Annotated in this window: 204 protein-coding genes and 6 pseudogenes (1 of these 210 running past the window's edge); 106 read left to right on the forward strand and 104 right to left on the reverse strand. The window is 71.9% G+C overall.

The window, feature by feature from the left end:
* Positions 1 to 31 precede the first annotated feature (31 nt).
* The 3 genes from OO68_RS48250 to OO68_RS46180 all read right to left on the reverse strand — a co-directional run bounded on the left by OO68_RS48250 (position 32) and on the right by OO68_RS46180 (position 1115).
* The gene (locus tag OO68_RS48250) at positions 32 to 466 is read right to left on the reverse strand and encodes a helix-turn-helix domain-containing protein (RefSeq protein WP_329503438.1); all 435 of its coding nucleotides are present in this window, start codon (positions 464 to 466) and stop codon (positions 32 to 34) included.
* Positions 384 to 596: an aminotransferase class IV gene (locus OO68_RS46175; RefSeq protein ID WP_051814485.1), complete on the reverse strand. Its 213-nt coding sequence runs from the start codon at positions 594 to 596 to the stop codon at positions 384 to 386. Before OO68_RS46175 ends, OO68_RS48250 begins: the two co-directional genes overlap by 83 nt.
* A gap of 159 nt (positions 597 to 755) precedes the next feature.
* Positions 756 to 1115 (reverse strand): hypothetical protein, encoded by a 360-nt coding sequence (locus OO68_RS46180; RefSeq protein ID WP_157852685.1) that lies wholly within the window; start codon positions 1113 to 1115, stop codon positions 756 to 758.
* 741 nt (positions 1116 to 1856) lie between these two features.
* Here OO68_RS46180 and OO68_RS46725 point away from each other — a divergent pair.
* Positions 1857 to 2018, forward strand: coding sequence for a hypothetical protein (locus OO68_RS46725; RefSeq protein ID WP_167345874.1), 162 nt, complete (start codon positions 1857 to 1859; stop codon positions 2016 to 2018).
* 640 nt (positions 2019 to 2658) lie between these two features.
* On the opposite strand, the pseudogene OO68_RS47465 reads toward OO68_RS46725, so the two are convergent.
* Positions 2659 to 2823, reverse strand: a pseudogene (locus tag OO68_RS47465) (pirin family protein); the annotation flags it as partial.
* Positions 2824 to 3558: 735 nt separating this feature from the next.
* On the opposite strand from OO68_RS47465, the gene OO68_RS05555 reads away from it, so the two are divergent.
* Positions 3559 to 4713, forward strand: coding sequence for an MFS transporter (locus tag OO68_RS05555; RefSeq protein ID WP_280922466.1), 1155 nt, complete (start codon positions 3559 to 3561; stop codon positions 4711 to 4713).
* Positions 4714 to 4763: 50 nt separating this feature from the next.
* Here OO68_RS05555 and OO68_RS05560 read toward each other — a convergent pair whose 3' ends face one another.
* The 4 genes from OO68_RS05560 to lnt all read right to left on the reverse strand — a co-directional run bounded on the left by OO68_RS05560 (position 4764) and on the right by lnt (position 9764).
* Entirely contained in the window at positions 4764 to 6668 is a 1905-nt protein-coding gene (locus tag OO68_RS05560) for a helix-turn-helix domain-containing protein (protein WP_033307002.1), read from the reverse strand.
* A 76-nt stretch (positions 6669 to 6744) separates the two neighbouring features.
* Positions 6745 to 7545, reverse strand: coding sequence for a 3-hydroxybutyrate dehydrogenase (locus OO68_RS05565; RefSeq protein WP_033307003.1), 801 nt, complete (start codon positions 7543 to 7545; stop codon positions 6745 to 6747).
* A gap of 54 nt (positions 7546 to 7599) precedes the next feature.
* Entirely contained in the window at positions 7600 to 8079 is a 480-nt protein-coding gene (locus tag OO68_RS05570) for an NUDIX hydrolase (protein WP_033307004.1), read from the reverse strand.
* Between the two features lie 68 nt (positions 8080 to 8147).
* Positions 8148 to 9764 carry an apolipoprotein N-acyltransferase gene (gene lnt / locus OO68_RS05575; RefSeq protein ID WP_033307005.1) on the reverse strand — a complete coding sequence of 539 codons (1617 nt, stop codon included), beginning with the start codon at positions 9762 to 9764 and terminating at the stop codon, positions 8148 to 8150.
* 224 nt (positions 9765 to 9988) lie between these two features.
* On the opposite strand from lnt, the gene OO68_RS05580 reads away from it, so the two are divergent.
* Positions 9989 to 11047: an O-antigen ligase family protein gene (locus tag OO68_RS05580; RefSeq protein WP_051814538.1), complete on the forward strand. Its 1059-nt coding sequence runs from the start codon at positions 9989 to 9991 to the stop codon at positions 11045 to 11047.
* A gap of 39 nt (positions 11048 to 11086) precedes the next feature.
* On the opposite strand, the gene OO68_RS05585 is transcribed toward OO68_RS05580, so the two are convergent.
* Positions 11087 to 11641, reverse strand: a complete 555-nt coding sequence (locus OO68_RS05585) for a hypothetical protein (protein WP_033307006.1) — start codon at positions 11639 to 11641, stop codon at positions 11087 to 11089.
* Between the two features lie 116 nt (positions 11642 to 11757).
* Positions 11758 to 12543, reverse strand: coding sequence for a glutamate racemase (locus tag OO68_RS05590; protein ID WP_078625206.1), 786 nt, complete (start codon positions 12541 to 12543; stop codon positions 11758 to 11760).
* A 39-nt stretch (positions 12544 to 12582) separates the two neighbouring features.
* On the opposite strand from OO68_RS05590, the gene OO68_RS05595 reads away from it, so the two are divergent.
* The gene (locus OO68_RS05595; protein ID WP_033307007.1) at positions 12583 to 13773 is read left to right on the forward strand and encodes a glycosyltransferase; all 1191 of its coding nucleotides are present in this window, start codon (positions 12583 to 12585) and stop codon (positions 13771 to 13773) included.
* A gap of 13 nt (positions 13774 to 13786) precedes the next feature.
* Here the strand turns inward: OO68_RS05595 and OO68_RS05600 are convergent, their stop codons facing one another.
* Entirely contained in the window at positions 13787 to 15082 is a 1296-nt protein-coding gene (locus OO68_RS05600; RefSeq protein WP_033307008.1) for a TerD family protein, read from the reverse strand.
* A gap of 298 nt (positions 15083 to 15380) precedes the next feature.
* Here OO68_RS05600 and OO68_RS05605 point away from each other — a divergent pair, with 298 nt between their 5' ends.
* From OO68_RS05605 to OO68_RS05620, 4 genes are all read left to right on the forward strand, one after another.
* Positions 15381 to 15809, forward strand: coding sequence for a DUF6643 family protein (locus tag OO68_RS05605; RefSeq protein ID WP_033307009.1), 429 nt, complete (start codon positions 15381 to 15383; stop codon positions 15807 to 15809).
* Positions 15810 to 15853: 44 nt separating this feature from the next.
* Positions 15854 to 16681, forward strand: a complete 828-nt coding sequence (locus OO68_RS05610) for an MOSC domain-containing protein (RefSeq protein ID WP_033307010.1) — start codon at positions 15854 to 15856, stop codon at positions 16679 to 16681.
* Between the two features lie 162 nt (positions 16682 to 16843).
* Complete coding sequence (locus OO68_RS05615; RefSeq protein ID WP_033307490.1) at positions 16844 to 17449, forward strand: Rv1733c family protein; 606 nt, start codon at positions 16844 to 16846, stop codon at positions 17447 to 17449.
* A gap of 154 nt (positions 17450 to 17603) precedes the next feature.
* Positions 17604 to 20039, forward strand: a complete 2436-nt coding sequence (locus OO68_RS05620) for a right-handed parallel beta-helix repeat-containing protein (RefSeq protein WP_033307011.1) — start codon at positions 17604 to 17606, stop codon at positions 20037 to 20039.
* Here the strand turns inward: OO68_RS05620 and OO68_RS05625 are convergent.
* Positions 20009 to 22411, reverse strand: coding sequence for a hypothetical protein (locus tag OO68_RS05625; protein ID WP_033307012.1), 2403 nt, complete (start codon positions 22409 to 22411; stop codon positions 20009 to 20011). The genes OO68_RS05620 and OO68_RS05625 overlap by 31 nt on opposite strands.
* Before the next feature lie 290 nt (positions 22412 to 22701).
* Here OO68_RS05625 and OO68_RS05630 point away from each other — a divergent pair, with 290 nt between their 5' ends.
* Positions 22702 to 23532, forward strand: coding sequence for a DeoR/GlpR family DNA-binding transcription regulator (locus tag OO68_RS05630; protein ID WP_033307013.1), 831 nt, complete (start codon positions 22702 to 22704; stop codon positions 23530 to 23532).
* Positions 23533 to 23595: 63 nt separating this feature from the next.
* Entirely contained in the window at positions 23596 to 24063 is a 468-nt protein-coding gene (locus OO68_RS05635) for an SRPBCC family protein (protein ID WP_033307014.1), read from the forward strand.
* A 12-nt stretch (positions 24064 to 24075) separates the two neighbouring features.
* On the opposite strand, the gene cds1 is transcribed toward OO68_RS05635, so the two are convergent.
* Positions 24076 to 25200: an L-cysteine desulfhydrase Cds1 gene (gene cds1 / locus OO68_RS05640; RefSeq protein ID WP_033307015.1), complete on the reverse strand. Its 1125-nt coding sequence runs from the start codon at positions 25198 to 25200 to the stop codon at positions 24076 to 24078.
* A 505-nt stretch (positions 25201 to 25705) separates the two neighbouring features.
* Here cds1 and OO68_RS05645 point away from each other — a divergent pair.
* Complete coding sequence (locus OO68_RS05645) at positions 25706 to 26029, forward strand: hypothetical protein (RefSeq protein ID WP_033307016.1); 324 nt, start codon at positions 25706 to 25708, stop codon at positions 26027 to 26029.
* Between the two features lie 183 nt (positions 26030 to 26212).
* A complete protein-coding gene (locus OO68_RS05650; RefSeq protein ID WP_033307017.1) occupies positions 26213 to 26746 on the forward strand; it encodes an ATP-binding protein in 534 nt (177 codons plus the stop codon).
* Between the two features lie 199 nt (positions 26747 to 26945).
* Here OO68_RS05650 and OO68_RS05655 read toward each other — a convergent pair whose 3' ends face one another.
* Entirely contained in the window at positions 26946 to 27230 is a 285-nt protein-coding gene (locus OO68_RS05655; protein ID WP_033307018.1) for an SHOCT domain-containing protein, read from the reverse strand.
* Between the two features lie 179 nt (positions 27231 to 27409).
* Between OO68_RS05655 and OO68_RS05660 the strand changes: the two genes are divergently transcribed.
* Genes OO68_RS05660 through OO68_RS05670 form a run of 3 tightly spaced genes read left to right on the forward strand, consistent with a single transcriptional unit; the run spans position 27410 to position 29476 of the window.
* Positions 27410 to 27973, forward strand: a complete 564-nt coding sequence (locus OO68_RS05660) for a TetR/AcrR family transcriptional regulator (RefSeq protein ID WP_209442549.1) — start codon at positions 27410 to 27412, stop codon at positions 27971 to 27973.
* Between the two features lie 10 nt (positions 27974 to 27983).
* Positions 27984 to 28571, forward strand: a complete 588-nt coding sequence (locus tag OO68_RS05665) for a DUF4865 family protein (protein ID WP_033307020.1) — start codon at positions 27984 to 27986, stop codon at positions 28569 to 28571.
* Positions 28568 to 29476 carry a phosphotriesterase family protein gene (locus OO68_RS05670; RefSeq protein ID WP_033307021.1) on the forward strand — a complete coding sequence of 303 codons (909 nt, stop codon included), beginning with the start codon at positions 28568 to 28570 and terminating at the stop codon, positions 29474 to 29476. The genes OO68_RS05665 and OO68_RS05670 overlap by 4 nt, the downstream gene beginning before the upstream one ends.
* Before the next feature lie 17 nt (positions 29477 to 29493).
* Here the strand turns inward: OO68_RS05670 and OO68_RS05675 are convergent, their stop codons facing one another.
* The 4 genes from OO68_RS05675 to OO68_RS05690 all read right to left on the reverse strand — a co-directional run bounded on the left by OO68_RS05675 (position 29494) and on the right by OO68_RS05690 (position 32939).
* Positions 29494 to 29916: a PPOX class F420-dependent oxidoreductase gene (locus OO68_RS05675; protein WP_033307022.1), complete on the reverse strand. Its 423-nt coding sequence runs from the start codon at positions 29914 to 29916 to the stop codon at positions 29494 to 29496.
* Between the two features lie 11 nt (positions 29917 to 29927).
* Complete coding sequence (locus OO68_RS05680) at positions 29928 to 30818, reverse strand: NAD(P)-dependent oxidoreductase (RefSeq protein ID WP_033307023.1); 891 nt, start codon at positions 30816 to 30818, stop codon at positions 29928 to 29930.
* A 143-nt stretch (positions 30819 to 30961) separates the two neighbouring features.
* Positions 30962 to 32209, reverse strand: coding sequence for an ROK family protein (locus OO68_RS05685; protein WP_033307024.1), 1248 nt, complete (start codon positions 32207 to 32209; stop codon positions 30962 to 30964).
* Positions 32210 to 32264: 55 nt separating this feature from the next.
* A complete protein-coding gene (locus OO68_RS05690) occupies positions 32265 to 32939 on the reverse strand; it encodes an alpha-ketoglutarate-dependent dioxygenase AlkB family protein (RefSeq protein WP_033307025.1) in 675 nt (224 codons plus the stop codon).
* Positions 32940 to 33007: 68 nt separating this feature from the next.
* Between OO68_RS05690 and OO68_RS05695 the strand changes: the two genes are divergently transcribed.
* Positions 33008 to 34138 carry a methyltransferase gene (locus OO68_RS05695; protein WP_033307026.1) on the forward strand — a complete coding sequence of 377 codons (1131 nt, stop codon included), beginning with the start codon at positions 33008 to 33010 and terminating at the stop codon, positions 34136 to 34138.
* Here the strand turns inward: OO68_RS05695 and OO68_RS05700 are convergent.
* Positions 34128 to 34988: a class II fructose-bisphosphate aldolase gene (locus OO68_RS05700; protein WP_033307027.1), complete on the reverse strand. Its 861-nt coding sequence runs from the start codon at positions 34986 to 34988 to the stop codon at positions 34128 to 34130. The genes OO68_RS05695 and OO68_RS05700 overlap by 11 nt on opposite strands.
* Before the next feature lie 27 nt (positions 34989 to 35015).
* Complete coding sequence (locus OO68_RS05705) at positions 35016 to 35897, reverse strand: SIS domain-containing protein (protein WP_033307028.1); 882 nt, start codon at positions 35895 to 35897, stop codon at positions 35016 to 35018.
* Between the two features lie 117 nt (positions 35898 to 36014).
* On the opposite strand from OO68_RS05705, the gene OO68_RS05710 reads away from it, so the two are divergent.
* Complete coding sequence (locus tag OO68_RS05710; protein WP_033307491.1) at positions 36015 to 36794, forward strand: DeoR/GlpR family DNA-binding transcription regulator; 780 nt, start codon at positions 36015 to 36017, stop codon at positions 36792 to 36794.
* Between the two features lie 90 nt (positions 36795 to 36884).
* Positions 36885 to 38717: a glycoside hydrolase family 15 protein gene (locus tag OO68_RS05715; RefSeq protein ID WP_051814487.1), complete on the forward strand. Its 1833-nt coding sequence runs from the start codon at positions 36885 to 36887 to the stop codon at positions 38715 to 38717.
* Positions 38718 to 38720: 3 nt separating this feature from the next.
* On the opposite strand, the gene OO68_RS05720 is transcribed toward OO68_RS05715, so the two are convergent.
* Positions 38721 to 39677: a DUF8832 domain-containing protein gene (locus tag OO68_RS05720; RefSeq protein WP_033307029.1), complete on the reverse strand. Its 957-nt coding sequence runs from the start codon at positions 39675 to 39677 to the stop codon at positions 38721 to 38723.
* A gap of 200 nt (positions 39678 to 39877) precedes the next feature.
* Here OO68_RS05720 and OO68_RS05725 point away from each other — a divergent pair, with 200 nt between their 5' ends.
* Together OO68_RS05725 and OO68_RS05730 are read left to right on the forward strand one after the other, a co-directional pair.
* Positions 39878 to 40090, forward strand: a complete 213-nt coding sequence (locus OO68_RS05725; protein WP_033307030.1) for a heavy-metal-associated domain-containing protein — start codon at positions 39878 to 39880, stop codon at positions 40088 to 40090.
* A 3-nt stretch (positions 40091 to 40093) separates the two neighbouring features.
* On the forward strand, positions 40094 to 42343 hold the full coding sequence (locus tag OO68_RS05730) for a heavy metal translocating P-type ATPase (protein ID WP_033307031.1): 2250 nt from the start codon (positions 40094 to 40096) through the stop codon (positions 42341 to 42343).
* Positions 42344 to 42355: 12 nt separating this feature from the next.
* Here OO68_RS05730 and OO68_RS05735 read toward each other — a convergent pair whose 3' ends face one another.
* A complete protein-coding gene (locus OO68_RS05735; RefSeq protein ID WP_033307032.1) occupies positions 42356 to 43012 on the reverse strand; it encodes a class I SAM-dependent methyltransferase in 657 nt (218 codons plus the stop codon).
* 136 nt (positions 43013 to 43148) lie between these two features.
* On the opposite strand from OO68_RS05735, the gene OO68_RS05740 reads away from it, so the two are divergent.
* Complete coding sequence (locus OO68_RS05740; protein WP_033307033.1) at positions 43149 to 43850, forward strand: phosphatase PAP2 family protein; 702 nt, start codon at positions 43149 to 43151, stop codon at positions 43848 to 43850.
* A 167-nt stretch (positions 43851 to 44017) separates the two neighbouring features.
* Here the strand turns inward: OO68_RS05740 and OO68_RS05745 are convergent, their stop codons facing one another.
* The 7 genes from OO68_RS05745 to OO68_RS05775 all read right to left on the reverse strand — a co-directional run bounded on the left by OO68_RS05745 (position 44018) and on the right by OO68_RS05775 (position 50609).
* On the reverse strand, positions 44018 to 44656 hold the full coding sequence (locus OO68_RS05745) for a hypothetical protein (RefSeq protein WP_051814540.1): 639 nt from the start codon (positions 44654 to 44656) through the stop codon (positions 44018 to 44020).
* Positions 44657 to 44661: 5 nt separating this feature from the next.
* Positions 44662 to 45522: a carbohydrate ABC transporter permease gene (locus tag OO68_RS05750; protein WP_033307034.1), complete on the reverse strand. Its 861-nt coding sequence runs from the start codon at positions 45520 to 45522 to the stop codon at positions 44662 to 44664.
* Positions 45519 to 46457: a carbohydrate ABC transporter permease gene (locus OO68_RS05755; protein ID WP_033307035.1), complete on the reverse strand. Its 939-nt coding sequence runs from the start codon at positions 46455 to 46457 to the stop codon at positions 45519 to 45521. The genes OO68_RS05750 and OO68_RS05755 overlap by 4 nt, the downstream gene beginning before the upstream one ends.
* A complete protein-coding gene (locus OO68_RS05760; RefSeq protein WP_033307036.1) occupies positions 46454 to 47737 on the reverse strand; it encodes an ABC transporter substrate-binding protein in 1284 nt (427 codons plus the stop codon). Before OO68_RS05760 ends, OO68_RS05755 begins: the two co-directional genes overlap by 4 nt.
* Before the next feature lie 66 nt (positions 47738 to 47803).
* The gene (locus OO68_RS05765) at positions 47804 to 48580 is read right to left on the reverse strand and encodes a cupin domain-containing protein (protein ID WP_033307037.1); all 777 of its coding nucleotides are present in this window, start codon (positions 48578 to 48580) and stop codon (positions 47804 to 47806) included.
* A complete protein-coding gene (locus tag OO68_RS05770) occupies positions 48574 to 49497 on the reverse strand; it encodes a DUF6807 domain-containing protein (RefSeq protein ID WP_033307038.1) in 924 nt (307 codons plus the stop codon). The genes OO68_RS05765 and OO68_RS05770 overlap by 7 nt, the downstream gene beginning before the upstream one ends.
* On the reverse strand, positions 49494 to 50609 hold the full coding sequence (locus OO68_RS05775; RefSeq protein ID WP_033307039.1) for a Gfo/Idh/MocA family protein: 1116 nt from the start codon (positions 50607 to 50609) through the stop codon (positions 49494 to 49496). The genes OO68_RS05770 and OO68_RS05775 overlap by 4 nt, the downstream gene beginning before the upstream one ends.
* Before the next feature lie 287 nt (positions 50610 to 50896).
* Here OO68_RS05775 and OO68_RS05780 point away from each other — a divergent pair, with 287 nt between their 5' ends.
* On the forward strand, positions 50897 to 52492 hold the full coding sequence (locus tag OO68_RS05780) for an alpha/beta hydrolase (RefSeq protein WP_078625207.1): 1596 nt from the start codon (positions 50897 to 50899) through the stop codon (positions 52490 to 52492).
* Between the two features lie 107 nt (positions 52493 to 52599).
* On the opposite strand, the gene OO68_RS05785 is transcribed toward OO68_RS05780, so the two are convergent.
* The 3 genes from OO68_RS05785 to OO68_RS05795 all read right to left on the reverse strand — a co-directional run bounded on the left by OO68_RS05785 (position 52600) and on the right by OO68_RS05795 (position 55360).
* Positions 52600 to 53091, reverse strand: a complete 492-nt coding sequence (locus tag OO68_RS05785) for a hemerythrin domain-containing protein (protein ID WP_033307041.1) — start codon at positions 53089 to 53091, stop codon at positions 52600 to 52602.
* Positions 53092 to 53184: 93 nt separating this feature from the next.
* Entirely contained in the window at positions 53185 to 53355 is a 171-nt protein-coding gene (locus tag OO68_RS05790) for a DUF5670 family protein (RefSeq protein ID WP_033307042.1), read from the reverse strand.
* A 106-nt stretch (positions 53356 to 53461) separates the two neighbouring features.
* The gene (locus OO68_RS05795) at positions 53462 to 55360 is read right to left on the reverse strand and encodes a CASTOR/POLLUX-related putative ion channel (protein ID WP_033307043.1); all 1899 of its coding nucleotides are present in this window, start codon (positions 55358 to 55360) and stop codon (positions 53462 to 53464) included.
* A 241-nt stretch (positions 55361 to 55601) separates the two neighbouring features.
* Here OO68_RS05795 and OO68_RS05800 point away from each other — a divergent pair, with 241 nt between their 5' ends.
* From OO68_RS05800 to OO68_RS05815, 4 genes are all read left to right on the forward strand, one after another.
* Positions 55602 to 57614, forward strand: a complete 2013-nt coding sequence (locus OO68_RS05800) for a flavin monoamine oxidase family protein (RefSeq protein WP_033307044.1) — start codon at positions 55602 to 55604, stop codon at positions 57612 to 57614.
* A 213-nt stretch (positions 57615 to 57827) separates the two neighbouring features.
* The gene (locus OO68_RS05805) at positions 57828 to 58811 is read left to right on the forward strand and encodes a Bug family tripartite tricarboxylate transporter substrate binding protein (protein ID WP_033307045.1); all 984 of its coding nucleotides are present in this window, start codon (positions 57828 to 57830) and stop codon (positions 58809 to 58811) included.
* On the forward strand, positions 58808 to 59347 hold the full coding sequence (locus OO68_RS05810) for a tripartite tricarboxylate transporter TctB family protein (protein ID WP_033307046.1): 540 nt from the start codon (positions 58808 to 58810) through the stop codon (positions 59345 to 59347). Before OO68_RS05805 ends, OO68_RS05810 begins: the two co-directional genes overlap by 4 nt.
* Before the next feature lies 1 nt (position 59348).
* Positions 59349 to 60845: a tripartite tricarboxylate transporter permease gene (locus tag OO68_RS05815; RefSeq protein WP_033307047.1), complete on the forward strand. Its 1497-nt coding sequence runs from the start codon at positions 59349 to 59351 to the stop codon at positions 60843 to 60845.
* Between the two features lie 302 nt (positions 60846 to 61147).
* Here the strand turns inward: OO68_RS05815 and OO68_RS43790 are convergent.
* The 3 genes and pseudogenes from OO68_RS43790 to efeU all read right to left on the reverse strand — a co-directional run.
* Positions 61148 to 61491 (reverse strand): annotated as a pseudogene (locus OO68_RS43790) (ABC transporter permease family protein); the annotation flags it as partial.
* A gap of 126 nt (positions 61492 to 61617) precedes the next feature.
* Positions 61618 to 62892, reverse strand: a complete 1275-nt coding sequence (efeB, locus tag OO68_RS05825) for an iron uptake transporter deferrochelatase/peroxidase subunit (RefSeq protein WP_033307048.1) — start codon at positions 62890 to 62892, stop codon at positions 61618 to 61620.
* A gap of 50 nt (positions 62893 to 62942) precedes the next feature.
* The gene (gene efeU, locus OO68_RS05830; RefSeq protein ID WP_033307049.1) at positions 62943 to 65126 is read right to left on the reverse strand and encodes an iron uptake transporter permease EfeU; all 2184 of its coding nucleotides are present in this window, start codon (positions 65124 to 65126) and stop codon (positions 62943 to 62945) included.
* Positions 65127 to 65397: 271 nt separating this feature from the next.
* Between efeU and OO68_RS05835 the strand changes: the two genes are divergently transcribed.
* From OO68_RS05835 to OO68_RS05850, 4 genes are all read left to right on the forward strand, one after another.
* The gene (locus OO68_RS05835; RefSeq protein WP_033307050.1) at positions 65398 to 66102 is read left to right on the forward strand and encodes a VOC family protein; all 705 of its coding nucleotides are present in this window, start codon (positions 65398 to 65400) and stop codon (positions 66100 to 66102) included.
* A 59-nt stretch (positions 66103 to 66161) separates the two neighbouring features.
* Positions 66162 to 67271 carry a GDSL-type esterase/lipase family protein gene (locus OO68_RS05840; protein WP_033307051.1) on the forward strand — a complete coding sequence of 370 codons (1110 nt, stop codon included), beginning with the start codon at positions 66162 to 66164 and terminating at the stop codon, positions 67269 to 67271.
* Positions 67272 to 67427: 156 nt separating this feature from the next.
* The gene (locus OO68_RS05845) at positions 67428 to 69077 is read left to right on the forward strand and encodes a cellulase family glycosylhydrolase (RefSeq protein ID WP_033307052.1); all 1650 of its coding nucleotides are present in this window, start codon (positions 67428 to 67430) and stop codon (positions 69075 to 69077) included.
* A 208-nt stretch (positions 69078 to 69285) separates the two neighbouring features.
* On the forward strand, positions 69286 to 70404 hold the full coding sequence (locus OO68_RS05850; RefSeq protein ID WP_033307053.1) for an acyltransferase family protein: 1119 nt from the start codon (positions 69286 to 69288) through the stop codon (positions 70402 to 70404).
* Positions 70405 to 70414: 10 nt separating this feature from the next.
* Here OO68_RS05850 and OO68_RS05855 read toward each other — a convergent pair whose 3' ends face one another.
* Entirely contained in the window at positions 70415 to 72547 is a 2133-nt protein-coding gene (locus OO68_RS05855; RefSeq protein ID WP_033307054.1) for an alpha-galactosidase, read from the reverse strand.
* Positions 72548 to 72653: 106 nt separating this feature from the next.
* Between OO68_RS05855 and OO68_RS05860 the strand changes: the two genes are divergently transcribed.
* From OO68_RS05860 to OO68_RS05885, 6 genes are all read left to right on the forward strand, one after another.
* Positions 72654 to 73691, forward strand: a complete 1038-nt coding sequence (locus tag OO68_RS05860) for a LacI family DNA-binding transcriptional regulator (RefSeq protein WP_051814490.1) — start codon at positions 72654 to 72656, stop codon at positions 73689 to 73691.
* Positions 73692 to 73762: 71 nt separating this feature from the next.
* Positions 73763 to 75088, forward strand: a complete 1326-nt coding sequence (locus tag OO68_RS05865) for an ABC transporter substrate-binding protein (RefSeq protein WP_033307056.1) — start codon at positions 73763 to 73765, stop codon at positions 75086 to 75088.
* Positions 75089 to 75090: 2 nt separating this feature from the next.
* The gene (locus OO68_RS05870) at positions 75091 to 76014 is read left to right on the forward strand and encodes a carbohydrate ABC transporter permease (RefSeq protein ID WP_033307057.1); all 924 of its coding nucleotides are present in this window, start codon (positions 75091 to 75093) and stop codon (positions 76012 to 76014) included.
* Complete coding sequence (locus OO68_RS05875) at positions 76011 to 76835, forward strand: carbohydrate ABC transporter permease (protein ID WP_033307058.1); 825 nt, start codon at positions 76011 to 76013, stop codon at positions 76833 to 76835. Before OO68_RS05870 ends, OO68_RS05875 begins: the two co-directional genes overlap by 4 nt.
* Positions 76836 to 76923: 88 nt before the next feature.
* A complete protein-coding gene (locus tag OO68_RS05880) occupies positions 76924 to 79392 on the forward strand; it encodes a CBM35 domain-containing protein (protein WP_033307059.1) in 2469 nt (822 codons plus the stop codon).
* A gap of 149 nt (positions 79393 to 79541) precedes the next feature.
* Positions 79542 to 80528: a sporulation protein gene (locus tag OO68_RS05885; protein WP_033307060.1), complete on the forward strand. Its 987-nt coding sequence runs from the start codon at positions 79542 to 79544 to the stop codon at positions 80526 to 80528.
* A 123-nt stretch (positions 80529 to 80651) separates the two neighbouring features.
* Here the strand turns inward: OO68_RS05885 and OO68_RS05890 are convergent, their stop codons facing one another.
* Positions 80652 to 81620, reverse strand: coding sequence for a M56 family metallopeptidase (locus OO68_RS05890; protein WP_033307061.1), 969 nt, complete (start codon positions 81618 to 81620; stop codon positions 80652 to 80654).
* A gap of 6 nt (positions 81621 to 81626) precedes the next feature.
* Positions 81627 to 82013 (reverse strand): BlaI/MecI/CopY family transcriptional regulator, encoded by a 387-nt coding sequence (locus OO68_RS05895; RefSeq protein ID WP_033307062.1) that lies wholly within the window; start codon positions 82011 to 82013, stop codon positions 81627 to 81629.
* A gap of 155 nt (positions 82014 to 82168) precedes the next feature.
* Here OO68_RS05895 and OO68_RS05900 point away from each other — a divergent pair, with 155 nt between their 5' ends.
* The 3 genes from OO68_RS05900 (at position 82169) to OO68_RS05910 (ending at position 83726) form a co-directional block, all read left to right on the forward strand.
* Positions 82169 to 82744 (forward strand): TerD family protein, encoded by a 576-nt coding sequence (locus tag OO68_RS05900; RefSeq protein ID WP_033307063.1) that lies wholly within the window; start codon positions 82169 to 82171, stop codon positions 82742 to 82744.
* Positions 82745 to 82821: 77 nt separating this feature from the next.
* Positions 82822 to 83487: a hypothetical protein gene (locus tag OO68_RS05905; protein ID WP_033307064.1), complete on the forward strand. Its 666-nt coding sequence runs from the start codon at positions 82822 to 82824 to the stop codon at positions 83485 to 83487.
* The gene (locus tag OO68_RS05910) at positions 83475 to 83726 is read left to right on the forward strand and encodes a twin-arginine translocase TatA/TatE family subunit (protein ID WP_033307065.1); all 252 of its coding nucleotides are present in this window, start codon (positions 83475 to 83477) and stop codon (positions 83724 to 83726) included. The genes OO68_RS05905 and OO68_RS05910 overlap by 13 nt, the downstream gene beginning before the upstream one ends.
* 12 nt (positions 83727 to 83738) lie before the next feature.
* Here the strand turns inward: OO68_RS05910 and htpG are convergent, their stop codons facing one another.
* The 4 genes from htpG to OO68_RS05930 all read right to left on the reverse strand — a co-directional run bounded on the left by htpG (position 83739) and on the right by OO68_RS05930 (position 87656).
* Entirely contained in the window at positions 83739 to 85637 is a 1899-nt protein-coding gene (gene htpG / locus OO68_RS05915) for a molecular chaperone HtpG (protein WP_033307066.1), read from the reverse strand.
* Positions 85638 to 85720: 83 nt separating this feature from the next.
* Positions 85721 to 86452, reverse strand: coding sequence for a class F sortase (locus tag OO68_RS05920; RefSeq protein ID WP_078625208.1), 732 nt, complete (start codon positions 86450 to 86452; stop codon positions 85721 to 85723).
* 104 nt (positions 86453 to 86556) lie between these two features.
* A complete protein-coding gene (locus OO68_RS05925) occupies positions 86557 to 87171 on the reverse strand; it encodes a hypothetical protein (RefSeq protein ID WP_033307067.1) in 615 nt (204 codons plus the stop codon).
* Between the two features lie 197 nt (positions 87172 to 87368).
* Entirely contained in the window at positions 87369 to 87656 is a 288-nt protein-coding gene (locus OO68_RS05930) for a DUF3040 domain-containing protein (RefSeq protein WP_033307068.1), read from the reverse strand.
* Positions 87657 to 88289: 633 nt separating this feature from the next.
* Here OO68_RS05930 and OO68_RS46185 point away from each other — a divergent pair.
* The 3 genes from OO68_RS46185 (at position 88290) to OO68_RS05940 (ending at position 90519) form a co-directional block, all read left to right on the forward strand.
* Positions 88290 to 88613, forward strand: a complete 324-nt coding sequence (locus tag OO68_RS46185) for a hypothetical protein (protein WP_157852686.1) — start codon at positions 88290 to 88292, stop codon at positions 88611 to 88613.
* 173 nt (positions 88614 to 88786) lie between these two features.
* Positions 88787 to 89587, forward strand: coding sequence for a hypothetical protein (locus OO68_RS05935; RefSeq protein ID WP_033307069.1), 801 nt, complete (start codon positions 88787 to 88789; stop codon positions 89585 to 89587).
* Positions 89584 to 90519, forward strand: coding sequence for an ATP-grasp domain-containing protein (locus OO68_RS05940; protein ID WP_033307070.1), 936 nt, complete (start codon positions 89584 to 89586; stop codon positions 90517 to 90519). The genes OO68_RS05935 and OO68_RS05940 overlap by 4 nt, the downstream gene beginning before the upstream one ends.
* A 60-nt stretch (positions 90520 to 90579) precedes the next feature.
* Here the strand turns inward: OO68_RS05940 and OO68_RS05945 are convergent, their stop codons facing one another.
* From OO68_RS05945 to OO68_RS05955, 3 genes are all read right to left on the reverse strand, one after another.
* On the reverse strand, positions 90580 to 91839 hold the full coding sequence (locus OO68_RS05945) for a cation:proton antiporter (RefSeq protein ID WP_033307071.1): 1260 nt from the start codon (positions 91837 to 91839) through the stop codon (positions 90580 to 90582).
* Between the two features lie 247 nt (positions 91840 to 92086).
* Positions 92087 to 93550, reverse strand: a complete 1464-nt coding sequence (locus tag OO68_RS05950) for an L-fucose/L-arabinose isomerase family protein (protein WP_033307072.1) — start codon at positions 93548 to 93550, stop codon at positions 92087 to 92089.
* Positions 93551 to 93552: 2 nt separating this feature from the next.
* Positions 93553 to 94839 carry an MFS transporter gene (locus tag OO68_RS05955; RefSeq protein WP_033307073.1) on the reverse strand — a complete coding sequence of 429 codons (1287 nt, stop codon included), beginning with the start codon at positions 94837 to 94839 and terminating at the stop codon, positions 93553 to 93555.
* Between the two features lie 206 nt (positions 94840 to 95045).
* On the opposite strand from OO68_RS05955, the gene OO68_RS05960 reads away from it, so the two are divergent.
* Entirely contained in the window at positions 95046 to 98990 is a 3945-nt protein-coding gene (locus OO68_RS05960) for a glycosyl hydrolase (RefSeq protein ID WP_033307074.1), read from the forward strand.
* On the opposite strand, the gene OO68_RS05965 is transcribed toward OO68_RS05960, so the two are convergent.
* From OO68_RS05965 to OO68_RS05975, 4 genes are all read right to left on the reverse strand, one after another.
* Positions 98987 to 100006: a LacI family DNA-binding transcriptional regulator gene (locus OO68_RS05965; RefSeq protein ID WP_033307075.1), complete on the reverse strand. Its 1020-nt coding sequence runs from the start codon at positions 100004 to 100006 to the stop codon at positions 98987 to 98989. The two genes, OO68_RS05960 and OO68_RS05965, sit on opposite strands and share 4 nt — an antisense overlap.
* A 148-nt stretch (positions 100007 to 100154) precedes the next feature.
* On the reverse strand, positions 100155 to 100292 hold the full coding sequence (locus tag OO68_RS47470; RefSeq protein WP_245236911.1) for a hypothetical protein: 138 nt from the start codon (positions 100290 to 100292) through the stop codon (positions 100155 to 100157).
* Between the two features lie 62 nt (positions 100293 to 100354).
* Positions 100355 to 100981: an MFS transporter gene (locus OO68_RS42145; RefSeq protein ID WP_051814491.1), complete on the reverse strand. Its 627-nt coding sequence runs from the start codon at positions 100979 to 100981 to the stop codon at positions 100355 to 100357.
* An 85-nt stretch (positions 100982 to 101066) separates the two neighbouring features.
* Positions 101067 to 101498, reverse strand: a complete 432-nt coding sequence (locus OO68_RS05975; RefSeq protein ID WP_033307076.1) for a helix-turn-helix domain-containing protein — start codon at positions 101496 to 101498, stop codon at positions 101067 to 101069.
* A 77-nt stretch (positions 101499 to 101575) separates the two neighbouring features.
* Here OO68_RS05975 and OO68_RS05980 point away from each other — a divergent pair, with 77 nt between their 5' ends.
* Genes OO68_RS05980 through OO68_RS05990 form a run of 3 tightly spaced genes read left to right on the forward strand, consistent with a single transcriptional unit; the run spans position 101576 to position 104268 of the window.
* Positions 101576 to 102427, forward strand: a complete 852-nt coding sequence (locus OO68_RS05980; protein ID WP_033307077.1) for a class I SAM-dependent methyltransferase — start codon at positions 101576 to 101578, stop codon at positions 102425 to 102427.
* A 51-nt stretch (positions 102428 to 102478) separates the two neighbouring features.
* Positions 102479 to 103189, forward strand: a complete 711-nt coding sequence (locus OO68_RS05985; protein WP_033307078.1) for a ThuA domain-containing protein — start codon at positions 102479 to 102481, stop codon at positions 103187 to 103189.
* Positions 103159 to 104268, forward strand: coding sequence for a Gfo/Idh/MocA family protein (locus OO68_RS05990; RefSeq protein WP_033307079.1), 1110 nt, complete (start codon positions 103159 to 103161; stop codon positions 104266 to 104268). Before OO68_RS05985 ends, OO68_RS05990 begins: the two co-directional genes overlap by 31 nt.
* 2 nt (positions 104269 to 104270) lie before the next feature.
* On the opposite strand, the gene OO68_RS05995 is transcribed toward OO68_RS05990, so the two are convergent.
* Entirely contained in the window at positions 104271 to 105749 is a 1479-nt protein-coding gene (locus tag OO68_RS05995) for a glutamate-cysteine ligase family protein (RefSeq protein WP_033307080.1), read from the reverse strand.
* A gap of 140 nt (positions 105750 to 105889) precedes the next feature.
* Here OO68_RS05995 and OO68_RS06000 point away from each other — a divergent pair, with 140 nt between their 5' ends.
* From OO68_RS06000 to OO68_RS06010, 3 genes are all read left to right on the forward strand, one after another.
* Positions 105890 to 107071: an MFS transporter gene (locus tag OO68_RS06000; RefSeq protein ID WP_033307081.1), complete on the forward strand. Its 1182-nt coding sequence runs from the start codon at positions 105890 to 105892 to the stop codon at positions 107069 to 107071.
* A gap of 99 nt (positions 107072 to 107170) precedes the next feature.
* The gene (locus tag OO68_RS06005) at positions 107171 to 108049 is read left to right on the forward strand and encodes an SDR family oxidoreductase (protein WP_033307082.1); all 879 of its coding nucleotides are present in this window, start codon (positions 107171 to 107173) and stop codon (positions 108047 to 108049) included.
* 55 nt (positions 108050 to 108104) lie between these two features.
* Positions 108105 to 108833, forward strand: coding sequence for a maleylpyruvate isomerase family mycothiol-dependent enzyme (locus OO68_RS06010; protein ID WP_033307083.1), 729 nt, complete (start codon positions 108105 to 108107; stop codon positions 108831 to 108833).
* Between the two features lie 36 nt (positions 108834 to 108869).
* Here the strand turns inward: OO68_RS06010 and OO68_RS06015 are convergent, their stop codons facing one another.
* Positions 108870 to 109262: a MarR family winged helix-turn-helix transcriptional regulator gene (locus tag OO68_RS06015; RefSeq protein ID WP_031103771.1), complete on the reverse strand. Its 393-nt coding sequence runs from the start codon at positions 109260 to 109262 to the stop codon at positions 108870 to 108872.
* 86 nt (positions 109263 to 109348) lie between these two features.
* Here OO68_RS06015 and OO68_RS06020 point away from each other — a divergent pair, with 86 nt between their 5' ends.
* Positions 109349 to 110842: an MFS transporter gene (locus OO68_RS06020; RefSeq protein WP_033307084.1), complete on the forward strand. Its 1494-nt coding sequence runs from the start codon at positions 109349 to 109351 to the stop codon at positions 110840 to 110842.
* Positions 110843 to 110922: 80 nt separating this feature from the next.
* The gene (locus tag OO68_RS06025) at positions 110923 to 111207 is read left to right on the forward strand and encodes a DUF6332 family protein (protein ID WP_033307085.1); all 285 of its coding nucleotides are present in this window, start codon (positions 110923 to 110925) and stop codon (positions 111205 to 111207) included.
* On the opposite strand, the gene OO68_RS06030 is transcribed toward OO68_RS06025, so the two are convergent.
* From OO68_RS06030 to OO68_RS06040, 3 genes are all read right to left on the reverse strand, one after another.
* A complete protein-coding gene (locus tag OO68_RS06030; protein ID WP_033307086.1) occupies positions 111168 to 111833 on the reverse strand; it encodes a response regulator in 666 nt (221 codons plus the stop codon). The genes OO68_RS06025 and OO68_RS06030 overlap by 40 nt on opposite strands.
* Entirely contained in the window at positions 111830 to 113074 is a 1245-nt protein-coding gene (locus tag OO68_RS06035) for a sensor histidine kinase (RefSeq protein ID WP_106974277.1), read from the reverse strand. The genes OO68_RS06030 and OO68_RS06035 overlap by 4 nt, the downstream gene beginning before the upstream one ends.
* A gap of 99 nt (positions 113075 to 113173) precedes the next feature.
* On the reverse strand, positions 113174 to 113866 hold the full coding sequence (locus tag OO68_RS06040) for a TetR/AcrR family transcriptional regulator (protein WP_033307088.1): 693 nt from the start codon (positions 113864 to 113866) through the stop codon (positions 113174 to 113176).
* Positions 113867 to 114036: 170 nt separating this feature from the next.
* On the opposite strand from OO68_RS06040, the gene OO68_RS06045 reads away from it, so the two are divergent.
* On the forward strand, positions 114037 to 114486 hold the full coding sequence (locus OO68_RS06045) for a nitroreductase family deazaflavin-dependent oxidoreductase (RefSeq protein ID WP_033307089.1): 450 nt from the start codon (positions 114037 to 114039) through the stop codon (positions 114484 to 114486).
* On the opposite strand, the gene OO68_RS06050 is transcribed toward OO68_RS06045, so the two are convergent.
* The gene (locus tag OO68_RS06050) at positions 114470 to 115711 is read right to left on the reverse strand and encodes a geranylgeranyl reductase family protein (RefSeq protein ID WP_033307090.1); all 1242 of its coding nucleotides are present in this window, start codon (positions 115709 to 115711) and stop codon (positions 114470 to 114472) included. The genes OO68_RS06045 and OO68_RS06050 overlap by 17 nt on opposite strands.
* A gap of 190 nt (positions 115712 to 115901) precedes the next feature.
* Here OO68_RS06050 and OO68_RS06055 point away from each other — a divergent pair, with 190 nt between their 5' ends.
* Positions 115902 to 117257 (forward strand): dipeptidase, encoded by a 1356-nt coding sequence (locus tag OO68_RS06055; RefSeq protein WP_033307091.1) that lies wholly within the window; start codon positions 115902 to 115904, stop codon positions 117255 to 117257.
* Between the two features lie 102 nt (positions 117258 to 117359).
* Here OO68_RS06055 and OO68_RS06060 read toward each other — a convergent pair whose 3' ends face one another.
* From OO68_RS06060 to OO68_RS06115, 12 genes are all read right to left on the reverse strand, one after another.
* Positions 117360 to 118457: an ABC transporter ATP-binding protein gene (locus OO68_RS06060; RefSeq protein WP_033307092.1), complete on the reverse strand. Its 1098-nt coding sequence runs from the start codon at positions 118455 to 118457 to the stop codon at positions 117360 to 117362.
* A gap of 26 nt (positions 118458 to 118483) precedes the next feature.
* Complete coding sequence (locus OO68_RS06065) at positions 118484 to 119584, reverse strand: ABC transporter ATP-binding protein (RefSeq protein ID WP_033307093.1); 1101 nt, start codon at positions 119582 to 119584, stop codon at positions 118484 to 118486.
* Positions 119585 to 119610: 26 nt separating this feature from the next.
* A complete protein-coding gene (locus OO68_RS06070; protein WP_033307094.1) occupies positions 119611 to 120603 on the reverse strand; it encodes an ABC transporter permease in 993 nt (330 codons plus the stop codon).
* A 74-nt stretch (positions 120604 to 120677) separates the two neighbouring features.
* Entirely contained in the window at positions 120678 to 122354 is a 1677-nt protein-coding gene (locus tag OO68_RS06075; protein ID WP_033307095.1) for an ABC transporter substrate-binding protein, read from the reverse strand.
* 79 nt (positions 122355 to 122433) lie between these two features.
* Positions 122434 to 123465, reverse strand: coding sequence for an ABC transporter permease (locus OO68_RS06080; RefSeq protein WP_033307096.1), 1032 nt, complete (start codon positions 123463 to 123465; stop codon positions 122434 to 122436).
* Between the two features lie 306 nt (positions 123466 to 123771).
* Complete coding sequence (locus tag OO68_RS06085; RefSeq protein ID WP_033307097.1) at positions 123772 to 124815, reverse strand: NUDIX hydrolase; 1044 nt, start codon at positions 124813 to 124815, stop codon at positions 123772 to 123774.
* Positions 124816 to 124965: 150 nt separating this feature from the next.
* Positions 124966 to 125208: a hypothetical protein gene (locus tag OO68_RS06090; RefSeq protein ID WP_033307098.1), complete on the reverse strand. Its 243-nt coding sequence runs from the start codon at positions 125206 to 125208 to the stop codon at positions 124966 to 124968.
* 65 nt (positions 125209 to 125273) lie between these two features.
* Positions 125274 to 125498 carry a hypothetical protein gene (locus OO68_RS06095; RefSeq protein ID WP_033307099.1) on the reverse strand — a complete coding sequence of 75 codons (225 nt, stop codon included), beginning with the start codon at positions 125496 to 125498 and terminating at the stop codon, positions 125274 to 125276.
* A gap of 149 nt (positions 125499 to 125647) precedes the next feature.
* Complete coding sequence (locus tag OO68_RS06100; protein ID WP_033307100.1) at positions 125648 to 128050, reverse strand: ATP-binding cassette domain-containing protein; 2403 nt, start codon at positions 128048 to 128050, stop codon at positions 125648 to 125650.
* A gap of 102 nt (positions 128051 to 128152) precedes the next feature.
* A complete protein-coding gene (locus OO68_RS06105; protein WP_033307495.1) occupies positions 128153 to 128569 on the reverse strand; it encodes a VOC family protein in 417 nt (138 codons plus the stop codon).
* 10 nt (positions 128570 to 128579) lie between these two features.
* Positions 128580 to 129023 carry a helix-turn-helix transcriptional regulator gene (locus tag OO68_RS06110; protein ID WP_033307101.1) on the reverse strand — a complete coding sequence of 148 codons (444 nt, stop codon included), beginning with the start codon at positions 129021 to 129023 and terminating at the stop codon, positions 128580 to 128582.
* A gap of 156 nt (positions 129024 to 129179) precedes the next feature.
* Positions 129180 to 130133, reverse strand: a complete 954-nt coding sequence (locus OO68_RS06115; RefSeq protein WP_033307102.1) for an ROK family protein — start codon at positions 130131 to 130133, stop codon at positions 129180 to 129182.
* Positions 130134 to 130328: 195 nt separating this feature from the next.
* Here OO68_RS06115 and OO68_RS06120 point away from each other — a divergent pair, with 195 nt between their 5' ends.
* Together OO68_RS06120 and OO68_RS06125 are read left to right on the forward strand one after the other, a co-directional pair.
* On the forward strand, positions 130329 to 131393 hold the full coding sequence (locus tag OO68_RS06120; protein WP_051814493.1) for a LacI family DNA-binding transcriptional regulator: 1065 nt from the start codon (positions 130329 to 130331) through the stop codon (positions 131391 to 131393).
* A 7-nt stretch (positions 131394 to 131400) separates the two neighbouring features.
* Positions 131401 to 132216 carry a hypothetical protein gene (locus tag OO68_RS06125; protein WP_033307103.1) on the forward strand — a complete coding sequence of 272 codons (816 nt, stop codon included), beginning with the start codon at positions 131401 to 131403 and terminating at the stop codon, positions 132214 to 132216.
* On the opposite strand, the gene OO68_RS06130 is transcribed toward OO68_RS06125, so the two are convergent.
* Together OO68_RS06130 and OO68_RS06135 are read right to left on the reverse strand one after the other, a co-directional pair.
* Positions 132162 to 134114, reverse strand: coding sequence for a serine/threonine-protein kinase (locus tag OO68_RS06130; protein ID WP_033307497.1), 1953 nt, complete (start codon positions 134112 to 134114; stop codon positions 132162 to 132164). The two genes, OO68_RS06125 and OO68_RS06130, sit on opposite strands and share 55 nt — an antisense overlap.
* A 156-nt stretch (positions 134115 to 134270) precedes the next feature.
* Entirely contained in the window at positions 134271 to 135572 is a 1302-nt protein-coding gene (locus tag OO68_RS06135; protein ID WP_033307104.1) for a DUF6986 family protein, read from the reverse strand.
* 193 nt (positions 135573 to 135765) lie between these two features.
* Here OO68_RS06135 and OO68_RS06140 point away from each other — a divergent pair, with 193 nt between their 5' ends.
* On the forward strand, positions 135766 to 136671 hold the full coding sequence (locus tag OO68_RS06140) for an endonuclease/exonuclease/phosphatase family protein (protein WP_033307105.1): 906 nt from the start codon (positions 135766 to 135768) through the stop codon (positions 136669 to 136671).
* 57 nt (positions 136672 to 136728) lie between these two features.
* Here the strand turns inward: OO68_RS06140 and OO68_RS06145 are convergent, their stop codons facing one another.
* The 4 genes from OO68_RS06145 to OO68_RS06160 all read right to left on the reverse strand — a co-directional run bounded on the left by OO68_RS06145 (position 136729) and on the right by OO68_RS06160 (position 139741).
* Positions 136729 to 137691: an electron transfer flavoprotein subunit alpha/FixB family protein gene (locus OO68_RS06145; protein WP_033307106.1), complete on the reverse strand. Its 963-nt coding sequence runs from the start codon at positions 137689 to 137691 to the stop codon at positions 136729 to 136731.
* A gap of 52 nt (positions 137692 to 137743) precedes the next feature.
* A complete protein-coding gene (locus OO68_RS06150) occupies positions 137744 to 138532 on the reverse strand; it encodes an electron transfer flavoprotein subunit beta/FixA family protein (protein WP_033307107.1) in 789 nt (262 codons plus the stop codon).
* 220 nt (positions 138533 to 138752) lie between these two features.
* A complete protein-coding gene (locus OO68_RS06155) occupies positions 138753 to 139244 on the reverse strand; it encodes a flavin reductase family protein (RefSeq protein WP_033307108.1) in 492 nt (163 codons plus the stop codon).
* Positions 139245 to 139327: 83 nt separating this feature from the next.
* Positions 139328 to 139741, reverse strand: a complete 414-nt coding sequence (locus OO68_RS06160; protein WP_033307498.1) for a thioredoxin family protein — start codon at positions 139739 to 139741, stop codon at positions 139328 to 139330.
* Positions 139742 to 139819: 78 nt separating this feature from the next.
* Here OO68_RS06160 and OO68_RS06165 point away from each other — a divergent pair, with 78 nt between their 5' ends.
* Both OO68_RS06165 and OO68_RS06170 read left to right on the forward strand, forming a co-directional pair.
* The gene (locus tag OO68_RS06165) at positions 139820 to 140236 is read left to right on the forward strand and encodes a DUF4395 domain-containing protein (protein ID WP_033307109.1); all 417 of its coding nucleotides are present in this window, start codon (positions 139820 to 139822) and stop codon (positions 140234 to 140236) included.
* A gap of 185 nt (positions 140237 to 140421) precedes the next feature.
* Positions 140422 to 141150 carry a lysophospholipid acyltransferase family protein gene (locus OO68_RS06170; protein WP_033307110.1) on the forward strand — a complete coding sequence of 243 codons (729 nt, stop codon included), beginning with the start codon at positions 140422 to 140424 and terminating at the stop codon, positions 141148 to 141150.
* 18 nt (positions 141151 to 141168) lie between these two features.
* On the opposite strand, the gene OO68_RS06175 is transcribed toward OO68_RS06170, so the two are convergent.
* From OO68_RS06175 to OO68_RS06195, 5 genes and pseudogenes are all read right to left on the reverse strand, one after another.
* The gene (locus tag OO68_RS06175) at positions 141169 to 141870 is read right to left on the reverse strand and encodes a B3/B4 domain-containing protein (RefSeq protein WP_033307111.1); all 702 of its coding nucleotides are present in this window, start codon (positions 141868 to 141870) and stop codon (positions 141169 to 141171) included.
* Positions 141871 to 141882: 12 nt separating this feature from the next.
* Positions 141883 to 142454 (reverse strand): annotated as a pseudogene (locus tag OO68_RS42150) (transglutaminase domain-containing protein).
* Between the two features lie 68 nt (positions 142455 to 142522).
* A complete protein-coding gene (locus OO68_RS06185) occupies positions 142523 to 143593 on the reverse strand; it encodes a threonine aldolase family protein (protein ID WP_033307112.1) in 1071 nt (356 codons plus the stop codon).
* Entirely contained in the window at positions 143590 to 144336 is a 747-nt protein-coding gene (locus tag OO68_RS06190; protein ID WP_033307113.1) for an SDR family NAD(P)-dependent oxidoreductase, read from the reverse strand. Before OO68_RS06190 ends, OO68_RS06185 begins: the two co-directional genes overlap by 4 nt.
* A 41-nt stretch (positions 144337 to 144377) precedes the next feature.
* The gene (locus OO68_RS06195; protein ID WP_033307114.1) at positions 144378 to 145775 is read right to left on the reverse strand and encodes a DUF6421 family protein; all 1398 of its coding nucleotides are present in this window, start codon (positions 145773 to 145775) and stop codon (positions 144378 to 144380) included.
* Between the two features lie 250 nt (positions 145776 to 146025).
* Between OO68_RS06195 and OO68_RS06200 the strand changes: the two genes are divergently transcribed.
* Positions 146026 to 146709, forward strand: coding sequence for a glycerophosphodiester phosphodiesterase (locus tag OO68_RS06200; protein ID WP_033307115.1), 684 nt, complete (start codon positions 146026 to 146028; stop codon positions 146707 to 146709).
* Positions 146710 to 146712: 3 nt separating this feature from the next.
* Here OO68_RS06200 and OO68_RS06205 read toward each other — a convergent pair whose 3' ends face one another.
* Positions 146713 to 147252 carry a GNAT family N-acetyltransferase gene (locus tag OO68_RS06205; RefSeq protein ID WP_033307116.1) on the reverse strand — a complete coding sequence of 180 codons (540 nt, stop codon included), beginning with the start codon at positions 147250 to 147252 and terminating at the stop codon, positions 146713 to 146715.
* Between the two features lie 71 nt (positions 147253 to 147323).
* Between OO68_RS06205 and OO68_RS06210 the strand changes: the two genes are divergently transcribed.
* Entirely contained in the window at positions 147324 to 147716 is a 393-nt protein-coding gene (locus OO68_RS06210) for a VOC family protein (RefSeq protein WP_033307117.1), read from the forward strand.
* Here OO68_RS06210 and OO68_RS06215 read toward each other — a convergent pair.
* Positions 147698 to 148633, reverse strand: coding sequence for a GNAT family N-acetyltransferase (locus OO68_RS06215; protein WP_033307118.1), 936 nt, complete (start codon positions 148631 to 148633; stop codon positions 147698 to 147700). The genes OO68_RS06210 and OO68_RS06215 overlap by 19 nt on opposite strands.
* A 185-nt stretch (positions 148634 to 148818) precedes the next feature.
* Between OO68_RS06215 and OO68_RS06220 the strand changes: the two genes are divergently transcribed.
* Positions 148819 to 149580: a VOC family protein gene (locus tag OO68_RS06220; RefSeq protein ID WP_033307119.1), complete on the forward strand. Its 762-nt coding sequence runs from the start codon at positions 148819 to 148821 to the stop codon at positions 149578 to 149580.
* Between the two features lie 56 nt (positions 149581 to 149636).
* Here the strand turns inward: OO68_RS06220 and OO68_RS06225 are convergent, their stop codons facing one another.
* On the reverse strand, positions 149637 to 150311 hold the full coding sequence (locus tag OO68_RS06225) for a MarR family winged helix-turn-helix transcriptional regulator (protein WP_245236913.1): 675 nt from the start codon (positions 150309 to 150311) through the stop codon (positions 149637 to 149639).
* Positions 150308 to 151972 (reverse strand): FUSC family protein, encoded by a 1665-nt coding sequence (locus OO68_RS06230; RefSeq protein ID WP_033307120.1) that lies wholly within the window; start codon positions 151970 to 151972, stop codon positions 150308 to 150310. Before OO68_RS06230 ends, OO68_RS06225 begins: the two co-directional genes overlap by 4 nt.
* Before the next feature lie 150 nt (positions 151973 to 152122).
* Here OO68_RS06230 and OO68_RS06235 point away from each other — a divergent pair, with 150 nt between their 5' ends.
* From OO68_RS06235 to OO68_RS06250, 4 genes are all read left to right on the forward strand, one after another.
* Positions 152123 to 152671, forward strand: a complete 549-nt coding sequence (locus tag OO68_RS06235; protein WP_033307121.1) for a DUF5134 domain-containing protein — start codon at positions 152123 to 152125, stop codon at positions 152669 to 152671.
* 98 nt (positions 152672 to 152769) lie between these two features.
* Entirely contained in the window at positions 152770 to 153705 is a 936-nt protein-coding gene (locus OO68_RS06240) for a M56 family metallopeptidase (protein WP_033307122.1), read from the forward strand.
* A 157-nt stretch (positions 153706 to 153862) separates the two neighbouring features.
* A complete protein-coding gene (locus OO68_RS06245) occupies positions 153863 to 154531 on the forward strand; it encodes a phosphatase PAP2 family protein (RefSeq protein WP_033307123.1) in 669 nt (222 codons plus the stop codon).
* Between the two features lie 247 nt (positions 154532 to 154778).
* A complete protein-coding gene (locus tag OO68_RS06250) occupies positions 154779 to 155465 on the forward strand; it encodes a TetR/AcrR family transcriptional regulator (protein ID WP_033307124.1) in 687 nt (228 codons plus the stop codon).
* Here the strand turns inward: OO68_RS06250 and OO68_RS06255 are convergent.
* Positions 155453 to 156955 (reverse strand): LVIVD repeat-containing protein, encoded by a 1503-nt coding sequence (locus OO68_RS06255; protein WP_033307125.1) that lies wholly within the window; start codon positions 156953 to 156955, stop codon positions 155453 to 155455. The genes OO68_RS06250 and OO68_RS06255 overlap by 13 nt on opposite strands.
* 190 nt (positions 156956 to 157145) lie before the next feature.
* On the opposite strand from OO68_RS06255, the gene OO68_RS06260 reads away from it, so the two are divergent.
* A complete protein-coding gene (locus tag OO68_RS06260) occupies positions 157146 to 157799 on the forward strand; it encodes a DUF305 domain-containing protein (RefSeq protein ID WP_033307126.1) in 654 nt (217 codons plus the stop codon).
* Positions 157800 to 157829: 30 nt separating this feature from the next.
* Here OO68_RS06260 and OO68_RS06265 read toward each other — a convergent pair whose 3' ends face one another.
* Positions 157830 to 158288 carry a DUF6214 family protein gene (locus OO68_RS06265; RefSeq protein WP_033307127.1) on the reverse strand — a complete coding sequence of 153 codons (459 nt, stop codon included), beginning with the start codon at positions 158286 to 158288 and terminating at the stop codon, positions 157830 to 157832.
* 208 nt (positions 158289 to 158496) lie between these two features.
* Between OO68_RS06265 and OO68_RS06270 the strand changes: the two genes are divergently transcribed.
* On the forward strand, positions 158497 to 159864 hold the full coding sequence (locus OO68_RS06270) for an FAD-dependent oxidoreductase (RefSeq protein WP_033307128.1): 1368 nt from the start codon (positions 158497 to 158499) through the stop codon (positions 159862 to 159864).
* Positions 159865 to 159957: 93 nt separating this feature from the next.
* On the opposite strand, the gene OO68_RS06275 is transcribed toward OO68_RS06270, so the two are convergent.
* Complete coding sequence (locus OO68_RS06275) at positions 159958 to 160308, reverse strand: ArsR/SmtB family transcription factor (protein ID WP_033307129.1); 351 nt, start codon at positions 160306 to 160308, stop codon at positions 159958 to 159960.
* A gap of 118 nt (positions 160309 to 160426) precedes the next feature.
* Between OO68_RS06275 and OO68_RS06280 the strand changes: the two genes are divergently transcribed.
* The gene (locus OO68_RS06280; RefSeq protein WP_033307500.1) at positions 160427 to 161506 is read left to right on the forward strand and encodes an NADH:flavin oxidoreductase/NADH oxidase; all 1080 of its coding nucleotides are present in this window, start codon (positions 160427 to 160429) and stop codon (positions 161504 to 161506) included.
* A gap of 21 nt (positions 161507 to 161527) precedes the next feature.
* Here the strand turns inward: OO68_RS06280 and OO68_RS06285 are convergent, their stop codons facing one another.
* A complete protein-coding gene (locus tag OO68_RS06285; protein WP_051814495.1) occupies positions 161528 to 162868 on the reverse strand; it encodes an extracellular catalytic domain type 1 short-chain-length polyhydroxyalkanoate depolymerase in 1341 nt (446 codons plus the stop codon).
* Positions 162869 to 163224: 356 nt separating this feature from the next.
* Between OO68_RS06285 and OO68_RS06290 the strand changes: the two genes are divergently transcribed.
* Positions 163225 to 164013, forward strand: a complete 789-nt coding sequence (locus OO68_RS06290; RefSeq protein WP_033307130.1) for a pectate lyase — start codon at positions 163225 to 163227, stop codon at positions 164011 to 164013.
* Between the two features lie 78 nt (positions 164014 to 164091).
* Here the strand turns inward: OO68_RS06290 and OO68_RS06295 are convergent, their stop codons facing one another.
* Complete coding sequence (locus OO68_RS06295) at positions 164092 to 164850, reverse strand: PaaX family transcriptional regulator C-terminal domain-containing protein (protein WP_033307502.1); 759 nt, start codon at positions 164848 to 164850, stop codon at positions 164092 to 164094.
* 75 nt (positions 164851 to 164925) lie between these two features.
* Between OO68_RS06295 and OO68_RS06300 the strand changes: the two genes are divergently transcribed.
* Complete coding sequence (locus OO68_RS06300; protein ID WP_033307131.1) at positions 164926 to 166593, forward strand: acyl-CoA dehydrogenase family protein; 1668 nt, start codon at positions 164926 to 164928, stop codon at positions 166591 to 166593.
* Between the two features lie 136 nt (positions 166594 to 166729).
* Positions 166730 to 168745 carry a hypothetical protein gene (locus tag OO68_RS06305; RefSeq protein WP_033307132.1) on the forward strand — a complete coding sequence of 672 codons (2016 nt, stop codon included), beginning with the start codon at positions 166730 to 166732 and terminating at the stop codon, positions 168743 to 168745.
* A gap of 9 nt (positions 168746 to 168754) precedes the next feature.
* Here OO68_RS06305 and OO68_RS06310 read toward each other — a convergent pair whose 3' ends face one another.
* The gene (locus tag OO68_RS06310; protein WP_033307133.1) at positions 168755 to 169339 is read right to left on the reverse strand and encodes an Rv1733c family protein; all 585 of its coding nucleotides are present in this window, start codon (positions 169337 to 169339) and stop codon (positions 168755 to 168757) included.
* Positions 169340 to 169552: 213 nt separating this feature from the next.
* On the opposite strand from OO68_RS06310, the gene OO68_RS06315 reads away from it, so the two are divergent.
* The 4 genes from OO68_RS06315 to OO68_RS06330 all read left to right on the forward strand — a co-directional run bounded on the left by OO68_RS06315 (position 169553) and on the right by OO68_RS06330 (position 173493).
* Positions 169553 to 170710 (forward strand): WD40/YVTN/BNR-like repeat-containing protein, encoded by a 1158-nt coding sequence (locus OO68_RS06315; protein ID WP_033307134.1) that lies wholly within the window; start codon positions 169553 to 169555, stop codon positions 170708 to 170710.
* Between the two features lie 88 nt (positions 170711 to 170798).
* Positions 170799 to 171476, forward strand: a complete 678-nt coding sequence (locus OO68_RS06320; protein ID WP_033307135.1) for a uracil-DNA glycosylase — start codon at positions 170799 to 170801, stop codon at positions 171474 to 171476.
* Complete coding sequence (locus OO68_RS06325) at positions 171473 to 172459, forward strand: N-acetylglucosamine kinase (protein ID WP_033307136.1); 987 nt, start codon at positions 171473 to 171475, stop codon at positions 172457 to 172459. Before OO68_RS06320 ends, OO68_RS06325 begins: the two co-directional genes overlap by 4 nt.
* A gap of 110 nt (positions 172460 to 172569) precedes the next feature.
* Positions 172570 to 173493: a sirohydrochlorin chelatase gene (locus OO68_RS06330; RefSeq protein WP_033307137.1), complete on the forward strand. Its 924-nt coding sequence runs from the start codon at positions 172570 to 172572 to the stop codon at positions 173491 to 173493.
* Positions 173494 to 173591: 98 nt separating this feature from the next.
* Here OO68_RS06330 and OO68_RS06335 read toward each other — a convergent pair whose 3' ends face one another.
* On the reverse strand, positions 173592 to 174617 hold the full coding sequence (locus OO68_RS06335; RefSeq protein WP_033307138.1) for a lactonase family protein: 1026 nt from the start codon (positions 174615 to 174617) through the stop codon (positions 173592 to 173594).
* A gap of 191 nt (positions 174618 to 174808) precedes the next feature.
* On the reverse strand, positions 174809 to 176299 hold the full coding sequence (locus OO68_RS06340) for an FUSC family protein (RefSeq protein WP_033307139.1): 1491 nt from the start codon (positions 176297 to 176299) through the stop codon (positions 174809 to 174811).
* 198 nt (positions 176300 to 176497) lie between these two features.
* On the opposite strand from OO68_RS06340, the gene OO68_RS06345 reads away from it, so the two are divergent.
* From OO68_RS06345 to OO68_RS06360, 4 genes and pseudogenes are all read left to right on the forward strand, one after another.
* The gene (locus tag OO68_RS06345) at positions 176498 to 176974 is read left to right on the forward strand and encodes an Lrp/AsnC family transcriptional regulator (RefSeq protein WP_033307140.1); all 477 of its coding nucleotides are present in this window, start codon (positions 176498 to 176500) and stop codon (positions 176972 to 176974) included.
* A gap of 19 nt (positions 176975 to 176993) precedes the next feature.
* A pseudogene (locus tag OO68_RS42155) lies at positions 176994 to 177681 on the forward strand (HAD family hydrolase).
* Positions 177682 to 177783: 102 nt separating this feature from the next.
* Positions 177784 to 178047: pseudogene (locus OO68_RS06355) on the forward strand (hypothetical protein); the annotation flags it as partial.
* Positions 178048 to 178184: 137 nt separating this feature from the next.
* Positions 178185 to 178949 carry a DUF4142 domain-containing protein gene (locus OO68_RS06360; RefSeq protein ID WP_033307142.1) on the forward strand — a complete coding sequence of 255 codons (765 nt, stop codon included), beginning with the start codon at positions 178185 to 178187 and terminating at the stop codon, positions 178947 to 178949.
* A 50-nt stretch (positions 178950 to 178999) separates the two neighbouring features.
* Here the strand turns inward: OO68_RS06360 and OO68_RS06365 are convergent, their stop codons facing one another.
* The gene (locus OO68_RS06365; RefSeq protein ID WP_033307143.1) at positions 179000 to 179782 is read right to left on the reverse strand and encodes a LysR family transcriptional regulator substrate-binding protein; all 783 of its coding nucleotides are present in this window, start codon (positions 179780 to 179782) and stop codon (positions 179000 to 179002) included.
* 58 nt (positions 179783 to 179840) lie between these two features.
* Here OO68_RS06365 and OO68_RS06370 point away from each other — a divergent pair, with 58 nt between their 5' ends.
* From OO68_RS06370 to OO68_RS06400, 7 genes are all read left to right on the forward strand, one after another.
* Complete coding sequence (locus tag OO68_RS06370; RefSeq protein ID WP_209442550.1) at positions 179841 to 180224, forward strand: DUF5997 family protein; 384 nt, start codon at positions 179841 to 179843, stop codon at positions 180222 to 180224.
* 200 nt (positions 180225 to 180424) lie between these two features.
* Positions 180425 to 181777, forward strand: coding sequence for a sugar ABC transporter substrate-binding protein (locus tag OO68_RS06375; RefSeq protein ID WP_033307144.1), 1353 nt, complete (start codon positions 180425 to 180427; stop codon positions 181775 to 181777).
* Positions 181774 to 182685 (forward strand): carbohydrate ABC transporter permease, encoded by a 912-nt coding sequence (locus OO68_RS06380; protein WP_033307145.1) that lies wholly within the window; start codon positions 181774 to 181776, stop codon positions 182683 to 182685. The genes OO68_RS06375 and OO68_RS06380 overlap by 4 nt, the downstream gene beginning before the upstream one ends.
* On the forward strand, positions 182682 to 183626 hold the full coding sequence (locus OO68_RS06385) for a carbohydrate ABC transporter permease (RefSeq protein WP_033307146.1): 945 nt from the start codon (positions 182682 to 182684) through the stop codon (positions 183624 to 183626). The genes OO68_RS06380 and OO68_RS06385 overlap by 4 nt, the downstream gene beginning before the upstream one ends.
* Positions 183627 to 183650: 24 nt before the next feature.
* Positions 183651 to 184559 carry a 5-dehydro-4-deoxyglucarate dehydratase gene (locus OO68_RS06390; protein ID WP_033307147.1) on the forward strand — a complete coding sequence of 303 codons (909 nt, stop codon included), beginning with the start codon at positions 183651 to 183653 and terminating at the stop codon, positions 184557 to 184559.
* A complete protein-coding gene (locus OO68_RS06395) occupies positions 184556 to 185806 on the forward strand; it encodes a glucarate dehydratase family protein (protein ID WP_033307148.1) in 1251 nt (416 codons plus the stop codon). Before OO68_RS06390 ends, OO68_RS06395 begins: the two co-directional genes overlap by 4 nt.
* Before the next feature lie 282 nt (positions 185807 to 186088).
* Positions 186089 to 186577 carry a hypothetical protein gene (locus OO68_RS06400; RefSeq protein WP_033307149.1) on the forward strand — a complete coding sequence of 163 codons (489 nt, stop codon included), beginning with the start codon at positions 186089 to 186091 and terminating at the stop codon, positions 186575 to 186577.
* Here OO68_RS06400 and OO68_RS42980 read toward each other — a convergent pair.
* Complete coding sequence (locus OO68_RS42980; protein WP_051814500.1) at positions 186543 to 186944, reverse strand: hypothetical protein; 402 nt, start codon at positions 186942 to 186944, stop codon at positions 186543 to 186545. The two genes, OO68_RS06400 and OO68_RS42980, sit on opposite strands and share 35 nt — an antisense overlap.
* Positions 186945 to 187175: 231 nt before the next feature.
* Between OO68_RS42980 and OO68_RS06410 the strand changes: the two genes are divergently transcribed.
* Positions 187176 to 188399, forward strand: a complete 1224-nt coding sequence (locus OO68_RS06410) for a sigma-54-dependent transcriptional regulator family protein (RefSeq protein WP_033307150.1) — start codon at positions 187176 to 187178, stop codon at positions 188397 to 188399.
* A 98-nt stretch (positions 188400 to 188497) separates the two neighbouring features.
* The gene (gene adh, locus OO68_RS06415; RefSeq protein ID WP_033307151.1) at positions 188498 to 190015 is read left to right on the forward strand and encodes an aldehyde dehydrogenase; all 1518 of its coding nucleotides are present in this window, start codon (positions 188498 to 188500) and stop codon (positions 190013 to 190015) included.
* A gap of 60 nt (positions 190016 to 190075) precedes the next feature.
* Here adh and OO68_RS06420 read toward each other — a convergent pair whose 3' ends face one another.
* Positions 190076 to 191401: an RICIN domain-containing protein gene (locus OO68_RS06420; protein ID WP_051814502.1), complete on the reverse strand. Its 1326-nt coding sequence runs from the start codon at positions 191399 to 191401 to the stop codon at positions 190076 to 190078.
* 32 nt (positions 191402 to 191433) lie between these two features.
* The gene (locus tag OO68_RS06425) at positions 191434 to 192864 is read right to left on the reverse strand and encodes an endo-1,4-beta-xylanase (RefSeq protein WP_033307152.1); all 1431 of its coding nucleotides are present in this window, start codon (positions 192862 to 192864) and stop codon (positions 191434 to 191436) included.
* Positions 192865 to 193342: 478 nt separating this feature from the next.
* On the opposite strand from OO68_RS06425, the gene OO68_RS06430 reads away from it, so the two are divergent.
* The 5 genes from OO68_RS06430 (at position 193343) to OO68_RS06450 (ending at position 198468) form a co-directional block, all read left to right on the forward strand.
* Positions 193343 to 194818 (forward strand): non-reducing end alpha-L-arabinofuranosidase family hydrolase, encoded by a 1476-nt coding sequence (locus tag OO68_RS06430; RefSeq protein WP_033307153.1) that lies wholly within the window; start codon positions 193343 to 193345, stop codon positions 194816 to 194818.
* Between the two features lie 182 nt (positions 194819 to 195000).
* Positions 195001 to 196221: a metallophosphoesterase gene (locus OO68_RS06435; protein WP_033307154.1), complete on the forward strand. Its 1221-nt coding sequence runs from the start codon at positions 195001 to 195003 to the stop codon at positions 196219 to 196221.
* 276 nt (positions 196222 to 196497) lie between these two features.
* A complete protein-coding gene (locus tag OO68_RS06440) occupies positions 196498 to 197163 on the forward strand; it encodes a Rab family GTPase (protein ID WP_157852687.1) in 666 nt (221 codons plus the stop codon).
* Entirely contained in the window at positions 197160 to 197663 is a 504-nt protein-coding gene (locus tag OO68_RS06445; RefSeq protein ID WP_051814504.1) for a hypothetical protein, read from the forward strand. The genes OO68_RS06440 and OO68_RS06445 overlap by 4 nt, the downstream gene beginning before the upstream one ends.
* Positions 197647 to 198468, forward strand: coding sequence for a hypothetical protein (locus OO68_RS06450; RefSeq protein WP_051814506.1), 822 nt, complete (start codon positions 197647 to 197649; stop codon positions 198466 to 198468). Before OO68_RS06445 ends, OO68_RS06450 begins: the two co-directional genes overlap by 17 nt.
* A gap of 111 nt (positions 198469 to 198579) precedes the next feature.
* On the opposite strand, the gene OO68_RS06455 is transcribed toward OO68_RS06450, so the two are convergent.
* Positions 198580 to 203802 (reverse strand): family 43 glycosylhydrolase, encoded by a 5223-nt coding sequence (locus OO68_RS06455; RefSeq protein WP_033307158.1) that lies wholly within the window; start codon positions 203800 to 203802, stop codon positions 198580 to 198582.
* A gap of 324 nt (positions 203803 to 204126) precedes the next feature.
* Here OO68_RS06455 and OO68_RS06460 point away from each other — a divergent pair, with 324 nt between their 5' ends.
* From OO68_RS06460 to OO68_RS06470, 3 genes are all read left to right on the forward strand, one after another.
* On the forward strand, positions 204127 to 204342 hold the full coding sequence (locus OO68_RS06460; RefSeq protein ID WP_033307506.1) for a hypothetical protein: 216 nt from the start codon (positions 204127 to 204129) through the stop codon (positions 204340 to 204342).
* A gap of 192 nt (positions 204343 to 204534) precedes the next feature.
* Positions 204535 to 205311 (forward strand): polysaccharide deacetylase family protein, encoded by a 777-nt coding sequence (locus OO68_RS06465; protein WP_033307159.1) that lies wholly within the window; start codon positions 204535 to 204537, stop codon positions 205309 to 205311.
* Positions 205312 to 205441: 130 nt separating this feature from the next.
* Positions 205442 to 206563 (forward strand): AI-2E family transporter, encoded by a 1122-nt coding sequence (locus OO68_RS06470; RefSeq protein WP_051814509.1) that lies wholly within the window; start codon positions 205442 to 205444, stop codon positions 206561 to 206563.
* A gap of 37 nt (positions 206564 to 206600) precedes the next feature.
* Here OO68_RS06470 and OO68_RS47120 read toward each other — a convergent pair whose 3' ends face one another.
* Positions 206601 to 206939: a GNAT family N-acetyltransferase gene (locus tag OO68_RS47120; protein ID WP_033307160.1), complete on the reverse strand. Its 339-nt coding sequence runs from the start codon at positions 206937 to 206939 to the stop codon at positions 206601 to 206603.
* 63 nt (positions 206940 to 207002) lie between these two features.
* Positions 207003 to 207989, reverse strand: coding sequence for a pirin family protein (locus tag OO68_RS06480; RefSeq protein ID WP_033307161.1), 987 nt, complete (start codon positions 207987 to 207989; stop codon positions 207003 to 207005).
* 87 nt (positions 207990 to 208076) lie between these two features.
* Between OO68_RS06480 and OO68_RS06485 the strand changes: the two genes are divergently transcribed.
* Positions 208077 to 208571 (forward strand): carboxymuconolactone decarboxylase family protein, encoded by a 495-nt coding sequence (locus OO68_RS06485; protein WP_033307162.1) that lies wholly within the window; start codon positions 208077 to 208079, stop codon positions 208569 to 208571.
* A 57-nt stretch (positions 208572 to 208628) separates the two neighbouring features.
* Here the strand turns inward: OO68_RS06485 and OO68_RS06490 are convergent, their stop codons facing one another.
* Complete coding sequence (locus tag OO68_RS06490) at positions 208629 to 209096, reverse strand: MarR family winged helix-turn-helix transcriptional regulator (RefSeq protein ID WP_033307163.1); 468 nt, start codon at positions 209094 to 209096, stop codon at positions 208629 to 208631.
* Positions 209097 to 209170: 74 nt separating this feature from the next.
* On the opposite strand from OO68_RS06490, the gene OO68_RS06495 reads away from it, so the two are divergent.
* Positions 209171 to 211495 carry an ATP-binding protein gene (locus OO68_RS06495; protein WP_167345876.1) on the forward strand — a complete coding sequence of 775 codons (2325 nt, stop codon included), beginning with the start codon at positions 209171 to 209173 and terminating at the stop codon, positions 211493 to 211495.
* Positions 211496 to 211501: 6 nt separating this feature from the next.
* On the opposite strand, the gene OO68_RS06500 is transcribed toward OO68_RS06495, so the two are convergent.
* From OO68_RS06500 to OO68_RS06510, 3 genes are all read right to left on the reverse strand, one after another.
* Positions 211502 to 212170 (reverse strand): DUF5701 family protein, encoded by a 669-nt coding sequence (locus tag OO68_RS06500; RefSeq protein WP_033307164.1) that lies wholly within the window; start codon positions 212168 to 212170, stop codon positions 211502 to 211504.
* Positions 212171 to 212216: 46 nt separating this feature from the next.
* On the reverse strand, positions 212217 to 213230 hold the full coding sequence (locus OO68_RS06505; RefSeq protein ID WP_063739302.1) for an AraC-like ligand-binding domain-containing protein: 1014 nt from the start codon (positions 213228 to 213230) through the stop codon (positions 212217 to 212219).
* 125 nt (positions 213231 to 213355) lie between these two features.
* Positions 213356 to 214192 (reverse strand): alpha/beta fold hydrolase, encoded by an 837-nt coding sequence (locus tag OO68_RS06510; protein ID WP_033307165.1) that lies wholly within the window; start codon positions 214190 to 214192, stop codon positions 213356 to 213358.
* A 207-nt stretch (positions 214193 to 214399) separates the two neighbouring features.
* On the opposite strand from OO68_RS06510, the gene OO68_RS06515 reads away from it, so the two are divergent.
* A complete protein-coding gene (locus OO68_RS06515) occupies positions 214400 to 215338 on the forward strand; it encodes an aminoglycoside phosphotransferase family protein (protein ID WP_245236914.1) in 939 nt (312 codons plus the stop codon).
* A 21-nt stretch (positions 215339 to 215359) separates the two neighbouring features.
* Here OO68_RS06515 and OO68_RS06520 read toward each other — a convergent pair whose 3' ends face one another.
* On the reverse strand, positions 215360 to 215812 hold the full coding sequence (locus OO68_RS06520) for an Lrp/AsnC family transcriptional regulator (RefSeq protein ID WP_033307166.1): 453 nt from the start codon (positions 215810 to 215812) through the stop codon (positions 215360 to 215362).
* A 111-nt stretch (positions 215813 to 215923) separates the two neighbouring features.
* On the opposite strand from OO68_RS06520, the gene OO68_RS06525 reads away from it, so the two are divergent.
* Both OO68_RS06525 and OO68_RS06530 read left to right on the forward strand, forming a co-directional pair.
* On the forward strand, positions 215924 to 216550 hold the full coding sequence (locus tag OO68_RS06525) for a LysE family translocator (RefSeq protein WP_033307167.1): 627 nt from the start codon (positions 215924 to 215926) through the stop codon (positions 216548 to 216550).
* Positions 216551 to 216642: 92 nt separating this feature from the next.
* Entirely contained in the window at positions 216643 to 219045 is a 2403-nt protein-coding gene (locus OO68_RS06530; RefSeq protein ID WP_033307168.1) for a SpoIIE family protein phosphatase, read from the forward strand.
* A gap of 6 nt (positions 219046 to 219051) precedes the next feature.
* On the opposite strand, the gene OO68_RS06535 is transcribed toward OO68_RS06530, so the two are convergent.
* A complete protein-coding gene (locus OO68_RS06535) occupies positions 219052 to 219957 on the reverse strand; it encodes an SDR family oxidoreductase (protein ID WP_078625226.1) in 906 nt (301 codons plus the stop codon).
* Positions 219958 to 220166: 209 nt separating this feature from the next.
* Here OO68_RS06535 and OO68_RS06540 point away from each other — a divergent pair, with 209 nt between their 5' ends.
* Positions 220167 to 221480, forward strand: a complete 1314-nt coding sequence (locus OO68_RS06540) for an ATP-grasp domain-containing protein (protein ID WP_033307169.1) — start codon at positions 220167 to 220169, stop codon at positions 221478 to 221480.
* 16 nt (positions 221481 to 221496) lie between these two features.
* A complete protein-coding gene (locus OO68_RS06545) occupies positions 221497 to 223536 on the forward strand; it encodes a CocE/NonD family hydrolase (protein WP_033307170.1) in 2040 nt (679 codons plus the stop codon).
* Positions 223537 to 223542: 6 nt separating this feature from the next.
* On the opposite strand, the gene OO68_RS06550 is transcribed toward OO68_RS06545, so the two are convergent.
* Entirely contained in the window at positions 223543 to 224466 is a 924-nt protein-coding gene (locus tag OO68_RS06550) for a phosphotransferase family protein (protein WP_033307512.1), read from the reverse strand.
* A gap of 137 nt (positions 224467 to 224603) precedes the next feature.
* Between OO68_RS06550 and OO68_RS06555 the strand changes: the two genes are divergently transcribed.
* The 3 genes and pseudogenes from OO68_RS06555 to OO68_RS06570 form a co-directional block, all read left to right on the forward strand.
* On the forward strand, positions 224604 to 225008 hold the full coding sequence (locus OO68_RS06555; RefSeq protein WP_033307171.1) for a DUF779 domain-containing protein: 405 nt from the start codon (positions 224604 to 224606) through the stop codon (positions 225006 to 225008).
* 499 nt (positions 225009 to 225507) lie between these two features.
* Positions 225508 to 226031: pseudogene (locus OO68_RS47475) on the forward strand (hypothetical protein).
* A gap of 310 nt (positions 226032 to 226341) precedes the next feature.
* A protein-coding gene (locus OO68_RS06570; protein WP_078625211.1) for a cytochrome P450 crosses the window boundary here: on the forward strand, positions 226342 to 226738 show its 5' end (the start). The gene runs 1088 nt beyond the window's last position; only the first 397 of its 1485 coding nucleotides appear in the window; the start codon lies at positions 226342 to 226344; the stop codon falls past the right edge of the window.

The following is a 226738-nucleotide window of genomic DNA, read 5'->3' on the forward strand; positions in this document are numbered from 1 at the left end:
CACCTATCATGAGCTTCCCGTCTCCGGGATGCTACACGTAGTCGCCGCTGCTCGTGTAGTCGGTGTCAGGCTCGATGATGGCGTGGGAGGGGACGTCGTCCACCGATAGAATCCCGACGAAGCGACCTTGGGAATCCTTATCTGCCTTGGCAAGCAAGGTGTCTAAAGCGGCTTGGTTCACCATGCGACGTGTGGCCCGTTCGCCGTCTGCCTCCCAGCGGGAGACGATGCGATCGGACACCCGGAGCTTCTCGGCGAACTCCTTAGGGCTCATGCGTACGGCTTCACGCAGCGCCTTGACTTCGCGTCCGGTCCATTCGTAACCAGCGGCATGGGCTACCTCTGTCGTGAGTCGCCTCCGCTGATGGGGCGGCGGCACGCGTCTACAGACGCTCGCCGGGAATGGCGACGTAGGCGTCACGCAGCGCTGCGAGCACGGGGTGGTCATGCGGGAACTGCACGCCATCGAGCGCACTGACGGAACGCACGCCGATCGTCACGTTCGTGGCGAATGCGGCTGCCATGTTCCGGACGTCCGCGAGCTGCACCGGAGCCGTCATCTGCTTCGGGGCGTCGAGCCCTCGCAGCAGCAGCATGGTTGTGCCCGGGAGTACCGGCGCTTCCGGCCAGATGACCGTTCCGTCCTCGTTGACGAAACCGGAGGTACGCCGTCAGCTGCCTTGCGGATGAGTTCAGCGTCCGCTCTCGGTCCAACTCGACACCGAAGACGATGCGGCAGTCGCGCACCAAGCGGTCTAGCCGAGCCGGTCGTCCCCCGGCTGCGCGCCGGCGAGCCCGTGGACTCGCAGACCCGACTTCCATGAGCCCTGTGGTTCGACCCCGAACTGCTCCTGCAGCCATGCGCCCACCGCCGCCTCTCCCGCAAGGCCCACAGCCAATGTCCGGTCCTGGTCGCTCGCGGGGACCTGGTACGAACCGCTGTGCGACCTTGTATCGGACGACGAGGAGGTGCGTGGCTGCGGGATACGAGGTGCGAGCGCCGTGGCGCACATGGCCGAGGTGGCCCGCTGCTCAGGCGTGAGATCTGCGGCCACCTCGCGGGCGAGCGCCGCCAGGTCATCGGGCAGGGCGGACACGGGCCTGCCGTTCAGCATCACATAAGGGCCGGGTGCGGACCCTCCCGATCGGCTTCCGCCCGTGGCTCCGCCAGTGTTCACCGCGGGCTCCGGGGGACGTGTCGCGGCCAGTCCGAGGTCCGCGCGCCGGTCCGACAGAGGCATGTCTTGGGGCCAGTGGCCGCGAGCCCCAAGCCAAGCGATCAGCGCCTTCACGGACAAGACTTCGAAGTCCAGCAGGCCGTCGCCGTCCAGTTCCCACAGGACGTCCTGGGCCGGGGGCAGCACCGTGGCGCGACTTCCGGCATGGAGGCCGCTCCCATTCCTCGATTGGTTGCCGCAGCCGCGGTACCTGCTTGTGCACCGCTGTGCTGGGTGCCTCGCGTACCTCGGCCAGCGGCCTCAGCGGGCGTGACGTCGAGGAGGGTGCGGGAAGCTGTTGCATCAGCCAGACGTCCGCGTGGGCTTGGAGGAGTTCGTCGGAGAGATGCCACAGCGTCGTGTAATAGGCCGAGTCCGGCGTGAGGAGGGAGAGGCCGCGCAGCTTCACGTACCCGGCCAGGGACCGTCCGGACCGGTGGGCGTCCCTATAGGCGTCCCTGATCCGCTCGGCGAGCGCTGGACGGTTCCGCTGAAGCCATGCCGCAAATTGCCGTTCATGCCGGTCCCTGTCGTCGATCTCCGGAAGGTCGAGGGCGCGCCATGCGCGGTTGGCGTCGACCAGGGGGCAGGGACATGACGCTCAGTTGCCGTTCCCGGTCGTCGTCCTCCGGCAACCGCATGAGCTGTTCCGCGTTCGGTGCGCCGATCCGGTCGGTGAGCCAGGTGAGGAGAGCGGCGCGGTCGGAGAAGTCCTCCGCCGTGTTGCCGCAGTTGCTCCGCGAGGTCGACATCGAGGCAGGCGAGGAGGGGGACAAGCCGCGCGCTGCCGGAATGCTGTGACGCCCGTTCGGCGAGGACGGCGTGCAGTTGGTGCGGTCGCAGGTCCAGGACGTCCGTGAGGTCCTCCTCGGGGACGTGGTCGGTCTTCAGGCCGCGTTCCTCCAGTTTGGTTAGCGCCTTCCACAACTGGTCTGCGAGGTAGGGCGCGCCGATGAGGACAGCCACGGCGGGGGCGGCGGTGCGGAGCACTCGCCAGCCGGTACGAGGCTCGCTGTGCACGACGACCACACGGGGCCGGTCTCTGGGTGCGGGTGCACCAGAGCTCGGTCCGCGCCGTGCTCGGTGAGGCGGTGGCCGGCGATCCAGAGGAGGCGACGCCGCCCTTCCATAGCGCCTGACTCGGCCACCAGCCAGGTCAGCATTGGTGCGGACACCACCGAACCTGCAAACGCCTCCGCAAGCGCTGAAGCTGGGGAAAAGGACCTTGCAGCCCAACCTGACGAGGCATCAGCAAAGTCAGCATTAGGTCAGCAAGAGTCCTGTCACAGCCGCCCACAGACAGCCACACTGTGGAATCGCCAACCGCACCGGCCAGAGCCAGCCGGCTGTTCCGACGTCTTGCGGAGGGCAGGTGGAAGAGGGTGAGAATCACGCGACAGCCTTCCGCCCGGCGCCACCAACGCTGACACGTACCCGCAGGTCAGCGCACCCTTCCCCGTGGTTTCAATGGCACCGGCGGCAGTTCAGGTGCGGGCAGCGGATCCCCGTCGTACCCCTTCACCTCCCCGAACCGTGCCCCTTCCATCCAGTCCCGGCGCGCCTGTACGATCTCTTCCTGAGATCGCCCAATCCAGTTCCAGAACAAGTGGAACAGGCCTCATCGCCTAGCGGGTCACCGAGCAGGACCATCTCTGAGTCCAGTTCGGCGCGTGGGCGGGTGAGGGCTGGCGGGTCGAAGACAGCGCTGTCGAGCCGGTAGTCCTCGGTGCACAGGGTGCGGCGCTGCTTGGCGAGCAATCGGCTTCCCAGGCTCTCGGCCGGTTCACCGGATCCGTCTCCCATCCACAAGCACGCTCACGGCAAGCATCTGACGGTCACGGCACCAGAGGTATCGCCGGCTCCGGCATGCGCGGCCAGGGTGTCGCACCACGCAATCGCGCAGACGGTGTTCGCTCGCGGGCGCCGCACCATGCACAGGCCCACCATTCCGTTCACCTCAGACCTGATCCCCACGCTCCCACGCCTCAGCTTCATGCAGGACCGGCTGCTGCCCGATCAGCCCCAGATGACCGAGTTCAACGCAGCGTAGTCAGCACCAAGTCAGCACGGGAGAGGTGAGAACGGGTGATGACATGGGCTTTTAGTCAGCACCAAACCAGCACGGGAGTCAGCACGCCACCTCCAAATCATGCCCGAACAGAGCAACTCGGACAGCGCTCTCGCGGGCTCGATTGGGGCTCTCGTAGCGGCGTCAGCGACGCGGTCATGGTGGTCACACGCACCTCCGAACGCAGAACTATGGTGCCCCACCACATACGCCTCTGACCTGCAAGTTCCTACGGTATGGCGACACGAAAACGTCCCCGCCAACCGCCAGGAAGTGGTGCACGGCGACCGGCTCGGGCGCAAGAAGCTGCTCGTGCTGAGTCTGTTGCTGATGGGCGGGGCCACCTTCGCCATCGGACTGCTGCCGACGCACGCCACCATCGGGTCGGCCGCGCCGCTGCTGCTCACCGTGCTCCGGCTCGTCCAGGGCTTCGCGCTCGGCGGTGAGTGGGGCGGCGCCGTGCTGCTGGTGTCGGAGCACGGGGACGCGCGGCGGCGTGGCTTCTGGGCGTCGTGGCCGCAGACCGGCGCGCCGGCGGGGCAGCTCCTGGCCACCGGTGTGCTGTCGCTGCTCACGGCCCTGCTGTCGGACGCCGCCTTCGGCAGCTGGGGCTGGCGGATCCCGTTCCTGCTCTCCGGGGTGCTGGTGATCGTCGGTTTGTGGATTCGTCTGTCTGTCGATGAATCACCAGTCTTCAAGCAGGCGTTGGCGCAGGCCGAGGCCCGCAAGGCGGACGTGGCCGCGGAGGCCGAGAAGACGCCGCTCATCTCCGTGCTGCGGCACCACTGGCGTGACGTCCTGGTCGCCATGGGCGCGCGCATGGCGGAGAACATCAGCTACTACGTCATCACCGCGTTCATCCTCGTCTACGCCACCACCTCGGCCGGTGTCTCCAAGCAGACCGCGCTCAACTCGGTGCTGATCGCCTCGGCGGTGCACTTCGCGGTGATCCCGGCGTGGGGCGCGCTGTCCGACCGGATCGGCCGCCGGCCCGTGTATCTGATCGGTGCGGTCGGGGTCGGGCTGTGGATGTTCCCCTTCTTCGCGCTGATCGACACCGGCGGCTTCGGCAACCTGCTCCTCGCCGTGACCGTCGGGCTGGTCCTGCACGGGGCGATGTACGCACCCCAGGCCGCGTTCTTCTCCGAGATGTTCGCGACGCGCGTGCGCTACTCCGGTGCGTCCATCGGTGCGCAGTTCGCCTCGGTCGCGGCGGGCGCGCCCGCACCGCTGATCGCCACCGCGCTGCTGTCCGACTACGGCAGCTCCACACCGATCGCCCTGTACGTCATCGCCGCCGCCGTGCTCACGGTCGTGGCGGTGGCGGCGGCGAAGGAGACGCGCCACCGGGACCTGGCCGACGTCGCTCCTGCCTCCGGTCAGGGAGCTGACCGGACGGCCGCCGCCCCGGAGGACGCCCGCGCCTGATCCGGCCGGGACCGGTGCTGTCCTGCCCCCGTACATTCCTCGTACGGGGGTCAGCGCTGTTCCGGTGCCGACAACCGGTGCAGACGCAGGGCGAGTTGGATCTCCAGGGCACGCGCCGGGCTCTGCCAGTCGTCGCCCAGGAGGCGGCCGACGCGCTCCAGGCGCTGGGCGACGGTGTTCACATGGACGTGCAGTGTGTCCTTGGTGCGGGCGGGGCTCATGCCGCAGGCGAAGTAGGCGTCGAGGGTGCGCAGCAGTTCCGTGCCGCGTCGGCGGTCGTAGGCGACGACTTCGCCGATGGTGCGGTCGACGAAGCCCGGGATGTCCCGGTCGCCGGCCAGGAGCAGCCCGAGGAAGCCGAAGTCCTCGGCTGCGGCTCCGTCCCCGAAGCGGCCGAGGACACGCAGGGCTTCGAGGCAGCGGCGGGCCTCCGCGTAGGCCGTGGCCACGGCCTCGGGGCGGGTGGCGAGCTCCTCGACCGGTGCGGACGCGCCGACGGTGACCGGTGCATGGACCGCCGTGCCCAGATGCCGGGCGGCACGACGGGCCACGTCCGTGGCCGTGTCGCCGGAACCGAGGGGCAGCAGCAGGACGGTGCCGCCGTCGCGGGCGGCGGCCAGGCCGTGCCCGGTCGCGGCCAGGTGGGACGCCGCCGCTGCCAGGCGTCTGCGGGCGTCCGCCTCCTGGTCGGCGTCGGCCGCACCGCCCTCCGGCCGCGCGGCGAGCACCACGTGCAGGGCGTCGAGGTCGGCGTGCAGCCGGGCAGCGCGCTCCCGCAGCACACGCGGGTCGCGGTCACGGGCGTCCAGCAGGTCGTCGAGCAGCTCACCGCGCACGCGCTGCTCGGCCTCGGCGGCGGATCTGCGGGCCAGGAGCAGCAGGGACGTGACCATCGCGGCCCGCTCCAGAGTGCGCTGATCGACCGGGTCGAGCCCGGGGTGGCCCCGCAGCACCAGTGCGCCGAGCAGTTCGCCGCCGGCGGCGACGGCGGCGATCCAGTCGTCCTCGTGCAGCACCGCGTGTCCCTGTGCTCCGGACTTCTCCAGGGCTCCGGCAGGTGCTGCGGCGGCCTCGGCGAACTCGACCGTGCCGTCGAGGATCTCGGAGACGGCGGCGGCCACGTCGTGCACCCCGCCCCCGCGCAAGACGAGTTCGGCGAGCCGGTCGTGCACGTCGGAGGCGCGCTCGATGACGCCGCTGCGGTCCCGGATGATCTCGTTCGCACGCTCCAGTCCGGCCAGGGCCGATCTGGTCTCGGCGAGCAGGTTGGCGGTGTCGATGGCGGCCGCTGCGAGGGCGGCGAAGGAGCCGAGCAGGGCGATCTGCTCCCGCTCGAAGACCCGGGCGCGGCGGTCCGCGGCGAACAGCACGCCGATGACGTGGTGCCCGAGCGTCAGCGGCACGCCGAGGATGGCCACCAGCCCCTCGTCCCGCACGCCCGCGTCGATGGTGAGGGTGTGCTGGAAACGGCCGTCCTTGAAGTAGTCGTCGGTGACGTAGGGGCGGGCGGTCTGTGCGACCAGGCCGCCGAGCCCCTCCCCCATGCCGAGCCGCAGCTGCTGGAACCGGGCCGCGACCGAGCCCTCGGTGACCCGCATATAGGTGTCGCCGCGCTCGGTGTCGTTCAGGCTGAGGTAGGCGACGTCCGTGCCCAGCAGCGAGCGGGCGCGCTGCACGATCGCCTGGAGCACGGCGTCGAGGTCCCGCAGCCCGGCGAGGTCGTGGGCGGTCTCGAACAGGGCGGACAGCTCGGCCTCGCGCCGCCGTCGTCCCTCCAGCTCTGCGCGTACGCGCAGAGCGAGCGGCTTGGCCTGCCGGAGCGCGGCGATCCACTCCGCCGGGCGCCCTTCGGCCCGCGCGAGCAGTTCCGGCTGCTCGTAGGCGTCGGCCGACGCGCCCCGGGCCAGGAGCTCGAGGAACGGCATTTCGGCGGACTGCACGTGATCGCTGGACATGCTCACAGGATTCACCATGACCGGCCGGTCCCGTCAGCCCTGTGGACAACTCCCCCGGGCGGACGGAAGCGGCTGCTCAGTGGGCGGTCCAGCCACCGTCGAGCACGAGCGAGGTGCCGGTCACGAAGGAGGCCTGCGGCCCGCACAGATACGCCATCGCCTCGGCGACCTCCTCCGGTTCGATCAGCCGTTTGACGGCGCTGTCCTGGAGCAGCACCTCGGACAGGACGCGCTCTTCGGGGATGCCGTGCGCCTGCGCCTGGTCGGCCAGCTGCTTCTCCACCAGTGGCGTGCGCACATAGGCGGGGTTCACACAGTTCGAGGTGACACCGTGGGGCGCGCCTTCGAGGGCGGTGGTCTTGGACAGTCCCTCCAGCCCGTGTTTGGCGGCCACGTAGGCCGACTTGTAGGCCGAGGCGCGCAGGCCGTGGACGGACGACACGTTCACGATGCGGCCCCACCCCTGCCCGTACATGTGGGGCAGGGCCCCGCGGATGAGCCGGAACGGTGCCTCCAGCATCACGGTGAGCACCGTGTGGAACACCTCCGGCGGGAACTCCTCGATGGGGCGGACCAGTTGGAGTCCAGCGTTGTTGACGAGGACATCGGTGCCCGCTGCGGCGACTTCGGCGGCGTCCAGGTCGGTGAGGTCGAGGACGTGCGGCTCCACCGTGCCGGCGAGGCCGCGCCCCTGGTGGGCCAGTGTCTCCAGGCCCGCGGCGTCCCGGTCGACGGCTCTCACCTTGGCCCCGGCGGCCGCGAGCCGCAGTGCGCAGGCACGGCCGATGCCGCCGGCGGCGCCGGTGACGAGCGCGGTGCGGCCGCCCAGGTCGAGCGGGGAGGCGTGGGGTGCCGGGAGGGCAGGGGGCGCGGTCATGGTTCGACCCTAGGCAGCGCCCCTGCCCCACCCCATGTGGTCACACCCCATAGTTCAACCGGATGCAGTGGGGTCGAACCATGTGGGGTCGTCCGACAGGGCCTGCTTGATCCGGAGCAGTCCGAACTCATTCAACTCGGGCAGCGCGTCGACGTCGAACCAGGCCACGTCCAGCGACTCGTCGTCGTTGACCTTCGCCTCTCCGCCGACGGCCCGGCAGCGGAAGGTGATGTCCATGTACTGGCAGGTGTCACCGTTCTCGTACGTGACGGGGTCCAAGGCCTGGACGAGGACGACCCGTTCGGCGACGCAGCGCACGGCCGTCTCCTCGTAGACCTCCCGTACCGCGCAGGCCGCGGGCTGCTCCCCCGGGTCGGGGATGCCACCGAGCACGGACCACCTGCGGGTGTCGGCCCGGCGGTTGAGCAGCACTCTGTCCTCGTCGTCGAAGACGAGGGCGGTGACCCCGGGGAGCCAGAGCAGCTGATGACCGGCCGAGGCACGGAGTGTGCGGATGAAGTCGGGAGTAGCCATGCCGTCGACCCTAGTGGGCCGCTTCCGGCGCCCCGGCGCGATTCAGGCGGTGTGCGACCCGCGTACGGCTACACGTCACCGGCGCGTCGTCCGCGCAGCCCGGCGCCGACGGCCCAGCCGAGTCCGCCGGCCGCGACCAGCACGAGGGCGATCTCCGGCACGATGCCGAGCCGGGTGGCGGGGGTCTGCGAGGACCGCAGCGGCACCTTCTGCACCAGGGAGTCGGCCACGAACATGCCGGTCTTCTGGGTAATGCGGCCGTCCGGCATGATGATCGCGCTGACTCCGCTGGTCACCGGCACGGTCACGGTCCGGCTGTGCTCGACCGCGCGCACACGGGACATGGCGAGCTGCTGGTAGGTCATCTCGCTGCGGTCGAAGGTGGCGTTGTTGCTGGGCACGGAGATCATCTGGGCGCCGTCGGTGACCTCGGAGCGCACGGTCCAGTCGAAGGCGGCCTCGTAGCAGGTGACGAGCCCGACCTTGGCACCGTCCATGGTGAAGACACCCGGTTGGGTGCCCCGGCTGAAGTCCTGGCGGACCATGGCCGTCCAGTTCTTGTTGATCGCGCCGATGAGCGAGCGCAGCGGCAGGTACTCGCCGAACGGCTGGATCTGGCGCTTGTCGTAGGTGTCGACGGGGCCCTTCTCCGGGTCCCACAGGATCTGCTCGTTGTACAGCTTGCCGTCCCGTTCGACGACGCCACCGACGGAGATGGGCACGCCGATGGACTTGGCCGCCGTGTCGATGACGGCGCGGGCGTCGGGGTTGGCGAAGGGGTCGATGTCGGAGGAGTTCTCGGGCCACAGCACGAAGTCGGGTTGCGCGACCTTGCCCGCCTTGACCTCGGCGGCCAGGCGTTCCGTCTCGCGTGCGTGGTAGTCGAGCACGGCCCGCCGCTGTGAGTTGAAGTCGAGTCCGGCGCGGGGCACGTTGCCCTGGATCACCGCGACGGTGGCACTGCCGTCCTCTGCCGTGTCGCTGACCAGGGGCCGGGCGGCGACGGCGGCCACGACCGGGACGGCCAGGCTCAGCAGGCCCAGGGCGGCGGCGGAGCGCCGTACCTCACCGGTCCGCCGCCGTTCCACGGCGAGGCGGACGACCTCGTACAGCCCGAAACCGCACAGCACGACCGCGAAGCCGAGCACCGGGGTGCCGCCCACCGCGGCGAGCGGCAGGAACACACCGTCCGCCTGGCCGAACGCGACCTTCCCCCAGGGGAAGCCGTTGAAGGGCGCACGCGCGCGTGCCGCCTCTCCGGCGATCCACACGGCGGCCGCCCACAGCGGCCAGCCGGGCAGCTTCGACACGGCCGCGACGCCCGCGCCGACGGCTGCGACGAAGAGGGCCTCGATCGCCACCAGGGCGAGCCAGGGGCCCGGCCCCACCTCCACTCCGGTCCACACCAGCAGCGGCAGCAGGAAGCCGAGGCCGAAGAGGTAGCCGAGGCCCAACGCGGCCTTCCAGCCGCGGCCGCGCAGCACCCAGCCGAAGACGGCGAAGGCCGGCAGCGCCAGCCACCACAATGCGCGGGGCGGGAAGGAGACGTAGAGGAGCAGGCCGGCGAGCGCGGCTGCGGCGGCCGGGACGAGACGCACGAGCCGCCGGGCCCACGTCCGCGCCCCGGGCGCGGTCCGCGGCTCCAGCTGGTCCGACTCGCCGACGGAGGTTGCGGTGACGGTCACTCCCGGAGTCTAAGGCGCGTGACCTTGGGGCCGACAGCGCGGTAGGCAGGGCGGATCCCCTGTTCACTTCGTCACGACACATCCCCAAACCGCCCACCAGCCGTTACCGTGTGCCAAACCTCCGTCGTACGGCCCTCCGCGGCCCGTGCGGCCGGGGTCTTCACAAGTCGGGGGCGAAGGTGCGCCGGGGGGCGGGCGGGGTGGGTTCCAGTGGGGTGAGGGCCGTGTCCGGACCGGACGCGGACGGCGAGAGACGAATCGTTTCGGACGCGGCGGGTGTCGTGGTGCTGGGCACCTGCGCCGCCTGGTCCCTGATCACGGCGGCCGCGCACGACGGCAGGCCCGAGGGGGTTCTCCTGGCGGTGCTGGCCGTGGCCGCGGGGTACGCCGCCGGGCGGATCGGCGGGGCGCTGCTGCCGGTCGGCGCGCCCTTCGCCGGGGCGCTGGCGGGCATCGCGCTGACGGTGGCCGTTCCGCACCTCGCTCCGGGCCCGCAGATCGCCGCGCCCCTCGGTCACGCCGGGGGCACGGCCGCCGTCCTGACGCTGTCCGCCGGTGCCGCGTGCTGTGCGGCCTGGTCCGCGCCGGTTCCGGCCGTTCGGTTCGCCCTGCGCCTGCTGGCCGCGGGCACCGCGGTGCTGGCGGCCGTGCTCGGCTCGGCCACCGGCTTGGTGACCTGTCTCGCGGTGCTGGTGTGCTCTCTGGCCGCCGGCCGCACCCGTCACCGCGGTGCCGGGATGGCCCTGCTGGCGGTGGTCGCCGCGCTGGTGACCGGTCTGGTCTGGGCGGTCGCCGCGCAGGCCGTACCGGGTGGGTTCCTGGCCGCTCTGGAGGGGCGGCTGACGCCGCACCGCGTGCGGCTGTGGCAGGACGCATGGCATCTGCTGGGCGACGACGCCGCCCTGGGGGCCGGCCCCGGCCGTTTCGGGGAGCTGAGCACGACGTCCACCCAGTCGCTGCTGTCCGACGGCAAGCCCCACTCGGCACCCCTGCAGCAGGCGGCCGAACAAGGGGTCGTCGGCGTGGTCCTGCTCGCGGTGGCGTTCTGCTGGCTCCTGTACGCGCTGTGGCGCGGCCCGCGCCCGACCCCGGTGGCGCTCACCGCGGGCGCGGCCCTGACGGCGCTCGCCGCCATCGCCGCGATCGGCAACGCGCTGAGCTTCACGGCGGTGTCGGTGGGGGCGGGCCTGCTGGCGGGCATGGCCACGGCGCGCCCTCTGGACCCGTCGAGCCGTACTCCGGAGGCACAGGCACGCGGAGCGGGACGCACTCCCGCGTGGTGACAGACGATGACCCTGGCCGCCGGCGGGTGACGGCCGGGCTCAGTGCGTGGGAGCGCCCGGCTTGGTCGGCCGCAGCCGTGCCTCGATGACCCGTACGGCCGCCTCCGCGTCGTCCACGGTGATCGTGAAGGTGTGCCCGTCCCACAGCTCCAGCTCGACGCCCTCACCACGTCGTACGACCACCGCGGTGCCTTTCTCGGGCCGCCATCGGTATCCCCAGCCGCCCCAGTGGCGCGGGGTGACGTGGGAGATGTACGTGGCGCCGGCCACCTGGGAGAGCGGGATGCGGCGGCGGGGGACGCCGATGTGGCCGCAGCGCACCTCCAGGTGCTCCTCGTCGACCCGCAGGGCGACGTGCACGAAGGCGAGTGTCCCGAAGAGGACCAGCAGCCCGGCGGCGATGCACCCGACGACGGCCATGACCAGCGGGGCGATGCCGGACGTCCACGCCGAGTCGACGGCCAGCTCGATGCCGAGCCCCATGCAGGCGGCACCCACGAGCGCCAGCAGCCACTGCACCCGGTTGGTGGCACGGCCGGTCCAGACGTCCGAGTGCGGGTGGGGGGCGTTCTCGCCGTGGCGGTGGTCCCTCATGTCTTTGAGGGTACTCAGATTTCGCACCGCAGCTACCTCGTGGCGGAGCGTGACTGCGCCGACCGGACGGCGGGCCCTGATCCGGCTCGCCGGTGACCTCCGGTGACGAATCCGGGTCAGCGGGCGGGCGTGACCGCCTGCATCAGGCGCCCTTCGGCGTACGCCAGGGCGGGGGCGGGCAGCGTGCCCTCGCGTCCGCTGAGCAGCACGGTGAGCGTGCCGTGCGGTGTGGCTCCCGGCGCGGGCTGCTCGCCGAGCCGGCGCAGGGCCTGGGCGGCCACGGCTCCCGCGGAGCCGTGCAGCACGAGGGGCGGGCGGCCGGGCCGCTGGACGGCGGTCCGGATGCGTTCGGCGACCAGTTCGTAGTGGGTGCAGCCGAGGACGACGGTGGTCACGTCGTCCGGGGTGAGGGCGGCGGCCGCGGTCACCGCCGCGTCGATCGCCGCCTCGTCCGCGTGCTCCACGGCCTCGGCGAGGCCCCAGCACGGCACCTCGGTGACGGGCACGCCCCCGGCGAAGTCCCGGATCAGGCCCTGCTGGTAGGGGCTGCCGGTGGTGGCCGGGGTGGCCCAGATGGCGAGGTGCCCGCCGCCGGCCGCGGCCGGCTTGATCGCCGGGACGGTGCCGATGACCGGAAGTCCCGGTTCGAGGTGGGCGCGCAGGGCGGTGAGCGCGTGCACGGTCGCGGTGTTGCAGCCGACGATCAGGGCGTCGGGGCGGCGCGCGGCGGCGGCCTCGGCGACGGCCAGGGCACGCCGGGTGAGGTCCTGCGGGGTGCGCGGGCCCCACGGCATGCCGTCGGGGTCCAGGGAGAGCACGAGATCGGCGTCGGGGCGCAGCCGCCGTACCGCGGCGGTGGCCGCCAGCAGACCGATTCCGGAGTCCATGAGCGCGATCTTCACCCGATCACGATAGACGATGAGCCGTCCCGGGCAGGCCGGGTGGGGCAGACTGCGCGCGTGAGCGCCGTTGTGTGGACTGCCGCTGGATCACTGCTCGCCTGGCTGTGGCTGCTGCTCTGCCAGGGCTTCTTCTGGCGCACCGACGTGCGGCTGCCTTCGCGCGCGGAGCCCGAGGAGTGGCCGTCGGTGTGCGTCGTCGTCCCGGCGCGCGACGAGGCGGCCGTACTGCCGGCCGCGCTGCCCTCGCTGCTCGCCCAGGACTATCCGGGGCGGGCGGAGATCTTCCTCGTCGACGACGGCAGTTCGGACGGCACCGGTGACCTGGCGCGCGAGCTGGCGCGCAGGCACGGTGGGCTGCCCCTGACCGTGGGTTCGCCGGGTGAGCCGCCGGCGGGCTGGACCGGCAAGCTGTGGGCGGTGCGCCACGGCCTCGGACTGGCACGCGCGCGTGAGCCCGAGTACGTCCTCCTGACGGACGCCGACATCGCCCATGCGCCGGACAGTCTGCGCGAGCTGGTGGCGGCGGCCCGTTCCGGTGGGTTCGACGTCGTCTCGCAGATGGCCCGGCTGCGGGTGGAGAGCGTCTGGGAGCGGTTCGTGGTGCCGGCGTTCGTCTACTTCTTCGCGCAGCTCTACCCCTTCCGGCGGATCGCCCGGGAAGGCCGGACGGCGGCCGCGGCCGGGGGCTGCGTCCTGCTGCGGGCGGAGGCCGCCGAGCGGGCGCGGATCCCGGAGTCGATCCGGCACGCCGTGATCGACGACGTGGCGCTCGCCCGGGCCGTGAAGGGGAGCGGCGGCCGGATCTGGCTGGGGCTCGCCGAGCGGGTGGACAGCGTGCGGCCGTATCCGCGGCTGCGCGACCTGTGGCGGATGGTGTCGCGCAGTGCCTACGCCCAGCTTCGGCACAACCCCCCGCTGCTGGTTGGGACGGTCGCCGGGCTGGCGCTGGTGTATCTGGTCCCGCCCGTGGCCACCCTGGCGGGTCTGGTCGCCGGCCGTATGCCGGAGGCGGTCCTCGGCGGCCTCGCGTGGCTCGTCATGGCGGGGACGTACGTCCCGATGCTCCGCTACTACCGGCAGCCGCTGTGGCTCGCTCCCCTGCTGCCGTTCACCGCGTTCCTCTATCTCCTCATGACCGTCGACTCCGCGGTGCAGCACTACCGAGGACAGGGTGCGGCCTGGAAGGGCCGCACCTACACGCGCCCGGACGCCCTGCCCGACGAGGGCTGAGAGCCGCCGGGGGTCACTTGCGGCCGGGGGTCCAGTTCATGCCCCAGCCGTAGGCGTGGTCGACGGTGCGCTGCGGGCTCACCCCGCGCTCGGGCACCAGGTAGCGCGCTTCGCGCTGGACGATCAGGTCGCCGCCGGTGTTGGTGATCAGGGCGAGCGCGCACACGAGTGAGGGGACGGTGCACTCGTCGAGGGAGAACTCGATCGGCGCCCCGTACTGCGGCTGGAGCGTGACCGACGCGTGGAGATCGGCGAAGGAACGGGCGCCTTCGTAGATGGTGACGAAGACGAGGATGCGCCGGAAGGCGTTCTTGTGGTCGAGGTTGACGGTGAGGTTCTCCCCCGTCGACACGGCGCCGGTGCGGTCGTCGCCGTCGAGGTGGATGTACGGAGGCTGGTGCAGTGCGCCGAAGCTGTTGCCGAGCGCCTGCACGACGCCTTTGCTGCCGTCGTTGAGTTCGTACAGGGCGCACAGGTCGAGGTCGAGGTCGGAGTGCATCGCGGTCGGGCGCCCGAACTTGCTGCTCCACCCGGAGAACTGCTTGCGCACCTCCCAGTTGAGGTTGACGTGCAGCGCGCCGGAGGTGCCGCCCTGCTTGGTGAGCGAGACGGAGGGGGCGGCCTTGGTCAGCGTCACCTTGGTGAGGCGGACGGGCGCGGGCGGCGCGGCGGGCGGAGGCGGAGCGGCGGGCTGCGGCGTCGGCGGGGGCGTGTAGGCGGACGCGGCGGGCGGTGCGGCCGCGGCGGGCGCCGGAGCGACGGCCGGGGCCGGCGCCGGGGCCGCCTGCTGCGGCTCGTCCACGGTGATCCCGTAGTCCGTGGCCAGTCCTTCGAGGCCGCTGCTGTAGCCCTGGCCGACGGCGCGGAACTTCCAGGCGCCCTGGCGGCGGTAGAACTCGCCCAGCACGAAAGCGGTTTCGGTGGTGGCGCCCGGGTTGTCGAAGCGGGCCACCGGCGTGCCCTGGGCCGCGTCCTGGACCTCGATGTACAGGTCGGGGACGTGTCCGAACGTGCCGCCGTCGGCGGAGGCGGCGAGGACGACCGTCTCGATCGCGGGCTCCACACGCGCGAGGTCGACGAGGAGCGCGTCGGTCACCCGGCCGTCGGTGGTGCGCTTCCCCTCGTGGCGGATCGCGCCGGAGGAGTGCGCGGGCTGGTTGTAGAAGACGAAGTCCGCGTCCGAGCGGACCTTTCCGCTGACCAGCAGCAAAGCGGAGGCGTCGGCGTCGGGCACGCCCGCTCCGGCCCGCCACCCCAATTCCACCCGCAAGGCCGCGGTGGGCACCGGAGTATTTGAACCTTTCAGCATTTGCATGTCCGCCCCCACTGCGTGTCACCGCGCCGGGGCCGTCCCGGCGGTCCGTCGACTTCCGTGCGCACAACCTAATTCCTCGCCGCGGTGAAGTCCCCTGCGTGGCCGCCCGGAGGACCGGCGGCCAACCCCCGGTAACCGGCCCGGAACTCGGCCTTTACACGATCAGGACCTCGTTCGGCGCCCCATTTTGCCGAGTTCGCTCGCATTGGGGATCCCGGGTCACTGCGGACACGGAAAACAACCCTCTTATCGGTCTCCCCAACCAGCACATCGTGGGCTTAACTTATGTGCCATGACCTCCCCCCGCTCCACCTATGGCGGCGGCTACTACTCCGCCTCCTTCCCGGACACCCCGATCTACGACAAGCTCGTCGCCGAGCGGGGCACCCCGCAGATCGCACCGATCCGGGTCCCCGCTCAGTACGACATGCCGGGCAGCAGCCTGCCCGCCCTCCCGTCGGCGCTGCCCGCCCTGCCGGCAGCCCCCTCCCAGTCCGCCTACGGCTATCCGCAGGCGCAGCAGCCCTCACCGCTGCAGCAGGCGCCCGCGGCGTACATCCCGCAGCAGGCCTCCGCTCCGCGCGGCTACCCCGGCCCCCAGCCGCAGCAGCCGCGTCCGGCCGCACCCGCGGGCTACGAGGCGATGCGCCCCGCGGCTCCCCGGCCGGCCCCGGCTCCCTACCAGGACCCGTACAACAACCAGCAGTACCGCGGGTACTGAGCAACCCTCCGGGGGCTGTCGGTGCCTGCTGGCACGATGGCCCCATGGGGAACGCTCACCTGCACTCGATTCACATCCATCCGGTCAAGGCGGTCCGCGGCCTGGCGCCCCTGGAGGCCGTCGTGGAGCCCTGGGGCCTGGCCGGAGACCGGCGCTGGGTGCTGATCGACGACGGGGGAAAGGTCGTCACGCAGCGCCGGCAGCCGCGCCTCGCACTCGTCGCCGCCGAGCTTCGGCCCGGTGGCGGCGTCCGGCTGTCCACGCCCGGCATGCCGCCCTTGGTGGTGCCTGTTCCCCGGCCCGTCACGACCGTGCCGGTGGAGATCTTCCGCGACAAGGCCGAGGCGGTCCCGGCCGAGGACGAGGCCGCGCACGCCTGGGTCAGCTCCTGCCTCGGCTTCGGCGCGCGCCTGGTGTACATGGACGACCCGGCCACCCGCCGCCCCCTCGCCCCGGAGTACGCGCGGCCCGGTGAGACCGTCTCCTTCGCCGACGGCTTTCCGCTGCTGCTCGCCACGACGGCGTCACTCGACGCCCTCAACTCCCTGATCGTGCAGGGCGAGCACGCCGGCGAGGGCCCGCTGCCCATGAACCGCTTCCGGCCGAACGTGGTCGTGGCGGGCACCTCCGCCTGGGCCGAGGACGACTGGTCGCGCATCGCCGTCGGAGAGGTGCCCTTCCGCGTGGCCAAGCCCTGCGGCCGGTGCGTGGTGACCACCACCGACCAGGGCACCGGTGAGCGTGGCCACGAGCCCCTCTTCAGCCTGGGCCGCCACCGCCGCCTCGGCGGCAAGCTGGTCTTCGGTCAGAACCTGGTGCCGCTGTCCCGCGGCACGATCCGGATCGGAGACCCGGTCACGATCCTCGAATAGCTCTTCGGGCGGAGCGGGAACCGCGCCGCGGGCCCGGGCGTTGGCCTGTATGAGAAATTCATGAGAGACCCCGGGGGGAGTGATGTCGCTCTCTCTTCGCCGGGTCCATGCGTGGGCGGCTCCGCCGGGGGAGTATCACGGAGCGGGAAGGGGGTGCGGGCGGTGCGAGCGATCAGCGGAATCTGGCGCTGGCGGCGCAATCCGCTGTGCCGCGCGACCGACCTGGCCGAGGCCTGGGTGGCGCTGGCCGCCCTGCTGCTGATCCTGCTGGCCGCCCCGGTGGCCGGCTCGCTCGTCGGGGACACGGCGGAGGACGCCCTGCAGCGCTCCGTCCGGGCGCAGCACGAGGCGCGTCATCCGGTGACGGCCACCGTGGTCCGCAAGCTGGACCGCTCCCCGCTGGACGCCGACCCGGAGACCTCGTCGGGCAGGGATCTGCGCACCCGCGTCCTCGCCGGCTGGACCGCGCCGGACGGCACCCCGCACCAGGGCCCCGTCCTGGCGAGCCTCAAGGACCCCCGGCAGGGCGACGAGTTCCGGATATGGACCGACCGGCACGGCCGGATGGTGGCCCGCCCGCTCGACTCCGCGACGGCCTCGACGCACGCGGTCCTCGCCGGCTTCGGCGCCGCCCTGGCGACGGGCGGTCTCATCGAGGCCGGCAGACGGCTGATCGTCTGGCGCATGGTCCGCCGCCGGTACGCCCGTTGGGACCAGGCATGGGACAAGGCGGGCCCGGACTGGGGCAGGACGGGCACCGGCAGCTGACGGCCTTCCGGCTCTGGTCAACCCACCACCCGCGCGCACGCTACGGTGGTCCGGCCGAACCGTTCGGCACAACCCGCGCGCGAGCGAGCCCCAGGGACGCGCCCCGAGGGCGGACGAGCCATCAGTACGACCGAGGTGGGGGCACGGCTACACCATGGCACAGGGCACGGTCCAGGTGACGCACACCGGCACGTCGCGGTGGCGGCGCCGCACGGGTGAGTACGCATCGCTCGCCGCCGCCCTGGAGGCCGCGGCCGACGGGGACGTCCTCACCGTCGCGCCCGGCACCTACCGGGAGAACCTCGTCCTGCACCGCGCGGTGACCCTGCGCGGCCCCGAAGGCTCCCCCGGCTCCGTGCGGATCGCCCCCGTGGACGGCGTGCCGCTGACGGTGCGCGCCTCGGCGGTGGTGCAGGACCTCCATGTGGAGGGCCAGGACGCCGCCGCCCCAGCCGTGCTGCTGGAGGAGGGCACCCCGGAGCTGCGGGACGTGCGGGTGGTGACGCGGTCGGCGGCCGGGATCGAGGTGCGCGGCAGCGCCCGGCCCACGGTCCGGCGCTGCGCGGTCGACAACCCTGCGGGCATCGGCATCGCCGTACTCGACGGCGCGGGCGGGGTGTTCGAGGAGTGCGAGGTCGTCGCGGCCGGTCAGGCGGGAGTTGCGGTGCGCGGCGGCGCCCACCCCCGCCTGGAGCGCTGCCGGGTCCACCACACCTCCGGCTCGGGCCTGTCGGCGACCGGGGAGAACTCCGCGCTGGAGGCGGTGGGCTGCGAGATCTACGAAGTGCGGGGCAGCGGTGTGCAGATCACCGGCCGCGCCACGGCGCACCTCACCGACTGCGACGTGCACCGCACGACGGCCGACGGGGTCACGCTCGACACGGACGCGGTGCTGACCCTCGCCGACTGCCGCATCCACGACATCCCGGAGAACGCGGTCGACCTGCGGTCCCGTTCCGTCCTCACGCTGACGCGCACCACGGTGCGGCAGTTCGGGCGCAACGGCCTGTCGGTGTGGGACCCGGGCACGCGGGTGGACGCCAACCAGTGCGAGATCTTCGACAGCACGGGCGACTACCCGGCGGTGTGGGTCAGCGACGGCGCCACCGTAGTCCTGGACTCCTGCCGGGTGCACGACGTGCCGGACGCGCTGTTCGTCCTCGACCGCGGCTCGCGCGCGGACGTCGTCGACAGCGACCTGTCGCAGGTGCGCAACACGGCGGTGTCGGTGAGCGACGGCGCGACCGCGCAGCTCGACGACTGCCGGATCCGGGACGCGGCGACGGGCGCCTGGTTCCGCGACCACGGCAGCGGCGGCACGCTCAGCAACTGCACGGTGGACGGCACCCAGACCGGCGTGATCGTCACCAAGGGCGCCGACCCGACCGTGGAGCGCTGCACGATCGACTCCCCGGCGGAGGCGGGCGTCTATGTCTCGGCCGGCGGCCGCGGCAGCTTCCAGAACTGCCGGGTCACCGGCAGCGGCGGCTACGGCTTCCACGTGATCGACGGCAGCCGTACGACGCTGCGCAAGTGCCGCACGGAGCGGTGCGCGCGCGGGGGTTACGAGTTCGCGGACAGCGGCGCGGACGCCGCGTCCGGTGCGGGCCCGCTCGTCGAGGACTGCACGGGCGACGAGAGCGCCGGGCTGCGGGCGCCCACGGCGCCGGCGACGGCCGTGCAGACGGTGAGCCACTCCCCCGGCCTGCTGGGCGCGGTCCCGGGCCAGCGGACCGAGCCGGAGCCCCCGGCGCCGGTCGCCGAGCCCGAGCAGCCGGCCCGTACCTCCAAGGACGTCCTCGGTGAACTGGACGCGCTGGTGGGCCTGGAGAGCGTCAAGCGCGAGGTGCGCGCCCTCACCGACATGATCGAGGTCGGCCGGCGCCGGCAGCAGGCCGGTCTGAAGGCGGCCTCGGTCAAGCGGCACCTGGTCTTCACCGGCTCCCCCGGCACCGGCAAGACGACGGTCGCGCGGCTCTACGGCGAGATCCTCGCCTCGCTCGGCGTGCTGGAGAAGGGCCACCTGATCGAGGTGTCCCGTGTGGACCTGGTCGGCGAGCACATCGGCTCGACGGCGATCCGCACGCAGGAGGCGTTCGAGAAGGCGCGCGGCGGCGTGCTGTTCATCGACGAGGCGTACGCGCTGTCCCCGGAGGACGCGGGCCGCGACTTCGGCAAGGAGGCCATCGACACGCTGGTGAAGCTGATGGAGGACCACCGGGACGCGGTCGTCGTGATCGTCGCGGGCTACACCGCCGAGATGGAGCGCTTCCTGTCGGTCAACCCGGGCGTGGCGTCCCGCTTCTCCCGGACCATCACCTTCAGCGACTACGGCCCCGAGGACCTGCTGCGGATCGTGGAGCAGCAGGCCGAGGAGCACGAGTACCGGCTGGCGCCGGGCGCGTCGGAGGCCCTGCGCAAGTACTTCACGGTGCTCCCCAAGGGCCCGGCGTTCGGCAACGGCCGTACCGCACGGCAGACGTTCGAGGCCATGGTCGAGCGGCACGCGAGCCGGGTCGCCCAGCTTCCGGAGCCGAGCACGGACGACCTCACGCTGCTCTACGCCGAGGACCTGCCCGAGTTGCTCTGAGGGTCCGCCTGTGCCGCGGGCGGCTCGGGCTCGTGGCGCGGCGAAGGCATGTCCCCGGCCGCAGGGTCCTGGGGCCGCAGTCGCGCCAGCAGCTTGCGGCGTTCCTCGGCGAAGACCGGATCGGCCTGGTAGTCGGAGTGGCCGAGGATCGGCGCGGGCAGCGGCAGGAGTTCGGTGCGGCCGTAGGCGAGGGGGTCCATCAGGGGGGCGTGGTCGACCTGCGGGCCGCGGTCGCCGGGCAGGCGCACCGGGCCGCCGATGGGGTCGGTGAGCCGGTGCAGGTTGCGCCAGCAGTCGACGTCCCGGTGCAGGGAGCTGAGCGCGTCGGGTCCGAAGTGTGCCGGGAACCAGCGGCCGTAGAGGCGCTCCAGCGGGGAGCCGTAGGTCAGCAGCGCGACGCGTTTGCGGGCGGACGGGGCGAGTTGCCAGGCCGCGGCGGCGGCGAGGACGCTGCCCTGGGAGTGCCCGGAGATAACCAGCCGTCCGCCGGTGGCGCGGGTCCAGGTGGCCATCCGCCAGGTCAGGTCGGGCACCGCGCGCTCGGCATAGCAGGGCGGGGCGAAGGGATGGGAGGCGCGTGGCCAGAAGGTGCCGACGTCCCACAGGATGCCGATGGTGCGGCGGGCCGAGGCGTCCTTGTAGGCCCGCCGGCCCCAGGTGACGAAGAGGAGGAAGCCGAGGCCGATCAGCCAGGAGCCGAGGGCCTGGGAGGTCTCGGCGGCGCCGTGGATGACGGGGTAGGCGCCCTGGGCTGCCTCGCCGGGGGTCTCGTCGGTGGCGAGGGCGCCCACGAGGGCTCCGGCGCCGAGCAGCAGGGTGACGCCGGAGGTGACGGCGACGATGCGGGGTCCCCGGTCGGTGAGCGCGGCCATCGCCCGGGTGGAGGCGATGCGGCGGGTGCGGGCGGGGTCGAGGTCCTCGTCCGGGTAGTCGAGTGCCACGGCGGTCCGCTCGGCGCGGGCGAGCTGCCAGGCACGGTGGGCCAGCCAGCCGATGAGCCCGAGCAGCACGACGAGCAGCGGGGGGATCACGGACGCCTGCCAGGTCAGCAGCACCGGCGGGCCCTCGATCGACGCTCGGGTGCCGTCCAGCCAGTCGGACACGCGCTGCGACACGCCGCCGGACATGACGCCGCCGAGCGCGCAGGCCAGCATCGCCACGGCCGGTCCGCCCAGGCCCCGCAGCACCGCCCGCCGGTCGGGGTCGGTGCGGTGCAGGAGGTGGGCGACGACGCCGAGGACGATCACGAGCAGGCCCTGGACCAGGGCGATCCCGCCGAAGGTCGCGTCACCCGGCAGGCGGCCTTCCGACGTCCAGCCCGGGCGCTCCCATCCGGCGTACAGCAGGGTGAGGGCGAGCAGGACGAGTGCGACGAGGGGCAGGCGCCGTACGAAACGCTCGTCGAGTTTCCGGTCCAGCCGTCTCTCGCTGCGGCCGCGGCGGCACACCACCCACACCACGGCGACGGCGCAGGCCGCGAGGGCCGCCTCCAGGACCAGGCCCAGAACGTGGAGGGCGGCAGGACCGCCGGGGCGCCTGTCGAAGCGGGCGGCGGCGCTGCCGACCGCAGCGGCGACCGTGATCAGTCCGGCGGCGGTGTGCGCGGCGCGCAGCCGGGCCACCAGCCGGCGCCCGTACCAGAACCCGGGCCGGCCGAGTGCTGTGGGGCCGCCGTCGCCTTCGGGCTCGGGGGCGCGTTCGATGGGCTGCTGGGACTCGTAGTCGCTCCACGTGCGCCGGGACAGGTACCAGAGCAGGACGGTCAGGGCGGTGGGCACGACGGCGGCGAGGGCTAGCCTGCGGCCGGGAGCGCTCCACCAGCCGCCGTCCGAGACGGTGGGCGAGAGGAAGCCCAGCCAGGTGTGGCGGTCGGCGCAGGCGGTGGTGCCCGCGCACTGCCAGGCCGCCAGGTCGAGGGCGACCTCGCAGGCGGCCGCGACGAGCAGCACCGTCAGGGTGAGCGCGGCGAGCCGTACCAGGAGGCCGTAGAGGCGTACGGTGCGGCGCCGGCCGTGGGCGGAGGGGCGCATCCAGTGGGCGAGGTTGACGACCATGAACGGCAGGAGCAGCAGCCACAGGGCGCGGGTGCCGTTGCCGGAGGTGAGGTTGCACCAGACGTAGGCCTCGGGCACCGGCCCTTCACGGCGGCGGTCGTCCGGGTGGTGCTCGGCGTCGACATCGTCGGCGCGCCGGAAGACGGCCGCCGTGTCGTCGCCGGTGATCCGCACCGTCCGCGGATCGTTGAGCATCTCCTGCGGCGTGGTGCCGCCCACGCCGTGAACCAGGAGTTCCAGGGCGGTCCCGGGCTCGCCGGGCCGCGAGGCGGGAGCGTCGGGCCCGCCGGTCGACACATGTTCCTGCGCACGTTCCACTGATTCGCACTTCCCCCGTGACACGCCGTCGGCTCCGTCCGTGCGGGCACAAGGATCTCCAGTTCCGGGGCGCCGCACACCTCCTGTCACGGAATCTCCCCGATCCGTGATGAACGGTTGTGACGGCTGAGCCAGTGGTGGCATGTGCGCGACGAGTGGGCGTGGTGGCGCTCCCCGCTCCGCGACATGCGAGGATGGGACGTCCTCGCACCGTGGCCCGGGAGAATGTCCTAGTCGGAGCCGGTGCGGGGGGTGTCGGGCGGCATTGAGGCGAAAGGACCGGAGCGTACGTGAGCGAGAATCAGAACCTCCTCGCGGAGCAGCGGCGATCCCTGATCCTCGACGAGGTTCGCCGCCGGGGCGGTGTCCGGGTCAACGAGCTGACCCGCAAGCTGGGCGTGTCGGACATGACGGTCCGCCGTGACCTCGACGCACTCGCCCGCCAGGGCGTGCTGGAGAAGGTGCACGGCGGCGCGGTCCCGGTGGTCGAGGCCAGTACGCACGAACCGGGCTTCGAGGCCAAGTCCGGTTTGGAGCTGACCGCCAAGGAGGACATCGCACGCGCCGCGGCCAAGCTGGTCGCGCCGGGCGCGGCGATCGCCCTGTCGGGCGGTACGACGACCTTCGCGCTGGCGCACCAGCTGCTGGACGTCCCGGACCTCACGGTGGTCACCAATTCGGTGCGGGTCGCCGATGTGTTCCACGCGGCGCAGCGCACCTCCGGTCCGCGCCAGGGCGCGGCCACGGTCGTGCTGACGGGCGGGGTGCGCACGCCCTCCGACTCGCTGGTGGGGCCGGTCGCCGACCAGGCGATCGCTGCGCTCCACTTCGACCTGCTGTTCCTCGGGGTGCACGGCATATCGGTCGAGGCCGGCCTGTCGACGCCGAACCTCGCGGAGGCCGAGACGAACCGGCGGCTCGTGCAGTCGGCCCGCCGAGTGGTCGTGGTCGCGGACCACACCAAGTGGGGCAAGGTGGGGCTGAGTTCGTTCGCCTCGCTGGAGCGGATCGACACGCTCGTGACGGACGCCGGCCTGCCGGACGACGCGCGCGGGGTCGTCGCGGAGCATCTGCGGCGGCTGGTGGTGGCCGGGGAGCCCGAGGACGGCGCAGACATCTGACGGCGGCTCAGCTAGGGTGGCGCATCCGGTCATCGCCCGCTCCCGTCCAGGAGGGCTCCGCCCATGCCTCGTCGACTGCGCCCGGTGGAACTCGACTTCGTGGCGACGGCTCCCGTCCGGCATGTCTTCGAGCGGGACATGGCCGCGCCGCCGGAGGCGGTGTACGGCGCGCTGGAGGACGTGCCCGGCTGGGCCGAGTGGTTCGCGCAGGTGTCGGCCGCCCGCCCGGTCGGCGCCGGGGCGGGGCGGGACATCACGCTCACCGGTGGCATCCGGTTCCGTGAGACGGTCATCGCGGCGAAGGGACCCGAGCTGTACGCCTACCGCGTGGACGTCACCAATCTGCCGGGCGTGCGGGCGATAGCCGAGGAGTGGCGGCTCGCGCCGGCCGGCGGCGGCACCCGGGTGCGGTGGACCTTCGCCACCGACGGGACCGCTGCGTACCGGCTGGCCGTGAAGGCGGCGCGCGGGGGTCAGGCGCGCGCGTTCCGGGACGCTCTGCGGGCGCTGGACCGGCGGCTGAAGGCCTGAGGGCCCGGGGACTCAGTCCGGCCAGACGCCCGTCTTGAGCAGCGAGTCGATCGCGGCCGTGTACGGCTGGATGTCCAGCCCCTGGGCGGCCAGCCAGGCGTCCGAGTAGTACTTGTCGAGGTACCGGTCCCCGGGGTCGCACAGCAGGGTTACGACGCTGCCCTGCCGGCCCTCGGACACCATCTCCGCGACGATCTTCAGCGCGCTCCACAGGCCCGTGCCGGTGGAGCCGCCGGCCTTGCGGCCGATGGCGCGTTCCAGGGCGCGTACGGCGGCGACACTGGCCGCGTCGGGCACCTTCATCATCCGGTCGATCGCGCCGGGCACGAAGCTCGGTTCCATGCGGGGCCGGCCGATGCCCTCGATACGGGAGCCGCAGTCGCAGGTGACGTCCGGATCGCCGGTGGTCCAGCCCTCGAAGAAGCACGAGTTCTCGGGGTCGGCCACGCAGACGCGGGTGTCGTACTGCATGTAGTGGACGTAGCGCGCGAGGGTCGCTGAGGTGCCGCCGGTGCCCGCGGTGGCGACGATCCACGCCGGCTCGGGAAACCGCTCCAGTCGCAGCTGGCGGAAGATGGACTCGGCGATGTTGTTGTTCCCGCGCCAGTCCGTGGCCCGTTCGGCGTAGGTGAACTGGTCCATGTAGTGGCCGCCGGTCTCGGCCGCGAGGCGGGCGGACTCCGCGTACATCGTGCGGGGGTCGTCGACGAAGTGACATCGGCCGGAGTGGAACTCGATGAGGCGGATCTTCTCGGCGCTCGTCGTGCGCGGCATGACGGCGATGAAGGGCACCCCGATCAACTTCGCGAAATACGCCTCGGAGACAGCCGTCGAGCCGCTGGAGGCCTCGATGACGGGCCGGTCCGGCCGGATCCAGCCGTTGCACAGGCCGTAGAGGAAGAGGGAGCGGGCGAGCCGGTGCTTGAGGCTGCCCGTAGGGTGGGTCGACTCGTCCTTCAGGTACAGGTCGATACCCCACCGCTGCGGCAGGGGGAACTGCAGCAGGTGTGTGTCGGCCGAGCGGTTGGCGTCCGCCTGGACTCTGCGGACGGCCTCTTTGAGCCACGCCCGGTAGGCGGCGTCGCTCTGGTCGACGTCGAGGGTCACGCCGGTCCGGGACTGCTGGGGGGTACTCACGGGGGGGGCTCCTAACGCTGCGCGCCGGCAAGGGGGGCGCACGGCCGGCACACCGATCATAAGCACCTTATACACGCTCCTCACCTGCATAAACGCATCTTTGAGCCCCCCAAAGCGCCCCCAGGGGCAGGGCCCGGGGCAAGGGGGCGCGCGGTCCAGGGAGCGCATGGGCGAGTGTGCTGCGGGCGCCCCCCGGAGAGGGGGACACGGGCACTGGTGCTCGACGCCGGGCGGGGGCAGACTGCTCGGCGGGACCAAGGCCCCGGACGGGGTGAGCGCAGGGTACGACCGCCTCCCGGGGCAGGCTTCGGGCACGGCACCACCCTCTCGGGGGCGACGGCCGGCGGGCCACACCGCATGGCCGGGCCGGGGCCCGAAACCGGCCGGGCGCATCACCCGGAGGGACCTTTCGTCCGGACGGGGCACACTGGATCAGGACACGAGCCCGTACCGGGCACCGCGCGGAGCGGGCCGGTACACCGACGCGCACTAGGGGGCGGGTGGCATGGGAGAGCCGGAGTTCAGGGCCACGGGCGTGCGGATCGGAAAGCGGCTGCGTTCGCTCACCCGGGCCGGGCAGGTCCGGATCAGCGACGGCCGGCTCCAACTGCTGACCAGCTACGGCAGTGAGATCGACAGCGCGCCGGTGCAGGCCGTGCGCGCCTCCAAGCCCTGGTTCGGCCCCGATGACCGGGCCACGGCGGACCTCAACGGCCAGCGGTACATGCTCACTCTCGGCGACCACGACCCAGCCCCGGGGGAGCCGGGCCCGCCGGCCGCACGGCGCTTCATCGAAGCCGTGCGCAGGGCAGCGGGGCGCGGCGACTGAGATGTCCGCGAGTTGCGGTACTTCATCCCCTGCGCCACTCTGGTCTCACGTCACTCTGGGTTTACCGGCGATAACGCTGCGAACCAGCCCGCCGGCCACGACAGCAGGCGGCAGTGTCACGCAGGCGCCCTGCTGGATCCGAACTCCGTGTTCTTCCGGACCTCACGTCGGGGAGTCGCAGCCGTGATCAGCTACCCAAGCAGGCACTGCACGGTGGAGCTCCAAGCCCTGCCGTCGCGGATCGGCCAGGTCCGCAGAATCGTATCGGCGCAATTGCGCTACTGGCATCTGGATCCCCTGATCGACCGGGCCTCGCTCGGCGTGACGGAGCTGTTGTCCAACGTCCACCGCCACGCCCAGCCCGACAAGACGTGCACCGTCGAGATGGAGCTGCTGCTCGACCGGCTCACCGTCTCGGTGCGCGACGGCGATCCGCGGATGCCCGTGGTCGACGACGCCGAACCGCTGGCGACCTGCGGGCGCGGGCTCGCGATGGTGGCCGCCATGAGCGAGAGCTGGGGCGTCCGGCCGGACGGCGAGTCCGGCAAGGTCGTGTGGTTCACCCTGCCGACGTCCCCCCCCACGGTGACCGCGCCGTCGCTCCACGCGCGGCGCACGGTCCTGGACAAGCCCGCGCGCCGGTTCGCCGAGGTCGGGGCTTCCGCCGACGGGCTCCGGCCCGACCATGCTCCCGCCCGGTCCGCCGTTGCCGGTTGACCGGGCGGTGACCACCGTCCCCTCGGGGGCCTCGGCAGCGTGCGCCGCCGGGGGCGCTCCGGGGGCGCACGCCGCCCCGTGGCGATCGCCCGCAGCACGCTCGGGTCCGGCGCGCGCCGGACCGGAAGCGGCACCGGGTGGGCGCCGGCCGCCACTCCCCCGCCGCGACGACCAGGGCCGTGAGTCGCGGCGGTCATCCTTACGCCACACCTCCCTTGCGGCCGAACTCCTCGTTCAGTACGGACAGTCGGCGCCAGTACTCGTCCTCGTCGATCTCGCCGGAGGCGAAGCGGCGGCCGAGTACGGCGATGGGCGAGTCGCCCCTGAGGGTGGACTGCCCCCAGGGACCGCCGCGGCGGCCACGCCACACGGAGCGGCGCAGCAGCATGACGCCGCCGCCGATCACCAGCGCCCAGATCACCGGGAAGAGCAGGATCCACGGGCCGGGCCCGCCGCCGTCACCGAAGTTCGCCAGGGTCTGCATGTCGTCCGACTCCTCGATCGCTCGATGGTGTGTGCCGCTTTCGAGAGTCCTCCGGCAGGGGCTCCGCGTCGTCGTACGGCCAGCGGCACCGTCCGTACCCCGTGGGGAGTAGACGGGCGCCGCATTCCTTCCCTCCGTGGCGCTCGACTTCTGTAACTACTGGTATGTACAGTGCGGACATGAGCACCCCGGAACGGCTGATCGAGTCCACCCGCGAACTGCTGTGGGAGCGTGGCTACGTGGGCACCAGTCCCAAGGCGATCCTGGAGCGCGCGGACGCCGGGCAGGGCAGCATGTACCACCACTTCAAGGGCAAGCCCGACCTCGCACGGGCCGCGATCCGCCGGACCGCCGAGGAGATGCGCGCCACCGCGGCGGGAGTACTCGACGGCCCGGGCACGCCGTACGAGCGCATCGAGGCGTATCTGCGGCGCGAGCGGGACGTGCTGCGGGGCTGCCCGGTCGGGCGGCTGACGATGGACCCGGACGTCATCGCGAGCGCGGAGCTGCGCGCGCCGGTCGACGAGACGCTCGACTGGCTGCGCGGGCGGATCGCCGGGATCGTCGAGGAAGGCAAGGCGCAGGGCCAGTTCGCGCCCGGACTCGACGGCGGCGACATCGCGGCGGCGGTCGTCGCGACCGTCCAGGGCGGTTACGTCCTCGCCCGCGCCTCCGGCTCCCCCGCCGCGTTCGACGGGGGGGTCCGGGGGCTCCTCTCCCTGCTGGCACCCCGGACTTCTTGAGGAGACCTCCTTGCACGCCATGCAGTACGAGCTCACCCTGCCCGCCGGCTACGACATGGGCGTCATCCGCGACCGCGTCGCCCGCCGCGGGCACCTGCTCGACGACTGGGACGGGCTCGGCCTCAAGGCCTACCTGATACGCGAGCGCGGCCGACGCGGCTCGCCGGTCGACCAGTACGCGCCCTTCTACCTCTGGAACACCGTGGACGGCATGAACGGCTTCCTGTGGGGCGGCGGGTTCCAGGGGGTCAGTGACGACTTCGGGCGGCCGTCGGTGCGGCAGTGGACGGGGCTCGCGTACGAGGAAGGGGGCGGTTCGCGCGCGCGGTTCGCGGTGCGGCGGCGCCGACCGGTGCCGGACGGCGGACCGCTGGCCGAGGCCGCGGCGGACGCGGTGGGCGAAGCCCGGCGGCTGGCCGGGGAGGACGGGGCCGTGCTCGCCGCCGCGGCCGTCGACACGAACCGCTGGGAACTGGTGCACTTCTCCCTCTGGGAGCACTGGGATCAGGACACGCCCCAGGCCGACGGCGAGGTGTTCGAGGTGCTGCACCTGTCCGCGCCGGGCCGGGACCGGCTGCCCCGGGGACGCCGGTGGTGAGCGCGGTCCGCACGGTGCTGGGGGACGTGTCCCCCACAGACCTGGGTGTGTGCGACGCCCACGACCATCTGTTCTTCGGCAGTCCCCGGCTGCCCGGCCAGGAGCTGCGCAGCGTGGCGGCGGCGCGGGCGGAGCTGGCGGCGTTCCGGGAGCAGGGCGGTGGGACCGTCGTGCAGTGGACGCCGTACGGGCTCGGGCGGCGGGCCGCCGATCTGCCGCCGCTGTCCCGGGAGACGGGTGTGCACGTGGTGGCCGCGACCGGCCTGCACCAGGCGGTGCACTACGACGAGGACACGCTCGCCGGGCTGCGGGGCCGGCTCGCCGAGGTCTTCGTCTCCGAACTCACCGAGGGCATCGGGTCGTCGGGGGTGCGGGCCGGGCTCGTGAAGGTCGCGGGCGGCTTCCACACCCTGGACGCACACGCCCGCTGGACCATGACGGCGGCGGCCGAGGCGCAGCACGCCACGGGCGCCGCGATCGCCGTGCACCTGGAGAGGGGGACCGGGGCGCTGGACGTACTGGACCTGCTGTGCGGCGAGTTGGGGGTACCGCCGCACCGGGTGGTGCTCGGGCACCTCAACCGCTCCCCCGACCTCGTGGTGCACCGGCAGGCGGCCGAGTCCGGCTGCTATCTGGCCTTCGACGGGCCGTCACTCGCCCACCACGCCACGGACTGGCGGATGCCGGACGCCGTACGGGCCCTCGCCGACGCCGGGTTCGGCGACCGGCTGCTGCTGGGCGCGGACACCACCACGGCCGCCGCCCGCTCGGTGGACGGCGGCCCCGGGATGCCCTGCCTGCTGCGCCGGGTGCGGCCCCGGCTCGTGCACGCCGTGGGCGAGGAGCTGGTGAGGCGCATCCTCACGGAGAATCCAGGACGGGCGTTCGGGGCCGAATGGCCCTGACCCGCCCGGTCACCGGCTCAGCCGCCGGCCTGGTCGCTGTCCTTCATCGAGCCCCAGCCGTGCCAGCGGTCGACCTCGATCCAGGCGCTCACCCGGGGGCGGACGCGGTCGGGGTACGGCTTGCCGGTGTAGTGGCGGGCGAGGAGGTCGATGTCGGCCAGTTCCTCGTCGGCGTACATCTCGGTCACGCGGCCGATGAGGGTGACGTGGGTGTACCAGTCGTCGCCGGCGAGGACGGTGAGGGTGACGCGCGGGTCGCGGCGCAGATGCTTCAGACGTACCCGGCCCTCGTCGAGGTTGACCAGGACCCGGCCGTCCTGCCACGCGTACCAGGTGGCGGTGGAGACGGGGGCGCCGTCGGAGCGCAGGGTGGCCATGACGCACGGGTTGGGCCGGCCCAGCAGTTCGTCGGCCTCGGGCGGCAGCGGCGGCTTGGACATGGGGGAACCTCCTAGGAGTCGGTCTTGTCGTCGAAGCTGGCGAAGTAGGCCGCGACCATGTCCTCGTCGGCGTGGCCCTGTGCGGCCGCACGCTCCATGCGGGCGGCGGCCGCTTCGGCGACGTCCAGCCGGACGCCGTTGTCGGCGCCGGCCCGGACGATCAGCCGGGCGTCCTTGGCGGCGGTGCTCACCGCGAACTGGGGCGGGACGAGCCTGCCTTCGAGCACGAGATCCGACTTGGCGCGCAGATAGCCCATGTCGAGCGGGCCGCCGGCGACGAGGTCGAAGAAGCCGTGCGGGTCGACGCCGAGGGCCTTCGACAGGGCGAGGGCCTCGCCGGCGGCGGCCGTGACGGCGAGGACCCAGCTGTTGGCGACGAGCTTGAGGCGGGTGGCCCCGCCCTCCGCTCCGTCCTCGCCGGACCAGACGGTACGGGCGCCGACCGCCTCGAAGACCGGCGTCACCTTCTCGCGGCCCTCGGTCGGCCCGGCCGCGAGCACCGTCAGTTTCCCGGCCTCGGCGGGCTGGCGGGTGCCCAGGACGGGCGCGTCGTAGAAGAGGAGGCCGTGCTCACGGGCGAAGGCGGCCAGCTCGGCGACGCCGTCGAGGCCCGCGGTGCCGGACTGCACCCAGGCGGTGCCGGGGCGCAGGGCGGGGGCGGCCTCGCGCATCGTGTCCAGGGTGGCGGGGGCGTCGTGGAGCATGGTCAGGACGACGTCGGCGCCCCGCACCGCCTGCTCGGGGCCGCCGGCGATGCGCACGCCGTCGGCGGCCAGCGGCTCGGCCTTGGCCCGGGTGCGGTTCCAGGCGTGGACCGTGTGACCGGCCCGGGCGAGGTTGCGGGCCATCGCGGCACCCATGATGCCGGTGCCCAGGACGCTCACGGTGAGCTGGTGGGTCATTGCGTCAACTTCCTCGGTGGTGCGGTCGCGGGCGGCTGCCCGCGCCCCAGCCTGCCCGCTCAGCGGCGCGCCTTCCCGCAGGCGGCGCGCTCAAGCCTGATACCCGTGGGGTCAGGATCGCGGGAGCACGCCCGACGACTGGTTCACCCGCGCGGGGACAGCGCTCCCAGCGGATCGTCCAGGACCGGCTGCCAGGCCAGTTCCGCCGCGCCGACCAGGCTGTTGTGGTCGAGGGTGCAGGGCAGGATGGGGACGCCGCCGCTCTGGCCCCACAGGCTGCGGTCGGCGACGACCGCGCGCAGGCGGGCGGGGTCGGCGTCGAGGAGGGTGCGGTGCAGGCCGCCGAGGATGATGCGATCCGGGTTGAGGATGTTGACCAGGCCCGCGAGGCCCAGGCCGAGGCGGTCGACGATGGCCTCGGCGGCGGTGCGGACGGCCGGCTCGTCGTAGTGGTGGCGGATCAGGTCGATGGACTGCTGGAGCAGGGAGACCTCGGGGCCCGGTTCGCGTCCGGCCTCGGTCAGGAAGGCCAGCGGGTCGGTCTCCACGTCGAGGCAGCCGCGGCTGCCGCAGTGGCAGGGGCGGCCCTCGGGGTGCACGGTGAGGTGCCCGACCTCCAGCGCGAGGCCCGAACTGCCCCGGTGCAGGCGGCCGTCGAGGACGAGCGCGCCGCCGACTCCGCGGTGGCCGGTGGCCACGCAGAGCAGGTCGCGGGCGCCGCGGCCGGCGCCGTGCCGGTGCTCGGCGAGCGCGGCGAGGTTGACGTCGTTCGCGGCGAATGCGGGCCCGTCGATGCCGGCGGCGCGCACCTGCTCGGCGAAGATGTCCCGGACGGGCGCGCCGGCGGGCCAGGCCAGGTGGAGAGGGTTCAGTGCCAGACCCTCGGGTTCGGCGACGGCGGAGGGTACGGCGAGGCCCGCGCCCACGCACCGGAGCCCGGTCTCGCGCAGCAGCTCGGCGCCGGCCGTGACGACGGAGGCGAGCACTTTGGCCGGGTCGGCGTCGACGACCTCGCAGCCGGGCGCGGTGGCGACGATCCGGCCGCCGAGACCGACCAGCGCCGCACGGAAGCCGTCGGCGTGCACCTGCGCGGCGAGCGCGACGGGTCCGTCGTCGGCGACGGCCAGTTTGTGGGAGGGCCTGCCCTGCGATCCGGCCGCGGCGGCGGGCCGGGCGTCGACCCGGATCAGCCCGAGCGCTTCCAGCTCGGCGGCGACCGCCCCGGCCGTCGCACGGGTCACCCCGAGCTCGGCGGTGAGCACGGCCCGGGTCGGCGCGCGTCCGGTGTGGACGAGCTCCAGCGCGGGTCCGAGCGCTGCGCGCCCCCGGTCCAGCCGCGTCCTTGAGGTGCTCCCGTCCCCCGCCTGCCGGGGGTCCGCCTTCCCGCTCATGAGGGCGAGTCTCCCATGATCCGCCGGATGGTGGCCGAGTCAGCCCCGCCGGGCGTCACGGAGCGTCGGGGCTCCGGTCGGCCGGGGGCCGGAAGCCGCTGACCCTGAGTGTGATGTTGAGACGGCCCGTGAGGCCGAGCCCGGGCGGTGCCGTGCCCGCGTGGACGCGGGGGACTCCGTGGTAGGCCAGGCGGGACGGGCCGCCGAAGACGAACAGGTCGCCGCTGCGCAGCTCGACGTCGGTGTAGGGCCGGGTGCGCGTCGCGGTGTTGCCGAAGCGGAAGACGCAGGTGTCGCCGAGGCTCAGCGACACCACCGGGGCGTCGGACCTTTCGTCGCTGTCGCGGTGCATGCCCATGCGGGCGTCGGCGTCGTAGAAGTTGATCAGGGCGATGTCGTAGTCCGGCGCGGGTCCTGCGAGGGTGTCGCGGACCGCCCGGCGGCCCAGTTCGCCGAGCCACCGCGGGAACGGCTTCACCGGCGCGCCGTCCCCGTCGGTGACCGTGCGGGCGTAGGCGTACGGGTACCAGTGCCAGCCCAGGCACACCTGGCGGGCGGTCATGGTGCCGCCGCCGGGGGTGCGGACCGTGCGCAGGCCGGCGGGGGGACGGGCCCACTCCCGGCAGGCGTCGAGCAGTTCCCGCTGGTGTTCCGCGTCCAGCCAGCCGGGCAGGTGCACGGCGCCGGGCGCGATCTGCGCTCGCGGCCTGGGGAACAGCTCGGCGTCCATGCCCTCCATGGTGCCCGACACGCCCTGAGCTGCGGCTCGGCTAGCCTGGTCGCACGATGAACGACCGTATGACGACGCCGTGGGGCGAGCCGGAGCTGACCCGCTTCCCCGAGGACCCGCGCGACCGGCTGCGCGCCTGGGACGCCTCGGACGAGTACCTGCTGAGGCATCTGGCCGCGGAGGGGGTGCCGCTGGACGGCACGGTCGTGGTCTTCGGGGACCGGTGGGGCGCGCTGGTCACGGCGCTCGCGGAGCACCGGCCGGTGCAGATCAGCGACTCCTTCCTGACGCAGGAGGCGACCCGCGCCAACCTCGCGCGGGCGGGTGCCGAGCCGGGTGCGGTGCGGCTGCTCACCACGCAGGATCCGCCGCCGGAGCGGGTCGACGTGCTGCTGGTGCGGGTGCCGAAGAGCCTGGCGTTGCTGGAGGATCAGTTGCTGCGGCTGGCGCCTGCCGTGCACGCGGGGACGCTCGTCGTGGGGACGGGCATGGTGAAGGAGATCCACACCTCGACGCTGCGGTTGTTCGAGCGGATCCTCGGCCCGACCCGCACCTCGCTCGCCGAGAAGAAGGCCCGGCTGATCTTCTGCACGCCGGATCCGGTGCTGGAGCGGCCCGCCGGCCCGTGGCCGTACGTCTACACGCTGCCGGACGGCATCGGCCCCGCCTCGGGGGGGACCGTCGTCAATCACGCGGGGGTCTTCTGCGCCGACCGGCTCGACATCGGCACGCGGTTCTTCCTCGGGCATCTGCCGCCGGGACGGGGCCGCCGGGTGGTGGACCTGGGGTGCGGCAACGGCGTCGTGGGGACGTCGGTGGCGCTGGCCGACCCGGACGCCGAGGTGCTGTTCACGGACGAGTCGTTCCAGGCCGTGGCCTCGGCGGAGGCGACGTACAAGGCCAACGGTGCCCCGGGGCATGCCGAGTTCCGGGTCGGGGACGGTCTGGCGGGCGTGCCGTCCGGCAGTGTCGACGTGGTCCTCAGCAACCCGCCGTTCCACTCCCACCAGGCGACGACGGACGCCACGGCCTGGCGGATGTTCACCGGGGCGCGGCGCACGCTGCGGCCGGGCGGGGAGCTGTGGGTGGTCGGCAACCGGCACCTGGGCTACCACGTCAAGCTGCGCAAGCTGTTCGGCAACAGCCGGCTCGTCGCGAGCGATCCGAAGTTCGTGGTGCTGAAGGCCGTCAAGCGCTAGCGGAGCCCAGGGTCTGGAGGGTCCTGGCGACCGTTCGGGTCATCGCCTCCCGGGCGAGGGTCAGGTAGCTGCGCGGGTCGACGGCCTCGGGGCGTTCGGTGAGGAAGTCCCGGACCGCCCCGGTCAGCGCGATGTTCAGGGCCGTGCCGATGTTGACTTTGGTGATGCCTCCGGCGACGGCCGCCTTGAGTTCGTCGTCCGGGACACCGGAGGAGCCGTGCAGGACGAGCGGGACGTCCAGTGCGGCCGACAGACGTTTGAGGAGGGCGTGGTCGAGGGCCGCCGTGCGGGTGGTCATGGCGTGGGAGCTGCCGATGGCGACGGCCAGGGCGTCCACGCCCGAGTCGGCGACGAAGGACCGCGCCTCGTCGGGGTCGGTGCGGGCGCCGGGGGCGTGCGCGTCCAGCGGCGGTCTGCCGTTCTTGCCGCCGATCTGGCCCAACTCGGCCTCGATCCAAAGCCCTTGGGCGTGGGCCCAGTCGACCGCCGCCCGGGTCGCGGTGAGGTTCTCGGCGTAGGGCAGGCGGGCCGCGTCGTACATCACGGAGCTGAAGCCGGCGTCCGCGGCCTGGCGCAGCAGGGCGTCGCTCTGCACGTGGTCGAGGTGCAACGCGACCGGTACGGCAGCCCGTTCGGCCACGGTGACGGCCGCGCGGGCGAGCGGGAGCAGCTGTCCGGCGCGGAACTTCACCGCGTTCTCGCTGACCTGGAGGACGACGGGGGCGCCGGCCGACTCGGCGCCCGCGACGACGGCCTCGACGTGCTCCAGGGTGATGACGTTGAAGGAGGCGACGGCGGAGCCGGCCGCGGCGGCGCGGGTGACGAGGTCGCCGGTGGTGGTGAGAGGCACGGGGTCTCCTGGGGCCTGTCGTTCGGATCAGGGTGCGAGGATCACCGAGCGCGTGAGGTGGCGCGGGCTGTCGGGGTCAAGTCCGCGGGACGCGGCGACGGCGACCGCGAGACGCTGGACGCGGACGAGTTCGGCGAGCGGGTCGAGGCGCCCGGCGATCCACAACGCGCCCGTGTCACGCACTTGTCGGGCGAGTCCGTCGGGCGCGTCGCCCAGCATCCACGTCGCCGTGCCCTTGGTGCTGACGCTGATGGGGCCGTGCCGGTACTCCATCGCCGGGTAGGCCTCCGCCCAGGCCAGCGCGGCCTCGCGCATCTTCAGTCCGGCCTCGTCGGCCAGGCCCACGGTCCAGCCGCGCCCGAGGAAGGTGAACTGCCCGCACTCCGCCAGCCCTTCGGGCAGCGGCTCGGTAAGGGCGGTGCGCCCGTCGGTGACGGCCGCGTCGGGGTGGAGGCCGAGGTGGGCGCGGAGCAGGGTGAGGGCCGTGGTCGCGAACCGGGTCTGGACGACGGAGCGTTCGTCCGCGAAGTCCAGCACGGCGAGTTCGCCGGCGGCCCTCCGCACGGGCGTGTCCGGGTCGGCGGTGATCGCGGTGGTGCGGGTGGCGCCTTTCAACCGGCCCAGCAGGTCCACGATCTCGGTCGTGGTGCCGGAGCGGGTGAGGGCGACGACCCGGTCGTAGCGGCGGCCGTGGGGGAACTCCGAGGCGGCGAAGGCGTCGGTCTCGCCCTGGCCCGCACCCTCGCGCAGGGCCGCGGCGGCCCGCGCCATGAAGTACGAGGTGCCGCAGCCGACGATCGCGACCCGCTCCCCCGGGGCGGGCAGCACCTTCGCGTGGTGGGCCGCCTCTGATGCGGCGCGTGCCCAGCACTCGGGCTGGCTGGTCAGCTCGTCCTCGACATGCGTCATCCCGTACCCTCCACTCTGATTGTTCCTGCAAGATAGCGCCACCTTTCGAGCATCATCAAGCATTCGGCGCTTCGGGTGCGTTAGGGTCGCCCGGAGATCGAGGACGTGGAGGTGCGGATGTCGCGCGACGCCCGCTGGAAGGCGCTGCTGGAACTGCTCGTGGAGCGCGGCCGGCTGGATGTGGAGGACGCGGCGGCCGAGCTCGGGGTGTCGGCGGCGACGATCCGCCGTGACTTCGACGGACTCGCCGAGCAGCAGATGCTGGTGCGCACCCGGGGCGGCGCGGTCGTGCACGGCGTGTCGTACGAGTTGCCGCTGCGCTACAAGACGGCCCGCCACGCCTCCGAGAAGCAGCGCATCGCCAAAGCGGTGGCGGAGCTGGTGGCGCCGGGCGAGGCGGTCGGGCTGACCGGGGGGACCACCACGACCGAGGTGGCGCGAGCGCTGGCCGTGCGCGGGGATCTGGGGTCCGAGGCGCCCGCGCTGACCGTGGTGACGAACGCGCTGAACATCGCGAACGAGCTGGCCGTGCGGCCCCAGTTCAAGATCGTGCTGACCGGTGGGGTGGCGCGGGCACAGTCGTACGAGCTGGTCGGGCCGCTCGCGGACGGGGTGCTCGGGCAGATCACCGTCGACGTGGCGGTGCTCGGTGTCGTCGCGTTCGACGTGACGCACGGCGCCGCGGCGCACGACGAGGCGGAGGCGGCGATCAACCGGCTGCTGTGCGAGCGGGCGGAACGGGTGGTGGTCGCGGCCGACTCCAGCAAGCTGGGGCAGCGGGCCTTCGCCCGGATCTGCGCGGCCGATGCGGTGGACATCCTGGTCACGGACACCGCGGCCGACCCGGAGGCGGTGCGGCGCTTCGAGGAGGCCGGGCTGCGGGTCGTCACCGTCTGAGGGCGGCGGTCCGGCAGCGGTTCGGCAGCGGCGGTCCGCCGACGGCGGCTCTAGGCTTGGGCTGAGGCGCCTACCGGCAGGGAGGCTGTCATGGGCGGAACGGCACAGGACCGGGGCGTGCCGGGCGGCCGGTACGTACCGATCGCCGAGCACGGGCTGATCGGCGATCTGCGCAGCGTCGCCCTGGTGGGGACCGACGGCACGATCGACTGGTACTGCTGTCCGGCCTTCGACGCGCCGAGCGTGTTCGCGTCGATCCTGGACGCGGAGCGGGGCGGCTGCTTCGAGCTGGCGGCGACCGTGCCGGCCCGGACCAAACAGTTCTACTTTCCCGACACCAACGTCCTGATCACCCGGTTCTTCACCGAGGACGGGGTGGGCGAGGTGCAGGACTTCATGCCGGTCGGCGGCGGGCGGGCCGAGGCGGAGCGGCACCGGCTGATCCGGCGGGTGGTGTGCGTGCGCGGCTCGATCCCGTTCCGTACGCGGGTGGCGCCCCGGTTCGACTACGGCTCCCTGCCGCACACCGTCCGGATGACCGGCGACACCGCGGAGTTCGAGAGCGAGCGGCTGACGCTCGCGCTGACGGCGACCGTGCCGCTGGAGGCCGACGGGCCGGACGTGTGCGGCGATTTCAAGCTCTCCGAGGGCGACTCGGCGGTGTTCGCGCTGGACAAGGTCGGCGGCGATGTGACGCCCCGGCGCTGCGCCCGCACGGAGGCGGAGGAGCAGTTCGCGGCGACGGTGGCGTACTGGCGGCGCTGGCTGGCGGCGTCCCGGTACAAGGGCCGCTGGCGGGAGATGGTGCACCGCTCGGCGCTGACGCTGAAGCTGCTCACGTACGCGCCGACCGGGGCGATCGTGGCCGCGCCGACGACGAGCCTGCCCGAGGAGCTCGGCGGGGAACGCAACTGGGACTACCGGTACGTGTGGGTGCGCGATGCGGCGTTCTGCGTCTACGCCCTGCTGCGGCTGGGCTTCACGGGGGAGGCCGAGGCGTTCATGGACTTCGTGACCCGGCACATCAGCCCGGGTGACGGCAAGACGTCCGGACCGCTGCAGATCATGTACGGCATCGACGGACGCACGGAGCTGCCCGAGCGCACCCTCGGCCATCTGGAGGGACATCACGGCTCGGCGCCGGTGCGGGTCGGCAACGCGGCCGCCGACCAGCTCCAGCTGGACATCTACGGCGCGCTGATCGACTCGATCTACCTCTACGACAAGTGGGCCAAGCCCATCTCCAGCGGTCACTGGGACGACGTGTGCGCGCTGGTGGACTGGGTGTGCGCGCACTGGGACCAGCCCGACGAGGGGATCTGGGAGACGCGGGGCGGGCGCAGGAACTTCCTGTACTCGCGGCTGATGTGCTGGGTGGCGATCGAGCGGGCCATCCGGATGGCCAACCGGCGCGGCCTGCCGGCCGACCTGCCGCGCTGGCGGGAGTGCCGCGACACGATCTACCGGCGGATCATGAGCCGGGGCTGGTCCGAGGAGCGCGGGGCGTTCGTCCAGCACGAGGCCGGTGACGTGCTGGACGCGGCCGTGCTGATGATGCCGCTGACGAAGTTCATCGCCCCCACCGATCCGAAGTGGCTGTCGACGCTGGACGTGCTCACCGAGGAGCTGGTGTCCGACTCGCTGGTCTACCGCTACGACCCCCGCTCCAGCCCCGACGGGCTGCGCGGCGACGAGGGCACGTTCTCCATCTGCTCGTTCTGGTACGTCGAGGCGATGGTGCACGCCGGCCGGATCGACGAGGCGCGCCTGGCCTTCGAGAAGATGCTGACGTACGCCAACCATGTGGGCCTGTACGCCGAGGAGATCAGTCATACCGGCGAGCAGCAGGGCAACTTCCCGCAGGCGTTCACGCACCTCGCGCTGATCAGCGCGGCCTTCAACCTGGACCGGGCGCTGGGCTGACGCTCAGTGCCCGTGACCGTCGTCCGCATGCCCCTCGGGGGTACCGGACTCGGGTGCCGCTCCCCCGGCCCGGACGGTGAACGCCGCCGTGTGGACCTTGCCGTCGTGCTTGAAGTCGAGGAACAGGCGGTAGGCGCCGGAGCTGGGCGCGGTGGCCGTGAAGGAGATGTCCGGGCCGGGACTGGTCGTGCCGTCGCCGGGTTCGCCGTTCGGGTGGACGTGCAGGTAGGCGAGGTCGCCGGAGCGCAGGGCGACCAGGTGGCCGTACGCGCCGAGGTAGGGCTGGAGGCCGGTGACGGGCTTGCCGTCGCGGGAGACCGTCAGCTTCAGTTCGCTCGCCTTGCCCGGGCGCGGGGCGCCGGTCAGCCGCACCTCGTAGCCGTCGACCCGGGCCGTGCCGCTCTCCGGGGGCAGCTGCCGGGCCCGGTAGGGGCCGGAGGCGGCGAGGTCAGCGCCGAGGGTGAGGTTCTCGGCGTCCTTCCCGGCCGGGGTGAAGTCGGCGAAGACGCGGTAGCCGCCCGCGCGGGGGAGGTCCACGGGGGTGCTCCAGGTGCCGTCGGCGGCGCGGGTGGGGTGCAGGTGGCGGTAGGTGACCAGGTCGCGTGAGGCCACGATGAGGTGCAGTTCCTTGTCGTGTTCGCGCTGGTAGGCGGTGACCGCGCGGCCGTCGGCGTCCCGGACGGTGAAGCGCAGGTCGGCCTGTTCACCCGCGGTGACGCGCGGGGTCCGGAGGTCGAGGGTGTAGCCGCCCTCGGAAATCTGCAGCCCGCCGGCCGGGGGCGTGCCGTGGCCGGCGTGGCCGCCCTTCTCCCCTTCCGGCGCGGGCCGGGTGTGCTCGCCCTGGTGCTTCGGCGGGCTGTCGGCGACGACGGGGCCGACGCCCTGTCCTACGCCATAGGCCGCGCCGAAGGTCACCGCCAGCGCGGCGGCGAAGGTGGTGATCCTCAGTCCGGTGTTCATGGCCGTCGGCTCCTTCAGGTACCGGGTTTCCCGCTCGGATGCGGGGCCTCCATGCACTTCACAATACCCCTGGGGGGTATCTGGTCAAGTTGTTCCGGCGCTTGCATCGTATACCCCTCAGGGGTATATATGAAGTCGGCGGAGGCATACCCCCGCCCCGTATACACGCAGCTGTTGGATCCACCCAGAGGAGGCACCAGATGCCCGCCACCACCTACGCCGTTTCCGGAATGTCCTGCGGCCACTGCAAGGCCACGCTGGCCAAGGTCATCGGCGAGCTGGACGGCGTCAGCGGCGTCGAGGTCGACCTCGGCAGCGGCCACGTCACCGTCACCGGTGCCGCCGAGCCCGACGACGGCGTGATCGCCGAGGTCGTCGACGAGGCCGGCTACGAGCTGACCGGGAGGGTCTGAGCCATGAGCACCGGTACGACAACCGGCACGGACGCCGAGGTGGAGCTCGTCATCGGCGGCATGACCTGCGCCTCCTGCGCGGCGCGCGTCGAGAAGAAGCTCAACCGCATGGACGGGGTCACCGCCACCGTCAACTACGCGACCGAGAAGGCGAAGGTCAGCTACTCCGGCGGCGTCTCCGTCGGCGACCTCATCGCCACCGTCGAGGCGACCGGGTACACCGCGCAGGAGCCCGCACCCCCCGCGGAGCAGACCGGCGAGGCCCCCGGGGCCGACGAGCTGCGGCCGTTGCGCGAGCGTCTGGTCACGGCCGTGGTGCTGTCGGTCCCCGTGGTGGCCATGGCCATGATTCCGGCGTTGCAGTTCGAGTACTGGCAGTGGTTGTCGCTCACCCTGGCCGCGCCGGTCGTGACGTACGCGGCGTGGCCCTTCCACAAGGCGGCGTTCACCAACGCGCGGCACGGCGCGGCCACCATGGACACCCTGATCTCTGTGGGCACCTCGGCCGCGTTCCTGTGGTCGCTGTGGGCGCTGTTCCTCGGCACCGCGGGGACGCCGGGCATGACGCACCCCTTCGAGCTGACCATCGAGCGCACGGACGGCGCCGGGAACATCTACCTGGAAGCCGCCGCCGGCGTGACCGCCTTCATCCTGGCCGGGCGCTACTTCGAGGCCCGTGCCAAGCGCAGGGCGGGTGCGGCGCTGCGGGCGCTGCTGGAACTGGGCGCGAAGGACGTCACGGTGCTGCGGGACGGCGGCCGTGAAGAGACCGTCCCCGTCACGGACTTGAAGGCCGGTGACCGCTTCCTGGTCCGGCCCGGCGAGAAGATCGCGACCGACGGGACGGTCGTCGAGGGCTCCTCCGCCGTGGACGCCTCGATGCTCACCGGCGAGTCCGTGCCCGTGGAGGTGGGCTCGGGCGACCCGGTCACCGGCGCCACGATCAACGTCGGCGGGCGGCTCGTCGTACGGGCCACGCGCGTGGGCGCCGACACGCAGCTGGCCCGGATGGCCCGGCTCGTGGAGGACGCGCAGAACGGCAAGGCCGCGGCGCAGCGGCTGGCGGACCGGATCTCCGCCGTGTTCGTGCCGGTGGTGATCGCCCTCGCGCTGGGCACGCTGGGATTCTGGCTGGGCAACGGCGTCGGGCTGACGGCCGCCTTCACCGCGGCGGTCGCCGTCCTCGTCATCGCCTGCCCGTGCGCCCTGGGTCTTGCCACGCCGACCGCGCTGATGGTGGGCACCGGGCGGGGCGCCCAGCTCGGCATCCTCATCAAGGGCCCGGAAGTCCTGGAGTCCACGCGCCGGGTCGACACCGTCGTCCTGGACAAGACCGGCACGGTCACGACCGGCCGTATGACCCTGCTGGCCGTGCACACCGCCGAGGGCACGGACGAGGCCGAAGTGCTGCGGCTCGCCGGGGCGTTGGAGCACTCCTCCGAGCACCCGATCGCCCGGGCCGTCGCCGACGGGGCGCTGGAGAAGCTGGGTGCGCTGCCGACGCCCGAGGACTTCGCCAATGTGCCCGGGCTCGGTGTGCAGGGCGTCGTCGAGGGCCACGCGGTGCTCGTCGGCCGGGAGCGGCTGCTGGCCGACTGGGCGATGGGGCTTCCCGAGGTGCTGGCCCGGGCCGGGGCGGCGGCCGAGGAGGCCGGGCACACGGCCATCGCGGTCGCCTGGGACGGTGCGGCGCGTGCGGTGCTGGAGGTGGCCGACGCGGTGAAGGACACGAGCGCGGAGGCGGTCGGCCGGCTGCGGGCACTCGGGCTCACGCCGATCCTGCTGACCGGGGACAACGAGGCGGTGGCCCGGTCGGTCGCCCGGGAGGTGGGCATCGAGGAGGTCATCGCCGAGGTGCTCCCGCAGGACAAGGTCGACGTCGTGAAGCGGCTGCAGTCCGAGGGCCGGTCGGTGGCGATGGTCGGCGACGGCGTCAACGACGCGGCGGCTCTCGCCCAGGCCGACCTGGGCCTCGCCATGGGCACCGGCACGGACGCCGCGATCGAGGCCGGCGACCTGACCCTCGTCCGCGGCGACCTGCGGGCCGCGGCGGACGCCATCCGGCTCGCCCGCCGCACGCTCGGCACCATCCGCTCGAACCTGTTCTGGGCCTTCGCCTACAACGTGGCGGCCCTGCCGCTGGCCGCGGCCGGCCTGCTCACCCCGATGATCGCCGGGGCGGCCATGGCCTTCTCGTCGGTCTTCGTGGTCGGCAACTCACTGCGGCTGCGCACCTTCCGGGCCGCCGGCTGAGGCGCCGGCGGGTCACCGGCGGCGCCACACGAGCGTGTAGCGCCAGAGCAGGCGCCGGCGCAGGCGGACGCCGGGGAGGACGGCCCGGGCCTGACGCGCGATCTCGGTGAAGGTCAGGTCCGCCGGACGGGTGCGGGCGGTCATCGAGACCGGGCGGGGCACGGGGCGGCCCCGGTTCCCCAGCAGCGCCATGACGATGTTGAGCGGGACCGACGCGATGCCGAGCAGACGGTCGACGGGCGTCCGCTCCCGGGCCACGCCGACGATCACCAGGGTGCCGCCGGGCGCCAGATGGTCACGGAAGGTCCTGAGCGCCTGTTCGAAGGGCAGATGGTGGACGGCGGCGGGGCAGGTGATGACGTCGTACGACCGCTCGCCCAGCCCGGTCAGCGCGTCGGCCGCCGTGTACGTCACCGGGGCCGTCGCCGGGGTCAGTTCCCGCGCCCGGGCCGTGATCTCCGGGTCGGCGTCGATGCCGTGCACGCGCTGCGCCCGGCGGGCCAGCAGCCGGGTCAGGTCGCCGGTGCCGCATCCCGCGTCCAGGGCGCTGCCCACCCGCCCGGGGAGCTGCCGCAGGATCCAGGGGTGGAAGTGGGCGTTGTGGTCCCAGGGGCGGGCGGCGTGGAAACGCTCCAGCGCGCGCAGGACCCTGCGGGGCAGAGGTGACATGTGCTCAGTGTCGCGGCTCACGGGGGTGGCCGTCCGCCGTCCGGGCACTCGGGGGGTACCGGCTCGCAGGGGCGCCGAGCGTGCGCCGGGCGTGAGCCGGTACCTTGCTGGGGAAGGCCACTGCGGGGAGAAGCACATGACCGATCCGACGATCACAGACGCGGACGCCCCCCGTCCGCTCCGGAACGCCCGGGAGCCCGAGGGCGGAGCCGGCCGGCTCCTGAGTGCCGTGTTCGGCGATCTCAGGGCCGTGGACGGCGCCCTGTACGCGGCGGTGGCCGCCACTCCCACGCCGACCCTGGACCGGACGCTGCGCCACCTGTCCCACGCGGCCGATCACTCCAAGATCTCGTTCGGCATCGCCGCGGTCCTGGCCCTCAGCGGCAAGCGGCCGCGCAAGGCCGCCCTGGCCGGCGTCGGCGCGATCGCCGTGGCGTCGGCCTCCGCCAATCTGCTCGGCAAGCGCCTGGTGCGCCGGGCGCGGCCCGACCGGGAGGCAGCGCGGGTGACGGTGGACCGGCACGTCAAGATGCCGACCTCGGCCTCGTTCCCGTCGGGGCACACCGCGTCGGCGGTCGCGTTCGCCACCGCCGTCGGCGTGGTCCTGCCGCCCGCGGCGGTCCCGCTCGGAGCGCTGGCGAGCGCCGTCGGCTACTCGCGCGTCCACACGGGCGTGCACTACCCGGGCGACGTGGCAGCGGGTGCGGTCCTCGGCATCGCGAGCGCGGCAGCGGCCCTGGCGGCGGCAGCGGCCACCCCTTCGGCGAAGACACAGGCCCTTCTCACGGCGGCCCGTTCCTGGCCGCGGATCAGCATCGGCGGGCTCGTACGCGGCTGAGGCCGGGTTCAGACGGTTCCAGCGCGGTTCCCCCTGGCACGGACGTCGCTGAGCCGGGCAAGTGCTCGGGGGTCGGCCGTGCGGTGTCGTCAGCTGCGGTATCGGACGGCGCGGGGCTTGTGCCCCGCGCCCGGGGGACACGCACTGACAGGCCGTCAGCCGAACGCTCACGGCCTGGCGGTGCCACCCAGCCGTTCCGGTGCCGGAGTCGGCCGGGCAAAAGGCCGCGCAGCGGACCGGCGTACGTCGACGGCGGTGAGCGCCAGGGCCAGGGGTCCGGGCGCAAGGAAGGCCAGCGGCAGCAGCATCCAGGCGCACAGCGCGGCCGTCGCCACGGCGAGCAGGACCAGGCCACTGCCGCCCACGTCCGCCACGGCGTCCCGCCCGGCGCCGCGCACCGCCGCCCGCCAGTCGGTGAGCGACTCGGGTCGTCCGCAGGCCCGCAGACCGACCAGTGCCGCGCACCCACCGATCACCGCGGCCGCGACCGCGAACAGCGGCGCTCCCGGCAACCCGGCCCGGGCCAGCGCCAGGTCGGCGGCGAGCAGCAGCAGGCCCGCGAGGGCGACGGCTCCCGCCACCAGGTCACCCGCGCGCAACCGCCGTCGCAGCAGGGCGAAGTACCGCCCCGCGGTGACGGGCTGCTCCTGCCCCACGCCGCGCAGCACGGCGCACGCCGTCGACAGGGCGGCCGGGACCGTCAGCAGGGGCAGACAGGCCACGGCCGTGGCGAGTCCGACGCTCAGCACGTCGGCGAACAGCGTCATGCGCGGGCCGAACACCTCGCCCGCCTCACGTGTCGGCATCCCGCTCACCCCTTGACTCCGGAGCTGGCCATGCCCTCCACCAGGAACCGCTGGAAGGCGAGGAAGAACAGCACGATCGGCAGCAGCGCGATCACCGACAGGGCGAACATCGGGCCGAACGCGGAGGTGCTGGAGGCGTCCACGAAGGAGCGCAGCGCCAGGGTGAGCGTGAACTTGTCCGGGTCGAAGAGGTAGATGAGCTGGGTGAAGAAGTCGTTCCAGGTCCAGATGAACGTGAAGATGGCGGTGGTGATCAGGGCCGGCCGGGTGAGCGGCAGCACGACCTGGAAGAAGCTGCGGAAGGGTCCGCAGCCGTCGATGCGGGCCGCCTCCTCCAGCTCGCGCGGCAGGCCGCGCATGAACTGGACGATGAGGAAGACGAAGAAGGCCTCGGTGGCGAGGAACTTCGGCAGGATCAGCGGCCAGTAGGTGTTCACCAGACCGAGCTGGTTGAAGATGATGTACTGCGGGATCAGCACCGCGTGGTGCGGCAGCATGATCGTGGCGATCATGAAGGCGAACAGCGGCCCGCGGAAACGGAACCTGAGGCGCGCGAAGGCGTAGGCGGCGAGCGAGCAGCTGATGGCGTTGCCGGCCACCGCGCCGCCCGCGATCAGCAGGGAGTTGCCGAGCAGTCGCCAGATGGAGACGTCGTTCACGCCGTCCAGGGCGGTCTTGTAGTTGGACCACTCCAGGTGGCTGGGCAGCAGGTCGAGGCTTGCGATGACCGCGTCGGCGGGCTTGAGCGAGGTGGCCAGCAGCCAGGCCAGCGGGTACAGCATGACGAGCAGGGCGGCCAGGCAGCCCACGTGCAGGGCGACGCGGCCCCACCGAACCGGCTTGCGGACAAGGGTCGTAGAGGTCACCGGTCCCCCTCGGAGGCGTAGAAGACCCAGGAGCGCGAGGTGCGGAACAGCACCGCCGTGACGATGCCGATCACGAGGAGGAGCACCCAGGCCATGGCGGAGGCGTAGCCCATGTGGGAGGCGACGAAGCCGCGGTCGTAGAGGTACATGGTGTAGACGAGGGTCGAGTCGGCCGGTCCGCCCTTGCCCGCGCTGACGGCGAAGGCGGGGGTGAACACCTGGAAGGCCTGGATGGTCTGCAGGACCAGGTTGAAGAAGAGCACCGGGGACAGCATCGGCACGGTGACGGACAGGAACTGCCGCCACTTCCCGGCCCCGTCGACCGCCGCCGCCTCGTAGAGTTCGGCGGGGATCTGCTGGAGCCCGGCGAGGAAGATGACCATCGGGGCGCCGAACTGCCACACCGTCAGCAGGGCCACGGCCAGCAGGGCCCAGCCGGGCTTGTTGACCCAGCCGCCGGTGCCGAGCAGGTTGTCGACGGTGCCGCCGTCGTTGAAGACCGCCCGCCAGACGAGCGCGATGGACATCGACGCCCCGAGCAGGGAAGGCGCGTAGAACGCGGAGCGGTAGAAGCCCTTGCCGCGCTTCATGCCCTTCAGGGCGAGGGCGACGACCAGGGCGAGGGCGAGTTGCAGGGGCACCGCGACGAGGACGTACGTCAGGGTCGTCACGACCGAGCGCCAGTAGCGCGGGTCCTCGGTGAACATCTGCACGTAATTGCGCAGGCCCACCCACTTCGGTGGGGTGAACAGGTCGTAGTCGGTGAACGACAGGTACAGCGACACGGCCATCGGCAGCAGGGTCAGGACGGTGGCGCCGAGCACCCAGGGCGAGAGGAACACCCAGGCGGCGCCCTCGCGTTCGCGCTGGGGGCGGCGCTTGGGGGCGGTGGCCGGGGCGTGCCTCGCCTCCGGGGGGATCGCGGTGGTGGTCATGACCTCAGCTCCGCCTTCGCCTCGGTGACGTAGTTCTCGGCCGCCTCGCGGGGCGACATGCGCGCGTAGGACACCTGGTCGTAGTCGCGCTGGAAGGTGCTCTGCAGAGCGTTGTCGCCCGAGGGCGGGGCCTGGGGCGGGTCCTTGAGCTTGCCCTCCAGCGACGCCTGGAAGCCGGCGATGGTCTTGTCGAAGTCCTTGAGCTGCGGGCCGATCCCGGCACGGATCGTCTCGTTGACGGGGATGCCGCGGCTCGCGCCGAGGATCTTCGCGGCCTCCCGGTCGTTGATCATGAAGTCGACGAGCTGGGCCGCCTCCTTCGGGTGGCCGGTGCCGGCCGAGACGCCCAGGAACATGGACGGCTTGAAGTACTGGCCGGGTGTGCCGTCCTCGCCGGACGGCATGGGCGCGAGGGCGACGCCGGTCGGTATCAGGGCGACGAAGCCGCTCGCCGGTGCGTCCCAGTTGGCGTCGGTGACGGCCGTGCCGCGTCCGAGCGGGGTGTTCTCGACGGAGCCGTCGAGCTGGGTGGTCTGCTCGGCGGGCGAGACGGCGCCCTCGCGGCGCAGCTCGTCGGTGAAGGTCCACCAGCGGGTGAGGTCGGCGGCGGTGAAGCCGAGCCTGCCGTCCTTCGTGTAGAGGGCCTTGCCCTGGCCGCGCAGCCAGACCTCGAAGGCGTCCTCGCTCTGGCCGGGGTCGGTCGCCCCGGGCTTGCCGGTCTTCTGCGCGAGGGCCCGCATGGTGTCGGCCCACTGGCTCCACGTCCAGCTCTCGCCGGGCAGCGGGACACCTGACTTCTTCCAGGTCCGGACGTCGTAGGCGACGGTCTCGGTGCCGCGGCCCTGCGGGATCGCGTACTGGACGTCGTCGACACGGCCGGTGGCGAGCAGGCCCGGGTCGATCTCGGAGGTGCGCAGGACCGACTTCTGTCGCGCGAGGTCGAGCAGGACTCCGCCGGAGGCGTACTGGTCGATCTGGCGGTAGTCCAGCTGCATCACGTCCGGGGCGTCACCGCCGGCGGCCTGGGTGGCGAGCTTCTGCTTGTAGGCGTCATAGCCGGAGAACGACGTCGCCACGTCGACGTCGGGGTGCTGTTGCTCGAACAGCGCGACGGCCCTCTCGGTGCGTTCCGCGCGGTCGGGGTTGCCCCACCACGTGTAGCGCAGCACCACTGTGCCGCCGCCTGCGGACTCCCCGGATCCTCCGCAGCCCGCCAGCACGGCACACAGTGCCAGTGCGACGGCCGACGCGCAGAACCCCTTTGTCCTGTTTCCGGGCATGCCGAGGTCACTCCTCTCGATACGGAGTTTCGGTTGAGCCCCCCTCAGGTCCCCCCTGCCACCCCTTCAGACCTCCTGCTGCTCCCCCTGGTACGGCAGCGTGGTGCCCGGCAGCGCGTACTCGTCACGCCGGCCGCACATGCCGAAGCCGCCGAGCCGGGTGGGCGCGGCCTCGTACGCGGTGGCCTCGCCGAGGTGGGCGGGATCGCCCGCGGCCAGGGCGTCGAGCTGGGCGCCGGTGCGCTCCGCCGTGGCCAGGGCGCCCTCCCGCCACAGCTTCCGCCAGGTGGGCACCTTGTCGCGGACGATCCGGGCGGCGGCGCTCTGGAACTCCAGGTACGGGCCGTTGTCGCCGGCCACGAGGGCCTCGCGCAACCCGAGGTAGCCCTCGACGGCCAGGTCCCTGCGGCGCCGGGCGGCCGCCGCGGTCTCCGGCCCGGTGCCGGGCGGCAGAGCAGCCGCCGCCGCGTACCGGTCGGGGTCGGCGAGCACCTCGGGCGGGAAGGTGAACACGGCGTCCCCGGCCTCGGGCAGGCCGCTGTTCTGCATCAGCACGGTGATGCGAAGATCGCCGCCCTGCACCATGCGGTGCACGGTGCCCGGCGTGAACCAGGCGATCGAGCCGGCTTCGAGGGGGATGTCCCGGTAGCCGTCGGGGCTCAGCGTCTGGACCGCGCCCCGGCCGCCGGTGACGACGTACGCCTCCGTGCACACCAGGTGCAGGTGCGGGCTGCCGCCGCAGACGCCGTCGGCGGCCTCCCAGTCGTAGGCGCTGAGGTGCGACAGGCCGATCGCGCCGGGCAGCGGGTGCGGAAGTCCGGCCTGCGCGGGCTCGCTCACCATGCCAGGCCCTCCAGGTGCGTGCCGACCCGGTCGCGGTCCCAGGCGCCGTCGGCGACCACGAGCCGGTAGCGGTAGGCGAAGGACTCGCCCGGCGGCAGCTCGAACTCCTCGAAGAACGCCCACGAGAACGCGACCGTGGGGAACGGCTCGGAGCGGACGAACCAGTGCGACTCGTGGATCGGGGACGTCCCGTCGAGGTTCTCGGGCGCGTGCGCGAAGATCAGGGTGGAGTGGCCGTCGACGTCGTCGTGCTCGGTGGTGAAGGCGAGCCAGGGGCCCTGGGTGCCCATCAGCTTGCCCGCGTCGGCGTCGGTGTCCGGGGCGAAGACCGTGCCGCCGGTGAAGTCGCGCGGGCCGCGCCACTGGAGCCCGGTGTAGCCGGCCATCTCGCGGCCCGCCGTCGTCGGGGAGCCGAAGACCAGGGGTGCGGAACGGGTGTTGGTGAGACGGATCGACCAGTCCAGGGCCCAGGAACCGGCCTCCTCGTCCACCGAGTGGACGGTCAGGCCGCGCACCTCGCGCGCCCACTCCTCGCCGCCGTTCTCGATCCAGGTGAGGTTCTCGGTGAAGGCGAGGCGGTCGTCCTCGACGGAGAAGTCGGCGAAGTCGTCGTGCCGCATCGAACCGACGCGCTCGGGCAGGGGGAGGTAACCCTGGCCGTGGACGTAGCAGTTGCCGCCCCAGAAGTTCTGGCCGGACAGATGGCTCGCGGTCATCTGCAGGCCCTTGTGCCAGCGGTGGTCGTTCGGGCGGTAGCCGGTGACCGTGCGGCCCGAGAGGGTGCGCACCGGGTGGGCGTAGGGCTTGCGGGCCTCGAAGGGGTCCGGGTCGGGGCGGTAGACGTAGCGGAGGATCTCCGTGCCGCCTGCGGTGACGGCGATGTCCTCGCCGTGCGTGTGGGTGACGCGGATGGTCATGCGCGCTCCTTGGGGGCCCAGTCGGGGTACTCGCCGTGCATGGCCTCGTAGAAGGGGTCACCGGGGCCGATCTCCCCCGCGTGCACCGAGCTGCCGGTGAACGCCGCCTTGTACAGGGCGGCGGCGAACTCCAGGGTGGCGCGGGCGTCGCGGCCGCTGCCCGGGGGCCGGGTGCCGTTGTCGTAGGCGTCGAGGAGCGTGCCCAGCTGAGCGGTGTGCGAGCTGGGCACGTCGGCCGACGGGGTGCGCCAGGCCGTGGCGCGCTCGGAGGCCACGTGCGGGGCCGGGGTGTAGGACCAGCTGTCGTTGCTGTGGCCGTACAGGTGGGTGAGCTCGACCGTGGCGTCCGCGCAGTCGATGCGGATGCGGCTCACCTCGTCCGGGGAGAGCACGCTGTTGACGACGGTCGCGAGGGCGCCGCCGCGGAACCGCACCAGGGCGGTGGAGACGTCCTCGCTCTCGGTGTCGTGGACCAGGCGCGCGGCCATGGCCCGGATCTCCTCCCACTCGCCGAGCAGGTGCAGGAGGAGGTCGTACTGGTGGATGCCGTGGCCCATGGTCGGGCCGCCGCCCTCGCTGGCCCACTTCCCGCGCCACGGCACCGCGTAGTACGCGGCGTCCCGGTGCCAGGTCGTCTGGCAGTGCGCGACCAGCGGGGCACCCAGCGCGCCGCTCGTGATCAGCTCGCGGGCGTGTACGGCGCCGGAGCCGTAGCGGTGCTGGAAGACGACCGCCGCGTAGGCGCCGGAGGCCTCCTCGGCCGCGGCGATCTCGTCGTACTCGGCGAGCGACAGGGTCAGCGGCTTCTCGCACAGCACCCAGGCGCCCGCCTTCAGCGCGGCCACCGTCTGGTCGCGGTGCAGGGAGGGCGGCGTCCCGATCAGGACGAGGTCGGGGCGTACGGCGTCCAGCATCGCGTCCATCGAGGTGTACCCGGCGACCTGCTCACCGGCCAGCTCGCGGAAGGCGTCGAGGCGCTCCTGGTCCACGTCGACGGCGGCCACCAGCTCCACCCGGTCGGAGTGGGCCCGCAGCGCGGGCAGATGGCTGCCGCTGACGATGGCTCCGGTGCCGACGACGGCCACGCGGCGGCGGGTGGGGGACAAGGACATGCGGCGCTCCTCGGACAGCCTGCGGACACGCGCTTGGAAAGCGCTTGCACTCGAAGGGACCCTAGGCGCGAGAGAATGTCTGGACAACCCCCCTGCGGCGACCTGCACAAGGTCTGCCCGAGCATTGTTCCTGCTTGGGGCGGAGTTTCGGATGGGCGCCCCTGCCATGGAAACGGCATTCCCCCGCTTCGCCACTGGGGCCGGCCCCACCACGAACCGGCTGCCAGCCGGAGTGATCGGACGGCGGTCCGTCCCTACCGTTCTGTCGCACAGCACCCCCCGACGGCATGCCCGTGCCGGCCCGCCGAGGGGACATCTGCGACAGAAGGGACCCCTACGTGTTATCCCGCTCTCCGGGAACCGCGAGAAGAACAGTCCTCACCCTGACGACCGCCGCACTGGCCTTCACCGCACTGCCCGCCACGGCCGAGGCGGCCCCGGACCCTCTCGCCCGCTACCACCGGCAGCACGTCACCTGGAAGAGCTGCCTGCTCGGGCCGGACGACACCACCGGCAAGGAACTGGCGCAGGCGGGCGCCCGCTGCGCCGACGTGACCGTACCCCTGGACTACTCCGACCCCGGCGGCCGGACGATCACCGTGGCGGTCTCCCGGATCCGCGCCACGGACACCGCCCACCGCGTCGGCCCTCTGCTCCTCAACGGCGGCGGCCCCGGCGGGCCCTCCCTCGGCGACCCGCCCTGGGTGCGCGATGCGATGAAGGACGTGGCCGCGCGGTATGACGTGGTGGGCGTCGACCCCCGTTTCATCGGCCGCAGCACCCCGCTGGACTGCCACTGGCCGACCGGATCGGCCTGGCGCGGTGCGGGTGAGGACCGGGCCGGCTTCGACCGCACGGCGGCCTTCTCCAAGAACCTCGCCGACCGCTGCCGCGCCCACGCGGGCGACGCACTCCCCCACGCCACCACCCGCAACACGGCCCGCGACATGGACGTCGTCCGGGCCGCGCTCGGCGAGCGGCGGATCTCCTACCTGGGCTACTCGTACGGCAGTTACCTCGGCGAGGTGTACGCCTCGATGTTCCCGGGCCGCACGGACCGGGTCGTCCTGGACGGTGTGATCGACCCGGCGCGCTACAGCGCCCGGCTGTGGCGGGGGGTCGAGCCGGCCAACCGCCATGCCCTGAGGGGCTGGGCCTCCTGGGCCGCCGCCCGCGACGCGGCCTACGGGCTGGGCCGTACGCGCGGCGAGGTGCTGGCGACGGTGGAGCGGGTCCGGGCCGCCGCAGCCCGCACCCCGCTGCGGCTGGGCGAGCACCGGCTGGACGAGCACGTCATGCCCCTCGTCGCCCTCAACGGCCTCTCGCAGCACAACGACTCCGCCTACGGAGACTTCACCCAGGGCGTGCGGGACATGCTGCGGGCCGCGCGCGGGGAGCGGGTGACGCCCTCGCCGTGGCTCGCCGGGGTGCTGGAGTTCGTGCTCACCGGCACCGACTCCCCCTACGGCAGCGCGCAGACGGCGATCATCTGCGGCGACAACGCCGCGCCGCGTGATCCCGGGGTGTACTGGCGCGACGTCCGGCGCACCCGTGCCGGGGACCCGCTCTTCGCGCCCGTCACCAACAACATCAACCCGTGCGCGTTCTGGGACCGGCCGCGCGAGCGGCCCACCAGGATCCGGGGCGACCTGCCGGCCCTCCTCGTGAACGCCACCGGCGACCCACGCACCTCCTACGACGGCGCCGAGGCCGTCCGCGCGATGTGGCCCTCGTCGCGCCTGGTCACCCTGAGGGGGGCCGACCAGCACGCGGTGTACGGCGTCTACGGGTCGGCGTGTGCCGACGACGCGGTCAACGCGTACCTCGCGACGGGGCGGCTGCCCGCGCAGGACGTCGACTGCGCCGCACGAGTCACCCGCTAGCTGTGCCGTGCGCGCCAGGCCGTCCGCGCCCGGTGCGTGGTCCGCGACAGCAACCGGCCCTGATGGTCACCGCCCGCGGGCGGTGACCATCAGGGCCGGCATGCCGGTCAGGACTCCACGATCTTGCGCACGTTCTCCACGGAGCCGCAGCCGGCCTTCAGCTGACGCTCGCGCTCCTGCCGGAACGCCCGGCCGAGCTCCTGCCGCCGCTCCATGGCGACGTTCTCCCGCGCGCCGTTGAGGATCGTGCGCTCCTCCTCGTCGGCGTGGTGGGTGACGGCCTCCACCAGCTCTTCGAGCTTGGAGTCCCACTCGTCGGAGCCGACCTCCTCGACCTGGAGGAGCTCCAGGAGGGCCTCGTTGCCCTCGTCGTGCTCGTGCTCGCCGTGCTCGACCTCTTCGTCATCGATGTTCTTGTACCGCTTGAGCGCCGGATAGACCTCGGACTCCTCGGCCTGCGCGTGCGCGATCAGCAGGTCCGCGAACTCCCGCAGGGCACCCGCCCGGTCGTCCTCGACGCTGCGCATCCGCCGGAAGAGGTCTTCCATGCGCCGGTGGTCCTGAAGGATGAGTTCTACGACGTCTTGTGTTTCGGCCATGGAAAAGGAACGCCTTTCCTGGAAGAGAATCGGGCCATTTTCGTTTACCCCATTCCTGACGTTGTGCTCGCCACAAGGCGGCGATTCGCCGGTCTACCAGCGATACCAGCGACCTCGGCGGCCACCACTGTCCGCGGTACGCACCACGAAGCCGAGCAGCCACAGGACCAGCACGATCACCGCGATCCACCACAGGGCCTTGAGTGCGAAGCCCGCACCGAACAGGACCAGGGCCAGCAGCAGGACGAGAAGCAGGGGAACCATAGTTATCAACCTCCGCTCCCTCTGGTGCCCTGCACATGGGCGAACACGCAGTCGAATTTCCGGGTTTCTTCACAAGAATCACGGGCATGTGAATCGCTTGTGCACCTCAGTCCGTCCCCACGACGATCACCTCGTCGGCGGCCGTCCAACGGCGGCACTCGGACTTGGGCGGGTTGACCCGCACGCCGTAACCCGGACTCGTGGAGGCGTCGTCGTGGCTCCGGTAGCCGATGGCGCATTCGCCGCGCCCACGCGCCGCGGCCACGACGGTGGCGAAGGCCGTCTCGCACCCGGGCAGCACGTAGTCACCGGCCGGCCTCAGGCGGATGCCGGTGCCGTCGGCGGAGAACAGCTCCTCGAAGACCGCCGCGAGCCGCCGGTTCTGGGAGATCTGTGCCATGAGCAGGCCGATGAGCTTGCCGCTGATGATCACGTCGGCTCCCGGCCCGAGAGGTGCCAGCGCCCGGTTGCGGTCGTCCACCAGTTCGGTGACGACGGGTAGCTCACGCCCGGACGCCTCCTCCATCTGCCGTAGCAACAGCAGGGTGACGAGCGTGCGGTTGTCGGGTTGGTCCGGGGGCTGTCCGGGAGCGGGGTCCTCGCCCACGACGATCACGCTGTCGTAGGAGTGCACGTCCAGACGCCGGAGAGTCTCAGGACGGGTGACGTCCCCCGGGTGGAGGGTGAGGGTCAGGCCGGTGCCGTCGGGTGCTCGGGACTCGCGCACCTGCCGGACCGTCGCTTCAGCGCCGCCCGCCACCACGTCGACGACCGACCCGGACCGGGCGCGGCGGCGCAGCTGCTCGACCATGAGCGGCGCCCGGCGGTTCCAGCCGAGCAGCAGGACCCGCTCCGGCCGTGCGGGCGTCGCGGGTCCGGAGGCCATCGCCGCCTTCTCGACCCACTGCCCGCACTCCCCCGGCCAGGCCGTGTCGTCGTCGCGGGAGATGACGATGAGCAGATCGTCCGCGGCGACCGTCGTCTGCGGCGGCGGGTTGAGCAGCGGGGTGTCGCCGCGCACCAAGCCGACGACACTGGACGTCGGATAGGACAGCAGCGCGTCGCCGAACGGGCGGTCCGTCAGGGACTCCTCGCCGACCAGGTAGAACTCGTCCCCGGCGAAGTCGAGGAGCTCCTGGTGGACCAGGGAGAGCCCGGGGCGGCGGGCGGCCTGGACGATCAGCCGGGCCGTGACGCTGTCGCTCTCCAGGACGACACCGCCCGGACCGGCGGCGAGACCGGCGGCCAGCCGGTAGCGGTCGTCCCGGACGGCGGCGACGACGGGCGGGGGGTTCTTCACCCCGGCCAGGGCCGCCCGCAGCGCCAGCAGCGTCTTGACGACCTCGGCATCGGCGTCGGGCTCGTCGCGGGGCAGGACCAGCACGACACCGGCCGTCGCCGGACTGGTCAGGGTGAGCACGGCCGGATCGGTGGTGGGGCCGCTGCGGCAGATCAGCCGCGTCCGGCCGACGGGTCCCACCTTCGTGGCGAGTGCCTCCTCCATCGCCGTCTTGTCGCGGTCGGCCAGCACCGCGACCGCCGCGCGCCGCTGGTTGGCGTTGGCGGCCACCAGCTCGCCGACGACCGTGAACACCTGCTCCGACCAGCCCAGGACCACGACATGCCCTTGTTCGAGCACGGTCGACCGGCCGCGCCGCAAGGCGGTGAGCCGCTCCGTGAGCGCCGTCGTGATCAGGCCGACCAGCGTCGAGACGTACAGCAGCGCTACCAGGGCGAGCAGCACCGACATCGTCACACGCAGCGGTGTGCCGGTCGCCCCGCCCAGGCGCAGGGTCTCCCCGGTGAGGCGCCACACCTGTACCAGCCGGTCCGGCAGGGACTGCGGAGCGTGCGGGTCGGTCCACACCACGAGGGCGCTGGCCGGGACGACGACGGTCAGACACAGCAGCGCCATCCAGCCGACCAGGGCCGAGGCACCGCGGGTCAGCGTGCTGTCGAACCAGTAACGGGCCCGGTCGCCCAACCGAGTGCGCCGCTGCGCCACCCTTCCCCCTCCGTCGTCCCTGGCTCTCGGAGAGCAAGGTCGTGCCTACGCAGTCGCAGTGTGGAGGCTCGTTCGCGGCGGCGGACGCGGTTCGCCGCGCTTTCATCCCTTCGGGTTGGCCCGGCACGCCGTGGGCGGCGAACCCGCCGTGACGTGAGGGTTTTGCCCCTGATTCGCTCCTTAGGGGCAACACCCGGGCGAACGGCGGCGGCCCGTCACGGCCGCCATTACAAAGATCGCCATGACTGATGATCACGCGATGGTGTGCTCTGAGGGTGGTTTCTCCCGGCGGGAGTTCGCGGCGGTGGCCGGCACGGCCACGGTGGCGACGGCCCTGGCCGGCGGTACCGCCACGGCCCTGCCCGCGCCGGCCGCGCCGCTCGCCCCGGCCGTTCCCGGCGGCGGTCGCGGCGCCGACTCCGACCGATGCCTCGCCGTCGCCCGTGCCCTGCTCGTCCTGGATTCCGACGACCGCCCCCTCGTTCCGCGCTACCTGCGCGTCCTGAAAGACGGACTGCCGGCGCGACGGACCCGCCCCAAGGACGTCCTCGTCATCGGCGCCGGCCCGTCCGGACTGGTGACCGCCTGGCTGCTGAAGGAGGCGGGGCACCGGGTGACGGTCCTGGAGGCCAACGGCAACCGCGTGGGCGGCCGCATCAAGACCTTCCGCAAGGGCGGCCACGAAGGCGCCGCGCAGCCCTTCGCAGATCCCGGCCAGTACGCCGAGGCGGGCGCGATGCGCATCCCCGGCAGCCATCCGCTGGTGATGGAACTCATCGACCGGTTCGATCTGAAGAAGCGGCGCTTCCACTACGTCGACGTCGACGAGGAGGGACGTCCCGCCGCGCGCACCTGGATCCACGTCAACGGCATCCGCGTGCGGCGCGCCGACTACGCCCGCTCCCCCCGGCGCGTGAACCGGTCCTTCGGGGTCCCGAAAGCCCACTGGGACACGCCCGCCGCGGCGATCCTGCGTGCCGCACTGGACCCCGTGCGCGACGAGTTCAGCTACGTCGGCCGGGACGGCAAGCGGGTCGACAAACCGCTGCCGGAGCGGCTGCGGGGCTGGGCGCGGGTGGTGAAGCGGTTCGGCGACTGGTCGATGTTCCGCTTCCTCACCGAGCACGCGGGGCTCGACGAACGGACCGTCGACCTCATCGGCACCCTGGAGAACCTCACCTCACGCCTCCCGCTGTCCTTCATCCACAGCTTCATCGGCTCTTCCCTCATCAGCCCCGACACGCCTTTCTACGAGCTGGAGGGCGGCACGGCCGTGCTGCCGGACGCCTTGCTCGAACGCGTGCGCAAGGAGGTGCGGTTCGACCGCCGGGTGACGCGCATCCAGTACCACCACCCCGGCCGGCCGTCCCCGGACGGCGGGCACGTGCGGAGCAAGGGCCCGCACGTGTGGGTGGACACCGTGTCCGAGGGGCGCGACGGCCCGGTCGTCCGCGAGCAATTCACGGCCGACGTCGCCGTGGTGACGGTGCCGTTCTCCGGGCTGCGCCATGTGCAGATCGACCCGCCGCTGTCCTACCGCAAGCGCCGCGCGGTCTGCGAGCTGCACTACGACAGCGCGACCAAGGTGCTGCTCGAATTCAGCCGCCGCTGGTGGGAGTTCGACGAGGACGACTGGAAGCGCGAGCTGAACGCCGTCGACCCGGGCCTGTACGACGCCTACCGCACCGGCAAGGCTCCCGCGGACGGCAGCCTGCTCGGCGCGCACCCCTCCGTGCCCGGCGGGCACATCACGCAGGCTCAGCGCACCCACTACGCCGCCAACCGCGCGATCGGCCGCGACCAGCCGGAGGCCGCCGGTGTCGTGGGCGGCGGCTCGGTGTCGGACAACGCCAACCGCTTCATGTTCAACCCGTCCCACCCGGTCCCGGGCAGCGCGGGGGGCGTGGTCCTGGCGTCCTACAGCTGGGCCGACGACGCCCTGCGCTGGGACTCCCTGGACGACGAGGCGCGGTATCCGCACGCGCTGTGCGGTCTCCAGCAGGTCTACGGCCGGCGCATCGAGGTGTTCTACACCGGCGCGGGGCGTACCCAGAGCTGGTTGCGCGACCCGTACGCCTACGGGGAGGCGTCGGTGCTGCTGCCCGGGCAGCACACGGAGCTGTTGCCCGTCATCCCCGAGCGTGAGGGGCCGCTGCACTTCGCCGGGGACCACACATCCGTCAAACCGGCGTGGATCGAGGGGGCGTTGGAGTCGGCCGTGCGGGCCGCCCTGGAGGTCCACACGGATCAGTGACCGTTGATCGCGGGGCCCCGGTGCGCACGCGCCGGGGCCCCCGTGCGTTCGGCTCGCGCATGGCGGCGCTTCCTGCGACCGCAATGACCAAAACCTCCGTTGCTTCCGGAAGGGAGACAGCCCACCGCAGCCCGGGCACCATGTGGCCCACGTCACCCTCCCCCACAGGGCGTATCCCTACCCGCATCGACGTACCGACAGGTGGTGGCACTCGTGCGCCTGCGCACTCCCCTCGCCCTGCTCGGGGCCGCCGTGCTCGTGCTCGTCGGACCGCCGCTGCTGACCACCGGCAGCGGTTCCGAGACCGGCACACAGATCCCGGGCCTGCGTTTCATGGTCCCCAACACGCCCGGCGGCGGCTACGACATCACGGCCCGCACGGCCGCGAAGAACGCCGAGGACGCCGGACTCACCCACAACATCGAGGTGTTCAACCTGCCCGGTGCCGGCGGCACGGTGGGCCTGAGCCGGCTGGTGAGCGAGCACGGCAACGGCAAGCTCGCCATGTCCATGGGTCTCGGAGTCGTGGGCGCCGTCCGTTCCAACGACGCGCCCAAGACACTCGGGGACACCACGCCGATCGCCCGGCTCACCGAGGAGCAGGACGTCGTCGTCGTGGCGAAGGACTCGCCGTACAAGACGATCGACGACCTGATCGGCGCCTGGAAGCAGAACCCCGGCAAACTCCCGGTGGGCGGCGGCTCGTCGCCCGGCGGGCCCGACCACCTCGCGCCGATGCTGATGGCCCGGGCCGCCGGGATCCCTCCGAAGCAGGTCAACTACATCCCCTTCGACGGCGGCGGCGAACTGCTCGCCTCGATCCTCGGCAACAAGGTCGCCTTCGGGGTCTCCGGGGTCGGCGAGTACCTGGACCAGATCAAGGCGGGCGAGCTGCGCCTCCTCGCGGTCACCGGCCCGAAGCGGGTCGGCGGGCTCGACGCGCCCACGCTGAAGGAGGCGGGCTACGACGTGAATTTCACCAACTGGCGCGGCATCGTCGCCCCGCCCGGCCTGAACGACGGAGAGCGCGACAAGCTCGTGAAGCTCGTCGAGGAACTCCATGACTCGGACGAGTGGCGGGGGTCCCTGAAGCAGAACGGGTGGGACGACGCCTTCCTCACCGGCGAGAAGTTCGGCGCGTTCCTCGACGCCGAGGACAAGCGCGTGGTTTCGGTGCTGAAGGAGCTGGGACTGTGACGACGCAGACCGACATTCCCCCCGCCGAGACCGGCGGCGCACGGCGCTCGTGGCTGCGGGAGCACTCCGAACTCGGCGTGTGCGCCCTGCTGCTGGCCCTGGGCGTCCTCGTCCTGACCGACGCGCTCACCATGGACGTCGACATCGCCCAGCGCGGCCCGGTCGGCCCGAAGACCGTGCCGATCGTGGTCGGGGCCGGCCTGCTGGTCATCGCCGCCCTGCTCGCCCTGGACGTGCTGCGGGGCGGCCGGGGCCAGGCCGAGGGCGGTGAGGACATCGACCTGTCCGAGCCCGCCGACTGGCGCACCGTGCTGCTGCTCGCCGGGGTGTTCCTCGGCGCGGCCGTGCTGATCGAACCGCTCGGCTTCCCCATCGCGGGCGCGCTGCTCTTCTGGGGCGCGGCCTTCGCGCTGGGCAGCCGCCGGATCGACCGTGATCCACTCATCGCGGCCGGGCTCTCCCTCGTCACCTACACCGTCTTCAACAACCTGCTCGGAGTGCCCCTGCCCGGCGGTCCGCTGATGGGAGTGCTGTGACATGGATGCCTTCAACTCCCTCCTGGACGGCTTCGGTACAGCCCTCACACCCATCAACCTCCTGTGGGCCGTCACCGGTGTGCTGCTCGGCACGGCGATCGGCGTGCTGCCGGGCATCGGCCCGGCGATGGCGGTCGCGCTGCTGCTGCCGGTGACGTACGGGCTCGACCCGATCGGCGCGTTCATCATGTTCGCCGGCATCTACTACGGCGCGATGTTCGGCGGCTCGACCACCTCCATCCTGCTCAACACGCCCGGGGAGAGCGCGGCGGTGGTGGCTGCCATGGAGGGCAACCCCATGGCCAAGTCCGGGCGCGGCGCCCAGGCCCTGGCGGCGGCCGCCGTCGGGCACTTCGCGGGCGGCCTGATCGGCACGCTGCTGCTGGTGGCGCTCGCGCCGACGGTCGCGAAGCTGGCCGTGGACATCGGCGCGCCGGACTACTTCGCCATCATGGTGCTGGCGTTCATCGCGGTGACGTCGGTGCTGGGCTCGTCCCGCATCCGGGGTCTCGCCTCCCTGCTGATCGGCCTCACCCTGGGCCTGGTGGGCCTGGACCAGATGACCGGCCAGCAGCGCCTGACGTTCGGCTCGCTCCAACTGGCCGACGGCATCGACGTGGTGATCGTCGCGGTCGGGCTCTTCGCGATCGGCGAGGCCCTGTGGGTGGCGGCGCACCTGCGGCGCAGACCGCCGGAGCCGATCCCGGTGGGGCGTCCGTGGCTGGGTCGCGACGACGTGAACCGGACCTGGAAGTCGTGGCTGCGCGGCCCGTTCATCGGCTTCCCGTTCGGCGCGGTCCCGGCCGGCGGTGCGGAGATACCCACCTTCCTGTCGTACGTGACGGAGAAGCGCCTGTCGAAGCACAAGGACGAGTGGGGCAAGGGTGCCATCGAGGGCGTAGCGGGCCCGGAGTCGGCGGCGTCGGCCTCGGCGGCGGGCACCCTGGTGTCGATGCTGACCCTGGGCCTGCCGACCACGGCGGTCGCGGCCGTGATGCTGGCCGCGTTCCAGCAGTACGGCATCCAGCCCGGTCCGCTGCTCTTCGAGCGCGAACCCGACCTGGTGTGGGGTCTGATCGCCTCGCTCTTCGTCGGCATGGTGCTGCTGCTCGCGCTGAACCTGCCGCTGGCGCCGGTGTGGGCGAAGCTGCTGCGCATCCCCCGGCCCTACCTGTACGCGGGGATCATGTTCTTCGCCGCGGTCGGCGCCTACGCGGTCGGCGGTGAGGTGATCGACCTGGTGATCCTGCTGATCATCGGCCTGATCGGCTTCGGGATGCGCCGCTACGGGCTGCCCGTGCTGCCCGCCGTGATCGGTGTGATCCTCGGCCCGAACGCCGAGCAGCAGTTGCGGCGCGCCCTGCAGATCAGCGACGGCAGTGTGACGGGTCTGGTCAACACGCCGTTCGCGGTGACCGTGTACGCGGTGATCGTGCTGCTGCTGGTGTGGCCGCTGCTGAGGAAGGCGGTGACGCGGGACCGCGCCGAGGCGGCCTGACCCGGTCAGCGCGGCACCAGCTCCCGGGTGCCGTCCGGGAAGCGGATCTCCACCTCACCGGACACGGCGACCCGTACGCGCGTTCCTGAACCTCGCGCGTACGGGTCGCCGTTCGTCCTTCGGCCGCCATTCGTCTTTCGGCCGTCGCCCGACTCCAGGGCGCCGTTCACCTCAGGATCGGCGCTCAGCACGACGAGGGTGACCAGGAGGTGGGTGCCGCCCGGGTGGGCGGGCAGGGTGAGGTACGGGGTCGCAGAGTGGTGGCCGCAGGCGTTGGCGCCGGCCGCGTGGGCCACCGCCGCCCCGGCGTCCCGCCACCCGTGCAGTCCCACGACGATCACCGGGCGGCTCAGACCGCTGTTGAGCAGGCAGGTGTCCCCGAGCACCTGCTGGAACAGTGCGACGACGATCAGCCACGAGATGAAGTGCGGCAGATACCCCACCGACTGCACGAACCGGCGCACCGAGCTCCAGGTGAGGGTGTGCGGCAGCAGGGCGAGACCGAGCGGCACCGGGAAGTAGAAGACCAGCTGGAGGACGGCGATCCAGAGCGTGTTGAGGACCGCGTCCCGGAAGGCCTCGTCCTCCCGAACATGCGCCGGAAGTTGCCGGACCCCACCCAGGGGCTGCCCCGCAGGCCGTCAAACTGGCTTACGGGAACGAGCAGGTGCGAAGGGGGCGACGCCCCATCCGCCGCCCCTCCACAGGGGCGAAGGGCCCCCGTAAGACGGGACTTCGGGCCGGCGCCGCCGGCCGCGGGGACCTCGGTGCGTCAGGCCGAGAGCAGCCCCCTGCCGAGCCAGTCGGAGGAGTCCCGCACGCCGGGCAGGGCGAAGAAGTAGCCGCCGCCGGTCGGGGAGATGTAGTCGACGAGGGGCTCGTCGATCAGCCGGGTCTGCGTGGCCTCGAACTGGCGGCGCACGTCCTGCTGGTAGCAGCAGAAGACCAGCCCCATGTCGAGGTTGCCGACGTTGTCGACGCCCCGGTCGTAGTTGTAGCCCCGGCGCAGGATCCGGGAGGTGTCGGTGTTCGCGGTGCGCGGGTTGGCGAGCCGGATGTGCGCGTCGAGCGGGATCGCGGTGCCGTGCGGGTCCTTGGCGTAGTTCGGGCTGTCGGTCTCCTTGGCACCGTCGAGCGGGGCGCCGGTGTCCTTGCGCCGGCCGAACATCAGCTGCTGCTCGGACAGCGAGACCCGGTCCCAGAACTCCACGAGCATCCGGATGATCCGGACGACCTGGTAGCTGCCGCCGGCCGCCCAGGACGGCTCGCCCTGTCCCTCGCCGACCCACACCAGGTGGTCCATCTCGCGGGCCGACGCGACGTCCGGGTTGACGATGCCGTCCTTGAAGCCCAGCAGGTTGCGCTGGGTGCCGCTGGGCCGGGGCACGTTCTGGAACCCGTCGACGCGCCACCGGATCTGCAGCGCCCCCCGGGTGTGCTTGGCGATGTCGCGCAGCGCGTGCAGCACGGTGTCCTGGCGGGCCGCGCAGATCTGCAGGGACAGGTCGCCGTGGCACTCGGCGGGGTTCAGGTTGTCGTTGGGGAAGGTCCGCATCGGCGTGAGGCGGCGCGGCTTGGCCCGGGCGAGTCCGAACCGGTCGTCGAACAGGGAGGCGCCGGCCCCCACGGTGACGGTGAGCGCGTCGGCCGGGACGACCGGTCCGAGGATGCCGTTGTCCGAGGGCGGGGCACCGACGCCGAGGTCCTCGGGCGTGCCGCCGGAGGTGAGGAGGCGGGCCCGGTCGGTGAGCGTCCGCAGCAACTCGGCCAGGTCCTTGCGGCCGTCGGCGATGACGTCGAAGGAGACGAACGCCGCGGCGGCTTGCGCGGGGGTGAGGATCCCGGCCTGGTGGGTGCCGTGGAAGGCCACCGGGGCGGCGCTCTGCTGCTCGGCCGCATGGGCCCTCGCTCCGCCGCTCCCGGCGAGTGCGACTCCGCCCCCGGCCAGGACGGCTCCGGCCGCCCCGGCCCCCAGGGCCGCCTTCACGAAGGAGCGGCGGCCGGCGTGGGCGGGGCAGCCCGGCGGCGGCGTGTCGGCGGACGGCATGAGGGGGTTCCCTTCGGAGTCTTCTGCGGGGTGATCGCCTCGCCCGGCGCTCATGCGGACTTCCTGACTTCGAGCAGGTCCGGCACCGGCGAGAGGTCTTCGAGGAGCTGCCCCGTGGCCCCGTCGAGCCGGGCCTTCGCCGTGCGGTCGAGCCGGTCGACAGGGGTCCAGCCGGTGCCGTGGTGTGCGGAGTCGAGCAGCTTCTGCAGGCGCGCGATGTCCGCGTCGACGGTGGGCAGCAGACGGGGGGCACGCGTGGTCAGCAACGGCTCGAGTACGACGAGCAGTTCGCGTGTGCCGGCGAGGTTGGCGTCGGCGGTGGCCAGTCCGGTGCCGCTGCCCTGGTCGGTGTCGCCGGTCAGTTCGAACTGGAGGGTGTTCTCCAGGATCTCGTGGGCGCGCAGGGGCAGGTCGGAGAAGTCGAAGTACTGGTGCGGGAAGGCCTTCCGCAGTCCGGCGCTGTCCTCGGCCAACTGCTGTGCCAGGCCCTTGAGTTGGGACGCCGGCTCACCGTGCCACAGCCCGTACTCGATGCGGAGGAAGCCGGTGAAATCTCTGTCGTGCACGCCGCCCGGCAGCCCGTCGGGACGCCCGTCGATCTTCTGGTCGAAGTACTCGAAGGTCCCGTAGGCGGCGCCGAGGGAGGCGTAGGTGCGGTGGGCCGTCAGCCAGTCGGCGCGGGCGGTGCCCAGGCGCCCGGCGCGGATGTCGTCACTGAGCTTCCGGGTCTGGGTGACGAGTGTCGCCAGGCCCCGGTCCACGTACGCCCGGTACGCCTTGAGCGGCGCGGCGAGATCCCGTTCGGAGACGGGGACGACGGCGTGGGCGCCAGTGGCGCCGCCGACCCGGACCGCCTTCGAGGTGACAGCCCTGCCGTCGGCCGGCACACAGCGCCAGGCGTACGTCCCGCCCGCCACGGTGGCGACCAGGTCCCGTGTGGTGCCGGGGGCCAAGCCCTCGATCTCACCGTAGACGGCGTTCGAGGACGGGTCGATCAGATACACCTCGGACGTCTGGTTCCCCGTGTTGTGCATCAGGAAGTCCTGCCGCCCGGGCTCGGGCGCGGTGAAGCCCCGCCCGCAGTCCGTCTCGGAGACGGCGACGGTCTCACCGGCGGCGGGCTTGGGGTGCGACAGGGCGACGACGAGGCCGGCCAGGAGAGCCGGGACGGCGACCACGGCGACGGGGATCAGCCAGGCGGGGCGGCGGCGGGTGGTTGCGGTGGTGGGGGCGGATGGCGGCTCGGTGGCGGAGGGCCGGGCGGCCGGCCGCTCGGCGGCGGGGGGCGGGGCGGCCGGCGGGGTGACCGATGGGACGGCCGGTGGGGCGTCCGCACGCTTCCCGCCGGCGACCGCCTCATCAGCGCCGGCACCGGCACCCGCACCCGCACGGGCAGGGACACCCGCACCCGACTGTTCCCGCACTCCCCGCACTCCCCGCACGAACAGTGTCATCACCACGGCGAGATATCCGGCGTACCCGGCCACTTGGAGCCAGGTCATCGCCGGAGTCAGGTTGAGCACGCCTTGGAGCAGCGCGCTGTACCAGGCTCCGGCGTCGACGCTGCCGCTCAGGTCGAAGGCGTAGGCCGTCCCGCCGGGCAGGACCGTGCCCTCCTGGAGGTCGCGCAACCCGTAGCCGAGCACACCGGCGGCGATGACGATGAGCACCACGCCCGTGGCGGTGAAGAAGCGGGTGAGGTTGATGCGCAGGACCCGCCGGTACAGCCCCCAGCACAGGGCCGCGGCCAGGACGAGACCGATGCCGGCGCCGGTCAGGGGCCCGGCCGACTCGTTCGCCGCGCGGGCCGTGGTCCACAGGAACAGCGCGGTCTCCAGGCCTTCGCGGCCCACCGCGAGGAAGGAGGTGAGGACCAGGACACCGGCGCCCATGGCCAGGGCCTCGGTGACTTTCTCCTTGATCTCGCCCGCGAAGCCGCGGGCGGATCGCCGCATCCAGAACACCATCGCGGTGACGAAGGCGACGGCGACGATGCTCAGCGTTCCGCCGAAGGCCTCCTGCGCGGTGGCGGACAGGGAGGCCGCTGTGAAGGTCAGGACCGCACCGAAGCTCATCGACAGCGCGATCGCCGCCAGCACCCCGGTCCACACCTGTGGCAGCCGCGATCGGGCCCCGGCCCGTACGAGGGTGGCGACCAGCACGGAGACGATGAGCCCGGCTTCGAGTCCTTCCCTCAGCCCGATCAGAAAGCTCGGAAACGCGTCGTCCCACATGTACCGGCCCTTCCGGCCCAACGCCCGGCCCCGCAGAGGCGGGTTAGCCAAGGCATGCCTTACCGACGCCGACCATCATGGACTCGGCTTTCTGGGCACCCGGTCATGAATGCCTCATGCCCCGGCAAAAATCCTGACGGTTTCCGGCCAACGGGCGGGGCCCTCTGCCGCGGCTTCCCCGCGGCCACTTCCGCGTGCGCGGCGGCGGAAACTCCCTTGCGGAGCCGTCCGGGGGCGCGATACCCAGCATCGGGACGACAAGGAGCACGAGATGACGACCCGTCTGGGTTCATTGAACGAGTTCTGCTGGATGGACCTCAAAACCCGCGACCCTGCCGGCACCGCCGCCCTCTTGTCCACGACGCTCGGGTGGCGTTTCACGGTGGACGAGGAGGACTGGCGCAAGGCCACCAAGATATCCGTCGACGGCCAACAGATCGGTGGAGTCAGCGATCTGGCGAACCCGGTCTACCCACCGGGAACACCGGCCCACATCGCCTACTACCTGGCGGTCGACGACATCGATCGCCGTGTCGAAGCCGCAACGGCCCAAGGCGCTCACCTTGTCGTACCTCCCTTCGACGCGGGCGATCAGGGCCGCATCGCGACACTGATCGACCCCGAGGGCGCCGCCTTCTCCCTCTGGCAACGGCGCGGCTTCCCCGGATGGACCTTCCCGCCCCGCCTGGCGGGTTCTCCGCACCGCATGGCCCTCGCCTGCGACCGGCCCGACGAGGCCCGGCACTTCTACGAGAAGACCACCGGAGCGCCCCTGTTCTGCGCCGACTTCATCACCGCGGTAGGGCCCGAGGCATCCGCCCCACAGTGGGAACTGGTGGTCGCCGTCGATGATCTGGACAACGTCAGCCGCGCGCACGATGACGGCCGGGCCTCGGTCACCCGCTCCGAGGAGAACGGCCGTCACATGGTGCGGCTGAGCAGCCCTGAGGGACTGTCCTTCCTCTTGACGCGTTAATGACAAGGATGGCTTGATGAGGTGGGAGCGCTCCCACCTCATCAAGGGAAGGGACCACCATGCCCAGAACCCCCCACTCGGCCCCGCACTTACGCGTCATGTCGGTGCTCGGCCTGCTGGCCGCCCTGCTCCTCCCCCTCGGCGTGACGTTCGCCCCGGGGGCGCTGGCCGCGCCCACGGCGGACCCCGTGCGCGTCATGCCGCTCGGCGACTCGATCACCGGCTCGCCGGGCTGCTGGCGGGCCGTGCTGTGGAACCGGCTGGTCAACAGGGGATACAAGGACATCGACTTCGTCGGCACCCTCCCCCCGCAGGGCTGCGGACAGGCGCACGACGGGGACAACGAGGGGCACGGCGGCGAACTGGTCACCAGTGTGGCCGACCAGAACCTGCTGCCCGGCCGACTGGCCTCCACGCGCCCGGACATCGTTGTCATGCACTTCGGCACGAACGACGTGTGGAGCAGCATCGCCCCCGACCGCATCCTCGCCGCCTACACCAAGCTCGTGACGCAGATGAGGGCCTCCAACCCGGACATGCGGATCCTCGTCGCACAGCTCATCCCCATGAACCCGAGCAGTTGCGCCGGCTGCGCGCAACGGGTCGTCGACTTCAACGCGCGGATTCCCGGCTGGGCCCGGGCGACCGGCACCGACCGCTCCCCCGTCACCGTGGTCGACCAATGGACCGGCTTCAGCACGGCCGCCGACACCTACGACGGCGTGCACCCCAACGCCTCCGGCGACGACAAGATCGCCGCCCGCTGGTTCCCGGCCCTGTCGGCGGTACTAGACGCCGGCGTCCCGCAGGACCCGGGCGACCCCGGTGACCCGGGCGAGGACCCCGCGGCCTGCACCGCGCGTTTCCGGGCCGTCTCCTCCTGGCAGGGCGGCTATCAGGGCGAGGTGACGGTGACGAACACATCGGCCTCCGCCGTCCGCGGCTGGACCGCGACCGTCGTACCGGCGAACGGAGCGCGTCTCACCCAGCTCTGGAACGGCAGCCTCACCACGGCCGCCGACGGTACGGCCACCGTGCGGAACGCGGCGTGGAACGGCACCCTCGCCGCCGGCGCGAGCGCCGCCTTCGGCTTCGTCGCCACCGCCCCGGCAACGGCCGGCACCCCGGCGGCGACCGTCACCTGCACGGGGACGGCACCGGCCGCATGACAGCCGCGCCGGGCCGGCTGCCCCCGGCGACGGGCCTCTACCCACCGAGCCCGACAGCAGGCCCCGTTCAGCACGGAAGCACAGCAGCACAACAGCGCGACAGCGCGACAGCGCGACCGGCAACGTGCCCGACCGACCCCCACCGATGGAGCCGTCATGAGACTCCGCCCCACCTCCACCTCCACCCCCACCCCTCCACGCCTGGCCATCGCGGCCGCCACCCTGCTCGCCCTCTTCCTGTCCTTCCTCGTCCTCACCCCGCCGGCCCAGGCCGCCCCCACCGGCTTCCGGGTGCAGAACGGCCGGCTGCTGGAGGCCGGCGGGAACGACTTCGTGATGCGGGGCGTCAACCACGCCCACACCTGGTATCCGGACCGGATCAGTTCCCTCGCCCACATCAAGGCCAAGGGCGCCAACACCGTTCGCGTGGTCCTCTCCAACGGTGACCGCTGGACCCGCAACGACGCCGCCGACGTGACGAACGTGATCTCCCAGTGCAAGCAGAACCGGCTGATCTGCGTCCTGGAGGTGCACGACACCACGGGCTACGGCGAGCAGAGCGGAGCGACCACCCTCTCCCGCGCGGCCGACTACTGGATCAGCGTGCAGAGCGCCCTGGCCGGCCAGGAGGACTACGTCATCGTCAACATCGGCAACGAGCCGTACGGCAACACCAACTACACGGCGTGGACGGCCGACACCAAGGCCGCGATCCAGAAGCTCCGCACCACCGGCTTCGACCACACGATCATGGTCGACGCGCCCAACTGGGGCCAGGACTGGGCGTTCACGATGCGCGACAACGCCGCCTCGGTCTTCGCCGCCGACCCCGACGCCAACACTGTCTTCTCGATCCACATGTACGGGGTCTTCGACACCGCCGCCGGGATCACCGACTACCTGAACCGCTTCGTCACCGCCAAACTGCCCATCGTCGTCGGCGAGTTCGGCCACGACCACTCGGACGGCAACCCCGACGAGGACACCATCCTGGCCGTCACCCAGCAGCTCCGCCTCGGCTACCTCGGCTGGTCGTGGAGCGGCAACGGCGGCGGGGTCGAGTACCTGGACATGGTCACGAACTTCGACCCGGACCAGCTGACCAGCTGGGGCCGGCGGCTCTTCAACGGCGCGAACGGCATCGCCGCCACGGCCAAGGAGGCCGCGATCTACTCCGGCAACGGCGGTGACACCACTCCCCCGACCGCTCCCGGTACCCCGACCGCCTCGGGAGTGACCTCCTCGTCGGCCACCCTGACCTGGGCCGCCGCCTCCGACGCGACCGGCGTCACCGGCTACGACGTCGTCCGGATCAGCGGCGGCACCGAGACGGCCGTCACCAGCAGCACCCGGACCACCGCCACCCTCACCGGGCTGTCCCCCGCGACCTCCCACACCTTCGCCGTCTACGCCCGCGACGCCGCCGGCAACCGCTCGCCCCGCTCCGGCACGGTGACGGTCACGACCTCCCCCGGCGGCTCACCGTCGGCCTGCGGTGTCGGCTACCGGGTGACGGGCAGCTGGCAGGGCGGGTTCCAGGGCGAGGTCGTCCTCCGCAACACCGGCACCTCGGCGATCAACGGATGGACGCTGCGCTGGACCTTCCCGGACAGCCAGCGCATCACCAACCTGTGGGGCGGCACGGCGACCCAGAGCGGTTCCGAGGTGAGCGTCGCGGCCGCCTCGTACACCGCGACGATCCCCGCGTCGGGCTCGGTCACCCTCGGCTTCACGGCCACCCGGTCGGCCGCGAACCCCAGCCCGACGGCCTTCACCCTCAACGGCGCGGACTGCTCCGTGAGCTGACCGCCGCCTCGTGCGACGGTGCCGCCGCGCTTTTGGGCCCGGCGGCACCGCCGTCGCTGTGATCCGCGCTACACCGCGAGGGAAAGCGGTTTACGTCGTTCCGCAGTGGTCAGGCGGCGGGGATGTCGCACCGGCACCCCACCGCCGCACCCCCGGCACATCACGCAGGCACCCGTCCGGGTTCCCCGAACCCCGCGCGGGAGGCGTGATGAGCGAGGACACCCTGCGCATGCGTGCGGTCACGGCCGGCGGGACGGAGCGGAGAGCGCCGCAGCCCGTGCCGGAAGCGGCCGGCCGACGGGATGCCTTCTTCGACAACGCCAAGTACCTGGCGATCGTGCTGGTGGCGATCGGGCACGCCTGGGAGCCGCTGCGGGACGGCAGCCGGGCGGCCGGCGCGCTCTACATGGTGGTGTACGCCTTCCACATGCCGGCGTTCATCGTCATCTCCGGCTACTTCTCGCGCTCCTTCGACGCGAGCCCGGGTCGGATCAGGCGCCTGGTCACCGGGCTCGCGGTGCCGTACGTCGTCTTCGAGACGGCGTACACCCTGTTCACCCGGTGGACCGACCAGGAGCCGGACCGGCCGGTCAGCCTGCTGGACCCGCTCTACCTGACCTGGTTCCTGGCGGCCCTGTTCATCTGGCGGCTGACCACTCCGATCTGGCAGCGCGTGCGGTGGCCGCTGCCGATCGCCCTCGTCGTCGCGATGATGGCGACGCTCTCGCCGTCCATCGGCAACGACCTCGATCTGCAGCGCACGCTGCAGTTCCTGCCGTACTTCGTCCTCGGTCTGCTGCTGCGGCCCGAGCACTTCCACCTGGTGCGGCGCCGCTCGGCTCGGATCATCGCCGTGCCGGTCTTCGCCGGTGCGCTCGCGGTGGCCTACTGGGCGGTGCCGCGGATGAGCGGCGCCTGGTTCTACCACCGTGACAGCGCCGAGGAGCTCGCCGCCCCCTCCTGGTACGGGCCCGTCATGACGCTGGCGACCTTCGGCTGCTCGCTGGTGCTGGTCGCCTGCTTCCTCGCCTGGGTGCCCGGCCGCCGCACCTGGTTCACCGCGCTGGGCGCGGGCACGCTCTACGGCTACCTGCTGCACGGCTTCGTCGCGCAGGGGTCCAAGTTCTGGGGCTGGTACGAGCCGGCGTGGGTGCACCGGCCCCTGGGCGAGATCCTCGTGACGGTCGCCGCAGCGGTGCTCGTGACGGTCCTGTGCACCCCGCCGGTGCAACGGATGTTCCGCTGGGTGATGGAGCCCGACATGGTGTGGGCGTTCCGCCGGGACGCGGGCGACCGGGCGCGGGAGCGGAACGCCGTACGGGCGTGAGCGGACCCTCTCACGGCTCCTGACCGAGCCGGATCAGCAGCACCCCGGGCGTGCGCGGCACGGACACCGTCAGCCCCTCCCCGTCCCAGACGGCCCCGCCCGCGCCCGCCGACGACGGGTGCAGGACGTCCACCCGGACGTCCCTGCCCGCCAGGTGCCGGACGGGGATGCGGAGTCGCGCCGGTCCGCCCCGCCGCCAGACCGAGAGGTACGCCGTGCCGTCACCGGGGACCCGCAGCCCCAGGGCCAGCCACTCGTCCGTCCAGCCGGGCAGGCCCAGCGGCCAGAACGGCAGGGCCCGGGCGAGGTCGCCGCGGATCGACTTGTAGACGTCGACGGCGTCCTGGACGAGGGCGCGCTGGTGGTCCGACATGCGGTTCAGGTGACCGGAGAGGTGGATGCGGCCGAGGAGGGCACCGCCGAGGGTCCAGGCGATCAGGTCGTCGTCGTACTCGGGCTGCGGGTAGGCCCAGACGGCGCCCTGCTCGGGCGGGACCGCGGTGGGCGCCGAGGCGGCGATGGGCGGGTAGCTCAGCGGGTCCTGCTGATCGCTGGTGGACTGGATCTGGGCGACGGCGAGGGTGGCACCGTCCATGCGCATGCCGCCGGAGGCGCAGTTCTCGACGACGAGGCCGGGGTGGCGGTCCAGGATTCCGGAGAGCCAGTCCAGGTAGGCCTGGGCGTGCCCGAGCAGGCCCGCTCCCGGTGCGAGATCGCCGGGGGCCTGGGTGCCGGGGTCGACGACGATGTTGTAGTCCAGCTTGAGGTAGCCCACGCCCCAGTCGCCGGCGATCCGGTCGACGGTCTTGTCGAGGTGGGCGCGGGCGGCCGGGTGCCGCAGGTCCAGCTGGTGACGGCCCTGCTCGGTGAGGCGTACGCCGTCGCGCTGGAAGAACGCCTCGGGCGGCAGCTCGGCCGCGACGGGGCTGCGCACCCCGACGACCTCCGGCTCCAGCCACAGCCCGGGCACCATGCCGCGCTCACGGATCCGGTCCAGGACGGCCCGGATGCCGCCGTCGGGGAAGCGTCGCGGCGAGGGCTGCCACGCGCCGACGCTGTCCCACCAGCCCCGGGTGTCGTCGTCGTACCAGCCGGAGTCGATGCAGAAATACTCGGCGCCCGCGTCGGCGGCGGCGTCGATCAGCGGCAGCAGCTTGGCCGTGGTCGGGTCGCCCATGAGGGTGTTCATGTAGTCGTTGAAGACGACGGGGAGGGCGGTGTGGTCGGGGTGCGGGCGGCGGATCGCCCGGCGGTAGGCGGTAAGGGCGGCCAGGGCGGTGTCGAGGTCCGGGCCGAGGGCCAGGGCACCGGGGACGGTGGTGAACTCCTCGCCCGGTTCGAGCCGGACCCGCCACTGGTGCTCCGCGTCCGTGGGGCCGTTGAGCGCCAGGTAGGTGCCGTGCGCGCGTTCACCGAGGTCCCAGCGCCAGCCGGCCGGGGACTCGACCTGCCAGGCCCAGGCCCGGCCGCCGCCCCGCTCGGTCAGGGCGCCCATGGCCAGATGGCCGTCGGTGGGCCAGCTGCCGCGCCCGGTGAGGGCGAGGGCGGCCCGGCTGTCGTGCTCGTGGACGTCCGTGTTGATGTCGGCGACGGACGCGCGCAGCGGCTCGGCGTACCAACGGCACTCGGCGAGCCAGTCGTTGCGGGCCCGGTGGACGTCGAGGGCGTCGGGGGCGGGCAGGCCGCCGAGCAGGAGGCTGCTGACGGACTGGACGACCAGGGGCGCACGGCCGTTGTTGCGGAGCCGGACGCGGGAGCGCAGGACGGGCAGGCCGGCCGGTGAGGTGAGTTCGACGAAGGCCGTCAACCCTGTTTCCGGGTCGTGGAGTTCGGCGGTGAGCCACTCCCGGCCGTCGCGTTCGCCGGTCCGGTGGGTCCGGTAGGCGAGCCGTGCACCGAAGGCCGTGCCGGTGAAGCGGGGGCCGGACCAGCCGCTGCCGTGGCCGAGGGCGGTGAGTTCGACCAGCGGGAGCGCGCCCTGCGGGGCGGCTTCGCGATCGTCGCCGGGGTGTGTCAGCCGGACCAGGCGCAAGGTCCCGTCGGCGGTGACGGCGAACCGGGCGGCGAGCGTCTCGTGTCCCCAAGTGAACTGGTCGCGCCACTGGTTGGAGGCCGTGTACGCCGCATCCGCCGTGCCGGTCAAGGTGCTCCCCCTCCTGGCCCCGCCCCGTTGCCGGGGAGCGGAGGTCCGCGTGAATCCCTCGTTACGGTCTCTTGACGACCCAAGTGTGACCGGTCACAATCCTCGCATGAATGTGACCGGTCACACAAGGCGCCCGGCGAGCATCAGGGACGTCGCCACGGCCGCCGGGGTTTCGTACCAGACGGTCTCGCGGGTCATCAACGGCCATCCCAGCGTCCGGCCGGCCACCCGCGAGCGGGTGCTGGCCGCCATCGAGGAGCTGGGCTTCCGTCGCAACGCCACCGCCCTCGCCCTGGCCAGCGGGCGCACCCGCACCGTGACCGTGCTCACCGCGAACACCACCCACTACGGCTACGCCTCGATCCTGCAGGGCATCGAGGAGTCGGCCCGGGCCGCGTCCTACGCGGTCGGGATCGGCGTGCTGGAATCCGCCGAGGACGCGGCCGTCGCCGCCGAAGTGCAGCGCGCGACGGACGCCGGCGGCGGGATCGTCGTGATCGCCTACGATCCGGCCGGTGTGCGGGCGCTGGGAGCGGTGCCCGAAGGGCTGCCCGTGGTGGGCGTGGTCGAGACTCCGGCGAGCCCGCCCGGCGGCGACAGCCCCTGGGTGTGGACCGACGACCGCGAGGCCGCCTACCAGGCGACCCGGCATCTGCTCTCCCTCGGCCACGAGACCGTGCACTACGTCGCCATCCCCTCCAGCACCCGCCGCACCAGCGCCCGCACCAGCGGCTGGCGGCAGGCGCTGAAAGAAGCGGGCGCCCCGGAACCCCGCCCGGTGCAGAGCAGTTGGGGACCCGCGGGCGGTCACGCGGCGGCGCTGAAGCTGGCCAGGGACCCGTCCGTCACCGCGATCCTGTGCGGCAACGACGACCTCGCGCTCGGCGTGCTCCGCGCCCTGCACGAGACGGGCCGCGCCGTGCCGGGCGAGGTCAGCGTGGCCGGGTTCGACGACGCCCCGCACTCCGCCTTCCTCACCCCGTCCCTGACGACCGTGCGCCTGGACTTCACGGGCCTCGGCCGGGCCGCGTTCGCCCTGCTGCACGGGGCGTTGGAGGAGTCCGCGCCGGTCGCCCCGCATCCCGTGTCCGTACCGGAACTTGTCGTGCGGGAGAGCTCGGGCCCTCCGCCCTCGGGCTCCTGAACGTCCCCTGTGAGCGCCGCAGTTGTGAGTCCCGCTTCCTGAACCGAACCGTCTGCTCGGAAAGGCACGAGATGCACAGAAGACTTCTCTCCGCCCTGGCACTGATATGTGCCGCGGGACTGGCCGCCACCGCGTGCAGTGATCCGACCGCCGGGGATGCCGGTGCCGACGACGGCGGGCAGACGGCGGTGAACCCGACCGCACGGCTTGACGGCGTGAAGCTGACCATGTGGACCGCGCAGAACACGGTCAACGCGCCCAGGCAGGCCATCGACGCCTTCGAGAAGGCCACCGGAGCCGAGGTCGACACCCAGGCGATCCCGGACCTCTACGAGCAGAACGTGCCGACGAAACTGGCCTCCGGCGACCGCCCCGACCTGATGTTCTGGCAGCCTTCCGTCTCCACCCTGCCGTTCGTCCAGCCGCGGCAGAACCTCATCACGCTCGACGGCGAGCCCTGGGTCTCCCAGCTCGGCGACACGGAGAAGTCCCTCGGCGTCATCGACGGCAAGCGCTACGCGGCGATCGTGACCAGCCCGGCCATGCTCGGCGTCTACTACAACAAGGACGTCTTCCGGCAGGCGGGCATCGCCGAGAAGGACTTCCCCCGGTCCTACGACGAGCTGCTCGCCCTCGGCCACCGGGTCGCCGACAAGACCGACGCGGCCGCCTTCTACGAGGCCGGCGGCGACAAGTGGCCGCTCCAATGGCAGATGCAGGTCCAGCTCACCGATCTGGACCGGCAATGGTGGGCGGACCTGAACGCCGGCAGGAAGAAGTGGACCGACACGGTCGTGGTCGGCGCGATCAAGAAGTACAAGGACAAGCTGCTCGACGCCGGGCTCGCCCAGAAGAACTACCGCACGGGCACGTTCACCGGGCAGGCCGACGCCCTGTGGAAGGGCGAGGCCGGCATGGTCCTCAACGTCACATCCTTCCAGAGCCAGTTGCAGGCCAAGTACGCCACCGCCGAGATCGACAAGAGGATCGGCTGGTTCCCGGTCGCCAACTCCTCGGCGACCGGCCTGTACTCCCCCGACCAGACCAACGGGGTCGTAGCCTTCAAGACGGGTGACGAGAAGCGGCAGGACGCGGCCCGGCAGTTCCTCGCCTTCTGGCTGGGACCGGACTACCCGGACTACATCAAGGCGATGAAGATCCCGTCCGTGCAGCCGTCCGTGCCCACCCCCGGCGGGCTGCCCGAGACGTCCAAGGCCCAGGTCGCGGCCCTGCCGAAGGCCATCGGCGTGTTCCAGGCCAAGGCCATCGTCGCCCCCGACACGCACCTCTACCTGGCCGACATGATCTTCGGCAAGAAGAGCCCGCAGCAGGTCGCGCAGGCGATCCAGGACCAGTTCGCGCAGGTGGCCAAGGCCCAGGGCGCACCCGGGTTCTGACGATGGCGGACACGGTCGTACGGACACGCAAGCAGCCATCGGCAGCCGGCCCGCCGAGGAGCGTCGGGCGGCTCCCGCGTGCCGCGGTGCACCACCCCTGGTGGTTCGCGCTTCCCGCGATCGCCGTCTTCGCGGGGTTCTTCCTGGTGCCCAACCTGCTCAACTTCTACTACCCGTTCACCGATTGGTCGTCGTACCACGCGGACATCGCCTTCACGGGCCTGGACACCTTCCGGACCATCGCCGAGGACGGTTCGCTGCTGCGCGCGATCCGCACGACGCTGGTGTACGCGCTGCTGGCGGCGGTGTTCCAGAACGGTTTCGGGCTCGTGCTGGCGCTGCTGCTGGAGGACGACAGCCGCTTCAACCGGTTCTTCCGGGCCGTCTTCTTCCTGCCGGTGCTGATCTCGGCCCTCGCGACCGGGTACGTCTTCCAGGCGCTCCTCGACCAGGACGGAGCGGTCAACTCGGTGCTGGGCACCGACATCCCGTGGCTGGGCTCGACGACCTGGACACTGGTGATCGTCACCCTGATCCACGGCTGGAAGTGGATGGGCCTGGCCATGCTGATCTATCTGGCGGGACTGAAGGGCATCCCGGGCGACATGCTCGAAGCCGCCCGGATCGACGGGGCCGGGCCGTGGCGGACGTTCTGGTCGGTGCGCTGGCCGATGCTCGCGCCGGCCGTCACCTTCAACGTCACCACGGCACTGATCGGTTCGATGAACACCTTCGACATCGTGCAGGCCACGACCGGCGGCGGGCCCGCGGCCTCCACCGAGGTCTTCAACATCTACATGTTCCGGATCTTCGGGCAAGGCCTGTACGCGCAGGCCTCCGCGATGAGTCTGGTGCTCTTCCTCGTCGTGGTGGCCGTGGCGATCCCGCTGGTCGTGGGGCTCCGGCGAAGGGAGCAGATGCTATGACCCCGGTGTGGCGCTACGGCCGTCCCGCCCTGGTCCTGCTGCTGGCGGGGCTGGCCGTGGGCGTGCCGCTGTGGCTGGTCGCCGTCACCTCGGCCAAGCCGCAGGCGGAGGCGATCAAGCCGAACCTGGACCTGCCCCGGCACTGGCAGCCCGCCGCCAACTACGCGGACGCCCTCGCCGAGGGCGAGATGCTGCGCGGATTCCTCAACTCCCTGCTGGTCGTGCTGCCTTCCGTGATCCTGGTGCTGATCCTGGGCGCGGGTGCCGCCTGGGTCTTCGCGCGGCGGAAGTCGAGGCTGGTGTCGGCGGCGTACGCGCTGTGCATCAGCGGTCTGCTGCTGCCGCCCGCGGTCATCACCATCGTGATGGAGCTGCGCCAGCTGGGCCTGGCCGGCACCCGGCCCGGCATGATCGCCGTCTACACCGGCATGTACCTGTCGACGTCGATCTTCTTCATGACCGGCTTCATCCGCGCCATCCCCCTGGAACTGGAGGAGGCGGCCCGGATGGACGGGGCGACGCCGTCGCGGATCTTCTGGCGGATCGTCCTGCCGCTGCTCCGGCCGGTCATCGCCACGGCGACGATCATGGTGATGCTCTACGCCTGGAGCGACGTCTTCTACGCGTTCTTCGTCCTCGGCGGCGGAGACCGGGCGACCCTGCCGCTCAACCTCTACCAGGTCGCCAGTGCCCAGCTCTACCTCAACAACTGGCACCTCGTCTTCGCGTACGTCGTGGTGATGAGCCTGCCCATGGTCGCCGTGTTCCTCGTCGGCCAGCGAAAGATCGTGTCCGGAATCACCAGTGGAGCCGTCAAGTGACTGGAGGTCCAGCAGCGTGATCACCCCCACCCGCACGAGATCCCGTACCAGAACCGCCCTGTTCGCAGCACTACTTGGAGCAGCCGCCATGGCAGCCACCCTTCCCACGGCCGGCCCCGCGGCAGCCGCAGCCGATCCGCAGCGCCTCACCGTCGACCTCGGCGCCTCCGAGGGCCCGGTGATGCTCGGCGCCAACGGCTCCCTCTACGGGCTCAGCGACGACGGGGTGCCCAGCGACGCCGTGATGGAGCCCTTGAAGATCACCAGCATCTCGCAGAAGCCGGAGGGCGGCGCCCAGCACCCCAACGGCGACGCCCTCACGGTCTCGAAGTCGTTCTTCCGCACCGGCGGCGGCGAGATCAACGTGATGATGCAGGACATCTACGCCAAGTGGCCTTACGAGGACCTCGGCATCGACGACTACCTCCCCAGGGTCGACAAGATCGTCAAGGAGATCTCGGCCGACCCGAACAGCGACCGCTTCGTCTACATCCCGTTCAACGAGCCCGACCAGATCTGGTACAAGCTCGACGTCCAGGACCAGGCGCAGTACGAGAAGAACCGCGACCGGTTCTTCAAGGACTGGAAGACGGTGTACCAGCGGATCCGGGCGATCGACCCCGACGCGCGCATCGCCGGACCCAACGAAGCCGCTTATCACACGCGTCTGTTGAAGGACTTCCTCGCGTTCACCAAGCGGGAGAACGTCGTTCCCCAGGTGATGACCTGGCACGAGCTCGGCTCCGGCTCCCTGCGCGACTTCCAGGCGCATTACGACGACTACCGCAGGCTGGAGCGCGAGACGGGCATCGCCCCCCTGAAGATCAACATCGACGAGTACGCCAACCGCCGCGACCTGTCCGTGCCGGGACAGCTCGTGCAGTGGGTGTCGATGTTCGAGCGCAACAAGGTGTTCGCCAACATGGCGTACTGGGACGCCGCCGGCAATCTCAGCGGACACGTGGTGCGCTCCAACATTCCCAACGGCGGCTGGTGGCTGTTCCGCTGGTACGCGGGCCTGACCGGGAACACCGTGAAGGTGACGCCGCCGCAGCCGAACACCATCGACACCCTCCAGGGGCTCGCGTCCCTGGACACCTCCCGCCGCCAGGCCCAGGTGCTGCTCGGAGGTGCGGACGGCGACTCGGACGTGGTCGTGAAGAACGTCCCCCGCTCGGTGTTCGGCCGTACGGTCACCGCGACGGTCGCCGAGGCCTCCTGGTCCGGTTACGAGGGGCAGCACGCGGCTCCTCGGGTCCTGGCGCGCACCAAGGTGAAGGTCGCGGACGACGGCTCGGCGACGGTCCCGCTGCGCGGCCTGCACAAGATGTCGGCGTACCGGATCGTCCTCACCCCCGGCGGCTCGGGCACCCCGGCCCTCGCCTCCGTCCCGTGGTCGGCGTCGTACGAGGCCGAGGACGCCGCCGTCACCGACGGCAAGGTCTACACCCAGGGCACGGTGGGCAACGCCAACGGCTACGCGGCCTCCGGCACCAAGGACGTCGGCTCCCTCAACCAGCCGGGCAGCAAGGTCGCGTTCACGGTGAACGTGCCGGAGGACGGCACGTACGACCTCGCGATCCTGTACGGCAACCAGTCCGGCGGCCCCGCCACGCAGAAGCTGAGCGTCGACGGCGCCGACCCGGTGACGGTCACCTACCCCTCGACCGAGAACTGGACCTATCGTGCCAAGAACGACGTCCGCGTCCGGCTGAAGGCCGGGACGCACCAGTTGGTGCTGGCCAAGGGCGACGCCGAGGTCACGCTCGACCGGATCGACCTGACGCGCGCCACCGGCGCGGCCTCCGCGTCGTACGAGGCCACCCTGGCGGACAACAGAGGCAAGCCGTCGTACGACTACTCGTCCTCGGCCGGCGTGGGCACGGGTGCGCTGGTGCTGCGCTCCGGCGACAAGGCCGTCTTCGACGTGTACGCCCCGCGTGACGGCTACTACACGGTGACCCCGCGGACCTCTGCGGCGGTGCGGCTCGCCCTGCACGGCGAGAAGGTCACGGCGGCGCCCGGCCGCCCGCTGCGGCTGTACCTCGTCGCGGGCAACAACCGGGTCGCGATGACGTCGGGCCACGCCGCCGTCCGCTCCCTCGACGTCTCCGGCGACGGCTCGGCGTCCGGCACGCTCTCCTACGAGGGGGCCTCGGCCACGCTCGCGGGTGGCGCGAAGCTCGTGGACAGCCCGCACGCGTCCGCCGGCTCGTACATCGGCCGGCTCGGCAACAGCTCGTCCAGCACCGCCGAGTTCACGGTGACCGCGCCGAGGTCCGGCCGCTACGTGCTGGTCGTCCACTACGCCCACAACGACCGCCGGGACAACGGCCACGCATACAACACGGACATCATGTCCCGTACGGCGGACATCAGGGTCGGGGACGCCGCACCGCAGAAGGTCACGTTCAAGAACACCTGGAGCTGGGACGACTACTGGACGGTCGGCGTCCCGGTCGATCTGGCGAAGGGCGCGAACAAGGTGACGTTCGGCAACGCCTCCGCCTGGGCGCCGAACATCGACAGGATCGAGCTGGGCCGGGTCGTGGGCTGAGCGACGCGACTGCTGACGCCGGGTCAGCGAGTTCTGGTGCCGCAGTCCGCCTTGGAGGCGGGCTGCGGCACTGTCGCGTCGAGGGTGATCCCCTATGCTTCTACATGTTTGTAGAAGTCACACGCACATGAAGGAGTGGACACGCCACCATGGTGTTCAAACGACTGCTCGGCGCGCTCGGCGTCGGCGGCCCCACGGTCGACACGGTTCTCGATCCCGCTCCCGTCCGGCCCGGCGGCACGCTCAGCGGGCAGGTCCATCTCGTGGGCGGCAAGGCCGACTTCGAGATCGAGCACATCACCCTGGAGCTGGTGGCCCGGGTCGAGGCCGAGCACGAGGGCGGTGAGAGCGAGGGCGTCGTGGCCTTCGACCGGTTCACCGTCGGCGGCGGCTTCCGGCTCGCGGAGGGCGAGCAGCGCAGCGTGCCGTTCAGCGTGGCCGTGCCCTGGGAGACACCGGTCACCCAGTTGCACGGGCAGAGCCTGGGCGTGGTCCTCGGGGTGCGCACCGAGCTGTCGGTGGCGGGCGCGAAGGACAAGGGCGACCTGGACGAGTTGAACGTCTCGCCGCTGCCCGTACAAGAGGCCGTGCTCGAAGCCCTCGGCGGACTCGGGTTCGGATTCCGGTCGGCCGACCTCGAGTACGGGCGCATCGGCGGCACGGGCCAGCGGCTGCCGTTCTACCAGGAGATCGAACTCCTCCCCTCACCGCAGTACGCGCAGCAGGTCAACGAGATCGAGCTGACGTTCCTGGCGAACCCGGGCGGCATGGAGGTGGTACTGGAGGCCGACAAGCGGGGCGGCTTCCTGTCGCCGGGTCAGGACGCGCTCATCCGGTTCACCGTCTCCCACGGCGGGGTGGAACAGCAGGACTGGCCCTCGGTCGTCAGCGGCTGGATGCGGCAACTGGTCGAGCACCGAACCTCCTACGGCTCCCCCACCCCGTTCGTCCCGGCCGGGCACGGGCACGAGGGGCAGCACCGGGACGGCCACCGCTCGGGACCGGGCATGGGCACGGCCGTCGCCGCGGGTGCGGCGGGACTGGCCGTCGGCGTCGTCGGCGGCATGGTCGCGGGAGAGGTCGTCGACGAGGTCGGGGACTTCTTCGAGGGCGACGAGGAGGAAGAGGAGGGCTGAGGCCGGCCCCGGCGGCTCCCCGGGTGGAACGTCCCGTTGTCTGCCGGGTGCGGCGCCGTTGTGGCTCGTCGCGCAGTTCCCCGCGCCCCTCACAGGGCGCGCCGCACCGCTCCGACGTGCTGGTCAGAGCGGTGTCGCCGCCTGCAGGATGAGGAACATCGTCACCGCCGAGTTCGCGGACGACATCGCCGAGACGGCCGTCCCGGCGGCCGCGCCCCACGCCGCCGCTCCGACCGCCGTGAACGCCGGCGGCCAGTGGCGCACGGCGGGGGCCGGGCCGAGCAGCGCCGCCACGCGGCGCGGCACCGGGCCGGGAGCCGCGAGTCCCGCGAGGGTGGGCAGCGGGGTGCCCCGCGAGACGAGCGCGGCCGTGCCGATCGCCCTCGCCACCGTACGGCGGCTGCCGATCACCCGTGCCGCCTCCTCGTCCGCCCACCGCTCCGCCGTGTACGCCACGGCGGTCCGCAGCGGTCGCAGGAACGGGTTGGCGCGGGCCGCCAGTTGCACGGCGAGCAGGTAGCGGTCGTGCCGTGCGGTGAGGTGCGCCCGTTCGTGGGCGAACAGAGCCCGGCGCTCGGCCGGCCGGAGCCGGTCCAGCAGGGCCGTGGTCACCACGACACGGCCCCGCCCGGCACCGGCGCGCGACACCCCACCGCCCCGGCGTCCGCCGGGCGGCAGTGCGTACGCATAGGGCACGGCGTCGGGCAGCACCGCCACCTGCGTCTCCCGCAGCCCGGCCAGGGCGCGATGCGCCCGACGGCGTACCCGCCCGTGCCGCCGCACCGTCCGGACACAGGCGACAACGACCGCGCACAGCGCGGGAATCGCGGCCTTGCCCACGACCTCGTCGTACGGCACGGCGGCCCGCACCTCGGGGTCGGACCAGCCGTCCGGCAGCGGGTTGCCGGGCAGTTGCGCGGTGCCGACCACCATCACCAGCGCGAGGCAGAGCGTGCTGCACAGCGCCAGCACCACGGCCAGCACCGTCAGCAGCCGCGTCGCGGTGCGCGGATGCAGATGCTGTTCGGCGAGGCGGGCGACCGGCCAGGCGGTGAGCGGCAGGATCAGTGGCAGAAAGACGAAGACCCCCATGAGGCTTCAGTCTTCCCCTTCGCCCTGAGCCTGATCCAGCAGGTCGCGCAGCAGCCGTTCCTCGTCCGGGCCGAGGCCGGTGACGAAGCTGGCCAGCACGGCCCCGCGGTCGCTCTCGGCGTCCAGCACCTTGCGCATCTTGCGGGCGGCCAGGCCTGCCTGGTCCGAGGCCGGGGTCCAGGCGAAGGACCGGCCGACCCGCTCCCGGGTGACCGCGCCCTTGCCCAGCAGCCGGGTCAGGATCGTGATCACCGTCGTGTACGCCAGGTCACCGCCGAGGCGTTCCTGCACCCAGCCGGCCGTGGCCGGGCCGTCCGCCTCGCGCAGCGCCGACAGCACCAGCGCCTCCAGCTCGCCCTGTCCCCGCCGGGGACGCTGCCCGGGACCCGTCACCGCCCCGCCTCCCTTTCACCGCCCTGCGTTGCCCTTGCGGACATCGTATAGATCCGCCGGCCCGATCCCGCCTGCTTCTACATTGCTGTAGATTCAGAGTGGCATCCGCAGTGACATCCACACCGCACACGTCAACGCTCAAGAAGGAGTACCCCGTGGGAGTTTCCCTGTCCAAGGGCGGCAACGTCTCGCTCAGCAAGGAGGCCCCCGGCCTGACCGCCGTCCTGGTCGGCCTGGGCTGGGACGTCCGCACCACCACCGGCACCGACTACGACCTCGACGCCTCCGCCCTGCTCCTGGACGCCTCCGGCAAGGTCCCCTCGGACCAGCACTTCGTCTTCTACAACAACCTCAAGAGCCCCGACGGTTCGGTCGAGCACACCGGCGACAACCTCACCGGTGAGGGCGAGGGCGACGACGAGTCCGTCAAGGTGAACCTCGCCGCCGTCCCGGCCGGGATCGACAAGATCGTCTTCCCGGTGTCCATCCACGACGCCGAGAACCGCGGCCAGAGCTTCGGACAGGTCCGCAACGCCTTCATCCGGGTCGTCAACCAGGCGGGCGGCCAGGAGATCGCCCGCTACGACCTGTCCGAGGATGCCTCGACCGAGACCGCGATGGTCTTCGGCGAGCTCTACCGGCACGGCGCCGAGTGGAAGTTCCGTGCGGTCGGCCAGGGCTACGCCTCGGGTCTCGCCGGTATCGCCGCCGACTTCGGCGTCAACGTCTGACACGGACCACCGCACCGCCGGGCCCGCCGCGTGCGGCCGGGCCCGGTACACGCATCAGCAACCGACCGGGAGACCATGTGGCCGACCCGTCCCGCCTCCGCCCGGACGACCGCGCGGACTTCGAAGCCGTACTGCACCACGCGCTGGGCACCGCGGACATCCGTGGCGCCCTCGGCACCGACCGGGCCGGCCGGGCGGCAGCGCACCTGCGCGCCCACGCGCTCGCCCACGCCGACGACATCGCGGCGGCGGCCGAAGGGCCGTACCGCTCCTACCTCGCCGTGCGCAGGGCCGCCCGGCACGAGGCGCGGGGCCCGCTGGACGGCGGCAGTCTGCTGCCGGCCCTCGCGGTGCTCACCCCGCTCGTGGCGGGCACGTCCGCCACGGCGCTGCTCCTGACCGGCGGTCTGCTGCACCTCGCCGACGCCCTCGGCCCGCTGCCCGGATCGCTCGTCGCGGCGGGCTGGACCCTGGCGCTCGTGGCGGCCGTGACCGGCCTCGGAACCCTGGCCGCCCTGCTGCACACGGCCCTGCGGAGGGGCGGCGTGCCCCCGGCCGCCGAGCAGGTGGAGCACGCCCGGCTGGTCTGGCGGCAGGAGCTGCTCGACCGCGGGATGCTGCCGCACCTGCGCCGGCACCTGCTGCCGCATCCCGATACGGCGATCACACCGTGCTCGGCGCCCGATACGCTCTCGCCGTGCCCGGCCCGGGCGAGAGAGGACAGGACACCATGTTCGGACTGAGCGAGTTCGCGATCATTCTCATCGTCGTCATAGCGGTCATCGGGATGAAGAAGCTCCCCGAGCTGACCCGCTCGGCCGGCAAGGCGGCCCGCATCCTCAAGGCCGAGGCCCGCGCGGCGAAGGACGAGGAGGCCGGGACGGCTCCCGCGCCGCGGGTGGTCCAGGGCGAGATCGTGCCGCCGGGCACCGGCCCGACCCCGCCCGGTGCCCGGACGGCGGGCGCCCCGGACCACCCCTGATCCGCCCCGTGACTACAGCGTGCGCTCCAGGCGGTCGGCCACGAGCCTGACGAAGCGCGCCGGGTCCTTGGGCTGGCCGCCCTCCGCGAGCACCGCCAGGGTGTGGAGCAGCTCGGCGGACTCGGCGAGCTCCGTACGGTCCTCGCTCGCCCCGTACGCCTCGTGCAGGCCCTTCACCAGCGGGTGGCCGGGGTTGAGCTCCAGGATCCGCTTGGTGCGCGGCACCTCCTGGCCCATCGCCCGGTACATGTTCTCCAGGGCCGGGGTCAGGTCGTGCGCGTCCGAGACGACGCAGGCCGGGGAGACCGTGAGCCGCGTGGAGAGGCGGACCTCCTTGATGTCCTCGTCGAGCTGCTCGCGCATCCAGCCGAGCAGCCCGGCGTACTCCTCGGCCTGCTTCTCGCGCTCCTCGCCGGCCTTCTCCCCGCCCTCGCCGTCGAGGTCGATCTCGCCCTTGGTGACGGACCGCAGCGTCTTGCCCTCGTACGCGCCGACGGCGTCGACCCAGACCTCGTCGACGGCGTCGGTGAGCAGCAGCACCTCGATGCCCTTGTCCCGGAACGCCTCCATGTGCGGAGAGTTCTCGATGCTCTGCCGGGACTCCCCGGTGATGTACCAGATGTCGTCCTGGCCGTCCTTCATCCGCTCCACGTACTGCGCGAGCGTGGTCGGCCCGTCGTCGGAGTGCGTGGTCGCGAACGAGGACACGGCGAGGATCGCGTCACGGTTCTCCGAGTCGGTGACCAGGCCCTCCTTCAGGGCGGTGCCGAACTCACGCCAGAACGTGCGGTAACGGTCCATGTCCTTGGCGAGGAACTCCTTGACCGTGGACAGCACCTTCTTGGTCAGCCGGCGCTGCATCATCCGGATGTGCCGGTCCTGCTGGAGGATCTCGCGGGAGACGTTGAGCGAGAGGTCCTGTGCGTCGACGACGCCCTTGACGAAGCGGAGGTAGGGCGGCAGCAGTGCCTCGCAGTCGTCCATGATGAAGACGCGCTTCACGTACAGCTGGACGCCGCGCTTGAAGTCCCGCGTGAACAGGTCGTGCGGGGCGTGCGAGGGGATGAAGAGCAGGGCCTGGTACTCGAAGGTGCCCTCCGCCTGGAGCCGGATCGTCTCCAGGGGCTCGCGCCAGTCGTGGCTGATGTGCTTGTACAGCTCGTGGTACTCGTCGTCGGACACCTCGTCACGCGAGCGCGCCCACAGGGCCTTCATGGAGTTGAGCGTCTCGGGCTCGGGCGCGCCCTCGCCGTCCTTCGCCTCCGGGACCATCCGGATCGGCCAGGTGATGAAGTCCGAGTAGCGCTTGACGATCTCCCGGATCGTCCACTCGGAGGTGTAGTCGTGCAGCTGGTTCTCGGGGTCGGCGGGCTTGAGGTGGAGCGTGACGGAGGTGCCCTGCGGCGCGTCGTCGACCCTCTCCAGCGTGTACGTCGCCTCGCCACGCGAGGTCCAGCGGGTCCCCTGGCCCTCACCGGCGCGCCGGGTCACGAGCGTCACCTCGTCCGCCGCCATGAAGCCGGAGTAGAAGCCGACGCCGAACTGGCCGATGAGCCCCTCGGCCCCGGCCGCGTCCTTGGCCTCCCGCAGCTCCTCCAGGAACGCGGCCGTACCCGAGTTGGCGATGGTGCCGATGAGCTGCCCGACCTCGTCGTACGACATGCCGATGCCGTTGTCCCGCACCGTGAGGGTGCGGGCCTCCTTGTCGATGTCGAGCTCGATGTGCAGGTCCGACACATCGGCGTCGAGCGAGTCGTCCCGGAGCTTCTCCAGACGCAGCTTGTCGAGCGCGTCGGAAGCGTTGGAGACGAGCTCCCGCAGGAAGACATCCTTGTTCGAGTAGACCGAGTGGATCATCAGCTGGAGCAGCTGACGCGCCTCTACCTGGAACTCAAACGTTTCGGTCGTCATGGTTCGCGAATCCCTCACAGGTCCCACAGTCGCCTGAACTGGATGCAACTCTAAAACACCAAGTCAGGCCGGGGCCCCGGAAGTCAGACGAGGCGGGCGAAGACGACCAGGTTCTCGGTGTAGTCCCGGGCCTGGCGGTCGTAGGCACCCGCGCAGGTGATCAGCCGGACCTGGGCGTCCGGGGTGTCGCCGTAGACGCGGTCGCTGGGGAAGGCGTCCTTCTCGAAGGACTCCGTGGCGTAGACGACGAAGGTCGCCTTGCCGCCGTCGGCCCGCGCCACCTGGAACCGGTCGCCCTTCCTCAGCTCGCTGAGCCCGGCGAAGACGGCCGGGGAGGTCGCGGTGTCCACGTGCCCGGCGATGATCGCGGTACCCGCCTCTCCGGGGGTGTGGCCCTTGGCGTACCAGCCGACGAGGTTGGTGTCGTGCGCCGGTGGGGGCTCCAGCTGGCCCGAGCGGCCGATGGCGAGGTCGGTGAAGGGCGCGTCGACCGAGATCTTGGGGATGAGCAGGCGGACCGGCCGGGACCGCGGCAGATGCGGGCCCGCCCCGGATCCGGCGGACCGGTGCGGCGCGGCGGACGTGGGCGGCGTGTCGGGCAGGTCGGGGACGGCCGGGTTCGCGGTCACGGCCGGTGGAGCGTGCGGCGGGCCGGCGGCGTCGGACGATCCACCGCGGCCGCCGACCATGCTCACGGTCAGGACGAGGGCGGCCACGGCCCACAGCACCGACACGACGGTGCGCAGCCGCCGCTTCGACGGTTCGGGGCCGGGGCCGGACTCGGGGTCGGGAAGAGCGGGGGGACTGGCTGCCATCAAGGACCACCTCATTCGGGCACGGCACGCGGGACGACGAGCCGGGCCGCCGCGACGCGAGGTGCACGTGCGGCGGCCACGGCTGCTGTGGGGTCAGGCGCCGGTCACACGGTGCCGCGCGAGGCCCGCTGGCGTCGCAGCGCGTACAGGCCGGTGCCGGCCACCGCCAGCACGGCCATCCCGCCCGCGGTCACGCCCGGCGCGGAGGCCAGCCCGCCGCCACCGGTGTGCATACCGCCGCGCGGCTTGTCGTGCTTGCCCTCCCAGGAGCCCTTGTCGTGCCCGTCGTGCTTGCCGCCCCAGTCGTCGTCCTCCTTGTAGGTGTCCGGGTCGTGCTTGGGGTTGTCCCAGTCGTCGTCCGAGTTCACCGCGGACAGGGCGCCGCCACCGGTGTGCATACCGCCGTGCGGCTTGTGGTGCTTGTCCTTCCAGGAGCCCTTGTCGTGCTCCTTCTCCTTGCCGTGCTCCTCTTCCTTGCCCTCGTGGTCGCCCTTGTCGCCGTCCCACTCGTCATCGGCGGTCACCGCGGACAGGGCTCCGCCACCCGTGTGCATCCCGCCGTGCGGCTTGTCGTGCTTGCCGTCCTTGTGGTGCTCCTTGCTGTAGGAGTTGTTGTCGTGGTCCCAGTCACCCATCGCCTGGGCGTAGGCGGCGGGCGCGGTGATCGCGAGGGCGGCCGTGGCAGTGGCCGTCGCGAGCAGCATGCGGGCAGAGCGCATCGGTGAGTCCTTCCGTCGCGACCCGGGCAGCTGACGCCTCGCCAGCTCACGAGACCCGGTCTCGACGTGCACCACCGTCAGTCATGCCGGGCAGCCCCACCATCCAGGGCGTTCACACGGGTTACGACGGCACTCCGACGGCGGAACACCACGGTCTCCCCGGGGGGAGCCGAAGGGAGCCCGGAGGCCCTCCCCCGTCAGCGCCGTCCGAAGCCCCGGTGTGCCATGCGGGACGGGTCCGGATCGGCCAGCTGCGCCGCCATGCCGACGAGGACCAGCCCGCCCGCGATGAGCAGCCCCTGGGCCAGGACGATGCCGCAGGCCAGCACGGCGACGCCGAGGGCCAGCCCCCACCAGGCACCGGTCCGCCGGTACTCCCGGGGCTGGGCGGGGCGGCCGGACCTCATGGCCCGGGTGAACCGGGGATCCTCCTGCTCGAGTCGTGCTTCGAGATCGACGAGGCGGTGGTCTTCGGACTGGGGCACGGCTTCTCCTTCCCGGAACCCGAGCGCTTCGAGGCAGGCACGGCCGAGGTCATGACAAGTCCTGGGGTGCCGGGCCCTGCGGCGGTGCGGAGGGAGACGGGCCGCCGACGCGCCGGTACGGTCGGCCGCGGCTGTCTCACCAGGGCTTCAGCTTCTCCCTCCTCCAACGGCGTGCGCCATCGGGCCCCATGCCCATTCTTCCCGGCACCCGACCCTCATGAACGCCGGTGCGACCGGCGGGTGTTCGACCGCCGTTACGCCATCCGCGTCGGTCTGATCGACCCCCGAGTGCGACAGGGCATCTCCCGCCCTACGTCCGACAAGTGGATCCGGCGCCGGCGGTACGAGGGCGAAAGAGGGCAGGCGCGGGTGATCGTCGCGGAGGACTCCACCGTCGTCCGCAGGCTCCGCAGGCGTTCGCCGTGTCCGGCGGCGTGGGGGAATGCCGGCGCATCGCGGCGGAGCGATCAGATATGGGTTCTGAATGTGCGTGATCCGTGCTCGTCGGAATTACGGACGGGTAGCGTTCGGGGGCGTTCAGCTGGTCGCGTGGGCGCCTCACGCGCCCCCTACGAAGACTGCGCGGTCCGGAGTACCGTGGAATGCGTCGTGCTTTGCTGTTCAGGGGGATTCATGACTGATAAAGCCTTCCTCAGCGACTTCACTTCCTTTCCCGTCGTGGTGCAGGCTGCCGCCCGGAGGTTCGCCACTCTGCAATCGGGAGGAGCGGTGGGAGGGGTTCTGCCGTCGCTCACCCGGATGAAGGAGGGCAGTGAGGGTAGCGAAACCAGTGAAACGAGCGAGAACAGCGAGAATTCTGAACGCAGCGAATTCAGCGAGGGAAGTGAATTCGGCGAGCGGAGCACTGCCGGTGCGATAGGCAGGCTCGGTATGAGCCTGAGTTCGGCGCCGGTGAGCGAATGGGGGCCGGTCACGTCGCCGGTCGGTCGTGACTGACGGGACACGAGGATGGGATGCCCGCGGCTGTGCGGCTGCCGGCCTCTTCCTGCCTGCTGCCGCGCGTCCCGATGTGACGACCGATCTGGCGCGGCAGGCATGGCAGCTCGCTCTGGCGTTGCATGCGCTCAAATCAGCCGGGCGCGGCTTCCCGGGCAGGCAGGAGGAGCACGGTGACATTGCTGGTGCTCGCCCCGTCCGATGACGAGACCGCGCGCATGTTCTGCGAGTTCGTAGCGGAGCGAGGGCACAGGGCCGTGATGCCCCAAGGGTTCGACGAGGTGTGCATCACGGTGACGTCCGGGCGGGATGCTTCACACGACGTCGATCTTCGGGTGGGCGGTGAACGGGTGCGCGGCGTGCTGCACCGCGGGATCGGGGCGCCGGTGAGCGAGGGCGGTGACTCTGCGTTCGCGCACGCCGAGGCGCTGGCCGCCTGGTGGTCCGCGCTCGCCCTCTGGGACGGGCCAGTGATCAACGGTGCGACGCGCCAGGGGTTCCTGCCACCCCTCGATCCTCTCCTCCTGACCCGTGTGCCCGGGGTGACGCTCCCGCCGTCCTCACTCGGCCGGCCCCTGTCCGCTGCGACGACCGCCGAGCTCGTCAACGTCCACCGCGAGCGGGACGGAGCGTTCCTCGGCCGGGGCACGGAGGCGATCGTCTCGGACGAAATCCTGCGCTTCACCCGGTTCGATCCGGACCACGTCCGGTACGTCCTGCTCGCCGGCAACCAGGTGTTCGATCCTTCCGGGGCCGGCGGCGCTCTGGCCGGCGCGACCCGCAGCGCGCTCGCTCCCCTGTTGCACCGGCTACGCTCACTCGGCGCGGACTTCTGCTTGCTGGTCATTGAGCCGGCGGGCGAGGAGTGTCGACTCCTCGACGTCTCCGGTCTGCCGACGCACCACCAGTTCGAGGCCATACGCCCCCAGGTGTTCCAGGCGCTCCTGGACCGGCTGCTGGGCGGGCCGCTGTGATCCTGTGCATCGGCCTGGCCGCCGATCCCACATTCCTGCACGGGCTGCGCGCCCTGGCCGCAGCGGCCCTCCCCTTCACGGTGGTCGACCTGCCCACCCTTGCCCTGTACGGCGAGCTCACCGTCCCACTGGACGATGTGCGCGCCACCGTCATCCGCACAGGCGACGGCGAGACGGAAGTGGTCCTCGACGAAGTCTGTGCCGTGTGGTGCCGGCCGCTCAACGTCTCGGCCGGCGCCCCCAGTCCCGGCGCGGCACACCGGGCGGACGGCCAGTACCAGGCGCTGTGCCGGGTGCTGGAGGCCGTCAACGTGCCGGTGCTCAACCCCCCTTGGCGGGAGGCGACCAACTCCGCCAAGCTGCTGCACGCGGTTGCCCTCGCGCCGGTAGCCCGGTGGCGGATCCCCCGGTCATGCCTCACCAACGATCCGGACACCGCACGCGCGTTCGCCCGTTCCTGCGCCCGGGGCACGATCGTCAAAGGCGTCGGCGCGACGAAGACCTGGGCCACGCTCTACGGGAGCGAACACGAGCGACGTCTGCCCCGCCTGCGCCACTCCCCGGCCCTGCTCCAGGAACGGATCGTCGGCCCCGACGTACGTGTTCACGTCGTTGCCGACCGGGCCTTCGCCGAGTCGATCCACTCGCCGGACGTCGACTACCGCACCGTCCACGGCGCCAATCGCTACGCCGCCCTGTCCCTCCCGCAAGCCGTGCTGGAGGGCTGCCGGCGGCTGGTCGACTACACCCGGGTGCCCTTCCTCGGTGTGGACTTCAAGATCGAAGAGACCACCGGCGACTGGTACTTCCTGGAGGCCAACTCCATGCCCTGCTATGAGGGCTACGACGTCCGCGCTGACGGTGCCATCTCGCGGGCGCTGCTGGACTGGCTGACAGCACCGCGTATGCCGGGCGCGGCTCGCACGACGTAGGGGGTGTCCGCAAAGTCCCGCCTGCCCTCCGGGCGGACGCCGGGACTTTGCGGACACCCCCTAGCGCTCGGCCTCGGCGTGCCGGGGAGCGGCGGGTGGGGTGGCGTGCTCGGGCTCGATGCCGGGTGCCGGGGACGGGCGGCGGGGACGGAAGCCCTGCCCCGCCCGGAGCGCCCGGGCGAGCAGGTGTGCGCGTCCGGCGGCGATGGGGCCGAGAACCGCGAGGACGAGGACGTACCCGGCGATGAACGGGGCGAGGCGGGTGTCGAGTCCGGCGCCGGCGGCCATGGCCGCCAGGATCAGCGCGAACTCGCCCCGGGCGACGAGGGTGGTCGCGATCTCGGCGGCGGGCTCGATGCCGTAGCCGTACACACGGGCGACGAGGAGACCCGCGAGGACGTTCATGACGAGGGTGAGCGCTGCCGCCGCGGCGACCGGTCCGACGACGGAGACGATGTCGCCGGGGTCGATGGAGAGTCCGAAGGCGAAGAAGAAGATGGCCGCGAAGGCGTCACGCAGCGGATGGACGAGGTCCCTGATGCGCGGGCCTGAGGGGGTTCCGGCGAGGATCAGGCCGACCATGAAGGCGCCGATGGCGTCGGCGACGCCGAGGACCTCGGAGACCCCCGCCACCAGGACTGCCACGCCGAGGAAGCTGATGACGAGCAGTTCGTTGTCACGGGTCGCGATGAGCCGCCCGACCGGTTTCGTGCCGTAGCGGGCCGCCGCGGCCAGCAGCAGCAGGAAACCGAAGGCCTTGGCACCTTGCAGGACCATGTCGCCGACGCCCTGGGCGCCGCTGATGACCGGCTGGAGGGCGGCCAGGTACAGCGCGAGGAAGATGTCCTCGACCACGATGACGCCCAGGATGAGGCGGGTCTCCGGGCGGCCGATGCGGCCGAGGTCGATGAGGACCTTGGTGACGATGGCGGACGAGGAGATCCCGAGGACACCGGCGAGGACCAGCGCCTCCCGGACGCCCCAGCCCAGGGCGAAGCCGAATCCCAGCCCCGCGCCGACGTTGAGCACCAGGTAGATCCCGCCCGCCGTCAGCAGGCGGCGCCCGCCGCTCTTCAGGTCGTCGAGGTGGAATTCCAGGCCCAGGTAGAACAGCAGCAGCACCAGGCCGAGCGCGGAGAGCATCTCGAAGTCGTGGGCGTCCTCGACGATGACGAGGCCCGGGGTGTGGGGGCCGAGCAGGATGCCCGCGAGCATGAACAGCGGGATGGTGGGGAGTCCGATCCTGCCGCCGAGGCGGGCGAGGAGGGCGGCGGCCAGGAAGGCTCCCCCCAGGGCGAGAAGGCTGTCAGCGTGACCCACGGATCACCACCTTCGAGGGCGCGCAGACGGATCGTTTCACCGGGCGGGGACGGATAGGGGCTCCTCCTCCAGGGCCTGAGGGGTGGCGTGGCGCGGCTCTCGGCGCAGGGCGGGACCGCGTCCGTGACGGCCGGTACGGCGGCCCGGGCGGTGCTGCCAGCCTCACACGGGCACCGGTGGCCTCACCATCGGTGCCCGCACCCATCTCGGGGCGGCGGCGACACCCATCCCCTGCGGAGAGAGCCCGTCATACCTCCCGGTGGTCGATGCCCAGCAGGCTCGCCGCCGCCCGGAAAAGGGCCGCGTGGTGCCCGACCGCGAGGGACCAGTGGTGTCCGACGCCCGTGGCGCTCCAGGCGTCGACCCATTCGCCGGGGTCGCGGCCGAAGTCGACCCGGCTGGTGGTGTTGCCGATCTCCAGCAGCGGTCCCGGTACGACGGTGCCCTCGGAGGTGACGAAGGACAGGCTGCCGTCGGCGTCCTGGCCGAGGCCGAGCAGGGTGACGGGCCCGTGCCGGACGTCGAACTCGACGCTCACGCCCCAGCCCCGTTTGCCGTGGTAGACACCGAGGCCGCGCAGCAGCGGGTCGCGGGCTCCGACGGCGAGGTGGGCGGGTCCGTCGTGGCCCATCTCCACCACGCCGTCCTCGAAGTTGAGGGCCTGGATCTCGGTGAAGGAGCCCCCGGCGCCGACGCTCTGGGAGGCGAGCTGGGCGACGGACGTGCGCAGTTCGTACTCGCCGGCCGCGGGTACGCCCCGGGCGGTGAGCAGGGAGGCGCCGAGGATCATGCCGGCGCCGAGCCGCTCGTGCAGCTCACCGTCGAGGCCGCGGTGGTAGTAGGCGAGGCTGTCGAGTTCGAAGTCGGCCACCAGCCGGTCCAGGGCGACGGAGACGGTAGCGCCCCAGGCGAAGTCCTCCTCCACCACGCTTTCGTCGAGTGCGAAGACCTGCCGGGCGAGGGCCATCCGCTCCCGGGTCTCGGCGTCGGTGACCCGTTCCACGCGGTGCCTCAGGTCGTCGAACTCCAGGATCTCCACGTGCGAGCCGAACGTCGTGGCCAGCAGCGTCGGATCGGTCTGCACGTCGAGCATGCCGGGATACACGTGCCCCATGAGGCCGTGCCGGGCGTGCCGGAGCGCGGCACGGATGTGCGCGGCCCGGATCCACTGCTCGATGCGCCGCCAGGCGGACTCCTGGCGCAGCCAGCCCGACACCGACCGGAAGGGGATGCCGGCGCGCCGGAAGACGTTGCCGACCTCCGGGACGGGGCACTGCCCGCAGTAGGCCAGCCAGGCCCCGGTGTCGAAGGCGGCGTGGTCCATCTTCTCGGACGGCTGGAGGTCGATGACCAGGACCGGTGTGTGCGAGCGCTGTGCGATCGGCAGCACCATCGAGGAGGTGAGGTACGTCGTCAGGAACAGCACGATCAGGTCGCAGTCCGCGCGCCTCAACTGCTCGGCGGCGCGGGCGCCTTCCTGGGCGTCGGAGACGAACCCGGCGTCGGTCACCTCGGCGTCCATGGCCCGGAACCGCTCGGCGACGTAGGCGGCCGACTCCTTCAGCTGCGGGAGGAGTCCGGGGAACTGCGGCCAGTAGGTGCCGAGTCCGCCGGCGACCAGCCCGATCCGGGTGCGGCGCCGGGTGAACGGCGGGAGCAGGTCGTGCAGGGCGGCGGTCCGTACGGCCGTGCGGTCCGCGGTCGTTGCCATGGTCAGTGCTCCTTGTCGGGAAGGCCGGCGGGCGAGGTGCTGGGGACGCGGAGGTCCGCTCCGTCCGGCACGTCTCTCGCGGAGCGCGGGACCAGGACGCGGATGATGAACACGCCGGCCAGCGCCGCCGCCGTCATGCATGCGGTGATCGTCCAGAGCAGGACGGAGGGGCTGTGGTCGGCGAGGGCGGGGGTGAAGAAGGCGGCGACCGCGAAGACGCCCCGGGAGAGGGCGTAGGTGAGGCCCTGGGTGGTGGCGCGGGTGTCGGCGGGCAGCGTGAGCTGCGACCACACCTTGTAGTTGGCCTCTCCGGCGAAGGGGTTGGAGAGCTGGTAGAGCACGAAGAAGACGAGCATGCCGACGAGGGCGCCCGCGGTCAGGGACGCGATGACGAAGGCGAGGATCTGGACCACCGCGGCCACGTGGAACAGCCGGTCGCGCCAGGGGCTGTCGGCGACGCGTACGAAGGCGAAGGTCAGCAGCACCCCGATGGGGATGAAGGCCAGGTTGATGCCGGTGGCGAGGCTCTGTGAGGCGTCGCTGACGGTGACGAGCAGGTAGGTGCCGAACTGCCCGAAGGTGTTGGCCCCGAGGCCCCAGGTCACGTAGAAGACGAACGTCGCGGTCATCGGCAGCAGGGCGGCTCGCGTCCACACGCCCTTCAGGGAGATGGCTTCCGGCGCGGCGCCGGTCTCGGTCTCCGGTGGCTCGTCGGGCAGTTTCAGCCGGGACCGCAGGGCCCAGGTGACGATGGCGGCGACGGCCAGTTGTCCCGTGATGAGCCGGGCCCCGGTCATGCCCGTGGTGGACAGGACGAAGCCGAGGAAGATGGCGACGGTGATGCCCAGCATCCACATGACCTGCGTGAACGCCACGAGCCGGCCCCGGGCCCAGGAGGGCGCCGCGTCCGAGACCACGGCCAGGGACGTCGGCAGGTCGGCGCCGGCCGCGAGCCCGGCGACGAGGACACCGACGAGCAGGGTGATGTCGTCCGGCGCGAGCGTGATGACAAGGGCGCCGAGTGCGAAGCAGAAGATGTCCCAGTTGTAGACGCGGCGGCGGCCGAAGAGGTCGGCGAGCCGTCCGCCGACGAGGGACCCGACGGCGATGCAGCCGGTGACGATCGCGCTGATCGCCCCGGCCATCCACACGCCCATGTCGTAACTGTCGCGGTAGACGGCCAGGTTGACGGAGATGCTCACGATCAGCCCGGCGTCGAGATAGGAGGCCATGCCCGACAGGGCGGCGGCTTTCCAGAGCGGTCGGGGAATGGGGCGGGTACCGGCCATGATGCGACTCCGTCGTCTGGTGACATCGCGGTTCCGGGTGCCTGGTCGAGGCGAATATAGGGCGGGAAAAACGTTGCAACAAGGTGTCGCGCACGCGTGGGTGACATGGCGTCGGATCCTTCGGCTCCGCACGGGGCTATGGCGTGGCCGCTCCAGCTCGCCTACCGTGGAATGGGTCTAAAAACGTTTTAGGGGAAGGACCGTGTGTGATCTCCCCCGAGCTCCGGCAGTTGTTCGACGACCCGCCCCGCGCCTTCGGCCCCACTCCCCTGTGGTGGTGGTCGGGTGCGAAGGTCGCCCGGGAGCGACTCGCCTGGCAGCTGCGGGCGTTCGCGGAGGGCGGGATCCACAACCTGGTCGTCATCAATCTGGCTCCGGCCGGGCCGACGTTCGGGGCCCGGGCCGACGATCCGGCGTGGTTCGGCGAGGAGTGGTGGGAGCGTTTCACCGATGCCTGCGCGATCGCGGCGGAGCTCGGCACACGGCTGTGGTTCTACGACCAGATCGGGTTCTCCGGCGCCAATGTGCAGGGCGTTGTGACGCGGCGGCATCCCGAGGCGGCCGGACTCGCCCTGCGCTGCCGTGACGTGAACGTCTCCCGGGGCAGAGTGGCCCTGACGGACTCCGAGACGCCGCTGGCCGCGTACTCCTGCCAGGGCCGGCGGCTCGACCTCGCCGCGGACGGGCTCGTCGCGGCCGCCGACGGGACCGGGGTCCGGCTCGTCACCGCCGTCCCCACCGCGTTCGACTATCTGGACCCGCACGCCGTCGGCCTGCTGATGGACACGGTCCACCACGAGTACGACCGCCGCGTACCCGAGTACCTGGGCACGGTCGTAGCGGGCAGCTTCCAGGACGAACTGCCCGGCACCAACGCCTGGAGCCACCGTTTCGCCGACGAGTTCCGCACCCGGCGCGGCTACGACCTGCTCGACCACCTGCCGGCCCTGTTCGGCACGGACACGGGCGTGCCGGAGGGGAAGATCCGCGGCGACTACTACGCGGTTCGCGCGGAGCTGACCGAGGAGGCCCTGTTCCGGCCGCTCGCCGCCTGGCACCGCGAACGCGGTCTGCTGCTGGGCAGCGACCAGAGCCACCCCGCCCGCGCGGGTTACCCGGCCCAGTCCACGCAGATCTACACGGACTACTTCCGCACCCACCGCTGGTACGGCGCCGCCGGCAGCGACCACCACGGCGACGCCAAGGTGCACTCCTCCATGGCCCACCTCTACGGCCACGAGCGCGTCTGGATCGAGGCGTTCCACTCCTCCGGCTGGGGCGGCACGCTGGAGGACACCTACGGCTGGCTGCTGCCGTTCCTGCGCAGCGGTGCCAACCTCTACAACCCGCACGCCAGTTACTTCGGCACCGCGGCCGGCTGGTTCGAGTGGGCGCCGCCGTCCACCGACTGGCGCCAGCCCTACTGGAAGCAGTACCCGGCGTTCTCCCGGGCCGTGGCCCGGATCTGCTCGATCATGTCGTGGGGCGGATACGCGGCCGACGTGGCGGTGCTGCACCCGACCGCCACCATGCAGGCGCTCGTCCCGCTGGACGCGCCGGTCCGGCACTTCGGCGACGGCCGGCTGGGCGACGGCCACGCCCTCGCCGACGAGACGCAGCGGCACTACCTGGACCTGTGCGGCTCGAACAACTGGCTCGGGCCGCACGCCGGGGCCCTGGACCGGCGCGGGATCTCCTTCGACGTCGTCGACGACGACTCGGTGCGGCGCGCCGAGACCACCGGAGGTGCCCTGCGCATCAGGGACCTGGCGTACGGCGTGGTGCTGCTGCCCTCGGCGAGCGTGCTGGAGGAGGAGACCGCGCGCCGGCTGGCCGAACTGCTCGACGCGGGAGGGCGGGTGGTGGTCGTGGGCCGCCCGCCCGGGGCGGCCGCGGGCCGGTTGGGTGACGACTCGGTGGTGGCGGCCCTGCTCGCCCATCCCCGGCTGGAGCGGGTACCCGACCCCGGGGCCGCCGCCGGGGCGGTGGCCGACGCGGCCGGGCACGCCACGGGCGAGGTGCCGCTGCTCGTCCGGCGGAAGGGGAACCAGGCCGTGGCGCTGGTCACGTCCGCCTTCCCGGAGATCGGCGCACATCCGCTGCGCCCGCCCGGTTCCGCTCCCGGGCCCGTCAGCACCTCGTCCGTCACCGTCCGGGCGGGCGTCGCGGAGGCCGAGGTATGGAACCCGGCGACCGGCTCCCGCAGCCCGGCGCGCGTCACGGTCTGCGACGACGGTGCCCGCTCGGTCATCGAGGTGCCGCTGGACGGCGCTCCGGCGGCCCTGGTCGTATGGCGTGAGGGCCGTCCGGAACCGCAGCCTGCCGCGGGTGGAGCGGCGGACCGGGTGCTCGACGTCTCGGCGGGCTGGCAGGGCCGGCTGGTGCCCACGATGGACAACACCTGGGGCGATGTAGCACTGCCCCCGGGAGCATCCGTGGCGGAGCCGCAGATCTGGACCATGGAGTGGGCCGAGGGGGCGGTGTGGGAGCCGAGCCGGGTCACCTACGGCAACCGGGTCCGGATCCTGCCCCCGGTGCCGCCCGAGCAGGCTCCCGAGCCGCTGGACGCGGCGACCGTGGAGCGGATCCTGGCCGGTCGGGTGCCCCTCGTGCCGCCGGACTCGGTCTGGGAGGCCGCGGTGTACTCGTCGAGCCGCGGCACTCTGGACCAGGGCGGGCTGCTGGGCACCAAGGGGCTGGTGAACGAGGAGTTCGTACGCGTTCCCGTGCCGGCCGGTGACGCGGTCGCCCGGGTGCGGGCGATCGTGGAGAGCGGACACCGGGGGCCCGCCGAGCTGCACGTCGGCGCGGAGGCGGTCAAACGGGTGTGGTGGAACGGGGAGCCGCTGGGCCCGTACGGCGGCGGTTACCTGGCCTCCGCCCCGGTCACCGTGAGCCGGGACCGCAACGTGCTCGAATACGAGCTGTCGGACGCCCAGGACCGGCCCTCGTCGATCTCGGCGGCCGCCGGCACACCGCTCGGCAGCTTCTTCTGCCTGTCCGAACCGGGCGGGCTGGGGCCCCGCCCGCGGTTCATGCGCCCGCCCGACGGCGTCCGGCCCGACGGCCGGGTCGCCTATCGCGCGGGGTTCCGGGTACCGGCCGGCGGTGCGCGGGCGGTGCTGGTCGTGGGTGCCGCCCCGGCGCTGACCGTGCTGCTCGACGGTGACGTGGTGGCGCGGCAGGAGAAGGCGGAGTACTACGAGGCGGACTGGGGCGCCGTGCCGATGTTCTTCCGTCACGAGCCGGAACTCGGGGCGGGCGAGCACACGCTGGAGGTGGTGGCCGACAACGCCGATGTCCGGGACGCGGTGTTCGTCGATCTGGTGGCGTGTTCGGGAAACGCGGTGACGGCTCTGGTCAGCGGCGCCGGCTGGGAGGCGGAGACGGGGGCGTGGCGGGGCCGGACCGTCGAGGACGAGCGCAGGCGGGGCGAGGTGCAGCACTGCCACGCCGCCGTACGGCCCCATCCGCTGCCGGACACCGCTTGGCTGGCCGGCCGTCCGGTGCTCGGCGGTGCCGTGCGGCCGTCGCGGTCCACCGATGACGTCCGGGCATCGCCGCAGCGCTTCCGGTTCACGGTGCCGCCGGGAACGGTGTCGCTGGAGCTGCCGTTGGCGCTGCCCGCGCGCGTGCGGGTCGGGGACGGAGAGGAACGGGCCTTGTCGGGAGACCGGCTGACGCTTCATGAGCCTCTCCTGGCACCCACCCGGGTCGAGGTGATCACCGGGCCGACGGCCGTCCTGCGGAGCGGTTCCGCCTGGCACGGGCCGGTCCGGGTGCGGACGGTGCCGGCACCGCTGGCGCTGGGAGACTGGCGCGAGCAGGGGCTGGGCGGCTGGAGCGGGGGTGTGACGTACGCACGGGCGGTGGAGGTGCCGCCCGGGCCCGATCCCGTGCTGGACCTGGGGCGGGTCCGGGGCAGTGTGGAGGTGTCGGTCGACGGGGAGTTCGCCGGGGAGGCGTTCTGCGCGCCCTACCGCTTCCCGCTGCGCGGTGCCGCGGGGCGGACGGTCCGGCTGGAGGTGACGGTCCGCGGCACGCTGGCGCCGTACTTCGCGGAGGCCACCCCGACCGCCTGGGCTTTCCCGTCCCAGCTGCCGTCGGGGCTGTGGGGGCCGGTGACGCTGCGGATCCCGTCCGGGGACTAGTCGGCCGTGGACGGCCGGGTGGAGTCGCGCAGGACGAGGCCGGGGGCGAAGACGCGGGTCTCGTGGAGGTGGTCCGCGCGGGCCTCGATCTCATCGAGCAGCATCTCCACCGCCGCCCGGCCGAGGTCCTCGACGGGCTGCCTGACCGTCGTCAGGGTCGTCGCCCCGAAGGTGGCGACGTCGAGGTCGCCGTAACCGACGACCTGCACGTCCTCGGGAATGCGCACGCCGCGTTCGGTCAGCCCCCGGCACAGGCCGGCGGCGAGGAAGTCGTTGGTGCAGAACACCCCGTCGGGCAGGTCCTCCAGCCCGCGGGCGATCTCCGTGCCGTAGGCGACGGTCATCCGCTCGGCGACGACCTGGCCGAGCCGGGCCTCGCGGCGGCTCCGGACGGCCTGCCGGGCGCCCTGGTAGCGGTCGGCGCACTGGCGTATGCCGCGCTCGCCGTTGACGACGAGGATGTTGCGGGCCCCGCTGTCGAGGAGGTGCTGTACGGCGATGCGGCCGCCGGCGATGTCGTCCACGGAGGCCGAGCAGCCCTCCCGGTCGGGCATCGCACGGTCGGCCAGGACGAGCGGGATGCCCCGCTCGCGCAGCCGGGCCAGCCGGCCCGGGTCGGCGCTCAGCGGCACGACGACGACGCCGACGGCCCGCTGCTCGACGAGCATGCTGAAGTAGCCCTGCTCCCGCTCGGGAGCGTCCCCGCTGTGGCACAGGACGAGCGAGTAGCCGTGGTCGTAGGCCGCGTCGGCGGCGCCCCGCGCGATGCGCGCGTAGAAGGAGTTGGTGACGTCGGGCAGGACCAGCCCGATCGCGGAGGAATGACCGGTGCGCAGACCGGCGGCTCCCGGGTGGGGGACGTAGTCGAGCGCGGCGACGGCGACGCGGACGCGCTCGGCGGTCTGCGCGGTGACCCGCTCGGGCCGGTTGAGCACGTTCGACACCGTGGACACCGAGACACCGGCGGCGGCTGCGACGTCCTGGATGCGGGCGGGGCGTGCCGGAACGGCGTCCACCCCCTCGCTGTTGCAGCCGCGCGACCAGGCACGACGATGGTCTTCATGGGCGCCGCAAAGTATATCGCGACCGGGCGTGGAACGTTTTTCCTGCCCGGTCTCCGCGGGCCCCGGTCAGGCGGAGTCGGTCAGCGCCCGTACGACGGGTTCAGGACCGCACCGTGCCGCTCGCCGCACCGCTCGGCGCCGTCGCCGAACCGCTCCCCAAGCGGATCCCCTTGGCCTCCTTGCCGAGCGCGCTCAGCAGGATCACTACGGCCAGGGTGGGCACGATGGTCCAGGTCATCGCCGACGGGTAGCCGTGGCGTTCGGCGAGGGCCTCCTGGATGGGCAGGTTGAGCGCGGCGATCAGATTGCCGAGATCGAGGTGTTCGCCGACAGGTCGAGGCCCTTCTTCACGAAGGTCGGGTAGATGTCCTGGGTGCCGTGCGACATCCAGTTGAAGGCGGTCATCAGCGCGACCAGGTAGACGAAGCGCCGCAGCACCGCGGGGTTCCTGAACACCTGGTGCGCGGGGGTGCGGTTGAGGGCGACGCTCTTGCCCCACACCTCGCTCTCCTCCACCCTGCTGCGCACCCACAGCGCGACCAGCGCGGGCAGCAGACTGAACGCGAACAGGCCGCGCCAGCCGAAGACGGGCTCGATGACGAAGAACGCCACGGCGGCCAGGAGATACCCGAGCGAGTAGCCGCTCTGCAGCAGGCCCGACCAGAATCCGCGCCGTTCGGTGGGGATCTTCTCCATGGCCAGGGCCGCGCCCAGACCCCACTCGCCGCCCATGCCGATGCCGTAGAGCAGGCGCAGCACCAGCAGCACGGTGTAGTTGGGCGCGAAGGCGCAGGCGAAGCCGACGATCGAGTAGAAGACGACATCGACCATGAGCGGCACGCGGCGGCCCCGGCGGTCCGCCCACATGCCGAAGAGCAGGGCACCCACCGGCCGCATCACCAGGGTCGCGGTGGTGAGGAAAGCCATGTCGGTGAGGGAGACATGGAAGTCGTCGGCCGACGGGATTCGGGCAAAGCACGAGCCAGTTTTGAGCCAAGAGCGCGACGCCCCGTCAACGGCGGCCGGGCACCCGTCGTCCGGGTACGGCGACACCGCCGGTCGCCGCCGCGTCGATCAGGCGGCGGAAGGTGCCGCACTCCAGATGGCTGGGGGCGGGGCAGGCGGCGGCGTGCCGCAGGGAGTCCCGCAGGACGCCCAGTTCGCGGATCCTGCGGTCCAGTTCGTCGGCCTTGGCGGACAGTTTCCGCCGGTCGATCCGCGGCTGCCCGTCCGGGGTGAACATCTGCGCGATCTCGTCGAGCGAGAACCCGGCCGTCCGCCCCAGCGCGATCAGCGCCAGCCGTTCCAGCACCCCGGGGTCGTACTGACGCCGCAGCCCGCGGCGGCCGGTGGAGGCGATCAGCCCCTTCTCCTCGTAGAAGCGCAGGGTGGAGGCGGGCACACCGGCGCGGTGCGCCACTTCGGCGATGTCCAGGTCTGTCATTGTCTTGACCTCAAGTCGACTTGAAGTAGAACGCTGTCATCCCGTCCCGACGAAGGCAAGCAGAGGGAGAGACGAAGATGGACGCCTCACGCAGGAGTGACGACGAGCAGGCCGCCCGCTGGAACGGGCCCGCCGGCAACGCATGGGTGGATCTCCAGGAGCTGCTGGACGAGATGTTCAGGCCGTTCGAGGAGCTGCTCGTCGACGCGGTGGCCGCCGAACACGCGGGCAGTGTGCTCGACGTCGGCTGCGGCACGGGCGGCATCACCCGGGCCGTCGCCCGCAGGGCGGGTCACTGCGTCGGTGTCGACGTCTCGGGGCCGATGATCGAGGCGGCCCGGGCGCACGCCGAGCGGGAGGGCGTACCGGCGTCCTTCATCCAGGCCGACGCGCAGGAGTACGCGTTCGAACCGGGAGCCTTCGACGCCGTCGTCTCGCGCTTCGGCGTCATGTTCTTCAACGACCCCGTGCGGGCCTTCGGCAATCTGCGGAGCACGGTGAGGGACGGGGCCGGGCTGCGGTGCGTGGTGTGGCGGGGGCCCGAGGAGAACCCGTTCATGACGACGGCCGAACGCGCCGCGGCCCCGTACCTGCCGGAGCTGCCGGCCCGGCGGCCGGACCAGCCGGGCCAGTTCGGATTCGCGGACCCGGAGCGTGTCCACCGCATCCTGACGGAGAGCGGCTGGGCCGGCATCGACATCCAGCCGGTCGACGTGGTCTGCGCCCTGCCCGAGAAGGACCTCGTCACCTACTTCACGCGGCTCGGTCCGCTCGGCATGGTCCTGCCCGGGGCGGACGACCGGATCCGGGCGGAGATCGTCGAGGCGGTCCGGCCGGCCTTCGACCCCTTCGTGCGGGGCACGGAGGTCCGTTACACCGCGGCCTGCTGGATGGTCTCGGCCCGGGCCGCCGCCGCGAAACTTTCGTGAGGTCCGGCCCTCTTTTCCGAGCGCCGGCGAGCGGCGCATAGTGAGATCACGATGACGCAGAAGAGAGCCTTGGTGGTCCGGGGCGGCTGGGAAGGGCACCAGCCGGTCGAGGCCACGGAACTGTTCCTGCCCTTCCTCCGGAGCAACGGGTACGCCGTCCGGGTCGAGGGGTCGGCCGAGATCTACGCGGATGCCGCCGAACTGGCCGCGACCGACCTGGTCGTGCAGTGCGTGACGATGTCGGAGATCACGCGCGAGCAGCTGGCGGGGCTGACCTCCGCGGTCGTGGCCGGCACCGGCTTCACCGGCTGGCACGGCGGCATCGCCGACTCGTTCCGCGCTTCCTCGGACTATCTGCACCTGGTGGGCGGCCAGTTCGCCACCCACCCGGGCAAGGAACCGTGCGAGCGCCGGGGTGAGGCGGCGGACAACTTCCTGCCGCACACCATCACCCTCACCGACGCCGGTCGCGAGCACCCGATCACGGCGGGCATCGAGGACTTCACACTCGACACCGAGCAGTACTGGGTGCTCCACGACGATCTCATCGACGTCCTGGCCACCACCACGCATCCCACCCGGCCGTGGCAGCCCTGGCACCGGCCGGTCACCTCACCGGCGGTCTGGACCCGCCGGTGGGGTGCCGGGCGGATCGTGGTGACGACACCGGGGCACAGCGTCGACGTGCTGGAGCACCCCCACGTCCGCACCATCATCGAGAGGGGCATGCTGTGGGCGACGCGCACCGCGTCGGGGTCGTAGGACTCGGCGTCATATCCCGCGCGTACCTGGACACCCTCGCCGGCCACCCCGGGGTGCGCGTTACCGCGGTCGCCGACCTCGACGCCTCCCGGTCGGCCGCGGCCGCCGCCGAACTGCCGGGCGCCCGGGCGCTGTCGGTCGAGGAACTGCTGAGCAGCCCGGACGTGGACACGGTGCTGAACCTGACCACCCCGGCGGCCCACGCCGAGATAGCCCTCGGGGCGATCGGCCACGGCAAGAACGTGTACGGGGAGAAGCCTCTGGCGGCGACCCTGGAGGATGCCCGCGCCGTCCTGGACGCCGCCGCTAAGGCGGGCACCGGCGTGGGTTGCGCCCCGGACACCGTCCTGGGCACGGGAGTTCAGACCGCCCGGGCCGCCGTGGCGGCGGGGAGCATCGGGCGCCCCCAGTTCGCCTCCGCGGTGATGGTCACCGCGGGGCATGAACGCTGGCATCCCCACCCCGACTTCTACTACCGGGCCGGTGGCGGCCCGCTCCTGGACATGGGGCCGTACTACCTGTCGTCCCTGGTCCATCTGCTGGGGCCGGTGCGTGCCGTGACCGGGGCTGCCGGGCGGCTACGGGCCGAGCGCGTGATCGGTTCCGGGCCGCGCGCGGGCGAGCGCATACCGGTCGAGGTGGACAGCCATGTCTCCGGAGTGCTGGAGCACGTGAACGGGACGCTGACGACGCTCACGACGAGCTTTGACGGCGTGGCCACCACGGCTGCCCCGATCGAGGTGCACGGCGAGGGCGGCACCCTGGCGGTGCCCGACCCGAACCGCTTCGACGGCGAGGTGCGTCTCCACGCGCTCGGCGACACGGGGTGGCGGACCCTGCCGGTGTCCGCGGGCTACGCGGACGGCTCCCGCGGCCTCGGACTGCTGGACTTCCTCACCGCCGACGCATCGCGGGCACCGCGCGCCGGTGGTGAACTCGCCCTGCACGTACTGGAGACGATGACCGCACTGCTGCGTTCGGCGGCCGAGGGACGCCGGATCGAGCTGACGACGTCGGCGCGGGTGCCCGCACCCGTGCCCCTGACGGCCGCCGCCCGGTGGCTCGGCCGGTCCGCCTGAGGTCAGTCCATGGGCCAGGTGTGCGCGGGCGCGTTCATGTGCATGTAGTCCATGTACGTCCGGGTCATCTGCCGCAGCGCCTCCCGCCGGTCGGAGATGCCGGCCTTCTCCAGGTGGTGCACCATCTCCGCCTGCCACTGGGCGCCGTTGCGGCCGGTGACGCAGCGCTGCTCGATGATGCCCAGCAGGGGTTCGCGCCACGCGGCGTCCATGCCGGTCAGCTCCAGCCCCCGGTGCGCCAGGGGCAGCAGCCGCCGCAACACCAGTTCCGTGACCGGTACTTCGCCCACCCCTGGCCAGTACAGGCGGGCGTCGATGCCGTCGCGGGCCGCGGTGTGCAGGTTCTCCTCGGCGACCGAGAAGGACATCCGCGTCCACACCGGCCGGTCCTCGTCGACCAGGGCGCGGGTCAGGCCGTAGTAGAAGGCGCCGTTGGCGATGATGTCGGCCACGGTGGGGCCGGCGGGCAGTACCCGGTTCTCGATGCGCAGATGCGGGCCGCTGTCGGTGACCGCGTAAATGGGGCGGTTCCAGCGGTAGATCGTGCCGTTGTGGAGGGTCAGTTCGCCCAGCTGGGGAACGCCGCCGCTGTCCAGTTCCTTCTGCGGGTCCTCGTCCTCGCACAGCGGCAGCAGGGCCGGGAAGTAGCGCACGTTCTCCTCGAAGAGGTCGAAGACGCTGGTGATCCAGCGCTCCCCGAACCACACCCGGGGCCGTACGCCCTGGGCCTTGATCTCCTCGGGGCGGGTGTCGGTGGCCTGCTCGAACAGGGGGATGCGGGTCTCGCGCCACAGCTCCTTGCCGAACAGGAACGGCGAGTTCGCCGCGAGGGCGATCTGCACGCCCGCGATGGCCTGGGCCGCGTTCCAGTAGTGCGGGAACTCCTTCGGGTCGACCTGGAGATGGAACTGGGTGCTGGTGCAGGCCGCCTCGGGGGTGATGGTGTCGGCGTACGTCGACAGGCGCTCCACTCCGTCGACCCTGATCCGGAGGTCCTCGCCCCGGGCCGCGAAGATCTGCTCGTTGAGGAGCCGGTACCGGGGGTCACCGGACAGCGCGGACTCGCTGACGTCCGACTCGCCCAGGGTCGGCAGGATGCCCACCATGATCAGGTGGGCGCCCACCGCCGCCGCACGGTCCTCGGCGTGGTTGAGGGCGTCCCGGATCGCCTGCTCCCAGGAGCCGGGGCCGCCGGCGGTCAGCTGCCGGGGCGGGATGTTGATCTCCAGGTTGAAGCGGCCCAGCTCGCTGGACCAGGCGGGGTCGGCGATCGCCTGGAGCACGTCGGTGTTGCGCATCGCGGGCAGCCCGGCGTCGTCGACCAGGTTGAGCTCTATCTCAAGGCCGACCTGGGGGCGCTCGCTCTCGAACCCCGACTCGTGGAGCATCCGGGCGAGCACTTCGAGGTCGGTGTGCATCTTCTCCCGGTAGCGACGACGGTCCTCCCGGGTGAACACCAGGGCCGGCACGTCACGTCCCATGTGCCCTCCTGCGCTCCTGCGGCAGCTACGTCCGCGCCTCAGCGGATGGTCTCGTCCCAGAGTCGCACCTTGTCCCCGACACCGCACCCACCTAGCCTGAGTTTGTGCCGCAAATAAACAAACCCCGAACGCACAAGGACGTGCCGGGTCACAGCAGCTCCCTCACCCGGCTCCGGATCGCCCTCACCGTCTTCTTCGCCCTCGACGGCTTCGTCTTCGCCGGCTGGGTCGTGCGCATCCCCGCCATCAAGGCGCAGACCGGCGCCTCCGCCAGTGCCCTCGGCCTCGCCCTCCTGGGCGTCTCCGCCGGGGCCGTCGTCTCCATGACTCTCACGGGGCGCCTGTGCCGCCGCTTCGGGAACCACCGGGTCACGGTGGTCTGCGCCGTCCTGCTCTCCCTGAGCGTCGCCCTGCCCCCGCTGACCCACTCGGCGCTCGCGCTGGGCCTGGTCCTGCTGCTCTTCGGGGCCGCGTACGGCGGGATCAACGTGGCCTTCAACAGCGCGGCCGTCGAGCTGGTGGCCGCGCTGCGGCGGCCGGTCATGCCGAGCTTCCACGCGGCGTTCAGCCTGGGCGGCATGGTCGGAGCGGGGCTGGGCGGGCTGGTCGCGGGGGTCCTCTCCCCCACGCGGCACCTGCTGCTGCTCACCCTCGTCGGCCTGGTCGTGACCGCCGCGGCGGGCCCCACGCTCCTGCGGCACGAGCCACCGGCGCCTCCGGAGCGGGACCTGCCCGCCGAAGGCGCCCCGCGCCGCCTGGACGGCCGCACCCGGGGACTGGTGATCGTATTCGGCGTGATCGCGGGGTGCACCGCGTACGGCGAGGGGGCGCTGGCCGACTGGGGCGCCCTGCACCTCGAACAGGACCTGCACGCCTCGGCGGGCGCGGCGGCCGCGGGCTACTCCTGCTTCGCGCTCGCCATGACGGTGGGACGCCTGAGCGGCACGACGCTGCTGGAACGCCTCGGGCGGACCCGGACCGTCGCCGCCGGCGGCACCACCGCGGCGGCCGGAATGCTGCTCGGCTCCCTCGCCCCCTCCCTCTGGGCGGCCCTCCTCGGATACGCGATCACGGGCATCGGCCTCGCGAACCTCTTCCCCGTGGCGGTGGAACGCGCGGGCGCACTCGCCGGCCCCGGCGGCGTCGCCACGGCCTCCACGCTCGGCTATGGGGGCATGCTCCTCGGCCCGCCCGCGATCGGCTTCATGGCGGACTGGTTCACCCTGCCGGCCGCGCTGACCAGCGTGGCGGTGCTGGCGGCGGTGGCGGCGGTCGTAGGGGCGCTGGTGGAAGCGGCCGCCCGGCGCGCGGCCGGGGGCTGAAGGGGAGACGCTGCCAGGGGGGATGCCGGTGATCCTGGGTACCCGTGGCCACGCCCGTGGTGATCACGGGCCGTACGACGTGCACAAGGAGGCAGACCCGTGACCGAACAGCAGCACCCCGGCGAGCAGCACCCGACCCCGGAGTTTCCCTCCCAGGACCAGCCGCACCCCGGCTGGACGGGGCCCATGGACCCGCCCCCGGACCACGGTGAGGAGTCCTACCGGGGCAGTGGCCGGCTGGCCGGCCGCAAGGCCGTGATCACCGGCGGGGACTCCGGTATCGGCCGAGCGGTCGCCCTCGCGTTCGCCCGCGAGGGAGCCGACGTGCTCTTCACCCATCTGGATGACGAGAAGGACGACGCCGCCGAGACGGCCCGGCTCGTCGAGGCGGCCGGCCGCCGTGCGGTGCCCGTCTCGTGCGACGTCCGGGAGGAGGAGAACTGCCGGGCGCTGATCGAGCGGGCCGTGGACGAGTTCGGCCGGATCGACATCCTCGTGAACAACGCGGCCTACCAGATGTCCCAGCCCGACGGCATCGAGGCGATCACCACCGAGCAGTTCGACCGGGTGCTGCGCACCAACCTGTACGGCATGTTCTGGCTGTGCAAGCTGGCCCTGCCGCACATCCCCGAGGGCGGCAGCATCATCAACTCCACGTCGGTGCAGGCGTACAAGCCGAGTCCGCATCTGCTGGACTACGCGACGACGAAGGGCGCGATCGTCACGTTCACGCAGGGGCTGGCGCAGATGCTGATCGAGAAGGGCATCCGCGTCAACGCGGTGGCGCCGGGCCCGGTGTGGACGCCGCTGATCCCGGCGACCCTGCCGGACACCCAGACGTTCGGCAAGCAGGCCCCCATCGGACGGCCCGCGCAGCCGGCCGAGATGGCTCCGGCGTACGTCTTCCTCGCCTCGCAGGAGGCGTCGTACATCACCGCCGAGATCGTCAACGCGACGGGCGGGACGCCGCTGCCGTGATCCTCGTCTGAAATTCCGGGGCCCGGAGGACACCGCGTGCGGCAGACTCGGCGCCATGGAGACCGCCGAGTTCCTTCGAGCACTGGAGACGGAAGGCCGGCTGCTGGCCGCGGCCGCCGAGGAGGCCGGGACCGACGCCAAGGTGCCGACGTGCCCCGGGTGGCAGGTGCGCGATCTGTTGCGGCATACGGGCGCCGTGCACCGCTGGGCCGCCGCGTTCGTCGCGGAGCAGCTCACCGAGCGCCGTCCGCTGGTCGAACCCACCGGCCTGGACGGCGCGGAGCTCGTGTCCTGGTACCGCGACAGCCACCGGCACCTGGTCGGCACGCTGGCCGGTGCGTCGCCCGACGTGGAGTGCTTCGCCTTCCTGCCCGCGCCGTCGCCGCTGGCCTTCTGGGCCCGTCGGCAGGCGCACGAGACGGCCGTGCACCGGGTCGACGCCGAGTCCGCGCGCGGGGGCAGCCCGACCGGCGTCACCCCCGAGTTCGCCACCGACGGCATCGACGAACTGCTGCGCGGCTTCCACGCCCGCTCCAGGAGCCGGGTGCGCACCCCCGGGCCGCGCGTCCTGCGGGTCCGCACGGAGGACACCGGCGTGGTGTGGACCGTACGGCTGTCGCCGGAGCCGCCCGTGACGACGCGGGACGCCTCCGGCGAGGCCGAGTGCGAACTGTCCGGTCCGGCCGAGGAGTTGTACCTGGCACTGTGGAACCGGGCTCCGCTGCCGAAGGCCACCGGCGACCAGGCGCTGGCCGCGCTGTGGCGGGAGGCGTCGGCGATCTGAACAGCCGCCGGCCGGTGATCAGCCGTCAGCGGCCGATCAGCCGTCGGTGAGCATCCGCGCCAGCACCGCGCGCTGCACGGGAAGCACCTCGCCGTGCAGCGCGCGCCCCTTCGCCGTGAGGCAGACCTTCACGCCGCGCCGGTCCTCGGAGCACATGCCGCGCTCGACAAGGCCCTCCTTCTCCAGCCGGGCGATCAGCCGCGACAGCGCGCTCTGGCTCAGATGGACCCGCTCGGAGATCTCCTGGACGCGGTAAGACGGCGTGCCCTTAGGCGTGCGGCACCCGGCGAGGACGTCGAGCACCTCGAAGTCGCTGGCGCACAGGCCGTGGCCGTGCAGCGCACGGTCGAGTTCGCACTGTGTCCGCGCATGCAGCGCCAGAATGTCCCGCCACTGTTCCACGAGCGCCTGCTCGGCCTGCTGAGCCATGCGCCGCACCGTAACAGAGAACCGAGATTGTTGCACCTGAATTAAATGCATTTGCATCTCATGCATACGCATGTAGTGTCCGGGGCATGACCTCTCCGCTCATCTCCCCGGCGTCCGAAGGACGTTGGACGCCACGGCTCTGGGGCACCCTGCTCGTGCTCTGCGCCGCGATGTTCCTGGACGCGCTGGACGTGTCCATGGTCGGCGTCGCCCTGCCGTCCATCGGTGCCGACCTCGGCCTGTCGACCTCGGCGCTGCAATGGATCGTCAGCGGCTACATCCTGGGCTACGGCGGACTGCTGCTCCTCGGCGGCCGCGCCGCCGACCTGCTGGGCCGGCGCCAGGTCTTCCTGGTGGCCCTCGGCGTCTTCGCGCTCGCCTCGCTGCTCGGCGGTCTCGTCGACTCCGGTCCGCTGCTCATCGCCAGCCGCTTCATCAAGGGCCTGAGCGCGGCCTTCACGGCCCCGGCCGGCCTGTCGATCATCACCACGACGTTTCCCGAAGGCCCCCTGCGCAACCGCGCCCTGGCCATCTACACCACCTGCGGAGCCACCGGCTACTCGATGGGGCTGGTCTTCTCCGGCCTGCTCACGGAGGCCAGCTGGCGGCTCACCATGCTCCTGCCCGCCCCCGTCGCGCTGATCGCCCTGTTCGTCGGCATGAAGCTGCTGCCGCGCACCGAGCGCGAGCGCGGCCGGGGCGGCTACGACGTCCCCGGCGCCGTCCTCGGCACCGCCTCGATGCTGCTGCTCGTCTTCACCGTCGTCGAGGCGCCCGAGGTGGGCTGGGGCTCGGCCCGCACCGTCCTGTCCTTCGCCGCGGTGGCCGTTCTCCTGGCGGCCTTCGTGGCCGTCGAGCGGCGCAGTCCCAGCCCGCTGATCCGGCTCGGCGTGCTGCGTTCGGGGCCGCAAGTGCGGGCCCAGCTGGGCGCGTTGACGTTCGTCGGCAGCTACATCGGCTTCCAGTTCCTGGTGACGCTGTACATGCAGCAGTTGCTCGGCTGGTCCGCGCTGCACACGGCCCTTGCCTTCCTGCCGGCGGGCGCGCTGGTGGCACTGTCGGCGACGAAGGTCGGAGCCGTCATCGACCGCTTCGGCACGGCCCGGCTGATGGTGCTGGGCTTCGCGCTGATGGTCACCGGGTACGTGCTGTTCCTGCGCATCGACCTCGACCCGGTCTACGCGGCGGTGATCCTGCCGACGATGCTGCTGGTCGGCTCCGGCTTCGCACTGACCTTCCCGTCCCTCAACGTCCAGGCCACCAACGGTGTGGACGAGCACGAGCAGGGCATGGTCTCCGGGCTGCTCAACACCTCGGTCCAGGTCGGTGGCGCGATCTTCCTCGCCGTGGTGACGGCGGTGGTGACCGCGAACTCCCCCGAGGGCGGCACCCCCTCTCCGCAGGCCGTCCTGGACAGTTACCGGCCCGGCCTGGTGGTCGTGACGCTCGTCGCCTTCGCGGGCCTGCTGATCACCCTCACGGGCCTGCGGCCCCGCCGGGACCGGCCGTCCTCCGGACCGTCCGTCGTCGTCGCCAAGTCCACCCCGAAGGAGGCGGAGCGCGTCGCCGTCCGCGACTAGCGCAACCCGGGGGACCGCCTCCGACCGTGCGCCCGGCGGGCCGCCTTGCCCGCCGGGCGCACCCCTGTTTCACTCGCCGTATGACCAGCAACGGGGGACGGCGTACACAGGCCGAACGGGACGCGATCACCGTCGAGATCGGATACGCGCTGTGCAGCGCGGCCTTCGCGGCGGCGGTGGTGTTCGGGGCCGTGGCCGGGCCCGCGCTGCTCTTCGACCTGCCGGAGACGCCGGAGCGCCTGCTGCCGCGCTTCGGTCTGGTGCTCGCGCTGGTGCTCTTCGCCGTCCGGGTCGTCAGCGTGCTGGTCCGGTTCCGGAAGGCCGGTCAGCCCAGCCAGCCTGGCCGCACCAGCCCCGACTCGTAGGCGAGCACGACCAGTTGGGCCCGGTCGCGGGCGCCGAGCTTCACCATCGTGCGGCTGACGTGGGTCTTCGCGGTGAGCGGGCTGACGACCAGGCGGCGGGCGATCTCCTCGTTGGACAGGCCGATCCCGACCAGCGCCATCACCTCCCGCTCCCGCTCGGTGAGCCGGGCCAGGGCGCCGGCCGCCGCCGGTTCCTTGGAGCGGGAGGCGAACTCGGAGATCAGCCGCCGGGTGACGCCCGGCGACAGCAGGGCATCGCCTGCGACCACCGCCCGTACGGCGCGCAGGAGTTCGTCCGGCTCGGTGTCCTTGACCAGGAAGCCGGAGGCACCGGAGCGGATCGCCTCGAAGACGTACTCGTCGAGCTCGAAGGTGGTGAGCATGACGACCCTGACGTCCTTCAGACCGGGGTCGCCGGTCACCTGCCGGGTCGCGGCGAGGCCGTCGAGGGCGGGCATGCGGATGTCCATCAGGACCACGTCGGGCCGCAGTTCGCGGATGCGGCGCACGGCCTCCGCACCATCGGCGGCCTCCGCGGCCACCTCGATGTCGGGCTGCGCGTCGAGCAGCGCCCGGAACCCCGCCCGTACCAGTGCCTGGTCGTCGGCGAGCAGTACGCGGATCACCGGTCCTCCTGTGTCGGTCCGGGAGAGGTGCGGGCGGACGGCGTGAGCGGCAGCACCGCGAGCACCCGGAACCCGCCGTCCGGGCGCGGGCCCGCCTCGATGGTGCCACCCAGGGCGGCGGCCCGCTCCCGCATCCCCGCGAGCCCGTTGCCACTGCCACCCGCGTCGTCCCCGGTCGCGGGCCCGTCGTCGTCCACGCGCAGCCGCAGCACCCGCGCGTCGTGCATCAGGTGCACGCGCGCGTGCCGCGAACCCGAGTGCCGTACGACGTTGGTCAGGGCCTCCTGGACGATCCGGAAGGCGGCGAGGTCCGTGCCGGGGGCGAGGCGCGGCGGCTTCCCCTCGACGTCGACCGTGAGGCCCGCACCCGCGGCCTGTTCCACCAGTTCGGGCAGCCGGTCGAGCCCGGGCGCGGGGGCGCGCGGCGCGTCACCGGGTGCGCGCAGCGTGTCGAGCACCTGGCGCACCTCGCCGAGCGCCTCCTTGCTCTGGTCCTTGATGGTGGTGAGGGCCGTGCGGGCCTGCTCGGGGTCGGTGTCGAGGAGCGCGAGGCCGACCCCGGCCTGCACGTTGATGACGGAGATGCTGTGGGCGAGGACGTCGTGCAGCTCCCGCGCGATCCGCAGCCGCTCCTCGTCGGCCCGGCGCCGCGCGGCCTCGGCACGCCCGGCCCGTTCGCGGACCCACTGCTCGCGCCGGACGCGGAACAGTTCCGACACCGCCGCGATGGCCACCAGCCAGGTGGCGACGACGATCTCCTCGCCCCAGGAGACGGCTGAGTCGCCGGACGGCGGCAGCCACCGGAAGAGCCAGTGCGCCACCAGGACGTGCCCGGCCCACAGCATGCCCATCGCGGCCCAGGCCGCCCGGCGGTGCCCGGCGACGACGGCGCTGAAGCAGGCCAGGGCGACGGTCAAGAGCACCGGCCCGTAGGGATACCCGGCCCCCAGATAGACCATGACGGCGGCCGCCGTGCCGAACACCACCGCCACCGGATACCGCTTGCGCCACAGCAGCAGCCCCGCGGCCACCACCAGCAGCACCCGTGCGAAGAGATCCAGGTCCGCCCGCTCACCCTGCTGTCCGTGGGCGGCGAAGCCCGAACCGACCAGGACGAACACGGTCACGAGGACCGTGGAGCGCCAGGGCCAGCGCGTCGCGGGGTGTTCCCACCGGTCCCACGGCGGGGGTCCGTGCCGCCACCCCTGCGGCGGACCGCTCCGCGCGCGCTGCTCGTCCATACCGGCCACGCTAGACGCCACGCCGCCGCAGCCGCGTCACCCCGGCGAGGTGATCACGCGTACTCCCCGGGAAGTACGCGCGATGAACCGCCCGGTGGCCTACCGGGGCCCGGAAGCCAGCCCGGCCCCCCGGGCGAGTTGTCCCACCGCGTGCCGGAAGAACGTCTCCCGGTCCTCCACGACCCGGTTGAACTGGCCGAACAGCTCGAAGCCGACCAGTCCGTACAGCTGGGCCCAGGCGGCGACGAGGGCCGTGACGACCTCCGGGGGGAGGTCGGGAGCGAGGTCGGCGGCCATGCGCTCGGCCTCCGGGCGGAGGTCGTCCGCCATCGCGGGCCGGCCGGGAGCCGGGCCCTGGTGGGCGTCGCGGGCGATGCCGATGAGCAGCAGGCCGACGCGGGCGGCGGCCGGGACGGTGGTGTCGGGGGCCGTGTAGCCGGGGACGGGCGATCCGTAGATCAGCGCGTACTCGTGCGGATGGTCCAGCGCCCAGCCACGCACCGCCTCGCAGACCGAGATCCAGCGCTCGAAGGGCGGGGCCGACGCATCGTGGGCCGCCTCGGCGCTCTCCCCGAGGGAGTCGTAGGCGTCGATGATGAGAGCGGTCAGCAGGTCGTCACGGCTGGGGAAGTAGCGGTACAGCGCGGAGGAGACCATGCCGAGCTCACGGGCGACGGCCCGCAGGGAGAGCCGGGCGGCGCCCTGAGCCGCGAGCTGTCTGCGGGCCTCGTCCTTGATGGCCGCGGTGACTTCGATCCTGGCCCGGGCACGGGCGCCCTGTGCGGTGCTCATGCCAGGCAGTCTCCCATGAGAACGGAGCACTGCACACAGAACGGAGCGGTGAACACAAAAGAGAGCACTGCTCTTGCGCGGGCAGGGCGGGCTCATGCACACTGACGTCAGAGAGCGAGAGCAGTGCTCACAGAAGAGAGCGCCGCTTCGCCGCCACCCGAGGGGGCCCCATGTCCACGCACGTCCAGAAGCCCGGCTGGTTCACCGTCAACGTCTTCAACCGCGTCGTGGCCTGGATGACCCGCCGCGGCATCAGCGTCTGGGGCTCGCGTGTCCTCGCCGTCCGCGGCCGCAAGAGCGGCCAGTGGCGCACCACCCCGGTCAACCTGCTGACCCTCGACGGCAAGCAGTACCTGGTCGCCCCCCGCGGCCATGTGCAGTGGACGCACAACATGCGCGCCGCGGGCGGCGGCGAACTGCACCTCGGCAAGCGCGTGGACACCTTCACCGCGGCCGAGGTGGGCGACGACGACAAGGCCCCGGTCCTGCGCGCCTACCTCAAGCGCTGGAAGGCGGAGGTCGGGGTCTTCTTCAACGGCGTCGGCCCCGACTCCCCCGACGCCGAACTGCGTCGCATCGCCCCCGACCACCCGGTTTTCGAGATCACTCCGGCGAACTGACCTCGCCGCCCGCGGCGGGACGGCGGTCCAGCGCGGCCAGGGCCCGCTGGGCGATCGGATACGTGCGGACGATCTCGCCCAGCGACGTCGAGCCCTGCGTGATCTCCTTGAACGCCTTCCACGCCGGGCGGAAGCCTGTCAGCGCCCCGTGGAACAGGCCGGGTCGGCGCTCGAACACCGTCAGCAGCCGCTTGCCGACGCTCATCTCCACCCCCAGCCCGGCCTTGACGGCGAACGCGTAGTTGAGAGCCTGCCGGCGCGTGTCCACGGCGTCGTGCGCCTCGGCGATCCGCACCGCCCACTCCCCCGCGAGCCGGCCGGAGCGCAGCGCGAAGGAGATGCCCTCGCGGGTCCACGGCTCCAGCAGCCCCGCCGCGTCGCCGCACACCAGCACCCGCCCGCGCGAGAGCGGCGAGTCGTCGGCCCGGCAGCGGGTCAGGTGCCCGGAGGAGATGCTCGGTTCGAAGCCGGCGAGGCCGAGCCGCCCGATGAACTCCTCCAAGTAGCGCTTGGTCGCGGCGCCTTCGCCGCGGGCCGAGATCACCCCGACCGTCAGGGTGTCGCCCTTGGGGAAGACCCAGCCGTAACTGCCGGGCATGGGACCCCAGTCGATGAGCACCCGGCCCTTCCAGTCCTCGGCGACGGTCTCCGGCACCGGGATCTCCGCCTCCAGGCCGAGATCCACCTGACCGAGCTTGACCCCGACGTGCGCCCCTATGCGGCTGGCACTGCCGTCCGCCCCGACGACGGCCCGCGCGAGCACGACCTCGCCGCCCTGGAGGGCCACGGCGACCGTGCGCCGGTCCGGCACCGCCGAGCCGTGCTGCTCGACCCGCTGGACCGTGACGCCCGTCCGCAGCTCGGCGCCCGCCTTCTGCGCGTGCTCGACCAGCTGCTGGTCGAACTCGGGCCGGTTGATCAGCCCGAACAGCATCTGCTTCGAGCGGCGCGTGCGCGTGAACCGGCCGTTGTTGGAGAACGTCACCGCGTACACCCGGTCGCGCAACGGCAGCTCGAAGCCGGGCGGCAGGGCGTCGCGTGAGGGGCCGATGATGCCGCCGCCGCACGTCTTGTACCGCGGCAGTTCGGCCTTCTCCAGCAGCAGCACGCGTCTGCCGGCCACCGCCGCCGCATAGGCGGCCGAAGCGCCCGCGGGTCCCGCGCCCACCACGACGACGTCCCACACCTGCCGCACGTCGTCCGCCGAAGAGTTCTCGCTGCTCACGATGGTCTACTGCTCCCGATCAAGCCGCCTGCCGCTGTCTCCCGCATCCTACGGCGGCGGTCACCGCAGGCCGCTGTGGGAGGATCGGCGACGTGGGTGGCCCTTACACGGGGCCGCGCCCACACCACACGATCACCGCGTACCGAGAAGTACGCATCCGTACAACGTCGCACCCACGAGGAGCGTGCCCATGTCGTCGAATCCGGTCGCCGAGACCGTCGCCTCGCTGATGCCCAGGGCGAAGGAGGAGCTCACCGAACTGGTGGCCTTCCGGTCGGTGGCGGACTTCGACCAGTTCCCCAGGAGCGAGAGCGAGGGCGCCGCACGCTGGGTCGCGGACGCGCTCACCGCCGAGGGCTTCCAGGACGTGGCCCTGCTCGACACCCCCGACGGCACGCAGTCGGTCTACGGCTACCTGCCCGGCCCGGCCGGCGCGAAGACCGTCCTGCTCTACGCCCACTACGACGTGCAGCCGCCGCTGGACGAAGCCGCATGGACGACGCCGCCGTTCGAGCTGACCGAGCGGGACGGGCGCTGGTACGGACGCGGAGCCGCCGACTGCAAGGGCGGCCTGATCATGCACCTGCTGGCGCTGCGCGCGCTGAAGGCGAACGGCGGGATCCCCGTCGGCGTCAAGGTGATCGCCGAGGGCTCCGAGGAGATGGGCACGGGCGGTCTGGAGCGCTACGCCGAGGCCCACCCCGAGCTGCTCGCGGCGGACACGATCGTCATCGGCGACGCGGGCAACTTCCGCGCCGGTCTGCCGACCGTGACCTCCACCCTGCGCGGCATGACGCTCGTCCGCGTACGGATCGACACGCTCGCGGGCAACCTGCACTCCGGCCAGTTCGGCGGCGCGGCACCCGACGCGCTGGCCGCGCTGATCCGGGTCCTGGACTCGCTGCGCGCCGAGGACGGTTCGACGACCGTCGAGGGGCTCTCCGGCGGCGCTGCCTGGGAGGGTCTGGAGTACGGGGAGGAGCAGTTCCGGCAGGACGCCAAGGTGCTCGACGGTGTGGAGCTGATCGGGTCCGGTACGGTCGCCGACCGGATCTGGGCGCGCCCGGCCGTCACGGTCATCGGCATCGACTGCCCGCCGGTCGTCGGTGCCACCCCGTCCGTGCAGGCGAGTGCCCGGGCGCTGATCAGTCTGCGGGTGCCGCCGGGGGTGGACGCGGGCGAGGCGACCAAGCTGCTCCAGGCGCACCTGGAGACGCACACGCCGTGGGGTGCGCGGGTGAGCACCGAGCAGATCGGTGAGGGCCAGGCGTTCCGCGCCGACACCGGCAGTCCGGCGTACCAGGCCATGGCGGCGGCGATGGCGGTCGCCTACCCGGGCCAGGAGATGCAGTACGCGGGGCAGGGCGGCTCGATCCCGCTGTGCAACACGCTGGCCGCCCTCTACCCGAGCGCGGAGATCCTGCTCATCGGGCTGAGCGAGCCGGAGGCGCAGATCCACGCGGTGAACGAGAGTGTGTCCCCCGACGAGCTGGAGCGCCTGTCGGTGGCGGAGGCGCTGTTCCTGCGCAACTACGCGGCCGGCTGACCGCTCCCCACTCCGGCAGAAGGCCCCCGTCCTCGGCGGATCCAAGGGGCCTTCTGCTCGACACCTCTCGCACCCCCGCCGGCATGATCGGGCGCACAGGTCCTAGCCGAGCGCCGGGTCCAGGACGATGTCCTCCTCGCGCGCGGCGACCGTGGGCTCCTCGGGGAAGTGGCAGGCGGTGAGATGGCCCGTGGGGCTGCCCTCCGCCCGGGCCAGAGGCGGTTCCTCGGTGGCGCACTTGTCCTGTGCCTTCCAGCAGCGGGTGCGGAAGCGGCAGCCGGAGGGCGGGTCGATCGGGGACGGCACGTCCCCGGCCAGCCGGATGCGTTCGCGCCGCTCCACGGCGTCCGGGTCGGCCTCGGGCACGGCGGACAGCAGCGCGTGCGTGTAGGGGTGCCGGGGCCGGGTGTAGAGCGACTCCCGCTCGGCGACCTCCACGATCTTGCCGAGGTACATCACGGCGACCCGCTCGGAGAAGTGCCGTACCACGGCCAGGTCGTGGGCGATGAAGACGAAGGCGATGCCGAACTCCCGCTGGAGGTCCTGGAGCAGGTTGACGACCTGCGCCTGGATGGAGACGTCCAGCGCCGACACCGGCTCGTCGGCCACGATCAGCTTCGGCCGCAGGGCGAGGGCGCGGGCGATGCCGATGCGCTGGCGCTGGCCGCCGGAGAACTCGTTCGGATAGCGGTTGTAGTGCTCGGGGTTGAGACCCACCGTCTCCAGCAGTTCCTGGGCGCGCTTCTTGTGCCCCTGGGGCGGGTTGATGCCGTTGAGCCGCATCGGCGTCTCGATGATGGTGCCGACGGTGTGCCGGGGGTTCAGCGACGAGTACGGGTCCTGGAAGATCATCTGGAGGTTGCGCCGGGCCTCCTGCATCCGCCCGGGCGACCGGTGCGTGATGTCCTCGCCGTCGAACACGACGGAGCCGCCGGTGGGTTCGAGCAGCCGGGTGATCAGCCGGCCCGTGGTCGACTTGCCGCAGCCGGACTCGCCGACCAGGCCCAGCGACTCACCGGGCCCGACCGAGAAGTCGATGCCGTCGACGGCCCGGACGGCCCCGATCTGGCGCTGGAAGATGATGCCCTGCCGGATGGGGAAGTGCTTCTGCAGACCGCGCACCTCCAGCAGGTTCTCGCCGGTGTGCTCGGCGGCGGGGCGGTCGGTGCTCTGCCCGGTGCGGGGCTCGGTGGTGCTCACGGCATGGTCCCTTTCGTCCGCCGCCGTCACTGCGCGGCCCGTGCGGCTGCGGCGCCCCGGTCGTCCGGACCGTCCCCGCCGCGGATCTCCTGCTTGGCGTCGTCGCTGAGATGGCACGCGGCGAGGTGCCGTTCGCTGCCGGAGACGAGGCGCAGCTCGGGCCGCTCGGCCGTGCAACGGCCCTGAGGAACCCAGCCCTTGTAGGCGCAGCGGGGATGGAAGGCGCAGCCGTCCGGCAGGTTGATCAGGCTGGGCGGGCTGCCGGGGATCGGGTTGAGCCGTTCGCCGACGTCGCCGCCGAGGTGCGGCATCGACTGCAACAGACCCCAGGTGTAGGGGTGCTGGGGGCCCTTGAGGACGTCGCGGGTGGTGCCGTACTCGATGCGGCGGCCGCCGTACATCACCAGGATGTCGTCGGCGACGTCGGCGACCACGCCGAGGTCGTGCGTGATGATGACGACGGCCGAGCCGAACTCCTCCTGGAGGTCGCGGATCAGGTCCAGGATCTGCGCCTGGACGGTGACGTCCAGGGCGGTGGTGGGCTCGTCGGCGATGAGCAGCTCCGGGTCGCACACCAGCGACATGGCGATCATGGCGCGCTGGCGCATGCCGCCGGAGAACTGGTGCGGGTAGTCCCTGACCCGGCGCTCGGGCTGCGGGATGCCGACCCGCTTCAGCATCTCCACCGCGCGGTCCCTGGCCTCCTTCTTGGAGACTTTGTGGTGCACCCGGTAGGCCTCGGCGATCTGCGAGCCGACGGTGAAGAAGGGGTGCAGCGCGGACAGCGGATCCTGGAAGATCATGGAGACCGAGCGGCCGCGCAGGGCACGCATCCGGGCCTCGGGCAGGGCGACGAGTTCCCTGCCCTCCAGCCAGATCTCGCCGCTGACCTGGGCGCGGGTGCCCTTGTGCAGTCCGAGCAGGGCCAGTGAGGTCACCGACTTGCCGGAGCCGGACTCGCCGACGATGCCGAGGGTCCTGCCCTTCTCCAGGGTGAAGGAGACGCCGTCGACGGACTTGACGAGGCCGTCCTCGGTCGGGAAATGCACCTTCAGGTCGCGCACGTCGAGGAAGGGTGCGGGCGCGGGTGCGACATCCGCGGGCTGCGGTGAGGTCTGAACGGACACGGGTGTTCCTAAGGACGAAGAAGGGCTCAGGCGAGGCGCACGCGGGGGTCGACGAGGCCGTACACGAGGTCGACGACGACGTTGGCGAGGACGACGAACGTCGCGGCGAAGAGCGTGGTGCCGAGGATGACCGGCAGGTCGGAATTCTGCACGGAGTCGACCGCGAGCTTGCCGATGCCGTTGATGCCGAACACCGACTCGGTGATGACCGCGGAGCCGCCGATCAGGGAGCCGACGTCCATGCCGAAGATGGTGATGATGGGGGTGATGGCGGCTCGCAGGCCGTGCTTGAGGACGACGGTGGCCGCCGGCAGGCCCTTGGCGCGGGCGGTGCGCATGTAGTCCTCGGCGAAGACCTCCAGCATGGAGGAGCGGGTGAGCCTGGTGTACATCGCGAGGTAGACGATGACGAGGGTGATCCACGGCAGGATCAGGCCCTTGAACCAGCCGGCCGGGTCCTCGGTGATCGGGGTGTAGCCGGACGTCGGCAGGACCTGGAACTTGTCGACGAAGAGGTACAGCAGGAGCAGACCGATGAAGTAGATCTGCACCGACACGCCGAACAGGGCGAGTCCCACCGCCGCCTTGTCGGCGGCCCTGCCCCGGCGCACCGCCGCGACGGTGCCGAGGCCGACGCCCAGGACCAGGAAGGCCACCGCCGCGCCGAGACCGAGGGAGAGGTCCGCCGGGAAGTCCGACAGCAGGGTGGTCAGGACGGGGGTGTCGGTCTGGAAGGAGACGCCGAGACAGGGCGCGCCGCAGTGGATGCGCACGCTCTGGTCGCCGAAGTCACGGCCGACGAACAGTCCCTTGAGGAACTCCCAGTACTGGGTCAGGTAGCTCTGGTCCAGGCCCAGCGAGTGCTTGATCTCCGCCAGGCGCGAGGGCGAGCAGGTCTTTCCGCAGGCCAGGAGTGCGGGGTCGGACGGCAGCGCGAAGAAGATGAAGAAGGTGATCGTGGTGATCACCAGCATGATCAGGGCCGCTGCCAGCAGGCGTCTGATGAGGTAACGAAACATGGGGTGCCGGGACCTGACGTGAGTGGGATACCCGCCGGCGGCCGGGGCCGCCGGCGGGGTCTAGAGGAGGTACGTCACTTCTTGATGTAGACGTGGACCAGGCTCGGCTCGGCCACGATCGTGTCGGGGATGACCCCGCCGACCTTGGAGCCGGACATTTCGCTGAAGTTCATGTACATCAGCGGGACCACGGCGGCGTCCTTCAGGATCTGCTGGTCCATCTGGCCGTAGGTGGCGTTGCGCTGCTTGACGTCGGCCGTCTTGGCGGCCTTGTCGATCAGCGCGTTGACCTTCGGGTCGTTCAGGTAGGACAGGTCCTGGTTGGCCTGTGGGTTCTTCTTGATCAGCCGGCCGTCGAAGAGGGTGGGCAGCACTGTGGAGGCGTTCGGCCAGTCGGCGATCCAGTCGCCCCAGGTCAGGTCGTACTGGTTCTTCGTGTTGTTGATGGTGCTGAAGTAGCTCGACGCGTCGATCGGGGTGATGTTCACCTTGATGCCGATGCGCTCCAGCGCGGTTTTCACGGCGTCGGCGAAGTGCTCCTCGGTGGGGGTGTTCTCCACCGCGATCGACATGGTCGGCTTCGGGTTGCCCGCCTGCTTCATCAGCTCCTTGGCCTTGGCCAGGTTGCCCGCCGGGTTGGCGCTGTACAGGTTGAACTTCTTGTAGCCGCCAATGCCGGGGCTCAGCATGGTGGTGGCGTAGTCGCCGTAGGCGGAGCCGCCGAAGGCGCCGCGGACCGTGGTCTTGTCGACGGCGTACTCGATCGCCTGACGGACCTTCAGGTTCTTGACGCGGGTGGTGTTGATGGCCAGGTAGTTGATGCCAGGGGCGGGGATTTTGTAGTAACGGCTCTTCAGCGAGGAGTCGTTGGCCAGCTGGGCCAGGTCCGAGCCCGCGATCGGCCACTGCTGGATCGATGTCTGTGCGGTGCCCGCGTCGGCCTTGATCTGCTGGTCGATGGCCGACTCGTCCTGGCCGAACCGGACGTCCATCCCGTCGACGTTCTGCTGCCGGATCGGGTCGGTCGACTGCGACCAGTGGGTGTTCCTGGCGAGGACCAGTTCCTTGTTCTTGGTGTACGACTTGATCATGTACGGGCCGTCGGCCCACACATGGGTGTCGTAGGTCGAGCCGGTGTCATGGGCCTTGGGCACCGCCGACCAGCCGGGCATCGTGGTGGTCTCGTTGAAGTCGGCCACCGGCTGGTTCAGGTGGAAGACGACGGTGTACTTGTCCGGCGTCTGGATGGAGTCCAGTTGCTTGCCCTTGTAGGGGCCCTTGTAGTCGGCGCCGCCGACGAGCCACTGGGACGCGTAGGGCGGGCCGCCGTTGATGTCGGGCGAGAAGAACCGCTCGACGCCGTACTTGACGTCCTGTGCGGTGACCTCGGTGCCGTCCTGGTATTTGACACCGTGCCGGAGGTGGAAGGTCCAGACGGTGGCGCCCTTGGACGGCGTTCCGGTGTCGGTGGCGAGGTCGCCGACCAGCTTGGGGGTCGCTCCCGTCTCGTCCCAGCCGGTGAGGGTGCGGACGATCTCCTGGTCCATGCTCTGACCCTCGGTCGTGTAGACGCGCTGGGGGTCGAGATGGTCGAAGTCCGCCTTGTCGAGGATGGTCAGCGTGCCGCCCTTGCCGGGGGCGCCGCCGGCGCTGCTGCCGGAGGACCCTCCGCATGCGGTGGCCCCCAGGGCGATCATCACGGCTGAGGCCGTGAGAGCGACCGTGCGCGATCTGCGCGTGCTGCGCGTCATTGAGGAAACTCCGTTTCTTGCTACGGGCTCGACGGCCGTTCGTGGGGCCGCCTGGCCGATATTCGGGGGGTGGCTCGGGTCAGCCGCGCCGGGCGCGGGGGTCCAGAGCGTCCCGGACGCCGTCCCCCAGGAGGTTGAGCGCCAGGACCAGGAGGAAGAGCAGGACGCCGGGCACGAAGAGGTACATCGGGTCCTGAAGGAAGAACTGCGAGGCGTCCGACAACAGGGCGCCCCAGTCGGGGTTGGGCGGGATGACGCCGACGCCCAGGTAGGACAGGGCCGCCTCGGTGGTGATGTTCTGCGGGACGGCGAGCGCGAAGGAGATGAGGATCGGCGCCCACAGGTTGGGCAGCAGCTGCCGGAAGAGGATGTGCCGGCGGCCGGCGCTCATCAGCCGCGCCGCGTCGACGAACTCCCGCTCGCGCAGGGACAGTACCTGCCCGCGCACCAGACGGGCGGTGTACGCCCAGGCGAAGACGGCGATGTTGAGGACCAGGACGAGCAGCCGGAGGTTCTCGTCGGTGCCGCCGTGGCTGTTGGTCTGCAGCGCGTTCTGGATCACCGGGGTGAGCGCGATGATGAACAGCAGCTGCGGGAACGCCAGCATCACGTCCATGATCCGCGAGAGCAGGGAGTCGACCCAGCCGCCGAAGTATCCGGCGGCGAGCCCGGCGACGACGCCGACCGCGGTGGACAGCACGGCCGAGGCGAATCCCACGTAGAGGGAGGTGCGCAGGCCGTAGACGATACGGGCGAACAGGTCGTAGCCGGTGCCCGGTTCGACGCCGAGCAGATGCTGGGCGCTGACGCCGCCCAGCGATCCGTAAGGGAAGTTGCCCGTGTCCGGATTGATCGCCTTGTTGTCGGGGGTGATCGGCCCCCAGCCGGTCAGTGCGGTGAGCACGGGCGCGAGGAGCGCGATCGCGATGAACAGGAGGGTGGCCACCAGGGCGGCCGTGGTGACCTTGTCCCGCCTGATCCGCCGCCAGGCCATCCGGGCCGGTGAGCGGCCGGCGACAACCGTGCCGCCGGGTCTGGAGTCCTGCGTCGACGGCTCGGTCAGCAGTGTGGTGCCGCCGCCGGTGTCGACCGGCTGGTGTTGCGTGGTCATCGTACGGACATCCCGGATCTGCCCCTGAGGCAAGGAAATTGGGTGGCGGTCGTTGTTTCCGCCGTGAGACTCTGCGGACTTTCGCAACGGCGTGCGAGCCCGGTCAAGCCGCGCAGGGGCGAGAAAAGGGATTGTTTGCGGTCATGGAAAAGTGTTGACGAGAGCGGGGAATGTGATTACCCGTCGCGTGAATGTTTGCGGGAGATTCCTTGGGCAGTGATTGGCCGTGACTCCTGCGTTGTTTCCTTTTGCTTTTCCCTCGGAATCCCCCGTGCCGGGTAAAGGACGGGGGCGGCGGGCCGGGCGTCAGCCGACCGGCACCCCGGCCTCCAGGTAGAGCGCCGCTCCGCGTTCGCGTGCCCTCAGGGCCCAGCGCAGCCGCTCGTAGCGCACCGGGGGCAGCAGCTCCGCGGCCTCCTCCTCGGTGACGAAACGCCAGGCGCGCAGCTCCGGGCCGGGCAGCAGCAGCCGCCCCGCCTCGGCGGAATCGAGGAGGCCGCCGTCGAAGAGGAGCCGCAGACCGCCGTAGCCCGGGGGCGCGGGGCGCTCCCAGTCGACGACGAGCAGGCCCGGCACCTCGTCGAGGCTGAGGCCGGTCTCCTCGGCGACCTCGCGCATCCCGGCGCGTGCGGGCGCCTCACCGGGTTCGACGACGCCACCGGGAAACTCCCAGCCGGCCTTGTACGTGGGGTCGACGAGCAGCACCCGGTCCTGCTCGTCGAAGAGGAGCACTCCGGCGGCGACGGTCTCGGCGGTGGGCTCGGGCGTCTGCACGATGTCGCAGACGGGCACGGCACCGCTGGTGACGGCCTCGGCGATCCGGACCGCCGTCTCGTACGGCGTGAGGTCGCTGGTGTCGACCGGGTGGGCGTCGCCGATGAGCCAGGAGGCGAGCGCGGCCCGGTACGGCTCGATGTGGTCGTAGGACCACTGGCGTATTCGCAGGTCACCGTCGGGCAGGTCCCGCGGGATCTCACGGCCCGCTATCCGCTCCCGCAGTATCGTTTCAGCCGGAGCGAGCAGGATGTGGCTGACCGGAATCCTGCGCGCGGCCAGGCCGCCGAAGATCTCGTCGCGGTACTCCTGGCGCAGCAGGGTCATGGGGACCACGAGGGTCCCGCCGAGCTCGGCGAGCATCGCGGCCGCCGTGTCGATCACCAGCCGTCGCCAGATCGGCAGGTCCTGGAAGTCGCCGGCCTCGGCGAGGTGTTTGGGTGGCAGCAGGTGGGCGAGCGCGCCGCCGACGACCTCCGGGTCGAAGAGCGTGCTGTTCGGGATCAGTTCGATCAGTTCCCGTGCGGTGGTGGTCTTCCCCGCACCGAACGCGCCGTTGATCCAGACGACGGTCACAGGTCCCCCTCTTCTGTTGGCCCCCTGAGGCTTGCCCGCTCCACCCTGCCACGGAAACCAGCCGCAGTTGAGGGCGCACATGACGACGGCGCCGACGCCCCCCCTCACGCGGGGAGCGCCGACGCCGTGGGCCGAAGCCGGGGCGGCTCGTCAGCCCTTCTTCGGGGCGGCCTTCTTCTGAGCGCCCTTCTTCTGGACGCCCTTCTTCTTCTGGACGCCATCCTTCCCGTGCACCGACAGGCCGTCCCCTGCGACGGTCTGGTCGAGCGTCTTGAGGGTCTCGTCCACGTTGATCGCGGGGAGCTTCTCTCCGATGGCGTGCGACGGGGTGATCGCCGCGACGGCGAAGCCGGTGGCCAGGGAGGCGATGGCGAGCATGCTGCGCTTCTTCATGCCGACTCAACTGCTGGACGGGCTCCGGGGTCACGCCACTGGGCCGTTCGGGGGACGCGCCGGCTTCACACGGGGTCGGTGCCCCAGGTGCCGGACCCGCCGCCGCGCCATTCGATCAGCCCGGACGCGGCCGCGTACTCCTCGTCCGCGTCCTCGATGCCGGCCCGTCGCAGGAACTCGGCGACGTCCAGCAACCCGTACGCGATGCCGAGGAACTGGTCGTCCACACGGACCCGACGGCCGCCGTCCGCGGCGGGCGGGTAGACCACGACGGGTTTCACGGACGCCATGGCACCAGGGTGCGCGGGGAGTGCGCCGGCCGCTCGCCGGGCTGGGCCGTTCAGCCCGCCCGCCGCGTCGGCCGGAAGACGACGCCGAGGCGGATGGGGGCCGTGAGGCGGGCAGGGGAGCACCCGCTTCACCGTCGCGATGACCTTCGTCAGGCGCCCACGTAGGCCGCCAGATGCTCCCCGGTCAGAGTGGAGCGGGCCTCGACGAGGTCGGCCGGGGTGCCCTCGAAGACGATCCGGCCGCCGTCGTGCCCCGCGCCGGGGCCGAGGTCGATGATCCAGTCGGCGTGCGCCATGACCGCCTGGTGGTGCTCGATCACGATGACCGACTTGCCGGAGTCGACGAGCCGGTCGAGCAGGCCGAGCAGCTGCTCGACGTCCGCCAGATGCAGGCCGGTGGTCGGCTCGTCGAGGACGTACACGCCGCCCTTCTCCCCCATGTGCGTGGCCAGCTTGAGCCGCTGCCGCTCGCCGCCGGACAGCGTGGTGAGCGGCTGCCCGAGGGTGAGGTAGCCGAGCCCGACGTCCGCGAGCCGCTCCAGGATCCGGTGCGCGGCGGGGGTGCGGGCCTCTCCGCCGCCGAAGAACTCCTCGGCCTCGGTCACCGGCATCGCCAGCACCTCGCTGATGTCCCGGCCGCCGAGGCGGTACTCCAGCACCGACGCCTCGAACCGCTTGCCCTCGCACTCCTCGCAGGGCGTGGCGACGCTCTGCATGATCGCCAGGTCGGTGTAGATGACACCGGCGCCGTTGCAGGTGGGGCAGGCACCCTCGGAGTTGGCGCTGAACAGCGCCGGCTTCACTCCGTTGGCCTTGGCGAAGGCCTTGCGGATCGGGTCGGCGAGCCCGGTGTACGTCGCCGGGTTGCTGCGCCGGGAGCCGCGGATCGGGGTCTGGTCGATCGCCACCACGCCCTCGGCCCCGGCCTGCCGGGCCATGGAGCCGTGCACGAGCGAGCTCTTGCCGGAGCCGGCCACGCCGGTCACGACGGTGAGGACGCCGAGCGGGATGTCGACGTCGACGTCGTGCAGGTTGTTCGCCGAGGCCCCCCGGACCTCCAGCACGCCGGTGGGCCTGCGGACCGTCGCCTTGATCTTGGCCCGGTCGTCGAGGTGGCGTCCGGTGACGGTGTCGCTGCCGCGCAGCCCCTCCAGGGTTCCCTCGAAGCAGACGGTGCCGCCCGCCCGGCCGGCGCCGGGGCCGAGGTCCACGACGTGGTCGGCGATGGCGATCGTCTCCGGCTTGTGCTCCACCACCAGCACGGTGTTGCCCTTGTCGCGCAGGCGCAGGAGCAGGTTGTTCATCCGCTGGATGTCATGCGGGTGCAGGCCGATGGACGGCTCGTCGAAGACGTAGGTGACGTCGGTGAGCGAGGAGCCGAGGTGACGGATCATCTTGGTGCGCTGCGCCTCCCCGCCGGAGAGCGTGCCCGAGGCCCGGTCGAGCGAGAGGTAGCCGAGGCCGATCTCCACGAACGAGTCCAGGGTGTGCTGGAGCTTGGCCAGCAGCGGCGCCACCGACGGCTCGTCCAGCCCCCGGACCCACTCCGCCAGGTCACGGATCTCCATCGCGCAGGCGTCGGCGATGCTGACCTTGCCGATCTTCGAGGAGCGGGCGAGCTCGCTCAGCCGGGTGCCGTCGCACTCGGGGCAGCGGGTGAAGGTGACCGCCCGGTCCACGAAGGCCCGGATGTGCGGCTGCATCGACTCGCGGTCCTTGGAGAGGAAGGTCTTCTGGATCTTCGGGATCAGCCCCTCATAGGTGAGGTTGACGCCGTTGATCTTCACCTTGACCGGCTCGCGGTACAGGAAGTCGTGCCGCTCCTTCTTGGTGTAGTTCCGGATCGGCTTGTCCTTGTCGAAGAAGCCCGACTCGGCGATGACCCGCACCACCCAGCCGCCCCCGGTGTAGGTGGGGATCGTGAACGGGTCCTCGGAGAGCGACTTGGAGTCGTCGTAGAGCTGGGTGAGGTCGATGTCGGAGACCGTGCCCCGGCCCTCGCAGTGCGTGCACATGCCGCCGGTGCGACTGAAGGACACCTTCTCGGTCCTGGTCTTGTCGGCACCGCGGTCCACCGTGAACCCGCCGCTCGCCGATACCGAGGCGGTGTTGAAGGAGAAGGCGCCGGGCGGGCCGATGTGGGGCGTGCCGAGCCGGCTGAAGAGGATCCGCAGCATGGCGTTGGCGTCGGTGGCGGTGCCGACGGTGGAGCGGGGGTCGGAACCCATGCGCTGCTGGTCGACGGCGATCGCGGTCGTCAGCCCGTCCAGTACGTCGACCTCGGGCCGGGCCAGGTTCGGCATGAATCCTTGCAGGAAGGCGCTGTAGGTCTCGTTGATGAGCCGCTGCGACTCCGCCGCGATCGTGTCGAACACCAACGAGCTCTTGCCCGAGCCGGAGACTCCGGTGAAGACCGTGAGCCGGCGCTTGGGGATCTCGATGCTGACGTCCCTGAGGTTGTTCTCGCGCGCGCCGTGCACGCGGATCACGTCATGGCTGTCGGCAACGTGCGGCCCGGGCGACTGTGTGTCCGTCGTCTTGGCCTTGCTCATGGTGTCTCCATCTGCCGGGCGGCGCTGCCGCGTTCGGGCGGTCTCGGCCCCCCGCGCGGCTCCCGGGGGCGCGGCGCGGGGGGAGGTGCGGTGCATGGGCTGCTACGGCGCCTTGAGCTGCTGGATGCGGACCATGTTGCCCGCGGGGTCGCGGAAGGCGCAGTCGCGGACGCCGTAGGGCTGGTCCACCGGCTCCTGGACCACCTCGGCATCGCCCGCCTGCACCCGCTCGAAGGTGCCGTCGACGTCGGTGGTGGCCAGAACGATGCTGGCGTAGGTGCCCTTGGCCATCATCTCCGTGATGGTGCGGCGTTCGTCGTCGGTGATGCCGGGGTCGGCGGCCGGCGGGTGCAGCACGATGTTCGTGCCGGGCTGGCCGACGGGGCCGACCGTGATCCAGCGCATGCCCTCGTATCCGACGTCGTTCCTGACTTCGAAGCCGAGGGTGTCGCGGTAGAACGCCAGGGCGGCGTCCGGGTCGTCGTGCGGAAGGAAGCTGGCGTGAATGTGGAGGTCCATGGCCATCACGCTAGTTTCGGCTCGCGGCGGGCGCTTCTCGATTCCTGATCGGTCTGGTCACCTGCTTCGCCACGCACGACGGGATGCCGGCCGTCGCGCGCGCCGCCTCGCGCCGGTAGGCACTGGGCGGCATGCCGACCAGCTCGGTGAAGCGGGTGCTGAAGGTGCCCAGTGATGCGCAGCCGACCTCGAAGCACACCTCGGTGACGCTCAGGTCGCCCCGGCGCAGCAGCGCCATGGCGCGTTCGATGCGCCGCGTCATGAGGTAGCTGTAGGGCGACTCCCCGTACGCCTGCCGGAACGCGCGGCTCAGGTGCCCCGCCGACATGTGCACACCCCGGGCGAGCGCCTCGACGTCCAGAGGCTTCGCGTACTCCCGGTCGATGCGGTCCTTGACACGGCGCAGCCGGGCGAGGTCACGCAGGTGCTGGGCCGAGGCGGGTCTGCTGCTCACAAGCGCGATCGTGCCACACCGCACGCACGTGCGGTTGATTTCCGGCGATCCGGAACGTACTGGTCCGTATCACCCGGAGTCACCGTCGACTCCCGCACCGGCCCGCCTCGCGCCACCACAGGCTGAACGTTCCTGCCTGCTCCGCCGGCTCTGACCTCACACCCCTGCCGCCGCCGCGTCCGTCCGCTTCGCCAGTGCTGCCGCCGCCGCACCCACCAGCCCGGCGTCGGTGCCCATCTGCGCCGGTGCCACCGTCAGGTGCCGGACGAAGGACAGCGTCGCGTAGGCGCTCAGCGCCTTGCGCAGGGGGCCGAAGAGGACGTCGCCCGCCTTGCCCACTCCTCCGCCGATCACGGCGATGTCGATCTCCACGAGCGTCGCGGTGGCCGCGATCCCGGCGGCCAGGGCCTGGGCGGCCCGCTCGAAGGAGGCGACGGCGACCGGGTCACCGGAGCGGGCGGCGGCGGCCACAGCGGCGGCCGACGCGTCCCCGTCGGGGCCCGGCCGCCAGCCGTTCTCCAGGGCGCGCCGGGCGATGTTGGGGCCGCTCGCTATGCGCTCCACGCAGCCGTGCGAGCCGCACGGGCACAGATCGCCGTCGAGGTCGACGCTGATGTGACCGATGTGTCCCGCGTTGCCGGTGGGCCCGGGGTGCAGCCGCCCTCCGAGCACGAGACCGCCGCCGACGCCCGTGGAGACGACCATGCACAGCGCGTTGTCGTGACCGCGGGCGGCGCCCTGCCAGTGCTCGGCCGCCGTGATCGCCACACCGTCGCCGATCAGCTCGACGGGCAGGTTCCCGGCGGCGGCCCGCACCCGGGCGACGAGCGGGTAGTCGCGCCAGCCGGGGACGTTCACCGGGCTCACCGTGCCCGCGGAGGCGTCCACGGGTCCGGCGCTGCCGATCCCCACCGCCGTGGCACTCCCCCACAGCGGCGACGCGGTGAGCTCGCCGAGCACCTCCTCCACGGCCCGCATCACGGTGTCGCCGTCCTCCCGGGCGGGCGTCGGCCGCTGTGCGCGGACCAGGATCCGGCCACGGCCGTCCACCAGAGCTCCGGCGATCTTGGTGCCGCCGATGTCGAGCGCGGCCACGAGGTCGGTGTGCATCAGAGTCGGATCTCCCCGTCGGGCATGAGAAAAACGCCGAGAACAGCCATCAAGCAGGGCAAGCAGCGGGCCGGTCCCGCGAGGGTGCGCGGGGCCGGAGATTGCGGTGGACAGTCTCCCCCGAGCCTGACAACGTTGTCCAGGCTCTATGCTCGACGCCACATCCTCATACAAACCCAGGATCGACGCACCCCCGTGGACGACAGGACAGGACTGGACACCGTGGCCCCTACCCCCCTCCGATCCGCAGCGCGCTACGGCACCCGGCCGACCATGAAGGACGTAGCGGCCCGCGCCGGAGTAGGCCTCAAGACGGTCTCCCGCGTCGTGAACGGGGAACCGGGGGTCACTCCGGAGACGGAGCGGCGGGTCCAGGAGGCGATCGACGCCCTCGGTTTCCGCCGCAACGACAGCGCGCGCGTGCTGCGCAAGGGCCGCACGGCGAGCATCGGCCTGGTCCTGGAGGACCTCGCGGACCCGTTCTACGGACCGCTGAGCCGGTCGGTCGAGGAGGTGGCCCGCGCGCACGGCGCCCTGCTGATCAACGGCTCCAGCGCGGAGGACCCCGAGCGCGAGCAGGAGCTGGTGCTGGCCCTGTGCGCGCGGCGGGTGGACGGTCTTGTGGTGATCCCGGCCGGGGACGACCACCGGTACCTGGAGCCCGAGCTCAAGGCGGGCGTCGCCACGGTGTTCGTGGACCGGCCGGCCGGGCACATCGACGCCGACGTCGTCCTGTCGGACAACTACGGCGGCGCCCGGGGCGGCGTCGCCCACCTCATCGCGCACGGACACCGCCGGATCGGCTTCATCGGCGACATGCCCCGCATCCACACCGCCGCCGAGCGGCTGCGCGGCTACCGGGCCGCGATGGAGGACGCGGGCATACCGGTGGCGGGCTCCTGGATGTCCCTCGGCGTCACCGGCCCCGAGCGGGTGCGAAGGGCGGCCGAGGAGATGCTGACCGGCCCGGACCCGGTGACGGCGATCTTCGCCGGCAACAACCGGGTGACGGTCACGGTGATCCGGGTGCTCGCCGAGCAGGCCCGCCGTGTCGCCCTGGTCGGCTTCGACGACATCGAGCTCGCCGACCTGCTCCAGCCGGGTGTCACGGTCGTCGCCCAGGACGCGGCAGACATCGGCCGCACCGCGGCGGAACGTCTCTTCCGGCAGCTGGACGGCACCCTGGTCACCCCCGAGCGCATCGAGCTGCCGACGCGGCTGATCACCCGCGGCTCGGGCGAGATCCCCCCGGCGGACTGAGCGGCCGATGGACGACGTTACCGATCGCACGCTACGGGCCCTGGGCCTGCACGAGGCGCCCCGCGAGCACCCACTGCTGTATCCGGGCGCGTGGCCGGCGGAATCCGGGATCCTCGTCGGGGACCGCTTCCTGCCGCTGGAGCGGCTGGTGTACGAGGACCGCACGCCGGTCATCGCCATCGGATCCAACGGCTGCCCGGGGCAGCTCCGGCACAAGATGACGGAGTACGGGATCGAGTCGCCGCTGCCGATGGTCAAGGCCCGGGTGACGGGCGTCGACGCCGGCGTCTCGGCGCACGTGAGCCGCATGGGGTACGTGTCGGCCTCGCCGGTCGGAGCCCCGGACACCGTGCGGGAGCTGTTCGTGCTGTGGCTCGACGCCGAGCAGCTCGCGGTGATCGACGCGAGCGAGGGCGCGCCGGTACCGGGCGGCAACTTCGACCGGGCCTGGCTGCCGTCGCCCGACATCCTGATCAACCTCGCCGATGGCACGCGACTGCCCGGGGCGTACGCCTACGTCAACCGGCACGGTGTCCTCCACGACGGCACGGGCACGCCGCGCACGCACCCGGGTGAGCGGGAGCTGCTGACGGAACTGCTCGTCGGGCTGCCCCGGCTGCGGGAGCTGTTCGGTGTCGTGCCCGAGGAGTTCTGCGCGCGGGCCCGCGGGGACCGGCGGCTGTGCGAGCGGGGCACGCGGCTGTTCATCGAGGAGAAGCTGGTGACGGCCTCCGGTCTCGAACGGTACGTGGCTGCCTCGGGCCGGGCTCAGCAGAGCGGGAGCCCGGGGACCGGCGCGTCGTTGTCACCGCCCTTGATGTAGACGTCGCTGAACCAGACGTTCGTGTTGCCGCTGTCGTCGTCGGTCTTCGCCCACCAGACGTTGGTCCACTCCCCGGAGGTCTCACGGCGGCCCAGGTTCTGCTGGCAGTAGAAGTAGTTGGTGCCCGCTTTCAGGATGCCGACCTTGGTGCCGGAGGCGGTGTAGGAGTCCGCGGTCTTCCAGACCGTGCAGTTGTACTTGCCGCCGCCGATGGGGTGACAGACCGGGGCCGGGGCGGTCGGGCCGTCGGAGGCTGCGCCGTCCCGCGCCTCTCCGCCGGTGGCGCCGCCGGTGGGCTTGGCGGGGGCGGCGGTGGTCGCCCGGCCGGTGGGCTCGGGGTCCTTCTCGTCGCCGGGCTTCGCGGACGGGTCCGTGCCCTTGTCGTCGCCCTGAGGCGTGGACCTCGGGGCGTTCGAGCCGTCGTCCGCGCCACCCGGATCGGAGGGCCCGGCGCCGACACCGGCGGTACCGGACCGTGCAGCGGTGCCCTTGCCGCCGGAGTCGCCTGAATCGCCTGAGTCGCCGAGAAGCGCGACCGTGGTCCCGGCGGCGGCGAGCACGACGGTGACGGCCGCGGCGGCGAGCAGCACGCGCGCCTTGCGCCGGGGCGCGGAGCGGCCGGCGTTCACCGGGGCGGTGGCGGCGGAGGCAGCGGGGGTGGTGGTGCCGGGATCGACCGGACCGAAGCCCTGGGGCGCGGCGCCCGTGCCCTGCGGGCCGGTGCCTTGCGGTGTCGGGTGGGCTTGCGGCGTCGCGTGGCCGGGGCCAGTGGGCTCCGGGCCGCCAGGGCCGATGGGCTCCGAACCGCCAGGGCCAGTGGGCTCCGGGCCGCCAGAGCCGGTGGGCCCCGGGCCGCCGGCCGCCGCGGCTCCCTCTGCGCCGACCGCCCCCGCGGCTCCGAACGCGGCTGCCGTACCGGAGTCGGAGCGGTGCTGCGGAGGCCCGAACCCGGGCGGTACCGATGGGACGCTGCGCTCCGTCTCGGCGCGCGGGAACGGGGCTGCGGGGCCCCGCAGGGAAGAGGTCGGCGTGTCCGTGCCGCCCGTGTCCGCGACCGCCTGGAGCAGTTCGCGGGCCTGGTCGGCCTCCGGGCGGGACTCGGGGCGCTTGTCCATCAGCCGCTGGAGGACGGGCGCGAGGGAGCCGGCGCGGCGGGGCTCCGGCAGCGGCTCGGTGACGATCGCGGTGAGCGTGGAGAACGTGGAGGTGCGGCGGAAGGGCGAGGAGCCCTCGACGGCCGCGTACAGCGTGGCGCCCAGGGCCCAGATGTCGGAGGCGGGACCGGGGTCGGCGCCCTGCGCGCGCTCGGGGGCGAGGTAGTCGAGGGAGCCGACGAGTTCGCCGCTGCGCGTGAGGTGCGTGGCCGAGCCGTCCCCCGGGTCGTCCATCGTGGCGATGCCGAAGTCGGTAAGGACGACCCGGCCCGAGCGGTCGAGCAGGATGTTGGCCGGCTTCACGTCCCGGTGCAGGACGCCGGCGCGGTGGGCGGCGGCCAGGGCGTCCATGACCTTGGCGCCGATGCCGGCGGCCTCGCTCGGGTCCAGTGGGCCGCGCTCGCGCAGGACGTCGTCCAGGGACGGCCCGTCGACCAGTTCCATGACGATGATCGGGCGGCCGTCGACCTGGGCGATGTCGTGCACGGAGATGACGCCGGGATGGCGTACCCGGGCCGCCGCGCGCGCCTCGCGCCGCATCCGCACCTGGAGATCCGCCAGTTCGGGACCGGCCGCGTCGGTGTAGGTGCGCAGTTCCTTGACCGCGACCTCACGGCCGAGGACCTCGTCGACGGCCTTCCAGACGACGCCCATGCCGCCGCGCCCCAGCGCCGCCGTGACGCGATAGCGGCCGGCCAGCAGCCGTCCGGCTCCGTCCGCCTGCCCGTGCTCCCCCGTTGACACCACTGCCCCGTTCCCTGTGACCCCGCCCGGATGCGCCGACGGCCGGCACCGCCAGTGCAGGCGTACAGACTACGGGGCGGCGGTGGCGGCGACGGCCGGCCGGTGACGGCTGTGACAGGGCCGGTACGCGCCGGCCGGTCCGTCGTGCGGACGGTGTCAGGCGGACGCCGTCAGGTCACCGCGCCGGGGCGCCGCGAAGGACTCCAGGTCCGCCCGGGTCAGGCCGGCCAGGCGGGCGACCTCGCCGTTGTCCAGGGCGCCGCAGTCCAGGCCGCGCAGCAGGTAGCCGCTGAGGGCCTTGGCGGTGGCGGGTTCGTCCATGACGTCGCCGCCGGTGCGATTGGCGTAGCGGGACAGGCGGGTGGCGGCCTGCTCGAAGCCCTCGCGGTAGAAGGCGAAGACGGCCGCGTAGCGGGTGGGGATGTGGCCGGGGTGCATGTCCCAGCCCTGGTAGTAGGCGCGGGCCAGGGCGCGGCGGGTGAGGCCGTAGTGCAGGCGCCAGGCGTCGTGGACCTTGGCGGTCGGGCCGACCGGCAGGACGTTCGTCGAGCCGTCCGAGACGCGTACGCCGGTGCCTGCCGCCGCGACCTGCATGACAGCCTTGGCGTGGTCCGCCGCGGGGTGGTCACTGGCCTGGTGGGCGGCGGAGACGCCGAGGCAGGCGCTGTAGTCGAAGGTGCCGTAGTGCAGGCCGGTGGCGCGGCCCTCGGCGGCCTGGATCATGCGGGCGACGGTGGCGGTTCCGTCGGCGGCGAGGACGGACTGGCTGGTCTCGATCTGGATCTCGAAGCCGATCCGGCCGGGTTCGAGGCCGTGGGTCTTCTCGAAGGCGTCCAGCAGCCGTGCCATGGCGGTGACCTGCTCGGCGTAGGTCACCTTGGGCAGGGTGAGCACGAGCCCGCCGGGCAGGCCGCCGGCCTCCATCAGGCCGGTGAGGAAGATGTCGAGGGTGCGGATGCCCCGGGCACGGACGGGCGCTTCCATGCACTTCATGCGGATGCCCATGTACGGGGCGGCGGTGCCGTCCGCAAAGGCCTCGGCGACGATCCGGGCGGCGCGGGCGGCGGCCTCGTCCTCCTCGGCGTCGGGGCGGTTGCCGTAGCCGTCCTCGAAGTCGACGCGCAGGTCCTCGATCGGCTCGCGCTCCAGCTTGGCGCGCACGCGCGCGTGGACGGGCTCGGCGAGTTCCCCGGAGAGGCCGAGGACGGCGGCGAACGTCGCGGCATCGGGGGCGTGTTCGTCGAGGGCCGCGAGGGCGCGGTCACCCCAGGAGCGGACGGTGTCGGCGGCGAAGGCGTCGCCGGGTACGTAGACGGTGTGGACGGGCTGGCGGGTGCCGGGGTCTCCGGGGTAGCGGCGCTCCAGCTCGGCGTCGACCGGCGCGAGGGAGGCGCTGATCTCCTCGCTGACGGCGCCCGCGAGGCTGGTCGTCACCTTCTCCTGCTGGCCCTGACCCATTCCGAGACCCTCCTATTTTCCGCTGTACGGAATCAACAATCCGTAGAGCGAAGTTATCGGCCGACCTTCGCCCTGGTCAACACCGTCGGCAGTGGGATTCCGCATCCTTCACCCATGATCACTGCCGACCCGCCCCCATCTTCCGTATCAAGAGGGCAAGCTTCATCCTGACGTGCAAGGGGAGGGAGACCACGTGCCCAACGAGGTCGGAGTGACGCGCCGCCACGGGCTCAAGGCAGCGGCGGCGGCCGCCATCGCGGGACCGCTGCTCACCACCGCGGGCCCCACACCGCCCGCTTCCGCCGGTGAGCACCCGGGTGCCCTGAACGTCATGACGTTCAACGTCCGCTTCGGGACCGTCGTCGACCGGACACCGCGCTGGGACGTGCGCCGACCGGTGATGCGAGACCTGCTGCGGCGCGAGCTGCCGCACCTCATCGGCACTCAGGAAGGGCTCTACCGGCAGGTGCGCGCGATCGAGAAGGATCTCGGCGGGCACCACGACTGGATCGGCGTCGGACGCGGCGGCGGCAGCAAGGACGAGTTCATGGCGGTCTTCTACGACACGCGCAGACTCGCCCCGGTCGAGTTCGATCACTTCTGGCTCTCCGACACCCCGTACGCGATCGCCTCGAACACCTGGGGCGCGGACTGGCTGCGCATGGTGACCTGGGTCCGCTTCGCGGATCTCGCCGACGGGGGGCGGGAGTTCTACGTCCTCAACACCCACCTGGACAGCGTCAGCCAGTACGCCCGGGAACGCTCGGCGGGGCTCATCGGCGAGACGATCGCCGGGTGGGACAGGGGGTTGCCGGTCATCGTCACCGGCGACTTCAACGCGGCCGCCCACGACAACCGGGTGTACGACCTCATGCTGGACATCGGGCTGGTGGACGCCTGGGACGCGGCGGCCTCGCGGGGTCCGGCGTACGGGACGCACCACGGCTACCGGAGGCTCAAGCCCGGCGGGCGCCGCATCGACTGGATCCTCACCACGCCCGGGGTGACCACGCACTGGGCCGGGATGAACACCTTCAGCAGGGACGGGACGTATCCGAGCGACCACCTGCCGGTGCAGGCCTCGATGACCCTGGGATGAGAAGAGGCCCCCGAGACCGTTCGCGCGGTCACGGGGGCCTTCCACAGCCGGAATCGATCAGCCCTTGCGGGTCTTGATCTCCTCGGTCAGGGCCGGGACGACGTCGAAGAGGTCGCCGACGACGCCGTAGTCGACGAGGTCGAAGATCGGGGCCTCGGCGTCCTTGTTGATCGCCACGATCGTCTTCGAGGTCTGCATACCGGCGCGGTGCTGGATGGCGCCGGAGATGCCGTTGGCGATGTACAGCTGCGGCGAGACGGACTTGCCGGTCTGGCCGACCTGGTTGGTGTGCGGGTACCAGCCGGCGTCGACCGCGGCACGCGAGGCGCCGACGGCGGCACCGAGCGAGTCGGCGAGCGCCTCGATGATCGCGAAGTTCTCCGCGCCGTTGACGCCACGGCCACCGGAGACCACGATCGCGGCCTCGGTCAGCTCCGGACGGCCCGTCGACTCGCGCGGCGTGCGGCCGGTGACCTTGGTGCCGGTGGCCTGCGCGGAGAAGGTCACCGACAGGGCCTCGACCGCACCGGCGGCCGGGGCGGCCTCGACGGCGGCGCTGTTGGGCTTGACCGTGATGACGGGGGTGCCCTTGGAGACGCGGGACTTGGTGGTGAAGGACGCGGCGAACACCGACTGCGTGGCCACGGGGCCCTCGTCGCCGGCTTCCAGGTCGACGGCGTCGGTGATGATGCCGGAGCCCAGACGCAGCGCCAGCCGGGCGGCGATCTCCTTGCCCTCGGCGGAGGACGGCACCAGCACGGCGGCCGGGGACACCGCCTCGTGCGCGGCCTGGAGGGCGTCGACCTTCGGTACGACCAGGTAGTCGGCGTACTCGGCGGCCTCGTGCGTGAGGACCTTGACGGCGCCGTGCTCGGCGAGGGCGGCGGCGGTGTCGCCGGCGCCGTTGCCCAGCGCGACGGCGACCGGCTCGCCGATGCGGCGGGCGAGGGTCAGCAGCTCCAGGGTGGGCTTGCGGACGGCACCGTCCACGTGGTCGACGTAGACGAGAACTTCAGCCATGGGACTTCTTCTCTCCTGCTTGCGAAAGATGAGGGGCGGTCAGCGAAGGGGCTCAGATGAACTTCTGGCCCGCGAGGAACTCAGCGAGCTGCTTGCCGCCCTCGCCCTCGTCCTTGACGATCGTGCCCGCGGTACGGGCCGGACGCTCGGCAGCGCCGTCGACCGTGGTGTAGGCGCCCTCCAGGCCGACCTCCTCGGCGTCGATGTCGAGGTCGGACAGGTCCCAGGACTCCACCGGCTTCTTCTTGGCGGCCATGATGCCCTTGAAGGACGGGTAACGGGCCTCGCCCGACTGGTCGGTCACGGACACGACCGCCGGGAGGGAGGCCTCAAGGTTCTCGGAGGCGGCGTCGCCGTCGCGGCGGCCCTTGACCGTGCCGTCCTCGACGGAGACCTCGGAGAGCAGGGTGACCTGCGGGACGCCCAGGCGCTCGGCGAGCAGGGCGGGCACGACGCCCATGGTGCCGTCGGTGGAGGCCATGCCGGAGATGACGAGGTCGTAGCCGGCCTTCTCGATCGCCTTGGCCAGGACCAGGGAGGTACCGATGGCGTCGGTGCCGTGGATGTCGTCGTCCTCGACGTGGATCGCCTTGTCCGCGCCCATGGACAGCGCCTTGCGCAGGGCGTCCTTGGCGTCCTCGGGGCCCACCGTCAGGACGGTGATCTCCACGTCGTCGTCGGAGTTCTCGGAGATCTGCAGCGCCTGCTCGACCGCGTACTCGTCGAGCTCGGAGAGCAGACCGTCCACGTCGTCCCGGTCGACGGTCAGGTCATCGGCGAAGTGCCGGTCGCCAGTGGCGTCGGGCACGTACTTCACAGTGACAACGATCCTCAAGCTCACGCCGGCTCTCCTACTGCATCGTCATTTCCATGCTGCCTACTTGCAGGCAGCATAGGCGCCTCTAGCGTCCGATCCCGGTCGGGGCGAACCCACGCCCCGAGCGAAATATTACTCGTCAGTACACCCAGTTCGTTCCCGCTAAGCAAGCGCTTTGAACTGTGACCTTCGCAACGCAGCGTAACCGGAACTCGACGGTCACGCAGCCCGGGGGATGCCCCGCTCAGTCGCCCAGGCGCTGGAAACGCCCCTGGTGGTAGAGGAGCGGACGGCCGGTGCCCGAGGGGTCGCCGTCCACGACCTCGGCGAGCACGATCCGGTGGTCCCCGGCGGGCACGCGCGCGACGACCCGGCCCACCAGCCAGGCGAGCACACCGTCGAGGACGGGAACGCCCTCGGGGCCCTCCCGCCAGGCGGTGGGCGGGCCGAAGCGGTCGGCGCCGCTGCGCGCGAAGGTGGCGGCCAGCTCCTGCTGGTGCTCACCGAGGATGTGGACACCGACGTGGTCCGCCGCCGCGATCGCGGGCCAGCTGGAGGCCCCGGTGCCGACCCCGAAGGACAGCAGGGGCGGTTCGGCGGAGACGGATGTCAGGGAGGTCGCGGTGAAGCCCACCGGGCCCGCCTCGCCCCGAGCGGTGACGACGGCGACTCCTGCCGCGTGCCGCCGGAAGACCGAGCGCAGGAGGTCGGGCGTGGCGAGGAGGTCCGCAGGCATGCGGTCAGGCTGACGATAACTGGTACGCGCAGTCAAGTTCGTTCCGTGATGTGGGAGATGACTCACGGACGGCGTCACGCCCCTCACACCGCCTCCCCCAGCGCGGCGATCACGTCGGCCTTGCGCGGCTGCCCGGTGGCCCGCCGCACCACCCGGCCGTCGGCGTCCAGGACCAGCACGGTGGGGGTCTTGAGGATGCCCAGCCGTCGTACGAGGTCGAGGTGGGCCTCGGCATCGATCTCTACGTGGGTCACACCCGGGACCAGGCCGGCGACCTCGCCGAGGACCCGCCGGGTCGCCCGGCAGGGCGCGCAGAACGCACTGGAGAACTGCACGAGCGTGGACCGCTCGCCGAGCTCCGCACCCAGGTCCGACGCATCGAGCCGCTTGCCGTCGTCGCGCCCGCGCACCCGTACTCTCCCGCTCCGCCGCCGCTGCAGCACTCCGTAGGCGCTCGCCGCCGCGAGCACCACCACGCACACCACCAGTCCGGTCATCACCTTCTGCAAGCGTTCACGAGACCGCAAAGATTCCCGGCCCCGCCACCCTGCCTCTGTGCGGAATGCTTGATTCCCATGGACATCGATGTGAGGGGGCCGCGTTTCGGCGCGGCCGTCACGGCCGCCGTCCTGGCGGTCGTTCTGGTCACCGGGAGCACCTGGCTGCTGGCCTGGCAGACGCTGGCGTTCCTGCTCGGCGCGGCGGGCGGGGTCGGACGCTCCCCGTACGGCCTGCTGTTCGCCAAGGCCGTTCGGTCGCGGCTGGGGCCGCCGACGGAGTTCGAAGCGCCCGAACCGCCGCGTTTCGCCCAGGTGGTCGGGCTGCTTTTCGCCGGACTCGGGCTCGTCGGCTACACCCTGGGTCCCGGCTGGCTCGGCCTCGCGGCGACCGGCGCCGCGCTCGCCGCGGCCTTCCTCAATGCTGCGTTCGGGTACTGCCTGGGCTGCGAGTTGTACCTGCTCGTGCGGCGGGTGGCGGTCCGCGCGGAGTAATGGGCGCGCAAAAGCACGAGGTGGGGACCTGCGGGTGACGTGACGAGAATCTCTCGGACTACGGGCACGAGGACTGGCTACCCGGCCGTTCTTCGGGCACGATCTGCGCATGCCGTAAACCTACGGCTGCGTAACTTCCACTGGGAATCCCTTCCCAGGCAGAGCAGGAGGGGTCCGACCCGCCCATGGCAGAGCTCGTCTACCGTCCCGTCGTCGGTTTCGCCCGCACGCTGTTCAAGGTGTGGGACCTCAAGATCGACCTCCAGGGTTCGGAGAACATCCCGCGCTCGGGCGGCGCCGTGCTGGTGAGCAACCACATCAGCTACCTGGACTTCGTCTTCGACGGCCTGGCGGCACTGCCGCAGAAACGTCTCGTGCGTTTCATGGCGAAGGAGTCCGTCTTCCGGCACCGGATCTCCGGTCCGCTGATGCGCGGCATGAAGCACATCCCCGTGGACCGCAAGCAGGGCGAGGCAGCCTACGCGCACGCCCTGGACTCGCTGCGGTCGGGCGAGATCGTCGGGGTCTTCCCGGAGGCGACGATCTCGCAGTCGTTCACGCTGAAGAGCTTCAAGTCGGGCGCCGCGCGCCTGGCCCAGGAGGCCGGCGTCCCGCTGATCCCGATGGCGGTGTGGGGCACGCAGCGGCTGTGGACGAAGGGCCAGCCGCGCAACTTCAAGCGCAGCCACATCCCCATCACCATTCGGGTGGGCGAGGCGATCGAGGCCTCCCGCGACAAGTACGCGGGCGCCATCACGCGCCAGCTGCGGGAGCGCGTCCAGGAGCTCCTGGAGGCCGCCCAGCGCGCCTACCCCGTCCGCCCGAAGGGCCCGGACGACACCTGGTGGATGCCGGCCCACCTCGGCGGCACGGCGCCCACGCCGGAGCAGGTGCGGGCGGCCGAGGCACATTGACGCCCGCCCGGCCGGGGCTCAGACAAAGGACTCCGGAGCGCGGACGGCGATGTCCGCTCCCGGGCTGAACTTCGCCAGCAGCTCGGCGAGTTCCTCGGCGGCCGCCATCACCTCGGCCACCGGCATCGGCGCCAGGCTCTCCAGCAGGAAGATGCCGGACGTCGTCCGCTCGGTGAGCCGGGTGCGCGGGCCCTGGCGCCAGTTCCAGCGGCGGCAGGTCACGCCCGCGTCGTCGCGCCACACGACCTCGCCCGTGTCGGGGTGCTCGACGGTCTCCTCGCCCCCGGCGACGGTCACGAAGTCCTCCTCCCCCGTAGCGCGGATCAGCCGCATGCCTCCCTCGATCCGGTCGATGTCCTCGCCGCCGACGGGGATCAGATGGGCGACGGAGACGGCGTTGTAGAGGTCCACCAGCAGGTTGATGCGGGGCAGCCCGGCGTCCGAGAGGGCCCGCTTGGCCAGCGCCTCCGCGGAGTTGCGGGTGCGGGACGGCTTCGAGCCGAACGCCGTGTAGGTCTCGCGCCAGGCGGCCATGTGCGGGTCCTCGTGCGGGGCTCGGCCGTCCAGTCGCACGGCGAGCCGGCGCGCCGCGTCGTCCAGCAGGGCCGAACCGGCCTCACTGCTCGGGCCGTTGACCAGGCCGTGGGCCTCGATCGCGACGTGCGTGAAACCGGGGGCGAGGGCGCGTACGTCGTCGGACACGGTCAGGGTGAGGGTCATGGTCGCCTTGCCTCAGAGTGCGGTGGGGAGCGTCTGCCACAGGTGTGGCCGGTCGCGCGCCGCCGTCAGCGTGTCGAGCACGACCGGATGCGGTGCAGCATACAAGACTGGATAGTCCAGTTCATTGGACGCCGGGTCGGGCACGAAGGCCAGCTGCTCACCGTCGAGGCGGAACCGGGCGTCGACACCCGGCTTGTTGCCCCGGGGTCCTGCCGGTGCCACGCGCCGTTGAACCGCACGGCGACCAGCCCGTGCACCACGTCGAACTTCTGGTAGCAGAGCGCGGTCGGGATGTCCTCGGCCCGGAGCAGGGCGGCCAGCGCGTGGGCCTTGGCGTAGCAGATGCCGGTGCGCTGCTCCAGGACGTCGGAGGCGCGCCAGGTGACGCGGAGATCGCCGGAGTCCTGCGAGTGCGGGATGGTGTCGCGAACGAACTCGAATGCCGCCCGCGCATACTCATACGAGTCGGCCACCCCGTCGACGAGCTTGGCCGCCGTTTCCCGCACCAGCGGATGGTGGTGGTCGATCGCCTCGTCGGCGGCCAGATAGGCGGAGAGGTCGGGCGTCTGCTGGATCAGCTGCATGACGACAGAGCGTAAGGAGGGATCACTCCCACGTCAATCAATTTACGCTCTGCCGTATATCTATGCAGCTAGCGCGCCATCTCCTCCTTCAGCGCCGCCAGGAAGGCGTCCACGTCGTCCTCGGTCGTGTCGAAGGCGCACATCCAGCGGACGTCGCCCGCGGCCTCGTCCCAGAAGTAGAAGCGGAACCGCTTCTGGAGGCGCTCGCTCACGTCGTGGGGCAGGCGGGCGAAGACCGCGTTGGCCTGCACCGGGTAGAGGATCTCCACACCGTGCACGGCCCGCACGCCCTCGGCGAGCCGCTGGGCCATCTCGTTGGCGTGCCCGGCGTTGCGCAGCCACAGGTCCCGGGCGAGCAGGGCCTCCAGCTGCACCGACACGAAGCGCATCTTGGAGGCGAGCTGCATGGACAGCTTGCGCAGGTGCTTCATGTGGCTGACCGCGTCCTGGTTGATGACCACGACGGCCTCACCGAACAGGGCGCCGTTCTTCGTGCCGCCCAGGGAGAGGATGTCGACACCGGCGGCGTTGGTCAGCGTCCGCATCGGGACGTTCAACGTGGCGGCGGCATTGGCGAGACGCGAGCCGTCCAGGTGCACCTTCATGCCGTGCGCGTGGGCGTGCTCGCAGATGGCCCGGATCTCGTCCGGCGTGTAGACCGTGCCCAGCTCGGTGGCCTGGGCGATGGAGACGACCTGCGGCATCGCCCGGTGCTCGTCGTCCCAGCCGTACGCCTGCCGGTCGATCAGCTCGGGCGTGAGCTTGCCGTCCGGCGCCGGAACGGTCAGCAGCTTCAGACCGCCGACCCGCTCCGGGGCGCCGCACTCGTCGACGTTGATGTGCGCGGTCTCCGCGCAGATCACCGCTCCCCAGCGGTCGGTGACCGCCTGGAGCGCGACGACGTTCGCGCCGGTGCCGTTGAAGACCGGGAACGCCTCGGCCGTGGGTCCGAAGTGGCTGCGGATCACCTGCTGGAGGTTGCCGGTGTAGGCGTCCTCGCCGTACGCGACCTGGTGCCCGCCGTTGGCCAGGGCCAGGGCGGCGAGCACCTCCGGGTGGGCCCCGGCGTAGTTGTCGCTGGCGAAACCGCGGACCTCGGGGTCGTGATGACGACGGGCGTCGGTCTTCGGCGGGTTCACGGCTTCTCGGTGAGCCACAGACGGTTTCCGTTCACTTCGGCGGCGGGCTTCTCCCAGACCGTGGTGATGGCCTCGGCCAGGTCCTTGACGTCGGTGAAGCCCGCGAACTTCGCGTTGGGCCGGTCGGCGCGCATCGCGTCGTGGACCAGCGCCTTCACCACCAGGATCGCAGCAGCCGACGTCGGCCCCCCGGAGCCCCCGGCCTTGCGGAAGTAGTCCGCCATGGCCAGCGTCCACGCCTCGGCCGCCGCCTTGCCGGCCGCGTAGGCGGCGTTGCCCGCGGTGGGCTTGGTGGCGCCGGCGGCGCTGATCAGCACGTACCGGCCGCGGTCGCTGCGCTGCAGCGCCTCGTGGAACGCGAGGGAGGTGTGCTGCACGGTGCGGACCAGCAGCATCTCCAGGAAGTCCCAGTCGTCGAGGCTGGTCCGGGTGAAGGTCTCGCTGCCGCGCCAGCCGCCGACGAGGTGGACCAGGCCGTCGACGCGTCCGAAGTCCTTCTCGATGCGGGTGGCCCAGTCGCGGGTGGCCCCGAGATCCAGCAGGTCGACCGTGTCACCGGTGACGGTGGCGCCGCCGGACGCGAAGCTCGCCGCGTCCACCGCCTCCGCCAGCCGCTCCGGGTCGTTGTCCGACCCGATGACCGTCGCACCCGCCTCGGCCAGCCTGAGCAGTGCGGCCCGGCCGGCGGGCCCGCCCGCTCCGGCCACCGCGATCACCGCACCGCTGAGCGCCCCGTTCCCCATGATCTTCGCCTCCTGAGCAGTGTTCCCGGTACGCCGATCGCTCACGCGGCGATCCGCTCGGCGCCGTCCGCCGTGATGCCCTTGGTGGAGGCGATCACGTTCTTCAGCTTCTTGGACAGTGCCTCATAGAACATGCTCAGCGGAAACTCGTCCGGAAGCACGTCATCGACGAGTTTGCGCGGCGGCTGCGTCGTGTCCAGGGCGTCGGGGCCCTTGGCCCACTTGGAGCCCGGGTGCGGGGAGAGGTAGGTGGAGACCAGCTCGTAGCCGGCGAACCAGTGGACCAGCTTCGGGCGGTCGATGCCGTCGCGGTACAGGTCCTCGATCTCGGCGCACAGCTGGTTGGTGACCTGCGGGGCGCGCTCCCAGTCGATGGTGAGCTTGTTGTCGGTCCAGCGGACGACGTCGTGCTTGTGCAGGTACGCGAAGAGGAGCTGGCCGCCAAGACCGTCGTAGTTGCGCACCCGCTCGCCGGTGACCGGGAAGCGGAACATGCGGTCGAAGAGGACCGCGACCTGCACGTCACGGGCCTGCGGAACGCCTTCCCCGGCCAGCTTCACGGCCTCCTTGAAGGCGGTGAGGTCGCAGCGCAGCTCCTCCAGGCCGTACATCCAGAACGGCTGGCGCTGCTTGATCATGAACGGGTCGAAGGGCAGGTCGCCGTGGCTGTGGGTGCGGTCGTGGACCATGTCCCACAGGACGAACGCCTCCTCGCAGCGCTTCTGGTCGTGCACCATGGCGGCGACGTCCTCGGGCAGCTCCAGGCCCAGGATGTCGACGGCGGCGTCGGTCACGCGGCGGAAGCGGGCGGCCTCCCGGTCGCAGAAGATGCCGCCCCAGGTGAACCGCTCCGGGGCCTCGCGCACGGCGATGGTCTCGGGGAACAGGACGGCCGAGTTGGTGTCGTAGCCGGAGGTGAAGTCCTCGAACGTGATGCCGCAGAACAGCGGGTTGTCGTAGCGGGTGCGCTCCAGCTCGGCCAGCCAGTCCGGCCAGACCATGCGCAGCACGACCGCTTCGAGGTTGCGGTCCGGGTTGCCGTTCTGGGTGTACATCGGGAAGACGACAAGGTGCTGGAGGCCGTCCGCGCGGTTCGCGGCGGGCTGGAAGGCCAGCAGCGAGTCGAGGAAGTCGGGCACCTGGAAGCCGCTGTCGGCCCACCGGGTCAGGTCCTTGACCAGGGCCTCATGGTAGGCGCCGTCGTGCGGGAGCAGCGGGGAGAGCTCCAGGACGGCGTCGGCGACCTGGCGGACGGCGAGCTCGGCGTCGGCCGGGTCGGGCGCGCCCTCGGCGTCGAAGTCGATCGACCCGTCCTTGGACTGCCATGGCCGGATCCGCTCCACGGCATCCTTGAGCACGGGCCATGCCGGGTGCTCGACCACCCTGGCCACGGGAGGAAGACCTTCCTCCGAACCCACCTGCACAAGAATTTCCGTCATGTCCCACCTTCCACGGGAGAATCTCACGTATGCAGACCGTATACACACGAGGTTCCTCCCAGCAAGGGTGAACCCGGGAAATTATCCTGCCCGACCCTGCGCTTCACCGCACTTTTTCCTGCCGGTCACGCTTCTGCCCGGATGTGCGGCAACCATGCCCTCACTCTCTGCACAGGGCGGGTCCAGGCGATACGGTCAGGGGGGCCGTGCAGGCCCCCAGTGCCGCCTGTCGACGGAAGAGAGTCGCGTCTTGAACTTCCTCACCATCGGTCACCGCGGAGTCATGGGTGTGGAACCCGAGAACACCCTCCGGTCCTTCGTCGCCGCCCAGGAGGCGGGCCTGGACGCCATCGAGCTCGATCTGCACCTGAGCAAGGACGGCGCGCTCGTCGTCATGCACGACACGGATGTGGACCGCACGACCGACGGCACCGGCCCGATCGCCGAGAAGACCCTCGCCGAGCTGCGGGCCCTGGACGCGGGCCGGGGCGAACGGGTCCCGGTCTTCGAGGAGGTCCTGGAGGCCGTGCACTCGCCGCTCCAGGCGGAGATCAAGGACGCGCAGGCGGCGCGCGCGCTGGCCGAGGTCATGAACGAGCGCGGGCTGGCGGGCCGCGTGGAGGTGTCCTCGTTCCACGACGAGGCGATCGCCGAGATCAAGCCGCTGGTGCCTGGGGTGCGCACCGCGCTGATCGCCAGCCGCTACGGCACCGACATCGTGGACCGCGCCGTCCAGGCCGGCGCCGAGACCGTCTGCCTGAACATCCGCCGGCTGACCCTGGAGATCGTGGAGCGGGCTCGCAAGGCCGACCTCAGGGTCATCGGCTGGGTGGTGAACACGCAGGACCAGCTGCGGCTCGTCCGGGCCTTCGGTCTGGACGGCGCCACAACCGACCACCCGGAGATCAAGCGCACCGGCCGTTTCACGGCTTAGCCGCTAGTCGAGCTCCTTGACCAGCAGCTCGAACTGCAGGTCGTCGCGCTGCGGAACGCCGAAGCGCTCGTCGCCGTACGGGAACGGGGTCATCCGGCCCGTACGGCGGTAGCCGCGCCGCTCGTACCAGGCGATGAGGTCGTCGCGCACGGAGATCACGGTCATCTGCATCTCCCGCACGCCCCAGGTCTCACGGGCCTGCCGCTCCGCCTCCGCGATGATCACCTTGCCGAGGCCCGCGCCCTGGAGCCGGGGGCTGACGGCGAACATCCCGAAGTAGGCGTGCTCGCCCTGGTGTTCCAGCTGGCAGCAGGCGACGATCCTGCCGTCCTTCTCCACCGTGAGGAGCCGGCTGTCGGGCGACTTGACGACCGCCAGCACGCCCTCGCGGTCGGTGCGCTGCCCTTCGAGGATGTCGGCCTCCGTGGTCCACCCGGCCCTGCTGTCGTCGCCCCGGTAGGCCGACTCGATCAGCGCCACCAGCTCGTCCACGTCGGCGTCGGTGGCGTGGCGGAAGGTCAGTGCGGTGGCGGCGGTCTCCATGGGCGTACGTCTCCGTTGCGGCTGCGAGGCTGGGCAGGGATGAGCGTAACGCCACCACTAAGCTCCGCTGCATGGTGCATGTACTCAGCAGCCGGATCCTGCTCCGCCCCACCGACCCCGAGCGGTCGCGTGCCTTCTACGGCGAGCAGCTGGGCCTCGCCGTGTACCGCGAGTTCGGCACGGGAGCCGAGCGGGGCACCGTCTTCTTCCTCGGCGGCGGTTTCCTGGAGGTTTCGGGGCGGTCCGAGACGCCCCCGGCGCCCGCCGTGCGGCTGTGGCTGCAGGTCGACGACGTGGCGGCGGCGCAGGAGGAGCTGCGGGCGAAGGGCGTGGAGATCGTGCGGCCGCCGGTGAAGGAACCCTGGGGTCTGGTCGAGATGTGGATCGCGGACCCCGACGGGACGCCGATCGTGCTGGTGGAGGTGCCGGCGGACCACCCGATCCGCTACCGGCCCGGCATCTGAGCCCGGCCCGGGCGATGCTCCCAGCCCCGCTCGGTGCGGGTGAGTTCGACAAAGCCCGCAGCGGTCAGGAGGGCGGTCGTGGCGCTGCCCTCGGCGGGTTCGTAGGCGACGAGCCGGTCCACGCCGCACAGCCGGAGCCAGTCCGCGGCCCGGGCGAGCAGCCAGTGCTCCAGGCCGGTGCCGTGCTCCGCCGGGTCGATATGCAAGTTGCCGATGTCGGCGAGGCCGGAGGCTCGCAGGTGGCGTTCCGGACGCGCCAGGGCGGTGTCGATCTCGACGAAGCCGAGCGCCTTTCCCCCGGCCCGGGCCGTGAAGCGGGTGCCGCACTCCCCCAGCGTGCGCTCGGCTGTGACACCAGGCCGGGGTTCGTGGGCCGGCAGGTCGGCCACCCGGGCGATCAGGATGACCTCGGTGTCTCCGGTGTGCCGGAACCCCGCGCGTTCGTAGAGGGCCCTGATGTGCGGCCAGTTGCGGGGCAGGCCGTAGACGAGCGGGGCGGGCAGTGCGCCGTCGGCGTACCGGACGCGGGCGTTCCAGCGGGTCAACTGTGCCAGGCACGCCCGCATCAGCAGGTGCGCCGCCAGCTCGGCGTCCGGCCGGAGGGGTGTCGCCGGGCGGTGGACGAACCAGTTGATCTCGGCGGCGTCCCGGTAGGTCTCCCCGACCTCGGCGTCGGCGCGGTAGCGCAGCAGGTGGGCCGCGGCGACGACGTGCCGGCGCTGCTCGGCTACGAGCGTCGTCCGCTCGGCCACCCACGGGTCGGTGATGAACTCGCCAGGCCGCCGCTCTAGATCTCCGAGAACGGTGTTCACGGAGACGGAGACGCCGGGGACGACGGCCGCGACGTGCATGTTGACCAGGTCGGTCAGCTGGTCGCGGTCGGTCTTGCGGAAGGGACGCACCTCGGGCGCGGGCATGGGTACCTCCGGGCAGGCTGAAGGAGTGGGAGGCCGCCACGCGGTGCGGTACGGGGCGAGGGTACGCCGCGGCCGCCGCGGCACACCACCGGGTTTCCCCGGATGGCAGGGAGTCCTGCGCGCGGCTTAGCGTGCTGGAGGGGGCCCTCGGGGGCGAGGTCCCCGCCGCTCGCGGAAGGAACGCCATGAAGCTCGACGCACCGGTGACCGGCGGTCCCTGCTGGACCGAGCTGGGGACCAGCGACCTGGACGCGGCCCGGCGGTTCTACACGCGGCTGTTCGGCTGGCGGCCGGAGACGGACGCGCGTCAGGAGGCCGGCGGCTACACCGTGGCGCATCTCGGGGACGCGGCCGTGGCCGCGCTCGCCCCGCTGTACCAGCCCTCGCAGCCGGTCGCGTGGAACGTGTCGTTCGCGGTGACCGACGCGGACGCCACCGTCCGTGCGGTGACGGAGGCGGGCGGGTCGGTGCTGTTCGGCCCGACGGACGTGTTCGACGTGGGGCGGTTCGCGGTGGCCGCGGACCCGGGCGGCGCGGTCTTCCAGCTGTGGCAGGCGGGAACCTTCCCGGGCGCCGGGCTGTTCAACGCGCCCGGTTCGCTGGGCTGGGTGGAGCTGATGACGCGGGACCCGGAGGGCGCCGTGTCCTTCTACACGCGGGTGTTCGGCTGGACGGTCGCCCCGTCGGACCGCTACACCCAGTGGGGCGTCGGCGGCGCGGACTTCGGCGGCATGGTGACGATGGACGAGAAGTTCCCGCCCGAGGTGCCGGCGCACTGGCTGCCGTACTTCGCCGTGGCCGACGTGGACGAGACGACCGCCGTCGTCCAGCAGCACGGCACGGTCCTGATGGTGCCCACCTCCGTGCCCGACGGGCCGCGCATCGCGGTGCTGCGGGACCCGCAGGGGGCGGTGTTCGGCGTGTACCGGGCGGGCGACGAGGCCTGAGCCTGCGTCATGGTGCCTCGTTCCGGCGGCACCGCCACTGCCTGCCCCGGAGGCGGTCAGGCCCGCAGAACGCCGAGTCGCCCCTCCAGCTGGCTGAGCAACTCCCCCAGCAGGGCGGCGAGTTCACCCTGTTCGGGGCCGTCCACGCCGGACAGCACGGCCGTCTCGTAGGCGAGCTGGACGGGCAGGATCGCGTCGACGAGGTCGCGTCCTGCGTCGGTGAGCCGGAGGTGGACGACCCTGCGGTCACGGGTGTCGCCCCGTCGTTCGACCAGACCCCGCTCGGTCAGTTGCTTCAGGCGTTTGGTGACGGCCGCTCCCGAGGAGAAGGTCTCCCTGGCCAGGTCCCCGGGCGTCAGTTCGTGCCCGGTACGCCGCAGCGCACCCAGCAGGTCGAACTCGGGCCGGCTGAGTCCGGCCCGGCGCAGCGGAGCGTCCTCGGCCTGCTGGAGCAGGGCGGCGCAGCGGTTGATCCGCCCGATGATCTCCATCGGCCCGGTGTCGAGCCCGGGGTGCACGGCCTGCCACTGCCGGACGACGGCGGCGACGGTGTCGCCCCGGCGCACGCCTCCCGGGAGATCCTCACCGGACGCGTCCTCGACCGCACCTCCGGCGGCCGTCGCCTTGTCGTCGGCCGCCCATCCCCGCGCCACCGGCTCTGCCCCGGTCCCCGGCTGCGGGGCCTGTCCCGCGTCGCTCCCCGTGGGCGATGGTCCTTCGGTCGGCGTCATGGCCGTGCGTCCTCCGTTTCGGTGGCCGGGTCCCGGTCCGGGAGCAGTCCCTGGCGTCGGGCCGTAGCGGCGAGCGTACGGTGTCCGGACTGTTCGGCGAGCACGACCCGCTCCTGGGGCAGGGCCCGCTGCCACCATTCACCGGCGGCCGCGTCGGCCGCGGCGCGCAGCTCGGCCAGGGCGACGGCGAGGCCGCGGCGGGCGGATTCCAGGGCCGCGGTGCCGGGGTCCGGCCCGGCCAGGAGGCGGGCGGCGTGTTCGCGGGCCCGGTCGGCCGCGGTCAGCGCCCGTTCGACGCGGGCGCCCGCGCGCCGGTTGGTGACGGCCAGGGCGGCGACGAACCCGACCAGCGCGCCGACGACGGTGTCCACGACCCGCTCCGTCATCAGCGCCCCGGGCTCCTGGTGCCCGGCGAACTCCGTGATGAGCAGGGCCATGGGCGTCACGCAGACGCTGCCGAGCCAGTAGTTGCGGCTGATCAGCACCTCCGCGCCGAAGCTGAACGCGAGACAGCACAGCACGAGCGCCACCGGCCCCAGGTGCGCGAGCGGCACGACGGCCAGGAAGACGAGTACGCCGAGGACGTTGCCCACCACCCGCTGGACGGCCCGGCTCCAGGTCAGGGTGAGGTTCGCCTGGTAGAGCGAGGCGGCGGTGACCAGCGCCCAGTAGGGACGGCCGATCCCGAGGGCGAGCGAGACGTGGCCGGCGAGCGCGCAGCCGAGGGCGGTACGCACCGCGAGGGGGGCAAGCGGGCCGAGCCGCGCCCGCAGGGGCCGGGCGGCGTCCACTCCGAGCAGTTCGTCGGCGGCCGCGTCCGCCGGTCCGGCCTGCGGGACGGGGCCGGTGCCGCGCAGCGGCCCCGCCCACGCGCGCAGGCGCTGCGCGTCCGCCTCCGTCGGCGCCGCGAGGGCGACCTCGGCGCGCGCGACGAGCCGTTCGAGGGCACGCCTGGTCCGGGACGGGGCGCTGGTGGACAGCAGCGACTGCCAGGCGGCCTGTACCGCGGCGTACCCGGCGGCGCGGGCCCGGGCATGCCCCTCGCCCGTGCCGCCGGTGTCCGCGTATGCGGCGGCGGCCTTCAGGGCGGCGGCGGTGGCACGGCGTTCCGGTCCGTGCGGCCGGACGAGCGCGGGCGCCATGCAGACCAGCCAGGCCCAGGCCCCCGTCGCGGCGGTCAGGGCCAGATGTCCGGGCACCTGGCCGAGGGTCTGCGGGGCGAACAGGGAGGCGGAGCTGACGAAGGTGAGGACGACGTTGCCCGGCGGGCCGACGCGGGTGGCGTCGCACAGCACCTTCTGCGCGGCGGCCAGCAGCGCGCCGACGGTGACCAGGACGGCGGCGCTGCCGGTGAGCGAGGCCGCGACCAGGGCCACGGCGACCCCGCCGAGCATGCCCAGCACCACCCACGCGAGGACGCCGGCCCGGGCGGCGTACGGACGGTTGTGGGCGTACAGCGCGCACAGGGATCCGGCCATCGCGTACATCACGAGGTCGGGCCGGCCGAGCGCCGACAGGGTGAGGGCGGGCGGAGCGGTCGCCGCGACGACACTCAGCGCGGGCTTGAACCAGATCTCCGAGGGCCTGCCGAGGCGCAGCACCCCCGCCAGCGGGAGGCGCCGGGCGGGTGGGGCGGCGGGGGTGGTTGTCGCACTGCTCATGAGGCATAAGATTAACAGGTGTTTTATCGGTAAAAGACATCTCCTCACCTGGAGTGCTCCGTCGAATGCCCCCCGTGTACACCCTTGCGCTCGCGTGCGCGCCGCATGGCCCGGGCATCGAATGACCGACTGCCGAAGGGGGAGGTGCGCGTGCACGGACCGGCTTCGTCCGGCTGGCTGCTGGTAGCGCTCTGCGCGGTGACCGGCGCCTACTGCCTGGCGCGGATGCGCAGCGGCGCCGAGGGGCAGCGCAGCGCCGCGGGCGGCGAGGCGCTCATGGGTTTCGGTATGGCCGCGATGGCCGTGCCGGCGGCGGTGTTCACCCCGCCTTCGTGGGCGTGGCCCGTCTACGCGGCGGTGTTCGGAGCGGCGGGCGTGCACGCGCTCTGGGCGGCACGGGCAGGCGCACACCATCTCCACCACCTGGTGGGGGCCGCGGCGATGGTCTACATGTCCCTCGTCATGGCCGGCTCACCCGCACACGCGCACGGCCGGGGCGGATCGGGGGTCCCGCTCCTGACGGGGGCGCTGCTGCTGTACTTCGCCGGTTACGTGCTGCTGACCGGCGTCCGCCTGGTGCCGGTCGCCGCCGTGGCCGGCGGCGGTGGTCCCGCCGGATGGGGCGACCGGCCGGAACTGGCCCGGGCCTGCCGGCTGTCCATGGGGATCGCGATGGTGACCATGCTGCTGACGCTGTGAGCGGGAGCGGCCCGGCACGCCCAACGGATCCGTTGCCTGCGTCACTTCGGCGGCACAAGTCGTACCCCGGAGCATGGCGGCCCTCATAGGCTGCCCTCATGATGCTCACCGCCGCGCTGTTGCTGCTCGGCGCCCTGACCGCCGTGGCCGGCCCCCGGATGCTCGCCCGGGCGGACTGGCCGGACCGTGAGCCGGTGGTGGCGCTGTGGGTGTGGCAGTGCGTCGTGGCGACCGTCCTGGTGTGCTGCGCGCTGTCGATGACGCTCAGCGCGGCCGCGGCCTGGCACGCGGTCGGCGGGCACCTCTTCGCGACGGCCCCGCGTGCGGTCGTCGAGGCCTACGTCCTCGGCACCGCCGGCCCCTGGGCGGCGACCACCGCCCTCGCGCTGGCCGGTGGCGGGCTGTGGAGCGCGGCGATGCTGCTCCGCGAGATCGGCCGGGCCCGCGCCGGACGTCGCCGCCGACGGGCCGACCTGCTGGTGCGGGCTCCGCTGCTGCCGGGCGAGGTGGCCGTCTCGGGCCGGCTCGTCGTCCTGGAGAGCGAGCGGCCCGACGCCTGGTGGCAGCCCGGCGCTCCCCCGCAACTGGTCGTCACCACGGCCGCGTTGCTCCGGCTGAAGGGCCGCCGGCTGGACGCCGTGCTCGCCCACGAGCAGGGCCACGCCCGGGCCCGGCACGACTGGCTGCTGAACTGCTCCTCGGCCCTGGCCAGCGGGTTTCCCCAGCTTCCGGTGTTCGCCGCGTTCCGGGACGAGATGCACCGTCTGGTCGAACTCGCCGCCGACGACACGGCATCGCGCCGCTTCGGCCGGCTGACCACCGCCCTGGCCCTGGTCGAACTGAACGAGCATCGCGGCGTGTTCGGGCCCTGCCCGACACCGCGGGCCCATGTCCCGGCCCGGGTGCACCGGTTGCTCACACCGCCGGACCGGCTGACCGCGGCCCGGCGCCTGCGGCTGACGGCGACGGCCGCGCTGGTGCCGTTGGTGCCGGTGCTGGTGGCGTTCGTACCGGGGTTGCGGGCGCTGGGATGACCGCCGGGGCCGCCGGGGTCCGGGCCGGGACCGGCATCGGACGAGGCATGCGCCCGGCCCGGATCCGGTGGCTCCCGATGGCCGAAGTGGGTTGCCCGAGGGCCGAAGATCGTCGCCTTACTGGATCCGGACCCCCCGGTTCGGCGAGGATCGCTGTATGCACACCTCGTCCGTCGACTCCCCGCCCCGCCCGGAGCACCACACCGCCGCCCGCTTCGCCGGTGTCCTGGCCCTGTGCTCGGTACTGCTGCTGACCCTCGTCGCGGCCAGATGGAGCCCGTTGATCGGCGCGGACGGGGACATCGCCGGCACCACCCACCGCTGGGCGGTCGACGAACCGGTCCTCACCCAGACGTGCCGCATCCTCACGGACTGGGTGTGGGACCCGTGGACGATGCGACTGCTGTGCGCGGCTGTCGTCGTGTGGTTGGTGGTGCGGCGGGCGGCGCGCTGGACGGCGGTGTGGCTCGCGCTGGCCGTCGCTTTCGGCACCCTGCTCCAGCAGGGCATCAAGGCCGCCGTGGACCGCCCCCGCCCCGTGTGGCCCGACCCCGTCGACTCGGCGCACTACTCGGCGTTCCCGTCGGGGCACGCCATGACCGCCACGGTGGTGTGCGGCCTGCTGCTGTGGCTCCTGCACCGGCACGGCGTCGGCCGGGCCGTGTGGCGTACGGCCGTGGCCGTGGCCGCCGTCTCCGTGGTCGGGGTCGGGCTGACGCGGATCTGGCTCGGCGTCCACTGGCCGTCGGACGTGCTGGGCGGCTGGCTGCTGGGGACGACGGTGGTGGCCGCAGCGGTGTGGGTGCACCGCCTCAGGCAGCCCTGAACCCGGGGACGCCTCACCGCTCTCGGAGTGCGGCCCGACGCGCTCTCGCAGGACCGCAGCAGGGCGGCCGTAGGGCCTGCCGCAGGCAAGCAGCCCGAAGCCACCACCGGGTCCGACTGCTCGCCCGCCTCGGACGATCCCCCGTGTCGCCCGAGGCAGACGGCATCACCGGCCCAGACCTGACAGGGCCGTGGCCGGACGCTCTGAGTATAGTTGGCTGGCAGCCAGTCAACACAGGAGTTACAGCATGTCTCCGCGTAGCGCCTCGGTCAATGAAGAGTTGCGGCGGCGCTCCCGGGAGCGGCTGTTGCAGGCCGCGGTCGAGCTGGTGGGCGAGCGCGGTTACGACGCGACGACCCTCGGCGACATCGCGGACCGGGCGGGTTCGGCCCGTGGTCTGGTGTCGTACTACTTCCCCGGCAAGCGCCAGCTGGTGCAGTCCGCGGTGCACCGGCTGATGCACCGCACGTTGGAGGAGGCGCTGGAGCGCGAGCCGCGCACCGAGGACGGCCGGGAGCGGATGGCCCGGGCCATCGACGCGATCCTGGGCCTGGCCCGGGACCGGCCCGTGCTGATGCGCCAGCACATGGCGGGGATCCTGCAGGCCGAGGGCTTCATGCAGTGCCCGGAGCAGCGGCGGCTGGCGGAGCTGCTCCGGGACACCATGGCCCGGCACGGGTCGCCGGACGTCGACAGCGACTACCCGATGCTGCGCGCCCTGCTGATGGGCTCCGTGTACGCGGCCCTGGTGCCGGGGGTGCCGATGCCGGTGCCGGTACTGCGGGCCGAGTTGTTCAAGCGCTACCGGCTCGACTGGGAGCTGGGCCTCCCGCCGGAGGCCGGAGCCTGCGGCGGGAGGGGCGACAAGGATCTGTCGCGGTTCTTCGCGACCGGGGCCGCACTGGAGTGCGACCCGCGGGGTCAGTCGAAGTAGTCGGGCTGGGTCTGGACGTTGAGCTCACGCTGGTGGACCCAGCGGGCCGGGTTCGTGCGCCGGTCGTCGATCTTCAGCACGTCGAAGCCCCGCGCGTACTCGTTCGAGTAGATGTAGCCGTTGTAGTAGTACGCCGACCATGAGCCGCCCGACTTGATCGTGTCGGTGGTCAGCGGGCCGCGGTCGAAGTAGGCGATCTCCTTCGGTCTGGCCGAGTCGGTGAAGTCCCAGACGGAGACACCGCCCTGATACCAGGCCTGGACCATGATGTCCTTGCCCTTGACCGGGATCAGCGAGCCGTTGTGGGCGACGCAGTTCTCGGTGTCCGCCTGGTGGCGGGGGATCTTGAAGTAGCTGCGGAAGACGAGCTTGCGCTTGTCGCCCTTGCCGACCACGTCGTAGATGCCGTCGGCACCGCGGTCCGGGCCGATCTCCGCGTTACAGGTGGCCGCGCCGCCGCCGCCGAGCTCGTCGGTGAAGACGACCTTGTTCGCCTTCTGGTTGAAGGTCGCCGAGTGCCAGAACGCGAAGTTGACGTTGTCCTGGACGCGGTCGATGATCTTCGGGCGTTCCGGGTCCTTGATGGAGAACAGGATGCCGTCGCCCATGCAGGCGCCCGCCGCCAGGTCCTTCGACGGCAGCACGGTGATGTCGTGGCAGCCGGTGGTCTTGGAGACGCCCGGGTTGGTGGGTCCGCCCGGGTTGCCGCCGCCGTCCGGCCCCTCACCGGGGAACAGCACGGGGAAGCCCACGACCTTCGCCTTCTCGGGGGCGCTGCGCGGCACCTTGATGACGGAGATGCCGTCGTGCGGCGGCTGGCAGTCGGGGTAGGCGGCGTTCGGCGAGTACGAGGAGACGTACACGTAGACGTTGCGGCGCTCGGGCACCAGCGTGTGGGTGTGCGAGCCGCAGGCGGTCTCGACGGCGGCGACGTACCTCGGGTTGCGCTTGTCGCTGATGTCGAAGACCTTCATGCCCTCCCAGGAGGACTTCTCGGTCGCCGGCTGGGTGGTGCTGGAGCAACTGCTGTCGCTGCGCGAGGAGTCGGTGGACAGGAACAGCAGGTTGCCGGAGACGGAGATGTCGTTCTGCGAGCCGGGGCACAGCACCTGGGTGACGGTCTTCGGCACCCTGGGGTTGCTGATGTCGAAGATCGTGAAACCGTCGTAGTTGCCCGCGAACGCGTACCTGCCCTGGAAGGCGAGGTCCGAGTTCGTGCCCTGCAGCACGTCCTTGGGGACGTGGGCCAGGTGCTGGATGTTGTCGGAGTGGACGATCTCGTCCTGGCCGGGTATCTCGCCGCTCTGGATGGCCTCACGGACCTCGGCCTGAGCGCTCTTGGAAACCTTCTTCGGCACGGACGGCGCGTCCCCCGGGTCGGGGGTGGCCGCTGCCGGGGCCGCTGTGAGGAGCGCGGCCAGCAGCCCGCCGGCGGCGGCCACGACTCCCACGCGTCTGCGGCGTGTTCTGCGGTCGTTCAACAGGATCACTGTTTTCCTCCCTGGTTCCGTTCACTGCGGAACGGTTCACGCACCACGCAGTATCGTCTTCGCCATGCACATACCAACAGGGGGCAACAGAATCGCAATGAAGTTTCCCGATCAATGACCCGCGGAAGCGTGCCAGTACGTCGTCCGCAACACGAGGTGCGTCCCAACCCACCTGCCACAGGAGGTCGTTGTGCTCTTCCGCCGTGCGTCCCGGGCGTCCGCCGTCACGACGGGGCTGGTCGCCCTGGCCGTGCTCGCGGTCGGGGGCTGTGACTCCGGTCCGGACCGCAAGCCGGCCGCGGCGGACGAACCCGCTGTGATCGCGCCGGGCGAGCCCGGGGAGGCGAACCGCACCCTGTCCGCCGAGGAGGCCGCCGGCCGGCGCTCGGAGAACGACTCCCCCAACTCGGCCGACGTCTCCTACGTCCGCATGATGATCGAGCACCACGCCCAGGCCCTGGTGATGACCGAACTCACCCCGCGGCGTGCCGAGTCGAAGGACGTGAAGCGGATCGCCGAGCGCATTGCGGCCGGCCAGAAGCCCGAGATCGAGGCCATGAAGGGCTGGCTGAAGTCGTACGGCAAGCCGCTGAAGGCCGAGCGGCACGAGCACGCCACGATGCCCGGCATGGCGACGAAAACCCAGCTGGACAAGCTCCGCGCGGCCGACGGAAAGGCCTTCGACCGGCTCTTCCTCACCCTGATGACGACCCATCACCAGGGTGCGATCACCATGGCCACGGACGTGAAGGGGCAGGGCAACAACATCCGCGTCGAGGAGATGGCCGACGAGGTGATCGCGCAGCAGACGAGCGAGATCACACGGATGCGGAACATGCTCTGAGCACGCCCCGGGGCAGGACCGCCGCCGCGGTCAGCGGCGGGCGCGGCGCGGTGGCAGCAGGCCCGCGTCCCGGGCCTGGCCGATCAGCCTGAGGGAGGTACGGCGGCTCCGCCCGGTCGCACCCATCACGGCGAGGACCGGGTCGGCGCCTTCCCGCTGGGCCGCGCGGTACTCCTGCGCCACCAGCCGCCGCCCCTCCGCCCCCTGCGGCCAGGCCGGCCGGGCACGGCGCCGCTGCGTCCCGCAGCCGTCCGGCCCGGGCCCCGCACCGCACGCCTGCTCCACCGCCTCCTCGATCCAGTCGGCGAGCTCGGCCAGGTCGTCGAGGGACAGCGCCGGCTGAGCGCGCACCTCCTCGACGCAGACGCATCCGCCGCCCACGACGGCCAGCGCGTCGACCCGGGCGCCGTCCACGAAAGTCAGCTGGAACTCGAACCACCGCGTGGCGCCCCCGCTCTCCCGTACTTCCCATGCCGGGCGCACGGACACCGCACCGTCCGCCGGATGGCGATCAGAAAGATTCAGAAAGGATGCTTCCAGCACGCACTGAACGTAACCGCATGATCACATTCCCTATAGATCGGACACGCGCCGCGAGTGGAGCACAGCACCCTGTCAGCGGAGCCCGGCCGGTGCGATGCTGGAGGCGTCAGCGCTCTCCTGAGATCCATCGGATCCCCGGGTAAGGAGTTCCGCCGTGCTGCGAGTCGCCGTCGTAGGCTCCGGGCCGAGCGGGTGCTACACCGCCCAGAGCCTCGTCCAGCTGGACCCCGAGGTGCGCGTCGACGTCCTGGACCGGCTGCCGTGCCCGTACGGTCTCGTCCGCTACGGCGTGGCACCCGATCACGAGAAGATCAAGTCGTTGCAGAACACCCTGCGGACGGTCCTGGAGCACGACCGGGTCCGGTTCCTCGGCGGCGTGCAGATCGGCCCCGGGGGTGTGCGGGTCGACCGGTTGCGGGAGCTCTTCCACGCGGTGGTCTACTGCGTGGGCGCCGCCACCGACCGGCGGCTGGGCATCCCCGGGGAGGACCTGCCGGGAAGCTGGTCGGCGACGCAGTTCGTGTCCTGGTACAGCGCCCACCCGGACGCCGTGGACGCCGGATTCCTGCGGGACGCCCGGTCGGCCGTGGTCATCGGGGTGGGGAACGTCGCCGTGGACGTCACGCGGATGCTGGCCCGGGGACTGGCCGAGCTCACCCCGACCGACATGCCGCAGGCGGCCCTGACGGCCCTGGCCGAGAGCCGGGTGACCGAGATCCACATGGTGGGCCGGCGCGGTCCGTCCCAGGCCCGGTTCACCACCAAGGAGCTGCGCGAACTGGGCACCCTGCCGGAGACCGACGTGGTCGTGGACCCGGCGGAGCTGGCCCTGGACCCGGATTACACGGACCCCTCCGCGCTGCCCGCCCCGCAGCGCCGCAACGTGGAGGTCCTGCGCGGCTGGGCCGGGACACCCCCGACAGGCGCCCCGCGCCGCATCCGCCTCCGGTTCTTCCTCCGCCCGGCCGAACTGCTCGCCGAGCGGGGGCGCGTGGGCGCGGTGCGGTTCGAGCGGACGGCGCCGGACGGCCACGGCGGCGTGACGGGCACGGGCCGCCACGAGGTCGTCGAGGGACAGCTGGTCCTGCGCTCGGTGGGCTACCGCGGGGTCCCCCTGGAGGGCCTTCCGTTCGATCCGGCCACCGGCACCGTCCCGAACCGGTCCGGCCGTGTCCTGCGCGGGGGCGTCGTGACTCCGGGCGAGTACGTGGCGGGCTGGATCAAGCGGGGCCCCACGGGCGTCATCGGCACGAACCGCCCCTGCGCGAAGGAGACGGCCACGGCGCTCCTGGAGGACGCGCCGGCCCTCGCCCTGCGGGCCGTGCCCGACGACCCCCTCCCGGCCCTGCGCGCGGCGGGGACCGACCCGGTCGCCTGGCAGGGCTGGCAGTCGATCGAGCGGGCGGAGGCGGAACTGGGAGCCTCGCTGGGCCGCGGAGTGGTCAAACTCCCGGACTGGCAGTCGCTGTTGCAGGCCGCAACGGGCAAGGCTCCTTGGCCCCATGGAGATCTGGCCCCGTAGCCCCTTGCACGCTGGGCGCCGATCGGGGCGGGGATGTAACGCCGCGCCCGGCACAGCGCCAGAGCCACGTGGGCCGCACGCCCCGCAGGCCTCTCAGTCGCCCAGACGGACGGCCTGCCGGTCTGCCGCGGCGAGCAGGGCACCCATGAACCCCGGGAACAGCTCGTCGAGCTCGTCCCGCCGCAGCCCGTTCATCTTGGCCGTCCCCCGGTACACCTGCCGGATCACCCCGCTCTCCCGGAGCACCCGGAAATGGTGGGTGGTGGTCGACTTGGTGACGGGCAGCTCGAAGTCCGAGCAGGACAACTCACCCCGCGCACCGGCCAGTTCCCGCACGATTCGCAGCCGCATCGGATCCGAGAGCGCGTGCAGCACCCCCTCCAGCCGGATCTCGTCACGCGCGGGATGCGGCAGGTCACGACTGCTGACGGCGGGCGACGACACGGCGGCTCCACTTCCTCGGGAGCTCCCATGGTACGAGAACCCTCGTAGTTTGACATCTGCCGTACTACGATGCCTATCGTACGAGTCGACATCGGCCCCGTGACGAATGGAGTCCGCCGTGACCGCGCTCTTCGAGCCCTTCACCCTGCGCGAGCTGACGATCCCGAACCGCGTGTGGATGCCCCCGATGTGCCAGTACTCGGCGGCGCCGGAGGGCCAGGAGACCGGGGCCCCCACCGACTGGCACTTCGCGCACTACGCCGCCCGCGCCACCGGCGGCACTGGCCTGATCATCGTCGAGGCGACCGCGGTGTCCCCGCAGGGCCGCATCTCCCCCTACGACCTCGGCATCTGGAACGACACGCAGGTCGAGGCGTTCCGTCGCATCACCCGTTTCCTCACCGCGCAGGGCACGGTGCCGGCGATCCAGCTCGCCCACGCGGGCCGCAAGGCCTCCACGGACCGCCCCTGGAAGGGCGGCGCTCCGGTCGGTCCGGACGAGCACGGCTGGCAGCCCGTCGCCCCGAGCCCGCTCGCCTTCGACGACCGGCACCCGGTCCCGGACGAGCTGACCACCGGCCAGATCAAGGACGTGGTCGAGCAGTTCGCCGCCGCGGCCCGCCGCGCGCTCGCCGCCGGTTTCGAGATCGCCGAGATCCACGGCGCCCACGGCTACCTGATCAACGAGTTCCTCTCCCCGCACTCCAACCACCGCACCGACGCCTACGGCGGCTCGTACGAGAACCGCACCCGCTTCGCCCTCGAAGTCGTCGACGCCGTACGGGAGGTCTGGCCGGACGACAAGCCGCTGTTCTTCCGCGTCTCGGCGACCGAGTGGCTCGAGGACGGCGGCTGGACCGCGGACGACACGGTCCGTTTCGCCGCCGACCTGCGGGCCCACGGCATCGACCTGCTGGACGTCTCCACCGGCGGCAACGCCTCCGGCGTCCGCATCCCCACGGCCCCCGGCTACCAGGTGCCCTTCGCCGCCCGGGTGCGCAACGAGACGTCCCTTCCGGTCGCCGCCGTCGGACTCATCACCGACGTCGAGCAGGCCGAGAAAATCCTGGCCAACGGCGAGGCGGACGCGGTCCTGCTGGGCCGGGAGCTGCTGCGCAGCCCCTCGTGGGCGCGGCACGCGGCACGGGAACTCGGCGGTGAGGTGCGGGTGCCGGACCAGTACCACCGGTCGGTCTGATCCGGCATCCCGTGAGGTACGTCAACCGGCCGCGCACGCCGTTCCGTTGAGCGTGAACGCGGCCGGGGCGGCGCTGTTGCCGCCGTGACTCGCCTGGTAGCCGATGCTCACGCTCGCGCCCGGCGCGATGGTGCCGTTGTACGCGGCACTGGTGGCGGTGACCGCCCCGGACGACGGCGTGCACGTGGCGCCCCAGCCCCCCGTGACCGTCTGCCCCGCGGGCAGCGTGAAGCCGAGTCTCCAGCCGTCGACGGCCGTCGTGCCGGTGTTGGTGAGGGTCAGGGAGGCGGTCAGGCCGGTGTTCCAGGCGTTCACCGACGCCTTCACCCTGCACGCGCCGGGCTGGGGCTGGGGAGCCGGGCCCGAGCCGTCCAGGCCGAAGAAGGTGAGCACGCGGGACGCCATGCCCTGGACGTAGAGGTTGTGGCCGACGCCCTGGAGGCTGACGGCCTCCACGGGGGCCCGGTCACCCGTGCCGCCGTAGCGGGTGCGGATCCAGCCGGTCTGGGGCGTGTCGGTGCCGGTGGGCGTCTGGCTCACGCCCTGCACGTTCGTCCACTGCTTGATCTGCTCCCCGAAGTTGGGGTAGCGCAGGACGTCGTCCTGGGTGCCGTGCCAGATCTGCATCCGGGGCCGGGGGCCGGTGTAGCCGGGGTACGCGCCCCGGACCAGGTCGCCCCACTCCTTCGGGGTACGGGTGTTCGTGCCGCCCGAGCAGGCGCTGTTCCACTCGGAGCCGTCGGTCGTGGCGAAACAGCCGAACGGGACGCCCGAGAAGGCGGCGCCCGCCGCGAACACGTCCGGGTAGTCCCCGAGCAGGACGTTCGTCATCATCGCGCCGGAGGAGATGCCGGTGGCGAACACCCGGCCGGTGTCGGCGTCGTAGGTGCGGGTGACCCAGTCGATCATCGACTTGATGCCGACGGGGTCGCTGCCGCCGCCGCGGCGCAGGGCCTGAGGCGAGGAGACGTCGAAGCACTTGCTGCTGCGGGTGACGGACGGGTAGAGCACGATGAATCCGTACCGGTCGGCGAGCGTGTCGTACTCGGTGCCGTTGTACATGTCCGGGCCCGAGCCGGTGCACCAGTGCACGGCGACCACGACGGCCGGCTTCGGCGTGACGCTCTCCGGCACGTACAGGTACATGCGCAGGTTGCTGGGGTTGGTTCCGAAGTCCCTCACTTCGGTGAGTGTCGCGGCGGGCACGGCCGCGGAACGGACGGAGTCGCGGGCCGGCTCGCCGGCGACGGCCGCGGGCGCGGTGAGCGCGGTGGCCGTGAGCAGCGAGAGCAGCGCGGCGACGAGCCCGAGGAGTGCCGGCCACGGGCGTCTCCTCGTGGTGGGGCGGGCGGTGGCGGGCACGTCCGGGTTCCTTCGGTTCATCGACTCGCCCTCTCATGAAGGGAAGCGGTCCGTTCGGCATGGTGACATGGACATGGCCCGCATGGAAGCGCTCCCACACGGTCGGCGGCCTGACCGGGAGCGGCCGAAAGTGTTCTGCGCGAGGCGTTGACTAGAAAGCGCTTGCCCCCTACGTTCCGTTCAGCAGTGTGACCCGTCGGCGCAAACGGGGCACGTTCAGCGCACACATTCAGCAGATGCGTGAACGATGTTCATGCACATGGTCGACCGGGCTCTACGAAGACACCCCCCACGGGGCGCCCGGGCGCCGGAGGCCCCGAACCCCCATCCGCCCCCACGACAGAAGGAATCGGGACATGACTTCTGCGACACGTCCGCGCGCCCGCAGGCGCGCACTGACCGGCGCACTGGCCGCACTCGGCCTGTCGGTTGGCATGATCATGACCACCAACGCGCCCACCGCCAGTGCCGCGACCTGGCCGACCCCCAACGGCAGCCAGGGCACCTCGTCCACCATCTCCGTGTCCGGCACCAAGGACTACGGGATGAAGCGGTACTACGGCACCGGCGAACTGGCCGGTGACGGTCAGGAGGAGGGTCAGGACCCGATCTTCAGGCTCGCGGACGGCGCGGTGCTGAAGAACGTCATCCTGGGCGCCCCCGCGGCCGACGGCATCCACTGCGAGGGCAGCTGCACGCTGCAGAACGTCTGGTGGGAGGACGTCGGCGAGGACGCCGCCACCTTCCGCGGCGGCAACGGCGCCACCTACCAGGTGATCGGCGGCGGCGCGAAGAAGGCGGCCGACAAGGTCTTCCAGCACAACGGCGGCGGCACGCTGACCATCTCCAACTTCGCGGTGCAGGAGTTCAAGACGCTCTACCGCTCCTGCGGTGACTGCTCCACGCAGTACACGCGCAAGGTCAACCTCAACACCGTCGACGTGACCGGCACCGGCTCCACCGCGCGGCTCGTCGGCATCAACGTCAACCGCAACGACGTGGCGACCCTGCGGAACATCACGATCCGCAACGACTCCGGGCGCAAGGTCGTGCCCTGCCAGAAGTACAACAACAACACCGCCGTCGGCTCGGGACCCGACAGCAAGAACTGCCTCTACTCCACCTCGGACATCACCTACAGGTAGTCCCGGGCGGTTTCTTCCCCCCACGGTGAAGCCGGCCGTGCGGAGTGTCCCGGCGGGCGCTGCGCACGGCCGTTCGCGTCAGGTGCCGTGCACCCGCGCGCGTACCTCCCCGATCAGATCCCGCTGGTAGTCGGTGTAGGCGGCGCGCAGTTCGGCGCCGGGCCAGCCGGCGGGCAGGAGCCCGGGCGGCAGCACGGGGTCGGCGAGCAGGTGCCGTACGACGGCGGCGAAGGCGGTCAGGCGGCCGGCCGGGCCGGTCTCGCCGGCGATGTGCGCGAGCAGGGTTCGCGCCGTGGCGGACCAGTCCTGGAGCGGCCACAGCGTTTCCGCCAGTTCGCCCGGGGGCCGGGCGGGGCGGGCCGTGTAGTGCTGCACCACCCGGTCCAGGTCGCCGGGGAGGGCACGGGTCAGGTTGGCCGGCCGCAGCCAGACGCCCTCGCGGAGTTCGGCGAGCCGGAGGGCGGTCAGCCTCGTGCGCAGCTCGGCGCGTTCGGCGGGGCCGCGTCCCGTCGCGGTGATCACGGCCATCTCCCAGTCGCCCTTCCACGCGCGCGTGCGCGGGTGCACGGCGTCGTCCTGGCGGCGCTGGCGGTCCAGCAGCCGGTCGCTGAGGCGGTAGCCGCCGTCCGTACGCCGCAGGTCTCCGGCGGCCACCATCCGGCTGAGCGCGGCCCGCAGGGTCGAGCCGCCGACGTCGAATCCCTCCACGAGCCGCGCCAGTTCCCTGGCCGGCAGCTCGGGGGGATGTGCCCCGAGCAGCAGGCTCAGCACGACCGACCGCGCGGACAGCGGCCGCAGATCGAGGGCGCCGGGCCGCGCCGGGACGTTCATCGGCATGGTCACGTACTGTACGCGGCACCGTTCGGTGTTGCAGCATTGCTGCGACCGCAGCCATAGTGCAACACTCGTGGCATGGTCTCCACACCGGACGGACATCAGGCGGGATCCGCCACGCACGACGTCACCAACCAGGCCCCGCCCCTCACCCCTTACGACGCCTCCGACGACACGGCGCTGCTGGAGGGGCTGCGGCGGGAGGGCGCCGGGTGGGCCGAGGAGGACCTGCGGCGTCTCGGCCGCCAGGCCGGCAGCACCCAGGTGCGGGAGTGGGCCGACCTTGCCAACCGGCACGAGCCGGAGCTGCGCACCCACGACCGGTACGGCAACCGCGTCGACGAGGTCGAGTTCCACCCCAGCTGGCACCACCTGATGCGCACGGCGGTCGCGGAGGGCCTGGCCGCCTCGCCCTGGGCGGACGACCGGCCCGGCGCCCACGTCGCGAGGACCGCCGGCGGACTGGTCTGGGGCCACACCGAGGCGGGGCACGGCTGCCCCACGTCGATGACGTACGCCGCCGTCCCCGCGCTGCGCGCCCAGCCGGAGCTGGCGAAGCTCTACGAGCCGCTGCTGACCAGCCGGGAGTACGACCCGGTCCTGCGGGAGCCCACGGAGAAGCGGGGGCTGCTGGCGGGCATGGGGATGACGGAGAAGCAGGGCGGCTCCGACGTCCGGACGAACACCACGACGGCCACGCCCACGGCCGAGCCCGGGGTGTACACGCTGCGCGGGCACAAGTGGTTCACCTCGGCGCCGATGTGCGACGTGTTCCTGGTCCTGGCGCAGGCTCCGGGCGGGCTGTCGTGCTTCCTGGTGCCGCGCGTGCTGCCCGACGGCACGCGCAACACCTTCCGCATCCAGCGGCTCAAGGACAAGCTGGGCAACCGGTCCAACGCCTCCTCCGAGCCCGAGTTCGACGGGACCGTGGCCTGGCTGGTCGGCCCCGAGGGGCAGGGCGTGAAGACCATCATCGAGATGGTCAACTGCACCCGGCTGGACTGCGTGATGATGTCGGCGGCGCTGATGCGCACGACCCTCGTCGAGGCGGGGCACCATGCGCGCCACCGCAGCGCGTTCGGCGCACGGCTCGTGGACCAGCCGCTGATGCGCAACGTTCTCGCCGATCTGGCGCTGGAGTCCGAGGCCGCCACGACGCTCACCCTGCGGCTGGCCGGAGCGGCCGACCGGGCGATCCGCGGGGACGAGGGTGAGGCCGCCTTCCGCCGGATCGCCACCGCCGTCGGCAAGTACTGGGTGACCAAGCGGGGCCCGGCGTTCACCGCGGAGGCCCTGGAATGCCTCGGCGGCAACGGCTACGTGGAGGACTCGGGCATGCCCCGGCACTACCGCGAGGCTCCCCTGCTGTCGATCTGGGAGGGGTCGGGGAACGTCAACGCCCTCGACGTGCTGCGGGCGCTGAGCCGCGAACCGGGCGCCGCCGAGGCCCTGTACGCCGAGCTCGATCTCGCCAAAGGAGCGGACGCCCGGCTGGACGGGGCCGTGACGCGGCTCAGGGCGGGGCCGTCCGAGGCCTCGCAGACGACGGCACGCAGACTCGTGGAGCAGATGGCGCTGACGCTCCAGGCCTCCCTCCTCGTCCGGCAGGCCCCGCCGGCGGTGGCCGACGCGTTCTGCGCGACGCGGCTCGGGGGCGACTGGGGGCACGCGTTCGGGACGCTGCCCCGGACGGCGGGCCTGGACGCCATCGTGGAGCGGGCGCTGCCCGGCGGAGGGGCGGGCTGACGGGGCAAGGCGCGCCGACTCGAACTCCAGCCATCGTGCGCACAGTTCGCGCACAGTCACCTCCCGGTTCCGCTTCGTTGTCAGTGCGTTGGTGCAGACTCCCCGTCAGATGGCACATCGTCTGGGGGAGGACAAGGTGTTCAGGGGGATCGACGAGGTCGACTGGGCCTCGCTGCGCCATGCGCACGGCAGTGCGGAGGACGTTCCCGGATTACTGCGGGGACTGGCCTCCGCCGACCCGGCCGAGCGGCAGACCGCGCTCGACGGGATGTACGGCGCCGTGCACCACCGGGGCGAGGTGTACGACTCGACGCTCGCCTGTGTTCCGATTCTCCTCGCGCTCGCCGTCCGCCCGGAGGTGCGGGACCGGGCGGGAATCGTGGAGCTCCTCGTCAGCATCGGCGACGAGGACGGCGCCCGCGGTGATCTCGCGGCCCGGGCCCGCGCGGTGCTGCGCGCGCGGGCCGGCGTCTTCGTCCGGCTCGCGGGAGACGCCGACCCGGGGGTGCGCCAGGCGGTTCCCGGGGCGCTGGTGCGGTTCCTCGACCCGCCGGCGCGGGTGCTCGCCCTGGTGCGGGAGCGGATCACCGTGGAGCGGGACGACAAGGTCCTGCTCGCCCTGACGGAAAGCCTCGGCCTGTTCGCGCGGCGGCACCGCCTGACCAGCGATGCCCACGCCGCCGAAGCGGCCCGCCTGCTGACCGAACTGACCAGGCCCCCCTGCGGCCCCGGGCTCCGGCTCGCCGCACTCGGCCAGCTCGCGGCGTGCGCCCCCGAGCTGCTCCCCGCCGATCTCGTACCGTCCGTCGTCCGGCTGCTCCGGGACAGATCCGCACAGCGGGGCTCTGCCGCGGGAGACGCGTACGAGGGTCCCGGTCCGGACACGCTGGCCGGCCGGCTGCTGCGGCTGCGCCCCTCGGACGAGGAAGGCTCCCGGCTGCTGCGGACCCTGCACTCCGCGCTCGGCAGCCGGGTGGCCGACCGCATCGCCCTGCTGTGCGGGCAGTTGACCAGTCCGGATCCCCTCGACCGGTGCAACGGCGTGTGGATGACGGCCGGGCTGTTCCGCGAGTGGCGTGACGGCCACGCGGGGCCGGTCACCCTCATCGGCGGTCAACTGGGCGCGCAGGAGGTTCGGTTGCACGACGCGGCGGTCGCCGTCCTGGTGGAGCTCGGCGAGCTGGCCGCGCCCGCCGCCGACCAGCTGCACGCGCTGGTCACGTACCGTCCCGGGCTGCGCATACGACACCGGGAGCGGAGTGCTCCCGCCCTGGGCGGTCCGCTCAAGGCCCTGGCCGGGACGGGGGACGCGCGGGCCGCACCGGTGCTGGCCGAGGTGCTGGCGGGTCCGGTCGTACCGGACGACCTGGGGCTGGTGATACCCCACCTCGGCCGCGCGGCCCTGCCGCTCGCTCCGGCGCTGCGGCGGCGGCTCGCCCGCGTGCCGCTCGACGCGCCCGACCTCCACCAGCGGGCGCTTCCCCTGCTGTCGGCCGTCACCGCCCTGGGCGACGCCGAGTCCCTGCCCGCGGTCCTGCGTCTGCTGCGCGGTGTGCCCGACGGGCTGCGGCGACGCGATGCCGTCACGGAGGCCGCGGTCCGGGCCCTCGGCGTGTTCGGCAGCGGCGCGCGCGAGGCGATACCGGATCTGTGCGGGCTGCTGGATACGGACTGCGCCGTCGCGGCGGCGGACGCGCTGTGGTCGGTCACGGGCGACGCGGATGCCGTACTGCCGGTGCTGCTGCGGGAGCTGACGGGCCCCGCGAGCGACCGGCGCCGTGCCGCGGCCGTACTGGGGCGGCTGGGCCCGGCGGCCCGGCCGGCCCTGCCCGGGCTGCGCGAAGCGGCCGGCTCCGGGGACGCGTGGGCGCGGGCCACGGCCGCGTGCGCGGTGTGGCGCACCACCGGGGAACCGGAAGGTTTCCTCGCCCTCCTCCGCTCCACGTGGGCGCGACACCCGCGCACCCGCAGAACGATCGCCGCGCACCTCTCGGCCATGGGACCGGCGGGAACTCCCCTGCACGACGTGCTCCGGGCGGAACTCGCCGATCTTCGGCGGCACCGCCCCGACTCCGGCGGCCAGGGCATCCGCGAGGACCTGGGGTTGCTGCGGGAGTGCCGGGAGGCGCTGGCCGGGCGGGCGCACCGGTAGGGCCCCGCCTCACCCCGTCGTACGCCCCCACATCGGGCCGAAGCGGGCCCACTCCGCATCCCACTGGTCGATCCGGCGGCACTCCAGGCGGCTGCGCAGGGCACGGCCGGCGATCAGGGGCACGGCCGCGCCGCACAGGCCTGCCACGCCGCCGATCAGAAGCGCCCTCACACGGGCCTGGGACTCGGTGACGGGCCGGGTGACCTGGCGGCCCTCGGGGTCCGTCCACACGGTGACCGGGGCCCCGGCGGCGCTGCCCGCGGGGACCCTCAGCTGGCCGGAGTGCCGGGAGCCGTCCTCGGCGGTCCACCGTGCCGTCGCCCACACCTGCTCGGCGCGGGCGGCAGGGGCGTTCTCGGTGGCCGTCCCCGGAGCGCGCTCGGCGAGCCGGGCCACGAGGGGGCGCCACTCGACGCGTTCCCGGGCCAGTCCGTCCGCCACGGAACGGCTCACCGTCGTCCCGGCCAGCACCCCGGCGAGCACGGTGAGCGTCCACACGCCCAGGAGGACCCAGGCCTCCACCCTGTCGGCGCGGCGCTTGAGCGGATTGCGCCGCCAGCGCCACAGCCACACCCTCGGACCACGTAACGCCATCGAAGGCCTCCTCCTCACGAGCCCACGACCATCTCGCCGCCCTCCCCATACGGACGGCGGCGCCTGGATGCTCACTGCACCTACCCGGCGTGACGGTCCCCACGGCCCCCGCACTCGCCGGCGCCCTGGGGAACGGGCCCTGGCGACTGCCGCACACCTCTCCGCCGACACCCCGCTGACCTGCGGCGGAGCACGGCCCGGGGGTGACTGTCAGTGGCCGGGTGCAGACTGGCCGATGTCCGGGACGAAGGCGTCGACGGAGACGCCGCGGAGGTGATCGGCATGACCGAGGTACTGCTCGCCGTGGGCACGCGCAAAGGCCTGTTCATCGGACGCCGGCGAGGGGGTGGCGGCTGGGAGTTCGACGAGAGCCCCTACTTCAACGCGCAGGCCGTGTACTCGGTCGCCATCGACACCCGGGCCGGGTCCCCGCGGCTACTGGTGGGCGGCGACAGCTCACACTGGGGCCCGTCCGTGTTCCACTCCGACGACCTGGGCCGCACCTGGACCGAACCGGCCACCCCGGCGGTCAAGTTCCCCCAGGACACCGGGGCGTCCCTGGAGCGGGTGTGGCAGCTGCACCCGGCCGCCGCCGAGCCGGACGTGGTGTACGCGGGGACGGAACCGGCCGCGCTGTACCGCTCGGAGGACCGCGGCGAGACGTTCGAGCTGGTCCGGCCCCTGTGGGAGCACCCCACGCGGTCCAAGTGGGTGCCGGGCGGCGGCGGTGAGGGTCTGCACACCGTGCTCACCGACGCGCGCGACCCGCGGGCGGTGACGGTCGCCGTCTCGACCGCCGGTGTGTTCCGCACGCAGGACGGCGGCGCGAGCTGGGCCCCCTCCAACTCGGGTGTCTCCGCGGTGTTCCTGCCCGACCCGAACCCGGAGTTCGGCCAGTGCGTGCACAAGGTCGCGCGGGACGCCGCCACCCCGGACCGGCTGTATCTGCAGAACCACTGGGGGGTGTACCGCAGCGACGACGCGGGCGCGCACTGGACGGACATCGGCGAGGGCCTCCCGTCCACCTTCGGCTTCGCGGCGGTGGCGCACCCGCACAGGGGCGACACGGCGTACGTGTTCCCGATCAACGCCGACGCCGACCGGGTCCCGGCCGACCACCGGTGCCGGGTCTACCGGACGGCGGACGCGGGCAAGAGCTGGGAGCCGCTCTCGGCGGGCCTGCCCCAGGAGGACCACTACGGCACGGTGCTGCGCGACGCGATGTGCACGGACGACGCCGACCCAGCGGGCGTCTACTTCGGCAACCGCAACGGCGAGGTGTTCGCGTCGGCGGACGACGGTGACAGCTGGCGGCAGCTCGCCTCGCACCTGCCGGACGTGCTGTGCGTGCGGGCCGCGCTCGTCGGCTGAGGCGCGGACACGGCAGGGGGGCGAAGGTGCGCACAGGCGTTGGCCACCGGTTGATCGCCGCTGCCCGTACGGCAGTAGGGTGACGCCCGTGGCACCACGACCCTTGCATGAAATCGTCGAAGCGGGCTGGGCGAAGGCCCTGGAACCGGTGGCTGAACGCGTCGCCGCGATGGGGGACTTCCTCCGCGCGGAGATCGCCGCGGGACGCACCTACCTCCCGGCCGGGCCGAACGTCCTGCGGGCCTTCCAGCAGCCCTTCGACGACGTGCGGGTCCTGATCGTCGGTCAGGACCCGTACCCCACTCCGGGGCACGCGGTGGGGCTGTCGTTCTCGGTCGCGCCCGAGGTGCGGCCGCTGCCCGGCAGCCTCATCAACATCTACCGCGAGCTGCACGCCGACCTGGGGCTCCCCCAGCCGTCCAACGGTGACCTCACACCGTGGACGCAGCAGGGCGTGCTGCTGCTCAACAGGGCCCTGACCACCGCCCCGCGCAAGCCCGCCGCCCACCGCGGCAAGGGCTGGGAGGAGGTCACGGAGCAGGCCATCCGGGCCCTGGCGGCGCGTGGCAAGCCGCTGGTGTCCATCCTGTGGGGCCGTGACGCCCGCAATCTGCGTCCGCTCCTGGGCGACCTGCCCTCCGTCGAGTCCGCCCACCCCTCCCCCATGTCGGCCGACCGCGGCTTCTTCGGCTCCCGTCCGTTCAGCCGGGCCAACGACCTGCTGATCCGCCAGGGCGGCCAACCGGTGGACTGGCGTCTGCCGTGAGCGGGGCGTCGGAGGAGTCCGGGTTCCTCGCCGTGGACTCCGGCGGCTCCGGGCTCCGGGCCGTGCTGGGGACCGCCGAGCGGGGACCGCTGGCCCGGCGGGCGTCCGGTGAGCCGGTCCGCACCGGTGACCGGGGCATCGATCCCGGGCACTTCATGGCGCAACTCGTGCCGCTGGTGCGCGCCTTGACCGCCGATGCGGGAGCGGTGCCGTTGACCGCCGTCGCCGTCGGCGCGGCCGGGCTGGCCTCCCTGGGTGCCGGGCTGCGCGCCGAACTGCCCGGCGCACTGGCCCGGGAGTGGGGCGTGCGCAGGGTCGCCCTGGCCGCCGACGCCGTGACCGCCTACGTGGGCGCGCTCGGGCCGCGGCCCGGTGCCGTGATCGCCGGCGGCACGGGACTGATCGCCGTGGGCACCGACCTGACCGGCTGGCGGCGTGCGGACGGCTGGGGGCATCTGCTCGGCGACTGCGGGAGCGGCGCCTGGATCGGGCGGGCCGGTCTGGAGGCCGCGCTGCGCGCCCACGACGGGCGCGAGGGTGGCTCGGCCCCGCTGCTGGCCCGCGCCGAGGAGGTGTTCGGGCCCGTCGCCGGGCTGCCCTGCGCGCTGTATCCCCGCCCCGACCGGCCCGCCGTACTCGCCTCCTTCGCACCCGGCGTGGCCGCCTGCGCCGGCGAGGACCCCGTCGCCGCGGGCATCCTGCGGGAAGCGGCCCGGCACATGGCCGACTCCGCCGCGGCCGTGTGCCCCTCGGGCGGAGAGCCGCGTGTCGCCGTCACCGGAGGCCTGTTCAAACTGGGCGACCCGCTGCTCGGGCCGCTGGACGAGGAGCTGACGCGGCGGCTCCCTCGGGTTCGGCGGGTGCCGGCCGAGGGCGATCCGCTGCACGGCTCGGTGCGCATCGCGACGGACCTGAGCACGGGTTCGCTCACGCTGCCGGGTGACGGGACCCTGCTGTCCGTGACCACCCGGTCGGGTGATTGATCCGATCACATCCCATCGGCATGTAACACATCAGACAAAACAGGATGGATACCGCTCACCTGCACCCTCCCCGAACAGGGGAACCCAAGAAGCCAGTAACATGCGGCGCCATGAGTTCCCCCACTGGGCCCGCGGATGGCCTGCCCGTACGAATGCCGCGCCCCCGCCAGCCCGGACGGCACCGCCGTCCCGAGCCGCTGGTTGCTCCCGAGGGCGCGCCGGCGCTCGTCCTCGCCGTGCCGGGGACGCCCAGTAGCGCCACGCGCAGCCTCGCCGAAGAGGTCGTGAGCATCGCCCGCTCCGAGCTGCCCGGCCTCGACGCCCGCATCGGATACCTCGACGGGGACAACGCGGAGTTCCCCACGCTGCAGGCCGTGCTCGTGCACGCCGCCGAGGAGCGCACGGCCCGCTTCGAACAGGCCCGTGCCGCCGGCATGGACGTCAAGATGCCCGACGGCCCCGTCGCCGTCGTCGTCCCGCTGCTCGCCGGCCCGGACAGCGCACTGCTGCGCCAGGTCCGCCAGGCCCTCATGGAGAGCCGGGTCGCCGCCGAGCTGACCGACGTCCTCGGCCCGCACCCGCTGCTCGCCGAGGCGCTGCACGTGCGGCTGTCCGAGGCCGGTCTGGCCCGTGCGGACCGTGCACGGCTGTTCACCGTGGCGACCGCCGCGGACGGCATCGTCCTGGCGTCCGTGGGCGGTGACGAGGCCGTGCAGGCGGCAGGGATCACGGGCATGCTGCTGGCCGCGCGCCTCGCCGTGCCGGTGATGGCCGCGGCCCTGGACCAGGAGGGCTCCATCGCGTCCGTCGCCGAGCAGCTGCGCTCCTCCGGCTCGCAGCAGTTGGCGCTCGCGCCGTATCTGATCGGCCCGGAGATCGAGCAGGGCCTGATCGAGGAGGCCGCGAAGGAGGCGGGCTGCTCCGCCGCCGAGTCGCTCGGCGCGTACCCGGCGATCGGCAAGCTCGCCCTGGCCAAGTACACGACGGCGCTGGGCATCGCGCCGCAGCAGGCGCAGAGCACGCCGGTGCGCTGACGCGGGGCACCGCGCGCAACACGGTGAAGGCCCGCTCCGGTTCGGAGGGGGCCTTCGCCGTCGGGGGCGGTTGTCCGGTGGGGTGGGGTGACTCCGGCTCAGGCGAGGGCCACGCAGGACGCCGCCGGCACCCTGATCGAGCCGCCTCGTCGCGGGACGCCCGTGAGCGGGTCGACCGCGAACCAGGTCACGTCGCCGGAGCGCTCGTTGGCGACGTAGAGGAAGCCGTCGCAGGCGGCCAGGGCGCGGGGCCAGTGGCCGCCGCAGTGCACCGTGGTGACGAGCCGCAGCTCGTCGCCCTGCACGGCGAGCACGGACAGGACGTCCTCGCCGCGGGTGGCGGTCCACACGAAGCGTCCGTCGGGCGAGGTGACGATGCCGGAGGGGTAGGCGTCGCGCGCCGGTGCGCCGGGCAGGACCGGGGTCTCGGACAGCGGCGTCAGGACGCCTTCCGCCGCGTCCCAGCGGCACACGGTCACGGAGGGGCTCAGTTCGTTGACGACGTAGGCGTACGCGCCGTCCGGGTGGAAGGCCAGGTGGCGCGGCCCCGAGCCGGGGCGCAGGGCGGTCTCCCGGTACAGGGCGAGAGCCCCGTCCACCAGCGTGCACACGCGCACCGAGTCCGTGCCGAGGTCCACGCTGACGGCCCACCGGCCGCTCGGGTCGGGCTGCACCTGGTGGGCGTGCGGCCCCTGCTGGCGGGGCGTGTGCGGCCCGGCACCGGTGTGCCGGAGCACGCCGGAAGCGGACCGCGCGAGGGTGCCGTCGGGGCGGACGGGGACCGCGGTGACACTGCCGGAGCCGTAGTTGGCGGTCAGGACGTGCCCCGCGAACAGGCTGAGGTGGGTCGGTCCGCTGCCGCCGACCGGCACGGGCCGCCCGGCCGGCTCGGGCTTGTCCCCGGACACCCGGTAGGCGGCCACCGTACCCTCGGCCGTCTCACTGACCGCGTACAGCGTCTCCCCGTCTCGGGCGAGGGCCAGGTAGGAGGGGTCCGGGACGGCTTGCACGCTGCTCAGCACGGTCAGCGCGCCGGTGCCGGGGTCGGCCTGCGCGGTCACGATCCCGGGGCCGCCGGCCGCCGTGAACGACCCGATGAACGCCCGTCGCCTGCCGTCCGCCACCGCTGTCCCCTCTCGCCTGCGCCGTCCGGAAGAACCGCGCAGCCGATCATGCAAGGTCTAGACCAGGCGGTCAAGGGGTGGTTCGGCCGGTCGGGCCCGGCCCGCCCGGGGGTACGCGGGGCCCGGTCGGCGCGGCCCAGCCCCCCTGCTCCCGCAGCCGGGTCAGCTCCTCGGAGCCCTCAGTTACCCCGTCAAGCCCCCACCAGAGGCGAGCCCGAGGGCGTGCGCAGGGGGCGGGCCAGTTCGGTCAAGGCTCGTTCCAGGCCGTGCACGTGGGCCAGGGCGGGTCCCGCGTCAGGCAGTCCGTCCGTGTGGACCGCGATGTCCCTGCCCTCGGTGAGGGCTTCGACGGCCGCCTCGACCCGGCGGCAGGCCGTGGCCAGGCGGGTGTCGTGGGAGGCCTCCGGGTCGGCGGCGACGGCGACCAGGCCGCGGATCTCCCGGGCGCAGTCGTCGAGGAGGTCCAGGACGTGCCGGGCCCGGCGCTTGCGGCCGAGCATCGGGTTCAGCGGGTGCACGAGCGGGGCGACGGAGAGCCGTACCCGGGCGAGGAGCTGCTCCAGCTCCGCCACCCGCGGGGCGGGGTCGGCGTCGGCCGCACCCGCGAGCCGGCGGGCGGTCTCGACGGCGCAGGCGTGCACACAACGCAGGGCCCGCCGGATCCAGGCGTCGGTGATGCTGTGGGTGGTGACGGGCAGGACGAGGATCACGGCGAGGGCGGCGCCGAGCGCCCCGACACCGGTCTCGGCGAGCCGCAGGGCGAGCAGGTCCGGGCCGAGCACGCCCAGGAGGCCGTAGAGCAGTCCGGCGAGGAGGGTGACCCAGAGCATCATCCACGTGTAGGACAGGGCGGCCGTGTAGAAGATGCCGAAGACGCAGACAGCGGCGAGGGCGGCCGTGACGGCGGGATCGCCGTGCACGGGCATGGCCACGAGCAGGCCGAGGCCGATGCCGATGACCGTGCCGAGCAGCCGCCGGAAGCCGCGGACCAGGGTCTCGCCGCGCGAGGTGGTGTTGACGAAGATCCACCAGGTAGCGCCGACAGCCCAGTACCAGCGCTGCCCGGACACCAGCTGGCCCACGACGAGGGCGAAGCCGGCTCCGGCGGTCGCCTGGACCGCCTGGCGGGTGGTGACCCGGGCCAGACCGGTGCCGCCCGGCGGCGCGGGCACGGCGGGCGGGGGCAGGCGCCGCTCGTAGCACCACAGGCCGAAGCGCACCGCTGCGGCGGCGAGGACGGACAGCAGGACCGCGGCGTACAGCTGGGGCAACTGGTCGGTGGTGGCGTGCAGGAACTGCGCCACGAAGAAGGTCATGAACGCGAACACGCCGAGGCTGTGCCCGCGCGGACCCCAGCGCCGCGCGTACACGCCCGCGCCGACCACGGCGAGGAACGTGAGGTCCCGCGCCACCGGGTGGTCGTGCAGCTCGGCCGCGGCGGTGAGGACGGGCAGGCCGACGGCGGGCAGCAGCGCGGTCGTGACGGCCTGGCCGCGGACCGTCGCGTCGGTGACGGTGAACAGGGCGAGCAGGGCGGCGAGACCGCCGGTGACGGTACCCGTGAGGGAGTGCCCGGCGAGGCCGCACAGGGCCACCGCGAGCGCGATGCCGAGCACGGCTCGCGCGGCGAACCGCAAACGCGTCCGCCCTGGATCCGGAGCCATGAACACCCTCTTCAGCACCGCTTACCGCCCCTTTCGCACCACCGGCCATGAGTACGCATGAAAAAGGCGCCGCGGGATCCGCAGCGCCATCGACGCACCTATATCAGCACCCCGGGGGCCACTGGCTCAACCGGCTCCTTCTAGACTGGTCCATTGGTACAGGTGGAGCGGCCGGGAGGCGGCCGCGGCAGAGCCAACGGACGAGGAGGTCGCCCCATGCCCGTGGACGAGCTCGACACCCGCATCCTGAGGCTGCTGCTGGAGCAGCCGCGCACGAGCGTGCGCGAGTACGCCCGGATCCTGGGCGTCGCCCGGGGCACGCTGCAGGCCCGGCTGGACCGGCTGGAGCGCGACGGCGTGATCACCGGCACGGCACCGGCCCTCTCCCCCGCCGCGCTCGGGCATCCGGTGCTGGCGTTCGTGCACATCGAGGTCACCCAGGGCCATCTCGACGAGGTGGGCGACGCGCTGGCGGCCGTGCCGGAGATCGTCGAGGCGTTCTCGATCACGGGCGGCGGGGATCTGCTGGCCCGGGTGGTGGCGCGGGACAACGCGCACCTGGAGGACGTCGTCCAGAAGCTGATCAGCATGCCCGGGGTGGTGCGCACCCGTACCGAGGTCGCGCTGCGCGAGCGCGTGTCCCACCGGATGCTGCCGCTGGTGGAGTCGATCGGGCGGTCGGTTCGCGGATGATCTTTGAGAGCATGGCCCCATGAGCAAGCTCCGCGGAATATCGGTCATCTTCGATCTCGACGGAACACTCGTGGACAGCGAGCCGAACTACTACGAGGCGGGCCGCCAGACGCTCGCCGCGTACGGCGTAGCGGACTTCACCTGGGCGGACCACGAGCGGTACGTCGGCATCAGTACGCAGGAGATGGTCGCCGACTGGAAAGGCCCGCTACGACCTGACCGCCTCGGTGGACGAACTGCTCGCCACCAAGAACCGCCGCTATCTGGAACTGGCCCGCAGCGCCACCAGTGCCTACCCCGAGATGCGCACGTTCGTCGAACTGCTGGCGGCCGAGGGCGTGCCCATGGCCGTGGCCTCGGGCTCGTCCCCGGAGGCCATCGCCGCGGTGCTGACCGGAACCGGACTGGACGCACAGCTGCACACCGTGGTCTCCGCCGACGAGGTCCCGCACGGAAAGCCGGCCCCCGACGTCTTCATGGAGGCGGCCCGCAGGCTCGGCGCGACCCCGTCCGACTGTGTCGTCCTGGAGGACGCCGCTCCGGGTGCCGCCGCCGCGCACGCGGCCGGCATGCGGTGCATCGCGATCCCGTACGTGGCGGCCCAGGTGGACGCACCGGAGTTCACGACCGCCGGCCTGCTGCTGCGGGGCGGCCAGAAGGAGTTCACGGCACATGCGGCGTTCGACTGGCTGTGCCGGGCGGGGTAGCTCCGCGGGCAGCCGTACGACGCTCTCCCGCCGGGCTCGTCGAGACGCTGACCAGCGGTTGCTCAATCACCCGAAACCGGCCGCACCCGGGCTGCGCTCCTCGAGGACCCGACGCACGCCTACTTCCGGCGCACGGAACCGAGGGTCGTGTTCGGCGGCCGGGACGCGGGCGTCGCCAATCCGGCGAAGTCCGGCGGCACCACGCTGCTGGACGAGATCTGGGAGGGGGCGCCCTTTTGGAACCAGGGGGCGCTGGTGGCGCGGGTGCGGACCACGGCGGACGCATGGGTGTCGGACGGGTTACTGAGCAGGGCGGACGCGGACAAGGTGGTGGCGACGGCGGAGGCGGCTTCGTACCGGCCCTGAGTGCCTGACGGGCCGGGCCGGGTGCGGCGTTCGAGCGGACGCCGCACCCGGCCGAACTTTTTTGCGGCAGGGATGATTGTTTCGCCCCTGGCATCCGTACCTCTTGGTGTTGGGCCGTTCATATCCCAGGAGGCACGATGCGCATCTCGCGCAGCACGGCAGGAACCGCGTTCGTGGGCGGCGCGTTGGTCCTTACGCTGACCGCGCTCGCCTACCCGAGCATGCTGGGCGTGGAGAACGCGGCTTCCGGCCAGGACCGCATCATCGCCAACACCCAGTGGGGTCCGCTGACCGAGGCGGACCGCGACTTCGTGGTGCGCGTACGCGCGGCCGGACTGTGGGAGTACCCGCTCGGACAGATGATCAAGGAGCGGAGCACGTCGCCGGAGATGCAGGAGGTCTCCAAGCATCTGCTCGTGGGCCACGGCCGGCTGGACGCGGGCTGCCGCAAAATCGCCACGGACCTGGGCATCACCCTGCCGAACGAGGCGTCACCTCAGCAGCAGCAGTTCGTGGCGACGGCCGAGGGCAGCACGGGCAAGGAGTTCGAGTCCACGGCGGTGACGATCATGCGCGTCGCGCACGGAGGCATCTTCCCGACGATCGCCAAGATCCGGGCGACCACCCGGAACAGCCTCGTGCGGGAACTCGCCGACACGACCAACGACACCGTTCTCGACCACATCACGGTCCTGGAGAAGACCGGCCTGATCAATCAGGAGCAGGTCAGCTTCCAGATCACCGCCCCGCCCAAGCTGCCCCAGGAGCAGACGACACCGCCGCCGCCGCAGCAGGGCGCGCCGGTCCGCGTGCTGCCCATCCCCGAAGAGCTGAAGGATTTCCAGACGGTCGCCCCCAATCCGTCCTACGGGGCGCCTGCGCCGTCTCCGTCGGCCGGCTGAGCCAGGTACGACGTTCTGGGGGGGTCGCGGTTCGTTCGCGGCCCCCGGTCCTATGAACGGCGGCGGGGCTTGCCGCGGCGGTCGTTCTGGGGGGCGCCGCGCCCGCTCTTCCCGGTGCGCTTCGCCCCGGCGGACTTCCCGGCCGCCGATCTTCCGGGCGCCGGCTTCCGTCGGGCGCCGCCCCGGTCCGCGTTCGCGGACTCGCCCCGCGCCAGGGGCTGCTGACGGCCCCGGGTGCTGTTGACCGTGCGGCCGCGGACGATGCCGATGAAGTCCTCGACCTGGTCCGTCTTCGCGTCTTCGGGCCAGGCCAGGGCCACGCTCGACTCCGGGGCGTCCGTGAGGGGCCGGTGGGTGAGGTCCTTGCGGTGATGCAGGCGGGCGAGCGAGAGCGGGACGACGAGGACGCCGATACCCGCCGCGACGAGTTCGACGGCGTCGGCGGTGGTCGCGGGGCGCTCCAGGGCGGGCCTCCCGGGCAGGCTCTCCCAGTCGAGGACGTCGTCGAGGGGATGCAGCACGATGTCGTCGGCCAGGTCCTCCGGAGCCACCTCGTCGACGGCGGTGACCAGGTGGTCCTTGGGCACCACGACGACGGTCTGCTCGGTGTAGAGGGGGATCGCGCTGAAGACCGAGCGGTCCACGGGTGTCCGGACGAGACCCGCGTCGGCGTCCCCGCCCAGGAGTCGCTCGGCCGCGGCCCCGGCGGGCACCTGGGTGAGGGTCAGCGGGACACCGGGCTGCCGCTCGTTCCAGATGCGCACCCACTTGTCGGGCATCACCCCGGGAACGTAGGCGAGCCGGAACGAGGGGGTTGCATCCGAGCCTGTCACCTCGCCAGGTTACCGGCCGTGGTCAGGGGTCGTGCACGTGCTCGTTACCCTGGGATCCATGACGTCGCACCAGAACACCCAGACGATGAAGCCCGCGACCGCGGCGAAGAAGCTGGGTGTGTACCTCGAGGCCACCCCCGCCGATTTCCGGGAGGGTGTCGTCTCGCGCGCCGAGCTGAACGAGCTCCAGGCGAACCCGCCGCAGTGGCTCCAGGAACTGCGGCGCAACGGCCCGCACCCCCGGCCGGTCGTCGCCGCGAAGCTCGGCGTCTCCATCGCGGGCCTCGCGCGCGCCGGCGTCACCGAGCCCCTCACCACCGAGCAGATCGAGGCCCTGAAGAAGGAAGGCCCCGAGTGGCTGGAGCGGGAACGCGCCACCCAGGCGGAGGTCCGCAAGGAGGCGGAGCGGATCAAGAAGAAGAACGCCGAGCGCCAGGCCTGACCTGAGTACCCCTCCTTTTCGGACGGCCCCCACCGGATGACCCGGTGGGGGCCGTCGCCTTTTCCTCGGTGTTCCCGGGCCCCGTGTGGTGTCGGTGAAATCTTTAGGCCATGTCTTGACATGGCGTTGAAGCGATCCGTAGCTTGGCCGATCATTTAGATTCGTGAAGCGGGTTCACGAATATGAACGGAGAACCATCCATGCGGGATCGCCGACGCTGTATCGCCATGCGGCTCCGCCGCGTGCACCGCCTGGCTGCCACCTTCGCCGTCTCGGGGCTCCTGTTCGGAACGGCCGCCTGCGGCCCCGGCGCCGGCAGCGCCCGGGCCGGTGACCCGAACACCCTGGAGGTGTGGACCCGGAGCGACCCGGAGTCCGCCCAGACCTATGACCGCGTGTTCGCCGCCTTCACGAAGAAGACCGGCATCAAGATCGACTACCAGCCGGTCATGAACTTCGACCAGCAGCTGCAGAGCCGCGCGTCCGTCAAGGACCTGCCGGACGTCATGATCAACGACACGGCACTGATGGGCAGCTACCAGGCCCAGGGCCTGCTCAAGCCGATCACCCCGGCCTCGATTTCCGGACACGACGAGATCACCGCCAAGTCCTGGTCGTCCACGGTCGGCCTCGACGGCAGGCACTACGGCATCCCGTACTCCCGGCAGGCCATGACCCTGTTCGTCCGCAAGGACTGGCGCGAGAAGCTCGGCCTGCCGCAGCCGAAGACGTGGCAGGACACCCTCGCCCTCGCCAAGGCCTTCGCCACCCGCGACCCCGACGGGGACGGCAGGAAGAACACCTACGGCATGGTCGTCCCGGGCAGCGCACAGAACGGCTACGTCGCCTGGTGGGGCGCCAGCTTCCTGTGGCAGGGCGGTGTGCAGATCCTCCGGAAGGAGGGGCCGGGCTACCGGCCCGCCATGGACTCGGCGGCCGCCGTGCGCACCGTCACCTGGATGAAGAAGAACCTCTTCTGCGGCGACAACGGTGTCATCCAGCCCAGCGCCCTGACCTCCGTCACCGCGAACACCACCAACTTCCAGGACGGCAACGCCGGGATGTACCTCACCGGCCCGTACAACATCTCCACGTTCGACAAGGCGCTCGGCAAGGACAAGTACGAGGTGCTGCCGGCCCCATCGGGCCCGGCCGGCAACAACGACGTGCTGGCCGACGGCGAGAACATCTACTTCGGCGCCAGGACCGGCAAGGCGAAGCAGGAGCAGACGCTCGCCGCGTTCCTCGTCTCCCCCGAGGGCCAGGAACTCGCCATGACCGGCGACCACCAGCCCGTCGTACGCATCCCGGTCAACTCCACGCTCGACGCAGCAAAGGTGCGCCACGACCCCCGCTGGAGCGTGGTGCAGAAGGCGTACGAGACCGCCTCCGTGCAGTTCCCCAACGCTCCGGACTTCGCCCCGATCAAGCAGGACACCGCCGACGCGCTCAACGCGATCTTCACCTACTGCGGCAGCGACGTCGGCTCCGGCCTGAAGGAACTCAACGACACCCTCGCCGGTGACCTCAAGGACCAGGACCTGTTGAAATGACCGCGACCGTGACGACACCCGGGCCGCGCAGAGCCCGGATCATCAGCAAGAAGGCCGTACTGCCCTGGCTGTTCCTCGCCCCGGGGCTGCTGCTGGCCCTCGTCTTCAAGTTCCTGCCGATGGGCAAGGGCGTCTGGCTCAGCTTCTTCGACGTACGGCCCTTCCTCGGTGACAAGTGGGTCGGCCTCGACAACTACACGCGGGTCCTGACCGACCACCGCTTCCAGGACGCCATCGGCCACACCCTGGTCCTCGGCATCGGCATGTCCCTCGGCGGGATCGTCGTCGGCTCCGCGCTTGCGCTGCTGCTGGAGGGCCAGGCCCGCTCCCTGAAGTTCGTCCGCACCGCCGTGTTCCTGCCCGTCGTCACCGCCACCGCGGTGGTCGGCGAGATGTGGCGGCTGATGTACTACCCGACCTCCGACGGCCTGATCAACAGCGGTCTGGGGCTCCTGGGGCTCGGACCCGTGCCCTACCTCGACAACCCCGACACCGCGCTGTGGGCGACGATGGCCATGGGCATCTGGATGCTCGCCCCGTACAACATGGTGATCATCCTCGCCGGGCTGGCGGGCGTGGACCGGTCGCTGTACGAGGCCGCCGCGATGGACGGCGTCTCGCTGTGGCAGCGGCTGCGGCACATCACCCTGCCGGCGATCCGGCCCGCCCTGGGCATCGTCCTCACCCTCGCCGCCATCCGCGGACTGCGCGTCTTCACCGAGGTGTACGTCCTCACCGGCGGCGGCCCGGCCGGCTCCACCGACGTGTGGATGACCCGCGCCTACACCCTCGGCTTCACCCGCAACGACATCGGCGGCGCCTCCGCCGCCTCCGTGGTCCTGCTCTGCGTGACGCTGCTGCTCACCGTCACGGTCAACTACCTCCGCAAGAGGGGAGACGTGCGATGAGCGCCCCCGCCATCGACCCCGTCCGGACTCCGGTGAGCACCACTCCCGCGCGGAAGTCCGCCGGGCAGCGGCGCACCACCCCCGCCCGCTTCGACACCGCCCTCGGCTGGAGCGACCGGCCGGGCCCCGCCTGGGCCCTGCGCGTCCTGCTCTGTGTGCTCGCCCTGGGCGTCTTCGCGGCACCGTTCCTGACGATCTTCTCCGGCTCCTTCAGCGAGAAGGCCAGCGGTTCGACCCTGTCGTTCCTCCCCCACCACCCGACCCTGCTGAACTTCCAGGTGGCGGGCGAGCGCGGCATCTGGGACTACTTCGGCAACTCCCTGGTCATCGCGGGCGGCGGACTGCTGCTCCAGCTCGCCGTGTGCACGCTGGCCGCGTATGCCCTGGCCCGGCACAAGTTCCGCGGGCAGGCGCTGATCCTGACCCTGTTCATGCTGACGATGATGCTTCCGGAGGAGGTCATCGCCATCCCGCTGTCCCTGGTCCTCGGGCATGTGCCCGTGGTCGGCGTCGATCTGAAGGGCACCGTCTGGGGCGTGATCCTGCCGCTCGGCGCCTGGGGCTTCTCCGTGATGCTGCTGACGGAGTTCATGAAGGACATCCCCGCCGAGATCGAGGAGGCCGCCCGCATCGACGGCGTCGGCGAGCTGCGGATGCTGTGGCAGGTCATCCTGCCGCTGTGCAAGCCCGCGCTCGGTGTCGCCGGGGTGCTCGGCTTCATCATGATCTGGGACCAGTACCTGCTGCCCCTGATCGCCGCCAAGGACCCCACCGACTACACGGTCACCGTCGCCCTGTCCATCCTGCGCACCGACCCCGAGGTCGGCTCCGGGGTGGTGCTGGCCGGTGCGGTCATCGCCCTCGTCCCCAGCCTGATCGTCTATCTGCTCCTCCAGCGCTCGCTGGTCACCGGCATCGCCGCCGGTGCCACCAAGGGCTGACGACCCCCCACGTATGAGGGAGACATGAAGTTCCACGGAGTGCTGTTCTTCCCGGTCACGCCGTTCGCGGCGGACGGTTCACTGGACGAGGAGCGGCTGGCCCAGCACATCGAGTCGGGGGTCGCCGCGGGCGCGGGAGGTGTGTTCGTCGCCTGCGGCACCGGTGAGTTCCACGCGTTGTCGGCCGAGGAGATCGAACGGGCCGCCCGGGTCGCCGTCGAGACCACGGCCGGACGCGTGCCGGTCCTCGCCGCGGCCGGCGGCCCCACACCGGTCGCCCGCGACCAGGCCGCCCGCGTCGAACGCGCCGGCGCCGACGGCATCCTGCTGCTGCCGCCCTACCTCGTCAGCGCCCCGCAGCAGGGCCTCGTGCGGTACGTCGAGGAGGTCACCACGGCCACGGACCTGCCCGTCGTCTTCTACCAGCGGGGCACCGCCCGGCTCACCGCTCGGACGGCCGCCGAGATCGCCGCCCTGCCCGGGGTCGTCGGCCTCAAGGACGGCATCGGGGACATCGAACGGATGCACCGGATCGTCCGCGCGGTGCGTGCCGTGCGGGGCACGGAGGACTTCCAGTTCTTCAACGGCCTGCCCACCGCCGAGATGACCGCGCCCGCCTACCGGGGCGTCGGCGTGGAGCTGTACTCCTCGGCCGTGTTCGCCTTCGCCCCGGAGATCGCCCTGGCCTTCCACCGGGCGCTCGCCGAGGACGACGACGCCCTGGTCTCCCGGCTCCTCGACGAGTTCTACGGCCCGCTGGTCGCCCTGCGCGACGAGGTCCCCGGGTACGCCGTGTCGCTCGTCAAGGCCGGGGTGACCCTGCGCGGCCTGGACGTCGGCGGCGTACGGGCGCCGCTGCTCGATCCGACACCGGAGCATCTCGCCCGGCTCTCGAAACTCCTCGACCACGGACTGGAGGTGGCCGCCGCATGAGCTCTACGCGCATCCGCGAGCTCATCGTCACCCCGATCGCCTTCGGCGACCCGCCGCTGCTCAACTCCAACGGCGTGCACGAGCCGCTCGCCCTGCGGATCATCCTCCAACTGGTCCTGGAGGACGGCACGGTGGGTCTCGGGGAGTCGCCGGGCGGGGCGGCGCGGCTGGAGCGGCTGCACGCCGCCGCGAAGGCCGTCGTCGGCATGGACGTCTTCGACACCACCGCCGTGTCCGCCGCGATCGACGCGGCGCTGCTGCCGGCCGTGCCGAGCTCCCACGAGCGCGGCTGGACCACCTCTGCGGTCGAGGTGGCCTGCCTGGACGCGCAGGGCAAGCTGCTCGGCCGTCCGGTCAGCGACCTGCTGGGCGGCAAGGTCAGGGACGCGGTGCCGTTCGCCGCGTACCTCTTCTACAAGTGGGCCGAGCACCCCGCGCTCGACGGCCGTGCGGCGATCGGCGACGACTGGGGCGAGGCCCTCGGCCCGGCCGGCATCGTCGAGCAGGCCCGGCTGATGCAGGAGCGGTACGGCTTCCGGTCGTTCAAACTCAAGGGCGGCGTCTTCCCGCCCGACGAGGAGATCGCGGCGATGAGGGCTCTGGCGGACGCCTTCCCCGGGCAGCCGCTGCGGCTGGACCCGAACGTGGCGTGGACGGTCGGGACGTCGAAGTACGTCGCCCGGGAACTCGAGGGTGTCCTGGAGTACTTGGAGGACCCCACCAAGGGCATCGAGGGCATGGCCCAGGTGGCGAAGGACTCCCCCATGCCGCTCGCGACCAACATGTGCGTGATCGCATGGGAGCATCTGAAACCGGCAGTGGAGCACAACGCCATCCAGGTACTGCTCACCGACCACCACTACTGGGGCGGGCTGCGCCGCACCCGTGAACTGGCCGCCGTGTGCGAGGCGTTCGGGCTCGCCCTGTCGATGCACTCCAACTCCCACCTGGGCATCAGCCTCGCCGCGATGACCCATGTCGCCGCGGCCATCCCCAACCTCGACCACTCGTGCGACACGCACTACCCCTGGAACTCGGCGGACGACGTGATCGTCCCCGGCGTACTGGAGCTGTGCGACGGCGAGGTCAGGGTGCCCACCGGCCCGGGGCTGGGTGTCGAGCTCGACCACGACCGGCTGGAGCGACTGCACCGGAGGTACGTCGACTCCGGGATGCGCAGCCGGGACGACACCGGCTACATGCGGCGGTTCCAGCCGGAGTACGAGCTGAAGCTCCCCCGCTGGTGACAGCCGTGGTGGCGGCAGACGGCGGCGGACACCGGCTGGTTGGCCTCCTTCAGCGCGCCGACGGAAGCACGAAGTTGATCGCGGCCTTACGGGACGGCACCTACAGGTGCCCCCTTTCGACCGGGACGTGCCCGACCCAAACGCCAGACCACGCCACCCCTTCCGGGCCGTAGAAATATCTACGAGCATGGCTACGGCCGGGCGGCACGCGGAACCCGCGGGTCACCGGCCCGTGTCCAGTGCGCGCCGGACCGCGGCGCCGCCGACTGTGCTGGGGTGGCCATGCAGAGCGTCATGTGGAAGCAAGCCGTCGAGTGGCTCGCCGCGGCCGCCACGGACCCCCAGGAGTGCAAGCGGGAGTGGGACTACGGCGCGGGAACGGTGCTCGTGGAGGCCGGGCGGTACTGGGACGTGCTCAGCGTCCCCGACCGGCTCGGCCTCCTCGCGTTGGACATCCTGTGGCGCGATCCGCTGAAGGTGCCCGGCCCCACCCTGGTGGACTGCGCGGCCCGCAGAGTGGGGTTCTTCCTGCCGCCCGACCCGGTCAGCGAATGGGTCGGCTTCGGCGTGCGGCACGTCGGCCGGGGCTCCTGGGTCGCCGTGCCGCCGCCGTACCGGCCCGCCGGCCGTCTGGAGTGGCTCGTCCCGCCGGATGGAACCGGCGCGCTGCACACCCCGGGCACGCTCGAATCGGCGCTGCGGGAGGCCAGCGGAACCCTCGCGGTGCTGGCGCCGGTCAGCGCGGAGCCGGCGGTGCCGGACGGCTGGTGAGACGGGCTCCGGCAGAGAACCCCGCCGGCCCCGGGTGACGGCCGGAGGCAGGGCGGGTGCCACCGGGGGCGGCCCCTGCGGGGTTCCGGCCGGCAGGGGGGTGAGGAGCCGCGGGGACGACCGGGCCCATGTGCCGGCCGGCGGTCCACGAGGTGACGGCGGTCCAGGTCTCGCTCTCGGCCGGCGCGGCGAAGGAGACCCACTGGCCGTCGCGGTGCTCCGGGACCGTGTGGCCGCGCGCCTCCCACTCGGCGACCAGGGCCGCGTAGATCGGCGGATGTCCCGCGTATCCGGCGGTGAGTTCGGCGTACGAGCGGGGCGTGGCGTCGTTCCCGGGAAGGCGCCGCGCCGTCTCCGTGCTGTCCATGCCAGGGGAACGCGGCGCCGCACACCGGTGGTACGCGGACCGGACCCCGTCCGTCGGGTCGAGTGAACCCGTCACCCGGACGGCGGCACCCGGGCACCGGACAAACATCCAGTCAGGCGGTCGCCCGTTCAGAACAGGTGACCCGGGTCCGGCGGAATTCTCGACCGGGGCGGGCGCATCCGGTAACACTGACCTCACGCCGAGAAACCGGTACGACGGCAGGGAGAGGCCATGTCACAGCGCCCTGACCTCAAGCAGCGCAGGGCCGTGCTGGAGCACGAGTGGTCCCGCTGGGTGCCGCGGCTGAGCGTCCCGGGCGCGCGGCCCGGCGGCACCGCCGCACTGCGCCACGAGGTGACCGAGTCCTGGGCGCGTTCGCTGGGCAGTGTGGACCCGGGCCGGGACAGCGCCCCGGTCACCGACGGCGGCCGGGTGCACCAGCGCTGGAGGTCCTCACCGCTGTACCGGCCGGTCTCCGCCCTCGCCGGGGAACTGCACAGCATCGCCGAGGACGCCGGGTTCGTCACCGCGGTCACCGACGAGGCCGGCACCATCCTGTGGACCTGCGGCGGCCCGACCATGCGCCGCCGTGCCGAGCAGGTCAACTTCGCGCCGGGCGGCCGCTGGGACGAGCAGGCCATGGGCACCAACGCGCTCTCCCTCGCCCTGCGCACCGGCCGCCCCAGCTCCGTCTTCTCGGCCGAGCACCTGGTGTCCGCCCTGCACGGCTGGGTCTGCTACTGCGCCCCCGTGCACGGCCGCGACGGCCGCGTCCTCGGCGTGCTGGACCTGTCCACGACCTGGGACCGCTCGCACCCCCTGGCCATGTCCACCGTCCGCAGCCTGGTGTCGACGATCGAGGCCCGCCTGACCACGGAGGCGCCCCGCCCGGGCCGGCTGCGGCTCACGTGCCTGGGCTCCGAACAGGCCGTGCACGAGGGGCGGCCGCTCCCCCTGCGCCCCCGCCAGCTGGAGATCCTCACTCTCCTCGCCCTCGAACCCGAGGGCTTCTCACCGGAACGGCTGCGGGCGGCCCTGTACGGCGACCGGCCGGTCACGTCCTCCACCTTCAAGGCGGAGATCTCCCACCTGCGCCGGGCGCTGGGCGGTGCGATATCACCCCGCCACTACGCCCTCACCGCGCCGGTGTCCTGCGACGCCTCCGATGTCCTGCGCGCGCTGGAGCAGGGTGACACGGACACTGCGCTGCGCCGCTGGGGCGGCCCCCTCCTGCCCCGCTCCGAGGCCCCCGGCATCGAGGAATGGCGCACGCGGCTCGAAGTCGCGGTACGCGAGGCCGTGCTGGCGAGCACGCGCCCGGAGCACGCCCTGCGCTACGGCGAACGGGCCCCGTACGACGCCGGGGTCCACGAGCACGCGCTGCGGCTGCTCGGCCCGGACGACACGCGCCGCGCGATCGCGAGGGGCCGGCTGACGGCGTCCCTGCGCGACTGACGTCCGCGTCCCGCGGCGCCAACCTTGCGCCAACCTCCCGGGAGCACAGTGAGGGACGTCGCAACGTCCCGCACCGCCCTTCACCGAGGAGAGCCGCCATGGTGTACGCGCAGCCAGGAACCGAAGGCAGCATCGTCACCTTCGCCCGCCGCTACGACAACTTCATCGACGGCGACTGGACCGCGCCCGTCGAGGGCCGCTACTTCGAGAACCCGACGCCCGTGACCGGCAAGGTCTTCTGCGAGGCCGCCCGTTCCACCGCGGCCGATGTCGACCTGGCCCTGGACGCCGCGCACCGGGCGGCCGACCGGTGGGGCCGCACGTCGACGACGGAACGCGCGAACATCCTGAACCGGATCGCGGACCGCATCGAGCAGAACCTGGAGAAGATCGCGGTAGCCGAGACGTGGGAGAACGGCAAGCCGGTCCGCGAGACCCTGGCCGCCGACATCCCGCTGGCCGTGGACCACTTCCGGTACTTCGCCGGAGTCGTCCGCGCGCAGGAGGGCAGCATCGCGGAGATCGACGCCGACACCGTCGCGTACCACTTCCACGAACCGCTGGGCGTGGTCGGTCAGATCATCCCGTGGAACTTCCCCGTTCTCATGGCCACGTGGAAGCTCGCCCCGGCGCTGGCCGCGGGCAACTGCGTCGTCATCAAACCGGCCGAGCAGACCCCGGTCAGCCTGCTCTACGTCATCGACCTGATCGCCGACCTGCTGCCGCCGGGCGTGGTCAACGTCGTCAACGGCTTCGGCGTGGAGGCGGGCAAGCCGCTGGCGTCCAGTCCGCGGGTGGCGAAGGTGGCATTCACCGGCGAGACCACCACCGGCCGCCTGATCATGCAGTACGCGAGCGAGAACATCATCCCCGTCACCCTGGAGCTGGGCGGCAAGAGCCCCAACATCTTCCTGCCCGACGTCATGGCGGCCGACGACGACTTCCTGGACAAGGCGGTCGAGGGCTTCGTGATGTTCGCCCTCAACCAGGGCGAGGTCTGCACCTGCCCGTCCCGCGCGCTCATCCCCTCGTCGATCTACGACGACTTCATGGCCCGCTGCGTCGAACGCACCCGGGCCATCGTCGGCGGCGACCCGCTGGACCCGGCGACCATGATCGGCGCGCAGGCGAGCAACGACCAGTACGAGAAGATCCTCTCCTACCTCGACATCGGCAGGAAGGAGGGCGCGGAGCTCGTCACGGGCGGCAACCCCCGCGCGGTGCCCGGTCTGGAGGGCGGCTACTACATCGAGCCGACCATCTTCCGCGGCACCAACGACATGCGGATCTTCCAGGAGGAGATCTTCGGCCCGGTCGTCTCGGTCACGACGTACGACTCGGTCGACGAGGCCCTGAAGATCGCCAACGACACGCTGTACGGCCTCGGCGCGGGCGTCTGGACCCGCGACGGCAATACGGCCTACCGCCTGGGCCGCGAGATCAAGGCGGGCCGGGTGTGGACCAACTGCTACCACGCGTACCCGGCGCACGCCGCGTTCGGCGGCTACAAGAAGTCGGGGATGGGGCGCGAGACGCACAAGATGATGCTCGACCATTACCAGCAGACGAAGAATCTGCTGGTCTCGTACTCGGCGAAGAAGCTGGGCTTTTTCTGACGCGCGCCGACGGAGTGGAGCCGGATGATCCCGGCTCCACTCCATGGTGCGGACGGTGTGTCACTGGAACTGTGCGAAGAACCTCCAGATCTCCGCCTTGGTCCAGGTGGTGACGCCGCTTTCGTTGGGCGAGCCGTCGACCGGGCCGGGTATGTGGCCTCCGTCGAACGCGGCCCACTGAACCGGGTATCCGGCACGGCAGCCCGAGTAGGTGGTCGTGATGTGCGTTCGGCTGCCCGGGGCGGGCTCGCGCGGGCTTTGGGCGGTGCAGCCGTTGTTGCTGACGAACTTGTCGCGCAGGGACCTTCCTTGCCCGATGCCGAGGACGTTGTCGCTGATGCCGTGGATTCCGAAGTAGGCGATGGGCTGAGTGCCACCACTGCACCCGCTGATCTGAGCGCCGGAGATGACGGCGACGGCCCTGAAGACGTTCGCCCGGCTGCACGCGAGTGCGTAGCTCATGCCGCCGCCCCAGCTGAATCCGGTGGCGAAACGCTGTGCCGGGTTGACACAGAGGCCGCCCTCGATGCGCCGGATCATGTCGTCGACGAAGGTGACGTCCTCACCGCCCGCATTGGCCCAGCCGTTGCCGAGGCCCTGGGGGGCGACGAGGATCGCGGTGTTGTTCGACTGTTCCTGCTGGCCGTAGTAGGACCAGGCGTTCCCGCTCGTGCCGCCCGAGGCGACGTCACCGGCGGTTCCGCCCCGCCAGTGGAACGCGAAGACCAGCCGGTAGCGGTGGCTGCTGTCGTAGTTGGCGGGGACCCTGAGGATGAAGCTGCGGCTCTTGCCGCCGCTCTGGATCGTGTGCGTACCGCTCGTCAGAGTCGGGGCGCTGCCGCATCCGCCGCCACCGGACGACAGCTTGACCAACTGCCATTGCTGGTTGGCGCCGCCCCAGTCGGTGTACTGGACGACGTTGCCGCCGTCGGCGGTGGAGGCGCCCTGCACCTCTACCGCCTTGCTGCTGGTGCGGTTGACCAGCCGGACGTGGCCTCCGTCGGAGTCGGCCAGGCGGAACTGCTGGTTGGCCCCGTTGTGGTCGGCCCACTGCTGGATCGCGGCACCGTCTGCGGTCGAGGCGCCGGCCACGTCGAGAACCTTGCCCGAATGCCGGGCCTTGAGGCGGTAGAAGCCACCGCCCGAGTCCACGAACTGCCACTGCTGGTTGGCTCCGTCGGTGCGCGCCCACTGGCTGACCCGCGCGCCGTCGGCGGTGGACGTGCCGGAGACGTCCAGCGCCTTGCCGCTGTTGCGATTGACGAGGACGTACCAGGCATTGGTGTCCACCGTCGCCGCCTGGGCGGGCGGCGGATCCACCGCGGTGAGCATGCCGATGGCGAGGGTCGCCGCCACCACGGCGGCAACCCGGGACCACCAGGTCATCGATGTCCCCTTTCGTTGGCGGGCCGGCCTTGTCACGTGCGGGTCCAGCGCTGGTTGCTGCTGTTCGAGCAGGAGGAGAGCTGGATCAGGGTGCCGTTGGCGGTGCCGCCCGCGACGGCGTCGAGACAGAGGCCGGACTGGACGCCGACGACGGATCCGTCGGAGTTGAGGCGCCACTTCTGGTTGTCGCCGCCCCAGCAGCTGTAGATCTGGACCTTGGTGCCGTTGCCGGTGCCGGCGGCGTCCAGGCACTTGTTGCCGTAGACCCTGAGTTCACCGGCGGATGTGTACGTCCACTGCTGGTTGGTGCCGCTGTGGCAGTCCCACAGCTGGAGCTGGGTGCCGTCGGTGGTGCTGGCGCCGGGGACGTCCAGACAGCGGCCCGACCCGGTGCCCTTGATCTGTCCGGAACCCGGAGAGGGCGTGGAGGAACCGCCGTTGAGGGCGTTGAGGACTGCGGTGTAGGCGGGCTTCTTGCTGCCGTTGTTGTTGAACAGCAGGGGCGTGTGCTGCGGTCGCCAGGAGTCGGAGTCGCGCACACCCCAGACGGTGATGCCCAGGCAGCGCGGGACGGCCAGGCAGTCGTTGGTCACGGCGGCGTAGGTCGAGGCCGAGGCGCCCTGGATGTCGAGTTCGGTGATGGCCACGTCGACGCCGAGGGCCGCGAAGCTCTGCAGGGTGGTGCGGAAGTTGCTGTTGTACGGGCTGTCGTTGTTGAAGTGCGCCTGGAAGCCGACGCAGTCGATCGGTACGCCGCGCTGCTTGAAGTCCCGGACCATGGCGTACATGGCCTGGGTCTTGGCCCAGGTCCAGTTCTCGACGTTGTAGTCGTTGTAGCAGAGCTTGGCGGCCGGGTCGGCGGCGCGCGCGGTGCGGAAGGCGACCTCGATCCAGTCGTTGCCGGTGCGCTGCAGGTTGGAGTCGCGCCGGGCTCCTGAACTGCCGTCGGCGAACGCCTCGTTCACGACGTCCCACTGGGCGATCTTGCCCTTGTAGTGGGCCATCACTCCGTTGATGTGGCCGATCATCGCCTGGCGCAGTGCGCTGCCGCTGAGGGCCTGCATCCAGCCGGGCTGCTGGGAGTGCCAGGCCAGGGTGTGACCGCGCACCTGCTTGCCGTTCTGCACCGCCCAGTTGTAGACGCGGTCACCGGCGGCGAAGTTGAACTGGCCCCGCTGGGGTTCGGTGGCGTCGATCTTCATCTCGTTCTCGGCCGTGACCGAGTTGAACTCGCGGTTCGCGATCGTCGTGTACGCCGAGTCGCCCAGCCTGCCCGAGGCGATGGCGGTGCCGAAGTAGCGGCCGCTCTGCGCCGCCGCGGCGCCGAGCGTGTTCTCCGCGGCGTGTGCGGTCGGCGGCGCGACCAGTGCGGTGACCACACCGAGGACGCCGACGACCAGCGCCAACAGCAGGCCGCGGATCTTCCGGCGAATGGCCGGTCCGGGAAGGGCGTACGAGCCCATGGCTCTGCCTCCAAAGTAGAGATGAGGGGGGACCGCCACGCGGCGTCGCGTATCTCTCCACCTGCGCGACGAGTGCTTCGGGTGCGCTGATCGGTCGTGCAGCTGTGCGTGGATCTGCCGTGCAACGCAGATTTGTTCAGGTCGAGGCGGTTCGACATTTCGAACCATGGCCGGTACCTAGACACGGATGATTGAGGGATTGACGATGCATCGTCAATACTCACGACGGAGGAAGTTTCGGTTTGCGGTCCGAAGATTTCGACATCCCGGCAAGCTCGCCGACCACCACATCTCCCACTCCGGCGGGCGCGATATGTGGCCAGATCAGCAACAGCCCTTGACCGGAAGGCTTCACATTCCTAGCTTGTGGCGTCGAAGCTTCCGGGAATTCCGCGAAATGTTTCGAGCTTCCATGCCTCCTGGCAGTCCGCTCTGCGGTTCATCGGGCTCACCCCCACCCCCGAAGGAGTGCCCTCTGATGTGGTTTCGCCACACGTCCCCGATCCGTCCAAGACGCTTACTCGCCGTCCTCGCGCCCTTGCTGCTCGTGGCCACCTTCCTCGGCGCCCAGCCCGCCGGCGCGGCGACCGTGGACCCCAGCGCCTCGTACGTGCTGGTCAACCGCAATAGCGGCAAGGCCCTGGACGTCTACAACATGGCGACCGGCGACGGCGCCCGCATCACTCAGTGGACGAGGAACGACCAGGCCCAGCAGCAGTGGCAGTTCGTCGACTCCGGGGGCGGCTACTACCGCATCAAGTCCCGTCACTCGGACAAGGTCCTGGACGTCCACAACTGGTCCACCGCGAACGGCGGCTCGATCGTCCAGTGGGCCGACCTGAACGCCACCAACCAGCAGTGGCGGCTGGCCGACAGCTCCGACGGCTACGTGAGGCTCATCTCGCGCCACAGCAACAAGGCCCTCGAAGTGCAGGGCGCCTCCACCGCCGACAGCGCGAACATCGTCCAGTACGACGACTGGGGCGGCACCAACCAGCAGTGGCAGCTCGTCAAGGTCGGCGCCGACAACCCCGGCCCGTGCGGTCTTCCGTCGACATACCGCTGGACTTCGACGGGCGCGCTGGCGCAGCCCAAGCCGGGATGGGCCTCGCTCAAGGACTTCACCGTCGTCCCCTACAACGGCAAGCAGCTCGTCTATGCGACGACGCACGGCGCCGCGGGAACGGGAAGGGCCTGGGGCTCGATGAACTTCACCCCGTTCACCAACTGGTCGGAGATGGCCTCGGCCGGCCAGAACACGATGTCGAATTCCACGGTCGCGCCCACGCTCTTCTACTTCGCGCCGAAGAACATCTGGGTGCTCGCCTACCAGTGGGGCAGGACCGCCTTCGTCTACCGGACGTCGAGCGACCCCACCAACCCGAATGGCTGGTCGTCCGAGCAGCCTCTCTTCTCCGGAAGCATCGCCGACTCCGGAACCGGACCCATCGACCAGACGCTCATCGCCGACGGGACGAACATGTACCTGTTCTTCGCCGGCGACAACGGCAAGATCTACCGGGCCAGTATGCCGATCGGGAACTTCCCGGGCAGCTTCGGCTCGACCTCGACCGTGATCATGAGTGACACGAAGGAGAACCTGTTCGAAGCCCCGCAGGTCTACAAGCTCCAGGGCCAGAACCGCTACCTCATGATCGTCGAGGCGATCGGCTCGCAGGGCCGCTACTTCCGCTCGTTCACGGCCACCAGCCTGAACGGCTCGTGGACACCCCAGGCCGCGACCGAGAGCAATCCCTTCGCCGGCAAGGCCAACAGTGGCGCCACCTGGACCAACGACATCAGCCATGGCGAACTGATCCGCACCAGCGCCGATCAGACCATGACCGTCGATCCCTGCAATCTGCAGTTGCTCTACCAGGGGCGCAGCCCCAACTCCGGTGGTGAGTACGGCCTCTGGCCCTACCGTCCGGGTTTGCTGACACTGCGGCGCTGACGGCAGGACGCGTCTGCACGTCTTGTCCCAGCCCTGACCGAGGGCCTCCCACACCTGGGGGCCCTCGGTGCGTCCCCCGACCCGCAGCCCGAACGGCGTCCGACGCCCATGACGCCGGACCGGCTCGCCCCAGGCGACCGGATACAGTGCGCGGGAAGGCAGCCCAGTCACGGAGGAGCGGCGTGACCGACACGAACGACACCCGGCCGACAGAGGGTGAAACGAGAGCTCCGCGGCGGAGCCGGCTGCACCGCCTGATGCGCTGCCTCCCCCTGATCGCCCCCGTACTGCTGTGGACCGTGCCCTGCTGGGTGCTCCTGCACAGCGGTCAGCACTGGCCGCTACCGGTCACGCTGGTCGGCACCGCCCTGTTCGCCCTCGGCCTCGTCGGTATGCCGCTCGCGATGGCGCGCGGCCACGGCCGACGTCAGCAGGACCGGGCGGCGATCATCGGTGACATCCTCCTGGGCAGCAGCTGGGTCCTGTTCACCTGGTCCGTTCTGCTCGGCGTCCTGTTGCGGCTCGCCCTGACCGTAGGCGATGTCGGCGAGAGTCAGGACCGGGCCCGAGCCGTCACCTGGACTGTCCTCGCCGTGACCGCCGTACTGCTCGCCTGGGGGCACGCCGAGGCCCGCCGTGTGCCGCGCGTGCGCCGGCTCGACGTGCAACTGCCAAGACTGGGTGCCGGGTTGGACGGCTTGCGCGTCGTCCTCATCACCGACACCCATTACGGCCCACTCGATCGCGCCCGCTGGTCGACACGGGTGTGCGAGACGGTGAACACCCTGGAAGCCGACCTGGTCTGCCACACCGGCGACATCGCGGACGGCACGGCCGAACGCCGTCGCGCCCAGGCCGCACCACTCGGAACCGTGCGGGCCACCCGGGCCCGGGTCTACGTCACGGGCAACCACGAGTACTACAGCGAGGCCCAGGGCTGGATCGACCTGATGGACGAGTTGGGCTGGGAGCCGCTGCGCAACCGCCATCTGCTGCTCGACCGGGGAGGCGACACCCTCGTGGTCGCCGGCGTGGATGACGTCACCGCCGCGTCCTCCGGCCTGGCGGGGCACCGCGCCGACCTGGCCCGCGCCTTGACCGGAGCCGACCCCCACCTGCCCGTCCTGCTCCTGGCACACCAGCCCAAGTTCATCGACCGAGCAGCAGCCGCCGGCATCGACCTCCAACTCTCCGGCCACACCCACGGTGGCCAGATCTGGCCCTTCCACCACCTGGTCCGCCTCGACCAGCCGGCCCTCGCCGGCCTCAGTCACCACGGCTCCCGCACCCTCCTCTACACCAGCCGCGGCACCGGCTTCTGGGGCCCGCCGTTCCGTCTCTTCGCCCCCAGCGAGATCACCCTGCTCGTACTCCGCTCCCCGCACCCGCCCACCTCGACCTAGCGGTTGACGCCTGCGCCGTGCGCAAGGCCCCGCCCGGCTCAGGAAAAGAACCCGGACCCGCGCCGGGCTGACGGTTGCGGCCCCGGTGCACAACCGCACCTGAAGGGGACGCCCGTTCGATGGACGTATTTCCGATCCGGCGGGAAGCGACGGAAGACGAGATGCGGATTCCCGTGATTCCCGGCCTCGATCTTCATTCATCTGCTTGGATTCATTATCGGTTGGCGAGCGTGCAGGGGCCGCTCTGCGCTCACTCGGTTATGCAAGGAGCAGGATTTGCCGCTACCTGTGATCGTCGGTGCCGTCGTGTTGTCGGGAGCGATCGGGACGGCTCTCACGGTCCGTCAGCTCAAACGCCCAGCGAAGATCATCCTGCTGGGTGAAGGCATGAGCGGCAAGACCACGCTGCTCAACACCTGGCAGGGCAAGTGGGACGAGCCGGTGCACCGGACCCATCCAGCGGGCGAGTTCATCGGAAAGATCCGACTGGACACAGGGAAGAAGGTTCTCTGGATCGACAAGCCGCTCACGTTCAGGAACGTCAGGGACTTCAGCGGGATGGACGAAATCCTGGACGCCTCGCGAGACGGCGTGGAAGCAGCCCAATACATCCTCTACCTCATCAAGGCACCGCAGCTCGAAGCCGATGAGGAAAACCCCGGAGCGTCCGAGGCCTATGAGCGGCTCATCGCTGACGCCGCTCGCATCAAGAGATACAGCACGAAGATCAAAAAGGTCATCCTCGTGATCACCTTTACCGACAAGGACTCCCGATACGAACTCCTCGGCCAAGCCGCATATACGACTCGTGTACGCGGACAGCTCAGTGACCTCATCAGCCTGCTGAGCATGCGCAACAAGACCAAGGTGGTGGCCGGCAGCCTCGCCACACGTGAATCCGCCGAGCTCCTGGCGGGCGAAGTCATCCAGGCGATGCTATGAGTGTCCACCTGCAACTGGTGTACGCGGAGTACGAGAGCGGCGAGCCGCCCTTCGTCTGGCTCAAAGGAACGCGCCGGCGGTCCGAGGAGAAGCGAACGGCGATCCGGTGGATCGGCAAGGTCTGCCGGCTGGGGCGGGAGCGCCGGGGCGAGCCCGGCCTGGTGGTCCGCCACCGGGAATGGCTGTTGATCCAGACAACAGTCGGACTGGGCCACGACGGCAACGGACCTCAGGGCGTCGTATGCATCGTCAAAGGCCCCGGCTCCGCGGTCGACTGGGAGTCAGCGGTCACAGAACGGATCACCGAGGTACTGCTCGACGGCAGGATCACTGTGGACCGTGAGGAGTTCCGCTCCGTTCTCGCATGGGCCGCCAGATCGAGGGTCGACGACACGAAGCAGGCTCTGAAGACCATGCTGGGGGGCCAATTGGAGGCCGCCAGGACCAGAATGACGCGAAGCGACAAGAAGACAGATGGGGAACATGCGGATTCCGTATGAACTGGCCGATCGGCTGCTGACCGTATCGCTGGAGGATTTCGTTCGCATATCCGACGATGATCCGGAGCGGCTGCGCGATCATCGCATCACGATCGTGCCGGTTCCGCTGTTCGGTCGTTGGAGGCGCTTCCCCGAACTGCGGGAGACCGTACTGCACCCCGATCTGGCCTATGTGCGCGATCGCGACTCCGCCCACCGTTACGTGGCGGCGGACAACGCGATCCAGGGTACGGCGTTGCGGAAGTGCCGTCTCGCACTCAAGGTGTGCAAGGAACTCGGGGCCACATCGCTGCACGTCATGGAGTCCCGGGCGGACTCGGGGAAGTTCAGCGTCGACAACGAGTACACCGCTCAGGCTCGGGCCAGACGGAACGGAGAGGCCCGGAAGAAGCCGACGGGCGCCGGCCTGTCGGTGGAGGAACAGAGTTCGGTCAATCTTGCCGCCCATCTGCGTCACGATCTGAAGCTGACCATTGAGGCGGAAGGCAACTGGCCGGGCCACGTGCCTTCGGTCGCAGGAGCCCTTGAGGTCCTGGATGGATATGACCCGAGCGACGTCGAAGACCTGCGCATCTTCATCGAGCAGCGGGACGGGGCGCACAACGTGTCCACGAGCCTGTCGCTCGTGGTCAATCTGCTCAGCGAGCTGCATCGCGATTTCGATCTGTTCTGCAAGACCGCCGCCGGTCTCGAGGCTACGCTCGGACGCCGGCACGCGACGGCTGAAGCGAGTATGAGCAACACCTTCAAGATCCAGTTCGAGAGAACGAGAATGGTTTCGCTCGCCCTCAAAGTCGAGTTCTGAACGCGAAGTTTCTCGCTGGCGCGCCCCGGCAGGGTCACGCGGACCGACGGCATGCGGCTCCCGGGTCTGCCGGGACCGCGAAAGAGCCCGGCCCGGCAGACCCGCCGTGGCCTACCTTCGGTGTCCGACGGTGACGACGCCCTTCGTCCTCGCACCGGTCCTGTTGTCGTAGACGACATCGCCGGTGGACTTCTTCCAGATCTTGACGCGGAAGGTGTCCGGGCCGTCGGTGGCGGTGAGCCGGAAGGCGTAGCCGCTCTTGCCGCCGACCGTGCCGGTGCCCTGGTAGACGGCCCGGGAGCCGTTCACCACGAGCCAGTCGGAGCCGGTGGAGCGGAAGGTGAGCTTGGCCGGACCGAAGACGAACGTGGCCTTGCCTGCGGGGACGGTGGCTCCCTTCCGGTACTGGGCGGCCAAGGTGAACGCCGCCTTCCCGGTCAGCCCCGGCCGGGCCGGGTAGGCACCGGCCGGCGAGGTGATCGTGCCGGCGCCGGCCACGGGACCGGCCGACCGGTCGTAGACGATCAGTTCCGGGAGTGTGGTGCTGTCCGTGCCGCCGTCGTCGTCGGTGACCGTGACGACCGGGCGGTGGATGCCCGCCTCGTCGTAGACGTGTGTGGCCCGGCAGCCGGAGTCGGTGACCGTGCCGGTCGTCGGCCGGCTGCCGTCCTTCCAGTCGACCTCGCAGGTGTGGCGGTCGCTCGTCCCCGGGTCGTCGAAGGACGCGGTGACGGCGGCGGCCTTGCCCACCGAGAGGGGCGAGCCGGGGCCCTTGGCGGAGGTGATCGACGGGTCGGCGTTGGAGACCTTGACGGTCGCGGTGTCGCTGCCGCGCCCGCCGGTCAGGGTGACCTGGAAGGTGCCGTCGTCGGTGCAGGTGAGGGTCGTGCGGGCCGCGGCGGGGTCCTGGACCGCGCACGGGGCGCCGTCCTGGACGGTCCACTTCGGGCTGCCCGCCCCGGAGACGGTGCCGGCGAGGGTGATCGCCTCGCCCTCGGTACCGGTGGCGTCCGGCCCGGCGTGGACGACGGTGACCGGGTCGATGCCGCCCAGGGTCGGAACGACCTTCTCGATCAGGCCGTCCGAGCCGAACTCCAGCTTGTCGATCGTCGTTTCGCGGTGGGTGCCGTCACCGCCGGGGATGGCGAAGCGGTGGTAGGCGATGTACCAGTCGTCGGTGCCCGGGACGTGGACGACGGAGTGGTGGCCCGGGCCCTTGATGCCCAGGGACAGGTCCTTCTCCAGGATGACGCCCTGCTTGGTCCACGGGCCGGTGGGCGAGGGGCCGGTCGCGTAGGCGACGCGGTAGTTCTCGTCCCGGGTGTCGTTCTCCGACCACATGAAGTAGTAGGTGCCCTTGCGCTTGATGACGAAGGTGCCCTCGTTGTAGCCGCTCGGGGTGATGTCCTCGACCTGCGCGGTGTCGATGGAGGTCATGTCGTCGCCGAGCGGGACGACGTAGGCGCGGCCGTTGCCCCAGTAGAGGTACTGCTTGCCGTCGTCGTCGGTGAAGACGGCCGGGTCGATCATCTGGCCGCGGAAGTCACCGGCCTTCAGCAGCGGCTTGCCCAGGGCGTCCTTGAACGGCCCGGTGGGCGAGTCGGAGACGGCCACGCCGATGTTGGCGTCGGCGCAGAAGTAGAAGTAGTACGTGCCGTCCTTCTCGGTCATGGCCGGCGCCCAGGCCCTGCTGTCCGCCCAGCCGACGTCCGGCCCCAGGTCGAGGATGACGCCGTGGTCCTTCCAGTGGACCAGGTCCTTCGAGGAGTAGGCCTTGAACTGCGTGCCGCTCCAGCCCTCGAAGCCGTCGGTCGTCGGGTAGAGGTAGAAGGTGTCGCCGAAGCGCACGATGTTCGGGTCGGCGTTCAGCCCCGGCAGGACGGGGGTCTTCATGATCAGCGCCGAGACCTTCCAGATGCGCTTCTTGCCGTCCCATCCGGTGACCTCGTACGTCACCGGCTCGGTGAAGTCCTGCACGCTGCCGGAGGCGGGGCTGATGGTCGCGCCCTCGGCGAGCGTGAACTTTGGTGCCAGGGCGGTGAGATCGGTGCCCGCCTTCATCGGCAGGGTGATCGTGCCGGCCGCGTTGTCGACGAGCGCGTCGACCTTGAGCGCCGGGTGCGTCACCTTGGTGATGCCCGCGGTGTTGCCGCTGAGTCGCATGACCTCGGTGCCGGTGAGGGCACGGTCGTAGATGCGGAAGTCGTCGACCTCGCCGCCGAAGTAGGGGTCGGCCGCGTACAGCGAGCGGCCGATGTAGCCGCTGTGGTCCTTGGCCGCGTCGTACAGCTCGGACGGCTTGATGGTGGTCGTCGTACGGGCAGCCTCGATGCCGTCGGCGTAGAGGACCATCGTGCCGGTGGCACCGTCCAGCGTCACCGTGACGTGCCGCCACTGGCCGGGCGTGAGCTGCGAGCCGGCCGTGAGCTTCGACTCCGCCGACCAACTCGCCTTGGTGATGGCCGAGTAGAGGCTGGAGCCGCCGTTGGACGGGGTGGCGAACAGGTACTTGTCGCTGTCGGGTCCGAGCCCGAACAGCCACTGGAAGCTGCTGCCGCCCTTCCACTTGGCGTACGTCGACACCGTCACGCTGCCGGCGTTCTTCAGCACGCCGTTCGGGATCTTCACGTACGGCGAGTCGGAGCCGCCGGACATCTTGAACGAGCCGCCGTGCACGCCGCTGCCGAAGTCGGGGGTACGGACGTAGGTGCCGTGGTAGCCGTGCCCACTGGAGTCACGGGCGATGCTGCCGCCCGTCTCGTCGAAGCCGTAGTGCAGCAGGAGGTCGGCCGGGACGTCCGGTCCTTCCTCCGACACGGTGACCTCGGCCCGGACCGGGATCGCGACGCCGCCGGGCAGGCTGCCGGTGACGGTGAAGGTGCCGGGCTGGGCGTACTTCGACGCCGGGACGTCCTCCCAGTCGACGGAGACGGGCCGCCTGACGCCGTCGGCATACTCGGCGATCACCGTGGCCGGCAGGACCGGGGCGTCACCGACCCGGGTCTTCACCGACACGTCCTCGACGCCCTTCACGATCTGGTCGGGCTGGTAGGCACGCAGCAGCCGGTCGTACTCGGCCTGGGTCACCGGCAGCACGGTGCCGTGGCGGGGCTTGGCGGGCAGGTCGTAGCCGGTGGAGGGGATCCACATGCCGGAGTCGAGGTCGGTCGTCTCGAAGGGGATGTAGCCGCGGCCGCCGAACTCGTCGAGGAACGCGTACCACTTGTCCTCGGTGTTGGACTTGAACACCAGCGGTCCCTCGGCGGCGTTCATCGCGCCCTTGCCGATGCCCTCGGCGACCGGCGTCCAGGACGGGTCGAGGATCGAGTCGCTCTTCTCCTGGAAGATGAACTTGCTGTTGGGGGTGGAGGAGCTGTTGTTCCGCTCGTCCTTGGAGAGGCGGTAGTACGTGCCGTCGTGGCGGATCATCGTGGAGTCGATGACCGAGTAGCCGCGGTCGATCCAGACCTTGGGCTCACTGAAGGTGTAGAAGTCGCGCGTGGTGGCGTACATCATGCGGTTGTACGTGTCGCCGGAGTGGTCGGCGTTGTCGTAGAGCTTCGACGCCCAGAAGACGACGTACTCGCCGCGCTCGGCGTCGTAGAAGGCCTCCGGCGCCCAGGTGTTGCCGGCGCTGTCGGGTGAGACCTTGACCAGGCGCTGGTCGGTCCAGTGCACCAGGTCGGTGGACTCCCAGACCATGATGGACTTGCTGCCGGTGCGCTGGGAGGCGTCCCAGTCGCCGTTGCCGTAGATCCGGAGGTCGGTGGCGATCTGGTAGAACTTGTCGCCCTCCGGGGAGCGGATGATGAACGGGTCGCGCAGGCCCTTCTCGCCCAGCGTGGAGGTGAGGACCGGCTTGCCGTCGTTCAGTTCGCGCCAGTGCAGCGGGTCGTTGCCCTTGCTCAGGGCGGCGTAGAGCTGCTCGCCGTCGGAGGTGCCCTCGCCGGTGAAGTAACTGAACATGTAGCCCTTGAGGGCCGCTTCTGCGGGCAGTTCGGGCACCTTGGCCGTCATGACGCGGGTGGCCTTCGCCTCGCCCTTGGTGACGGTGGCGGTGAGCTCAACGGTGGTGGCGCCGTCGCCGTGCGCGGGGCGGTGGACCTCGCCGCCGGCGGAGACGATGTCCGGCTTCGCGGAGGACCAGGTCACGGTCGTGGCGTACTTGCCGGTGCCCGGCAGGGTGAGGTTGCCGCGGGCGTCGTCGAGGTTGTGGACCGTGAGCGCCTCGGCGGCCTCCCGGGTGGCGGCGGCGTCGTCGAGCGCGGGCCGGACCGTGACGTCGAAGGTCTTGGTGCCGGTCACGGTGCCCTTCTTCAGGGTCGCCGTGAGGGTGGCGCGGCCGTCGGGTGAGCCGGCCTCGGGGCGGGTCACCTCGCCGGTGCCGGACACCACGGACGGGTTGTCGCTGGCCCAGCTGATGGCGGAGCCGCCGGCCGGGCCGGTCTTCGGCAGGTCCAGGTCGGAGGTGACGCCGCTGGTGTCGCCGAGGCTCAGCGCCTCCTTGTCGGCGGCGATGCCCTGCGTGGCGACGGGGAGGGAGAGCTGCTCGACCTCCGGACCGTCCAGTGCCCGGTCGTATACACGGAAGTCGCGTATCCGGCCCTTGAAGAGCTTGTCGCCGTCGTAGACGGACTTGCCGATGTAGTTGGCCTTGGTAGTGCCGGAGCCGATGGCGCCGGGCGTGGTGGTGACCGAGGTGTTGCGGCCCACCTCGACGCCGTCCTCGTAGAGCACGCCCGTGGAGCCGGTCTGGGCGTAGGTGATGTGCTTCCACACCCCGCGGGTCAGGTTGTGGGAGTCGGACGGCTTGGTGGTCTGCTCGGTCGACCAGTTTCCCGTCGCGACGGAGGTGCGGAAGGAGTTGCCGGTGGTGAACAGGTAGCCGTTGCCGTTGCCCGCGCTGGTGTTGCCGAAGCCGTAGAGGAAGTAGGGCGTGCTCTGGGCGGGGTCGATCAGTACGTCCATGGAGACGGTGATCGCGTTCATGCCCTTCATGACGTCGTCCGGCACCTTGATGTAGGTGTCCGACCCGTTGAAGGCGAGCCCCTGGCCGGATGCCGGCCAGTCGGCGGTGCCGCTGACCGTGCCGTCGCGGCCGTTGCCGGAGGCGTCGGGCACGGTGCCGCCGGAGTCGGCGTCGAGCTTGTACCACAGCGCCAGGCCGTCGGTGATGTCCGCGGCTTCGGCCGCCGGGGCCACCGTGACCGCCGGTGCGGCCTGTGCGGAGGCGACGGGTCCGGCGAGGGTGAGCAGCATCGACGCGGCGGTCAGTCCGGCGAGATGGCCCGCCCGGCGTCTCGCGCGGCTGCGAAGTCGTGCGACGTGCGTCATGTGGAGGTTCCCTGCTGAGGCATGGCTGATGACGGACAAGGCAGCGGTTCGGAAAGGGGGAGGAGCCGACGAGGCGACGGCAAGTCCTTGCCGTGGGCCTGCCGTTACACGCAGGTGAAGTGTGTTGCGAGAGTTTCAGTCGGCACCCGGGCCACCGTCAAGAGGTTTCGAACAATGTCCGACACGTCGAACAGCGCCGTCCGACTCGTGGTGGTTCACCGGGCCGGGCGGGGCGGTGTCCCCGGCTGTGTCGAGCGGCCGGCGCGGAGGGGTTCGGCCATGCTGGGGCAGGTGGCACCCCTCCCCCACGACAAGGAGCCCCGCATGACCACGGATTCCCTCACCCGTTTCCTGGCGGCTCTGGACCCGGAGCACCGCGAAGCGATCGGGACCAGGCCGCGCGAAGAACAGGAACGGCTCGCGGCGGCCTGGGAACGGGAGCTGGAAGCGGACGACGAACTCGACACCCTCGACGAGCTGTCGCCCCCGGCGGCAGAGGCCGAGGCGGCCCGCCGCGTGCTGGACCGCGAGACCGGGTGAGGCGCGCGGGGGCAACCCCGCCAACGCCCCGCCACCGCCTCCGCCACCACCGCTTCGAGACCGCCGCGGGGTCGTCGTGATACCGCCGGGCAGCGGGATTGTCCGTGATCGGTAACAGACGGATCCGCCGGCCGCCGGCCGCCCTCTTGCCGTATGCACGGGCTCCACGGCGACGGCGAAGGAACAGACGACATGGTGGGAAACGGCGGACGGGGATGGTACGCCAAAGTGCTGGCAGCGGCGCTCGGGGTGACCGCGGTGGCCGGTCTGACCTCGTTCTGGAACGCGCACGTCGGTTCCGGTGAGCGGCCCGACCGGGGCGTCGCGGCGCACCCCGCCCCGTCGCAGGGCCGGAAGGCGGCGTCCGTGGCGGCGGGCATCGTGCACGCCTCGGACGCCGGTGCCCGGGGCGTCAACATCACCATCGACGACGGACCGGACCCCGTCTGGACACCTGAAGTGCTCCAAGTGCTGCGGGACAACGGTGTGAAGGCCACGTTCTGCATGGTGGGCACGCAGGCTCGCGCCCACCCCGGCCTGGTCAAGGCGGTCGTGGCCGCCGGGCACCGGCTCTGCGACCACACGGTCTCGCACGACGTCACCATGGATCACAAATCCAAGGCCTACCAGTCGGAGCAGATCAGGGACGCCGAGCGCCTGATCACCAAGGCCTCCGGAGGGGTGCGTCCGCTGTACTACCGGGCTCCCGGAGGAGCCTTCACGCCCGCCAGCCGTCATCTCGCCGCGTCCCGCGGCATGCGCCCGCTCGGCTGGAACATCGACTCCAAGGACTTCGAGCGCCCCGGCACGAACGCCATCGTCGCCACCGTCAAGAACGAGATCTCCAACGGCCCGACCCTCCTCTTCCACGACGCGGGAGGAGACCGCTCGCAGACCGTCGCCGCCCTGCGGGAGCTCCTGCCGTGGCTGAAGGAGCAGGGGTACTCCTTCGGTTTCCCCGTGCGCTGACGTCCTGGGCTCCGGCGGGGGCGTGTCGCGGGAACCCGCCGGGCCGCCGCTCCGCCGGCCGGTACCGGCCTTCGGGGGAATTCCGGGCGCGCCCCGCGGTGCGCCGGCTTCGGGGTGGTACGGGCATGAGATGTCGACGCCCCCCGATCCACCCGCCTCGGCCCTGCCGCGCCTGGACGACGCCGAGTCGCGCGTGCCGGGCGTGCTGCGGACCGCCGCCGCGTACGCGTGGCGGCTCATCGCGGTCGGCGTCGTCGTCCGGGTCGCCTTCTCCGTGCTCGGGCAGTTCCACCGGATCGCTGTCGCCGTCTTCCTCGGTCTCGTCATCACCGCCGTGCTCCGCCCGGTGGCCGGTCTGCTGGCCCGGTTCGTGCCCCGGCCGCTCGCCGTCGCCGCCGCGCTCATCGGCGGCATCGTCCTCGTCCTCGGGGCACTGGCCCTGGTGGGTGAGACCGTGGCGGACCAGCGGACCGGGCTGGAGAGGGAGTTCGTGGCGGGGATCGACCGGATCGAGCGGCGGCTGGAGGAGCCGCCCTTCCGGCTGCCCGCGGACGCGTTCGACGATCTCCAGTCCCGGATCGGCAAGCTCCTGTCGGACCACCGCTCCACCGTCATCAGTACGGCGGTCAGCGGCGCGAGCCGGCTGGTCGAGGTGCTGACCGTGCTCGCACTGGCCCTGTTCTGCGCGGTCTTCTTCACGCACTCCGGCGAGAAGCAGTGGCAGTGGCTGTGCGACCAGCTTCCCGAACGGACCCGGCAGCGGTTCGCGGTCGGGGCCGGGGCGGCCTGGCGGACCTTCACCGGTTACACGCACGGCATCCTGCTGGTGGCGGCGACCAACGCGGTCCTCGTGGGCATCGCGCTGTTCGCCCTCGGGGTGCCGCTGGCCGTGCCGCTGGCTCTGCTGGAGTTCATGGCGGCGTTCATCCCGCTGATCGGCTCGCCCATCGCCCTGGCGGTCGCCGCCGTGGTCGCCCTGGCGTCGAAGGGGCCGCTCATCGCCCTGGTGGTCGTGGCGCTGATCGTGGTCATCGGCCAGATCGAGGGCCACCTCCTGCACCCGATCGTGATGAGCTGGGCCGTCCGGCTGCACCCGGTTGTGGTCGCCCTGGCGGTGGTCGGCGGGGCGGTGGCGGCGGGGGTGATCGGTGCGGTGGTGGCGGTACCGCTGGTGGCTGTCGTGTGGTCCGTGTACCAGGCGCTGCGGGGCGGTACGGGTGGTCCGGCCCGGGGTACCGCTCCGGCGGACTGAGGTACGGGCGCCCCGGTCTCGCCCCGGGCCCTTCTTCTCAGGGCATTTGTTCCTTCAGCCATCCCAGGACGTCCGGCGTCACGGGGTCGGTGATGTCGGCGAAATCGTCATGGCGCTTGAGGTACGCCGCGACGTACGGGCAGACCGGCACGATCCGCTTGCCCGACGCGCGCACGTCGGCGAGCGCCTGCCGGACCAGCTCCCCGGCCAGGCCCTGGCCGGCGAAGGCGTCGTCGATCTCCGTGTGGAAGAAGACGCGCTGCTCGCCGCGGTCGCGGTAGGCCGTCAGCCCGGCACGGCGTCCGTCGACCAGGATCGCGTACAACTGCTCGGTGTCGGACCGCTGGACGGAAGGAACGGCGGAGGACTGGCTCATCGGGTGCCTTTCATGTGGTCGGGCAGGGGGTCGGGCGGCGCGGGTGCCCGGCCCGTCGGGACCTCAGCGGCGGGCGGGGTTCCCGCGCGGTGTGATGACGGCGTTCGGCAAGGCGGGTGCGGGCAGGCGGCGTCCGGGGTGGCCCTCGACAGCGCCGAAGCGGTCGGAGCCGGCCTGCCAGTCCTCCCGGGCCTGGACGATGTCCGCGTGGCTGCGGCCGATGAAGTTCCACCACATGACGATCTCCTCCTCGAAGGGAGGGCCCCCGAGCAGGACGGTGCGCGCGGGCGCGTCGGAGTCGTTGGCCACCGTCAGGGTGTCGGTGCCGCAGGGGACGTAGCCCAGTTCCGCCGGGCGCAGCGGAGTGCCGATGAGGCGGACGTCCCCGCTGTCGACGAGGAGGCCGTGCTCGAAGGCGGTGTCCACGGCGAGGGTGAGCGTCGCGTGCGGTTCGAGGACGATCTCGGCGCCGAGCAGGGGCGTGAACGACCGCACCGGTGAGGCGCTGCCGGCGAGCGAGCCGAGGAAAACCTTGATCTCGGCGCCGTCGGCCCGCACGGGGCGGGGCACGTGGTGCTGGAAGTCCCGGGCGGCGTTCCGGTGCTCCTCGGGCAGTGCCACCCACAGCTGGACGCCGTGGAGGACGGTGGTGTCGGGAGTGGAGACCTCCGAGTGGGCGATGCCGTATCCGCCGGTCATGAGGTTCATCTCGCCGGGCCGGACCAGGGCGTGGGTGCCGAGGGAGTCGCGGTGTTCGATCTCGCCGCTGAACAGCCAGCTCACCGTCTGGAGGCCGGTGTGCGGATGCGGGGGCACGTCCATGCCCGTCGCACCGGCGTCGACCGGGCCGTAGTGGTCGGCGAAGCACCAGGCTCCGATCAGTGTCCTGGCCCGCTGCGGCAGTGTCCGGCGCACGAGCAGGGCCCGCGGTCCGCCCAGGGGCACTTCGCGCGCCGACAGCACCTCGACCCGGGGTGCCGTGGCCGGACGGTCGCCGTCGACGACCGTTCCGCACCTCAGCGCGGCCGGGTCGGTTTCGACATTGCTCACCGGGACCACCTCTCACCCGCTCTAGTTGTCACATCAACTAGGATGCCACGGAGGCAGACTGACGGCCACAGCGCATGGAGGCGTGGAGTGAGCGACGGAACCACCGGTCCGGCGTCCCGGAGGGTTTTCATCGACAAGCAGAGCCCCAAGGCCTTCCACGCCCTGGTGCAGACCTCGGAGGCGGTCCGGGCGACGGCCGCCGAGGCGGGGCTCGACCGGACGACGGTCGAACTGATCAACCTCCGCGTCTCCCAGATGAACGGCTGCGCCTTCTGCCTCGACCTGCACACCAGGAAGGCCCTGCGCGCGGGAGAGTCGTCTCAGCGGCTGGCGGTGCTGACGGTCTGGCGGGACACCGAGCTGTTCACCCCGGTCGAGCGCGCGGCGCTCGGACTTGCGGAGGCGACGAACGCTCCGGCGGACACCGCGGCGCACGCGGACGCCTACGCGACAGCCCGGCAGGTGCTGACCGAGGACCAGATCTCCGCCGCCATCTGGGTGGCGATCACCATCGGCGCGTTCAACCGGGTGTCGGTCCTCAGCCGGCATCCGGTGCGGCCGCACGCGGCGGACCAGCCGTGAACGCGCCGAGGGCGGGGCAGCGGCGGCACCGCGCTCATCCGTCCGGCTCCTCCCGGATCAGGACGGGTCCTCGTCCATCCTGCGGATGACGCGCTCGGAGATCTCGGTCAGCACCCGCAGTTCGGCAGGCGTGACATGGTCAAGGAACAGGTCGCGCACCGCCTCGACGTGACGGGGCGCGGCGGCCTCGATCGCCTCGCGCCCGGCGTCCGTGATCACCACGAACGCGCCGCGCCCGTCGTCGGGGCACTCCTCCCGGACGACCATGCCCCGTCCGGCCATCCGCGCGATGTGGTGGGACATCCGGCTCTTTTCCCACTCCAGGGACCGGGCCAGATCCTGGTAGCGCTGCCGCCCGTGCGGACTGTCCGTCAGGTGCACCAGCACCGCGAAATCCGCCGGGGACACCTTCGACTCGGACTGCAGCAGGCGCCCCAGCCGCCCGCCGAGCCGCTCGTGCAGCCGGACGAATCCACGCCATGCGCGCTGCTCCTCCGGCGTAAGCCATCGCACCGTCTCCGCCATGGTGGCAGTGTAGACACGGTTGATACATCACCCAATGGGAAGAAAGCGTCATGGGCCGCACGTATCATCGCGCGGTGGGCACTGGGGTGACGATCACGGCTCCGTTCGGCCGGCTGCTGCGCGCGCTGCGGCACAGCCGTCGGCTGACGATCGAGGAGCTGGCCGAGGCGTCGGGGATCTCGGGGCGTGCCATCGGTGACATGGAGCGGGGCCGGAGCCGGCGTCCGCACCGGGGCACCGTCACGGCGCTCGCCCAGGGCCTGGACCTGGACGAGGCGGGGTACGCGGACCTTCTCGCGGCCGCCCGCGCGGCCCGGCCCGGGGCGCGGCCCGCCGAAGGCGTCAGGGTCTCGCCCCTCACGCTGCCGCGGGGTGTGCGGGACTTCGTCGGCCGGCGGGCGGAACTGACCGTGCTGCGCGCTCTCGCGCGGGAGGCCGCCGAGGGCCGAGGAGTGGCGCCGCCCGCGGCCGTCGTGACCGGCCCGCCCGGAAGCGGCAAGACCTCGCTGGCGGTGCGGCTGGCCGAGGAGCCCGAATCGCCCTGCCCCGACGGGGCGTTCCTGGTGGACATGCGGGGCCTGGACGACCGTCCGCTGCCGGCCGGCCAGGCCGTGGCGGCGCTGCTGGCCGCGTGGGGCGTGGGGGACGGCGAGCTGGCCCGGCTGACCGCCGAGGAGCGTCTCGCCCGCTACCACGAGCTCGCCGCCGGGCTCCGTGCGGTCCTGGTGCTGGACAACGCAGGCGGCGAGGCCCAGGTCAGGCCGCTGCTGCCGCGTGCGGGGCGACTGCTGGTGGTGGTGACGAGCCGCCGTACGCTCGCCGGTCTGGAAGGGGTACGGCGCGTCGAGCTCGGGGTGCTGAGCCGTGAGGAGTCCGCCGCCCTGCTGCGGGCCGTGGTGGGCGCCGGGCGGGTGGACGCCGAGCCGGGGGCCGCGGAGGTCGTCGGCGCGTTGTGCGGGCATCTGCCGCTGGCGCTGCGGGTGGCGGCGAACTGGGCTGCCACCCGCACCCACTGGAGCCTGGAGCGGCTCGCCGGCCGGCTCGCCGACGAGGACCGCCGGCTCGACGCGCTCAGCGCGGGTGATCTGCGGGTCAACTCCGCCTTCGCGCTGTCGTGTTCCCGGCTGGCTCCCGAGGCCGCCCGGATGTTCCGGCTGCTGTCGCTCCTGCCGGGCGGTGATTTCAGCGCCGCCCCGGCCGCCGTGCTCGCGGACGTGCCCCTGCCCGATGCCGAGGACCTCCTGGAGGAACTGCTGGAAGCCGGATTGCTGATGACGTCCCGTCAGGACCGCTACCGGCTGCACGACCTGCTGCGCCTGTACGCGGCGGCCCGGCACCGCTCGCAGGACGGGGAGGAGAGATCGCTCGCCGCGCGGGCCCGGTTACGGCACTGGCTGCTGGACACGGCCGTCCTCGCCGGACGCTGGCACGAGCCGGGCTACGGGATGCCACCGGCGGATCCCGGCCGGCTGGTCGCCCTGGACGACCGCGAGCAGGCGGCGCGCTGGATCAAGGCCGAGGGCGACCTCTGGCTGGACGCGTTCCGGGAGGCCGCGGCCCACGGCGAGCACACCCGGGTCGCCGAGGTCGCGGAGGCCATGCACTGGTTCTCCGACCACTGGGTGTCCTGGGGCCACTGGGTCGAGGTCTACGAGCGTGCCGCCGCGGCCGGGGCGGCCCTGGGCCATGCCGCGCTGGAGGCGACCCACCGCAACTACCTCGCCTGGGCGTACTGGGCCTGCGCACGCCGGCACGACGAGGCGGTGGAGTCGGCCACGGACGCGCTGCGGCTGGCCGGGGCGGCCGGCGACGTCCTCCAGCAGGCGTGGGCCCACGCGTACCTCGGCTGGCTGCGGGACGCCGTCGGCGGGGCGGCGCCCGCGGCCGACCACTATCACCGCGCCATGGAGCTGTTCACCGAGGCGGACGACGTCAACGGCTACCTCCAGGTGTCCTGCGGGATGATCCGGGTGCTGCGCGGGGCAGGGCGCGGTGACGCGGCCGTGGAGACCTGCCGGGGCATCATGGACGCGCTCGCGGATCCCCGGCACGGGGACCGGATCCCCGCCAACGTCCGCGAGTTCACCGTCCTGACCGCCCTCTACGCGGTGTCGTTCGTCCACCTCGACGAGGGGCGGTGGCAGGACGCCGTCGAGGCGCTGCGGTCCGTCCGCGGGCAGTTCGACGCCCGCGGATGGCACAAGCAGGCGGGCAAGGTGCACCTGCATCTGGCGCATGCGCTGGCGTGTCTCGGCGAGCGGGCCGAGGCCGCCGCGGAGTACCGGGCCGCGCTCGCCCTGGAGGACCGTGTGCCCGCGGACGTGCGGGACGAGGCCCGCGCAGGTCTCGCCGCACTGACCGCGGGGCGGCCGGCGCCGCTCATCCGGTTCGCGCAGTGACGGGACTCAGCCCCGGCGGCCCGTCGTGGAGGCGAAGCCCAGCCAGGTGTGCCGGTTGTTCCACCAGCACCAGCCGACCTTGGGCGCGTTGCGGCGCTCGCGGCCGTCCCGGCCGGTGCCGTTGCTGATCCAGATGGCCGGAGTGCGGGCGTCGAAGCTGCCGTTGGGCTTGCGCAGCCGGGAGCCGATGGTCATGAAGCAGAGGTTCCGCTCCAGGGCCTCGGGCTGCTGGAGCACCCAGTGGATGCCCTCGGTGAGCACCAGCGGGGTGCGGTCCTCCTTGGTGAGGGCGGGCAGTGCCTCGTCCGGCGACCAGTTGGCCATGTGGTCGCCGCGGTCGATGCCGTGGACGAGGTAGAGCGGGGCGTCGGGCAGTTCGAGGGCTGAGGGTGCGAACTCGTCGACGTCGGGCATGTCGACGACGACGAAGCCCGGCTTGCCGTCGCGGCGCAGCAGCGGCGCGAGGGCCGAGGCGGGCGCCCGGTCCGGGTGCACGGCCAGCAGGGCACCCCGGCCGTCGGCCCCGGCTTCGGCGCGCGCGGCGAAGCTGCGGATCTCCTCGGCGGACAGGCCGGCGATCTCGTGCACCCCGAGCTCGATCAGCCGCTCGGCCTGCGCGCTCAGGGCCGGGGGTGCGGTCAGAACGGTGGACGGGTCGGGCGCGGTCTCGGGCACGATGCTCCTTGGGTCGGCGACACGGGCGGACTCGACGTGGGCGAACTCAGGGGCAACGAGCCGGTGTGCCGGGATGTTCCCGCTCCGCTTCGTCCGTCGACGCTCCGGCGGCCAGGCCGTGGATCCGCCATGCGCGGGGCGTCATCCCGTAGGCCGTGCGGAAGGCGCGGCTGAAGTGGCTGGGGCTGGTGAACCCCCAGCGCCGGGCGACGGCCGCGACCCCGTCCCCCTGGGCCGGGGAGCGCAGCAGATCCCTGCGGCACCGCTCCAGCCGCTGCGTCCGGATCCACTCCCCGACCGTCACGCCCTCCGGCTCGAACAGCTTGTGCAGGTAGCGGACCGATACGAAGTGCGCGGCGGCGATCGCGGGCGGTGCGAGGCCGGGGTCGGCGAGGTGGCGCAGGATGTGGTCCTTGACGCGCACGAGGGTGGCCGCGGCGGTCTCCGGGGCCTGGAGGGCGAACCGGCCGGACCGCTCGTCGATCAGCAGCGCCAGCAGGTCCAGCGCCGTGGCGGCGTACTGCCGGCCGGCGACGGCGTCGAGGTGCGCCGCTTCGCGGGCCAGCCGCGCGAAGTAGGTGGCCACCAGGGCGGCGCTGCCCTCCCGGCCGGAGAACGCCGTGGCGGTCAGCGCCCGCAGGTCCGCGTCCCGCACCCGGAGATCCTGGCGGGGGAAGTGGAAGGAGGTGAACCAGAACCCGTCCTCCACCTTCTTCCGGAACAGCCGGGAGGAGTCGGAGAGGGAGAAGTCGCCCGGTCCGATGCGTGCCTCCCTGCCGTCCTGCTCCTTCAGGGCGCTGCCCCGCCGCTGCAGGGTCAGGATGAGGAACTCCTTGCCGTCCCGGGCGATCAGCTTCCTGCTGCGGGTCACGACCTGCGGACCGGCCTCGACCTGCGAGACCTGTAAGGAACCCAGGCGGTTGCTGACGATGCGGCCGGGCGACGGATCGTCCTCGAGGAGTCGTACGTCGAGCGGGATGAAGGTGCGGCTCACCGCGTGGTGCCAGCGCTCCCCCCGTTCGGCCGCGGACAGTGACGCGGTGGAAAGGACGACGGGCACCTGCATTCCCCCCTGGGCATCGTCGAGGCCGGCAGGTGGTCTGCGCTGCCGGTCTCGTCGATGTCACCACGCCGCCCCGGGGCGGTCCAGGAAGAATCGGGGGAAGAATCGGATCGCTGCGAGGATCACTTCGCCAGGAAGGCGAGCAGCGCCGCGTTGACCTCCTCCGCGTGGGTCCACAGCAGACCGTGCGGGGCGCCCTCGATCTCCACGTAGTCCGCGGCCGGAAGGGCCTTGTGGAACGGCCGTGCGGTCCCCTCCACGGGCAGGATGCGGTCGCCCGTGCCGTGCAGGATCAGGGCCGGCACGTCGATCGCCGGGATGTCGGGGCGGAAGTCGGTGTACCAGGTCGCGGGCGCGGCGGCCGCGGCGAAGAACCCGCCGCGCGCGGCGACGAGCCAGCTGTTGCGCACGGCCTCCTCGCTGATCCGGGTGCCGAGGTTCTCGTCGAGGTTGTAGAAGTCGTTGTAGAAGTCCGTGTAGTAGGCGTAGCGGTCGGCCTTCACCGCCGCGACGACCCCGTCGAAGAACTCCTTCGGGGCGACCCCGCCCGGGTTGTCGTCGGACTTGAGCAGGCAGGGCTCCAGGGAGGCGAGGAAGGCGGCCTTGGCGACCCGGTCGGAGCCGTAGCGGGACACGTACCGGGCGACCTCGCCGGTGCCCATCGAGAACCCGACGAGGACGGCGTCTCGCAGGTCGAGGGTCTCCATCACGGTGTTCAGGTCGGCGGCGAAGGTGTCGTAGTCGTAGCCGGCCGTCGGCTGGGAGGACTGCCCGAAGCCGCGCCGGTCGTAGGTGATCACGCGGTAGCCGGCGTCCAGCAGCACCGCGCTCTGCCGTTCCCAGGAGTGGCCGTCGAGCGGGAATCCGTGGATGAGGACGACCGGCTGCCCGGACCCGTGGTCCTCGTAGTAGAGGTCGACGGCGGTGGAGTTCTCCTGGCCCACGGTGATGTACGGCATGTGCTGCTTCCTCGTTTCCGAGCGGCTTGTGCAAGGGACCCGGCCACGCTAGGACGGCCCCGGCCGGGCCGATGGCCTCACAGCGCACGGGAGTTGACCCGCTGCGCACAAGAGGCCGGGGGTCCTCGGCCTGACGGGCGGCCGGGGGTCTTAACCTGGTGCGCCCCCTGCGTGCGGCGTGACAGCATCGGCGCCATGGAAGGGTTCATGACACCTGATCAGATGTCCGCCCGCACCTCCCGCGCGCTGGCCGCCGCCGTCGGCGCGGGGCGCGATCTGGGGCTCGACGTGGCCGAGGCAAGGGTCGTCTACGACGTGTTCTCCGTCGTGGTGCACCTGGCTCCGTCACCCGTGGTGGTCAGGGTGCCGACCGTCCTGCCGTCGTACGCCGACGCCGGTTCCCAGGCCGCCCGGCAGCGGCAGGAGCTGGCCGTGACGGGGTGGCTCGCGGATCAGGGGCACCCGGTGATCCCGCCCAGTCCGCTCGTACCGCGTGAGCCCGTGCTGCGGGACGGCTTCTCCATGACCTTCTGGCAGTTCGTCGAGCTGGACCAGAGCGCCGAGCCGGATTTCGTGCGCCAGGCCGCCCTGGTCGCCGACCTGCACCTGGCGCTGCGCTCCTACCCGGGTGAACTGCCGTTCCTGTCGGCGGCCGAACCGCGGTTCGTCACCGAGGGGCTCGCCGCGCTCGAAGCGCGCCCTGATCTCCTGGAGCCGGCCGATCTCGACCGGGCGCGGCGCGAGTGGGAGGTCCTGGAGCCGGTCGTCGCCTCGCGGGCGGGGTTCGAGGCGGTGTTCCCCGGCATCGCGTTGCAGCCGGTCCACGGGGACGCCCCGGCGGCCAACATCGTCTCCGGCCCGGCCGGCGTCCTGTACTCCGATTTCGAACTGACCACGCTCGGGCCGGTCGAGTGGGACCTGGCGGCCCTCGGCCCCGAGTGCGAGGCCGCTTACGACGAAGCGGCCGGGCGGCTGGGGCTGCGCCGGCTGGACCAGGACGTGCTGCGGGTCGTCAACGCGGTGGGCATGTCCCGCGCGGTGGCCTGCCTCGCGCTCGCGCCGCAACTGCCCCTGCTGGTGGACGCGCTCAAACCGGCGGTCGAGCAGTGGCGGTCGATGCCGTTCGCCGGAGGGCTGGGCGGCTGAGACCGGCGGCCCGCGGGCCGCTCACTCGGGCAGCGGACGGTCGTCGACGACGTGCTTCATGACGAGGGTGGAGTTGAGGCGCTGGACGCCGGGGAGCCGGGCCAGCTGCTGGTCGTAGAGCCGCTGGAAGGCGGTCAGGTCGGTGGCGGCGACGCGCAGGAGGTAGTCGGGGTCGCCGAACAGCCGCTGGGCCTGGAGCACGTGCGGGACGGCGGCCACGGCCTCTTCGAACGCGGAGACCGTGTCGGCGTCCTCCAGACGCATGGTGACGAAGACGAGGGCCTCGAAGTCGAGGCCGACGGCGGACGGGTCCACCACCGCGCGATAGCCGCGGATCGCGCCCTCGCGTTCGAGGTCGCGCAGCCTGCGGTGGCAGGGCGAGACGCTCAGCTTCACGCGCGCGGCCAGCTCGGTGACCGTGAGACGGCCGTCCAGCTGTAGCTCGGTAAGAATTTTCCGGTCCAGGGCATCCATGGAGAAGATTCTGCCTCAGGCAGCGCGATCAAGGAGTAAAGAAGGGAACACCTTCGGTTCGATCCCGCCTAACCTTCCTCTCGCACCACGGTATGTGAGAGGGAACGATCGATGGACACGACCACGCTGGCGGCCTTCCTGGCAGTGGATCTGCTGCTGATATTCACCCCCGGCGCGGACTGGGCCTACGCGATCACGTCCGGTCTGCGGGACCGGTCGGTCGTGCCGGCGGTCGCCGGGCTGGTCGCCGGATACGCGGGCTACACCCTGCTCGCCGTCGCGGGTCTTGTGGTGATCGTGGCGAGCTCGGCGACGCTGCTCACCGCGCTGACCGTGGCGGGGGCCGGTTACCTGGTGTGGCTCGGCTGGGGAGTGCTGCGGCAGCCGGCCGCCCTGACGGCCGCCGGGGAAGAGGCGGGCCCCGAGGGCGCCTCCCGTCTGCGGGTCATGCTCAGGGGCATCGGGATCAGCGGCCTGAACCCCAAGGCCCTGCTGCTCTACTTCTCCCTGTTCCCGCAGTTCATCGACCCCGCGGGGGCCTGGCCGGTCGCCGGCCAGACCGGCCTGCTCGGCTCGCTGCACATGACCGCCTGCGCCGTCGTCTACCTCACCGTAGGAGTCCTGGCCCGCACGGTTCTGAGGACCAGGCCGGCGGCGGCCCGGGCGGTGACCCGTGTCTCCGGCGCGATGATGATCGTCATCGGCGGGTTCCTGCTGGTGGAGCGCCTGGCCGTCTGACGGCTCCTGGCAGACGCGCCTCAAAGAGGCGGTAGCGGGACAATCGGTGCAGGGAATCGTGAGCAGGCTGGGGCGGCACACCCGGAGGCACCGTGGAGGGACGCGTACCGGACGACTTGGTGGTCGTCGTCGACGCCGACGGGGCGATCATGGTGTGGAGCGACGGCGCTCGCCGTCTGCTCGGCTACGAACCCGCCGAGCTCCTGGGCAAGCCCGTCACCGACCTGCTCGCCGCCCGGCTCCCGGAGTCCACGCGGCGGCACGCGGCCGACGGCCGGCGCTGGGCCGGTGAGGTGGCGCTGCGGCACCGGAACGGCAACCGCGTCGTGGTCCGGCTCCAGGGGACACCGCTGGCGGACGTCGCGGGCGGGCGGCTCTGGCTCGTGACCGGCACCGTGCCGGTGTACCCGGCGGCCCCGGCCGGGCAGGGCACCCTGCCGCTGTGGGACCTCACTCTCGCCCAGCTCCCCGTGCCGGTGGCGGTCTACGACCGCGACGCCCGGCTGGTGGCGGCCAACGAGATCATGACCGAGGTCATGGGCAGGTCCGAGGAGGACATGAAGGGCCTCACCCTGTGGGAGATCGAGCCGAACCCGCCCTTCGACGAGTACGACCGCCTCCAGCGCGAGGTCCTGCGCACCGGCGAGATGATCTTCCACGAGGAACACTCCAAGGCCCCGGGCCAGACCCGGCCGCACGCCTGGTCCATGTTCCTGTCACCCCTGAAGGACGAGAGCGGCACGGTCCACGGCATGTCGGCGACCGTGTTCGACACGACGGAGCAGTACTGGGCCCGCCGCCGGCTGGCGGTGCTCAACGAGGCCAGTCTGCGCATCGGCAGCACCCTGGACGTGACCCGGACGGCCGAGGAGATGGCCGAGGTGGCCGTGACCGGCGGGTTCGCGGACTTCGTCACGGTGGACCTGCTGGAGTCCGTCGCCCTGGGGGACGAGCCGGGAGCGCTGCCGCCGGACACACCGGTCACCGTGCGGCGCACCGCGCAGCTCTCGGTGCTCCAGGGCTGCCCGGAGTCGGTGGTCGCCTCGGGCGAGACGACCCGCTACCCGGTGGGGACGCTGCCGCTGCGGACCCTGAACGCCGGCCGGGGCGTCCGGCACCGGCCCGGGGACCCGGAGCTGCGGGAATGGCTGGAGTCCTCTCCCGCCCGTGCCGAGACCGTGTCGCGGTACCTGATCCATTCGGTGATGATGGTGCCGCTGCGCGCCCGGGGTGTGACGCTGGGCATGGTGCACTTCCTCCGCCACCGAACGCCGGAGTGGTTCAGCGAGGACGACCTGCTGCTCGCGGAGGAGATCGTCGCCCGGGCGGCGGTGAGCGTGGACAACGCCCGCCGGTACACCCGCGAACGCCGCACGGCGCTGGCGCTCCAGCGCAGCCTGCTCCCCGAGCAGCCTCCGCAGCTGGCGGCGCTGGAGGTCGCCTACCGCTATCTGCCGACCGGATCCGGCGCGGACATCGGCGGCGACTGGTTCGACGTGATCCCGCTGTCCGGCGCCCGCGTGGCCCTCGTGGTGGGTGACGTGGTGGGCCACGGCATCCAGGCGTCGGCGACCATGGGCCGGCTGCGGACGGCCGTGCGGACGCTCGCGGACGTCGATCTCGCGCCCGACGAGCTGCTCACCCAGCTGGACGACCTCGTCATCCGGCTGGACCGGGAAGAGGGCCCGGAGGTGCGCGGCGCGCAAGAGGCCTCGGGGCAGGTCGGCGCCACCTGCCTGTACGCGGTGTACGACCCGGTGTCCCGGCGTTGCACCCTGGCGCGCGCCGGGCATCCGGCGCCCGCGCTGGTCACCCCGGGGGGCGGCGTACGGTTCCTGGACCTGCCGGCCGGGCCGCCGCTGGGTTTGGGCGGCCTGCCGTTCGAGGCCACCGAGGTGCAACTGGAGGAGAACAGCCTCCTCACCCTCTACACCGACGGCCTGATCGAGGCGCCCGACCACGACATCGAGGTCGGGATCGGCCTGCTGCACCGGGCGCTGAGCACCCCCGGGGGCACGCTCGACGAGACCTGCGACCGCGTGCTGCGCACGGTGCTGACCGGCCGGCCCGAGGACGACATCGTGCTGATGCTGGCGCGGACGGCCGTGCTCGACGCCGCGAAGGTGCACACCTGGCAGCTGCCCCCGGAGCCGGCGGCCGTGGCCCGGGCCCGCAAGATGGCGGGCGAGCAGCTGGCCGAATGGGGCCTGACGGAGGCGGAGTTCGCCACCGAACTGATCGTCAGCGAGCTGGTCACCAACGCCCTGCGGTACGGCGGCGCCCCCATCGAACTGCGGCTGATCCGCGACTCGACCCTCATCTGCGAGGTGTCCGACGGCAGCAACACCGCGCCGCATCTGCGCCGGGCCCGGGTCTTCGACGAGGGCGGACGGGGCCTGCTGCTCGTCGCCCAGCTCGCCGAGCGGTGGGGCAGCCGCCAGACGGCCACGGGCAAGACCATCTGGGCGGAGCAGCCCCTGTCCGCCGGGCTGTGAGCCGGGCTACCGCGTGTCGACGATGCCGCCGGTCACCGCGATGACCTCGCCGACGGTGTAACTGGAGTCGGCGTCGGAGGCGAGGTAGACGTACGTCGGCGCGATCTCCTCGGGCTGGGCCGCGCGTTCCAGCGGGGCCTCGCTGCCGATGTGGGCGAGCCCGTCCGGCGGCATGTGCGGATCGGCCTCGTTGAGGGGCGTCCACGTCGGGCCCGGCGCGACCACGTTGGCGCGCACGCCCCGCTTGGCCAGGTGCGTGGCGACGGACTTGGTCAGGGTGATCAGCGCGGCCTTCGACGCCGCGTAGTCGATCATCGTGGTGCTGCCCTTGAGGGCCTCCTCGGTGGCGGTGGCGATGACCGCGTCGCCGGGTTGCAGATGGGGCAGGGCCGCCATGAGCAGGTGGAAGTACGCGTAGACGTTCGTCTTGAACGTCAGGTCGAAGTCCTCCGCGGTCAGCTGGTCCAGTTCCAGTTTGCTGTTGAGGTAGGCGGCGTTGCTCACGAGGATGTTCAGCCCGCCGAGTTCCGCCGCCGTCCGTTCGACCGCCGCACGGCAGAACTCCGGGTCGGTGAGGTCGCCGGGCAGCAGCAGACAGCGCCTGCCCTGCTCCTCCACCTCGGTGCGCACGCGCTCCGCGTCGACCTGCTCCTCGGGCAGATGGACCACGGCGACGTCGGCGCCCTCGCGTGCGTACAGCAGCGCCACGGCCCGCCCGATGCCCGAGTCGCCGCCGGTGATCAGCGCGGTCTTCCCCTCCAGCTTCCCGCTCGCGCGGTACCGGCTCGCCCGGTAGCGCGGCTTGCTGCGCATCTCGGCCTCCAGGCCGGGCCGCTGCTGCTTGTCGGAGTCGTAGGGCGGGTCCGGCTCGGACACGACCTGCGGTGCGGACTTTTCCTGCTCGGGCTGCACAACTGCCCCTTTGCCGGCGTCGTCCACGGCGCGGCCCGCTTCACCGGCCGCGCCGTCCTTGCCCGGGCCGCGTTCCCAGGACGGCGGCGGGCATGTCCCGGCCGCCCGGAACGGGCGCGATGCCCGGACCGGAATGCCGGCAGGCACGACGGGTACTCCGAGGATCTTGCAAGCCGGCCTTCGGGCCGTACGCCGTCGGAAGGAGAGCCGTGTCTGACGAGACGGTGAAGAACGTCTTCGTGATCGGACTCGACGAGGCCAATCTGCCCACGCTTCAGCAGGTCCCGGGAGCCGACCGGCTGCGTTTTCACCAGCTGCTGACGATCGAGGAGCTCCAGGTCGGTGAAGTGCACCTGCCCACGCTGCTCGACAAGGCCCAGGGCGTGCTCGACGCGTTCGACGGCAGCATCGACGCGATCGTGGGCTACTGGGACTTCCCGGTCAGCACCCTCGTCCCGATGCTGAGCGAGCGCTACGGCACCCGCAGCACCAGCCTGGAGTCGGTGGTCAAGTGCGAGCACAAGTACTGGAGCCGGCTGGAGCAGCAGAAGGTCACGGACCGGCACCCGCGTTTCGGCCAGGTCGACCTGTCGGCCGAGCCGCCGCGCCCGCCGCAGGATGTGACCTTCCCGATGTGGCTCAAGCCCGCCCTCTCGTACTCCTCGGAGCTCGCCTTCGGAGTGGGTGACGAGGAGGAGTTCCACAAGGCGGTCACCGAGATCCGCGACGGCATCTCCCGCATCGGCCGGCCCTTCGAGCACGTCCTCGAACGCATCGACCTGCCGCCGGAGATGGACGGTGTGGGCGGCCGGGTCTGCCTCGCGGAGGAGTCGATGTCCGGCGTCCAGGTGGCCGTCGAGGGCTATGTCCACCAGGGCGAGGTGACGGTCTACGGGGTCCTGGACTCCATCCAGTACCCGGACTCCCCCTGTTTCCTGCGCCACCAGTACCCCTCGACGCTGCCGCCGCCGGTCATCGCGCAGCTCCACGACGTCAGCGAGCGCGTGATGCGGCAGATCGGGATGGACTCGGCCACCTTCAGCATCGAGTACTTCTACGATCCGCGGTCCCAGGAGATCAACCTGCTGGAGATCAACCCGCGGCACTCCCAGTCGCACGCGGAGCTGTTCCAGTACGTCGACGGCGTGCCCAACCACCACTGCATGGTCCGTCTCGCCCTCGGCGAGGACCCGCACATGCCGCACCGCGAGGGCGAGTACGCCATGGCGGCGAAGTGGTACCACCGCTGGTTCACCGACGGCGTGGTGCGCCGGGTCCCGGGCCCCGAGGAGATCGCCCGCATCGAGCGGGAGACACCGGGGGTGCGCATCGAGGTGATTCCCGCGGAGGGCGACCGGCTCTCGGACCTGCCCGGACAGGACAGTTACAGCTACGAGCTGGCGCACATCTACACCGGCGGCGCGGACGAGGCGGAGCTGCGGGAGAAGTTCGACCACTGCGTGGCCGCCCTGGGTCTGGCCTTCGAGGACGCCACGGCCGAGGCCGACGCAGCCGAGAAGTGAGGAGCACGTGGGTTCCATGCGTTACGTGACCAACCTGCCGTACGAGACGAAGGAGGAGGAGCACGTCACGATCCCGATGTCCGACGGGGTCCGGCTCTCCGCGCACATCTGGCGCCCCACCTCCTCCGACCAGGAGCCGGTCCCGGCGGTGCTGGAGTACATCCCGTACCGCAAGCGCGACCTGACGGCCGTACGGGACTCGGTCCACCACCCCTACCTCGCCGGGCACGGCTACGCGTGTGTCCGCGTCGACCTGCGCGGCACCGGCGACTCCGAGGGCGTGCTGCGCGACGAGTACCTGGAGCGGGAACAGGCGGACGCCGAGGAGATCCTGGCCTGGCTGGCGGAGCAGCACTGGTGCGACGGCGGCACGGGCATGATGGGCATCTCCTGGGGCGCGTTCGCGGCACTCCAGGTGGCGGCCCGCCGGCCGCCGAGCCTGAAGGCCATCGCCATCGCCTCGTTCACCGACGACCGGCACGCCGACGACATGCACTACATGGGCGGCGCCCTGCTGTCGGACAACCTGGCCGAGGCGGGCACCATGTTCGCCTACGGCACCTGCCCGCCCGACCCGGCCGTGGTCGGCGACCGCTGGCGCGGGATGTGGCACGAGCGGCTGGAGAACACCGAGCCCTGGGTGCTGGAGTGGCTGCGTCACCAGCGGCGCGACGACTACTGGCGGCACGCCTCGGTGTGCGAGGACTACACGAGCGTGCGCTGCCCGGTCCTGGCCTCCAGCGGCTGGGCGGACGGCTACTCCAACGCCGTGACCCGGCTGCTCGGGAACCTGGACGTGCCCCGCAAGGGGCTGATCGGACCCTGGTCGCACAAGTTCCCCCACCTCGGGGAGCCCGGCCCCGCGATCGGCTACCTCCAGGAGCTCGTACGGTGGTGGGACCACTGGCTCAAGGGCGTCGACAACGGCGTCATGGACGGGCCGATGCTCCTGGCGTGGATGCAGGACAGCGTGCCGCCCTCCACCTCCTACGAGGAGCGGCCGGGCCGCTGGGTCGGCGAGCCGCACTGGCCGTCGCCGCACATCCGGCCCGAGACGCACCCGCTCACGCGGCACACGATCGGGCCCGCCCAGGACGCCACGGCTGTGCCCTCCGAGGGCGGCGCGGCCATGACCGTGCGCTCGCCGCTGTCCGTCGGCCAGTTCGCGGGCAAGTGGGCCTCCTACAACGCGCCCCCGGACCTGCCCTACGACCAGCGGGAGGAGGACGGCGGTTCGCTCGTCTTCGACAGCGAGCCGCTGACCGAGCCGGTGGAGATCCTCGGCTCGCCGAGCGTGGAGCTCGACCTGTCGGTCAGCGAGCCGGTGGCCCTGGTGGCGGCGCGGCTGTCCGACGTGAGTCCCGACGGCGCCGCGACACGCGTCTCGTACGGCATCCTGAACCTGACCCGCCGTGACAGCACCGAGTCTCCCGAGCCGTTGGAGCCGGGCCGGCGCTACCGGGCCACCATCCCGCTCAACGGCGTGGCGCAGGCGTTCCCGGCGGGCCACCGCATCCGGCTGTCCCTGTCGACGTCCTACTGGCCGCTGGCCTGGCCCGCGCCGAAGCCGGCCCTGCTCAGCGTCCACGAGCACTCCAGCACGCTCACCCTGCCGGTGCGGCCGGTGGACGAGCCGGACGAGGTGGCGTCGTCGCCCTTCGGTGAACCCGAGGGCACTCCCCCGCTCGCCATGACCCAGGTGACGCCCCCGGAGGAGCGCTGGGACGTCAAACGGGATCTGATCGACTACCGCTCCGAGCTGGACATCGTGAAGGACCGGGGCACGGTCCGCTTCGAGGACATCGGCCTGGAGGCCGGCCGCCGCGCCCACGAGCGCTACACGGCGGTCGCCGACGACTTCACCTCGGCCGGCGGCGAAACCACGTGGACCATGCGGTTCCGCCGGGACGCCTGGGACGTGCGGGTGGTCACCAGCACCCGGCTCACGTGCGACGAGACGGACTTCTTCGTCGACGCGACCCTCGACGCGTACGAGGCCGACCGCAGGGTCTTCTCCCGCACCTGGAACGAGACGGTTCCCCGCGATCTGCTGTAGTGCGCCTCACCGCAGCAGGGCGGCGCACCAGCGGAAGTGCCCGTCGTGCGGGCCCATGCCGAAGAGGTCGTACGTGATGAGGGCGTAAGCCTTCTGGTAGAGGGTCAGAACCTCTTCGGCATGGCCCAGTTCGCGGGCGAACAGACGGGTCAGCTCGGCGGTGTGGTGGGCGGCGTGGGGTCCGTACATGTCCCAGACGGCGGCCGTGACCGCCGCCTCGAAGGCCGGGTCGCCGGCGGTGGTGCAGAACCCGAAGTCGAGGACGGCGACCGGGTGCCCGGCCTCGTCCACGTGGAGGTTGGGCGGCACCAGGTCGCCGTGGATGACGCTGTCGGGCCGGTCGGGCAGCGCCCGCAACGAGGCCGCGGTCCGGGACACGACGTCCGCAAGGCCGGGCACCAGCGCGGCGAGGGCGTCCCGGTTGCGGGCGGCGGCCCGCTCCACGAGGGCGGCGAGTGCGTCGGAGAAGCGGGAATGGCCCTGCCGGAGCGGCCGGTCGTCCCCCTGGAAGACCAGGCGGCGCATGGTCTCGGTGCCCGGGACGGTGGCCAGTGCGCGCAGGACGGTGAGCAGGGCGTCGGTCTCGCTGCGGGGCAGGTCGCGGGCCGGCGGGTCACCGTCCCCGCCGGAGCGCAACGGGTGTCCGCCGAGCTCGCGTTCATAGCTGACGAGTACGCCGTCGCGCTCCTCGGCATCCAGGATCTCCGGAGTGCCGAAAGGCAGGGGATGCGCGGCGATGTCGGCGTAGAGCCGTCGGGTGAGGGCGAAGTCGTCCGGAGTGCGCCCGGCCCACACCTTCGCCACGATCCCGTCCTGAAGTCGGTAGACGGTCCCTTCCATACCTGAGGCGAGCCGCCGCGCACGGGGGTGTCCGCGTCCGGCGAAGTACTGGACCCAGTGGTCGGTCTCGTGCGTGTCGGTCTCGGTCATGCCCTGCATTCAACCAAGAACCGCGAAAGCGGACGGGTGTCGCTCCCCCCTGTGGCCCCGGCCCTGATGCCTGCGGATACTGGAGAACTCGCGATACGGACCGGTTCCCGACCCCACCGTCACCGCAGGAGGACCACATGACCGTGCGCACAGGACGTGTCGAACTGACCCCCGCTGCCGAGGACCTGCTGCGACGGCTGACCGGGACGCACGGGCCGGTGATGTTCCACCAGTCCGGCGGCTGCTGCGACGGCAGCGCCCCGATGTGCTACCCGCGCGGCGAGTTCCGGGTCGGCGCCTCGGACGTCCTGCTGGGGCACGTGGCCGGGGACACGCCGTTCTGGATGAGCGCGGACCAGTTCGCGTACTGGTCGCACACGCATCTCACCGTGGACGTGGTCCCCGGCCGCGGCAGCGGCTTCTCGCTGGAGGCGCCGGAGGGCGTCCGCTTCCTGCTCCGCTCCCGCCTCCTCACCGACGAGGAGTTGCGCCGCCTGGAGTCGGAGCCGCCGCTGCCGAACGGGGCGGACCACAGCGCCTAGGGTGGGCCCATGTACCGAGATCGCGGGCGGGAAGTGGGACGGAATCGTCAACCCCTACCCCTCCGAGATCCCGAAGGCTCCGGGCCGCCCGGCCGTGACCAGGATCCCCCGGCAGGAGACGTCGGGCCTGGGAGTGGCCGCCGAGGGCAACGAGACGGGGGCGGGCCGCCCGCTGTCGTTCTCCCCCTACACCCGGGACCGCCGCTTCGTGGACGTGTTCAACACCGGCTTCCTCCCGCTGGAGTGGCGAGCCGGGCCGAGCGCCCCGTGGATCCGGCTGAGCACGTCGGGAGGGGAACTCACCGACCAGGTCCGGGTGTGGGCCGAGATCGACTGGCCGCGCGTACCGCAGGGCACGCACCGTCCGACGCTGACCTTCACCGGAGCGGGCCGGAGCATCGAGGTGCCGCTGCTCGTGGCCGACGACGGGAAGCGGGCCCGCGGCTTCGTCGAGGCCCACGGCTACGTGTCGATCGACGCCGCGCACTTCGACCGCGAGGTGCCGCGGGGCGGGGCGCGCCGGCGGCTCGTCCGCGGGCTGGGCCGCCGTACGGCCGCCGTCGAGGCGGTACCGACGACGGCGCAGCCGATCACCGAGGACCTCACCGCCCGCGCACCGGAGCTGCGGTACCGGGTCCGCTTCACCACGGCCGGCATGTTCCCGGTGACGGTCTTCCGGCTGCCCTCCCTGGACGAACGCGGCAGGCGGCGCCTCGCGGTCGGCCTCGACGACCAGCCGCCGACGGTCCTGTCCGGCCAGGCGATCGCCACCGGCAACCGGGGGACGCGTGGGCCCGCAACGTGGAGGAGGGCGTCGAGAAGCTGACCGCCCGGGTGACGGTGTCCGCGCCAGGTGAGCATGTGCTGCGGCTGTTCATGGTGGATCCGGGGATTGCGGTGGACCAGATCGTGATCGACACGGGTGGTCTGCCCGCGAGTTATCTCGCGCCTCCGGAGAGCTACCACCGCGTCTTCAATTCCGGCCCCGCCGTCGCACCGGGCGTGGCGGCACAGGACCGATAAGCCGGTCGTCGGCAGTCCTCTGGTCGGCCCCGGGACGGAATTTCATGTGCATGCCAGACGTCTGCCGCGATGCCGCGTTCTTCAGGAGCACTGACGGGAACACAGTTTTCTGCGTGCACGGTAAAACCATAGAGAACGGACCCTATGCAGCAACCGTGATTCGCCGAACACCCCCTCCGTGCATCCGTGCGCCCCTACGGAGAAAGGATTCGTCGAACCGCAAGCAGACTCCACTGGGCAGGACATGAGGCGAGCGTCAATTCGGTGCGACCGCATCAGAATTCCGTGTGAACTGAGGCAGGTGGTTTCGATGAACGGCTCCGTTCCCGAGCCGGCCCGGGTTGGGGCAGTGGGCACTGCTCCAGGCATATTCCCATTCATCGGCCACGGTATCGACTTGGCCCGTCGACCGCTGGCTTTTCTGAATTCTTTGCCCGAACACGGGGATCTGGTCGAGATACGCCTGGGTCCGCAGCGTGCCTGGATGGCGTGTCACCCGGCCCTGGTCCACCAGGTGCTCATGGACCCGCGCACCTTCGACAAGGGTGGCCCGCTCTACGACAGGTTACGGCCGCTGCTGGGGGACGGCGTCGGCACCTGCCGCCATCAGGATCACCGGCGCCAGCGCAGGCTGCTCCAGCCCGAGTTCCGCAAGGCCCGCGTCGCCGACCACGTGCGCCTGGTGGGCGAGGAAGTGGAGTCGGTGT

This window comes from Streptomyces iakyrus, from assembly GCF_000717055.1.
GTDB lineage: Bacteria > Actinomycetota > Actinomycetes > Streptomycetales > Streptomycetaceae > Streptomyces > Streptomyces iakyrus.

Bases quoted from the DNA above. Each gene is read 5' to 3' on its own strand.
- OO68_RS48250 (WP_329503438.1), bottom strand. From the start codon at position 466: ATGGCGTGCAGTTCCCGCATGACCACCCCGTGCTCGCAGCGCTGCGTG.
- OO68_RS46175 (WP_051814485.1), bottom strand. From the start codon at position 596: ATGCTGCTGCTGCGAGGGCTCGACGCCCCGAAGCAGATGACGGCTCCG.
- OO68_RS46180 (WP_157852685.1), bottom strand. From the start codon at position 1,115: ATGCTGAACGGCAGGCCCGTGTCCGCCCTGCCCGATGACCTGGCGGCG.
- OO68_RS46725 (WP_167345874.1), top strand. From the start codon at position 1,857: ATGAGCTGTTCCGCGTTCGGTGCGCCGATCCGGTCGGTGAGCCAGGTG.
- OO68_RS05560 (WP_033307002.1), bottom strand. From the start codon at position 6,668: ATGTCCAGCGATCACGTGCAGTCCGCCGAAATGCCGTTCCTCGAGCTC.
- OO68_RS05565 (WP_033307003.1), bottom strand. From the start codon at position 7,545: ATGACCGCGCCCCCTGCCCTCCCGGCACCCCACGCCTCCCCGCTCGAC.
- OO68_RS05570 (WP_033307004.1), bottom strand. From the start codon at position 8,079: ATGGCTACTCCCGACTTCATCCGCACACTCCGTGCCTCGGCCGGTCAT.
- OO68_RS05585 (WP_033307006.1), bottom strand. From the start codon at position 11,641: ATGAGGGACCACCGCCACGGCGAGAACGCCCCCCACCCGCACTCGGAC.
- OO68_RS05600 (WP_033307008.1), bottom strand. From the start codon at position 15,082: ATGCTGAAAGGTTCAAATACTCCGGTGCCCACCGCGGCCTTGCGGGTG.
- OO68_RS05605 (WP_033307009.1), top strand. From the start codon at position 15,381: ATGACCTCCCCCCGCTCCACCTATGGCGGCGGCTACTACTCCGCCTCC.
- OO68_RS05610 (WP_033307010.1), top strand. From the start codon at position 15,854: ATGGGGAACGCTCACCTGCACTCGATTCACATCCATCCGGTCAAGGCG.
- OO68_RS05620 (WP_033307011.1), top strand. From the start codon at position 17,604: ATGGCACAGGGCACGGTCCAGGTGACGCACACCGGCACGTCGCGGTGG.
- OO68_RS05635 (WP_033307014.1), top strand. From the start codon at position 23,596: ATGCCTCGTCGACTGCGCCCGGTGGAACTCGACTTCGTGGCGACGGCT.
- OO68_RS05645 (WP_033307016.1), top strand. From the start codon at position 25,706: ATGGGAGAGCCGGAGTTCAGGGCCACGGGCGTGCGGATCGGAAAGCGG.
- OO68_RS05655 (WP_033307018.1), bottom strand. From the start codon at position 27,230: ATGCAGACCCTGGCGAACTTCGGTGACGGCGGCGGGCCCGGCCCGTGG.
- OO68_RS05660 (WP_209442549.1), top strand. From the start codon at position 27,410: ATGAGCACCCCGGAACGGCTGATCGAGTCCACCCGCGAACTGCTGTGG.
- OO68_RS05675 (WP_033307022.1), bottom strand. From the start codon at position 29,916: ATGTCCAAGCCGCCGCTGCCGCCCGAGGCCGACGAACTGCTGGGCCGG.
- OO68_RS05680 (WP_033307023.1), bottom strand. From the start codon at position 30,818: ATGACCCACCAGCTCACCGTGAGCGTCCTGGGCACCGGCATCATGGGT.
- OO68_RS05685 (WP_033307024.1), bottom strand. From the start codon at position 32,209: ATGAGCGGGAAGGCGGACCCCCGGCAGGCGGGGGACGGGAGCACCTCA.
- OO68_RS05690 (WP_033307025.1), bottom strand. From the start codon at position 32,939: ATGGACGCCGAGCTGTTCCCCAGGCCGCGAGCGCAGATCGCGCCCGGC.
- OO68_RS05695 (WP_033307026.1), top strand. From the start codon at position 33,008: ATGACGACGCCGTGGGGCGAGCCGGAGCTGACCCGCTTCCCCGAGGAC.
- OO68_RS05705 (WP_033307028.1), bottom strand. From the start codon at position 35,897: ATGACGCATGTCGAGGACGAGCTGACCAGCCAGCCCGAGTGCTGGGCA.
- OO68_RS05710 (WP_033307491.1), top strand. From the start codon at position 36,015: ATGTCGCGCGACGCCCGCTGGAAGGCGCTGCTGGAACTGCTCGTGGAG.
- OO68_RS05715 (WP_051814487.1), top strand. From the start codon at position 36,885: ATGGGCGGAACGGCACAGGACCGGGGCGTGCCGGGCGGCCGGTACGTA.
- OO68_RS05720 (WP_033307029.1), bottom strand. From the start codon at position 39,677: ATGAACACCGGACTGAGGATCACCACCTTCGCCGCCGCGCTGGCGGTG.
- OO68_RS05725 (WP_033307030.1), top strand. From the start codon at position 39,878: ATGCCCGCCACCACCTACGCCGTTTCCGGAATGTCCTGCGGCCACTGC.
- OO68_RS05730 (WP_033307031.1), top strand. From the start codon at position 40,094: ATGAGCACCGGTACGACAACCGGCACGGACGCCGAGGTGGAGCTCGTC.
- OO68_RS05735 (WP_033307032.1), bottom strand. From the start codon at position 43,012: ATGTCACCTCTGCCCCGCAGGGTCCTGCGCGCGCTGGAGCGTTTCCAC.
- OO68_RS05740 (WP_033307033.1), top strand. From the start codon at position 43,149: ATGACCGATCCGACGATCACAGACGCGGACGCCCCCCGTCCGCTCCGG.
- OO68_RS05745 (WP_051814540.1), bottom strand. From the start codon at position 44,656: ATGCCGACACGTGAGGCGGGCGAGGTGTTCGGCCCGCGCATGACGCTG.
- OO68_RS05755 (WP_033307035.1), bottom strand. From the start codon at position 46,457: ATGACCACCACCGCGATCCCCCCGGAGGCGAGGCACGCCCCGGCCACC.
- OO68_RS05760 (WP_033307036.1), bottom strand. From the start codon at position 47,737: ATGCCCGGAAACAGGACAAAGGGGTTCTGCGCGTCGGCCGTCGCACTG.
- OO68_RS05765 (WP_033307037.1), bottom strand. From the start codon at position 48,580: ATGGTGAGCGAGCCCGCGCAGGCCGGACTTCCGCACCCGCTGCCCGGC.
- OO68_RS05770 (WP_033307038.1), bottom strand. From the start codon at position 49,497: ATGACCATCCGCGTCACCCACACGCACGGCGAGGACATCGCCGTCACC.
- OO68_RS05775 (WP_033307039.1), bottom strand. From the start codon at position 50,609: ATGTCCTTGTCCCCCACCCGCCGCCGCGTGGCCGTCGTCGGCACCGGA.
- OO68_RS05780 (WP_078625207.1), top strand. From the start codon at position 50,897: ATGCCCGTGCCGGCCCGCCGAGGGGACATCTGCGACAGAAGGGACCCC.
- OO68_RS05785 (WP_033307041.1), bottom strand. From the start codon at position 53,091: ATGGCCGAAACACAAGACGTCGTAGAACTCATCCTTCAGGACCACCGG.
- OO68_RS05790 (WP_033307042.1), bottom strand. From the start codon at position 53,355: ATGGTTCCCCTGCTTCTCGTCCTGCTGCTGGCCCTGGTCCTGTTCGGT.
- OO68_RS05800 (WP_033307044.1), top strand. From the start codon at position 55,602: ATGACTGATGATCACGCGATGGTGTGCTCTGAGGGTGGTTTCTCCCGG.
- OO68_RS05815 (WP_033307047.1), top strand. From the start codon at position 59,349: ATGGATGCCTTCAACTCCCTCCTGGACGGCTTCGGTACAGCCCTCACA.
- efeB (WP_033307048.1), bottom strand. From the start codon at position 62,892: ATGCCGTCCGCCGACACGCCGCCGCCGGGCTGCCCCGCCCACGCCGGC.
- efeU (WP_033307049.1), bottom strand. From the start codon at position 65,126: ATGTGGGACGACGCGTTTCCGAGCTTTCTGATCGGGCTGAGGGAAGGA.
- OO68_RS05835 (WP_033307050.1), top strand. From the start codon at position 65,398: ATGACGACCCGTCTGGGTTCATTGAACGAGTTCTGCTGGATGGACCTC.
- OO68_RS05840 (WP_033307051.1), top strand. From the start codon at position 66,162: ATGCCCAGAACCCCCCACTCGGCCCCGCACTTACGCGTCATGTCGGTG.
- OO68_RS05845 (WP_033307052.1), top strand. From the start codon at position 67,428: ATGAGACTCCGCCCCACCTCCACCTCCACCCCCACCCCTCCACGCCTG.
- OO68_RS05850 (WP_033307053.1), top strand. From the start codon at position 69,286: ATGAGCGAGGACACCCTGCGCATGCGTGCGGTCACGGCCGGCGGGACG.
- OO68_RS05860 (WP_051814490.1), top strand. From the start codon at position 72,654: ATGAATGTGACCGGTCACACAAGGCGCCCGGCGAGCATCAGGGACGTC.
- OO68_RS05865 (WP_033307056.1), top strand. From the start codon at position 73,763: ATGCACAGAAGACTTCTCTCCGCCCTGGCACTGATATGTGCCGCGGGA.
- OO68_RS05870 (WP_033307057.1), top strand. From the start codon at position 75,091: ATGGCGGACACGGTCGTACGGACACGCAAGCAGCCATCGGCAGCCGGC.
- OO68_RS05875 (WP_033307058.1), top strand. From the start codon at position 76,011: ATGACCCCGGTGTGGCGCTACGGCCGTCCCGCCCTGGTCCTGCTGCTG.
- OO68_RS05880 (WP_033307059.1), top strand. From the start codon at position 76,924: ATGGCAGCCACCCTTCCCACGGCCGGCCCCGCGGCAGCCGCAGCCGAT.
- OO68_RS05885 (WP_033307060.1), top strand. From the start codon at position 79,542: ATGGTGTTCAAACGACTGCTCGGCGCGCTCGGCGTCGGCGGCCCCACG.
- OO68_RS05890 (WP_033307061.1), bottom strand. From the start codon at position 81,620: ATGGGGGTCTTCGTCTTTCTGCCACTGATCCTGCCGCTCACCGCCTGG.
- OO68_RS05910 (WP_033307065.1), top strand. From the start codon at position 83,475: ATGTTCGGACTGAGCGAGTTCGCGATCATTCTCATCGTCGTCATAGCG.
- htpG (WP_033307066.1), bottom strand. From the start codon at position 85,637: ATGACGACCGAAACGTTTGAGTTCCAGGTAGAGGCGCGTCAGCTGCTC.
- OO68_RS05920 (WP_078625208.1), bottom strand. From the start codon at position 86,452: ATGGCAGCCAGTCCCCCCGCTCTTCCCGACCCCGAGTCCGGCCCCGGC.
- OO68_RS05925 (WP_033307067.1), bottom strand. From the start codon at position 87,171: ATGCGCTCTGCCCGCATGCTGCTCGCGACGGCCACTGCCACGGCCGCC.
- OO68_RS46185 (WP_157852686.1), top strand. From the start codon at position 88,290: ATGACTGATAAAGCCTTCCTCAGCGACTTCACTTCCTTTCCCGTCGTG.
- OO68_RS05950 (WP_033307072.1), bottom strand. From the start codon at position 93,550: ATGGCAACGACCGCGGACCGCACGGCCGTACGGACCGCCGCCCTGCAC.
- OO68_RS05955 (WP_033307073.1), bottom strand. From the start codon at position 94,839: ATGGCCGGTACCCGCCCCATTCCCCGACCGCTCTGGAAAGCCGCCGCC.
- OO68_RS47470 (WP_245236911.1), bottom strand. From the start codon at position 100,292: ATGACCTGGACCATCGTGCCCACCCTGGCCGTAGTGATCCTGCTGAGC.
- OO68_RS42145 (WP_051814491.1), bottom strand. From the start codon at position 100,981: ATGGCTTTCCTCACCACCGCGACCCTGGTGATGCGGCCGGTGGGTGCC.
- OO68_RS05975 (WP_033307076.1), bottom strand. From the start codon at position 101,498: ATGACAGACCTGGACATCGCCGAAGTGGCGCACCGCGCCGGTGTGCCC.
- OO68_RS05980 (WP_033307077.1), top strand. From the start codon at position 101,576: ATGGACGCCTCACGCAGGAGTGACGACGAGCAGGCCGCCCGCTGGAAC.
- OO68_RS05985 (WP_033307078.1), top strand. From the start codon at position 102,479: ATGACGCAGAAGAGAGCCTTGGTGGTCCGGGGCGGCTGGGAAGGGCAC.
- OO68_RS05995 (WP_033307080.1), bottom strand. From the start codon at position 105,749: ATGGGACGTGACGTGCCGGCCCTGGTGTTCACCCGGGAGGACCGTCGT.
- OO68_RS06010 (WP_033307083.1), top strand. From the start codon at position 108,105: ATGGAGACCGCCGAGTTCCTTCGAGCACTGGAGACGGAAGGCCGGCTG.
- OO68_RS06015 (WP_031103771.1), bottom strand. From the start codon at position 109,262: ATGGCTCAGCAGGCCGAGCAGGCGCTCGTGGAACAGTGGCGGGACATT.
- OO68_RS06020 (WP_033307084.1), top strand. From the start codon at position 109,349: ATGACCTCTCCGCTCATCTCCCCGGCGTCCGAAGGACGTTGGACGCCA.
- OO68_RS06025 (WP_033307085.1), top strand. From the start codon at position 110,923: ATGACCAGCAACGGGGGACGGCGTACACAGGCCGAACGGGACGCGATC.
- OO68_RS06035 (WP_106974277.1), bottom strand. From the start codon at position 113,074: ATGGACGAGCAGCGCGCGCGGAGCGGTCCGCCGCAGGGGTGGCGGCAC.
- OO68_RS06040 (WP_033307088.1), bottom strand. From the start codon at position 113,866: ATGAGCACCGCACAGGGCGCCCGTGCCCGGGCCAGGATCGAAGTCACC.
- OO68_RS06045 (WP_033307089.1), top strand. From the start codon at position 114,037: ATGTCCACGCACGTCCAGAAGCCCGGCTGGTTCACCGTCAACGTCTTC.
- OO68_RS06055 (WP_033307091.1), top strand. From the start codon at position 115,902: ATGTCGTCGAATCCGGTCGCCGAGACCGTCGCCTCGCTGATGCCCAGG.
- OO68_RS06070 (WP_033307094.1), bottom strand. From the start codon at position 120,603: ATGTTTCGTTACCTCATCAGACGCCTGCTGGCAGCGGCCCTGATCATG.
- OO68_RS06075 (WP_033307095.1), bottom strand. From the start codon at position 122,354: ATGACGCGCAGCACGCGCAGATCGCGCACGGTCGCTCTCACGGCCTCA.
- OO68_RS06080 (WP_033307096.1), bottom strand. From the start codon at position 123,465: ATGACCACGCAACACCAGCCGGTCGACACCGGCGGCGGCACCACACTG.
- OO68_RS06090 (WP_033307098.1), bottom strand. From the start codon at position 125,208: ATGAAGAAGCGCAGCATGCTCGCCATCGCCTCCCTGGCCACCGGCTTC.
- OO68_RS06095 (WP_033307099.1), bottom strand. From the start codon at position 125,498: ATGGCGTCCGTGAAACCCGTCGTGGTCTACCCGCCCGCCGCGGACGGC.
- OO68_RS06100 (WP_033307100.1), bottom strand. From the start codon at position 128,050: ATGAGCAAGGCCAAGACGACGGACACACAGTCGCCCGGGCCGCACGTT.
- OO68_RS06105 (WP_033307495.1), bottom strand. From the start codon at position 128,569: ATGGACCTCCACATTCACGCCAGCTTCCTTCCGCACGACGACCCGGAC.
- OO68_RS06115 (WP_033307102.1), bottom strand. From the start codon at position 130,133: ATGCACACCGACCTCGTGGCCGCGCTCGACATCGGCGGCACCAAGATC.
- OO68_RS06125 (WP_033307103.1), top strand. From the start codon at position 131,401: ATGGACGACGTTACCGATCGCACGCTACGGGCCCTGGGCCTGCACGAG.
- OO68_RS06135 (WP_033307104.1), bottom strand. From the start codon at position 135,572: ATGGGTCAGGGCCAGCAGGAGAAGGTGACGACCAGCCTCGCGGGCGCC.
- OO68_RS06145 (WP_033307106.1), bottom strand. From the start codon at position 137,691: ATGGCTGAAGTTCTCGTCTACGTCGACCACGTGGACGGTGCCGTCCGC.
- OO68_RS06155 (WP_033307108.1), bottom strand. From the start codon at position 139,244: ATGCCTGCGGACCTCCTCGCCACGCCCGACCTCCTGCGCTCGGTCTTC.
- OO68_RS06160 (WP_033307498.1), bottom strand. From the start codon at position 139,741: ATGACCGGACTGGTGGTGTGCGTGGTGGTGCTCGCGGCGGCGAGCGCC.
- OO68_RS06165 (WP_033307109.1), top strand. From the start codon at position 139,820: ATGGACATCGATGTGAGGGGGCCGCGTTTCGGCGCGGCCGTCACGGCC.
- OO68_RS06170 (WP_033307110.1), top strand. From the start codon at position 140,422: ATGGCAGAGCTCGTCTACCGTCCCGTCGTCGGTTTCGCCCGCACGCTG.
- OO68_RS06175 (WP_033307111.1), bottom strand. From the start codon at position 141,870: ATGACCCTCACCCTGACCGTGTCCGACGACGTACGCGCCCTCGCCCCC.
- OO68_RS06190 (WP_033307113.1), bottom strand. From the start codon at position 144,336: ATGGGGAACGGGGCGCTCAGCGGTGCGGTGATCGCGGTGGCCGGAGCG.
- OO68_RS06195 (WP_033307114.1), bottom strand. From the start codon at position 145,775: ATGACGGAAATTCTTGTGCAGGTGGGTTCGGAGGAAGGTCTTCCTCCC.
- OO68_RS06205 (WP_033307116.1), bottom strand. From the start codon at position 147,252: ATGGAGACCGCCGCCACCGCACTGACCTTCCGCCACGCCACCGACGCC.
- OO68_RS06210 (WP_033307117.1), top strand. From the start codon at position 147,324: ATGGTGCATGTACTCAGCAGCCGGATCCTGCTCCGCCCCACCGACCCC.
- OO68_RS06215 (WP_033307118.1), bottom strand. From the start codon at position 148,633: ATGCCCGCGCCCGAGGTGCGTCCCTTCCGCAAGACCGACCGCGACCAG.
- OO68_RS06220 (WP_033307119.1), top strand. From the start codon at position 148,819: ATGAAGCTCGACGCACCGGTGACCGGCGGTCCCTGCTGGACCGAGCTG.
- OO68_RS06225 (WP_245236913.1), bottom strand. From the start codon at position 150,311: ATGACGCCGACCGAAGGACCATCGCCCACGGGGAGCGACGCGGGACAG.
- OO68_RS06230 (WP_033307120.1), bottom strand. From the start codon at position 151,972: ATGAGCAGTGCGACAACCACCCCCGCCGCCCCACCCGCCCGGCGCCTC.
- OO68_RS06240 (WP_033307122.1), top strand. From the start codon at position 152,770: ATGATGCTCACCGCCGCGCTGTTGCTGCTCGGCGCCCTGACCGCCGTG.
- OO68_RS06245 (WP_033307123.1), top strand. From the start codon at position 153,863: ATGCACACCTCGTCCGTCGACTCCCCGCCCCGCCCGGAGCACCACACC.
- OO68_RS06250 (WP_033307124.1), top strand. From the start codon at position 154,779: ATGTCTCCGCGTAGCGCCTCGGTCAATGAAGAGTTGCGGCGGCGCTCC.
- OO68_RS06290 (WP_033307130.1), top strand. From the start codon at position 163,225: ATGACTTCTGCGACACGTCCGCGCGCCCGCAGGCGCGCACTGACCGGC.
- OO68_RS06295 (WP_033307502.1), bottom strand. From the start codon at position 164,850: ATGCCGATGAACGTCCCGGCGCGGCCCGGCGCCCTCGATCTGCGGCCG.
- OO68_RS06300 (WP_033307131.1), top strand. From the start codon at position 164,926: ATGGTCTCCACACCGGACGGACATCAGGCGGGATCCGCCACGCACGAC.
- OO68_RS06310 (WP_033307133.1), bottom strand. From the start codon at position 169,339: ATGGCGTTACGTGGTCCGAGGGTGTGGCTGTGGCGCTGGCGGCGCAAT.
- OO68_RS06330 (WP_033307137.1), top strand. From the start codon at position 172,570: ATGAGTTCCCCCACTGGGCCCGCGGATGGCCTGCCCGTACGAATGCCG.
- OO68_RS06345 (WP_033307140.1), top strand. From the start codon at position 176,498: ATGCCCGTGGACGAGCTCGACACCCGCATCCTGAGGCTGCTGCTGGAG.
- OO68_RS06360 (WP_033307142.1), top strand. From the start codon at position 178,185: ATGCGCATCTCGCGCAGCACGGCAGGAACCGCGTTCGTGGGCGGCGCG.
- OO68_RS06370 (WP_209442550.1), top strand. From the start codon at position 179,841: ATGACGTCGCACCAGAACACCCAGACGATGAAGCCCGCGACCGCGGCG.
- OO68_RS06375 (WP_033307144.1), top strand. From the start codon at position 180,425: ATGCGGGATCGCCGACGCTGTATCGCCATGCGGCTCCGCCGCGTGCAC.
- OO68_RS06380 (WP_033307145.1), top strand. From the start codon at position 181,774: ATGACCGCGACCGTGACGACACCCGGGCCGCGCAGAGCCCGGATCATC.
- OO68_RS06385 (WP_033307146.1), top strand. From the start codon at position 182,682: ATGAGCGCCCCCGCCATCGACCCCGTCCGGACTCCGGTGAGCACCACT.
- OO68_RS06390 (WP_033307147.1), top strand. From the start codon at position 183,651: ATGAAGTTCCACGGAGTGCTGTTCTTCCCGGTCACGCCGTTCGCGGCG.
- OO68_RS06395 (WP_033307148.1), top strand. From the start codon at position 184,556: ATGAGCTCTACGCGCATCCGCGAGCTCATCGTCACCCCGATCGCCTTC.
- OO68_RS06400 (WP_033307149.1), top strand. From the start codon at position 186,089: ATGCAGAGCGTCATGTGGAAGCAAGCCGTCGAGTGGCTCGCCGCGGCC.
- OO68_RS42980 (WP_051814500.1), bottom strand. From the start codon at position 186,944: ATGGACAGCACGGAGACGGCGCGGCGCCTTCCCGGGAACGACGCCACG.
- OO68_RS06410 (WP_033307150.1), top strand. From the start codon at position 187,176: ATGTCACAGCGCCCTGACCTCAAGCAGCGCAGGGCCGTGCTGGAGCAC.
- adh (WP_033307151.1), top strand. From the start codon at position 188,498: ATGGTGTACGCGCAGCCAGGAACCGAAGGCAGCATCGTCACCTTCGCC.
- OO68_RS06420 (WP_051814502.1), bottom strand. From the start codon at position 191,401: ATGACCTGGTGGTCCCGGGTTGCCGCCGTGGTGGCGGCGACCCTCGCC.
- OO68_RS06425 (WP_033307152.1), bottom strand. From the start codon at position 192,864: ATGGGCTCGTACGCCCTTCCCGGACCGGCCATTCGCCGGAAGATCCGC.
- OO68_RS06430 (WP_033307153.1), top strand. From the start codon at position 193,343: ATGTGGTTTCGCCACACGTCCCCGATCCGTCCAAGACGCTTACTCGCC.
- OO68_RS06445 (WP_051814504.1), top strand. From the start codon at position 197,160: ATGAGTGTCCACCTGCAACTGGTGTACGCGGAGTACGAGAGCGGCGAG.
- OO68_RS06450 (WP_051814506.1), top strand. From the start codon at position 197,647: ATGCGGATTCCGTATGAACTGGCCGATCGGCTGCTGACCGTATCGCTG.
- OO68_RS06455 (WP_033307158.1), bottom strand. From the start codon at position 203,802: ATGACGCACGTCGCACGACTTCGCAGCCGCGCGAGACGCCGGGCGGGC.
- OO68_RS06460 (WP_033307506.1), top strand. From the start codon at position 204,127: ATGACCACGGATTCCCTCACCCGTTTCCTGGCGGCTCTGGACCCGGAG.
- OO68_RS06465 (WP_033307159.1), top strand. From the start codon at position 204,535: ATGGTGGGAAACGGCGGACGGGGATGGTACGCCAAAGTGCTGGCAGCG.
- OO68_RS06470 (WP_051814509.1), top strand. From the start codon at position 205,442: ATGTCGACGCCCCCCGATCCACCCGCCTCGGCCCTGCCGCGCCTGGAC.
- OO68_RS47120 (WP_033307160.1), bottom strand. From the start codon at position 206,939: ATGAGCCAGTCCTCCGCCGTTCCTTCCGTCCAGCGGTCCGACACCGAG.
- OO68_RS06490 (WP_033307163.1), bottom strand. From the start codon at position 209,096: ATGGCGGAGACGGTGCGATGGCTTACGCCGGAGGAGCAGCGCGCATGG.
- OO68_RS06510 (WP_033307165.1), bottom strand. From the start codon at position 214,192: ATGCCGTACATCACCGTGGGCCAGGAGAACTCCACCGCCGTCGACCTC.
- OO68_RS06515 (WP_245236914.1), top strand. From the start codon at position 214,400: ATGACACCTGATCAGATGTCCGCCCGCACCTCCCGCGCGCTGGCCGCC.
- OO68_RS06520 (WP_033307166.1), bottom strand. From the start codon at position 215,812: ATGGATGCCCTGGACCGGAAAATTCTTACCGAGCTACAGCTGGACGGC.
- OO68_RS06525 (WP_033307167.1), top strand. From the start codon at position 215,924: ATGGACACGACCACGCTGGCGGCCTTCCTGGCAGTGGATCTGCTGCTG.
- OO68_RS06545 (WP_033307170.1), top strand. From the start codon at position 221,497: ATGCGTTACGTGACCAACCTGCCGTACGAGACGAAGGAGGAGGAGCAC.
- OO68_RS06550 (WP_033307512.1), bottom strand. From the start codon at position 224,466: ATGACCGAGACCGACACGCACGAGACCGACCACTGGGTCCAGTACTTC.
- OO68_RS06555 (WP_033307171.1), top strand. From the start codon at position 224,604: ATGACCGTGCGCACAGGACGTGTCGAACTGACCCCCGCTGCCGAGGAC.